The organism is Burkholderia sp. HI2761, from assembly GCF_002223355.1.
Taxonomy (GTDB): Bacteria; Pseudomonadota; Gammaproteobacteria; order Burkholderiales; family Burkholderiaceae; genus Burkholderia.
The window spans coordinates 169,366-394,982 of the sequence record NZ_NKFN01000001.1 but is presented as its reverse complement, the minus strand read 5'-3'; the positions used below and the strand labels follow the sequence as shown (position 1 = coordinate 394,982).

General features: G+C 68.0%; 202 protein-coding genes, 1 tRNA gene, 1 pseudogene and 1 riboswitch (2 of these 205 only partly in view). Of the genes and pseudogenes, 108 read left to right on the top strand and 96 right to left on the bottom strand.

Translation table 11 applies throughout. The features are described 5' to 3' along the window. The 3 genes in view from CFB46_RS01840 to CFB46_RS01830 are tightly spaced (each overlapping or abutting the next) and all read right to left on the bottom strand, a layout consistent with a single transcriptional unit that may run on beyond the window. On the bottom strand, positions 1-1,289 hold the 5' portion of the coding sequence (locus tag CFB46_RS01840) for a LutB/LldF family L-lactate oxidation iron-sulfur protein (RefSeq protein WP_027785423.1). Its footprint begins 157 nt before the window's first position; only the first 1,289 of its 1,446 coding nucleotides appear in the window; its start codon is at positions 1,287-1,289; the stop codon falls past the left edge of the window. Next, positions 1,286-2,011, bottom strand: coding sequence for a LutC/YkgG family protein (locus CFB46_RS01835; RefSeq protein ID WP_027785422.1), 726 nt, complete (start codon positions 2,009-2,011; stop codon positions 1,286-1,288). Before CFB46_RS01835 ends, CFB46_RS01840 begins: the two co-directional genes overlap by 4 nt. Beyond that, positions 2,008-2,805 carry a (Fe-S)-binding protein gene (locus tag CFB46_RS01830; protein WP_027785421.1) on the bottom strand — a complete coding sequence of 266 codons (798 nt, stop codon included), beginning with the start codon at positions 2,803-2,805 and terminating at the stop codon, positions 2,008-2,010. The genes CFB46_RS01835 and CFB46_RS01830 overlap by 4 nt, the downstream gene beginning before the upstream one ends. Before the next feature lie 127 nt (positions 2,806-2,932). On the opposite strand from CFB46_RS01830, the gene CFB46_RS01825 reads away from it, so the two are divergent. The 3 genes from CFB46_RS01825 to CFB46_RS01815 all read left to right on the top strand — a co-directional run bounded on the left by CFB46_RS01825 (position 2,933) and on the right by CFB46_RS01815 (position 6,560). Further along, positions 2,933-3,649, top strand: coding sequence for a FadR/GntR family transcriptional regulator (locus CFB46_RS01825; RefSeq protein ID WP_027785420.1), 717 nt, complete (start codon positions 2,933-2,935; stop codon positions 3,647-3,649). Between the two features lie 271 nt (positions 3,650-3,920). Beyond that, the gene (locus CFB46_RS01820) at positions 3,921-5,543 is read left to right on the top strand and encodes a phospholipase D family protein (protein ID WP_027785419.1); all 1,623 of its coding nucleotides are present in this window, start codon (positions 3,921-3,923) and stop codon (positions 5,541-5,543) included. A gap of 243 nt (positions 5,544-5,786) precedes the next feature. Beyond that, positions 5,787-6,560: a class II aldolase/adducin family protein gene (locus tag CFB46_RS01815; protein ID WP_027785418.1), complete on the top strand. Its 774-nt coding sequence runs from the start codon at positions 5,787-5,789 to the stop codon at positions 6,558-6,560. A 30-nt stretch (positions 6,561-6,590) separates the two neighbouring features. Here CFB46_RS01815 and CFB46_RS01810 read toward each other — a convergent pair whose 3' ends face one another. Continuing rightward, on the bottom strand, positions 6,591-7,592 hold the full coding sequence (locus CFB46_RS01810; protein WP_027785417.1) for a hypothetical protein: 1,002 nt from the start codon (positions 7,590-7,592) through the stop codon (positions 6,591-6,593). A gap of 461 nt (positions 7,593-8,053) precedes the next feature. On the opposite strand from CFB46_RS01810, the gene CFB46_RS01805 reads away from it, so the two are divergent. Beyond that, on the top strand, positions 8,054-8,488 hold the full coding sequence (locus tag CFB46_RS01805) for a CHRD domain-containing protein (RefSeq protein ID WP_027785416.1): 435 nt from the start codon (positions 8,054-8,056) through the stop codon (positions 8,486-8,488). A gap of 89 nt (positions 8,489-8,577) precedes the next feature. Next, entirely contained in the window at positions 8,578-9,540 is a 963-nt protein-coding gene (locus CFB46_RS01800; protein ID WP_027785415.1) for an alpha/beta hydrolase, read from the top strand. Here CFB46_RS01800 and CFB46_RS01795 read toward each other — a convergent pair. Next, positions 9,510-10,352, bottom strand: coding sequence for an EcsC family protein (locus CFB46_RS01795; RefSeq protein WP_027785414.1), 843 nt, complete (start codon positions 10,350-10,352; stop codon positions 9,510-9,512). The two genes, CFB46_RS01800 and CFB46_RS01795, sit on opposite strands and share 31 nt — an antisense overlap. A gap of 106 nt (positions 10,353-10,458) precedes the next feature. Here CFB46_RS01795 and CFB46_RS01790 point away from each other — a divergent pair, with 106 nt between their 5' ends. Then, the gene (locus CFB46_RS01790) at positions 10,459-12,054 is read left to right on the top strand and encodes an MDR family MFS transporter (protein WP_089499160.1); all 1,596 of its coding nucleotides are present in this window, start codon (positions 10,459-10,461) and stop codon (positions 12,052-12,054) included. A gap of 58 nt (positions 12,055-12,112) precedes the next feature. Next, the gene (locus CFB46_RS01785) at positions 12,113-12,559 is read left to right on the top strand and encodes a MarR family winged helix-turn-helix transcriptional regulator (protein WP_027785412.1); all 447 of its coding nucleotides are present in this window, start codon (positions 12,113-12,115) and stop codon (positions 12,557-12,559) included. A gap of 125 nt (positions 12,560-12,684) precedes the next feature. Here the strand turns inward: CFB46_RS01785 and CFB46_RS01780 are convergent, their stop codons facing one another. Both CFB46_RS01780 and CFB46_RS01775 read right to left on the bottom strand, forming a co-directional pair. After that, complete coding sequence (locus CFB46_RS01780) at positions 12,685-13,266, bottom strand: DJ-1/PfpI family protein (RefSeq protein WP_006487930.1); 582 nt, start codon at positions 13,264-13,266, stop codon at positions 12,685-12,687. 157 nt (positions 13,267-13,423) lie between these two features. After that, positions 13,424-14,704 (bottom strand): amino acid deaminase, encoded by a 1,281-nt coding sequence (locus tag CFB46_RS01775; protein WP_027785411.1) that lies wholly within the window; start codon positions 14,702-14,704, stop codon positions 13,424-13,426. 119 nt (positions 14,705-14,823) lie between these two features. Here CFB46_RS01775 and CFB46_RS01770 point away from each other — a divergent pair, with 119 nt between their 5' ends. From CFB46_RS01770 to CFB46_RS01760, 3 genes are all read left to right on the top strand, one after another. Further along, entirely contained in the window at positions 14,824-15,762 is a 939-nt protein-coding gene (locus CFB46_RS01770) for a MurR/RpiR family transcriptional regulator (protein ID WP_027785410.1), read from the top strand. 2 nt (positions 15,763-15,764) lie between these two features. Next, complete coding sequence (locus CFB46_RS01765; RefSeq protein ID WP_027785409.1) at positions 15,765-17,246, top strand: N-acyl-D-amino-acid deacylase family protein; 1,482 nt, start codon at positions 15,765-15,767, stop codon at positions 17,244-17,246. Positions 17,247-17,371: 125 nt separating this feature from the next. Next, positions 17,372-17,758, top strand: a complete 387-nt coding sequence (locus tag CFB46_RS01760; protein WP_006751946.1) for a RidA family protein — start codon at positions 17,372-17,374, stop codon at positions 17,756-17,758. Positions 17,759-18,094: 336 nt separating this feature from the next. Here CFB46_RS01760 and queF read toward each other — a convergent pair whose 3' ends face one another. Continuing rightward, positions 18,095-18,925, bottom strand: coding sequence for an NADPH-dependent 7-cyano-7-deazaguanine reductase QueF (queF, locus tag CFB46_RS01755; protein WP_027785408.1), 831 nt, complete (start codon positions 18,923-18,925; stop codon positions 18,095-18,097). 12 nt (positions 18,926-18,937) lie between these two features. Further along, positions 18,938-20,461 (bottom strand): threonine ammonia-lyase, biosynthetic, encoded by a 1,524-nt coding sequence (ilvA, locus tag CFB46_RS01750; RefSeq protein WP_027785407.1) that lies wholly within the window; start codon positions 20,459-20,461, stop codon positions 18,938-18,940. Positions 20,462-21,045: 584 nt separating this feature from the next. Here ilvA and CFB46_RS01740 point away from each other — a divergent pair. The 18 genes from CFB46_RS01740 to CFB46_RS01655 all read left to right on the top strand — a co-directional run bounded on the left by CFB46_RS01740 (position 21,046) and on the right by CFB46_RS01655 (position 43,100). Next, positions 21,046-25,071: a DUF3683 domain-containing protein gene (locus CFB46_RS01740; RefSeq protein ID WP_027785406.1), complete on the top strand. Its 4,026-nt coding sequence runs from the start codon at positions 21,046-21,048 to the stop codon at positions 25,069-25,071. 85 nt (positions 25,072-25,156) lie between these two features. Next, the gene (locus CFB46_RS01735; protein WP_027785405.1) at positions 25,157-25,600 is read left to right on the top strand and encodes an HIT family protein; all 444 of its coding nucleotides are present in this window, start codon (positions 25,157-25,159) and stop codon (positions 25,598-25,600) included. Further along, on the top strand, positions 25,597-26,010 hold the full coding sequence (locus tag CFB46_RS01730; protein ID WP_027785404.1) for a gamma-butyrobetaine hydroxylase-like domain-containing protein: 414 nt from the start codon (positions 25,597-25,599) through the stop codon (positions 26,008-26,010). Before CFB46_RS01735 ends, CFB46_RS01730 begins: the two co-directional genes overlap by 4 nt. Positions 26,011-26,062: 52 nt before the next feature. Then, positions 26,063-26,794 (top strand): bifunctional demethylmenaquinone methyltransferase/2-methoxy-6-polyprenyl-1,4-benzoquinol methylase UbiE, encoded by a 732-nt coding sequence (gene ubiE, locus CFB46_RS01725; protein ID WP_027785403.1) that lies wholly within the window; start codon positions 26,063-26,065, stop codon positions 26,792-26,794. A 41-nt stretch (positions 26,795-26,835) separates the two neighbouring features. After that, positions 26,836-27,870, top strand: coding sequence for a Tim44 domain-containing protein (locus CFB46_RS01720; RefSeq protein ID WP_027785402.1), 1,035 nt, complete (start codon positions 26,836-26,838; stop codon positions 27,868-27,870). A gap of 164 nt (positions 27,871-28,034) precedes the next feature. Further along, complete coding sequence (locus tag CFB46_RS01715) at positions 28,035-28,661, top strand: ubiquinone biosynthesis accessory factor UbiJ (protein ID WP_027785401.1); 627 nt, start codon at positions 28,035-28,037, stop codon at positions 28,659-28,661. 12 nt (positions 28,662-28,673) lie between these two features. Then, the gene (gene ubiB, locus CFB46_RS01710; RefSeq protein ID WP_027785400.1) at positions 28,674-30,251 is read left to right on the top strand and encodes a ubiquinone biosynthesis regulatory protein kinase UbiB; all 1,578 of its coding nucleotides are present in this window, start codon (positions 28,674-28,676) and stop codon (positions 30,249-30,251) included. Positions 30,252-30,268: 17 nt separating this feature from the next. Next, positions 30,269-30,895 carry an SAM-dependent methyltransferase gene (locus CFB46_RS01705; protein WP_027785399.1) on the top strand — a complete coding sequence of 209 codons (627 nt, stop codon included), beginning with the start codon at positions 30,269-30,271 and terminating at the stop codon, positions 30,893-30,895. A 95-nt stretch (positions 30,896-30,990) separates the two neighbouring features. After that, positions 30,991-31,311, top strand: a complete 321-nt coding sequence (locus CFB46_RS01700; protein ID WP_027785398.1) for an FmdB family zinc ribbon protein — start codon at positions 30,991-30,993, stop codon at positions 31,309-31,311. 61 nt (positions 31,312-31,372) lie between these two features. Next, positions 31,373-32,023, top strand: coding sequence for a DUF502 domain-containing protein (locus CFB46_RS01695; RefSeq protein WP_027785397.1), 651 nt, complete (start codon positions 31,373-31,375; stop codon positions 32,021-32,023). A 67-nt stretch (positions 32,024-32,090) separates the two neighbouring features. Then, positions 32,091-33,893, top strand: a complete 1,803-nt coding sequence (gene aspS / locus CFB46_RS01690) for an aspartate--tRNA ligase (protein WP_059820390.1) — start codon at positions 32,091-32,093, stop codon at positions 33,891-33,893. Between the two features lie 156 nt (positions 33,894-34,049). Further along, the gene (gene nudB / locus CFB46_RS01685; protein WP_027785395.1) at positions 34,050-34,544 is read left to right on the top strand and encodes a dihydroneopterin triphosphate diphosphatase; all 495 of its coding nucleotides are present in this window, start codon (positions 34,050-34,052) and stop codon (positions 34,542-34,544) included. Next, positions 34,541-35,815, top strand: a complete 1,275-nt coding sequence (gene clsB, locus CFB46_RS01680; protein WP_027785394.1) for a cardiolipin synthase ClsB — start codon at positions 34,541-34,543, stop codon at positions 35,813-35,815. The genes nudB and clsB overlap by 4 nt, the downstream gene beginning before the upstream one ends. A 200-nt stretch (positions 35,816-36,015) precedes the next feature. Beyond that, on the top strand, positions 36,016-36,615 hold the full coding sequence (locus CFB46_RS01675; protein ID WP_006485742.1) for a TetR/AcrR family transcriptional regulator: 600 nt from the start codon (positions 36,016-36,018) through the stop codon (positions 36,613-36,615). A 58-nt stretch (positions 36,616-36,673) separates the two neighbouring features. Continuing rightward, positions 36,674-38,461 carry an acyl-CoA dehydrogenase C-terminal domain-containing protein gene (locus CFB46_RS01670; protein ID WP_089499159.1) on the top strand — a complete coding sequence of 596 codons (1,788 nt, stop codon included), beginning with the start codon at positions 36,674-36,676 and terminating at the stop codon, positions 38,459-38,461. Between the two features lie 113 nt (positions 38,462-38,574). Beyond that, on the top strand, positions 38,575-41,010 hold the full coding sequence (locus CFB46_RS01665; RefSeq protein ID WP_027785392.1) for a 3-hydroxyacyl-CoA dehydrogenase/enoyl-CoA hydratase family protein: 2,436 nt from the start codon (positions 38,575-38,577) through the stop codon (positions 41,008-41,010). Positions 41,011-41,041: 31 nt separating this feature from the next. After that, entirely contained in the window at positions 41,042-42,241 is a 1,200-nt protein-coding gene (locus CFB46_RS01660) for an acetyl-CoA C-acyltransferase (RefSeq protein WP_027785391.1), read from the top strand. A gap of 91 nt (positions 42,242-42,332) precedes the next feature. Continuing rightward, on the top strand, positions 42,333-43,100 hold the full coding sequence (locus CFB46_RS01655; protein ID WP_027785390.1) for an enoyl-CoA hydratase: 768 nt from the start codon (positions 42,333-42,335) through the stop codon (positions 43,098-43,100). A 45-nt stretch (positions 43,101-43,145) separates the two neighbouring features. Here CFB46_RS01655 and fdhD read toward each other — a convergent pair whose 3' ends face one another. Continuing rightward, positions 43,146-44,000: a formate dehydrogenase accessory sulfurtransferase FdhD gene (gene fdhD / locus CFB46_RS01650; RefSeq protein WP_089499158.1), complete on the bottom strand. Its 855-nt coding sequence runs from the start codon at positions 43,998-44,000 to the stop codon at positions 43,146-43,148. A gap of 114 nt (positions 44,001-44,114) precedes the next feature. On the opposite strand from fdhD, the gene CFB46_RS01645 reads away from it, so the two are divergent. Then, positions 44,115-44,597 carry a nitrate reductase associated protein gene (locus CFB46_RS01645; protein ID WP_027785388.1) on the top strand — a complete coding sequence of 161 codons (483 nt, stop codon included), beginning with the start codon at positions 44,115-44,117 and terminating at the stop codon, positions 44,595-44,597. Positions 44,598-44,631: 34 nt separating this feature from the next. Here the strand turns inward: CFB46_RS01645 and CFB46_RS01640 are convergent, their stop codons facing one another. Beyond that, positions 44,632-45,027, bottom strand: a complete 396-nt coding sequence (locus tag CFB46_RS01640) for an acyl-CoA thioesterase (protein ID WP_027785387.1) — start codon at positions 45,025-45,027, stop codon at positions 44,632-44,634. 176 nt (positions 45,028-45,203) lie between these two features. Here CFB46_RS01640 and CFB46_RS01630 point away from each other — a divergent pair, with 176 nt between their 5' ends. Continuing rightward, complete coding sequence (locus CFB46_RS01630) at positions 45,204-47,075, top strand: ABCB family ABC transporter ATP-binding protein/permease (protein ID WP_027785386.1); 1,872 nt, start codon at positions 45,204-45,206, stop codon at positions 47,073-47,075. A gap of 216 nt (positions 47,076-47,291) precedes the next feature. On the opposite strand, the gene murU is transcribed toward CFB46_RS01630, so the two are convergent. Beyond that, the gene (gene murU, locus CFB46_RS01625) at positions 47,292-48,014 is read right to left on the bottom strand and encodes an N-acetylmuramate alpha-1-phosphate uridylyltransferase MurU (RefSeq protein WP_089499157.1); all 723 of its coding nucleotides are present in this window, start codon (positions 48,012-48,014) and stop codon (positions 47,292-47,294) included. Positions 48,015-48,036: 22 nt separating this feature from the next. Further along, complete coding sequence (locus CFB46_RS01620) at positions 48,037-49,086, bottom strand: aminoglycoside phosphotransferase family protein (RefSeq protein WP_027785384.1); 1,050 nt, start codon at positions 49,084-49,086, stop codon at positions 48,037-48,039. 223 nt (positions 49,087-49,309) lie between these two features. Between CFB46_RS01620 and CFB46_RS01615 the strand changes: the two genes are divergently transcribed. The 4 genes from CFB46_RS01615 to rsmA are packed head-to-tail and all read left to right on the top strand — an operon-like array spanning position 49,310 to position 54,966. Further along, complete coding sequence (locus CFB46_RS01615) at positions 49,310-51,670, top strand: LPS-assembly protein LptD (protein ID WP_027785383.1); 2,361 nt, start codon at positions 49,310-49,312, stop codon at positions 51,668-51,670. A gap of 51 nt (positions 51,671-51,721) precedes the next feature. Further along, positions 51,722-53,080, top strand: a complete 1,359-nt coding sequence (locus CFB46_RS01610) for a peptidylprolyl isomerase (protein ID WP_027785382.1) — start codon at positions 51,722-51,724, stop codon at positions 53,078-53,080. Between the two features lie 11 nt (positions 53,081-53,091). Then, the gene (pdxA, locus tag CFB46_RS01605; RefSeq protein WP_027785381.1) at positions 53,092-54,090 is read left to right on the top strand and encodes a 4-hydroxythreonine-4-phosphate dehydrogenase PdxA; all 999 of its coding nucleotides are present in this window, start codon (positions 53,092-53,094) and stop codon (positions 54,088-54,090) included. A gap of 48 nt (positions 54,091-54,138) precedes the next feature. Further along, complete coding sequence (gene rsmA / locus CFB46_RS01600) at positions 54,139-54,966, top strand: 16S rRNA (adenine(1518)-N(6)/adenine(1519)-N(6))-dimethyltransferase RsmA (RefSeq protein ID WP_027785380.1); 828 nt, start codon at positions 54,139-54,141, stop codon at positions 54,964-54,966. Between the two features lie 84 nt (positions 54,967-55,050). On the opposite strand, the gene CFB46_RS01595 is transcribed toward rsmA, so the two are convergent. After that, positions 55,051-55,986: a DMT family transporter gene (locus CFB46_RS01595; RefSeq protein WP_027785379.1), complete on the bottom strand. Its 936-nt coding sequence runs from the start codon at positions 55,984-55,986 to the stop codon at positions 55,051-55,053. A gap of 395 nt (positions 55,987-56,381) precedes the next feature. Here CFB46_RS01595 and gloA point away from each other — a divergent pair, with 395 nt between their 5' ends. After that, positions 56,382-56,765: a lactoylglutathione lyase gene (gene gloA, locus CFB46_RS01590; RefSeq protein WP_006477863.1), complete on the top strand. Its 384-nt coding sequence runs from the start codon at positions 56,382-56,384 to the stop codon at positions 56,763-56,765. Between the two features lie 108 nt (positions 56,766-56,873). Here gloA and CFB46_RS01585 read toward each other — a convergent pair whose 3' ends face one another. Genes CFB46_RS01585 through glyQ form a run of 5 tightly spaced genes read right to left on the bottom strand, consistent with a single transcriptional unit; the run spans position 56,874 to position 62,315 of the window. Then, a complete protein-coding gene (locus CFB46_RS01585) occupies positions 56,874-57,761 on the bottom strand; it encodes a M48 family metallopeptidase (protein ID WP_027785378.1) in 888 nt (295 codons plus the stop codon). A 45-nt stretch (positions 57,762-57,806) separates the two neighbouring features. Next, positions 57,807-58,571 carry a lysophospholipid acyltransferase family protein gene (locus CFB46_RS01580; protein ID WP_027785377.1) on the bottom strand — a complete coding sequence of 255 codons (765 nt, stop codon included), beginning with the start codon at positions 58,569-58,571 and terminating at the stop codon, positions 57,807-57,809. Positions 58,572-58,614: 43 nt separating this feature from the next. Further along, entirely contained in the window at positions 58,615-59,178 is a 564-nt protein-coding gene (gene gmhB, locus CFB46_RS01575) for a D-glycero-beta-D-manno-heptose 1,7-bisphosphate 7-phosphatase (RefSeq protein ID WP_027785376.1), read from the bottom strand. Between the two features lie 10 nt (positions 59,179-59,188). Beyond that, complete coding sequence (gene glyS / locus CFB46_RS01570) at positions 59,189-61,288, bottom strand: glycine--tRNA ligase subunit beta (RefSeq protein ID WP_089499156.1); 2,100 nt, start codon at positions 61,286-61,288, stop codon at positions 59,189-59,191. Between the two features lie 22 nt (positions 61,289-61,310). Beyond that, entirely contained in the window at positions 61,311-62,315 is a 1,005-nt protein-coding gene (gene glyQ / locus CFB46_RS01565) for a glycine--tRNA ligase subunit alpha (RefSeq protein WP_080681364.1), read from the bottom strand. A gap of 286 nt (positions 62,316-62,601) precedes the next feature. Here glyQ and CFB46_RS01560 point away from each other — a divergent pair, with 286 nt between their 5' ends. After that, a complete protein-coding gene (locus CFB46_RS01560) occupies positions 62,602-64,275 on the top strand; it encodes a hypothetical protein (protein WP_034185489.1) in 1,674 nt (557 codons plus the stop codon). A gap of 46 nt (positions 64,276-64,321) precedes the next feature. Here the strand turns inward: CFB46_RS01560 and lnt are convergent, their stop codons facing one another. The 8 genes from lnt to CFB46_RS01525 form a co-directional block, all read right to left on the bottom strand. Continuing rightward, positions 64,322-66,022, bottom strand: coding sequence for an apolipoprotein N-acyltransferase (lnt, locus tag CFB46_RS01555; protein ID WP_027785373.1), 1,701 nt, complete (start codon positions 66,020-66,022; stop codon positions 64,322-64,324). 53 nt (positions 66,023-66,075) lie between these two features. Beyond that, positions 66,076-66,963 (bottom strand): HlyC/CorC family transporter, encoded by an 888-nt coding sequence (locus CFB46_RS01550; RefSeq protein ID WP_027785372.1) that lies wholly within the window; start codon positions 66,961-66,963, stop codon positions 66,076-66,078. Positions 66,964-67,269: 306 nt separating this feature from the next. Next, positions 67,270-67,419 carry a hypothetical protein gene (locus CFB46_RS35785; RefSeq protein WP_167375372.1) on the bottom strand — a complete coding sequence of 50 codons (150 nt, stop codon included), beginning with the start codon at positions 67,417-67,419 and terminating at the stop codon, positions 67,270-67,272. Between the two features lie 70 nt (positions 67,420-67,489). Further along, a complete protein-coding gene (locus tag CFB46_RS01545) occupies positions 67,490-68,122 on the bottom strand; it encodes a gamma-glutamylcyclotransferase (protein WP_027785371.1) in 633 nt (210 codons plus the stop codon). Positions 68,123-68,133: 11 nt separating this feature from the next. Further along, entirely contained in the window at positions 68,134-68,910 is a 777-nt protein-coding gene (ybeY, locus tag CFB46_RS01540) for an rRNA maturation RNase YbeY (RefSeq protein ID WP_027785370.1), read from the bottom strand. 132 nt (positions 68,911-69,042) lie between these two features. Next, positions 69,043-70,086: a PhoH family protein gene (locus tag CFB46_RS01535; RefSeq protein ID WP_027785369.1), complete on the bottom strand. Its 1,044-nt coding sequence runs from the start codon at positions 70,084-70,086 to the stop codon at positions 69,043-69,045. A gap of 33 nt (positions 70,087-70,119) precedes the next feature. Further along, positions 70,120-71,493: a tRNA (N6-isopentenyl adenosine(37)-C2)-methylthiotransferase MiaB gene (gene miaB / locus CFB46_RS01530; RefSeq protein ID WP_027785368.1), complete on the bottom strand. Its 1,374-nt coding sequence runs from the start codon at positions 71,491-71,493 to the stop codon at positions 70,120-70,122. A gap of 214 nt (positions 71,494-71,707) precedes the next feature. Next, the gene (locus tag CFB46_RS01525; RefSeq protein WP_027785367.1) at positions 71,708-72,640 is read right to left on the bottom strand and encodes a LysR family transcriptional regulator; all 933 of its coding nucleotides are present in this window, start codon (positions 72,638-72,640) and stop codon (positions 71,708-71,710) included. Positions 72,641-72,786: 146 nt separating this feature from the next. Here CFB46_RS01525 and CFB46_RS01520 point away from each other — a divergent pair, with 146 nt between their 5' ends. The 3 genes from CFB46_RS01520 to ribB all read left to right on the top strand — a co-directional run bounded on the left by CFB46_RS01520 (position 72,787) and on the right by ribB (position 76,033). Next, positions 72,787-73,962, top strand: a complete 1,176-nt coding sequence (locus CFB46_RS01520) for an MFS transporter (protein ID WP_027785366.1) — start codon at positions 72,787-72,789, stop codon at positions 73,960-73,962. A 219-nt stretch (positions 73,963-74,181) separates the two neighbouring features. After that, positions 74,182-74,868, top strand: a complete 687-nt coding sequence (locus CFB46_RS01515) for a helix-turn-helix domain-containing protein (protein WP_027785365.1) — start codon at positions 74,182-74,184, stop codon at positions 74,866-74,868. A 187-nt stretch (positions 74,869-75,055) separates the two neighbouring features. Continuing rightward, a riboswitch (FMN riboswitch) is annotated at positions 75,056-75,204 on the top strand. 118 nt (positions 75,205-75,322) lie between these two features. Continuing rightward, complete coding sequence (gene ribB / locus CFB46_RS01510) at positions 75,323-76,033, top strand: 3,4-dihydroxy-2-butanone-4-phosphate synthase (protein WP_027785364.1); 711 nt, start codon at positions 75,323-75,325, stop codon at positions 76,031-76,033. Positions 76,034-76,104: 71 nt separating this feature from the next. Here the strand turns inward: ribB and CFB46_RS01505 are convergent, their stop codons facing one another. The 5 genes from CFB46_RS01505 to CFB46_RS01485 form a co-directional block, all read right to left on the bottom strand. Beyond that, positions 76,105-76,791, bottom strand: coding sequence for an HAD family hydrolase (locus tag CFB46_RS01505; RefSeq protein WP_089499155.1), 687 nt, complete (start codon positions 76,789-76,791; stop codon positions 76,105-76,107). A gap of 188 nt (positions 76,792-76,979) precedes the next feature. Continuing rightward, a complete protein-coding gene (gene iolG, locus CFB46_RS01500) occupies positions 76,980-77,966 on the bottom strand; it encodes an inositol 2-dehydrogenase (RefSeq protein WP_089499154.1) in 987 nt (328 codons plus the stop codon). Between the two features lie 75 nt (positions 77,967-78,041). After that, positions 78,042-78,869: a TIM barrel protein gene (locus tag CFB46_RS01495; RefSeq protein ID WP_027785361.1), complete on the bottom strand. Its 828-nt coding sequence runs from the start codon at positions 78,867-78,869 to the stop codon at positions 78,042-78,044. Between the two features lie 38 nt (positions 78,870-78,907). Further along, complete coding sequence (locus tag CFB46_RS01490) at positions 78,908-79,927, bottom strand: hypothetical protein (RefSeq protein WP_027785360.1); 1,020 nt, start codon at positions 79,925-79,927, stop codon at positions 78,908-78,910. A 143-nt stretch (positions 79,928-80,070) separates the two neighbouring features. Beyond that, positions 80,071-81,135, bottom strand: coding sequence for a LacI family DNA-binding transcriptional regulator (locus tag CFB46_RS01485; protein ID WP_089499320.1), 1,065 nt, complete (start codon positions 81,133-81,135; stop codon positions 80,071-80,073). A gap of 165 nt (positions 81,136-81,300) precedes the next feature. On the opposite strand from CFB46_RS01485, the gene CFB46_RS01480 reads away from it, so the two are divergent. From CFB46_RS01480 to CFB46_RS01470, 3 genes are read left to right on the top strand one after another with little or no spacing between them, the layout of a single operon-like run. Next, positions 81,301-82,383, top strand: a complete 1,083-nt coding sequence (locus tag CFB46_RS01480) for a fatty acid desaturase family protein (protein ID WP_027785358.1) — start codon at positions 81,301-81,303, stop codon at positions 82,381-82,383. Between the two features lie 35 nt (positions 82,384-82,418). Then, positions 82,419-82,727, top strand: coding sequence for a non-heme iron oxygenase ferredoxin subunit (locus CFB46_RS01475; protein WP_027785357.1), 309 nt, complete (start codon positions 82,419-82,421; stop codon positions 82,725-82,727). A gap of 4 nt (positions 82,728-82,731) precedes the next feature. After that, complete coding sequence (locus CFB46_RS01470) at positions 82,732-83,982, top strand: NAD(P)/FAD-dependent oxidoreductase (protein ID WP_027785356.1); 1,251 nt, start codon at positions 82,732-82,734, stop codon at positions 83,980-83,982. A gap of 60 nt (positions 83,983-84,042) precedes the next feature. Here CFB46_RS01470 and CFB46_RS01465 read toward each other — a convergent pair whose 3' ends face one another. From CFB46_RS01465 to glpD, 3 genes are all read right to left on the bottom strand, one after another. Then, positions 84,043-84,759, bottom strand: coding sequence for an MIP/aquaporin family protein (locus CFB46_RS01465; RefSeq protein WP_027785355.1), 717 nt, complete (start codon positions 84,757-84,759; stop codon positions 84,043-84,045). A gap of 80 nt (positions 84,760-84,839) precedes the next feature. After that, positions 84,840-86,342 carry a glycerol kinase GlpK gene (gene glpK / locus CFB46_RS01460; protein WP_027785354.1) on the bottom strand — a complete coding sequence of 501 codons (1,503 nt, stop codon included), beginning with the start codon at positions 86,340-86,342 and terminating at the stop codon, positions 84,840-84,842. Positions 86,343-86,446: 104 nt separating this feature from the next. Continuing rightward, on the bottom strand, positions 86,447-87,970 hold the full coding sequence (gene glpD, locus CFB46_RS01455) for a glycerol-3-phosphate dehydrogenase (protein ID WP_027785353.1): 1,524 nt from the start codon (positions 87,968-87,970) through the stop codon (positions 86,447-86,449). Positions 87,971-88,132: 162 nt separating this feature from the next. Between glpD and CFB46_RS01450 the strand changes: the two genes are divergently transcribed. Next, positions 88,133-88,501 (top strand): hypothetical protein, encoded by a 369-nt coding sequence (locus CFB46_RS01450; protein ID WP_027785352.1) that lies wholly within the window; start codon positions 88,133-88,135, stop codon positions 88,499-88,501. 88 nt (positions 88,502-88,589) lie between these two features. Here the strand turns inward: CFB46_RS01450 and CFB46_RS01445 are convergent, their stop codons facing one another. Further along, positions 88,590-88,787, bottom strand: coding sequence for a hypothetical protein (locus tag CFB46_RS01445; RefSeq protein WP_006477892.1), 198 nt, complete (start codon positions 88,785-88,787; stop codon positions 88,590-88,592). A gap of 301 nt (positions 88,788-89,088) precedes the next feature. After that, positions 89,089-89,868 (bottom strand): DeoR/GlpR family DNA-binding transcription regulator, encoded by a 780-nt coding sequence (locus CFB46_RS01440; protein WP_027785351.1) that lies wholly within the window; start codon positions 89,866-89,868, stop codon positions 89,089-89,091. Between the two features lie 211 nt (positions 89,869-90,079). Between CFB46_RS01440 and CFB46_RS01435 the strand changes: the two genes are divergently transcribed. The 3 genes from CFB46_RS01435 (at position 90,080) to CFB46_RS01425 (ending at position 93,465) form a co-directional block, all read left to right on the top strand. After that, positions 90,080-91,720, top strand: coding sequence for a gamma-glutamyltransferase family protein (locus tag CFB46_RS01435; protein ID WP_027785350.1), 1,641 nt, complete (start codon positions 90,080-90,082; stop codon positions 91,718-91,720). A 340-nt stretch (positions 91,721-92,060) separates the two neighbouring features. Next, positions 92,061-92,888 carry a ferritin-like domain-containing protein gene (locus CFB46_RS01430; protein WP_027785349.1) on the top strand — a complete coding sequence of 276 codons (828 nt, stop codon included), beginning with the start codon at positions 92,061-92,063 and terminating at the stop codon, positions 92,886-92,888. 70 nt (positions 92,889-92,958) lie between these two features. Beyond that, positions 92,959-93,465, top strand: a complete 507-nt coding sequence (locus tag CFB46_RS01425) for a hypothetical protein (RefSeq protein WP_027785348.1) — start codon at positions 92,959-92,961, stop codon at positions 93,463-93,465. On the opposite strand, the gene CFB46_RS01420 is transcribed toward CFB46_RS01425, so the two are convergent. The 3 genes from CFB46_RS01420 to CFB46_RS01410 form a co-directional block, all read right to left on the bottom strand. Further along, entirely contained in the window at positions 93,459-94,925 is a 1,467-nt protein-coding gene (locus CFB46_RS01420) for a DEAD/DEAH box helicase (protein WP_027785347.1), read from the bottom strand. The genes CFB46_RS01425 and CFB46_RS01420 overlap by 7 nt on opposite strands. Before the next feature lie 137 nt (positions 94,926-95,062). Then, on the bottom strand, positions 95,063-96,361 hold the full coding sequence (locus tag CFB46_RS01415) for a c-type cytochrome (RefSeq protein WP_027785346.1): 1,299 nt from the start codon (positions 96,359-96,361) through the stop codon (positions 95,063-95,065). A 19-nt stretch (positions 96,362-96,380) separates the two neighbouring features. Then, complete coding sequence (locus tag CFB46_RS01410; RefSeq protein WP_027785345.1) at positions 96,381-97,145, bottom strand: c-type cytochrome; 765 nt, start codon at positions 97,143-97,145, stop codon at positions 96,381-96,383. 378 nt (positions 97,146-97,523) lie between these two features. Between CFB46_RS01410 and CFB46_RS01405 the strand changes: the two genes are divergently transcribed. After that, entirely contained in the window at positions 97,524-98,456 is a 933-nt protein-coding gene (locus CFB46_RS01405) for a CopD family protein (RefSeq protein WP_027785344.1), read from the top strand. Positions 98,457-98,631: 175 nt separating this feature from the next. Here CFB46_RS01405 and dgoD read toward each other — a convergent pair whose 3' ends face one another. Then, a complete protein-coding gene (gene dgoD, locus CFB46_RS01400; RefSeq protein ID WP_027785343.1) occupies positions 98,632-99,780 on the bottom strand; it encodes a galactonate dehydratase in 1,149 nt (382 codons plus the stop codon). Positions 99,781-99,926: 146 nt separating this feature from the next. Between dgoD and CFB46_RS01395 the strand changes: the two genes are divergently transcribed. Further along, on the top strand, positions 99,927-100,610 hold the full coding sequence (locus CFB46_RS01395) for a FadR/GntR family transcriptional regulator (protein ID WP_034185441.1): 684 nt from the start codon (positions 99,927-99,929) through the stop codon (positions 100,608-100,610). 28 nt (positions 100,611-100,638) lie between these two features. Here CFB46_RS01395 and CFB46_RS01390 read toward each other — a convergent pair whose 3' ends face one another. Further along, complete coding sequence (locus CFB46_RS01390; protein WP_027785341.1) at positions 100,639-100,887, bottom strand: DUF1272 domain-containing protein; 249 nt, start codon at positions 100,885-100,887, stop codon at positions 100,639-100,641. A gap of 148 nt (positions 100,888-101,035) precedes the next feature. Between CFB46_RS01390 and CFB46_RS01385 the strand changes: the two genes are divergently transcribed. After that, positions 101,036-101,383 carry a GFA family protein gene (locus tag CFB46_RS01385; RefSeq protein ID WP_027785340.1) on the top strand — a complete coding sequence of 116 codons (348 nt, stop codon included), beginning with the start codon at positions 101,036-101,038 and terminating at the stop codon, positions 101,381-101,383. A gap of 39 nt (positions 101,384-101,422) precedes the next feature. On the opposite strand, the gene CFB46_RS01380 is transcribed toward CFB46_RS01385, so the two are convergent. Both CFB46_RS01380 and CFB46_RS01375 read right to left on the bottom strand, forming a co-directional pair. Then, the gene (locus CFB46_RS01380) at positions 101,423-104,530 is read right to left on the bottom strand and encodes a transglycosylase domain-containing protein (protein WP_027785339.1); all 3,108 of its coding nucleotides are present in this window, start codon (positions 104,528-104,530) and stop codon (positions 101,423-101,425) included. Positions 104,531-104,776: 246 nt separating this feature from the next. Next, on the bottom strand, positions 104,777-105,664 hold the full coding sequence (locus CFB46_RS01375; protein WP_027785338.1) for a LysR family transcriptional regulator: 888 nt from the start codon (positions 105,662-105,664) through the stop codon (positions 104,777-104,779). A gap of 575 nt (positions 105,665-106,239) precedes the next feature. Here CFB46_RS01375 and CFB46_RS01370 point away from each other — a divergent pair. Further along, positions 106,240-106,524, top strand: a complete 285-nt coding sequence (locus CFB46_RS01370) for a PAAR domain-containing protein (protein WP_027785337.1) — start codon at positions 106,240-106,242, stop codon at positions 106,522-106,524. A gap of 86 nt (positions 106,525-106,610) precedes the next feature. Here the strand turns inward: CFB46_RS01370 and CFB46_RS01365 are convergent, their stop codons facing one another. Further along, entirely contained in the window at positions 106,611-106,922 is a 312-nt protein-coding gene (locus CFB46_RS01365; protein ID WP_027785336.1) for a cupin domain-containing protein, read from the bottom strand. A gap of 59 nt (positions 106,923-106,981) precedes the next feature. After that, positions 106,982-107,665 carry a DJ-1/PfpI family protein gene (locus CFB46_RS01360; RefSeq protein WP_027785335.1) on the bottom strand — a complete coding sequence of 228 codons (684 nt, stop codon included), beginning with the start codon at positions 107,663-107,665 and terminating at the stop codon, positions 106,982-106,984. A gap of 117 nt (positions 107,666-107,782) precedes the next feature. On the opposite strand from CFB46_RS01360, the gene CFB46_RS01355 reads away from it, so the two are divergent. Together CFB46_RS01355 and CFB46_RS01350 are read left to right on the top strand one after the other, a co-directional pair. Then, on the top strand, positions 107,783-108,757 hold the full coding sequence (locus tag CFB46_RS01355) for a GlxA family transcriptional regulator (protein ID WP_027785334.1): 975 nt from the start codon (positions 107,783-107,785) through the stop codon (positions 108,755-108,757). A gap of 175 nt (positions 108,758-108,932) precedes the next feature. Further along, positions 108,933-109,904 (top strand): LysR family transcriptional regulator, encoded by a 972-nt coding sequence (locus tag CFB46_RS01350; RefSeq protein WP_027785333.1) that lies wholly within the window; start codon positions 108,933-108,935, stop codon positions 109,902-109,904. A 232-nt stretch (positions 109,905-110,136) separates the two neighbouring features. On the opposite strand, the gene CFB46_RS01345 is transcribed toward CFB46_RS01350, so the two are convergent. The 4 genes from CFB46_RS01345 to CFB46_RS01325 form a co-directional block, all read right to left on the bottom strand. Next, positions 110,137-110,213: transfer RNA gene (locus tag CFB46_RS01345), tRNA-Met, on the bottom strand. Between the two features lie 159 nt (positions 110,214-110,372). Further along, on the bottom strand, positions 110,373-112,031 hold the full coding sequence (locus CFB46_RS01335; protein ID WP_027785332.1) for an MFS transporter: 1,659 nt from the start codon (positions 112,029-112,031) through the stop codon (positions 110,373-110,375). A 227-nt stretch (positions 112,032-112,258) separates the two neighbouring features. Next, entirely contained in the window at positions 112,259-113,806 is a 1,548-nt protein-coding gene (locus tag CFB46_RS01330; RefSeq protein ID WP_027785331.1) for a sensor histidine kinase, read from the bottom strand. A gap of 17 nt (positions 113,807-113,823) precedes the next feature. Continuing rightward, positions 113,824-114,552, bottom strand: coding sequence for a response regulator transcription factor (locus CFB46_RS01325; protein ID WP_027785330.1), 729 nt, complete (start codon positions 114,550-114,552; stop codon positions 113,824-113,826). A gap of 186 nt (positions 114,553-114,738) precedes the next feature. On the opposite strand from CFB46_RS01325, the gene recA reads away from it, so the two are divergent. From recA to CFB46_RS01275, 9 genes are all read left to right on the top strand, one after another. Next, entirely contained in the window at positions 114,739-115,809 is a 1,071-nt protein-coding gene (recA, locus tag CFB46_RS01320; RefSeq protein WP_027785329.1) for a recombinase RecA, read from the top strand. Further along, positions 115,809-116,672 carry a recombination regulator RecX gene (gene recX / locus CFB46_RS01315; RefSeq protein ID WP_027785328.1) on the top strand — a complete coding sequence of 288 codons (864 nt, stop codon included), beginning with the start codon at positions 115,809-115,811 and terminating at the stop codon, positions 116,670-116,672. The genes recA and recX overlap by 1 nt, the downstream gene beginning before the upstream one ends. Positions 116,673-116,817: 145 nt before the next feature. Further along, the gene (locus CFB46_RS01310) at positions 116,818-117,426 is read left to right on the top strand and encodes a DUF2889 domain-containing protein (RefSeq protein ID WP_027785327.1); all 609 of its coding nucleotides are present in this window, start codon (positions 116,818-116,820) and stop codon (positions 117,424-117,426) included. A gap of 68 nt (positions 117,427-117,494) precedes the next feature. Beyond that, the gene (gene sucC / locus CFB46_RS01305; RefSeq protein WP_006491644.1) at positions 117,495-118,661 is read left to right on the top strand and encodes an ADP-forming succinate--CoA ligase subunit beta; all 1,167 of its coding nucleotides are present in this window, start codon (positions 117,495-117,497) and stop codon (positions 118,659-118,661) included. Between the two features lie 64 nt (positions 118,662-118,725). After that, positions 118,726-119,607, top strand: coding sequence for a succinate--CoA ligase subunit alpha (gene sucD / locus CFB46_RS01300; RefSeq protein WP_006477916.1), 882 nt, complete (start codon positions 118,726-118,728; stop codon positions 119,605-119,607). 156 nt (positions 119,608-119,763) lie between these two features. Next, positions 119,764-120,468: a TerC family protein gene (locus CFB46_RS01295; protein ID WP_027785326.1), complete on the top strand. Its 705-nt coding sequence runs from the start codon at positions 119,764-119,766 to the stop codon at positions 120,466-120,468. 97 nt (positions 120,469-120,565) lie between these two features. Further along, the gene (locus CFB46_RS01290; RefSeq protein WP_027785325.1) at positions 120,566-121,162 is read left to right on the top strand and encodes a pilin; all 597 of its coding nucleotides are present in this window, start codon (positions 120,566-120,568) and stop codon (positions 121,160-121,162) included. Positions 121,163-121,318: 156 nt separating this feature from the next. After that, positions 121,319-123,097 carry a PglL family O-oligosaccharyltransferase gene (locus tag CFB46_RS01285; RefSeq protein ID WP_089499153.1) on the top strand — a complete coding sequence of 593 codons (1,779 nt, stop codon included), beginning with the start codon at positions 121,319-121,321 and terminating at the stop codon, positions 123,095-123,097. Positions 123,098-123,547: 450 nt separating this feature from the next. Further along, positions 123,548-123,898 (top strand): TonB family protein, encoded by a 351-nt coding sequence (locus CFB46_RS01275; protein WP_027785323.1) that lies wholly within the window; start codon positions 123,548-123,550, stop codon positions 123,896-123,898. Positions 123,899-123,949: 51 nt separating this feature from the next. On the opposite strand, the gene CFB46_RS01270 is transcribed toward CFB46_RS01275, so the two are convergent. The 7 genes from CFB46_RS01270 to moaC all read right to left on the bottom strand — a co-directional run bounded on the left by CFB46_RS01270 (position 123,950) and on the right by moaC (position 133,508). After that, positions 123,950-125,313, bottom strand: a protein-coding gene (locus tag CFB46_RS01270; protein ID WP_089499319.1) for an IS3-like element ISBmu5 family transposase whose coding sequence is annotated in 2 segments (ribosomal slippage) — positions 123,950-124,851 and positions 124,851-125,313 — 1,365 coding nt in all. Because the reading frame shifts where the segments join, the coding sequence is not laid out codon by codon here. Between the two features lie 131 nt (positions 125,314-125,444). Then, on the bottom strand, positions 125,445-126,647 hold the full coding sequence (locus CFB46_RS01265) for a hypothetical protein (protein WP_027785322.1): 1,203 nt from the start codon (positions 126,645-126,647) through the stop codon (positions 125,445-125,447). Positions 126,648-126,678: 31 nt separating this feature from the next. Continuing rightward, positions 126,679-127,938 carry a WD40/YVTN/BNR-like repeat-containing protein gene (locus CFB46_RS01260; protein ID WP_227789536.1) on the bottom strand — a complete coding sequence of 420 codons (1,260 nt, stop codon included), beginning with the start codon at positions 127,936-127,938 and terminating at the stop codon, positions 126,679-126,681. Between the two features lie 191 nt (positions 127,939-128,129). Continuing rightward, the gene (locus CFB46_RS01255; RefSeq protein ID WP_027785320.1) at positions 128,130-129,281 is read right to left on the bottom strand and encodes a WD40/YVTN/BNR-like repeat-containing protein; all 1,152 of its coding nucleotides are present in this window, start codon (positions 129,279-129,281) and stop codon (positions 128,130-128,132) included. A gap of 79 nt (positions 129,282-129,360) precedes the next feature. Continuing rightward, entirely contained in the window at positions 129,361-130,227 is an 867-nt protein-coding gene (locus CFB46_RS01250) for a hypothetical protein (RefSeq protein WP_027785319.1), read from the bottom strand. Then, on the bottom strand, positions 130,220-132,907 hold the full coding sequence (locus tag CFB46_RS01245) for a type VI secretion system Vgr family protein (protein ID WP_027785318.1): 2,688 nt from the start codon (positions 132,905-132,907) through the stop codon (positions 130,220-130,222). Before CFB46_RS01245 ends, CFB46_RS01250 begins: the two co-directional genes overlap by 8 nt. Before the next feature lie 112 nt (positions 132,908-133,019). Continuing rightward, positions 133,020-133,508 carry a cyclic pyranopterin monophosphate synthase MoaC gene (gene moaC / locus CFB46_RS01240; RefSeq protein WP_027785317.1) on the bottom strand — a complete coding sequence of 163 codons (489 nt, stop codon included), beginning with the start codon at positions 133,506-133,508 and terminating at the stop codon, positions 133,020-133,022. Between the two features lie 269 nt (positions 133,509-133,777). Between moaC and CFB46_RS01235 the strand changes: the two genes are divergently transcribed. Beyond that, on the top strand, positions 133,778-135,472 hold the full coding sequence (locus CFB46_RS01235) for a M48 family metalloprotease (RefSeq protein ID WP_027785316.1): 1,695 nt from the start codon (positions 133,778-133,780) through the stop codon (positions 135,470-135,472). Positions 135,473-135,511: 39 nt separating this feature from the next. Here the strand turns inward: CFB46_RS01235 and CFB46_RS01230 are convergent, their stop codons facing one another. The 6 genes from CFB46_RS01230 to CFB46_RS01205 all read right to left on the bottom strand — a co-directional run bounded on the left by CFB46_RS01230 (position 135,512) and on the right by CFB46_RS01205 (position 140,071). Further along, the gene (locus CFB46_RS01230; RefSeq protein WP_027785315.1) at positions 135,512-136,099 is read right to left on the bottom strand and encodes a DUF2946 family protein; all 588 of its coding nucleotides are present in this window, start codon (positions 136,097-136,099) and stop codon (positions 135,512-135,514) included. Next, complete coding sequence (locus tag CFB46_RS01225; RefSeq protein ID WP_027785314.1) at positions 136,092-137,129, bottom strand: hydrolase; 1,038 nt, start codon at positions 137,127-137,129, stop codon at positions 136,092-136,094. The genes CFB46_RS01230 and CFB46_RS01225 overlap by 8 nt, the downstream gene beginning before the upstream one ends. A gap of 33 nt (positions 137,130-137,162) precedes the next feature. Next, on the bottom strand, positions 137,163-137,609 hold the full coding sequence (locus tag CFB46_RS01220; RefSeq protein ID WP_027785313.1) for a nuclear transport factor 2 family protein: 447 nt from the start codon (positions 137,607-137,609) through the stop codon (positions 137,163-137,165). 115 nt (positions 137,610-137,724) lie between these two features. Further along, entirely contained in the window at positions 137,725-138,762 is a 1,038-nt protein-coding gene (waaF, locus tag CFB46_RS01215) for a lipopolysaccharide heptosyltransferase II (protein ID WP_027785312.1), read from the bottom strand. Between the two features lie 140 nt (positions 138,763-138,902). Next, positions 138,903-139,097, bottom strand: coding sequence for a zinc-finger domain-containing protein (locus CFB46_RS01210; protein WP_006749970.1), 195 nt, complete (start codon positions 139,095-139,097; stop codon positions 138,903-138,905). A 50-nt stretch (positions 139,098-139,147) separates the two neighbouring features. Continuing rightward, positions 139,148-140,071: a branched-chain amino acid transaminase gene (locus CFB46_RS01205; protein ID WP_027785311.1), complete on the bottom strand. Its 924-nt coding sequence runs from the start codon at positions 140,069-140,071 to the stop codon at positions 139,148-139,150. Positions 140,072-140,278: 207 nt separating this feature from the next. On the opposite strand from CFB46_RS01205, the gene CFB46_RS01200 reads away from it, so the two are divergent. The 3 genes from CFB46_RS01200 (at position 140,279) to CFB46_RS01185 (ending at position 142,831) form a co-directional block, all read left to right on the top strand. Beyond that, entirely contained in the window at positions 140,279-141,034 is a 756-nt protein-coding gene (locus CFB46_RS01200; protein ID WP_027785310.1) for an AzlC family ABC transporter permease, read from the top strand. Then, the gene (locus tag CFB46_RS01195) at positions 141,031-141,354 is read left to right on the top strand and encodes an AzlD domain-containing protein (protein ID WP_027785309.1); all 324 of its coding nucleotides are present in this window, start codon (positions 141,031-141,033) and stop codon (positions 141,352-141,354) included. The genes CFB46_RS01200 and CFB46_RS01195 overlap by 4 nt, the downstream gene beginning before the upstream one ends. 280 nt (positions 141,355-141,634) lie before the next feature. Further along, positions 141,635-142,831: a phosphoglycerate kinase gene (locus tag CFB46_RS01185; RefSeq protein ID WP_089499152.1), complete on the top strand. Its 1,197-nt coding sequence runs from the start codon at positions 141,635-141,637 to the stop codon at positions 142,829-142,831. Positions 142,832-142,988: 157 nt separating this feature from the next. Here the strand turns inward: CFB46_RS01185 and CFB46_RS36285 are convergent, their stop codons facing one another. Next, positions 142,989-143,117, bottom strand: a complete 129-nt coding sequence (locus CFB46_RS36285; protein WP_256980619.1) for a hypothetical protein — start codon at positions 143,115-143,117, stop codon at positions 142,989-142,991. Here CFB46_RS36285 and pyk point away from each other — a divergent pair. The 6 genes from pyk (at position 143,116) to CFB46_RS01155 (ending at position 149,973) form a co-directional block, all read left to right on the top strand. Then, positions 143,116-144,552, top strand: coding sequence for a pyruvate kinase (pyk, locus tag CFB46_RS01180; RefSeq protein WP_089499151.1), 1,437 nt, complete (start codon positions 143,116-143,118; stop codon positions 144,550-144,552). The genes CFB46_RS36285 and pyk overlap by 2 nt on opposite strands. Before the next feature lie 318 nt (positions 144,553-144,870). Beyond that, positions 144,871-145,935: a class II fructose-bisphosphate aldolase gene (gene fba, locus CFB46_RS01175; RefSeq protein ID WP_089499150.1), complete on the top strand. Its 1,065-nt coding sequence runs from the start codon at positions 144,871-144,873 to the stop codon at positions 145,933-145,935. A 233-nt stretch (positions 145,936-146,168) separates the two neighbouring features. Next, positions 146,169-147,059: a phosphoribosylaminoimidazolesuccinocarboxamide synthase gene (locus CFB46_RS01170; protein ID WP_027785305.1), complete on the top strand. Its 891-nt coding sequence runs from the start codon at positions 146,169-146,171 to the stop codon at positions 147,057-147,059. Between the two features lie 65 nt (positions 147,060-147,124). Next, complete coding sequence (gene purE / locus CFB46_RS01165) at positions 147,125-147,646, top strand: 5-(carboxyamino)imidazole ribonucleotide mutase (RefSeq protein ID WP_027785304.1); 522 nt, start codon at positions 147,125-147,127, stop codon at positions 147,644-147,646. Between the two features lie 90 nt (positions 147,647-147,736). Continuing rightward, positions 147,737-148,933, top strand: coding sequence for a 5-(carboxyamino)imidazole ribonucleotide synthase (locus CFB46_RS01160; RefSeq protein WP_089499149.1), 1,197 nt, complete (start codon positions 147,737-147,739; stop codon positions 148,931-148,933). An 11-nt stretch (positions 148,934-148,944) separates the two neighbouring features. Beyond that, on the top strand, positions 148,945-149,973 hold the full coding sequence (locus CFB46_RS01155; RefSeq protein WP_089499148.1) for an L-threonylcarbamoyladenylate synthase: 1,029 nt from the start codon (positions 148,945-148,947) through the stop codon (positions 149,971-149,973). Positions 149,974-150,054: 81 nt separating this feature from the next. Here CFB46_RS01155 and CFB46_RS01150 read toward each other — a convergent pair whose 3' ends face one another. The 3 genes from CFB46_RS01150 to dacB all read right to left on the bottom strand — a co-directional run bounded on the left by CFB46_RS01150 (position 150,055) and on the right by dacB (position 154,090). Then, positions 150,055-151,194: an SGNH/GDSL hydrolase family protein gene (locus CFB46_RS01150; RefSeq protein WP_027785301.1), complete on the bottom strand. Its 1,140-nt coding sequence runs from the start codon at positions 151,192-151,194 to the stop codon at positions 150,055-150,057. 96 nt (positions 151,195-151,290) lie between these two features. Continuing rightward, complete coding sequence (locus CFB46_RS01145; protein ID WP_089499147.1) at positions 151,291-152,205, bottom strand: sterol desaturase family protein; 915 nt, start codon at positions 152,203-152,205, stop codon at positions 151,291-151,293. A gap of 331 nt (positions 152,206-152,536) precedes the next feature. Beyond that, the gene (dacB, locus tag CFB46_RS01140) at positions 152,537-154,090 is read right to left on the bottom strand and encodes a D-alanyl-D-alanine carboxypeptidase/D-alanyl-D-alanine endopeptidase (RefSeq protein WP_089499146.1); all 1,554 of its coding nucleotides are present in this window, start codon (positions 154,088-154,090) and stop codon (positions 152,537-152,539) included. 184 nt (positions 154,091-154,274) lie between these two features. Here dacB and CFB46_RS01135 point away from each other — a divergent pair, with 184 nt between their 5' ends. The 6 genes from CFB46_RS01135 (at position 154,275) to CFB46_RS01110 (ending at position 159,653) form a co-directional block, all read left to right on the top strand. After that, positions 154,275-154,937 carry a response regulator gene (locus CFB46_RS01135; protein WP_006481728.1) on the top strand — a complete coding sequence of 221 codons (663 nt, stop codon included), beginning with the start codon at positions 154,275-154,277 and terminating at the stop codon, positions 154,935-154,937. A gap of 3 nt (positions 154,938-154,940) precedes the next feature. Then, on the top strand, positions 154,941-156,287 hold the full coding sequence (locus CFB46_RS01130) for an ATP-binding protein (protein WP_027785298.1): 1,347 nt from the start codon (positions 154,941-154,943) through the stop codon (positions 156,285-156,287). A 112-nt stretch (positions 156,288-156,399) separates the two neighbouring features. After that, a complete protein-coding gene (locus CFB46_RS01125; protein WP_027785297.1) occupies positions 156,400-157,884 on the top strand; it encodes a DegQ family serine endoprotease in 1,485 nt (494 codons plus the stop codon). Between the two features lie 105 nt (positions 157,885-157,989). Then, a complete protein-coding gene (locus CFB46_RS01120; RefSeq protein ID WP_027785296.1) occupies positions 157,990-158,427 on the top strand; it encodes a carboxypeptidase-like regulatory domain-containing protein in 438 nt (145 codons plus the stop codon). A gap of 130 nt (positions 158,428-158,557) precedes the next feature. Continuing rightward, entirely contained in the window at positions 158,558-158,917 is a 360-nt protein-coding gene (locus tag CFB46_RS01115) for a DUF427 domain-containing protein (RefSeq protein WP_027785295.1), read from the top strand. Between the two features lie 28 nt (positions 158,918-158,945). Continuing rightward, entirely contained in the window at positions 158,946-159,653 is a 708-nt protein-coding gene (locus CFB46_RS01110; protein ID WP_027785294.1) for a CoxG family protein, read from the top strand. Between the two features lie 51 nt (positions 159,654-159,704). On the opposite strand, the gene CFB46_RS01105 is transcribed toward CFB46_RS01110, so the two are convergent. Continuing rightward, positions 159,705-160,721, bottom strand: coding sequence for a helix-turn-helix domain-containing protein (locus tag CFB46_RS01105; protein WP_089499145.1), 1,017 nt, complete (start codon positions 160,719-160,721; stop codon positions 159,705-159,707). A gap of 152 nt (positions 160,722-160,873) precedes the next feature. Between CFB46_RS01105 and CFB46_RS01100 the strand changes: the two genes are divergently transcribed. Next, positions 160,874-161,542 carry a cysteine hydrolase family protein gene (locus CFB46_RS01100; protein ID WP_089499144.1) on the top strand — a complete coding sequence of 223 codons (669 nt, stop codon included), beginning with the start codon at positions 160,874-160,876 and terminating at the stop codon, positions 161,540-161,542. Between the two features lie 37 nt (positions 161,543-161,579). Here CFB46_RS01100 and CFB46_RS01095 read toward each other — a convergent pair whose 3' ends face one another. After that, a complete protein-coding gene (locus tag CFB46_RS01095) occupies positions 161,580-162,221 on the bottom strand; it encodes a TetR family transcriptional regulator (protein WP_027785291.1) in 642 nt (213 codons plus the stop codon). A gap of 400 nt (positions 162,222-162,621) precedes the next feature. Here CFB46_RS01095 and CFB46_RS01090 point away from each other — a divergent pair, with 400 nt between their 5' ends. Genes CFB46_RS01090 through CFB46_RS01080 form a run of 3 tightly spaced genes read left to right on the top strand, consistent with a single transcriptional unit; the run spans position 162,622 to position 168,635 of the window. Then, entirely contained in the window at positions 162,622-163,896 is a 1,275-nt protein-coding gene (locus tag CFB46_RS01090) for an efflux RND transporter periplasmic adaptor subunit (RefSeq protein WP_089499143.1), read from the top strand. 15 nt (positions 163,897-163,911) lie between these two features. Further along, a complete protein-coding gene (gene bpeB / locus CFB46_RS01085) occupies positions 163,912-167,112 on the top strand; it encodes an efflux RND transporter permease BpeB (protein ID WP_027785289.1) in 3,201 nt (1,066 codons plus the stop codon). Continuing rightward, entirely contained in the window at positions 167,112-168,635 is a 1,524-nt protein-coding gene (locus CFB46_RS01080; protein WP_089499142.1) for an efflux transporter outer membrane subunit, read from the top strand. Before bpeB ends, CFB46_RS01080 begins: the two co-directional genes overlap by 1 nt. Positions 168,636-169,107: 472 nt before the next feature. Here CFB46_RS01080 and CFB46_RS01070 read toward each other — a convergent pair whose 3' ends face one another. After that, complete coding sequence (locus CFB46_RS01070) at positions 169,108-170,484, bottom strand: nucleobase:cation symporter-2 family protein (RefSeq protein ID WP_179235018.1); 1,377 nt, start codon at positions 170,482-170,484, stop codon at positions 169,108-169,110. 439 nt (positions 170,485-170,923) lie between these two features. Between CFB46_RS01070 and CFB46_RS01065 the strand changes: the two genes are divergently transcribed. The 3 genes from CFB46_RS01065 (at position 170,924) to fghA (ending at position 174,560) form a co-directional block, all read left to right on the top strand. Further along, positions 170,924-172,375: a xylulokinase gene (locus CFB46_RS01065; RefSeq protein ID WP_089499140.1), complete on the top strand. Its 1,452-nt coding sequence runs from the start codon at positions 170,924-170,926 to the stop codon at positions 172,373-172,375. Positions 172,376-172,588: 213 nt separating this feature from the next. Continuing rightward, entirely contained in the window at positions 172,589-173,695 is a 1,107-nt protein-coding gene (locus tag CFB46_RS01060) for an S-(hydroxymethyl)glutathione dehydrogenase/class III alcohol dehydrogenase (protein WP_006483756.1), read from the top strand. Between the two features lie 16 nt (positions 173,696-173,711). Then, entirely contained in the window at positions 173,712-174,560 is an 849-nt protein-coding gene (gene fghA, locus CFB46_RS01055; RefSeq protein WP_089499139.1) for an S-formylglutathione hydrolase, read from the top strand. Between the two features lie 159 nt (positions 174,561-174,719). Here the strand turns inward: fghA and CFB46_RS01050 are convergent, their stop codons facing one another. The 4 genes from CFB46_RS01050 to CFB46_RS01035 are packed head-to-tail and all read right to left on the bottom strand — an operon-like array spanning position 174,720 to position 177,822. After that, positions 174,720-175,502, bottom strand: coding sequence for a metal ABC transporter permease (locus CFB46_RS01050; protein ID WP_089499138.1), 783 nt, complete (start codon positions 175,500-175,502; stop codon positions 174,720-174,722). After that, positions 175,495-176,385 (bottom strand): ABC transporter ATP-binding protein, encoded by an 891-nt coding sequence (locus tag CFB46_RS01045; RefSeq protein ID WP_089499137.1) that lies wholly within the window; start codon positions 176,383-176,385, stop codon positions 175,495-175,497. The genes CFB46_RS01050 and CFB46_RS01045 overlap by 8 nt, the downstream gene beginning before the upstream one ends. 17 nt (positions 176,386-176,402) lie before the next feature. Beyond that, positions 176,403-177,314 carry a metal ABC transporter solute-binding protein gene (locus tag CFB46_RS01040; RefSeq protein WP_089499136.1) on the bottom strand — a complete coding sequence of 304 codons (912 nt, stop codon included), beginning with the start codon at positions 177,312-177,314 and terminating at the stop codon, positions 176,403-176,405. A 46-nt stretch (positions 177,315-177,360) separates the two neighbouring features. Beyond that, on the bottom strand, positions 177,361-177,822 hold the full coding sequence (locus CFB46_RS01035; RefSeq protein WP_027785279.1) for a Fur family transcriptional regulator: 462 nt from the start codon (positions 177,820-177,822) through the stop codon (positions 177,361-177,363). A 329-nt stretch (positions 177,823-178,151) separates the two neighbouring features. On the opposite strand from CFB46_RS01035, the gene CFB46_RS01030 reads away from it, so the two are divergent. The 8 genes from CFB46_RS01030 (at position 178,152) to CFB46_RS00995 (ending at position 186,474) form a co-directional block, all read left to right on the top strand. Continuing rightward, on the top strand, positions 178,152-178,928 hold the full coding sequence (locus CFB46_RS01030) for an L-iditol 2-dehydrogenase (RefSeq protein WP_089499135.1): 777 nt from the start codon (positions 178,152-178,154) through the stop codon (positions 178,926-178,928). Positions 178,929-179,000: 72 nt separating this feature from the next. Then, positions 179,001-179,957, top strand: a complete 957-nt coding sequence (locus tag CFB46_RS01025) for a sugar kinase (protein WP_089499134.1) — start codon at positions 179,001-179,003, stop codon at positions 179,955-179,957. Next, positions 179,945-181,306 (top strand): D-tagatose-bisphosphate aldolase, class II, non-catalytic subunit, encoded by a 1,362-nt coding sequence (locus CFB46_RS01020; protein ID WP_089499133.1) that lies wholly within the window; start codon positions 179,945-179,947, stop codon positions 181,304-181,306. The genes CFB46_RS01025 and CFB46_RS01020 overlap by 13 nt, the downstream gene beginning before the upstream one ends. 72 nt (positions 181,307-181,378) lie before the next feature. Continuing rightward, positions 181,379-182,704 (top strand): ABC transporter substrate-binding protein, encoded by a 1,326-nt coding sequence (locus CFB46_RS01015; protein WP_027785275.1) that lies wholly within the window; start codon positions 181,379-181,381, stop codon positions 182,702-182,704. Positions 182,705-182,818: 114 nt separating this feature from the next. Beyond that, positions 182,819-183,766, top strand: coding sequence for a carbohydrate ABC transporter permease (locus tag CFB46_RS01010; protein WP_089499132.1), 948 nt, complete (start codon positions 182,819-182,821; stop codon positions 183,764-183,766). Further along, positions 183,763-184,614, top strand: coding sequence for a carbohydrate ABC transporter permease (locus CFB46_RS01005; protein WP_027785273.1), 852 nt, complete (start codon positions 183,763-183,765; stop codon positions 184,612-184,614). Before CFB46_RS01010 ends, CFB46_RS01005 begins: the two co-directional genes overlap by 4 nt. After that, positions 184,611-185,309, top strand: coding sequence for an HAD family hydrolase (locus CFB46_RS01000; RefSeq protein ID WP_027785272.1), 699 nt, complete (start codon positions 184,611-184,613; stop codon positions 185,307-185,309). Before CFB46_RS01005 ends, CFB46_RS01000 begins: the two co-directional genes overlap by 4 nt. 55 nt (positions 185,310-185,364) lie before the next feature. After that, complete coding sequence (locus CFB46_RS00995) at positions 185,365-186,474, top strand: ABC transporter ATP-binding protein (RefSeq protein ID WP_027785271.1); 1,110 nt, start codon at positions 185,365-185,367, stop codon at positions 186,472-186,474. Positions 186,475-186,624: 150 nt separating this feature from the next. Here CFB46_RS00995 and CFB46_RS00990 read toward each other — a convergent pair whose 3' ends face one another. From CFB46_RS00990 to CFB46_RS00975, 4 genes are all read right to left on the bottom strand, one after another. Continuing rightward, complete coding sequence (locus CFB46_RS00990; RefSeq protein ID WP_089499131.1) at positions 186,625-187,629, bottom strand: sugar-binding transcriptional regulator; 1,005 nt, start codon at positions 187,627-187,629, stop codon at positions 186,625-186,627. A 62-nt stretch (positions 187,630-187,691) separates the two neighbouring features. Continuing rightward, entirely contained in the window at positions 187,692-189,173 is a 1,482-nt protein-coding gene (gene xylB, locus CFB46_RS00985; protein ID WP_089499130.1) for a xylulokinase, read from the bottom strand. A gap of 107 nt (positions 189,174-189,280) precedes the next feature. After that, positions 189,281-190,675: a D-arabinitol 4-dehydrogenase gene (dalD, locus tag CFB46_RS00980; RefSeq protein WP_089499129.1), complete on the bottom strand. Its 1,395-nt coding sequence runs from the start codon at positions 190,673-190,675 to the stop codon at positions 189,281-189,283. A 173-nt stretch (positions 190,676-190,848) separates the two neighbouring features. Beyond that, complete coding sequence (locus CFB46_RS00975) at positions 190,849-191,760, bottom strand: LysR family transcriptional regulator (protein ID WP_179235016.1); 912 nt, start codon at positions 191,758-191,760, stop codon at positions 190,849-190,851. Between the two features lie 97 nt (positions 191,761-191,857). On the opposite strand from CFB46_RS00975, the gene mdlC reads away from it, so the two are divergent. The 4 genes and pseudogenes from mdlC (at position 191,858) to CFB46_RS00955 (ending at position 197,569) form a co-directional block, all read left to right on the top strand. After that, the gene (mdlC, locus tag CFB46_RS00970; RefSeq protein ID WP_089499127.1) at positions 191,858-193,465 is read left to right on the top strand and encodes a benzoylformate decarboxylase; all 1,608 of its coding nucleotides are present in this window, start codon (positions 191,858-191,860) and stop codon (positions 193,463-193,465) included. 29 nt (positions 193,466-193,494) lie between these two features. Continuing rightward, positions 193,495-194,946, top strand: coding sequence for an aldehyde dehydrogenase family protein (locus CFB46_RS00965; RefSeq protein WP_089499126.1), 1,452 nt, complete (start codon positions 193,495-193,497; stop codon positions 194,944-194,946). A 14-nt stretch (positions 194,947-194,960) separates the two neighbouring features. Further along, positions 194,961-195,904: pseudogene (locus tag CFB46_RS00960) on the top strand (ketopantoate reductase family protein). A 258-nt stretch (positions 195,905-196,162) separates the two neighbouring features. Further along, positions 196,163-197,569 (top strand): MFS transporter, encoded by a 1,407-nt coding sequence (locus CFB46_RS00955; RefSeq protein ID WP_089499125.1) that lies wholly within the window; start codon positions 196,163-196,165, stop codon positions 197,567-197,569. Between the two features lie 20 nt (positions 197,570-197,589). On the opposite strand, the gene kynA is transcribed toward CFB46_RS00955, so the two are convergent. The 3 genes from kynA to kynB form a co-directional block, all read right to left on the bottom strand. Next, positions 197,590-198,522: a tryptophan 2,3-dioxygenase gene (kynA, locus tag CFB46_RS00950; protein WP_089499124.1), complete on the bottom strand. Its 933-nt coding sequence runs from the start codon at positions 198,520-198,522 to the stop codon at positions 197,590-197,592. A gap of 90 nt (positions 198,523-198,612) precedes the next feature. Continuing rightward, positions 198,613-199,866 carry a kynureninase gene (gene kynU / locus CFB46_RS00945; RefSeq protein ID WP_193727267.1) on the bottom strand — a complete coding sequence of 418 codons (1,254 nt, stop codon included), beginning with the start codon at positions 199,864-199,866 and terminating at the stop codon, positions 198,613-198,615. 27 nt (positions 199,867-199,893) lie between these two features. Beyond that, on the bottom strand, positions 199,894-200,535 hold the full coding sequence (gene kynB, locus CFB46_RS00940) for an arylformamidase (protein ID WP_089499123.1): 642 nt from the start codon (positions 200,533-200,535) through the stop codon (positions 199,894-199,896). A gap of 130 nt (positions 200,536-200,665) precedes the next feature. Between kynB and CFB46_RS00935 the strand changes: the two genes are divergently transcribed. Then, on the top strand, positions 200,666-201,166 hold the full coding sequence (locus CFB46_RS00935) for an Lrp/AsnC family transcriptional regulator (RefSeq protein ID WP_006477992.1): 501 nt from the start codon (positions 200,666-200,668) through the stop codon (positions 201,164-201,166). Here CFB46_RS00935 and CFB46_RS00930 read toward each other — a convergent pair. The 4 genes from CFB46_RS00930 to CFB46_RS35780 all read right to left on the bottom strand — a co-directional run bounded on the left by CFB46_RS00930 (position 201,153) and on the right by CFB46_RS35780 (position 204,340). Continuing rightward, entirely contained in the window at positions 201,153-201,662 is a 510-nt protein-coding gene (locus CFB46_RS00930) for a flavin reductase family protein (RefSeq protein ID WP_089499122.1), read from the bottom strand. The genes CFB46_RS00935 and CFB46_RS00930 overlap by 14 nt on opposite strands. A gap of 278 nt (positions 201,663-201,940) precedes the next feature. After that, the gene (locus tag CFB46_RS00925) at positions 201,941-202,606 is read right to left on the bottom strand and encodes a hypothetical protein (RefSeq protein ID WP_089499121.1); all 666 of its coding nucleotides are present in this window, start codon (positions 202,604-202,606) and stop codon (positions 201,941-201,943) included. Beyond that, a complete protein-coding gene (locus CFB46_RS00920) occupies positions 202,603-204,009 on the bottom strand; it encodes a selenium-binding protein SBP56-related protein (RefSeq protein WP_089499120.1) in 1,407 nt (468 codons plus the stop codon). The genes CFB46_RS00925 and CFB46_RS00920 overlap by 4 nt, the downstream gene beginning before the upstream one ends. 85 nt (positions 204,010-204,094) lie before the next feature. Then, positions 204,095-204,340, bottom strand: coding sequence for a hypothetical protein (locus CFB46_RS35780; protein ID WP_179235014.1), 246 nt, complete (start codon positions 204,338-204,340; stop codon positions 204,095-204,097). A 232-nt stretch (positions 204,341-204,572) separates the two neighbouring features. Here CFB46_RS35780 and msrA point away from each other — a divergent pair, with 232 nt between their 5' ends. Next, entirely contained in the window at positions 204,573-205,133 is a 561-nt protein-coding gene (msrA, locus tag CFB46_RS00910; protein ID WP_089499119.1) for a peptide-methionine (S)-S-oxide reductase MsrA, read from the top strand. A 22-nt stretch (positions 205,134-205,155) separates the two neighbouring features. On the opposite strand, the gene CFB46_RS00905 is transcribed toward msrA, so the two are convergent. The 3 genes from CFB46_RS00905 to pdxH all read right to left on the bottom strand — a co-directional run bounded on the left by CFB46_RS00905 (position 205,156) and on the right by pdxH (position 208,470). Next, positions 205,156-206,460, bottom strand: a complete 1,305-nt coding sequence (locus CFB46_RS00905; RefSeq protein ID WP_089499118.1) for a DUF72 domain-containing protein — start codon at positions 206,458-206,460, stop codon at positions 205,156-205,158. A gap of 23 nt (positions 206,461-206,483) precedes the next feature. After that, positions 206,484-207,704, bottom strand: coding sequence for an SAM-dependent methyltransferase (locus CFB46_RS00900; RefSeq protein WP_027785254.1), 1,221 nt, complete (start codon positions 207,702-207,704; stop codon positions 206,484-206,486). Positions 207,705-207,825: 121 nt separating this feature from the next. Next, complete coding sequence (gene pdxH / locus CFB46_RS00895; protein WP_027785253.1) at positions 207,826-208,470, bottom strand: pyridoxamine 5'-phosphate oxidase; 645 nt, start codon at positions 208,468-208,470, stop codon at positions 207,826-207,828. Between the two features lie 128 nt (positions 208,471-208,598). Between pdxH and tcdA the strand changes: the two genes are divergently transcribed. Continuing rightward, complete coding sequence (tcdA, locus tag CFB46_RS00890; protein WP_027785252.1) at positions 208,599-209,456, top strand: tRNA cyclic N6-threonylcarbamoyladenosine(37) synthase TcdA; 858 nt, start codon at positions 208,599-208,601, stop codon at positions 209,454-209,456. Positions 209,457-209,559: 103 nt separating this feature from the next. On the opposite strand, the gene trxA is transcribed toward tcdA, so the two are convergent. Together trxA and CFB46_RS00880 are read right to left on the bottom strand one after the other, a co-directional pair. After that, on the bottom strand, positions 209,560-210,408 hold the full coding sequence (gene trxA / locus CFB46_RS00885; protein WP_089499117.1) for a thioredoxin: 849 nt from the start codon (positions 210,406-210,408) through the stop codon (positions 209,560-209,562). Between the two features lie 52 nt (positions 210,409-210,460). Continuing rightward, positions 210,461-211,345 (bottom strand): pirin family protein, encoded by an 885-nt coding sequence (locus CFB46_RS00880; RefSeq protein WP_089499116.1) that lies wholly within the window; start codon positions 211,343-211,345, stop codon positions 210,461-210,463. A gap of 258 nt (positions 211,346-211,603) precedes the next feature. Between CFB46_RS00880 and CFB46_RS00875 the strand changes: the two genes are divergently transcribed. Beyond that, positions 211,604-212,482, top strand: coding sequence for an EamA family transporter (locus tag CFB46_RS00875; protein WP_027785249.1), 879 nt, complete (start codon positions 211,604-211,606; stop codon positions 212,480-212,482). Positions 212,483-212,527: 45 nt separating this feature from the next. Here the strand turns inward: CFB46_RS00875 and CFB46_RS00870 are convergent, their stop codons facing one another. Together CFB46_RS00870 and tsaE are read right to left on the bottom strand one after the other, a co-directional pair. Then, positions 212,528-214,054, bottom strand: coding sequence for an N-acetylmuramoyl-L-alanine amidase (locus tag CFB46_RS00870; RefSeq protein WP_089499115.1), 1,527 nt, complete (start codon positions 214,052-214,054; stop codon positions 212,528-212,530). Beyond that, positions 214,036-214,587, bottom strand: coding sequence for a tRNA (adenosine(37)-N6)-threonylcarbamoyltransferase complex ATPase subunit type 1 TsaE (gene tsaE / locus CFB46_RS00865; protein WP_027785247.1), 552 nt, complete (start codon positions 214,585-214,587; stop codon positions 214,036-214,038). Before tsaE ends, CFB46_RS00870 begins: the two co-directional genes overlap by 19 nt. 17 nt (positions 214,588-214,604) lie before the next feature. Between tsaE and queG the strand changes: the two genes are divergently transcribed. The 3 genes from queG to xerD all read left to right on the top strand — a co-directional run bounded on the left by queG (position 214,605) and on the right by xerD (position 217,322). Then, entirely contained in the window at positions 214,605-215,840 is a 1,236-nt protein-coding gene (queG, locus tag CFB46_RS00860) for a tRNA epoxyqueuosine(34) reductase QueG (RefSeq protein ID WP_089499114.1), read from the top strand. Between the two features lie 64 nt (positions 215,841-215,904). Continuing rightward, positions 215,905-216,375: a methylated-DNA--[protein]-cysteine S-methyltransferase gene (locus CFB46_RS00855; protein ID WP_006496476.1), complete on the top strand. Its 471-nt coding sequence runs from the start codon at positions 215,905-215,907 to the stop codon at positions 216,373-216,375. Further along, positions 216,372-217,322 (top strand): site-specific tyrosine recombinase XerD, encoded by a 951-nt coding sequence (gene xerD, locus CFB46_RS00850; RefSeq protein WP_027785245.1) that lies wholly within the window; start codon positions 216,372-216,374, stop codon positions 217,320-217,322. The genes CFB46_RS00855 and xerD overlap by 4 nt, the downstream gene beginning before the upstream one ends. A 64-nt stretch (positions 217,323-217,386) precedes the next feature. On the opposite strand, the gene CFB46_RS00845 is transcribed toward xerD, so the two are convergent. Then, positions 217,387-218,949: a class I adenylate-forming enzyme family protein gene (locus CFB46_RS00845; protein WP_089499113.1), complete on the bottom strand. Its 1,563-nt coding sequence runs from the start codon at positions 218,947-218,949 to the stop codon at positions 217,387-217,389. A gap of 255 nt (positions 218,950-219,204) precedes the next feature. Here CFB46_RS00845 and ybaK point away from each other — a divergent pair, with 255 nt between their 5' ends. Together ybaK and plsY are read left to right on the top strand one after the other, a co-directional pair. Next, the gene (ybaK, locus tag CFB46_RS00840) at positions 219,205-219,696 is read left to right on the top strand and encodes a Cys-tRNA(Pro) deacylase (protein WP_089499112.1); all 492 of its coding nucleotides are present in this window, start codon (positions 219,205-219,207) and stop codon (positions 219,694-219,696) included. A 116-nt stretch (positions 219,697-219,812) separates the two neighbouring features. Next, positions 219,813-220,451, top strand: a complete 639-nt coding sequence (plsY, locus tag CFB46_RS00835) for a glycerol-3-phosphate 1-O-acyltransferase PlsY (protein WP_027785242.1) — start codon at positions 219,813-219,815, stop codon at positions 220,449-220,451. Between the two features lie 80 nt (positions 220,452-220,531). On the opposite strand, the gene CFB46_RS00830 is transcribed toward plsY, so the two are convergent. Beyond that, positions 220,532-221,017 (bottom strand): YajQ family cyclic di-GMP-binding protein, encoded by a 486-nt coding sequence (locus tag CFB46_RS00830; protein ID WP_006482217.1) that lies wholly within the window; start codon positions 221,015-221,017, stop codon positions 220,532-220,534. Between the two features lie 136 nt (positions 221,018-221,153). On the opposite strand from CFB46_RS00830, the gene murB reads away from it, so the two are divergent. Next, on the top strand, positions 221,154-222,203 hold the full coding sequence (gene murB / locus CFB46_RS00825) for a UDP-N-acetylmuramate dehydrogenase (protein WP_089499111.1): 1,050 nt from the start codon (positions 221,154-221,156) through the stop codon (positions 222,201-222,203). A gap of 86 nt (positions 222,204-222,289) precedes the next feature. On the opposite strand, the gene argF is transcribed toward murB, so the two are convergent. Then, entirely contained in the window at positions 222,290-223,219 is a 930-nt protein-coding gene (gene argF / locus CFB46_RS00820) for an ornithine carbamoyltransferase (protein WP_027785240.1), read from the bottom strand. A gap of 412 nt (positions 223,220-223,631) precedes the next feature. On the opposite strand from argF, the gene CFB46_RS00815 reads away from it, so the two are divergent. Further along, positions 223,632-223,952, top strand: coding sequence for a DUF3579 domain-containing protein (locus CFB46_RS00815; RefSeq protein ID WP_011546046.1), 321 nt, complete (start codon positions 223,632-223,634; stop codon positions 223,950-223,952). A gap of 156 nt (positions 223,953-224,108) precedes the next feature. On the opposite strand, the gene rpsT is transcribed toward CFB46_RS00815, so the two are convergent. Beyond that, positions 224,109-224,381, bottom strand: a complete 273-nt coding sequence (rpsT, locus tag CFB46_RS00810) for a 30S ribosomal protein S20 (protein WP_011352994.1) — start codon at positions 224,379-224,381, stop codon at positions 224,109-224,111. A gap of 302 nt (positions 224,382-224,683) precedes the next feature. On the opposite strand from rpsT, the gene murJ reads away from it, so the two are divergent. Beyond that, positions 224,684-225,617 carry the 5' portion of a murein biosynthesis integral membrane protein MurJ gene (murJ, locus tag CFB46_RS00805; protein WP_027785239.1) on the top strand. Its footprint extends 617 nt past the window's final position, so the window shows 934 of its 1,551 coding nt (coding positions 1-934); it begins with the start codon at positions 224,684-224,686; its stop codon lies off the right edge, out of view.

Genomic DNA, 225,617 nt, shown 5'->3' with positions numbered 1-225,617 from the left:
GCGAACGCGCCCGACCAGAAGCGCCACACGAGTTCTTCCGCGCGGTGATAGTTCGCGCCCTGGCCGCGCAACGGATGCGCGACGGGCTCGTCGGGCTTGCGGTTCGCCTCGGTGCGCAGCCGCACGAGCAATTGCGGGATCGGGATGCGCACCGGGCACACCTCGCCGCATGCGCCGCACAGCGTCGACGCGGTCGGCAGGTCGGCCGTCGCGTCGAGGCCGAGCAGGTGCGGCGAGATGATCTTGCCGATCGGGCCCGGGTAGGTCGTGCCGTACGCGTGGCCGCCGATGCGCGTATAGACGGGGCAATGGTTCATGCACGCGCCGCAGCGGATGCACTGCAGCGTCGCGCGCAGTTGTTCGTCCGCGTACGCCTGCGTGCGGCCGTTGTCGAGCAGCACCAGGTGCAACTCGCGCGGGCCGTCGCGTTCGCCGTCGCGGCGCGGGCCCGAGATCAGGTTGAAGTAGGTCGTGATCGCCTGGCCGGTGGCCGAGCGCGTGAGCAGGCTCGACAGCGGCACGATGTGCTCGAGCTTCTCGACGACCTTCTCGATCCCCATGATCGCGACGTGCGTGTCGGGCACCGTCGTCGACAGGCGGCCGTTGCCTTCGTTCTCGACGAGCCACAGCGTGCCCGTGTCGGCCGCCGCGAAGTTCACGCCGGACAGGCCGATGTCCGCGTCGGCGAACGCGCGGCGCAGCGCGCGCCGGCCGGTCTGGATCAGTTCGTCGACGTCTTCCGTGTAGCGCGTGCCGGGCAGGTGTGCCTCGAACAGTTCGGCGATGTCGCCGCGGGTCTTGTGGATCGCCGGCATCACGATATGCGACGGCTTCTCGCCCGCGAGCTGCACGATGAATTCGCCCATGTCCGATTCGATGCAGTCGATGCCGTGCTCCGCGAGGTAATGGTTCAGCTCGATTTCCTCGCTCGCCATCGACTTGCCCTTGATCACGCGGCGCGCCTTCCTCGTCTGCGCGATGCCGAGCACGATCGCGTTCGCGTCGGCGGCCGTCTCGGCCCAGTACACGTGCACGCCGGCCGCGGTGAGCTTCGTCTCCAGCCGTTCGAGCAGCGCCGGCAATTGCGCGAGCGCATGCTGGCGGACGGCTTCGCCGAGATCGCGCAACTGCTGCAGCTCGGTGTCGTCGGGGAACTGCGTCGCGCGCTTGCCCTGCAGGAAGTCCATCGCGCCGCGAAAGCTCCGGCGCAGCGCCGGATCGTCGAGCGCGGCGCGCGCGCGGGTCTTGAAGTCGCCGGGGGCGACGAATTGCAGCGTGTGGTCGCTCATCGCGGCAGGTCCTCGGAAGCGGGGGTAGCCGGCGGCCCGGCCGAATCGGTGACGATCACGACCCACAGGCGGCGCGGGCCGTGCGCGCCATAGGCGAGCGTCTGCTGGATGTCGGAGGTCTTCGACGGACCGGATACCAGCACGAGGTTGGTCGGCATGCCGGCTTGCCAGCGCTCCGCGTGCACGGCGGCGTGCAGGTCGGCATGCAGCGTGTTCGCGTGCACGAGCGCGACATGCAGCGGCGGCACCAGCGACACCGTGCGCGGCGTGCCGGCATCGGGCGCGAGCACGACGGTGCCGGTCGCCGCGATGCCCGAGCGTGCGACGGTGAAGCCCGCGTCGATCGTGTCGAACAGATCGGCCTTCCATGCGTCGATCGGCCGGTCGAACGGCACGGGCCCGACCGTATCGGGCAGCGCGCGGACGAGTGCCGCGGATTCGGCGCGGGCCGGGTCGAGCAGCAGGCGGCGCACGCCGGCGTCGGCGAGGCGTGCGGCAAGCTGCGCGGGCCATGCGTCGGCGCTCGCGCACCAGACTTCGGCGTGCGACGCGGCGAGCGCGGTCTGCATCGCCTGCACGCGCGCCTCGGGAGCGTGCCCGGCCGATGCGCGACGAGTGTCGTAATGCGAGTCGATGCGTGCGTCGAGCGCGGGAGCCGTGGTTGCGGCGACGCCCGGCGCGGCGGCGCGCAGCCGCGCGAGGATCGCGTCGCGCGCGCTCATTGCCCGTCTCCGCGCAACGATGCGGCGCCGGCCGTGCGGCGCCACAGGAAGCTCGCGAGATGCTCGACCGGCAGCGCCGCGCCGGCCTTGGCGGCGGCGTGACCGATGTTCAGCAGGCAGCCGCAGTCCGCGGACACGAGCCGGTCGCAGCCGGTCGCGCAAGCCGACGCGACCTTGTCGCCCACCATTGCGCCGGAGATGTCCGGATGCTTCAGCGAGAACGTGCCGCCGAAGCCGCAGCATTCGGATTCGCGTTCGTGTTCGATGCGCGTCACGCCCGGCAGTGCGTCGACGAGCGCGACGCCGTGCACGCGCGTGCCCATCTCGCGCCGCGCCGCGCACGACGTGTGCAGCACGACGCGTTCGTCGGGCCCGGCGCCGGCCATGACCGCGTCGAGCCGCACGTCGAGCACATGGACGAGGAATTCGGCGAGTTCGTAGGTCCGTTCCGCGATCGCGCGCGCTTTCGGGCCGTGAACGGGATCGTCGGCGAACAGCGCCGGCCAGTGGTGCCGGATCATGCCCGCGCACGAGCCGGACGGCACGATCACGGGCCACGCTTGCGCGAACAGGTCGAGCTGCGCGGCCGCGACACGGCGCGCTTCATCGGGATTGCCGCTGCTGTAGGCCGGTTGCCCGCAGCAGCTCTGGCCGCGCGGATAATGGACGGTCAGGCCTTCGCGTTCCAGCAGGCGGACCGCGTCGAGCCCCGCTTCGGGGACGAACAGGTCGACCAGGCAGGTCGCGAACAGATACACGTGCGCGGGGGCGGTGGGGTACGGCCTTGAGTTCATGTCTCGCTCCAGAGGCGACGGTCCGGCGTGCGGAGCGTCGATTTCGCTGCATAATTCCCGCGTCCGCGCCACAGCTCAAATTGGTTGGGCCAATCGGCGCGGCACGCATTCCACGGGAGACACGACGATGGCAGCGATGACGGCACGGGGTCGGACCGAAGGCGTGATGCGCAAGATCGAGACGGCGCTGCTCGACGGCACGTGGCCGGCCGGTGCGCGGCTGCCGGCCGAGCGCGTGCTCGCGCAGCAGTACGGCGTCGCGCGCAATACGGTGCGCGAGGCGACCCAGCGGCTCGTCGCGCGCGGGCTGCTGCAGAGCCGGCGCGGCGCGGGCGTCTACGTGACCGACCAGTTGCGCGCCGGCATCGCGTCGCCGTGGGGCCAGCTGGTCGCCGATCATCCGGCGCTGCGCGACGACATCCTCGAATTCCGCCGCGTGCTGGAAGGCGCGACCGCCTATTTCGCCGCGCTGCGGGCCGATGCGAACGACCGGCGCCGGATCCGCGCGCTGCTGCGCGAGCTCGACACCGCGCACGCGAACGACGACGCGGCCGTCGAAGCCGCGACCGACGCGAAGCTGCACGAGGCGATCGCGCTCGCGTCGCACAACACGATGTTCCTGCATCTGCATACGAGCGTGATCGGGATGCTGCGCGAGCACATCTCGATCAACGTGGCCGGGATGACGACGGAGGACGAGCAGGCATCCGAGTTGCTGTTGTTGCAGCACCGGGTCGTGTGCGAGGCGATTTGCGCGCACCGGCCCGAAGAGGCGCGCACCGCGATGCAGACGCATATCGACTACGTGCGCAGCCATTTCGAGCGCAGCGGCGACGTGGCATGAGATTGGTCGGACCAGTGGCCGCACCAGCCCGCGCGGCGTCGGGTATGCGTCACGAGCGGCTGTGGACGGCGTGGGGGGCGGCTGCGCGGCGCGGGCAGGGCGGCCGGCTTACGCGATCCGGCCTACGCGGTTCGGCCTATGCGGCCCGGCCTACGCGGCCCGACCTAATTGACCGGTTCGTCGGGCGCCCACTAGAATCGACCGGAACCGCTTGTCAGCCGCGCGCCGCGGCGATGACGTGCCCATTGATCCGACTGTCGAGGAAGCTTCCGTGCTCACGTCCTTGATCCGGCGCGCACCGGCCGCGCTGTCGTGGCGCGCCGCATGCCGCCAGGCCCGCGCGCTGATCGTCTGCGCGCTGCTGCCGCTCGCTGCGTGCGCGACGCATCCGCCCGCCACTTCGCTCGATCGTCCCGTCTCCCACGCGTTGCCGGCCGATACCGCGACGCCGCTGCGCGATGCGCTGGCCGCGCCGGCAGCCGCGCATCCGGCGCAGTCGGGCTTCCGGCTGCTGGCCGACGGCGCCACCGCGTTGCAGATGCGCATCGCGCTCGCGCGTGCGGCGACGAAGACGCTCGACATGCAGTACTACATCGCGACCGAGGATACGACCGGCAAGCTGCTGCTCGGCGCGGCGCTGTACGCGGCCGATCGCGGCGTGCGCGTGCGGATGCTGGTCGACGACCTGAACTTCGACGATATCGACCGCGTGATGGCCGCGCTGAATACGCACCCGAACATCGAGATCCGCGTGTTCAACCCGTTCGGCGCATCGCAGCGCGGCGTGATGGAGCGCACGGCCAACTTCTTCACGCGGATCGACAGCTTCACGCGCCGGATGCACAACAAGGCGATGATCGCCGACAACCAGCTCGCGATCGTCGGTGGCCGCAATCTCGGCGACGAATATTTCAGTGCGAGCCCGACGCTGCAGTTCCGCGATCTCGACGTGCTGGCGGCCGGCCCCGTGACGAACGACATCTCGAAGAGCTTCGACGACTACTGGGCGAGCGCGAGCAGCTATCCGTTGCGCGTCCTCAATCATCAGAAGTTCGATCCGAAGGATCTCGACGCGATGCGCGACGAGCTGCGCGACCACTGGCGCAAGAATGCCGACCCGTACAACGCGAAGCCGCTGAACGCGACGCCGCTGGCACGGCAGATCGCGCGCGACGAACTCGAACTCGTGTGGGCGCCGGCCGAATTCAAGGTCGACGCGCCGACCAAGGTCGCGCAGCCGACCGGCACGTACGTGAGCCCTCCGATGCAGCGCCTGGCCGAGCTGACGCGCGGCGCGCAGAAGGAATTCCTCGCGTTTTCGCCGTACTTCGTGCCGCACGACGCCGGCGTGAAGATCCTCGGCGACACGGCCGCGCGCGGCGTGCGCGTCGCGATCGTGACGAATTCGCTCGCGGCGACCGACGCGGTCGCGGTGCAGGCCGGCTATGCGCCGTATCGCGTGCCGTTGCTGCAGCGCGGCGTCGAGCTGTACGAATTCAAGTCGCAGCCGGACCAGGAGTCCGCGCGGCTGTTCGGCTCGCGTTCGCGCGCGAGCCTGCATGCGAAGGCGTACGTGATCGACCGGCAAATCGTCGTGATCGGCTCGCTGAACCTCGACCCGCGTTCCGCGCACCTGAACACCGAACTCGCGCTCGTGATCCACAGCCCGGTGCTCGCGCAGCAGGCCGCGGCGATCTTCGCGCGCGTGACGCAGCCGGACGAAAGCTACCGCGTCACGCTCGCGACGCGAACCGACGGCAGCCCGCCCGCACTCGAATGGACGGGCACCGAAGGCGGTCAGACCACCACCTATCACGTCGACCCGCATGCCGGGCTGATGCGCAACGTGATGACCGGCATCTTCAGGCTGCTGCCGGTCGACGACCAGTTGTAAGGGCCGGAGCGGCTCCGGCAAAACCCGCGATTCCGGTGCGCGGGGAAAGATGCTATGGTTGTGTGCGCAACGATATGCATATCGTGAAGGGCGCTGCGGGCTCCGTCGAAAAATGCGGGGCGGAACGGCGCCGAACGACGCGCCGCCGCACGTGCATGCACGCACCGCGCGCGGTGCCGTCAGACGATGGACGATGCGCACCGCCATGCGCCGCGGCCGCGCGCGCGCCAACCGGAGTTCCCCATGCAACGTGTACCGAACCAGCCGTTCACGCGTCCCGCGCGCTTCTCCGAAGCCGAATGGCCGGCGCGTGTGCAGCTCGCGGCCGCCTACCGCATCTTCGATTACCTCGGCTGGACCGAGCTGATCTACAACCATATCTCGCTGCGCGTGCCGGGCGAGGACGGACATTTCCTGATCAACCCGTTCGGGCTCCATTACCGCGAGGTGTGCGCGTCGAACCTCGTGAAGATCGACATCGACGGCAACGTGATCGGCCATGCCGACTGGCCGATCAATCCGGCCGGCTTCACGTTCCACAGCGCGATCCATGCGGCGCTGCCCGATGCGCACTGCGTGATGCACGTGCACACGACGCCCACGATGGCCGTGTGCTGTTCGCGCGACGGGCTGTCGTTCTCGAATTTCTATTCGGCGCAGCTGTACGGGAAGATCGCGTATCACGACTTCGAAGGCATCACCGTGCATCTCGAGGAGGGCCGGCGCATCGTCGAGAGCGCGGGCGGGCGGCCCGTGCTGCTGCTGCGCAACCACGGGCCCGTGACGATCGGCGCAACGCTCGCGCAGACGTTCTCGCTGATGTGGCTGCTCAATCGCGCGTGCGAGGTGCAGATCGCGACGCATGCGATCGGCGATGCGCTGCCGATCGCGCCGTCCGTGCTCGAAGGGTGCGTGCGCGATTCACTGAATTTCGATCCGAAGCATGGCGCGGGACAGGACGCGTTCGATGCGCTGCAGCGCATCGTCGACCGGATCGATCCGGGCTATCGCGCGTGACGCGGGCGGCGCGCCCGATGCGTGCGCCGACTAGAACCGATAGCCGAGGCCGGCCTGGATCACGTCGGTGTCTCGATCGTAGCGCGTGACCACGCGGTTCCACGTGATCCGGGTGAGCCAGCGCCCGGAGATCCGGTAACTGGCCGAGATCGACACGATGCCGGAGAACCGGCCGTCGCCCGGGCCCGGCTGGCCGTCGCGTTTGCGCTGGTTGACGGTGAAATACGCGCCGGCGCCGGCCGACAGCGTGGCCTTGTCGTTCAGGAACGCACGCGTGAGCCACAGCTCGGAGGCGATCCCGTTGCGGCGGACCGCCTGCTTCGCGCCTTCGTACATCCATGTCGCGGTCCAGTCGATCGAACGCGTGAGGCCGCGCCGGTATTCGACGCTGCCGCCGAGCGTCGACGGCGACGAGCGGCTGTTGAGAATCGTCTCGCCGAGCATCGCGGTGATTTCGTTGTCCGTGACCTTGCGCGTGCGCGGCAGCGCGGTGTCGCGCGGGCCCGGCGTGGCGGGCGCATCGAGCTGGTAGCCGACGCCGAACATCACCGACGTCGTGTCGGGCCCACTGAACACCTGCGCGCGGTTGACCTGAAGCTGCGCGATCCAGCGGTGCGACGTGTAGTACGCGGCGCGCACGCTCGTCAGTACGCCCCAGCCATGTGTATTCGAGTAACCGCGGCCTTCGGCGGCCGGCACCGTGTCGAAGTAGCGATACGGGCCCGCGCCCGCCGACAGCACCAGGCGGCGGTTCGCGAGCGGCACGCGGCCCCAGAACTGCACCGCCTGGCCATCGCGGTGGTGATTCGGAATGTGCCCTTCGTTGTACCACGTGAAGCCGAGCGCGGTGTGCGTGCTCAAGCCTTCCTGGTAATCGAACGCCCACGAATACGTGCGTTGGCTGCCGCCCCACAGCGGGCCGGCGAACAGCGAGAATTCCTGCGCGTCGACGGGCGCGCCGTAGAGGCCGGCGACGGAGCAGAGCGCCGCCAGCAGCGGGCGGACGCGGACGGGGCGGGTCGGGCAGGGTATCGGGAGACGGGCCGGCACGGTTCACTTTCCAGTCACGACAACACGCGATCATTTTCGTGCTCGGGAAAACACGTGTCGACCCGGGTTCGCGCAATAACGTATTACACGTATCGTGACAACATGCGGGTACGCGCGCCGATCGCGACTCGAGCGAGACGAAAAATGATTCGTCCTGCTTGGTATTTCGGAAAGGGGCATTCGTGCGCGGCATGCCTCTAGCCGCCGGAGACACGCAAAAAAAACGCGGCCGGGCGGCCGCGTGAATACTCGCAGACTCCTTCGGACGAAGGAAACAAGCAACTGTGAAACGAAGTGTAGCGAAAGCCCGTGCGCGGATTCAGGGGCCGTGCTGCAAAGGTCTCTTCCAGGTTTCGGCAGGCTGCCGGATTGGCCGGCAATCGACTACCATCCTGTGTGGCGCCGCCGCTCGGGCGGTGTCCCCCGTCGTACAAGGAGAATCCATGCTCAAGCTGCGTTTGCTCCAGGTCGCGTTGTTCGCGGGCGTGCTCGCCGCCGGCAGCGCCGTTGCGGAAACGGTGCGCCTGTCCGCCAGTCTGCAGCCGTCGAGCGAAGTACCGCCGACGGCGACCAAGGGTTCGGGCGCCGTCGCCGCCACCTACGACACGGCCACGCACATGCTGCAGTGGACGGTCACTTACGAACACCTCACGGGGCCGGCCACCGCCGCGCATTTCCACGGGCCCGCGCCGGTCGGCCAGAACGCCGGCGTACAGGTGCCGGTGCCGAAGGACGAGCTGGCGAGTCCGATCAAGGGCTCGAAGGAACTCACCGACGCACAGGTCACGGACCTGATGGGCGGCAAGTGGTACTTCAATATTCATACGAAGGAACACCCGTCCGGCGAGATCCGCGGCCAGGTGATGCCGGCGAACTGAGCGTCGGTGTTTGATATAGAGGCACTTGTCGAGCGACGCGGGAACGTTCGCACGTACCATCGTCACACTGTGATGACGGAGTGCGTCCGATGAGTTGGCAAAGCAAGTTCGCCTGCTGGCTGCTGCGCTGGCAGTTTCGCCCCGAAACCACGCGCGAGGTGCTCGACCCCGCGCGTGCCCGGCGCTTTACCGACCTGAGGATGATCGTGCCGCGCCGCGCGCCGTCGGGCTACCGGCTGCGCCAGTGCTACGGCGCCGGCGACGCGCCGCTGCGCGGCGAATGGCTCGAACGCACCGACGCGGGCGCGGCACGCGGGCCCGGCCGCACGCTGCTGTATTTCCACGGCGGCGGTTACTACTTCTGTTCGACGAAAACCCACCGGCCGCTGGTGTTCGGCCTGACGAAGCGCGCGGGTGTGCGCTCGTTCTCGCTCGACTACCGGCTCGCGCCCGAAAACCGCTTTCCGGCCGCGCTCGACGATGCGCTCGCCGCGTACCGGCAACTGCTGGCGCTCGGCACGCCGCCCGAATCGATCGTGTTCGGCGGCGATTCGGCGGGCGGCGGCCTCGCGCTCGCGACGCTCGTCGCGCTGCGCGATCGCGGCGAGCCGCTGCCGGCCGGCGCGATCCTGTTCTCGCCGTGGACCGACCTGGCCGGCACCGGCGGCACGATGCGCGGCAACGACGGCCTCGACCCGATGTTCGCGGCCGCGGCGCTGCCGAAGGCCGCGACGCTGTATCTCGGCGACGAGCCGGCGACGAATCCGTACGCGTCGCCGCTCTACGCGGATTTCGCGGGTCTGCCGCCGCTGTACATCCAGGTCGGCAGCACCGAGGTGCTGCTCGACGATTCGCGCCGCGTCGCCGAGAAGGCGAAGGCGGCCGGCGTGGCGGTGGAGATCGAGGTGTGGCCCGACATGCCGCACGTGTGGCAGCTGTACGCGCCGATGGTGCCGGAAGCGCGCGATGCGCTCGACCGCGCGGCCGCGTTCCTGCGCCGCGTCGCGGTCGAGCGTGCGGTTCAGCGCGTCGGCGAGGCGTCGATCGCCTGATAGGCTGCCTTGACGGCCACCGACCCGTACTTGCGTTCGAGCCGGCGCACGGTGAAGTGGCCGTGCGCCATCTGCTGGAAGTGGTCGATGAACAGCGTGTTGACGGTCGCGCCGAGCACGGCGCCGATCGCCGGGATCGACTTCGCGGCCATCTGCTCGGTCACCTGCACCGAGAAGCGTGAGGCCACCGTCTGCACGAGCTTGAACACGGCCGCCGAGCTGTGCGCGGCGATGCCTTTCGCCGTGATGTCCGACGACGCCTTCGAGATCGCCTGCGCGAGCGCGCCGCGCAGCACGAAATAGCCGAGATCGGCGTCCTCCTCCTGCTTGTCCGGGTTGCCGCCCATGCCGAGCACGGCCAGACATTGCAACTGCGTATCGACCGACGTCAGGTTCTCGCCCTCGCTGCGCGCGATGTCGCACACCGAACGGAAGATCAGCGTGGTCGTCACCGGCAGCTCGACCGGCAGCGCGAGAAAGCCGAACGCGCCGCCCGCCGCGCCGGTCGTCGCGACCGCGAGCTTGTGCAGCAGGTTGCTGGGCTTCTCGGGCTCGGCATCCGGCGACTGCGGCTTGCCAAGCGTGCGCAGCGCGATGTTCAGGCACTTGCGCAGCGCGAGCTGCGTCGCATCGTTGATCTTGCCGGTCGCGAAGTCCGGCAGCCGCGCGATCATTTTCTCGACCGGCGCGCCGAGCACGCCCGTCAGCTTCATCGTCAGCGACGGGCTTTCCAGCACCTGCTTCGCGCGCCGCAGCGCGTCCCGGTCCTCCGGCGACAGCGTCGTGGCGGGGGTGATTGAAATCGGTTCCATCTTTCTCCTTGGCGTGAACGGGCCTTGACCCATCGCCAGCCTAGATTACTCCCGCATGCTAGAATTTTGAGATTCTTTGACTCGGCAAAAGTTGCATCGACAAAAAATGCCCGTCCATACTGCCGCCCACCATTCGAGCGGGCAAGTCCTGCCGTTCCGCGAATCGCTGCTCGCGATGATCGGGATCTCGTTCGTCACCATGCTGGTCGCGCTGGATCAGACGGTCGTCGGCACCGCGCTGCCGACCATCGTCGCCGAACTTCGCGGCTTCGACCTGTACGCGTGGGTCGCGACCTCGTACCTGCTCAGTTCCGTGATCACCGTGCCGATCTTCGGCCGGCTCGGCGACTATTACGGCCGCAAGCCGTTCGTGATCGTGTCGATCGTCGTGTTCACCGGCGCGTCGGTGCTGTGCGGGATGGCCGACGACATGCTGTATCTCGTCCTCGCGCGCGGGCTGCAGGGCATCGGCGGCGGGATGCTGGTCGGCACCGCGTTCGCATGCATTCCCGACCTGTTCCCCGATTCCGTCGTGCGGCTGCGCTGGCAGGTGCTGATGAGCTCCGCGTTCGGCATCGCGAACGCGGTCGGCCCGTCGCTCGGCGGCGTGCTGACCCAGTCGTTCGGCTGGCGCTCCGTGTTCTACGTGAATCTGCCGGTCGGCCTGCTGTCGCTGTTCTTCGTGTGGCGCTACCTGCCGCACCTGCGCCACGTCGAGCACGATCGCAAGATGCGGCTCGACTGGCCCGGCGCGCTGCTGATCGCACTGTCGCTCGGCGCGCTGCAACTGTTCGTCGAATGGCTGCCGAAGTACGGCGTCGCGAGCTGGGCGTCGCTGCTGCTCGTCGTCGTCGTCGCGGCCGGCGTCGGCCTGTGGCACTGGGAGAAGCGCTGCGCGCAGCCGATCTTGCCGTTCGACATGTTCGGCAACCGCGCGTTGTCGGCGCTCTTCGTGCTCGCGATCCTCGCCGGTTTCTCGATGTTCTCGCTGCTGTTCTACGCGCCGCTGCTGTTCCAGGGCGGCTTCGGGATGTCGCCGAAGGAGGCCGGGCTCGTGATCACGCCGCTCGTCGTGTTCATCACGATCGGCAGCATCATGAACGGCCGCGTCGTCACGCGTATCCGCCATCCGAACGCGATGCTGCACGTCGGCTTCGCGCTGTTCGCGATCGCGTGCGCGGGCATCGTCGTGTCGACCCACACGACGCCGACCTGGATGCTGATGGCGTTGATGGTCGCGGGCGGCATCGGGCTCGGCTTCGTGCTGCCGAACCTCACCGTGTTCGCGCAGCAGACGGCCGGCCGCGAGCACCTCGGCATCGCGACGGCGCTGCTGCAGTCGCTGCGGATGGTCGGCGGCATGCTCGGCACGGCGCTCACGGGCACGCTCGTCAACCAGATGTATTCGAGCGGCGTGCGCAGCGCGCTGTCGGCCGATCAGGCGATGCAGTGGCACGCGCGGCTCGCCGATCCGCAGATCCTGATCGATCGCGCGGCGCAGGGCGGTCTCGTCGCGGAGTTGACGCGTGCCGGGCATAATGGCGCGCTGCTGCTGGAAGCGGCCCGCGAATCGCTGGTCGGCGCGATTCACCTGGGCGTCGCGATGGCGGCCGTCGTCGCCGTGGTGTCGGTGTGGCAGTGCCGTCGCGTGCCGCCGATCGCGCTGCGGCGCAAGATCGAACCGCACGTCGCGGCCGATTGACCGAGCAGGCGAGCGAGCGATTCGACGACTCAACGATTCACCGGAACGAAATCAGCGCATGGAAGAACAGGACCGCGTCGCGATCTTGCAGCAATTCGGACGCACGTATCGCGCGTTCATGACCGCGTTCGAAGCGCACGTCGGGCAGCCGATGCCGCGCTGGCGCATCATGGTCGCGCTGCACACGATGGGCGGACATTCGTCGCAGAAGAAGCTCGTCGAAGTGCTGCGCATCGATCCGGGCGCGCTCACGCGTCAGTTGAAGTCGCTCGACGCGCTCGGCTGGATCGAGCGCGAATCGGACGCGCGCGACAACCGCGTGACCAACGTCACGCTGACGGACGCAGGCCGCGCGGCGTTCGACGCGTGCCTGCCGCGCCGCAAGGCGTTTCTCGAACAGACGATGGCGCAGCTGCCGGACGACGTGCTGAATGCGCTGTCGGGTGCGCTCGCGATGCTGGAAACGCGGATCGCGGACGTCGGGTCGACACCGGCGCCGCACTGACAGGCGGGAAGGGGCGGAAAGCGGCCCGACGGGTTCCCCCCTCGGCCGAACGCGACCGGCGCGGCATACGGGGCGCTCGAACCCGCCGCCGGCCGGCGTGTTGCCTCATTTCATTTCAACTTCGTTTACAGCTCGATGCGCGTGCCGAGCAGCGCGAGGAACTGCGCAAGCCAGGCCGGATGCGCGGGCCACGCGGGCGCGGTGACGAACGGCGCGTCGGTCACGGCCGCGTCGACCGGGATGTCCGCGTATTCGCCGCCCGCGAGCTTCACCTCCGGCGCGCAGGCCGGGTACGCCGAAATGCGCTTGCCGCGGATCACGTCGGCGGCCGCGAGCAGTTGCGCCGCGTGGCAGATCGCCGCGATCGGCTTGCCGGCTTCGGCGAACTCGCGCACGAGCGAGATCACCTTCGGATCCAGTCGTAGATACTCGGGGGCGCGGCCGCCCGCGATCGCGAGCGCGTCGTAGCGCGCCGCATCGACGTCGTCGAACGCCGCATTCAGCGTGAACTGGTGGCCGGGTTTCTCGGTGTAGGTCTGGTCGCCCTCGAAATCGTGGATCGCGGTCTTGATCTTGTCGCCCGCGCGCTTGCCCGGGCAGACTGCGTCGACGTGGTGGCCGACGGCCTGCAGCGCCTGGAACGGCACCATCGTTTCGTAGTCTTCGGCGAAATCGCCGGTCAGGAACAGGATCTTCTTCGCGGCCATGGCTTTCTCCCGTGAAACAGCGTTGAAGGCCCGGTCGCGCCGTGCATGACGGCGACGACGGGCCCCGAGGACGAAAGCGCAGTGTACTCCGGCAGATTGAAGCGCGCGTGACGGCCGCCCCGCGCGAGCGGCAGGGCGGCGCGGCGCGCGGCATGCGTCAGAAGAAGGTTTCGACGACTTCCGTCACGCGGAATTGCGGATCGAGCACGAGCACCTGGCGCCACTTGTCGAACGTCAGGCACGGGTGCGAGATGTCGAACGCGACCATGTCGCCGACCTTCACGTCCGCGCCCGGCGGAATCTGCAGGTACGCGTGCTGATCCATCATCCCGGTGACGGCCCAGCCTTCGGTGGCGGCGACGTCGCGCGGCGCGGCGTCGCGGCCCGGACGGAAATGGCGCGCCGGCTCGGGCAGGCCCGCGTCGAACGCCGCATCGCGCTTGCCGAGCGCGACGATCGCGCGATTCTGCTCCGGCACCGACTGTACGTACGCCCACAGTTGCAGCGCCGGCAGCAGCCCTTCGCCCATCGAGCGGGCGATCGGGTTGCGCGCGAACACGTCGGTCTGCGCCTTCTTGTAGATGCCGACATCGTGCGTCAGGTAGCAGCCCGGGCGCAGCACGACTTCCGCGAAGCCCGCGTCGGACGCCTTCTTGAATTCTTCCGCGACCACGTCGTACCACGCCGAACCGGCGCCGGACAGGATCGCGGGCGTGCGCGCGAAGCGGCCGGCTTCGGCCAGTTCGCGCGTGAGCGCGACCGCCTGCTGCAGGAACGTGCGGATCTCGCCTTCCTCTTTCAGCACGCCTTCATAGAGTTCGATGCCGGCCAGCTTCAGCGTGTCCGGATAGCGCGCGATCGCGGCCAGCACGGCCTCGCGTTGCGCGGCATCGCGCACGCCCGCACGGCCGCCCGGCACGCCGAGCTCGATCAGCACGTTCAGCGATTTCTTCGCGTCGCCGAAGAAGCGGCCGAGCTGATCGACGCTGTCCGCGGAATCGACGAGACAGAAGAATTCGAAATCGGGATCGGACAGCAGCCCGGCGATGATCGTCATGTTCTGGCGGCCGACCAGCTGGTTCGCGAGCAGCACGCGCCGCACGCCGCCGTGATACGCGGCCTGCGTCTGGTGCGCGGTCGCGAGCGTGATGCCCCACGCGCCGGCGTCGAGCTGGCGGCGGAACAGTTGCGGCGCCATCGTCGTCTTGCCATGCGGCGCGAACTTGACGCCGTATTTCTGCACGAACGCCTGCATCCAGTTCAGGTTGTGCTCGACGCGATCCGCGTAAAGCACGGCGGCCGGCAGGCTGACGTCTTCCGCGAGCAGGTTCCATTCGAGCCGGCCCGCATCGCCGAGCGGCACGCTCGCGCTCGGCAGATTGCCCAGACCCTTGCCGAACGGATCGATCGTCGCTTCCTGATAGTTTGTAACTTTCATGTCATCCCGCTCCATCATCACTATGCATTGCACTGAAGTTGACATGCAAATGGTACAGAAAGTAGCATCTGCGCGGTGATGTTATTTAATAACATCCAGCTTCGCACCCTTTGCCGCCGATGAATACGCCCGCTTCCCCGTCCGCTTCGCCCGCCGTCGAGCCCCATCCGGCTCAGGCCGCCCCGCCGGTCCTCGACATCGTCGCGCGGATCGCCGAATGCGCGCCCGAGCTGCGCGAAGCCGAGCGCAAGGTCGCCGCGTTCATCCTCGCCGATCTGGCGCGCGCCGCGCATGCGAGCATCGGCGCGCTCGCGCGCGACGCGGAGGTCAGCGTCGCGACGGTCACGCGTTTCGCGAAGGCCGTCGGCTGCCGCGACGTGCGCGAGCTGAAGGTGCTCGTCGCGCAGGCGGCGGCCGTCGGCCAGCGCTTTCTGGTGCCGTCCGACGACGCGCCGGCCGACGACACGAGCCCCGCGTCGATGGTCTACGACGAGATTCGCGTGGCGCTCGCGCACAACCACCAGTTGCTGCGCAACACGTCGTTCGACGCGGCGGCCGACTTGCTCGCCGGCGCGAAAATGATTTACGTGTACGGACAGGGCGGCGGCTCGACCGCGCTTGCCGACGAGCTGCGCTTCCGGCTCGTGCGGTTCGGCCGGCCGGTCGCGAGCTACCAGGACGGCCTGCTGCAGCGGATGGTGGCCGCGACGCTGTCGAGCGACGCGGTCGTCGTCGCGTTGTCGGTGAGCGGGCGCGTGCCCGAGCTGCTCGAGAGCTGCCGGCTCGCGAAGCGCTACGGCGCGAAGCTGATCGCGATCACCGCGCCGGCGTCGCCGCTCGCGAAGCTCGCCGACCATCTGATTCCCGTCGTCGCATTCGAAACCGATTTCATTTACAAGCCTTCGACATCGCGCTACGCGATGATGATGGCGATCGACGTGCTCGTCACCGGAGTCGCATTGCGGCTCGGCGATGCGGGCCGAGAATCGCTGCGCCGCATCAAGCACGCACTCGATGCGCATCGCGGCGGCGGAGACCGTCAACCGGTAGGAGACTGACCATGCATTCGCATCCCGAAGCGGCCGATACGCTGATCGTCGGCGCGCAACTGTACGACGGCACCGGCGCACCGCCCGTTACGCGCGACGTCGCGATCCGCAACGGCCAGATCGCGGCGATCGGCAACCTGTCGAACTGGCTCGCCGAGAACGTCGTCGACGCGAACGGCCGTGCGCTGGCGCCGGGTTTCGTCGACGTGCACACGCACGACGACACGCACGTGATCCGGGCGCCGGAGATGATCCCGAAGATCTCGCAGGGCGTGACGACCGTGATCGTCGGCAACTGCGGGATCAGCGCGTCGCCGGTGACGCTCGCGGGCGATCCGCCCGACCCGATGAACCTGCTCGGCGGGCGCGATGCGTTCCAGTACCCGAGCTTCGCCGCTTACGTCGCGGCCGTGAACGATGCGCGCCCGGCCGTGAACGTCGCGGCGCTCGTCGGCCATACGGCGCTGCGCAACAACCAGATGGACCGCCTCGACCGCGCGGCGACCGATGGCGAGATCGCCGGCATGCGCGCGCAGCTCGAGGAGGCGCTCGCGAACGGCGCGCTCGGCCTGTCATCAGGCCTCGCATACGGCTCCGCGTTCGCGGCGCCGACCGAGGAAGTGATGGCGCTCGCCGAGCCGCTCGCCAAAGCCGGCGCGCTGTACACGACGCACATGCGCACCGAATTCGACGCGATCCTCGATGCGATGGACGAGGCCTACCGCGTCGGCCGCCACGCGCAGGTGCCGGTCGTGATCTCGCACCTGAAGTGCGCGGGTCCGTCGAACTGGGGGCGCAGCACCGAGGTGCTCGCGTCGCTCGAAGGTGCGCGCCGTTACCAGCCGGTCGGCTGCGACTGCTATCCGTACAGCCGCAGTTCGTCGACGCTCGACCTGAAGCAGGTGACGGGCGACATCGACATCACGATTACGTGGTCGGAGCCGCACCCGGAAGTCGCGGGCAAGCTGCTGAAGGCGATCGCGGCCGACTGGGGCGTGACCGAGCAGGAGGCCGCGCAGCGGATCCGTCCGGCGGGCGCCGTGTACCACAACATGTCCGAGGACGACGTGCGTCGCATCCTTTCGCATCCGGCGACGATGGTCGGCTCCGACGGGCTGCCGAACGATCCGCTGCCGCATCCGCGGTTGTGGGGCGCGTTTCCGCGCGTGCTCGGCCACTACGTGCGCGACACGAACCTGCTGCCGCTCGAGGAGGCGATCCGCAAGATGACGTCGCTGTCCGCGCGCCGCTTCGGGATCGCGCGCCGCGGCGAGGTGCACGTCGGCTACCACGCCGATCTCGTGCTGTTCGATCCGGCGCGCGTGATCGACGCCGCGACGTTCGACAAGCCGCAGCAACCCGCGCACGGGATCGACGCGGTGTGGGTCAACGGCGTGCTGACTTATGAAAACGGCCAGCCGACCGGCGAGCGCGCCGGCGGTTTCGTCGCGCGCGGCGAGCGCGTGCCGGCCGGTGCCGATGCGGCGTTCTGAACGCCCGTATTCCGATCTTCCATGCGTGCCGCAGCAGCCGGCGCGCGCATCCGCAACCGAGCGTTGCATGGGACCGGAGTCAGCGCTGAAGCGCCGACGCTGGTCGACAAACGAGGAGTGAAACGATGAAGCGATATGGCGTAGGCGAAGCGAAGGGGACCGGCGGCCAGGTGATGCCGTTTGCACGCGCGGTCGAGGCAGATGGCTGGCTGTACGTGTCGGGCCAGACGCCGATGGTGAACGGCGAGGTCGTCGAAGGCGGGATCGTCACGCAGTCGAAGCAGACGATCGAGAACGTGATCGCGATCCTGAAGGAAGCCGGCTACGGCCTCGAGCACGTCGTGCGCTGCGGCGTGTGGCTCGACGACGCGCGCGATTTCGCGTCGTTCAACAAGGTGTTCGTCTCGTACTTCGGCGAGCATCCGCCGGCACGTGCGTGCGTGCAGTCGAGCATGGTGATCGACTGCAAGGTCGAGGTCGATTGTATTGCTTACAAGGCGCCGGCGAAGTAGCGCGGCGAGGGCGGATTGTTGTGTGACGGGGCCGGCGCATTGGTGTGCGCCGGCCCCGTTGCGTCGGCACTGAATTTTTACGCTTTGAATAAAATCCTGTCGACGAGAGCGCGACACGATACGTCCGAAGGGTTGCGCCATTCGCTATTCCGGCGATGGGTGCTTCGAAAGGTGCGTGGCCGCAAGCGCGAATCCGTTACGCTCGCGATCCTGCATCGTGCTGCCGTAGAAAGGAAATGGGGCGCCGCGCAATTGGCCGCACTGCCGTGAAAGGCCGTCCGTCCGTGCGCATCGATCTGCCGGCGGGCTTCGACATGCCCGCCAGCATTGCTCGATTTACTGCCGCGCCGTCCGCGCGTTATCCGGCATCGGCTGGTTGTAGTTCGTGCGGAACGGATTGATGTCGAGCCCGCCGCGGCGCGTATAGCGCGCATACACAGCGAGCTTCACCGGTTTGCACGCATGCAGGATGTCGAGGAAGATCCGCTCGACGCACTGCTCGTGAAAGCCCGTGTGATTGCGAAACGAGATGATGTAGCGCAGCAGCCCCGCATGGTCGATCTGCGGGCCGACGTAATGGATCTGCACGCTGCCCCAGTCGGGCTGGCCCGTGACCGGGCAGTTCGAGCGCAGCAGGTCGGACACGAGCGTTTCCTCGACCGGCGCTTCGTCCGCGGCATCCGCGGCCGACAGCAGCGACGGGTCCGGCTCGTACACGTCGGTGTCGAGGTCGAGCCGGTCGAGCGACAGCCCGTCGAGCTCGTCCATCTCCAGCTTGCGGAAATCGTGCGCCGACACCAGCTGCACCGATACGCTTGCGCCGCACGCGGCCGACACGTCGCGCTTCAGCACGTCGCGCACCGCGTCGAGCGAGTCGAACTTCGACTGCGCGAACGAGCCGAGATACAGCTTGAACGACTTCGATTCGACGATGTTCGGCGATTCGGCCGGCACGTAGAACGTCGCGATCGCGACCTGCGGCTTGCCGCGCGCGTTGAGCCACGACAATTCGTACGCGTTCCAGATGTCGGTGCCGAAGAACGGCAGCGCCGACGTGATGCCGAGCTGCTCGCGCGCGCCGGCGCGCGGGATCGGGAACAGCAGCGACGCGTCGTACTGCGCCGCGTAGACGGTGGCCTTGCCGAGCGGGGAATGTTCGGGATTCATCGTGTGACGCCTTTACGACAGGAAGAGGCGGTACGCCGGGTTGGCGCTCTCTTCGACATAGGGATAGCCGAGCGCCGCGAGGAAGCGTTCGAACTCGGCGCGATCGGCCTGCGGCACCTGCAGCCCGACGAGGATCGAGCTGTAGTCCGCGCCCTGGTTACGGTAATGGAACAGGCTGATGTTCCAGTCCGGCGCCATCGACGACAGGAACTTCATCAGCGCGCCCGGCCGCTCCGGAAACTCGAAGCGGAACAGGCGCTCGTCGAGCGCGAGCGGCGAGCGGCCGCCGACCATGTAGCGGATGTGTTCCTTCGACAACTCGTCGTGCGTCAGGTCGACGCTCTTGAAGCCGTGCGATTCGAAGTTCGCGGCGATCTCCGCCGATTCGCCGCGACGGCGGATCTGCACGCCGACGAAGATGTGCGCGGATTGCGCATCGGCGATCCGGTAGTTGAACTCGGTGACGTTGCGATCGCCGACCAGCGAGCAGAAGCGCTTGAAGCTGCCGCGTTCCTCGGGGATAGTGACCGCGAACACGGCTTCGCGTGCCTCGCCCACTTCCGCGCGCTCGGCGACGAAGCGCATCCGGTCGAAGTTCATGTTCGCGCCGGACGTGACCGCGACGAGCGTTTGATTCTCGATGCCTTCGCGTTCCGCGTACAGCTTCGCGCCCGCGACCGCGAGCGCGCCGGACGGCTCGAGCACGCTGCGCGTGTCCTGGAACACGTCCTTGATCGCCGCGCACAGCGCGTCGGTGTTGACCGTTACGACACCGTCGAGGAATTCGCGGCACAGCCGGAAGGTTTCCTCGCCGACGAGCTTCACCGCGGTGCCGTCCGCGAACAGGCCGACTTCGCTCAGCTCGATGCGCTCGCCCGCGTCAAGCGACTGCGCCATCGCGCACGAATCCTCGGCCTGCACGCCGATGACCTTGATCTCCGGGCGCACCGCCTTCACGTACGCGGCGACGCCGGAGGCAAGCCCGCCGCCGCCGATCGGCACGAAGATCGCATGGATCGGGCCCTGGTGCTGACGCAGGATCTCCATCGCGATCGTGCCCTGGCCGGCGATCACGTACGGATCGTCGAACGGATGGACGAACGTGAGGTCGCGCTCCTCCTGCACCTTGACCGCGTGTGCGTACGCGTCGCTGTACGACTCGCCCGCCTGGATCACCTCCACGCTCGGGCCGCCGTGCGCGCGCACCGCGTCGACCTTCACCTGCGGCGTCGTGACGGGCACGACGATCACGGCCCTGACACCCATCCGGGCCGCCGAGAACGCGACGCCCTGCGCGTGGTTGCCGGCCGAGGCGGTAATCACCCCGCGCGCGAGCGCGTCCGCCGGAATGTGCGCCATCTTGTTGTATGCGCCGCGCAGCTTGAACGAGAACACCGGCTGGTTGTCCTCGCGCTTCAGGTAAACGGCGTTGCGCAGCCGGGCCGACAGGTTATGGGCCGGTTCGAGTTCCGTCTCGATCGCGACGTCGTAGACGCGCGCGGTGAGGATCTTCTTCAGGTAATCGTGGGATGCCATGGGTGCTCGCGTGCAGTGCGGATGCGGACGGTAAAGGGTCAATGATAGCGCCAAGGGTCCGCCCGCACGCAAGCGGCATGCCGGGCGGGCGGTCGTCCCCGGTCGTGTGCGCGTGCGGGCAGGGCATTCGCGCCGTCGGAGGCGTTTTTTACCGGTTTAACCGCGCGGTTACCGACCGGACGGACGGCGAATGATCGCGCGAAACCGCGCGGAGCCCCGCCCGGCGCGGCTCGCGGCGATAGCCCCACGACCTGTCCGGCGTGTCACGGGCGGCCCGATCATGGGTTAGAATTCCGTTTTGAATCAAGGATTCGGAAGATGCAGAGGCACCCTCGGATCGCACCGTTGAAGCCGACGCCGCGCGCAGCCAGCCCCGCGGCCGAACGGCATGCGCGCCGCGCGCGATCGTGCTGATGATTCCGAGTGCCGCCAGGCCCTGTCGCCGGCCACGAGGGGCGAGTCGCCCGCTCCGGCCCCATGAAGGACAGCCGCGCGCCTGGTAACAGAACAGATTTCCCCAAGATTGCGCCCACGCGCTTGCCGACGCCCGTGCACGGGGTATCGGCCCTCCGAGTCGTCCGAACATGAACGCACCACAAGTTTTCGATCCGCATGGCGCGGCCGCCGCCGTCGCCGCCGACCCCGCGCCCCGCTTGCGCGAGATTCCCTACAACTACACGTCCTTCTCGGATCGCGAGATCGTGATCCGCCTGCTCGGCGAGGAGGCGTGGGCGGTGCTCGACGAACTGCGCGCCGAGCGCCGCACGGGCCGTTCGGCACGGATGCTGTATGAAGTGCTCGGCGACATCTGGGTCGTGCGTCGCAACCCGTACCTGCAGGACGACCTGCTCGACAACCCGAAGCGCCGCGCGCTGCTGATCGAGGCGCTGAACCACCGCCTGACCGAGATCGGCAAGCGCCGCAGTGCGGATCTCACCGAGCACCGCGACGACGCGGGCCGCGAGCGCGCATCGCGCGTCGAGATGCTCGAGACGGCCGCGCAGCGCGCGGTCGACGAGTTCGCGGACGAATTCGACAAGATGGCCGAGCTGCGCCGGCGCGCGACCAAGGCGCTCGGCCGTTGCACGCAGAAGGACAACATCCGCTTCGACGGGCTGTCGCGCGTGTCGCACGTGACCGACGCGACCGACTGGCGCGTCGAATACCCGTTCGTCGTGCTGACGCCCGATACCGAAGCCGAGATCGCGGCGCTGATCAAGGCGTGCTTCGAGCTCGGCCTGACCGTGATCCCGCGCGGCGGCGGCACCGGCTACACGGGCGGCGCGGTGCCGCTCACGCCGTTCTCCGCGGTGGTCAACACCGAAAAGCTCGAACAGCTCGGCGCGGTCGAGCTGACCGAGCTGCCGGGCGTCGCGCACAAGGTGCCGACGATCTTCTCCGGTGCGGGCGTCGTCACGCGTCGCGTGACCGAAGCGGCGGAAGCGGCCGGCTACGTGTTCGCGGTCGATCCGACCTCGCTCGACGCATCGTGCATCGGCGGCAACGTCGCGATGAACGCGGGCGGCAAGAAGGCCGTGCTGTGGGGCACCGCGCTCGACAACCTGGCGTGGTGGCGGATGGTCGACCCGGACGGCAACTGGCTGGAAGTCACGCGCCACGAGCACAATCAGGGCAAGATCCACGACATCGCGGTCGCGCGCTTCGAGCTGAAGTGGTTCGATGGCGCGTATGCGCCGGGCGAGAAACTGCTGCGCACCGAGATGCTCGAGATCGAAGGCCGCCGGTTCCGCAAGGAAGGGCTCGGCAAGGACGTGACCGACAAGTTCCTCGCCGGCCTGCCGGGCGTGCAGAAGGAAGGCTGCGACGGGCTCATCACGTCCGCGCGCTGGGTGCTGCACAAGATGCCCGCGCACACGCGCACCGTGTGCCTCGAATTCTTCGGCCAGGCGCGCGAGGCGATCCCGAGCATCGTCGAGATCAAGGACTACCTGTTCGAGACGTCGAAGCAGGGCGGCGCGATCCTCGCGGGCCTCGAGCACCTCGACGAGCGCTACCTGCGCGCGGTCGGCTATGCGACCAAGAGCAAGCGCAATTCATTCCCGAAGATGGTGCTGATCGGCGACATCGTCGGCGACGATGCCGACGCGGTGGCGCACGCGACGTCCGAAGTGATCCGCATGGCGAACGGCAAGAGCGGCGAGGGCTTCGTCGCGGTCAGCGCGGAGGCGCGCAAGCGCTTCTGGCTCGACCGCAGCCGCACGGCCGCGATCGCGAAGCACACGAACGCGTTCAAGATCAACGAGGACGTCGTCATCCCGCTGAACCGGATGGGCGAGTACACCGACGGCATCGAGCGGATCAACATCGAGCTGTCGCTGAAGAACAAGCTGCAACTCGTCGACGCGCTCGAGGCGTTCTTCCGCGGCGGCAACCTGCCGCTCGGCAAGACCGACGACGCGAACGAGATCCCGAGCGCGGAGCTGCTCGAGGATCGCGTGCAGCAGGCGCTGGAGCTGCTCAAGCGCGTGCGGGCACGCTGGGAATTCGTGCGCGACCGGCTCGACCAGCCGCTGCGCGAGGCGCAGCATTACCTGGTGCAGCTCGGCTACGAGGCGCTCGCCGAGAAGTTCGCGGATCGCGCGGACGAGCAGCCGGGCGCGACCGTGTTCCACATCACGCAGGACCGCACGGTCCGCATTTCGTGGAAGCAGGAGATCCGCGCGGAACTGCGCGCGATCTTCAACGGCGGCGCGTTCAAGCAGATCCTCGACGAAGCGCAGGCGATCCACAAGCGCGTGCTGCGCGGCCGCGTGTTCGTCGCGCTGCACATGCACGCGGGCGACGGCAACGTCCACACGAACATCCCGGTCAACTCCGACAACTACGAGATGCTGCAGGACGCGCACGCGTCGGTCGCACGCATCATGAAGCTGGCGCGCTCGCTCGACGGCGTGATTTCCGGCGAGCACGGGATCGGCATCACGAAGCTCGAATTCCTGACCGACGACGAGATCGCCGAATTCCGCGCGTACAAGCAGCGCGTCGACCCGAACGGCCGCTTCAACAAGGGCAAGCTGCTCGACGGCGCCGATCTGCGCAACGCGTACACGCCCAGCTTCGGGCTGATGGGCTACGAGTCGCTGATCATGCAGCAGTCCGACATCGGCGCGATCGCCGATTCGGTGAAGGACTGCCTGCGCTGCGGCAAGTGCAAGCCGGTGTGCGCGACCCACGTGCCGCGCGCGAACCTGCTGTACAGCCCGCGCAACAAGATCCTCGCGACGTCGCTGCTGGTCGAGGCGTTCCTGTATGAAGAGCAGACGCGCCGCGGCGTGTCGATCAAGCACTGGGACGAGTTCAACGACGTGGCCGACCACTGCACGGTGTGCCACAAGTGCGCGACGCCGTGCCCGGTGAAGATCGACTTCGGCGACGTCACGATGAACATGCGCAACCTGCTGCGCAAGATGGGCAAGAAGAAATTCAACGCCGGCAATGCGGCGGGCATGTTCTTCCTGAACGCGACCAATCCGCAGACGATCAACCTCGCGCGCGGCGTGATGATGGGCGTCGGCTACAAGGTGCAGCGCTTCGCGAACGACATGCTGAAGAAGGTCGTGACGAAGCAGACGCAGCACCCGCCGGCGACGACCGGCAAGCCGCCCGCGCTCGAGCAGGTGATCCACTTCGTCAACAAGAAGATGCCGGGCAACCTGCCGAAGAAGACGGCGCGCGCGCTGCTGGACATCGAGGACAACAAGATCGTGCCGATCATCCGCAACCCAAAGTCGACGACCGTCGATTCGGAAGCGGTGTTCTACTTCCCGGGCTGCGGCTCCGAGCGGCTGTTCTCGCAGGTGGGATTGGCGACGCAGGCGATGCTGTGGGAAGCGGGCGTGCAGACGGTGCTGCCGCCGGGCTACCTGTGCTGCGGCTATCCGCAGCGCGGCTCGGGCCAGTACGACAAGGCCGAGAAGATCGTCACGGACAACCGCGTGCTGTTCCACCGGGTGGCGAACACGCTGAACTACCTAGACATCAAGACGGTGGTCGTGTCGTGCGGCACGTGCTACGACCAGCTCGCGGGTTATGAATTCGACAAGATCTTCCCGGGCTGCCGGATCATCGACATCCACGAGTTCCTGCTCGAGAAGGGGATGAAGCTCGACGGCGTGTCGGGCACGCGCTACATGTATCACGACCCGTGCCACACGCCGATCAAGACGATGGATCCGGTCAAGCTCGTCAACGAGCTGATGGGCGCGGAGAAGGACGGCTACCGGATCGAGAAGAACGATCGCTGCTGCGGCGAATCGGGCACGCTGGCGGTCACGCGGCCGGACGTCTCGACGCAGGTTCGCTTCCGCAAGGAAGAGGAGATCCGCAAGGGCGCTGCGAAGCTGCGCGCGATTCCGGTGGTGGCCGGCGACGCGCCGGTGCCGGCCGCCGCGAGCGCGGGCGGCCCGGACGTGAAGATCCTGACGAGCTGCCCGTCGTGCCTGCAGGGGCTGTCGCGCTACAACGAGGACGCGAACCTCGAAGCCGACTACATCGTGGTCGAGATCGCGCGCCAGGTGCTCGGCGAGAACTGGATGGCCGATTATGTCGCACGGGCGAACCATGGCGGGATCGAGCGCGTGCTGGTCTAATGCGGGCATGACGACCGCCCGATCGGGCCGGGAATGAGCGGGCGCCGGTGCAGCCATGCCGGCGCCCGTCCACATGGGAGCGACGATGGAATGCGTGTTTTGCCGTGAAGACGGCGGCGAGGTGCTCTGGCAGGACGACGTGCTGCGCGTCGTGCTCGCGACGGGCGAGCACGACTACCCGGGCTTCTGCCGGGTGATCTGGGGCGCGCACGTGGCCGAGTTCTCCGATCTTGGCGAGCCCGAGCGGGCACATCTGATGCGCGTGGTCTACGCGGTCGAGCGGGCCGTGCGCCGCGTGATGCAGCCGAACAAGGTGAATCTCGCGAGCCTCGGCAACATGGTGCCGCACGTGCACTGGCACGTGATTCCGCGCTTTTCCAACGATGCCCATTTCCCGCAGCCCGTGTGGGCGCCGCGCCAGCGCAGCGTGTCCGAGGCGCTGCTGCGCTCGCGCGCGGCACAGGCCTCGCTGCTGCACAATGCGGTGCGCGAGGAAATTCAACGCATGACCGATTCGAGGCAGCCATGAGCGGTTTGACTTCCACGACGCCGATTCCGTCCGGCGTCGTCGTGCACGCGGTATCGCGCGTGCTCGAATTGCAGTACCCGAACGGCGAGAACTTCCGGATTCCGTTCGAGCTGATGCGCGTGTATTCGCCGTCGGCCGAGGTACGTGGCCACGGACCGGGCCAGGAGACGTTGCAGACCGGCAAGCGCGAAGTGACGATCACCGCGCTTGAGGGCGTGGGCAATTACGCGCTGCAGCCGACGTTCTCCGACGGCCATTCGACCGGCATCTACTCGTGGGACCTGCTGTACGAACTGGCGACGCAGCAGGACGCGCTGTGGCGCGACTATTTCGACAAACTGAAGGCGGCGGGCGTCGAGCGCGACGCGCCGATGCAGGCGGCCGGCGCGCCGCACGGCCACTGCCACTGAAATCGACGGCGCCCGCTCGGCGCCGTCTTGCCATTTACTGAGGATCAACGCGATGAGCAAAACCCACTTCGGCTTCGAAAGCGTCGAGGAAAACGAAAAAGCGAAGAAAGTGGCGGGCGTGTTTCATTCGGTCGCGAGCAACTACGATCTGATGAACGACCTGATGTCGGCGGGCATGCACCGCGCGTGGAAGGCGTTCACGATCGCGCAGGCGAATGTGCGCCCGGGCTTCAAGGTGCTCGACATCGCGGCCGGCACCGGCGACCTGACCAGGTCGTTCGCGAAGGCGGCCGGGCCGACGGGCGAGGTCTGGCATACCGACATCAACGAATCGATGCTGCGCGTCGGCCGCGACCGGCTGCTCGACAAGGGTGTCGTGACGCCGTCGCTGCTGTGCGACGCCGAGAAAATTCCGTTTCCGGACAACTACTTCGACGTGGTCACGGTCGCGTTCGGGCTGCGCAACATGACGCACAAGGATGCCGCGCTGGCCGAGATGCGCCGCGTGACGAAGCCCGGCGGCCGCGTGATGGTGCTGGAATTCTCGAAAGTCTGGGACCCGCTGAAAAAAGCGTACGATCTGTATTCTTTCAAAGTATTACCGTGGCTTGGCGACAAGTTCGCGAAAGATGCTGAAAGTTATCGGTATCTTGCTGAATCTATCCGGATGCACCCCGATCAGGACACGCTGAAGACGATGATGGAACAAGCGGGCCTCGATGCCGTCAAATATTACAATTTGTCAGGTGGCGTGGTAGCTTTACACCTAGGGACCAAGTACTAAGGGGTTCTTTCCCTACATTCGTCTTACATTCGGAGAAGCTGATGTCTGAATCGCGTTCGTTGTTCAACCGTAGCAAACCGTCGAAGCCGTGGGCTCGACGGGTCGGCACGCTGCTGATGGTCGGCCTGCTCACGGCCGGCACGTTCGCATCGCTCGACGCCGAAGCCCGGCGCATGGGCGGCGGGCGCAGCATCGGCCGCCAGAATTCCACCGTCACGCAGCGCCAGGCCACGCCGCCTGCGCAGCAGCCGATGCAGCAGGCCGCGCCGTCGCAGGCGCAGCGTGCGAACCCGGCTGCGCCCACGCCGGCCGCGCAGCCCAACCGCTCGCGCTGGCTCGGGCCGATCGCCGGGCTCGCGGCCGGCCTCGGCATCGCGGCGCTGCTGTCGCACTTCGGCCTCGGCGGCGCATTCGCGAGCATGATGGCGAACGTCATCGTGATCGCGTTGCTCGCCATGGTCGGCATCTGGCTGATCCGCAAGTTCATGAACCGCCGTCGCCCGCAGGAGCCGGCGTATTCGGTCGGCGGCGCTGCGTCGTCGTCGGGCGGCTACTCGCAAAGCCCGTCGTTCCAGCAGGGCAACACCGGCAGCAACTACGCGGGTAGCGGCAGCAGCTATGCGAACGAAGCGCAGGGCGTGTTCGGCGGCGGCGGTGCAGCGGCCGCCGGCGCGGCCGCGGCGGCAGCGGCGCCGCTGCAGGTGCCGGCCGGCTTCGACACCGAAGCGTTCCTGCGCAGCGCGAAAGTCTATTTCGTGCGCCTGCAGGCGGCGTGGGACCAGGGCAACCTGGCCGACATCCGCGAGTTCACGACGCCCGAAATGTTCGCCGAGATCAAGATCGACCTCGATTCGCGCGGCAACGAAGCGAACCAGACCGATGTCGTGCAGCTCGACGCGGAACTGGTCGCGATCGAGGATCGCGGCATCGAGCAGTCGGCGAGCGTGCGCTTCCACGGCCTGATCCGCGAATCGGCGAATACGTCGGCCGCGCCGTTCGACGAAGTCTGGAACCTGTCGAAGTCGGGCAGTCAGGGCTGGCTGCTCGCGGGTATCCAGCAGATCAACACGCACTGAGCGTGGCCGGCGGCCCGCGCCGCCGGGCGCCCGGGCGACGGCCGCCGCACTGCGACCGCTTGCCGCCCGGGTGTACGGTCAGGCACGGTCTGCCGACGATCCGACGTTACAATAGAAACCCGCGTGGGCGCCCGGCCCGCGCGGGTTTTTTCTTTCCCAGCCCGATGACCTTTGCCGCCAAGCCTTTTGCTGCTGCCGTCAATCACCTGCTCGCGCGCGAATCGTGGGCGCGCGACCGCCTGATTCCCTATGCGGGCAAGACTGCCCGCATCGACGTGCCTCCCGTCACGCTCACGCTGCTGGTGCAGCCCGACGGCTATCTGTCGGCCGTCGACGCGCACGATGCGCAACAGGTCGACGTGTCGATCGCGCTGGCCGGCGACACGCTCGCCGCGTTCCTGCAGGGCGGCCAGGCGGCCGTGATGAAGCACGTGAAGATCGAAGGCGACGCGGAATTCGCGACGCAGATCGCGAAGCTGGCCGAGCACCTGCGCTGGGAACCGGAAGAAGATCTCGCGAAGCTGGTCGGCGACGCGGCGGCGTACCGGATCGCGACGGTCGTGCGCGACGCCGGGGCGCGCGCGCGCCGCACTGGCCGCAACGTGCTCGATTCCGTCGCCGAATACTGGCTCGACGAGAACCCGCAAGTCGTCCGGCGCGCGTCGCTCGGCGGCTTCGACGCCGAACTGGCGCGCGCACGCGATGCGCTCGCACGGGTCGAAAAGCGGGTCGAGCGACTCGAACAAAAAATCGGCGCGCGCACGGGTTCCGGCCCGCGCGGCGCGCACTGAGGGCCGCAGGGCATGCGCATTTTCCGTTTCATCAAGATTGTCTACACCGTCATCCGCTTTGGTCTCGACGAAGTGATGCTGTCCCGGATCGACGACCGGCGCGTGAAGCTGCTGTTGCGGATCACGACGATCGGCCGCCGCTATTCCGATCCGCCCGCCGTGCGGCTGCGCCACGCGCTCGAAAGCCTCGGCCCGATCTTCGTGAAGTTCGGCCAGGTGCTGTCGACGCGCCGCGATCTGCTGTCGGTCGATTTCGCGAACGAACTCGCGAAGCTGCAGGACCAGGTGCCGCCGTTCGATTCGGCGGTCGCGATCGCGATCATCGAGAAGTCGCTTGGCGCGCCGGTCGACGAGCTGTTCGACGAATTCGAGCGCGAGCCGATCGCGAGCGCGTCGATCGCGCAGGTGCATTTCGCGAAGCTCAAGGAGGGCGTGCACGCGGGCAAGGCCGTCGCGGTCAAGGTGCTGCGCCCGAACATGCTGTCCGTCATCGATTCCGATCTCGCGCTGATGCGCGACATCGCGATCTGGACCGAGCGCATGTGGGCCGACGGCCGGCGCCTGAAGCCGCGCGAGGTCGTCGCCGAATTCGACAAGTACCTGCACGACGAGCTCGACCTGATGCGCGAGGCCGCCAACGGCAGCCAGCTGCGCCGCAACTTCGCGGGCCTCGACCTGCTGCTCGTGCCCGAGATGTTCTGGGATTTCTCGACGTCGCAGGTGCTCGTGATGGAGCGCATGACCGGCGTGCCGATCAGCCAAGTCGAGACGCTGCGCTCGGCCGGCGTCGACATCAAGAAGCTCGCGCGCGAAGGCGTCGAGATCTTCTTCACGCAGGTGTTTCGCGACGGCTTCTTCCATGCGGACATGCACCCCGGCAACATCCAGGTGAGCCTCGATCCGAACACGTTCGGCCGCTATATCGCGCTCGATTTCGGGATCGTCGGTGCGCTGTCCGATTTCGACAAGAATTATCTCGCGCAGAACTTCCTCGCGTTCTTCAAGCGCGACTACCACCGCGTCGCGACGCTCCACCTCGAATCGGGCTGGGTGCCGCCCGAGACGCGCGTCGAGGAGCTCGAAAGCGCGATCCGCGCGGTGTGCGAGCCGTATTTCGACCGCGCGCTGAAGGACATCTCGCTCGGCCAGGTGCTGATGCGCCTGTTCTCGACGTCGCGCCGCTTCAACGTCGAGATTCAGCCGCAGCTCGTGCTGCTGCAGAAGACGATGCTGAACGTCGAAGGGCTCGGCCGCTCGCTCGACCCCGAGCTCGACCTGTGGAAGACCGCGAAGCCGTATCTCGAGCGCTGGATGACCGAGCAGATCGGCTTGCGCGGCTGGTACGAGCGGTTCAAGGTCGAGGCGCCGCAGTGGAGCAAGACGCTGCCGCAATTGCCGCGCCTGATTCACCATGCGATGGCCGCGCGCCACGACGCACCGCGCGCCGCGAGCGAGGAGCTGATGCGCCAGGTCCTCGTCGAGCAGAAACGGACGAACCGGCTGCTGCAGGCGTTGCTGATCTTCGGCCTGGCCGTCGGCGTCGGGGCGCTGGTCGCGCGCGTGCTGCTCGCGCTCGCGTACGGCGCTTGATCGAAAGGAGCATGGCGATGTCCGATCCGAAGCAACCGGCCGCACCGTCGGCCGCCGATTTCGCGACGCGCGACCCGGGTAGCGCGTCGTTCTGGAACGAGCGCTTCGAACGCGGCGTGACGCCGTGGGAATTCGGCGGCGTGCCGGACGGTTTTCGTGAGTTCGCCCATCGGCTCGAGCCGTGCGCGGTGCTGATTCCCGGCTGCGGCAGCGCGCAGGAGGCCGGATGGCTCGCGCAGGCCGGCTGGCCGGTGCGTGCGATCGATTTCGCCGCGCAGGCGGTCGCTGCCGCGAAGGCACAGCTCGGCGCGCATGCGGACGTCGTCGAGCAGGCCGATTTTTTCCAGTACCGGCCGCCGTTCGACGTGCAGTGGGTGTACGAGCGTGCGTTCCTGTGCGCGCTGCCGCCGAGCTTGCGCGCCGGCTATGCGGCGCGGATGGCCGAGCTGCTGCCCGCGGACGGATTGCTGGCCGGCTATTTCTTCGTGGTGGCGAAACCGAAGGGGCCGCCGTTCGGGATCGAGCGTGCGGAACTCGATGCGCTGCTTGCCCCGCACTTCGAGCTGGTCGAGGAGTTGCCCGTGACCGATTCGCTGGCCGTGTTCGACGGGCACGAGCGCTGGCTCACGTGGCGTCGCCGCTGATGCGCGGGCGTCACGGCCAATGCCGGAGCGCGCCCGGGTTTCGGCTATAATTCAAGGTTTTGCAAGCCGTTTCCAGTTTCTGCGGGAAAAATATCATGCCGATCTACGCCTATCGATGCGAAGCGTGCGGTTTCGCGAAGGACGTGCTCCAGAAGATGAGCGACGCGCCGCTGTCGCAATGCCCTGAATGCGGGAAGGATGCTTTTCGCAAACAGGTGACCGCCGCCGGTTTCCAGCTGAAGGGCTCGGGGTGGTACGTCACCGATTTCCGCGGCGGCTCGGGCGACGCGGCGCCGGCAGCACCCGCCACGGCTGAACCCGCCGCGGCCGCGCCGGCTGCGTCGAGCAGTTCGGGCAGCACCACGGCGACGAGCGCCGCGCCGGCTCCGGCCGCGACGCCCGCCGCCGGCAGTTGACCGTCGCGGCCCGGCCGGGTCGCGACCAACCCGCGCTTCCAGCGCGGTTCATTGACGGCAGATGATGAAAAAGACGACCCTGAAAACGGTGTTCCTGACCGGCCTGCTGGTTCTCGTCCCGCTCGCGATCACGCTGTGGGTGCTCGGCCTCATCATCGGCACGATGGACCAGACGCTGCTCCTGCTGCCCGAATCGTGGCAGCCCGAGCGGATGCTCGGCTTCCATCTGCCGGGGATCGGCGCGGTGCTGACGCTCGCGTTCATCTTCGTGGTCGGGCTGGCCACGCAGAACTTCATCGGCCAGAAGCTCGTCACGTGGTGGAACGCGGTCGTGCGTCACATCCCGGTCGTCGGGCCGATCTACACGAGCGTCAAGCAGGTATCGGACACGCTGCTGTCGAGCAGCGGCAACGCGTTCCGCAAGGCGCTCCTGATCGAATACCCGCGCCGCGGCTCGTATACGATCGCGTTTCTGACCGGCGCGCCCGGCGGCGACGTGGTCAACCATCTGACGGAAGAGTACGTGAGCGTGTACGTGCCCACGACGCCGAACCCGACGTCGGGCTTCTTCCTGATGCTGCCGAAGAGCGAAGTCATCGAACTCGACATGTCGGTCGATGCCGCGCTCAAGTACATCGTCTCGATGGGCGTCGTGGCGCCTTCGGCGCCGGCTCCGGCGCCCGCCCGCCGCCCCGTCGAGCCGCCGCTGTAAGTAAAGAATCATCGCCCGGGCCGCGCGTTGCGGCGCCCGTTGATCAAACCGAACGAAAGCAAACATCATGTCGATGCGTACTGAATACTGCGGTCTCGTGACCGAACACCTGCTGGGCCAAACCGTGTCGCTGTGCGGCTGGGTGCAGCGCCGCCGCGATCACGGCGGTGTGATCTTCATCGACCTGCGCGATCGTGAAGGCCTCGTGCAGGTGGTATGCGACCCGGATCGCGCCGAGATGTTCGCGACCGCCGAAGGCGTGCGCAACGAATTCTGCGTGCAGATCAAGGGTCTCGTGCGCAACCGTCCGGACGGCACGGTCAACGCTGGCCTGAAGAGCGGCAAGATCGAAGTGCTGTGCCACGAACTGAACGTGCTGAACGCGTCGGTCACGCCGCCGTTCCAGCTCGACGACGACAACCTGTCGGAAACGACGCGTCTCACGCACCGCGTGCTCGACCTGCGCCGCCCGCAGATGCAGCACAACCTGCGCCTGCGCTACCGTGTCGCGATCGAGGCGCGCAAGTACCTCGACGAGCAGGGCTTCATCGACATCGAAACGCCGATGCTGACGAAGAGCACGCCGGAAGGCGCGCGCGACTACCTCGTGCCGTCGCGCGTGAACGCGGGCCAGTTCTTCGCGCTGCCGCAGTCGCCGCAGCTGTTCAAGCAGCTGCTGATGGTCGCGAACTTCGACCGTTACTACCAGATCACCAAGTGCTTCCGCGACGAGGACCTCCGCGCCGACCGCCAGCCGGAATTCACGCAGATCGACTGCGAGACGTCGTTCCTCGGCGAGCAGGAAATCCGCGACCTGTTCGAAGACATGATCCGTCACATCTTCAAGACGACGATCGACGTCGAGCTCGACGCGAAATTCCCGGTGATGCCGTACTCGGAAGCGATGGCGCGTTTCGGTTCGGACAAGCCGGACCTGCGCGTGCAGCTCGAATTCACCGAGCTGACCGACGCGATGAAGGACGTCGACTTCAAGGTGTTCAGCACGCCGGCCAACGCGAAGGACGGCCGGGTCGCGGCGCTGCGCGTGCCGAAGGGCGGCGAGCTGTCGCGCGGCGACATCGACGGCTACACGGAATTCGTGCGCATCTACGGCGCGAAGGGCCTCGCATGGATCAAGGTCAACGAGAAGGCAAAGGGCCGCGACGGCCTGCAGAGCCCGATCGTCAAGAACCTGCACGACGCATCCATCGCGGCGATCCTCGAGCGCACCGGCGCTGAAGACGGCGACATCATCTTCTTCGCGGCCGACCGCGCGAAGGTCGTCAACGACAGCCTCGGCGCACTGCGCCTGAAGATCGGCCATTCGGAATTCGGCAAGGCGAACGGTCTCGTCCAGGCCGGCTGGAAGCCGCTGTGGGTCGTGGACTTCCCGATGTTCGAGTACGACGACGAAGACGCGCGCTACGTCGCCGCGCACCATCCGTTCACGAGCCCGAAGGACGAGCACCTCGAGTACCTCGAGACCGACCCGGGCCGCTGCCTCGCGAAGGCGTACGACATGGTGCTGAACGGCTGGGAAATCGGCGGCGGCTCGGTGCGTATCCACCGCGAGGAAGTGCAGAGCAAGGTGTTCCGCGCGCTGAAGATCGGCGCGGAAGAAGCGCAGCTGAAGTTCGGCTTCCTGCTGGACGCGCTGCAGTACGGCGCGCCGCCGCACGGCGGTATCGCATTCGGTCTCGACCGCATCGTCACGATGATGGCCGGCGCCGATTCGATCCGCGACGTGATCGCCTTCCCGAAGACGCAGCGTGCGCAGGACCTGCTCACGCAGGCGCCGAGCCCGGTCGACGAGCGTCAACTGCGCGAACTGCACATCCGGCTGCGTCAGCCGGAGCAGCCGAAGGCGTAACGCCGCCGCGCAGGTCGTGTGTGCGGTCATGCCCACACGACACCCCTGAAAAAGGCGCAGCGATGCGCCTTTTTCATTTTTTGCGGTACAGTCGCAGCACTTGCCGCACGTTCCGGGCACGGGCCGACGCACGGCCCCGTGCCGCATGAAACAAAGATGACGAAGCCGCCGAAAATCCCCGAATCCGTTCTCGTCGTGATCTACACGCCCGAGCTCGATGTGCTCGTGATCAAGCGTGCCGACCAGTCCGATTTCTGGCAATCGGTCACCGGCTCGAAGGACGCGCTCGACGAGCCGCTCGCGCTCACCGCCGCGCGCGAAGTGGCCGAGGAGACCGGCATCGCGATCGGCACGCCGGACGTGCCGGCCACCGCGCTCGTCGACTGGCATCACCGGATCGAATACACGATCTATCCTCAATACCTGCACCGCTATGCGCCGGGCGTCACGCGCAACGTCGAGCACTGGTTCGGCCTGTGCGTGCCGCATCGCGTCGACGTGACGCTGTCGCCGCGCGAGCATGTCGATCATGCGTGGCTGCCTTTCCGCGAAGCGGCCGCGCGCTGCTTCTCGCCGTCGAACGCCGAAGCGATCCTGCAATTGCCCGCGCGCGTGGCACTCGCGCGTGCGCCGCACGGCTCGTCCGCATGAATGCGGAGACCCGCAAGCGTTTCGCGCAATTGCGGCAGATGTTCCTGCAGGAGCGGGGCTCCGCGTCGCGGCTCGCGTTTACGGCCGGCAATACGGTGCGGCTGTGCGAAACCGGCGGCGAATTCTTCCAGGCGCTCATCGATCGGATCGACGCCGCCCGCGAGCAGGTGATGCTCGAAACCTACATCTTCTGCGACGACGACGCCGGTCGCCCGGTGTCGGCCGCGCTGATCCGCGCGGTGCAGCGCGGCGTGCGCGTGCGCGTGATCACCGACGGCATCGGCACCGCGCGCCTGCCGCTGTTCGACACGTGGGCCGAGTCCGGCGTCGAGCACTGCGTCTACAACCGCTTCCTGTTCGGCCGCTTCGGCTTCTCGCGCACGCACCGCAAGCTCGCGGTGATCGATCATGCGGTCGCGTTCTGCGGCGGCATCAACATCGTCGACGACTACACGCAGGGCAGCGCGACGCTGCCGTTCCCGCGCTGGGATTTCGCGGTCGAGATGGTCGGGCCCGCGGTGTCCGACGTGCGCGCCGCGTTCGAGCTGCAGTGGCACCGGATCCAGTTCGGCCACAAGCCCTATGCGCAGTACGCGGCCGGGCTGCACGGCGGCGAAGCGTTCCCGGAGATGTTCCGGCGCTGGATGCGCAGCCACCGGTGGATCAAGGCCGGCGCGCTGCGGGTCGTGACCGAGCCGAGCGTCGCGTTCGTCGCGCGCGACAACGTCGTGAACCGCCGCGCGATCGAGAAGGCCTATCTCGCGGCGATCGGTCAGGCACGCCAGCGGATCCTGCTCGCGAATCCGTATTTCATGCCGGGCCGCAAGCTGCGCCGCGCGCTGACGGGCGCGGCACGGCGCGGCGTCGACGTGCGGGTGCTGATAGGCCGCAAGGAGTTCGCGGCGCTCGATACGGCCGTGCCGTTCCTCTATCACACGCTGCTGCGCGCGGGCGTGCGCGTCGCCGAATACGACAAGACGATCCTGCACGGCAAGGTCGCCGTGATCGACGACAACTGGGCGACGGTCGGCTCGTCGAATCTGGACGCGCTGAGCCTGATGCTGAACAATGAAGCGAACGTCGTGCTGGTGCGCTACGATGCGGTGACGAACCAGTTGCGCGACGCGATCGCCACCGCGTTCGCCGAAGGCCGGGAGATCGACGCCGCGCGCTTCGCCGCGCGCCCGCGCGTCGAGCGGCTGCTGAACTGGCTCGCGTACACCACGTATCGTGTCGTGATGAAGGCGCTGACGGTCGGCGGTTACGATTGACGCCGACTAAGTATTCGCTTCAAAAAATCTGTCCGCACATTCGTGCGGAAAAGCCGCTCCGGTCTCGCCGGAATCGCGCAAAATAGCGGCTCGGTTAGACACCGGTTTCTAATAATTTCCTTGTTTCGCGAGCGGCCGCACTCAATAATAGTACGGCCGTTCGATTTTATTCGAACCCCCGAACGGTTACAGAAATAGCTATGCGAAAAGGCGAACAGACGCGTGCCGCGATACTCGAAGCTGCTTTGGACCTCGCCAGCCGTGACGGGCTGGAGGGGCTGACGATCGGCCTGCTGGCCGAGCGCATGCAGATGAGCAAGAGCGGCGTGTTCGCGCACTTCGGTTCGCGCGAAGACCTGCAGGTCGAGGTCGTGCGCGAGTATCACCATCGTTTCGAAAACGAGGTGTTCTTTCCGAGCCTGCGCGAGTCGCGCGGTCTGCCGCGTCTTCGGGCGATGCTGGCGCGCTGGATCGAGAAGCGCATCCAGGAGGTGACGACCGGGTGCATCTACATCAGCGGCGCAGTGGAGTACGACGACCGCCCGGACAGCCCCGTGCGCGAGCAGTTGATCGCGAGCGTGACCGCCTGGCGTGCCGCGTTGCTGCGCGCCATTTCGCAGGCGATGGAAGAAGGGCATCTGCGCACGGACACGGATCCGGAACTGATGCTCTTCGAGTTGTACAGCTTCACGCTCGGCCTGCATCACGACGCACGCTTCCTGCATTCGCCGGACGCCGTGCGCCTCACGTGGGCCGCGCTGGAAAAGACGATTGTTTCGTATCAGAGCGAGAGCCGTTAGCGGCGCGTGAACCGCCCGCCAGGAGCTCGAGCCGTTTTGCCCACCTTTGGAGAGAGTCATGGGACAGTACGCCGCGCCGCTGCGCGACATGCAATTCGTGTTGCACGAGCTTCTGAACGTCGAAGCCGAAGTCAAGCAAATGCCCAAGCATGCGGACCTCGACGCCGACACGATCAACCAGGTCCTCGAGGAAGCGGGCAAGTTCTGCTCCGAGGTACTGTTCCCGCTGAACCAGGTCGGCGACCGCGAAGGCTGCACCTATGAAGGCGACGGCGTCGTGAAGACCCCGACCGGCTTCAAGGAAGCGTATCGGCAATACGTCGAGGCCGGCTGGCCGGCGCTCGGCTGCGATCCGGAATACGGCGGCCAGGGCCTGCCCGCGTTCGTGAACAACGCACTCTACGAAATGCTGAACTCGGCGAACCAGGCATGGACGATGTATCCGGGCCTGTCGCACGGCGCGTATGAATGCCTGCACGCGCACGGCGCGCCGGAACTGCAGCAGCAATACCTGCCGAAGCTTGTGTCGGGCGAATGGACGGGCACGATGTGCCTGACCGAGCCGCACTGCGGCACCGACCTCGGCATCCTGCGTACCAAGGCCGAACCGAACGGCGACGGCTCGTACTCGATCAGCGGCACGAAGATCTTCATCTCGAGCGGCGAGCACGACATGTCGAAGAACATCGTCCACCTCGTGCTCGCGCGCCTGCCGGACGCGCCGCAAGGCACGAAGGGGATCTCGCTGTTCATCGTGCCGAAGTTCATTCCGGACGCTTCGGGCGAGCCGGGCGAACGCAACGGCATCAAGTGCGGCTCGATCGAACACAAGATGGGCATCCACGGCAATTCGACGTGCGTGATGAACCTCGACGGCGCGAAGGGCTGGATGGTCGGCGAGCCGAACAAGGGCTTGAACGCGATGTTCGTGATGATGAATGCCGCGCGCCTCGGCGTCGGCATGCAGGGCCTCGGCCTCACGGAAGTCGCGTACCAGAACTCGCTGACGTACGCGAAGGAACGCCTGCAGATGCGCTCGCTGACGGGCCCGAAGGCGCCGGACAAGCCGGCCGACCCGATCATCGTGCACCCGGACGTGCGCCGCATGCTGCTTACGCAGAAGGCCTACGCGGAAGGCGCGCGCGCGTTCACGTACTGGTCCGCGCTGCAGATCGACAAGGAACTGTCGCACGCCGACGAAGCGGTGCGCAAGGAAGCGGCCGACCTCGTCGCGCTGCTCACGCCGATCATCAAGGCGTTCCTGACCGACAACGCGTTCGAGTCGACCAACCACGCGATGCAGATCTACGGCGGCCACGGCTTCATCTCCGAGTGGGGCATGGAGCAATACGTGCGCGACGCGCGGATCAACATGATCTACGAAGGCACGAACTCGATCCAGTCGCTCGACCTGCTGGGCCGCAAGGTGCTCGGCGACATGGGCGCGAAGCTGAAGAAGTTCGGCAAGCTCGTGACGGAATTCGCGGAAGCCGAAGGCGTGAAGCCGGAAATGGCCGAGTTCATCAACCCGCTCGCCGACATCGGCGAGAAGGTGCAGAAGCTGACGATGGAAATCGGCATGAAGACGATGCAGAACCCCGACGAAGTCGGCGCTGCGGCCGTGCCGTACCTGCGCACCGTCGGCCACCTGGTGTTCTCGTACTTCTGGGCGCGGATGGCGCGCCTCGCACTCGACAACGAAGCATCGGGGGATCCGTTCTACAAGTCGAAGCTCGCGACGGCCCGCTTCTATTTCGCGCGTCTGCTGCCCGAGACGGCATCGACGATCCGCGCCGCGCGCGCGGGTTCGAAGACGCTGATGGAAGTCGACGAATCGCTGTTCTGACGCGAGTCCGGGCGGTGCGCGTCGCGCGCCGCCCGAACGCAACGGTTCCTGGTACTCACTTCGCCGTGCAGCCCTCACATTCCGCGCTGCACGACACTATCCGGAGACATCCCGTGAGCAATTTCCTGATTCGCAAGGTCGCCGTGCTGGGCGCCGGCGTGATGGGCGCGCAGATCGCCGCGCACCTCGTCAACGCGCGCGTGCCGGTGCTGCTGTTCGACCTGCCGGCCAAGGAAGGCCCGAAAAACGCGATCGCGCTGAAGGCGATCGAGAACCTGAAGAAGCTGTCGCCCGCGCCGTTCGGCGTGAAGGACGATGCGAAGTACCTCGAGGCGGCCAACTACGAAGACGACATCGCGAAGCTGGCGGAATGCGACGTCGTGATCGAGGCGATCGCCGAGCGGATGGACTGGAAGCACGACCTGTACAAGAAGGTCGCGCCGCACATCGCGCCGAACGCGATCTTCGCGACCAACACGTCGGGCCTGTCGATCACGAAGCTGTCCGAAGGTTTCTCGGACGAGTTGAAGTCGCGCTTCTGCGGCGTGCACTTCTTCAACCCGCCGCGCTACATGCACCTCGTCGAGCTGATCCCGACCGCGCATACGCGCCCGGAGATCCTCGACCAGCTCGAAACCTTCCTGACGAGCGTCGTCGGCAAGGGCGTCGTGCGCGCGAAGGATACGCCGAACTTCATCGCGAACCGTGTCGGCATCTTCTCGATCCTCGCGGTGATCACCGAGGCCGCGAAGTTCGGCCTGCGCTTCGACGAAGTCGACGATTTGACGGGCAGCCGCCTCGGCCGCGCCAAGTCGGCGACGTTCCGCACCGCGGACGTGGTCGGCCTCGACACGATGGCGCACGTGATCAAGACGATGCAGGACAACCTCGCCGACGATCCGTTCTTCCCGGTCTACCAGACGCCTGCCGTGCTCGCCGAGCTGGTGAAGCAGGGCGCGCTCGGCCAGAAGACGGGCGGCGGTTTCTACAAGAAGGAAGGCAAGGCGATCAAGGTGCTCGACGCGAAGACGGGCACCTACGTCGATTCGGGCGCGAAGGCGGACGAAACGGTCGGCCGCATCCTGAAGCGCCCGCCGGCCGAGCGCCTGAAGCTGCTGCGCGAGACGGACCATCCGCACGCGCAGTTCCTGTGGTCGATCTTCCGCGACGTGTTCCACTACATCGGCGTGCATCTCGAATCGATCGCCGACAACGCGCGCGACGTCGATCTCGCGATCCGCTGGGGCTTCGGCTGGAACGAGGGCCCGTTCGAAGGCTGGCAGGCCGCCGGCTGGAAGCAGGTTGCCGAGTGGGTGCAGGAAGACATCGCGGCCGGCAAGGCGCTCGCGAACGTGCCGCTTCCGTCGTGGGTGCTCGAAGGCCCGGTCGCCGAGAAGGGCGGCGTGCACACGGCCGAAGGCTCGTGGGCGCCGGCATCGAAGCGCTTCGTGCCGCGTTCGGACCTCGCGGTCTACGACAAGCAGGTGTTCCGTGCGCCGCTGCTCGGCGAAGCGGGCGCCGATCCGAAGACGTACGGCAAGACGCTGTTCGAAACCGACGCGGTGCGCGCGTGGGTCGACGATCGTGCCGGCGAGGACGACGTCGTGATCGTGTCGTTCAAGTCGAAGATGAACACGATCGGACCGAGCGTGATCGACGGCCTCGTGCAGGCGATCGAACTCGCGGAGAAGGACTACAAGGGCGTGGTGATCTGGCAGCCGACGTCGCTGAAGCTCGGCACGCCGGGCGGCCCGTTCTCGGCCGGCGCGAACCTCGAGGAGGCGATGCCCGCGTTCATGATGGGCGGCGCAAAGGGCATCGAGCCGTTCGTGAAGAAGTTCCAGGAAGGCATGCTGCGCGTGAAGTACGCGAACGTGCCGGTGGTGGTGGCCGTGTCGGGCATCGCGCTCGGCGGCGGGTGCGAGCTGATGCTGCACAGCGCGAAGCGTGTCGTGCACGTCGAGAGCTACATCGGTCTCGTCGAAGTGGGCGTCGGCCTCGTGCCGGCGGGCGGCGGCCTGAAGGAAGCGGCGCTGCGCGCGGCGGACGCCGCGACGGCCGCGAACGCGACCACCGACATCCTGAAGTTCGTCACGAAGTCGTTCGAGAACGCGGCGATGGCGAAGGTGTCGGCGTCCGCGCACGACGCACGCGCGATGGGTTACGTGAAGCCGTCCGACACGATCGTCTTCAACGTGTTCGAACTGCTCGACACCGCGAAGAAGGAAGCGCGTGCGCTGGCCGCCGTCGGCTACCGTGCGCCGCTGCGTGCGAAGGACGTGCCGGTGGCAGGCCGCTCGGCGATCGCGACGATCAAGGCATCGCTCGTCAACATGCGCGACGGCCGCTTCATCAGCGACCACGACTACCTGATCGCGAGCCGCATCGCCGAAGCGGTGTGCGGCGGCGACGTCGAAGCCGGCAGCCTCGTCGACGAGCAGTGGCTGCTCGCGCTGGAGCGCCGTGCGTTCGTCGAGTTGCTCGGCACGCAGAAGACGCAGGAACGGATCATGGGCATGTTGCAGACCGGCAAGCCGGTGCGTAACTGAGCGAGCGGACAGAGCGGACAAGGAGTCTGAAATGAGCAAACAATTGCAAGACGCATACATCGTCGCCGCCAGCCGCACGCCGATCGGCAAGGCTCCGCGCGGTGTGTTCAAGAACACGCGGCCGGACGAGCTGCTGGTCCACGCGATCAAGTCGGCGGTCGCGCAGGTGCCCGGCTTCGACACGAAGCTGATCGAGGACGCGATCATCGGCTGCGCGATTCCGGAAGCCGAGCAGGGCCTGAACGTCGCGCGCATGGGCGCGCTGCTCGCCGGCCTGCCGCAGACGGTCGGCGGCGTGACGGTCAACCGCTTCTGCGCGTCGGGCATCACCGCGCTGGCGATGGCGGCCGACCGGATCCGCGTCGGCGAATCGGACGCGATCTTCGCGGGCGGCTGCGAGTCGATGAGCATGGTGCCGATGATGGGCAACAAGCCGTCGATGTCGCCGCACATCTTCGATCGCAACGAAGATTTCGGCATCGCGTACGGGATGGGCCTGACGGCCGAGCGCGTCGCCGAGCAGTGGAAGGTGAGCCGCGAGGACCAGGACGCGTTCTCGGTCGAGTCGCACCGCAAGGCGCTCGCCGCGCAGCAGGCCGGCGAGTTCAACGACGAGATCGCCGCCTACACGATCACCGAGCGCTTCCCGAACCTCGCGACCGGCGAAATCGACGTGAAGACGCGCGAGATCAAGCTCGACGAAGGTCCGCGCGCGGATACGTCGATCGAAGGCCTCGCGAAGCTGCGCACGGTATTCGCGAACAAGGGCTCGGTCACGGCCGGCAACAGCTCGCAGACGTCGGACGGCGCCGGCGCGCTGCTCGTCGTGTCGGAGAAAGTGCTGAAGGCGTTCAACCTGACGCCGCTCGCGCGCTTCGTGAGCTTCGCGGTGCGCGGCGTGCCGCCGGAAATCATGGGCATCGGCCCGAAGGAAGCGATTCCGGCCGCGTTGAAGGCCGCCGGCCTGAAGCAGGACGATCTCGACTGGATCGAGCTGAACGAAGCGTTCGCCGCCCAATCGCTGGCGGTGATGCGCGACCTCGGCCTCGATCCGTCGAAGGTCAACCCGATGGGCGGCGCGATCGCACTGGGCCACCCGCTCGGCGCGACCGGCGCGATCCGCGCGGCGACCGTCGTGCACGGCCTGCGCCGCCGCAACCTGAAGTACGGGATGGTCACGATGTGCGTCGGCACCGGCATGGGCGCCGCGGGCATCATCGAACGCCTGTAAGCGGGACGCGACGAAAAGCGACGACGGTGCGCGGGCCACGAGCTCGCGCACCGTTTTTTATTCCGGTAGAGGACAGTTCAAGGAGACGGTTGTGGCCGACATTCAAGTGGAGCGCGCCGACGGCGTGATGACGATCACGATCGCGCGCCCGGCGAAGAAGAACGCGCTGACGGCGGCGATGTACCAGACGATGGCCGATGCGCTCGCCGACGCGCAGGAAGACAAGGCGGTCCGCGTGATCCTGCTGCGCGGCAGCGACGGCAATTTCAGCGCGGGGAACGATCTCGAGGATTTCCTGAAGTCGCCGCCGAAGGACGATACCGCGTCGGTCTTCCAGTTTCTGGCGCGGATCAGCAGCGCGAGCAAGCCGATCGTGGCGGCGGTGCCGGGCATCGCGGTGGGCGTCGGCGTGACGATGCTGCTGCACTGCGATCTGGTCTACGCGGCCGATACCGCGACGTTCTCGCTGCCGTTCGCGCAGCTCGGGCTGTGCCCGGAAGCCGCGTCGAGCGCGCTGCTGCCGCGCCTGGCCGGCCATCAGGTCGCCGCCGAGAAGCTGTTGCTCGGCGAAGCGTTCGACGCGCTGGAGGCGCACCGGATCGGCATCGTCAATCGCGTGCTGCCGGCGGCCGAACTCGACGCATTCGCGGCGAAGCAGGCGGCGAAGCTGGCGGCGTTGCCTGCGGCATCGCTGCGTGTGACGAAGGCGCTGTTGAAGGATACGGGCGGCGTGGCGACGCCCGCGCGGATGGCCGAGGAGGCGCGCCACTTCGCCGCGATGCTGCGCGCGCCGGAAGCGCGCGAGGCGATGACGGCGTTCTTCGAGAAGCGCAAGCCGGATTTCCGTCAGTTCGACTGATGGAGCGGGCCGCGCCGGCGGCGGATCGCCGGCGCGCGATTGCGATCAGGCCGTGCCGTAGTCGACGTGGCCCGTTTCGCGGCAGAAGCTGACGAGCCGCAAGCCGGCCGCCTTCGCGATCTCGATCGCGAGCGACGACGGTGCGGAGATGGTCGCGACCAGCGGGATGCCGACCCGCGCGGCCTTGCGTACGAGCTCGTAGCTCGCGCGGCTCGACAGGAACACGAAGCCGTCGGTGGTGTCGGCGCGCGACAGCACGAGCGAGCCGATCAGCTTGTCGAGCGCATTGTGGCGGCCGACGTCCTCGAAGGCCATCCGGATCGCGCCTGTTGCGTCGCACCACGCGGCCGCATGCAGGCCGCCGGTCAGTTTCGTGAGCGCCTGGTGTGCCGGCAGCGCATGCGCGGCACGCGCGAGCGCGTCGGGCGCGAGGCGCGCGAGAAAGCCGGTATCGGGCACGCGTTCGGGCGCAAGGTCGAGCAGGTCGATGCTTTCGATGCCGCAGACGCCGCAGCCCGTGCGCCCCGCGAGCGCGCGGCGCCGGTCCTTCAGCGCGGCGAACGCCTGCTGGACGACTTCCAGGTGGACTTCCGCATGCGGCAGCGGCGCGTCGGCGTGCAGGATCACCTCGATGTCCTTGATGTCGCTGCCGCGCGCAACGATCCCTTCCGAGATCGCGAAGCCGACCGCGAACGCTTCGAGGTCGCATGGCGTACACATCATCACTGCGTGCGAGATGCCGTTGAAGACGAGTGCGACCGGCCATTCCTGGCCGACGAAGTCGTGCGCGGTCTGGACCGCGCCGCCGCGCGTGCGGCTCACGGGCAGCTCGATCGCGCCGCGCGGTTCATCGCGAAGTTCGTCGCGCGGTTCGTCTGATTGGGTCGGATTCACGAGCACTCCCGTTGATTCGAAGCACGGCCGGCGACGATCGTGCCGCCACCCGCGCGCAGAGGTTCTAAAATACCTCAGGCAAGCCGGCCGCGCCGGCATCCGCCACGTCAGGTAACGACCATGGGACTCAGCGACGCTCCGTTGCTCTTCAACTTCGAACACGATTCGTCGGAAAACTTCACGTATATCCCGATGATCGTGCGTTTCAATCTCGATCGCTTCGGGCTGCGGATTTCGCTCGAACAGTGGCAACTGCTGCCGCTCGAGGACCGCAAGCTGCTCGCGCGCTTTCCGGCCGACGACGACACCGCGATCGAGCCCAACTTCGATCACGCGCTGTTCGAAATGCTGCGCACGCACGCCGATCTGGAGCCGTCATGGTTCCAGCCGGACGAGCAGCCGGCCTGGCGCGTCGTCGATACGGTGCCGGAGTCGCTCGTGGAGCAGAGCGCGCTGGCCGGGCTGCCGGCGCCCGCGCTCGTGCAGTGGCAGCGGCTCGCACCGTTCCAGCGCTACGTGCTCGTCAAGCTGTCGCGCAAGCCGACGCTGAATCACGATTTCCTGCCCGCGATGCGGGAGTTCGGGCTGACGGCCACGCACTGACGGCCGCCTGCCGCGCTGCGACGGCGCCTGCCCGTCAGAGCGGCGGCAGTTGCCGCGGCTTGCGGTCGGAGCCGGTCGCGACGTACGTGAGCGTCGCTTCGGTCACCTTCACGACTTCGCCCATGAGGCGCATGCGCTGGGCGTACACCTCGACGTCGACCGTGATCGACGTATTGCCGGTGCGCATGATGGTGGCGTAGAAGCTCAGCAGGTCGCCGACGAATACCGGTTGCTTGAACACGAACGAGTTGACCGCGACCGTCGCGACACGGCCGTTCGCGCGCTGGCTCGCGGGAATCGAGCCGGCGATGTCGACCTGCGACATGATCCAGCCGCCGAACACGTCGCCGTGAACGTTCGCGTCGTGCGGTTGCGGGACGACGCGCAGCGCGGGCTGCTTCTGCGGGAGATCGAGGGTCGAATCGGTCATGGCGGGGGCTTTCATCCTGTAATAAATGGGCCGCCGCGCGCAGCCCGGCCGGCGAGGGCGCCGGCAGCGGCGCGAAGCGGCTTCTGCGACAATACAACGTTCGCAAATTGTACGAGAAAGCGCGCGAGCCGGCCGCCGATACGCGCGTCCGGTGTCGCCGCACAACCCTTCCCTCCATGCGCCGATTTCCCGCTTCCGGCGAGCCCGCGCCGGCTTCGACCGGGCCTCGCAACGACTGGCAGACCATCCGGTCGCTGCTGCCGTACCTGACCACCTACAAATGGCGCGTCGCGCTCGCGCTCGGCTGCCTGATCGGTGCGAAGGTCGCGAACCTCGGCGTGCCGGTCGTGATGAAGCGCATCGTCGACCATCTGTCCTACGTGCAGCAGCTCACCGCGCTCGGCCGTGCCGAGCAGTCGGCCGGCATCGTGCTCGCGGGCGGCGTCGGGCTCCTGGTTCTCGCGTATGCGCTCGTGCGGCTGTCGACGTCGCTCTTCACCGAGCTGCGCGAAATCCTGTTCTCGAAGGTCACCGAGAGCGCGGTGCGCCAGCTCGCGCTGCAGGTGTTCCGGCATCTGCACGGGCTGTCGCTGCGGTTTCACCTCGAACGCCAGACGGGCGGCATGTCGCGCGACATCGAGCGCGGCACGCGCGGCATCCAGCAACTGATTTCGTATTCGCTGTACAGCATCCTGCCGACGCTCGTCGAGGTCGGGCTCGTGCTCGGCTTCTTCGTGGTCAAGTACGAGGCCTACTACGCATACGTGACGTTCGCGGCGCTGGTCACGTACATCGTGTTCACCGTGAAGGTCACCAACTGGCGCACGCACTTTCGCCGCACGATGAACGAACTCGATTCGCGCGCGAACTCGCGGGCAATCGACTCGCTGATCAACTACGAGACGGTGAAGTACTTCGGCAACGAGGAGTGGGAGGCGCAGCGCTACGACGAGAACCTGAAGCGCTACCGGAAGGCCGCGATCCGCTCGCAGAACTCGCTGTCGGTGCTGAACTTCGGCCAGCAGGCAATCATCGGCACGGGGCTCGTGTTCATCCTGTGGCGCGCGACCCAGGGCGTGCTCGCAGGCAAGCTGACGCTCGGCGATCTCGTGCTGATCAACACGTTCATGCTGCAGCTGTACATTCCGCTGAACTTCCTCGGCGTCGTCTATCGCGAGCTGAAGCAGAGCCTGACCGACATGGACCGGATGTTCGGGCTGCTGTCGGCGCCGAAGGAGGTGGCCGATCGGCCCGATGCGCCGCCGCTCGCGGTGGCCGGCGCGCAGGTGCGTTTCGAGCACGTGAACTTCGCGTACGAGCCGTCGCGGCAGATCCTGCACGACGTGACGTTTACGATCGATGCCGGCACGACGACCGCGGTGGTCGGCCACAGCGGTTCGGGGAAGTCGACGCTGTCGCGGCTGCTGTTCCGCTTCTACGATCTCGATCGGCAGGCGGGCGGCGCGATCCGGATCGACGGCCAGGATATCCGCGACGTCACTCAGGAATCGCTGCGTGCATCGATCGGGATCGTGCCGCAGGACACCGTGCTGTTCAACGACTCGATCTACTACAACATCGCGTACGGCCGGCCGACCGCGACCCGCGACGAGGTGGTCGCGGCCGCGCGCGCCGCGCACATCCACGATTTCATCGAAAGTCTGCCGAAGGGCTATGACACGCCGGTCGGCGAGCGCGGGCTGAAGCTGTCGGGCGGCGAGAAGCAGCGCGTCGCGATCGCGCGCACGCTGCTGAAGGATCCGCCGGTGCTGCTGTTCGACGAAGCGACGTCGGCGCTCGATTCGCGCTCGGAACGCGCGATCCAGCACGAACTCGACCAGATCGCGCGGCATCGCACGACGCTCGTGATCGCTCACCGGCTGTCGACGGTCGTGCACGCGCAGCAGATCCTCGTGATGGACCACGGGCGGATCGTCGAGCGCGGCACGCACGACGAACTCGTGCGCGCCGACGGGCTGTATGCGCAGATGTGGGCGCTGCAGCAGCAACGCGCGGCGGCCGGCGGAGAAGAGGCCGAGGCCGCGTGAGTGCGGGTGTCGCACGAGGCGGTGCGCGGCCCGGGCGGGCGGGTTGCCGGCTGTCCGGCAGCGTGGCGGCGGCACGGCCGGGTGAACCGGCGGGGCGTTCGCTCCACTCGATTCCGGATCGGTTCGCGGCCGGTTGACCGGGCGCCGTCGTCGACCCGTCAGCCCATCGGCCCATCGGCCGCCGCGCCGGCGAACCGGCAGTCAGCCGCGAAACGATCAGCCCGCGGCGGCGCGCAGCCGCGCGTCGAGTTCGCCGAGCTGCGCGGGCGTGCCGACGTTCTCCCAGATTCCATCGTACAGTTCGCCGCTCGCGTGGCCGGCTTCGATCGCCGCGCGATAGTACGGCGTCAGCGCGCGCCGCGTGCCGGGCGCCAGGTCGCGGAACATCCGCGTGTCGTACAGGCCGATGTTGCCGAACGTGAAGCGCGCGGCGCCGTCGAGCGCGAGACGGCTGTCGTCGCCGAGCGCGAAGTCGCCGGCCGGATGGAACGGCGGGTTCGGCACCATCACGAGGTGCATTGCCGGCGTATCGAGCACGGCCATCCGGGCGGCGCGCGGTGCGAGCGTCCGGTAGTCGAACGCGCAGTACACGTCGCCGCTGACGGCCGCGAACACGGCCGGCTGGCCGTCGCGCTCGAGCAGCGGCAGCGCCTGCGCGATGCCGCCGGCGGTTTCCAGCGCTTCGCCCTCGGCCGAATACGCGAGCCGCACGCCCCAGCGCGAACCGTCGCCGAGCGCGGTTTCGATCTGCTCGCCGAGCCATGCGTGGTTGATCACGATGGTCTCGATGCCCGCACGCGCGAGCGCCTCGATCTGCCACACGATCAGCGGCTTGCCGCCGGCTTCGAGCAGCGGCTTCGGGCGGGTGTCGGTCAGCGGGCGCATCCGTTCGCCGCGCCCGGCGGCGAAAATCATCGCCGTGGTCAGGGTAGTGCTCATGTTCGACTGGGTGTGAGGACGCTCAGAACGTATAGCCGACGTCGGCCGGTGCGTTGCCCTCGAACTCGTCGAGCAGCTTCGCGAACGGCCCGAGCGGGCGGTAGCGCAGCGCGACCTTGCGCGCATACGCGAGGAAGCGCGGCAGGTCGTTCAGATAATGCGGCTTGCCGTCGCGGTAGTTGATGCGCGCGAACAGGCCGAGGATCTTGATATGGCGTTGCAGCCCCATCCATTCCAGCTGACGGTAGAACTCGCCGAAGTCGGGATCGACCGGCAGGCCGGCCTTTTTGGCCTTTTCCCAGTAGTACGCGAAGCAGTCGAGCTCGAACTCCTCGTCCCAACTGACGAATGCGTCGCGCAGCAGCGACACGACGTCGTACGTCAGCGGCCCGTACACGGCATCCTGGAAGTCGAGCACGCCCGGGTTCGGCTCGCACACCATCAGGTTGCGCGGCATGAAGTCGCGCAGCATGAAGCCCTGCGGCTGCGCGTGCGCGCTCGCGACCAGCAGCGCGAACGTGCGGTCGAGCGTGCCGCGCATCGCGTCGGTGACGGGCTTGCCGAGGTGGCGGCCGACGAACCATTCGGGCAGCAGCTCCATTTCGCGGCGCAGGAACGCTTCGTCGAACGGCGGCAGCACGTCGGGCTTCGACGTGAGCTGGAAGCGGATCAGCGCATCGAGCGCGGCGCGCATCAGGGCTCGCGCGGCGGCCGGATCGGCCGGATCGAGCACCGAGATGTACGACGTGCGGCCGAGGTCGGTCACGAGCATGAAGCCCGCGTCGAAATCGTGGGCCAGCACGTCCGGCACGTGGTCGCCGGCCGCGGCGAGCAGCTGCGCGACCTGGACGAACTCGCGGCACTTCTCGGGCGGCGGCGCATCGACCGCGATCAGCGTGCCGCCGGTGCTGGCGGCCGACGCGACGCGGAAATAGCGGCGGAAACTGGCGTCCGACGAGGCGGGCGCGAGCGTCGACAGGTCGAGGGCATACCGCTCGGCGAGCGGGTGCAGCCACGCGGTGAGCGCTTCGAGGCGGGCGTCGGGCTGGGATGCGGCGGATGGGGGCGTCATGAAACTCGGCGGAGGGGGGAACGTCTTGCCATATAATACCCCACGACTTTTTTGACGCGCCCCGCGTCAGCTTCCGCCGTGCAGGCCCGCCGCCTGTCGCGCCGTCCGCCCGATCGCCTCCCCGGTTTGCGAAGAGCCGCAGTCGCGGCTCGACGGCGCGGCCCGCCGCGCGCGAAGGTGCCGTGCAGATGCGGCTGACAAGGGGCGATTCGCCAAACGATAGATGCCGCCCAAACCGCTATTCCCGAATGTTTTCCCCGGTGACGGGGCGCCGCGCAAACGGCGGCTCGCGCTCGCGCTGCTGGCCGTGCCCGGCCTCGTGCCGGCCGTGTCGTACGCGCAGCTGTCGGGTGCGGCTGCGCAGCCGCAGCCGCTCGACTCGCCGTGGGATCTGCGTCTCGCGCCCCAGCTCGAGGATCATCCGCTGAAGGACGGCGCGAAGCCGGCCGCCTTCGTGATCGCCGACCATACGAGCGGCACCGCCGAGCAGGACCTCGCCGCGAAGGGTTCGGCCGAGCTGCGGCGCGGCGACGCCGTCGTGAAGGCCGACGCGATCCACTACGATCAGGATACCGACATGGCCGATGCGTACGGCCAGGTCAAGGTGGTCAATGGCGGTACGTCGTTCGCGGGCCCCGAGGCGCACCTGAAGATCGAGGCGAGCCAGGGCTTCATGACCGCGCCGAAGTATCACTTCAACGTGACGGGCGGGTCGGGCAGCGCGGAGCGCGTCGACATGGTCGACAACGAGCGCTCGGTGTTCGTCAACGGCACGTATACGGCGTGCCAGTGCTCGACGAACCCCGCGTGGTACATCAAGGGCAGCCGCTTCGATTTCGATACGGGCGCCGACGAGGGCACCGCGCGCAACGGCGTGCTGTTCTTCCAGGGCGTGCCGATCTTCGCGAGCCCGTGGATGACGTTCCCGCTGTCGGGCGAGCGGCGCAGCGGCCTGCTGCCGCCGACGTTCTCGATGAACTCGAACAACGGCTTCGAGCTGTCGCTGCCGTACTACTTCAACATCGCGCCGAACCGCGACCTCACGCTCACGCCGCGCATCATCTCGCGGCGCGGCGTGATGGCCGAAGCGACGTTCCGTTACCTGTCGCCGTCGTATTCGGGCACGTTTACGGCCAATTACCTGCCGGATGACCGGCTCGCGCACCGCAACCGCTACGCGATCTACTGGCAGCACCAGCAGAATTTCGGCGGCGGCTTCGGCGGCTACGTCTACTTCAACAAGGTCTCGGACAACACGTATCCCGAAGACCTCGGGTCGGCGAACCAGTTCATCAACGGCACGCAGACGCTGTACCAGCAGGAAGCCGGCCTCACGTACAACAACGGCCCGTGGTCGGTGCTCGCGCGCTACCAGCACTGGCAGACGCTGCCGCCGTCGATCGCGCCGTACAGCCGCGAGCCGCAGTTGAACGTGAAGTACACGAAGTACAACGTCGGCGGCTTCGACTTCGGCGCGGAAGCCGACTATTCGCGGTTTCGCATCACGACCGCCGATGCGACCCAGGGCGACCGGATCGTCTTCAACCCGTACATCTCGTACGGCGTGTACGGCCCCGGCTACTTCGCCGTGCCGAAGGTCCAGTACCACTTCGCGTCGTACGACCTGAACTACCTGTCGTCGACCACGCCGAACAGCCCGAAGCGTTTCACCGAGTCGATCCCGACCGTGAGCTTCGATTCGGGCCTGATCTTCGATCGTTCGGTGCGCCTGTTCGGCCAGGACTTCATCCAGACCCTCGAGCCGCGCCTGTACTACGTGTACACGCCGTATCGCGACCAGTCCAACGCGCCGCTGTTCGACACCGCGGAATCGGACTTCGGCCTCGCGGAGATCTACCAGCCGAACACGTACGTCGGTAACGACCGGATCGCCGATGCGAACCGGATCACGGCCGGCCTGACGTCGCGCTTCATCGATCCGCGCACCGGCGACGAGCGCGCGCGCTTCGTGATCGCGCAGCAGTACTACTTCGCCGATCAGCGCGTCACGCTGAACCCCGGGCAGAGCGCCGTGCTGGCGCGTCACTCGGACCTGATCGTCGGCGCCGCGCTGAAGCTCGGCTCGGGCTTCATGTCGGAAACGGCGTTCCAGTACAACCAGAACAACAACCAGCTCGTGAAGTCGAGCGTCGGTTTCGGCTACAGCCCGGGCGAGCGCCGCGTGATCAACGTCGGCTACCGCTATACGCGCGCGAACACCACGCTCGACAACCAGCCGATCAACCAGTTCCTGGTGTCCGCGCAATGGCCGCTCACGCGCCGCCTGTATGCGATCGGCCGTTTCAACTACGACCTCGCCGGAGATCGCGTGGTCGACGGTCTGGTCGGCTTACAATACGACGCGGATTGCTGGGCGCTCGGAGTCGGGGTGCAGCGGGCCGCGAACGGCATCAATTCGTCGGGACAGCAGAACTCGTCGACGCGATTCATGATGCAACTGACGCTCAAGGGCTTGTCGACCGTCGACAACGGCCTCGTGTCCGCATTCCGCGCCGGGGTGCCGGGCTACACGCCGTTGCCGCCGCCGCCGCCGCCGATGTCCCGCTTCAGCAACTACGAGTAACGCCGGCATGTCTGCACCGGTCAGCACGATTTCAATGGAGTTTCAGTGGCAATGAAGAAAACCCTTCGTTTCGCGGCAGTCGTGTCCAGCCTCGCCGCGTCCGCCGCGCTGCTCGCCGCCGCGCCGGCCGCGGCGCAGGCGCTCGGTTCGCAAGGTGCGCAGCTCGCCGACGAAGTCGTCGCGGTCGTCAACAACGACGTGATCACGGGCCGCGAACTCGACCAGCGCGTGGGCCTGATCGCACGCCGGCTGCAGCAGCAGAACGCGCCGGTGCCGCCGGCCGACCAGTTGCGCGCGCAGGTGCTGAACCAGATGGTGCTCGAACGTATCCAGGTGCAGAAGGCCAAGGACGACGGGATCCGCATCGACGATGCGACCGTGCAGGCCACGCTGCAGCGCCTCGCGCAGGCGAACGGGATGACGCTCGACCAGTACCGCGCGCGTCTCGAGGCGCAAGGCGTGCCCTGGAGCATCTTCACGAACGACGCGCGCACCGAGCTGATGCTGTCGAAGCTGCGCGAGCGCGAGGTCGACGGCAAGATCACGGTGTCGGACGCCGAGGTCGCGAACTACATTGCGAGCCAGCGCGGGCCGAACGCGTCGCAGCAGCAGGACCTGCGCTTCCAGCACATCTTCATCAAGGCGCCCACCAACGCGCCGCAGGCCGATATCGAAGCCGCGCAGAAGAAGGCCGAAGCGCTGCTGCAGCAGGCGAAGTCGGGCGCCGATTTCGAGCGGCTCGCAAAGAACAACTCCGAAGCGAACGACGCGAAGAAGGGCGGCGATCTCGGCTTCAAGGCGCCGAGCGCGCTGCCGGCCGAGGTCGTCGACGCCGCGTCGAAGCTGCGCCCGGGCCAGGTCAACCCGACGCTGATCCGCGTGCCGGACGGCTTCGAGATCGTGCGTCTCGTCGACCGCCGCCAGAGCCAGGGCGCGAGCGCCGCGGCGCCGAAGATCGTCCAGACGCACGTGCGCCACATCCTGCTGCGCGTCGGCGAAGGCAAGTCGGAAGGCCAGGCGCGTCAGCAACTGGTCGACATCCGCAACCAGGTCGAGGCCGGCGGCGATTTCGCGAAGTTCGCGCGCACCTACTCGCAGGACGGTTCGGCCTCGCAGGGCGGCGATCTCGGCTGGATCAGCCCGGGCGAGACCGTGCCGGAATTCGAGCGCGCGATGAACAACCTGCAGGACGGCCAGATCAGCCAGCCGATTCGTACCGAATACGGCTACCACCTGATCCAGGTGCTGAACCGCCGCGAGGCGGAAGGGTCGGTGCAGCAGCAGATGGACATCGCCCGTCAGGCGATCGGCCAGCGCAAGGCCGAACAGGCGTATGCCGACTGGCTGCGCGAACTGCGCGATTCGTCGTACGTGCAGTACAAGATCGGCGGCGTCGGCCCGGCGAACTGAGCGAGCATCGGATGACCACGCCCGCGCTGCAGATCGCGATCACGACCGGCGAACCCGCGGGGGTCGGCCCGGAGCTGACCGTGCAGGCGCTGCGTGACGCCGCGCAGCGCTGGCCCGACGCGCATTTCACCGTGCTCGGCGATGCGGCGCTGCTCGACGCGCGGGCGGCGGCGGTCGGCGCTGGCCCGGCCGCGCTGGCCGCATTGGCCGGCAGCACGCAGGTGTCGGTCGCGCATCATGCGCTGGCCGTGCCCGCGCAGGCGGGCAAGCTCGACGCGGCGAACGGCCGCTACGTGCTCGGGCTGCTCGACGCGGCGATCGACGGCGCGCTGGCGGGCCGGTACGACGCGATCGTCACCGCGCCGCTGCAGAAGAGCACGATCAACGATGCGGGCGTGCCATTCACCGGGCATACCGAATACCTGGCCGAACGCACGCATACGCCGCGCGTCGTGATGATGCTGGCGGGCACCGGCGACCGGCCGTTGCGCGTCGCGCTCGCGACCACGCACCTGCCGCTGAAGGACGTATCGGCCGCGCTGACGATCGACGGGCTCGTCGAGACGCTCGCGATCATCGATCGCGACCTGCGGCGCGACTTCGGTCTTGCCGCGCCGCGCATCCTCGTGACGGGCCTGAACCCGCACGCGGGCGAGAACGGTTATCTCGGCCGCGAGGAGATCGACGTGATTTCGCCGGCGCTGGCCCGCGCGAACGCGCAGCGCATCGACGCGCGCGGCCCGTATCCGGCCGACACGCTGTTCCAGCCGCGCCATCTGGCCGACGCCGATTGCGTGCTCGCGATGTTCCATGACCAGGGCCTGCCCGTGCTGAAGTACGCGACGTTCGGCGAGGGCATCAACGTGACGCTCGGGCTGCCGATCATCCGTACGTCGGTCGATCACGGCACCGCGCTCGATCTGGCCGGCACGGGCCGCGCGGATCCGGGCAGCATGATCGCCGCGCTCGACACGGCCGTCACGATGGCGCGCCATCGCCGCGCAGCCTGACGCTGCCGGTTTTACCCCATTCGTCGTATTTTTCGTTTTACTGAGTCGATGTCGAACAGCAGACAGCACCAAGGCCATTTCGCGCGCAAGCGCTTCGGGCAGAACTTCCTCGTCGATCACGGCGTGATCGACTCGATCGTCGCGACGATCGGCCCCGCGCGCGGCCAGCGGATGGTCGAGATCGGCCCCGGGCTCGGCGCGCTGACCGGGCCGCTGATCGAGCGTCTCGCGACGCCCGAGTCGCCGCTGCACGCGGTCGAGCTCGACCGCGACCTGATCGGGCGCCTGCAGCAACGCTTCGGCGCGCTGCTGGAGCTGCACGCGGGCGACGCGCTCGCGTTCGACTTCCGTTCGCTCGCGTCGCCTGGCGACAAGCCGTCGCTCCGGATCGTCGGCAACCTGCCGTACAACATTTCCAGCCCGCTGCTGTTTCATCTGATGACGTTCGCCGATGCGGTCATCGACCAGCATTTCATGCTGCAGAACGAAGTCGTCGAGCGGATGGTCGCGGAGCCGGGCACGAAGGCGTTTTCGCGATTGTCGGTGATGCTGCAGTACCGCTACGTGATGGAAAAGATGCTTGACGTGCCGCCGGAATCGTTCCAGCCGCCGCCGAAGGTCGATTCGGCGATCGTCCGGATGATTCCGTACGAGCCGCACGAACTGCCGGACGTCGACCCGGTGCTGCTCGGCGAAATCGTCACGGCCGCGTTCTCGCAGCGCCGCAAGATGCTGCGCAATACGCTCGGCGATTACCGCGAGACCATCGATTTCGATGCGCTCGGCTTCGATCTCGCGCGCCGTGCGGAGGACGTGAGCGTGGCCGAATACGTCGGCGTCGCACAGGTGCTTGCGGCGCGGCGCAAGGCCGGATGACGCGCGTGGCGCGAGCCGTCGACCGTATCGAAGAGGCTGCCTGACCGGCAGCTTTTTTATTGCCCGCGCGTCTTGCGCCGGTCGTCACGTCCGCCGGCGCGGCGGCGCGTTGACGAGCGCGATGCCGGTCAGCACCAGCGCGGCCGCGGACATGAAGCGCCAGCCGACCGTTTCGCCGAGCAGCAGCACGCCGAACGCGACGCCGAACAGCGGCGACAGGAACGTGAACACGGACAGCCGGGACGCGCTGTAGCGCGTCAGCAGCCAGAACCACGACAGGTAGCTGACGAACGCGACGATCACCGACTGGTACGCGAGACTCGCCAGCGCGATCGGCGTGACCCGCACGAACGACACCTGGCCGAACAGCGCGGCGAGCGCGACCAGTACGACCGCCGATACCGCGAGCTGGTAGAACAGCGTCTTGCTCGCGCTGGCCCGCGCGAGCGCCGTCGAGCGTACGACCACCGTCGTCGCGGCCCACATCGCACCGCCGAGGATCCCGAGCGCGTCGCCGGCGAGCCCGGCCAGCACGGATGCGCCGGGCGCGCGCGGCTTCAGGAAACCGTCCGCGAACGCGAGCGCGATGCCGGCGAATGCGAGGCCGACGCCGGCCCATTGCGTGCGCTGCAGCCGCTCGCCCGGTGCGAACAGGTGCAGGCCGAGCGCGGTGAAGCAGGGCGCCGTGTACAGAAAGATCGCCATGTGCGACGCGCTCGTGAGCGTCAGCCCGAAGAACACGCAGACGAATTCGCCGGCGAACAGCGCACCGGCCGCGAGCCCCGCGCCGAATGTGCCGTCCGCCTGAAACAGCGGCGTGCCGCGCGTGCGGGCCCAGCCCCAGAGCAGCATCGCGGCGATCACCGAGCGTAGCCCGGCCTGGAACATCGGCGCGATCGCGGCGTTCGTGCTCTTGATCGCGACCTGCTGGAAGCCCCAGATCGCGCACAGCAGCAGCATCAGGCCGACGGCGCGCGTGTCGAGCGCGCGGCGCACGGGGGCGGCGGCAAGCGCGGTCATCGGCGAACCTCGCGGGTGCGGTACGGCGACGACGAGGTCAGGCGGGCGGCGCGTCCGGCGCGCTCGGATCGGCGGTTTCGCACGGCAGTGGGACGTAGGGAAGAGTGGGTGGTCGCGGTCGGGCGGCGGCATGCATGCCCGCTTTTGGTGCGAAGTAGAAGGATGTTACCCGATCGGCGTGGGGGCCGGGCGAGCCGGGTCGTGCCGTTTTCCGCCGCGGCGCTCGTGCTCGCGAGGGGCCAACCGATGCGCCGCATCGGCCACGCATTGGCTCGGCGCGCCCGGCTAAGCGCCCCAGCCAGGCGCCCCAACTAGGCGCTCCGGCGCCGCCAGCGAAATACACCCGACTCCGGTAGAATTTCCGGCTCTGGAAAGTCCCCACAGGAGTACAACACATGCGTTTGCTGCATACGATGCTGCGAGTCGGCGATCTCGACCGCTCGATCAAGTTCTACACCGAGTTGCTCGGCATGAAGCTGCTGCGCCGCGAGGATTATCCGGAAGGCAAGTTCACGCTCGCGTTCGTCGGCTACGAAGACGAGAGCACGGGCACCGTGATCGAGCTGACTCACAACTGGGAGACGCCGTCCTACGATCTCGGCAACGGCTTCGGCCATCTGGCGGTGGCGGTCGACGATGCATACGCGGCCTGCGAGAAGATCAAGGCGCAAGGCGGCAAGGTCACGCGCGAGGCGGGCCCGATGAAGCACGGCACGACCGTGATCGCGTTCGTCGAGGATCCGGACGGCTACAAGATCGAGTTCATCCAGAAGAAGTAAGCGGCGGATGAACCGGGCTGCGGCGTGCGACGTGCGCCGCAGCAGCGAAACAGGGCGGTGCGGGGTAACCCGCACCGCCCTGTTTCGTTGGCGGCCAAGCCGCGCGTGTCAGAGCGACGGCAGCAGTTCGGGCGGGTGATGCTTGAGCGTGTGCCGCGCTTCGCGGAACTCGGGGAAGATCGATTCGACGGTCTGCCAGAAGGCCGGGCTGTGGTTCATCTCGCGCAGGTGCGACAGCTCGTGCGCGACGACGTAGTCGATGATCGACATCGGAAAATGGATCAGCCGCCAGTTCAGGCGGATCTTGCCGTCGCTCGAGCAACTGCCCCAACGCGTCGCGGCCGACGACAGCGCGTACATCGAATACGTGACGCCGAGCTTTTCCGCGTAGACCACGAGGCGTTCACCGAAGATGCGTTTCGCTTCGCCTTGCAGCCAGCCCTGCACGCGATCCTTGATCTGCTGCATGTCGGCCTGCACGGGCAGCGGCAGCGACAGACGCAGCGCATCGGCATCGAAGGCGACGGCGCCCGCGCCGAGCGCGATCGTCACCGTCTTGCCGAGATACGGCAGTTGCGCGCCGTCGCGCCAGTCGATCTGCGGCAGCGCGCGCTGCTCGGTGCGCGTCTTCCACTCCGCGAGCTTCGCGAAGATCCAGCGTTGTTTCTCGGCGATCGCCGCTTCGATGTCGGCGAGCGTGACCCAGCGCGGCGCGGTGATCGACAGCCCGCTGCCGTCGATCGTGAAGCCGATCGTGCGGCGCGCCGAGCGCTTCAGCCGGTATTCGAGCACGCGGCTGTCGAGCGCGAACGTGCGCACGCGTGAGCGATCGGGTGCCGGGCCCGGATCGAGCGGCGCGGCGGGGGCGGCTTCGGGCGGCGCCGGCGGCGCGGCAGGCGCCGACGGCGCCGCGGCCGGCCCGTCGAAGAGCGGCAGATCCATCTGGCGATGATCGAGGGCCACGACGGCAGGCCGTGGCCGCGGACGCTGTTTCATCAGTTCGCTTCTTTTTGTCGTACGCAACGGCTGCAATCCGGGGCTTCAGGCGCGCGCGGCATCGCGGGTGCCGGCGTTGCCCGCCTGACGATATGCATCGGGATCGATGCGGCGCATTTCCGCTTCGATCCATGCTTCGACCTGCGAGTTCAATGCGTCGGGCGTCAGCCCTTCGCTGGGGATCGGCTTGCCGATCGACACCGTGACGACGCCCGGGAATTTCGTGAACGAGTTGCGCGGCCACACACGACCTGCATTGTGCGCGATCGGCACGACCGGCGTGCCGGTTTCGATCGCGAAACGCGCGCCGCCCGTCTTGTACTTGCCCTGCTTGCCGACCGGCGTGCGCGTGCCTTCGGGGAACATGATCATCCATGCGCCTTCCGACAGGCGCTTCTTGCCCTGGCGGATCACGGAGGTGAACGCGTTCTTGCCTTCCTTGCGGTTGATGTTGACCATGTGCAGCAGCCCGAGCGCCCAGCCGAAGAACGGCACGTACAGCAGCTCGCGCTTGAACACGTAGCAGAGCGGCTTGGGCATCAGCGCCGGAAACGCGAGCGTCTCCCACGCGGACTGGTGCTTCGACAGCAGCACGGCCGGGCCGTCGGGCAGGTTCTCCATCCCTTCGATCCGATAGTGGATGCCGTTCAGCCAGCGCACGACCCACAGCGTCGACTTGCACCAGCCGGCCGCCATCCAGTAGCGCGCGTCGGGGCGCATGAACGGAAACGCGATGAAGCACGCGGTGGCGTACGGCACCGTGTACAGGATGAAGTAGATCAGCAGCAGCAGGGAGCGGACGAAGCGCATCGGCGTGAGTCTGGCGTTGGGGAGGATGCGCGCGGCAGCCGCATCACTCGTGTTCGTGTGAAAGAAAATCGAGCGCAAACGCGCGCAGGTCGTCGTGGACTTTCGTGCCGTCCGGCAGATTGCCCGCGGCGAGCGTCTTCTTGCCCTTGCCGGTCAGTACGAGGTGCGGCTGGAAGCCGACCGCGACGCCGGCCTGCAGGTCGCGCAGCGAATCGCCGACGGCCGGCGTGTGGCCGGGATCGATCTCGAAGCGCTCGGCGATCATCTGCATCATGCCGGGTTTCGGCTTGCGGCAGTCGCAGTGATCCTCGGCCGTGTGCGGGCAGAAGAACACCGCGTCGATGCGCGCGCCGACCGCGGCCGCCGCGCGATGCATTTTCAGGTGCATCGCGTTGAGCGCGGCCATGTCGAACAGCCCGCGACCGATGCCGGACTGGTTGGTCGCGACGACCACGCGGTAGCCCGCGTGGTTGAGCCGGGCAATCGCCTCGAAGCTGCCGGGCAGCGCGATCCATTCGTCGGGCGTCTTGATGAACGCGTCCGAATCGACGTTGATCACGCCGTCCCGGTCGAGGACGACGAGCTTTCGGTTGGGGCTGATCGGCATCGTGCGGCCCTTATGCGGCGAGCTTCGAGATGTCGGCGACGCAGTTCATCTGCTGGTGCAGCGCGGACAGCAGCGCGAGACGGTTCGCGCGCAGTGCCGGATCGTCCGCGTTGACCATCACGTCGTTGAAGAACGTGTCGACCGGCGCGCGCAGCGCGGCGAGCGCCGACAGCGCGCCCGTGTACGCACGCGCCTCGAGCTGCGACTGCACGTGCGGCGTGACGGCCGCGAGCTGTTCGTGCAGCGCCTTCTCGGCGGCCTCGACGAGCAGCGTCGGCTGCACCGCGCCGTTCGCGCCGCCTTCCGACTTCTTCAGGATGTTCGAGATCCGCTTGTTCGCGGCCGCGAGCGCTTCGGCTTCCGCGAGGTGCGTGAATTCGCGCACCGCGTCGAGGCGCGCGACGAGATCGTCGATGCGCGTCGGGTTCAGGCTCAGCACTGCGTCGATTTCGCCGGCCGAATAGCCGCGCTCGCGCAGCAGGCCGCGCAGGCGATCCATGAAGAACGCGAAGATGGCGTCGGTCGATTCGGCGACGCCCGGCACGCCGTCGAAGCGTGCATGGGCCGTGCGCAGCAGCGCCACGAGATCGAGCGGCAGCTGCTTCTCGAGCAGCAGGCGCAGCACGCCGAGCGCGTGGCGGCGCAGCGCGAACGGATCCTTCTCGCCGGTCGGCGCGAGGCCGATGCCCCAGATGCCGACGATCGTTTCGAGCTTGTCGGCGAGCGCGACGGCGGTCGACACCGGCGTGGTCGGCAGTGCGTCGCCGGAGAAGCGCGGCTGGTAGTGCTCGGCGCAGGCGAGCGCGACGTCGTCGGCTTCGCCGTCGTGGCGCGCGTAGTACGTGCCCATCGTGCCCTGCAGTTCCGGGAACTCGCCGACCATGTCGGTCAGCAGGTCGGCCTTCGCGAGACGCGCGGCGCGCTTCGCATGGATGGTGTCGGCGCCGATCGCCGGGGCGATCTCGCCGGCCAGCGCCTCGAGGCGTTCGACGCGTGCGAGCGCCGAACCGAGCTTGTTGTGATAGACGACGTTCGCGAGCTGCGGCACGCGCTCGGCGAGCGGCTTCTTCTTGTCCTGCTCGAAGAAGAACTTCGCATCGGCGAGGCGCGGGCGCACGACGCGCTCGTTGCCTTCGATGATCTCGCCCGGCGTCTTCGTCTCGATGTTCGAGACGATCAGGAAGCGCGAGCGCAGCTTGCCGCCGACGTCGGTCAGCGCGAAATACTTCTGGTTCGTCTGCATCGTGAGGATCAGGCATTCCTGCGGCACCTGCAGGAATTCGTCCTCGAAACGGCACGGATAGACGACCGGCCATTCGACCAGCGACGTCACTTCGTCGAGCAGCGATTCGGGCATCACGACCGTGTCGCCGTTCGCGTGCTCGTTCAGCTGCGTGCGGATCGTTTCGCGGCGATCGGCGAAATGCGCGATCACGCGGCCCTTGTCGCGCAGCGTGTCGGCGTACGCGTGCGCATGCTGGATCGCGACGAGGCCGTCGGACAGGAAGCGGTGGCCGAGCGTGGTGTCGCCGGCGTCGACGCCGAACGCGGTGACGGGCACGACGCGGTCGTCGTGCAGCACCGTCAGACGATGCACCGGGCGCACGAACTTCACGTCCGAGCCGTCCGGGCGCTGGTACGTCATGAATTTCGGGATCGGCAGCTTCGCGAGCGCTTCGTCGAGCGCGGCCTGCAGGCCGTCGGCGAGCGTGGCGCCGGCCGCCGAATAGTTGATGAAGAACGCTTCGGCCTTGCCGTCCTGCGCGCGCTCGAGATCGGCGATCGACGCGTTCGGGTGGCCGAGCGCCGCGAGCTTCTTCGCGAGCGGGGCGGCCGGCTTGCCTTCGGCGTCGAGCGCGACCGACACGGGCAGGACCTTTTCGCGGACCTGGCGATCGGGCGCGACGGCGCGCACGTTCTGCACGACGACCGCGAGGCGGCGCGGCGTGGCGTAGCGTTCGAACACGAGTTCGCCTTCGACGAGGTCGCGCGCCGCGAGGCGTTGCGCGAGACCTTCGGCGAATGCGTCGCCGAGGCGCGCGAGGGCCTTCGGCGGCAGCTCTTCGGTCAGCAGTTCGACGAGCAGGGGGGCGGGATGATTATGCGTCATGGTTGGAATGAATCTCGTCTCGTCAGTCCTGATCGATCTTGCGTTCGACCTTGAGCGGCGGCGCCCATGCCGGCTGCGCGGCGTCCTGGGCGTCGGTGGTGAGGCCCGGCACGCCCGGCGGGTTGCCGAGCATCGGGAAGCCGAGCTTCTCGCGCGAGTCGTAGTAAGCCTGCGCGACGAGACGCGACAGCGCGCGGATACGGCCGATGTACGCTGCCCGCTCGGTGACCGAGATCGCGCCGCGCGCGTCGAGCAGGTTGAACGTGTGGCCGGCCTTCAGCACGAGTTCGTACGCGGGCAGCGCGAGCTGCGCGTCGATCATCTTCTTCGCTTCCGCCTCGTAGCTGTTGAAGAACGTGAACAGCAGGTCGACGTTCGCGTGCTCGAAGTTGTAGGTCGACTGCTCGACCTCGTTCTGGTGGTACACGTCGCCATACGACAGGCGGCGCAGCTCGGGGCCGTTCGGGCCTTGCTCTTCCCACTCGGTCCACACGAGGTCGTACACGTTCTCGACCTTCTGCAGGTACATCGCGAGGCGTTCGAGGCCATACGTGATCTCGCCGAGCACTGGCTTGCATTCGAGACCGCCGACTTCCTGGAAATACGTGAACTGCGTGACTTCCATGCCGTTCAGCCACACTTCCCAGCCGAGCCCCCACGCGCCGAGCGTCGGGTTCTCCCAGTCGTCCTCGACGAAGCGCACGTCGTTCTGCTTCAGGTCGAAGCCGAGCGCTGCGAGCGAGCCGAGGTACAGGTCGAGGATGTTTTCCGGCGCCGGCTTGAGCACGACCTGGTACTGGTAGTAGTGCTGCAGGCGGTTCGGATTCTCGCCGTAGCGGCCGTCCTTCGGGCGGCGCGACGGTTGCACGTACGCGGCGCGCCACGGCTCGGGGCCGACCGCGCGCAGGAACGTGTGGACGTGCGACGTGCCCGCGCCGACTTCCATGTCGATGGGCTGGAGCAAGGCGCAACCCTGCTTGTCCCAGTAGGACTGCAGCGTCAGGATGATTTGCTGAAACGTAAGCATGAAGAGCCTTCGTGGCGCTGGCGCTCCGTTGCGGACGGCGCTCCGGGCGGGCCCGGAGGGTCGGCTCGCGCGGCGGCGCGGCTTGTTAGTGTGCTGAAACGCGTAATTTTACCGGATCGGCGACCGGATGCGGCCGGAAGGCGGATGCAGGCATTGCCGCACCGGTCCGGCGGCCCGCGCATACGGGCTCGGGCGCCCATGTCACGGCGCTTCGCGCGGGCGTTAAGATGCGCGTATTGCGGTGCGCGTCGTGCGTGCCGCGTCACTGCTTGCCGATGCCGATTGCATGGACGAACCGACCGACATTCTGATTCCGCTGCTTCCGCCGTTCCTCGCACTGCTCGGGCGCGCCGCCGACGCGCAGGCGCGCGGCGAGCGCTCCGCGCACGAGCTGTGGCTCGCCGCCGCCGCCCATCTGCATGCGGTCGATGCGGCGGCGATCGCGCAGTTCACGGCCACGCTGGTTGCCCGACAGCGCATGGCCGACGCGGTTGCGCTCGCCGAATGCGCGGCGCGTGCGCAGCCGGGCGCGGACGCGTACTTCAACCACGGCTACGCGCTGCAGATGGCCGGCCGCCACGCGGATGCCGTCGCACCGTACCGCGCGGCGCTGGCGCTCGATGCCGGCTGGCCGTCGCTGCGCAACAACCTCGCGATCGCGCTGCGGCTGTCGGGCGGTGACCGCGCGGACGAGATCGCGCTGCTCGATGCGGCCGTGAAGCACGATCCGCACGACGTGCAGGCGTGGATCAATCTCGTCGTCGCGCGAATCGCGGCGCAGGATCTGGACGGTGCGCTCGCGTGCGCCGCGCGGCTCGCCGACCTCGCGCCCGACAACGCGCTGGCGATGAACAACGTCGCGATGGCGATGAAGGAGGCGCAGCGCTGGGACGATGCCGAGCGCCATGCGACGCGCGCGTGCGAGCTGGCGCCCGACGATGCGTCGTACCGCTTCAATCTCGCGATCATCCAGCTCGTGCGCGGCAACCACGCGGCCGGCTGGCGCGGCCACGAGGCGCGCTGGGACGGCGCGGGCGAGTTGCGAGGCCGCCGGCCGGCGCTGCCGGGCCCGCGCTGGCAGGGCGAGCCGCTCGCCGGCAAGACGCTGCTGGTGTGGGGCGAGCAGGGGCTCGGCGACGTGCTGCAGTTCTGCCGCTTCGTCGCGCCGCTCGCCGAACGCGTGCATCGCGAGGGCGGCCGGCTCGCGTGGAATACGTTTCCGGCGCTCGGCACGCTGATGCAGCGCAGCCTCGGCGCGCACGCGGACACGTTCGGCGCGGGCGGCGGCGTCGACGCGCTGCCGGCATTCGATTACGAAGTGCCGCTGATCGGCCTGCCGCTGATGCTCGGCATGGAGGCATCGACGCTCGCCGCATCGGTGCCGTATCTGCGGGCCGAGCCGGGCGCACGCGACGCATGGCGCGCGCGGCTCGCGGGCGACGGCCGGCTGAAGGTCGGCCTCGTGTGGACGGGCAGTGCGGGCCATCAGCGCAATCCGTTCCGGCGCGTCGGGCTCGAGCGCTATGCCGACGCGTTTCGCGACATCGAGGGCGTCACGTTCCATTCGCTGCAGCCGGGGGCGGACGCGGATGTCGCCGCCGCGCGCGCGGCAGGTTTCGCGATCGAGGACTACACGGCCGAACTGAAGAGCTTCGACGATACGGCGGCGTTCATCGGCGCGCTGGATCTCGTGATCACCGTGTGCACGTCGGTCGCGCACCTGGCCGGCGCGCTCGGCGCGCGCACCTGGGTGCTGCTCGACGTGAATCCGCACTGGCCGTGGCTGCTCGATCGCCGGGACAGCCCGTGGTATCCGACCGCGACGTTGTACCGGCAGCCGACGTTCGGCGCGTGGGGGCCGGTAATGGAGGAAGTGAGCCGCGACCTGCGGCGGGTCGCCGCGCGGCAGGAACCGTCGAATCAATCGAATCAATCGGACCAGTCGACCCGGCAGGCCTGAACGGCCGGTTCGCGGTCACGGGCCGCCGCGCGGCCGGCCCGTTGCGTCATTGCGCTTCGTCGCCGCCGTGCCGCCGGCCGTTGCGTCGGCGCAGCCCGGGCCCGAACGTGAAGCCGAACGCGAGCAGCACGAACGACACCGCGAGCACGATGTTGTTGCCGCTCGTCACGTACGGCGTGAAGCCGCTCGTGCCTTCGATCCGCACGTCGAGCGAGCCGATCGTGAACGGCTTCAGCTGGCCGAGCACGCGACCGTGCGCGTCGATCGCGGCCGTCATCCCCGTGTTGGTCGAGCGCAGCATCGGCCGGCCCGTTTCGAGCGAGCGCATCCGCGCGATCTGCAGATGCTGGTCGAGCGCGATCGTGTCGCCGAACCACGCGAGATTCGTCACGTTGACGAGCACGCCGGGCGGCTGCGGGTTGTCGCGGATCGTCGCGGCGATTTCCTCGCCGAACAAGTCCTCGTAGCAGATGTCGGCCATGACCGGCTGGTTGTGCACGAGGAACGGTTTCTGCACGGGCGCGCCGCGCGCGAAGTCGCCGAGCGGCATCTTCATCAGATTGACGAACCACCGGAAGCCCCACGGAATGAATTCGCCGAAGGGCACGAGGTGATGCTTGTCGTAGTGATAGATGTCGCGCGAGTTCGGCGTCACGCCGTACAGGCTGTTCGTGTAATCGACGTAGCGGCCGTCTTCCGTCACCGACGCACCGACCGCGCCGAACAGCACGGCCGAACCGGTCGTGTCGCTGAACTTGCGGATCGCGACGGCGAACGGTTCGGGCAGTTCCTGGATCATCACCGCGATCGCGGTCTCGGGCGTGACGATCAGGTCGGCCGGCTTCTCGACGATCATCTGCTGGTACATCTTGATCGCCGCGTCGATGCCTTCCTGCTCGAACTTGATGTCCTGCTTCACGTTGCCCTGCAGCAGCCGCACGGTGAGCGGCGCGTTCGCGGGCACGGTCCACGTGATTTGCGACAGCCCGAGGCCGGCCGCGACGAGCGCGACGGCGATGACTGCCGGCGCGGCGATGCGCACGCGGGCGTTGCCGTTCGATGAGCCGTCGCCGCCGTCACGCGCCGGCGACGGGCGGGCGGCGGCGAGCGCCTGCACGACCAGTGCGGCGAACAGCGCGAGCACCCACGCGATCCCGTACACGCCGACCACCGGCGCAAAGCCCGCGAACGGGCCATCGACCTGCGGGTAGCCGCTGCCGAGCCAGGGAAAGCCGGTGAACACGGTGCCGCGCAGCCATTCGCCGAGCGCCCACGCGCTCGCGAACGCGAATGCGCCGTGCCAGGTCGGCGAGAACGGCCGCGGGTCGGGCTCGCGGCGATGCCACGCATGGCCCGCGCAGAACGACCACAGCCCGGCCGAGAGCGCGGGGTACAGCGATAGATACAGCGAGAACAGCACGAGCGCGCCGCCGGCGAGCGGCGCGGCCATCTCGCCGTACACGTGCATGCTGATGTAGAGCCACCACACGCCGCTGATGAAGTTGCCGAAGCCGAACGCGCCGCCGGTGAGCGCGGCGCCGCGCCAGCTCGACGTGCGCGTCAGCTGCGCGAAAAACCAGACGAATACGATGAGCTGCAGCCAGCCGCCATGCGGCGTGGGCGCGAAGGCGAGCGTGTTGGCCGCGCCGGCGAGCAGCGCGGCCGGATAGTGCCAGCGCGGCAGTGCGCGGCCGGGCGTCGGCGCAAGAAGGCCGCCAGCCGGGCGGGACGGGATCGGATCGTCCATGTGAAGCGGAAGAGGGGCGAGCGGTTGAAGGAGGCGCGGCTGGCGCGCAACGGTCAGTCTTCGTGCGAGGTTTCGGCGCGACGGCTGGCGAGCGGGTTGCGGCGCACCAGCAGCACGTGAACCTGGCGCGCATCGCCGCGCTGGATCTCGAACACGAGATTGCCGAGCTGCAGCTTCTCGCCGCGGTGCGGCACGCGTCCGAAATGATGGGTGATGAGCCCGCCGATCGTGTCGACTTCGTCGTCGGGGAAATCGGTGCCGAACACCTCGTTGAACTGCTCGATCTCGGTGAGCGCGCGCACGCGGTAGCGGCCGTCCGGCCCCGCGATGATGTTGCCGGCTTCCTCGTCGAAGTCGTATTCGTCCTCGATGTCGCCGACGATCTGTTCGAGCACGTCCTCGATCGTGATCAGACCCGCGACGCCGCCGTATTCGTCGACGACGATCGCCAGATGGTTGCGGTTCACGCGGAAGTCGTGCAGCAGCACGTTCAGCCGCTTCGATTCCGGAATGAACACGGCCGGGCGCAGCATCCCGCGCACGTCGAACTCTTCCTCGGCATAGAAGCGCAGCAGATCCTTCGCGAGCAGCACGCCGATCACGTTGTCGCGGTTCTCTTCGTACACCGGGTAGCGCGAGTGCGCTTTTTCGAGGACGAACGGGATGAAATCCTCGGGCTTGTCGGCGATGTTGATCGCGTCCATTTGCGCGCGCGGCACCATGATGTCTCGCGCGCACAGATCGGATACCTGGAACACGCCTTCGATCATCGACAGCGAATCGGCGTCGATCAGGTTGCGTTCGTGGGCGTCCTGGAGGATTTCCAGCAATTCGCCGCGGGATTCGGGCTCGGGCGAGATGAAGTCGGTCAGGCGCTCGAGCAGCGAGCGCTTTTCTTGCGGTTTGTCGGTTGGCTTACGACTGGGATACGAATCGTTCATGGTGGTGCGCCCGGGTCATGCCGGGGCGCGCGGTCACGGAGTAGGCAAGGATACACCAAGGGCACGACGCGGCCGTGTCACCCGGCCGCACGGCCAGGATGGGCGGCACGCGTGGGCCCCGCTCGCGGGCGGCCGCGCCGGGCGCGACGTCGTCCTCGGGTCCATCCTATCGCAGAAAGAGCCGGCGGGGCGCGATGGCCAAAAAACGGTGGCGGAAAGGGCTGCGGGAAGGGCGGCGCGCCCCGACGCGGGAAACGGCCGACGACGGCGGCATTCTGCCGCAGGCGGGCGCCGCCGGTGCGCGGCTCAGAACCGCATGCCGGCCGAGCAGCCGCCGGCGGCCGCGCCGTTGGTCGCGGCGCCGCCGCAGCCGAGTATCCCGCAGCCGGACAGCGCGACGCTCGCGGCGACGAGCAGCGCGGCGACTCTGCAGCGGGACCAGCGTGACGGTTTCATCGGCAGTCTCCTCGTGCGGATGCGCGGGCGGCGCTGTGTCGCATGGCGGCAGGCCGGGCGTCGTGTCGGATCACCGGCATCGCGCGAGCAACCCTTCCAGCGCGCGGTCGGGGATGCCGCTCGCGCGCAGCGCGTCGACCGTGCGGCTCACGTAGTCGAGCGTCGTGCCGTAGCGGCCGGCCGCGCAGCCGAACACTTCCTTCACGACGGGGTCGGTCAGCTTGCCCGTATAGGTCGGTGCGTCGCGGCGCATCACGAACGCGAGCGCGTTCACGCGTTCGCCGGTCTCGAGCGAGCACGGCAGCCACGCGGGCCGGTACGAGCCCATCGGCATCTCGCGTTTCCACAATGTCTCGAGATGCGGCTGCGCGGTCGGGCCGGAGAGCCGGAACGCGATGCCCGCGCACGAGCCGCCGCGATCGAGCGCGAGCACGAGGCCCGGCCGTTCGGGGGTGCCGCGGTTCACGCGCGACCACAGGTAGAGCCCGCGGTGATAGCCGTGCACCTTGCCGCGCACGGCGGCGACGGTCGGCAGCCCGGGGTTCCAGATCAGCGAGCCATAGCCGAACAGCCAGAGATCCTGCCGGCCGTCCCAGTCGCGCATCGTATGCGCGAGCGACGCCGCGAGCTCGTCCTCCGTCAGCAGACGGCCTTCGCCGATCGACGGCGGGTAGGCGGGCGGCAGCATCGCGGCGTTACGCATCGGGGGAAGGCTTACTGATACGGGTTCGGGAAACCCAGTTTCGCGAGGATGTCGACTTCGAGCGCTTCCATTTCGGCCGCGTCCTCGTCGCTCGTCTCGTGGTCGTAGCCCTGCGCGTGCAGCGCGCCGTGCACCAGCAGGTGCGCGTAATGCGCCATGAGCGGCTTGCCCTGGTCGTGCGCCTCCTTCTCGACCACCGGGCAGCACAGCACGAGGTCGCCGATCACGGTGCCGTCGGGCGCCGCGTCGTACGCGAAGGTCAGCACGTTGGTCGGATAGTCCTTGTGGCGGTAGCCGGCGTTCAGCGTACGGCCTTCGTTTTCGCCGACGAAGCGCACGGTGAGCTGCGCGCTCGCGAACAGCGCCGGCTCGATCCATTCGGCGATCAGCTTGCGCTTGGGCAGCGTCTTGCGCACGTCGCTCGTGATCTCGTCGCCGTACTGCACGGACAGCTCGAATTCCAGCGCGCGCGGCTCGTCTTCCGGATCGTCCTCGCGCGGCGCGAATTCGGCGCCGACGTGCAGCGTCACGCTGTCGTAGTGCTCGGGCTGCAGCGCGAGCTTCGCACGCATCGCCGGATCGTTGTGCTGCGCGACGATCGCGACAGCCGCGTCGCCCGAGCTGCCCGACAGGTCGAACATCAGGCTGCGGCCGTCCGGGAAGTCGATTCGCAGCCCTTGTGCGTTGACGGTCCGGGCCTTGCCCTTCGCGTCGAACAGCGAAAGGCGGGGAGATTCCGACGCGGCGGACGGGGCGCGGCCGGATTTGCGGGAACGGGAGGATTTCATGACGCGTGCGGCGATTGGGACGCGTTGAGGATACACCAAACGACCGATCGCGCCCGAATTCGCCCGGGCGAAAAAAAGCCCGGCGCGCCGTCTGGCGGGCCGGGCCGGCAGGTCGGGGCAGCGCGCCGCCGCTCAGCCGTCCTGATGCTGCGCGTGGAATTCGTCGTACGCCTCGACGATGCGCGCGACGAGCGGATGGCGCACCACGTCCGCGCTCGTGAAGCGCGTGAGCGCGATGCCGCGCACGCCGCCGAGCACCTGTTGCGCCTCGACGAGGCCGCTCTTGTGGCCGCGCGGCAGGTCGACCTGGCTCGTGTCGCCCGTGACGACCGCCTTCGAGCCGAAGCCGATCCGCGTGAGGAACATCTTCATCTGCTCGGGCGTCGTGTTCTGCGCCTCGTCGAGGATGATGAACGCGTGGTTCAGCGTGCGGCCGCGCATGTACGCGAGCGGTGCGATCTCGATCATCTGGCGCTCGAACATCTTGGCCGTCTTGTCGAAGCCGAGCAGGTCGTACAGCGCGTCGTACAGCGGCCGCAGGTACGGGTCGACCTTCTGCGCGAGATCGCCCGGCAGGAAGCCGAGCCGCTCGCCGGCCTCGACGGCCGGACGCGTCAGCACGATCCGCTTGACCTGGTCGCGCTCGAGCGCGTCGACCGCGCACGCGACCGCGAGATAGGTCTTGCCGGTGCCGGCCGGCCCGATGCCGAACGTCACGTCGTGCGACAGGATCTGCTTCAGGTATTCGCGCTGCGCGGGCGTGCGGCCGCGCAGGTCGGCGCGCCGCGTGTAGAGCTTCGGCGCGGCTTCCTCGAGCGCTTCGTCGTCGAGCGGCCCGGCGGGTTCGTCGAACGGATGGTCGGGGTCGCCGCGAAAGCGCACGTCGAGCGGTTCCTGGCGGCCGTTGCCGGCCGTGTGGCGCACTTCGACCAGCGCGAGCTGGATGTCGTCGACCGACAGCGGATCGCGCGCGCGGTTGTAGAAATTTTCGAGCGCGGCGAGCGCGAGCTTGGCGCCGCGCCCGCGGATCGTGATCCGGTGGCCGCGCCGCGCGAGCGTGACGTCGAGCGCCTGTTCGATCTGCCGCAGGTTTTCGTCGAGCGGGCCGCAGAGGTTGGCGAGGCGCGCGTTGTCGTCGCGCGGGGCGGTGAATTCCAGTGCTTGGACGGTCTTCAAAGTAGCGTCGGGCTCCTGTCGGGCGTCAGTCGGTCAGTGGGTGGCCGCGCTCGCGTCGTCGCTGACGAGCACGAGCTCGCCGCGCAGCGAGTGCGGGTACGCATGGTTGATCTTCACGTCGATCATCTGGCCGATCAGGCGCGGGTGCGACGCGAGCGGCGCCGGGAAATTCACGACCCGGTTGTTCTCGGTGCGGCCCGCGAGTTCGTTCGGGTCCTTGCGCGACGGGCCCTCGACGAGGATCCGCTCGACCTTCCCGACCATCGACTGGCTGATGCGCGCGACGTTCTCCTCGATCGTCGCCTGCAGATGTTGCAGGCGTTTGAGCTTCACTTCGCGCGGCGTGTCGTCGGCGAGGTTCGCGGCCGGCGTGCCGGGGCGCGGGCTGTAGATGAACGAGAAGCTGGTGTCGTAGCTCATGTCGTGCACGAGCGCCATCATCTTGTCGAAATCCTCCTCGGTCTCGCCGGGGAAGCCGACGATCATGTCGGTCGACAGCGACAGGTCGGGGCGGATCGCGCGCAGCTTGCGGATCACCGACTTGTATTCGAGCACCGTGTAGCCGCGCTTCATCGCCATCAGGATGCGGTCGGAGCCGTGCTGGACCGGCAAGTGCAGGTGGTTCACGAGCTTCGGCACCTTCGCGTAGGTATCGATCAGGCGCTGCGTGAATTCCTTCGGATGCGACGTCGTGTAGCGGATCCGCTCGATGCCGGGGATGTCGGCGACGTATTCGATCAGCGTCGCGAAATCGGCGATGTCGGTCGAACCGGCCGTCAGCGCGCCGCGGTAGGCGTTGACGTTCTGGCCGAGCAGCGTGACTTCGCGCACGCCCTGGTCGGCGAGGCCGGCCACTTCGGTCAGCACGTCGTCGAGCGGGCGCGACACTTCATCGCCGCGCGTGTACGGCACCACGCAGTAGCTGCAGTACTTCGAGCAGCCTTCCATGATCGACACGAACGCGCTCGGCCCCTCGACGCGCGCGGGCGGCAGGTGGTCGAACTTCTCGATTTCAGGGAACGTGATGTCGACCTGCGCGCGGCCGCTCGCGCGGCGCGCGTCGATCATCTGCGGCAGGCGGTGCAGGGTTTGCGGGCCGAACACGAGGTCGACGTACGGTGCGCGCGACACGATCGACGCGCCTTCCTGGCTCGCGACGCAGCCGCCGACGCCGATCAGGAGGCCCGGCTTCGCTTCCTTCAGCTCGCGTACCCGGCCGAGATCGGAGAACACCTTCTCCTGCGCCTTCTCGCGCACCGAGCACGTGTTGAACAGGATGATGTCCGCGTCTTCCGGCGTGTCGGTCTTTTCGAGGCCTTCGGCCGCATTGAGCACGTCCACCATCTTGTCCGAGTCGTACTCGTTCATCTGGCAGCCGAAGGTCTTTACGTAAACTTTCTTGGTCATGGGGATTCGCCGTTCGCAGTGGTTGACCTGGGGGCGTCGTCAAGGGTGAGTCGGGACGGCCGTGCGCGGCACGCGAATCGCGCGCAGCGGGCAGGAAAGGCCGTCGGGAAAGCCGTCCATTATAGCTTTTCACGCCACGGCGGACGGGCGGCCGGTTGCGGGCGCGCGACGCCGGCTCGCGGGTTCCGACCCCTCTATGACGGGAGGGCGGCCGTCATTGGCACGCGTTCAGCAAGTCGTTGAGCGCCGCTTCCTCGCGCGCGAAGCGTTCGACAAGAAAATCGAGCAGCACGCGCACGCGCGGCGCCATGTAGCGCTTGCCGTGATAGATCGCGTGCAGCGGCGCATCCTGGTGCCGCCAGTCGGGCAGCAGCACGCGCAGCCGGCCCGCGCGGACGTCGTCGGCGATATCCCACAGCGACTTCAGCGCAATGCCGTGGCCGCGCAGCGTCCATTCGCGCGTGAGGCCGCCGTCGTTGGTCTCGAACGCGGTCGACACGGGTACCGTATGGATCTGCACTTCGTCGCCGCGCGTGAAGTGCCAGACGTTCATCGGGCCGGACGCGATCGTGATCACGTTGCACGGAAAGCGGGCCAGATCGTGCGGATCGGCCGGCACGCCATGGCGCTCGACGAACGACGGCGCCGCGCACAGCACGCGCCGGTTGGTCGCGAGGCGGCGGGCAATCAGCGCGCCGTCGGGCGGCGCGGCGAAGCGGATCGCGAGATCGATCTCGTCCTGCCAAAGGTTCGACGACGAATCGGACGCCGTCAGCGAGAACGTGACGCCCGGATGAAGCGTCGTGAATGCGTCGAGCCAGTCGAGCAGCTGGTTGCGGCCGAAATCGGACGTCGACGACAGCCGCACCTTGCCGCTCACGACGTTGCGGCCCTCCTGCAGCATCGCATCCGCGTCGTCGAGTGCCTGCAGTGCCTGGCGGCAGCAGTTCAGGTACAGCTTGCCTTCGTCGGTGAGCCGCAATTGCCGCGTCGAGCGTTCGAACAGGCGCGTCGCGATCTTCGCCTCGAGCTTCGCGAGCCGTGCGCTCGCGGCGGCCGGCGTGAGGTTCAGCTTGCGCCCGGCGGCGGACAGGCTGCCCAGCTCGGCCGCCTCGACGAACAGCCGGATGTCGCCCAGTCGGTCCATGCGATTTTCCAGAAATATTTGAAAATGGTTCAAATGCCACGCCAATTATCAAATATAGGCGTCTTCGGGACAATGCGCGCACATCCCGCTTCTTGTGCGGTGCGGCACCGACCCGGCGCCGCGGCCGCCGCCTTCCGGAGAACGTCATGCCCCTTCCGTTACTGGCGCTCGCGATCAGCGCCTTCGCCATCGGCACCACCGAATTCATCATCATGGGCCTGTTGCCCGAAGTCGCGCACGACCTGGCCGTGTCGCTGCCGTCGGCTGGTCTCCTCGTCACCGGCTACGCGCTGGGCGTCGCGGTCGGCGCGCCGCTGCTCGCGGTGCTGACGAGCCGCATGCCGCGCAAGGCCGCGCTGCAGTTGCTGATGGCGATCTTCATCGTCGGCAACGTGCTGTGCGCGATCGCGTCCGGCTACGCGATGCTGATGGTCGCGCGCGTGGTCACGTCGTTCGCGCACGGTTCGTTCTTCGGCATCGGCGCGGTGGTCGCCGCGTCGCTCGTGCCGGCCGACAAGCGCGCGAGCGCGATCGCGCTGATGTTCACGGGGCTCACGCTGTCGAATGTGCTCGGCGTGCCGTTCGGCACGTTCGTCGGCCAGTTGCTCGGCTGGCGCGCGTCGTTCTGGATCGTCGCCGCGCTCGGCGTGCTCGCGCTCGGCGGCGTGGCCGCGCTGGTGCCGAACCGCCACGACAGCGGGCCGGTCGGCCTCGGCCACGAAGTGCGCGTGCTGAAGGAGCCGCAGGTGTGGCTCGCGCTGCTGATGACCGTGCTCGGCTTCGGCGGCGTGTTCGTCGTGTTCACCTACGTCGCGCCGATTCTCGAGACCGTGTCGGGTTATTCGCCGCGCGCGGTCGCGCTGATCCTCGTGCTGTTCGGCGCGGGGCTGACGATCGGCAATACGATCGGCGGCAAGCTCGCCGACCGCGCGCTGATGCCGTCGCTGATCGCGATCCTCGTCGCGCTGATGGCCGTGATGGCCGTGTTCGCGAAGACGAGCCACCTGCCGGTCGCGGCCGCCGTCACCGTATTCGTCTGGGGGATCGCCGCGTTCGCGACGGTGCCGCCGCTGCAGGCGCGCGTGGTCGAGAAGGCCGCGAGCGCGCCGCATCTCGCGTCGACGCTGAACATCGGCGCGTTCAACGTCGGCAATGCGGGCGGTGCGTGGCTCGGCGGCGTCGCGCTGGAGCACGGCTTCGCGCTCGATGCGCTGCCGTGGGTCGCGGTCGCGGTGACGTTCGCGGCGCTCGTCGTCACGGGGTTCGCGATGCGGCTCGATGCGCGCGGCCCGGCGCGCGGCGCGGCGCGGGCGGCGCAGTGAGCGTCGCCGCGGCGCTTGCCGCGGGCGACGCCATGGCGGCAGGAAAAGGTTCGCGAGAAACGCATTCCTCCGCGATGCTGATAACGGTGTGAAGATAACTTCGTTTGCCCGTGCAGGGGCGGGTGATAGCGTCTCGATACGCGCCATGACCGGCGCAACCCGATTCCGATTCCGGCTTACCCCCTACGCAGGGCCGCGCGGCGGCCCGGAGGCAATGCTATGTCTTCATCCCTGGCGCTCGTGCGCGACGTGTCTTCCTTCGAGTCCGGCAATGCCGCCGACCTGCGCGCGTCCGCGTCGCTCGACGCGCTCGAGCAGGTCGTCGGCGTGAACCTCGCGCGCTTGCGCGCCGAGCGGCAACTGTCGCTCGATGCGCTCGCGCGGCTGTCCGGCGTGTCGCGCGCGATGCTCGCGCAGATCGAATCGGCGCGCAGCGTGCCGTCGATCAAGGTGCTCTGCAAGATCGCGGCGGCGCTGAAGGTGTCGGTCGCCGCGTTCCTGCGGCGCCATGCGGTGAACGGTTTCGAGCACCTGGCGGCCGAGCGCGCGTCGCGCGTCGTCAGCTCGAACGGCCGCTTCTCGGCACGTGCGCTGTACCCGGAAGGCGAGCCGGCCGCGGCCGAATTCCACGAGCTGCGGATCGCGCCGCTGCATACCGAACCCGGCGCGCGCCGCGCACCCGGCACGACGGTCAACCTCGTCGTCAGCGAAGGCACGCTCGAAGTCAGCGTGCACGACCGCCGCCAGTTGCTCGCGACCGGCGACGCGATCGTGTTCGATGCCGACCAGCCGTACAGCCTGCGCAACCCGGGCGACAGCGAGGCGCGTGCGTTCCGCGTGACCGTGAGCCCCGAGGTGCCGCCGCGCTGGCTCGTGCCCGACGCGGCGCACGCGGCCGCCAACTGATCGCGCGGGCCGCGCGGCGCGACTGCGTTCCCCGACTTTCGCTGGACCGCGGGTCGGTCCGCCGGCCGTTTGGACGACGCCGTTAGACGGGGTCGTCAGTAAGGTTTTACCGGTAGTTCGCTGCGCGTCGCGCGCGGCTGTTGTATGCTTGGCCCGCCGGTGACGGGGCGTTCCCGTCCGGCAATCAGTGCGTCTTCAGGGCGGGGCGAAATTCCCCACCGGCGGTAGGCTGGCGTAAGCCGGCGAGCCCGCGAGCGCCCGCGCATCCGCGCGGGGTCAGCAGATCTGGTCGAATGCCAGAGCCGACGGTTACAGTCCGGATGAGAGAAGATGTGCAGATAGTCATGTCCGTCAGGGCCGCTTCGCGCTGCATGCGAAGCGGGTTGTCGTTCTGTCTGTTTGCAATGCCCTGAAACGTTTTTCGCCCAAATCGTATTTGCGAGGAGCGTTTCACATGTCCTTGATGTCCGTTTCGTCGGCGCCCGCCGACGCCTTTGCCGATCTCCCGTTGCTGGATTCCGAACCGGTGCCGCCGCGCATCGCCGCTGCGCTCGACGCGATGCGCGCCGGCCGCGCGGTCGTGCTGCAGGACGACCACGACCGCGAGAACGAAGCCGACCTGATCGTCGCCGCCGAGCGCATCACGCCCGAGACGATGGCGCTGCTGATCCGCGAGTGCAGCGGCATCGTGTGCCTGTGCCTGACCGACGACACGGTGCGCGCGCTCGAGCTGCCGCCGATGGTGCAGACCAACGAAAGCCGCAACGGCACCGCGTTCACCGTGTCGATCGAGGCGCGCGAAGGCGTGCATACCGGCGTGTCGGCGGCCGATCGCGTGACGACGATCCGCGCGGCGATCGCCGACGGCGCCAGGCCGCACGACATCGTGCGGCCCGGCCACGTGTTTCCGTTGCGTGCGCAACCGGGCGGCGTGCTGGCGCGCCGCGGTCACACCGAAGGCACGGTCGACCTGTCGATCCTCGCGGGCCTGAAGCCGGCCGGCGTGCTGTGCGAGCTGATGAATCCGGACGGCACGATGACGCGCGGCGACGATGTCGAGCGCTTCGCGCAACGGCACGGGCTGCCGATGCTGACGATCGCGGAGCTCGTCGAGTTCCGCGAGGCGCTGGCGGCGGCGCGCGAACGCTGCTGCGAGCCGGCCTGAGCGAGGGAAGGGCGGGCGCGTTCGCGCGCCCGGGGCGCGGCCGGATCGACCCGATCCGGCCCGCATGACAATCAGGACTGCACGTCGCCGAATTCGCCGCGCATGCCGGCTTCGACGAGCGCCGGCAGTTCGTCCATTTTGCGCATGATCCGCGTGATGCCCATCGCGCGCAGCGCATCCGCGTAGTTGTCGGGGATGTGGCTCGCGCCGACGAACGCGATCGTCTTCATCCCGGCCGCCCGCGCGGCATTCAACCCCGAGATGCTGTCCTCGACGACGACGCAGCGCGCCGGCGCGACGCCGAGCGTGTGCGCCGCATGCAGGTAGACGTCCGGGTAGGGCTTCGGCCGCGCGACCTGTTCGGAGCTGAACACGCGCTCGCCGAAGATCTCGGTGAGCGATGCGCGCTTCAGCGAGCTGCGCACGCGCACGAGCCTGCTGTTCGACACGACGGCGGCCGGCAGCGTGACCTTCAGCAGCGCGTCGCGCACGCCGCTGATCGGCGCGAGCGATTGCGCGAGCGCGACTTCGATGTTGTGCTCGATGGTCTCGATGAAGTTGGCGGGCATCTCGACCCCGAAGCGGGATTCGATGCCGGTGAGGAAACGCGACGTCTGCTGGCCGAATGCCGACTTCGCGGCGGCTTCGAAATCGAGGTTGGGGAACGTGGCGGACAGCGTGTCGAGCAGCACGCGGTCGGCGACGACTTCGCTGTCGACGAGCACGCCGTCGCAGTCGCAGATGAGGTGATCGAGCATGGTGATGAAAACGCGGGATATCGGCGACGCCGATCGATTCGCCATCATACGTGCTTTCACGCGCGGGCCGCGCGACGGGGCGGCAAATTTGCCCGATGCGGCCGTGCCGGTGCGGCATGCCGTGCCGGTGTGCCGCCGGGCGCGCGGCGGCGGCCCGCTTGCCCGGATCGCCGCCCCCGTTTGCTGCGTTACAGCTCGATCACGCGCCCCGTTTGCCACGACGTCATCGCGGCTTCGGCCAGTTCGAGCGCGGCGAGCCCGTCGTCGATCGTCGTCCTGACCGGCGTGCCGTCGCGCAGCGCGTCGACGAAATGCGCGATCTCGGCCGCGTACGCATGCCGGTAGCGTTCGAGGAAGAACGGCTCCGGCACGTCCGTCGCGATGCCGCCCGCGAGCCATGCGCTCACCTCGGTCGGCCGCACGTTGCCGGCCTGCAGCATCCCGTGGCTGCCGAGCAGTTCGAAGCGCTGGTCGTAGCCGTAGGCCGCGCGCCGCGACGTGTTGATCTGGCACAGCAATCCGCGTCGCGTGCGAATCGTCACGGCGGTCGAATCGATGTCGCCGGCGTCGCGCACGGCCGGATCGGTCAGGCAACTGCCCGTCGCGTGCAGCGTCTGCGCTTCGTCGCCGAGGATCCAGCGGAACACGGCGAAGTCGTGGATCAGCATGTCCTTGAAAATGCCGCCCGAGCTGCGGATGTAGTCGGCCGGCGGCGCGCCCGGATCGCGGCTCGTGACGACCAGCATTTCCGGCGCGCCGATCTCACCGCGCTCGACGCGTGCCTTCAGCGCCGCGAAGGTCGGGTCGAAGCGGCGCTGGAAGCCGATCATGCAGGTCACGCCGGTGCGCCGCACGACGTCCGCGCACGCACGCGAGCGTTCGACGGTGAGGTCGACCGGCTTCTCGCAGAACACCGCCTTGCCCGCGTTCGCGGCCGCGACGATCAGGTCCGCGTGCGTGTCGGTGCTCGACGCGATCACGACGGCCCGCACCGACGCATCGCCGAGCGCGCGCTCGATGTCGGCGACTTGCGCGCCATGCGTGTGGGCGAGTGCTTCGGCCGACGGCGCGTGCCGGTCGATCACGTACTTCAGTGTCGCGCCCGGATGGCGCGCGAGATTCGCCGCGTGGATCTTGCCGATTCTGCCCGCGCCGAACAAAGCGAATTCGATCATTTCGTCTTCCTCTGGATTCCGTTGTTTTCCCGATGTGCGACCGGTGTGGGCCTGCGCACCGTTACGACCGTCCGCTCAGCGATCCGTCAGCTCGCCGCGCACGTAGTCGATGCTCGCCCGCAGCCGGTCTTCGATGTCGCCGGCTTCGGCGATCTCGCTCGCGAACGGCTCGAACGACAACGCGCTGCGGTAGCCGCGCGCGAGCAGCTCGCGCAGTTGCCGGATGTTGCCGAGCCGGTCGGCGCCGCCGACCAGCACGCGGTGGCCGTCGCGCATCCGGTCGACCGGCAGGTCGGCTTCCTCGACACCCGAGATGTGCACGAGGCCCGTCAGGTTCGGGAAGAAGATGTCTTCGCCGGCGAGGTGATGGTGGAACGTGTCGTGCACGAGCCGGAACACCGGCTCGCCCGCCGCCGCGTAGATGCCCTTCACCGCGTCCGACTTGCGGCGCAGCGCGCATTCCTCGAAACCGAGCGGCTCGATGAAGCCGAGCAGGCCGCGGGCTTGAAGGATCGGCTTCAACGCCTTCAGCGCCGTCACGAGATCCGCATGGCGGGCGTCGGCGCCGCGCGTGTCGCCGCGGCTGTTGGTCGGGCACAGCACCAGCGCACGCGCGCCGCATTGCGCCGCGTAGTCGGCCAGCACGGTCGCCTCGTCCGCGCGTTCGGCGTTCCATTGCTCGAAGCGCTGCAGCGCGTTGATCGTCAGGATCGTCACGCCGCCGGCCTCGGCCGTCGCGCGTACGGCGGCAGCCGGCGTGCCGTCGGCGAGCTCGACGCCATCGAGATCGTTGCGGATCTCGATCGTGTCGACGCCGAGGCGCTGGCACAGCGCGACGTAGCGGTCGAACGGCAAGCGCGGCGCGCTCATCCGGTTCAGCGAAAAGTGGAAGGCTTGCGTCATCGTTCTGTCCTTGGGGCTTGAGTGGGGCGGGGTCCGAATCAGGCGCCGGCGTGCGCGGCGAGTGCCTGCCACGCGTCGCGCAGCCATTGCGCGCACGCGACGTTGTTGTCGAAGATCGAATAGCGTGCGCCGCCGCCGTAGTCGGGAAACGGGATGAACTCGCAACTGATCTGTTCGAGTCGTGGCGGCTGCGCGTGAGCGGGAGCCCGCGCTTGCACTTGCGTCTGCAGCAACTGGCGCAGCGCGGCTTTCCACGGGTCGAGCGCCGCCGCACGCCATTCGCCGTGATAGGCGCCCGGCGCGGGTGCGACGAACGGGTACTGGATGCCGCGGCCGGGCCTGCCGTCCGTGCGGCGCATCCAGCGGTTGTCGGGATTGTTCGGCGTCACGCTGCGCGCATGCGCGTGGCCGACCCAACCGCGCGCGATCCAGTCGGCATAGATCGCGGCGGGAGACGCCGGGTCGAGCATCGCGCGGCCGCCGTCGGCCGATTCGCGCAGGCCCGCTGCGTCGAGTTCGGCGCGATTGCCGATCTTGAACAGCAGGTGCGAATGATCGAGGGTGATCCGGAACGGTGCGCCGGCCTGCTCGACATGCCGCGCGACGCGCGCCACGCGCGCGAAATCCTCGCTCCACATGTCGACGTGCACTTCGAGGCTCGGCAGGCAGTTGACCGGCTCGCCCAATGCGTACGCGCGCAGATAGAAGTCGGCAACTTCGCGGTCCGACAGCGGATGGCCGTCCGCGTGATGCGCGAACAACTGGCAGTTGAGCACCGTGCTGCCGAAGCGCGCGCCTGCCGCGACGATCTCGGCGACATGCGCTTCGTCGCGGCCCGCGTACCAGATGCCGCCGATGACGCGAATGGGCAGCGCGTGGCGGTCGACCAGCGCGAAATAGGGCGACAGGTCTTCGCCGCGCATGGGATTCTTTTCGATGTAATCGAACACGCCGGCGGCGGCGACCCTCCGGAAACGCTCGGCGGGCGAGGGCGGCGGCAGCCCGTCGTGCTCGAGCACGCCGTCGAGGTTCACGCCGATGAGGATCGGTTCAGCCATCGTCTCCTGTCCGTTGTCGTCTATCGATGACTGACCAATGTACGGATGCGTGGCGCGGACTGCATGACAAACGTTGACGAAAAATCGCCAATGGCGTGGTCGATTTTTTCGCCACGCGCACGCGGCCCGCCGGGCGGCGGGATTCACGCCTGCAGGTACGCGCTGGTCCTCACGTTCGCCGGGCAGAACACGCGGAATTCGACCGGGTCGTCCGGCGGCGGCTGTTCGACGATGCCGCACGCATGCAGCACGTGCTGCAGCGCGGAAATCGCCTGCCCGTCGGGATCCTGGTCGATCGCGAGATCCATCGCGCCGGCTTCGATGAAGGTGCGGTGCTGGTCGATCATCTCGTGGCCGATCCACACGACGCGCCCGACCGCGCCGGCCTTGCGCAGCGCCGCTTCGATGCCGGCCGACCCGGCGCCGCTGTTGTAGATCGCGACCACGTCGTCGTGCGCCTGCAGCGCCTTCGACACGACGCGATAGCAGCGGTCGTCCTGGTCGAGCGTCTCGAATGGCGCGTCGTCGCAGCGTAGGGCGGCGAACGCGTCGGCGAGCTGGTCGCGGCAGCCGGCCATCCGGTCGGCGTGCGCGCGGTAGCCCATCCGGCCGCCGAGCAGCAGCACGCGGCCGGGACGCGCCGCGAGGCGGCCGATGTAGTAGCCGGCCGTGCGTCCGGCGCGATAGTTGTCGATGCCGACAAAGTGCGCACGGTCGATGCCGCCGATGTCGGTGACCATCGTGACGACGGTCTCGCCACGCGCGATCGCGCCGGCCAGCGCGTCGCGCATGCGGGCCGTGTCGTGCGCGGTGACGATCAGCGCCGCGCGCCGGTACGCGGGCCGCTCGATCAGCACGGCGGCGCGCTCGTCGTCGGCGGCGGGCAGGATCGACCGGTGCACGACCACGCGCCGGTCGAGCATCTGCAGCGAGCGCTGCAGCGCCTGCTGCAACCGTCGGAAGAACGGCGCGTCGGTATCCGGCAGCAGCACGTCGACGTGGATCAGCCCATGCCGCGTGTCGGGCAGTTGCCGCGGCACGCCGAGCTGCCGCGCGGCCGCCACCACGCGTTCGCGCGCCTGCGCGGAGACGCTGCCGCGCTCGTTCAGGACGCGGTCGACGGTCGTCGTGCTGACGCCGGCGAGCGCCGCGATCTCGTCGAAGCGCGCGGTGCGCTTGCGCCAGCGCGGCCCGGATTCACCTGCCATGGTCGTCTCCATCGTGAGGGTCGCCATCGATCGCGTGGCGTTGTCGGGAACGCTAAAGCCATGGCGAAATTTCGTCAACGTTTCGATTGAGGCGGGGCGGCCGGTCGCCTAATTTCGGTCTTGTTGCGAAGCGCTTGCCGCGCACGAGAACCCGAGGAGACAGAAGTGGCCCATACCGACGACCCGGCGCGCGAGCGCGCGGCAGCGCGCCGTCAGGAATACCGAATGATCGGCGGCGCCGGCGAGCGCGCGCATGCGGCCGGGCTCGTCAACGCCGCGTGGTACCGGTGCGCGGTGCCGCGGCCGCTGATGAAGCAGCTGATGCAGCGCGGCGATGCGCGTGCGATTCGCGATACGCTGGTCTGGTACGCGGCGATCGCGATCAGCGGCGCGCTCGCGTGGCTGGCGTGGCGTGCGCATTCGGCGTGGGCGATCCCGGCGTTCTTCGTGTACGGCACGCTTTACTGCAGCCCGGCCGATTCGCGCTGGCACGAATGCGGGCACGGCACCGCGTTCCGCACGCGCTGGATGAACGACGCGTTGTATCAGGTCGCGTCGTTCCAGGTGTTCCGCCGCGCGACCGCCTGGCGCTGGAGCCATGCACGCCATCACACCGATACGCTGGTCGTCGGGCGCGATCCGGAAATCGCCGCGCCGAAGCCGACCGACTGGCTCGCGCTCGCGCTGAACGTCGTCGCGCTGAAGCACGTGGCCGGCGAGCTGCGCAAGATGATCGCGGTGTCGGTCACCGGCCGGCTCGACGACGAGGAGCGGACCTACGTGCCCGAATCGGAATGGCCGAAGGTCGTGCGCGAGTCGCGCATCCATCTCGCGATCTACATGCTGGTGACGGGCGCCGCGGTGTACTGGCACACGATCCTGCCGCTGCTCTACATCGGGCTGCCGAGCCTCTACGGCGCGTGGCTGTACCTGTATTTCGGCCTCACGCAGCACGCGGGCATGCCGGAGAACGTGCTCGATCACCGGCGCAACTGCAGGACCGTGATGATGAATCCGGTGTTCCGCTTCCTGTACTGGAACATGAACTATCACGTCGAGCACCACATGTTCCCGATGGTGCCGTTCCATGCGCTGCCGAAGCTGCACGACGCCGTGAAGGCCGACATGCCGCCGCCGTACCGCAGCACGCTGGCGGCCTATGCGGAGATCGTGCCGGCGCTGATTCGGCAGACCCGCGACCCGTCCGATTGCGTCGTGCGGCCGGTGCCCGATGCCGCGCGTGCATGAACGTTGCCGAACATCCAACGAAGGAGACACACACCATGACGCAATGGATCGACACCGGCGCGCTCCACGACATCGATGACGAAGACGTCGCGCGCTTCGATCATGCCGGCCGCACGTACGCGATCTACCGGATCGACGGTGAGGTTTACGCAAGCGACGGCCTGTGCACGCACGAGCAGGTGCATCTCGCGGACGGGCTCGTGATGGATCACGTGATCGAATGCCCGAAGCACAATGGCCGCTTCGACGTGCGCGACGGCCGGCCGCTGTCCGCGCCCGCCTGCGAGAAGCTGCGAACGTACCGCGCGAAGATCGAGGACGGCCGCATCCTGATCGAGGTATGACGCGATGACCAGCGACCGGGTGATGGCGATCGTCGGCGCCGGCCATGCGGGCGGCCGCGCGGCGCAGGTGTTGCGCGCGTCCGGCTGGCGCGGGCGCATCGTGCTGATCGGCGCGGAGCCGCATCCGCCGTACGAGCGGCCGCCGTTGTCGAAGGGCGTGCTGACGGGCGAGCGCGACGCGGCGCAATGCCGGTTGCGCGATGCCGAAGCATGGGCGGCCGATCGTATCGAGCGGATCGTCGCGACCGTCGAGCGCATCGATCCGCCCGCACGCGAAGTGCGCATGTCGGGCGGGCGCGTGCTCGGCTACGACGCGCTGCTGCTGGCCACCGGCGGCCGCGCGCGCCGTCTGGCCGTGCCGGGCGCGGCGCTCGACGGCGTATTCGCGTTGCGCACGCTCGACGACGCGGCCGCGATCGGCGCGCGGCTCGTGCCCGACGCGCGGATCGTGCTGATCGGCGGCGGCTTCATCGGTCTCGAAGTCGCGGCGTCGGCGCGCCAGCGCGGCTGCCGCGTGACCGTGCTCGATGCGGCGCCGCGGCTGCTGGGCCGCGCGGTGCCGCAAGCCATCGCGACGCGCGTGCATGCGCTTCACGACGAGCAGGGCGTGGCGATCCGTTTGAACCGGAAACCGGTTGCGATCGAGCGGACCTCGGGCGGTGCGCTGGCCGTCGTGCTCGACGACGGCGACACGCTGCTCGCCGACACGGTCGTGGCCGGCATCGGCATCGACCCGGCCGACGAGCTGGCGCGCGACGCAGGCCTCGCGGTCGAGCGCGGCATCATCGTGAATGCGCAGCTCGAGACCTCGGCGCGCGGCATTTTCGCGGCCGGCGACGTCGCGGTGTTTCCGAGCGTGTTGTCGGGCCGCCCGCTTCGGCAGGAGACGTGGCACGGCGCCGAGACGCAGGCGCACGTCGCCGCCCGCAACATGCTCGGCGCGGGCGAACCGTATCGCGACACGCCGTGGTTCTGGTCCGATCAATACGATGCGCAGTTGCAGGTGGCCGGCGAGCCGGCGCTCGGCACGCAGTCGGTCGCGCGCGTGCTCGGCGACGATGCGCACATCCATTTCCATTTCGACGCGGCCTCTCGGCTCGTCGCGGCGAGCGGCTTCGGCCGTGCAGCGGGATTCGCGAAGGAAATGCGGGTGGCGAGAATGCTGGTCGAGCGCGGGATCGAGGTGACGCCGGCGGCGGTCGCGGACGTCGGCGTGAAGCTGAAGTCGCTGGTGGCGGCCGTGAACGACCGGTAGAAAAACGCAAGGCAGTGAAGCGCGCGGCAGGGCAGGCCGCGCGCTTCGTTCAAACCGCGATCAGATCGTCGCGTGCAGGTGCAGATACAGGCCGGCTGCCGCCGCGCCGCCGAGCAGCGGGCCGACGACCGGCACCCATGCATAGCGCCAGTCGCTGTCGCGCTTGCCGGGGATCGGCAGCAGCGCGTGCATGATGCGCGGCGACAGGTCGCGCGCGGGGCTCATCGCATAGCCGGTCGGGCCGCCGAGCGAGATGCCGATGCCGAGCACCAGCAGGCCGACGGGCAGCGCGTCGAGTGCGCCGAGGCCGACCTGCGGCGACGCGAGGTACAGCACGCCGAGGATCAGCACGAACGTGCAGATCGCTTCGGTCAGCACGTTGTGCGTGACGCTGCGGATCGCCGGCGCCGTGCAGAACACGGCGAGCTTCAGGTCCGCATCGGCTTCCTTCGCGAAGTGCTGGCGATACGCGAGCCACACGAGCAACGCGCCCGCCATCCCGCCGAGCATCTGCGCGAGCACGTAGCCGCCGACTTTCGACCACGCGAACTTGCCCGCGAGCGCGAGGCTGATCGTGACGATCGGGTTCAGGTGCGCGCCGCTGAACGACGCGGTCACGTAGACGGCGACGAATACCGCCATCGCCCAGCCCATCACGATCACGATCAGGTCCGCACCTTTGCCCTTGGTCTTTGCAAGCAGCACGTTCGCGACCGCGCCGTTGCCGAGCAGCACGAGGATCGCCGTGCCGATGAATTCCGCAATATAAGGTGACATGTTGTCTCTCGTAGATTGCGGCGGACTCGCGCGTCGCGCGGTCCGCCGGTGTTGTTGTATTTCGTTCGAGCGTGTTGCGGTTACTGCGTGTCGTCGGCCCAGGCCTTCGCGGCGCGTACCGCGCGCTGCCAGCCGGCCATGCGCTGCTCGACCTGCTCCTTCGGCATCGACGGCGCGAAGCGGCGATCGAGCTGCCACTGGTTCCGCACTTCGTCGAGGTTCTTCCAGTAGCCGATCGCGAGGCCCGCGAGGTAGGCCGCGCCGAGCGCGGTCGTCTCGGTGATCTGCGGACGCACCGCGTCGACGCCGAGCAGGTCGGCCTGGAACTGCATCAGCAGGTCGTTCGCGCTTGCGCCGCCGTCCACCCGCAGCTCGCCGATGCTGATGCCCGAATCGGCTTCCATCGCGGCCAGCACGTCGAGCGACTGGTATGCGATTGCATCGAGCGCCGCACGGGCGAGATGCGCGGCGCTCGTGCCGCGCGTGACGCCGAACACCGAGCCGCGCGCCCGCGCGTTCCAGTGCGGCGCGCCGAGGCCGGCAAACGCGGGTACGAGGTAGACGCCGTCGGTATGCGGCACGCTGGCCGCGAGCGCCTCGATTTCCGCGGCCGTCTTGATGATGCCGACGCCGTCGCGCAGCCACTGCACGACCGCGCCCGCGATGAAGATGCTGCCTTCGAGCGCGTACTGGACGTCGTCGCCGATTTGCCACGCGATCGTGGTGACGAGGTTGTTCTTCGACTCGATCGGCTTGTCGCCGGTGTTCATCATCAGGAAGCAGCCGGTGCCGTAGGTGTTCTTCACCATGCCCGAGGTCGTGCACATCTGGCCGAACAGCGCAGCGTGCTGGTCGCCGGCGATGCCCGCGAGCGGGATCTTCGACGCGAACACGGTGGTCTTCGTGTGGCCGTAGATCTCCGACGACGCCTTCACTTCCGGCAGCATGCTGCGCGGAATGTCGAGCAGTTCGAGCAGCTCGCTGTCCCACTCGCGCGTATGGATGTTGAACAGCATCGTGCGCGACGCGTTGGTCACGTCGGTCACGTGCAGTTCGTGCTTCGTGAAGTTCCACACGAGCCAGCTGTCGACGGTGCCGAACGCGAGCTTGCCCTGGCGGGCCTTGTCGCGCGCCCCCGGCACGTTGTCGAGGATCCAGCGGATCTTCGTCGCGGAGAAGTACGAGTCGATCGGCAGGCCGGTCTTCGCGCGCACCTTCGCTTCGAGGCCCTGCTTCTTCAGCGAATCGCAGAAGTCGGCCGTGCGGCGATCCTGCCAGACGATCGCGTTGTAGACGGGCTGGCCCGTCTCGCGATCCCAGACGATCGTCGTTTCACGCTGGTTGGTGATGCCGATCGCGGCGATCGACGTGCCGTTCAGGCCCGTGCGCGTGACGGCTTCCGCGGCGACGCCGGCTTGCGTCGACCAGATTTCCTGTGGGTCGTGCTCGACCCAGCCGGGTTGGGGGTAGATCTGTTCGAATTCCTTCTGGGCGATCGATACGATATTGCCCTGGCGATCGAACAGCATCGCGCGGGAACTCGTGGTGCCCTGGTCAAGCGCGAGGATGTACTGGTCCTGCATGTCTCTCATCTCCATCCGTGGATTGGCTTAGTTGTGATGCGCGCCGCATGTGGGCGGCGCGTCGGTGAGTCAACGTCGGTCAGGCAACTGCAACTGCATTCGAATCAGGCGTGCGGCGCATGCGCGGCGGCGAACCATGCGTCGACCGCGGCGGTTACGGCATCGAGCGTGCCGGGCGCGACGTGCAGCCCGAGCTTCGAGCGGCGCCACAGCACGTCCTGCGCGCAGGTCGCCCATTCGGCGTCGCGCAGGTAGCGCAGTTCCGCGTCGTGGATGCCCGGCGCGATTTCGGCGCCCAGATCGGCAAGCGACTTCGCGCCGTCGATCACGCGCTCCGCACGGGTGCCGTACGCGCGCGCATAGCGGCGCGCGAGTGCGGCGGGCAGCCACGGATGGCGTTTCGCGAACGCGCCGGCGAATACGTCGAACTTCGCGTTCGCGATGTCGCCGCCCGGCAGCGCGACGCCGGCCGTCCAGGTCTTCGCGTCGCGGCCGAGCGCGCGGCACAGCATGTCGCCGGCTTCTTCCGCGAGCTTGCGGAACGTGGTGATCTTGCCGCCGAACACCGACAGCAGCGGGGCGCCCGCGCCGTCGTCGAGTTCGAGACGATAGTCGCGCGTCACGGCCGATGCGTTCGTCGCGTTCTCGTCTTCCAGCAGCGGGCGCACGCCCGAATAGGTCCAGTGCACGTCGGCCGGCGAGATCTTGCGCTTGAAGTAGCGGTTGATCGAATCGCACAGGTACTGCGTCTCGTCGCGATCGATCGCGACCTTCGCGGGATCGTTCGTGTATTCGACGTCGGTCGTGCCGATCAGCGTGAAGTCGTGCTCGTACGGAATCGCGAAGATGATCCGCTTGTCCGGGTTCTGGAAGATGTACGCGTGATCGTGATCGAACAGGCGGCGCGTGATGATGTGGCTGCCCTTCACGAGCCGCACGCTGTGATGCGCACCGCGGCCGAGCGCGCCGTGCAGCACTTCGCCGACCCACGGGCCGGCCGCGTTCGCGATCGCGCGCGCATGCACGACGCGGATCGACCCGTCGGCCTGCTGCAGCCGCGCTTCCCATTCTTCGCCGCGGCGTTCGGCGGAAACGAGCTTGGTGCGCGTCAGGATCGCGGCGCCGCGCTCCTTCGCATCCATCGCGTTCAGCACGACGAGGCGGGCGTCGTCGACCCAGCCGTCGGAATACACGAAGCCGCGCTTGATCGAGTCGATCAGCGGCGCGCCGGCCGCATGGCGGCGCATGTCGATGCCGCGCGAGCCGGGCAGCAGTTCGCGTTTCGCGAGGTGATCGTAGAGGAACAGGCCGATGCGGATCAGCCAGGCCGGGCGCAGGTTCGGCATGTGCGGCATCACGAAGCGCAGCGGCCACATGATGTGCGGCGCCGCGCGCAGCAGCGTTTCGCGTTCCTGCAGCGCCTTGCGCACCAGGCCGAATTCGTTGTACTCGAGGTAACGCAGGCCGCCGTGAATCAGCTTCGTGCTGGACGACGACGTGTGCGACGCGAGGTCGTCCTGCTCGCAGAGCATGACCGACAGGCCGCGGCCGGCCGCGTCGCGCGCGATCCCCGCGCCGTTGATGCCGCCGCCGACGACGAGCAGATCGTAGCGATTCGGTTGGGTCACCTGCTGTCCTTATCGTCTGTTGAAATAGGGCGAACATGAAATGTTCGAATTCGAAATTTAACGAACGAAATCGAAAAAGTAAAGTTCGAAAAAGCGGGGCCAGTAGCGCGCGACACGATCCCGGACGATACTGGCGGAATCGACCGTTTCGCGAGGTGAATCATGCGTATTGGGATGTGGGCCGGCGTGTGCGCCGTCCTTCTGGCGGGGTGCGGCGTCGGTACGCCGCCGCTCGCCGGCAACTGGCGGGCGCCGTCGTTCGTCGACCTGCAGACGGCGTGCGGCGGCGCGGCGCGCGACTGGGGCGCGGACGCGCGGCCGGTCTACTCGACGCTGTACGACGCGTACGTCGCGAAACGGTATCGCGGGCTGAGCGAAGCGAACTATTGTGCGTTCGTAAACGAACTTTCGGCCCACTATGTGGCGCCCGACGCGGCGGCGCGCGCCGGCTGGATCGCCTATTTCAACGGGGCGCGCGCGCAGGCCATCAGCTGGCGGGCGGCGGTCGATCCGACGCTGCGCGGCGGCTGAAGCCGGCAGCGGCGAACGGACGGGCGGGAGGCCGGAACGACCGCGCGGCCGGATGCCGGCCGCGCGATCAGGTCAGGAACAGCGGGACTTACGAATAGCGGTACTTGATGGATCGCAGCGCGGCGTCGCCGGTCTCGGTCACGCAGTATTTGCGCCCCGAGCCGAGCCCTTCCAGGCGGACGAGCTGTTGTTCGAGCAGGATGTCCAGTTCATCCCGATCCATATCGCGCTGATCAGGCGCGTCCTTCACAAGCAAGAGCGTGGCGAATTCATGCGGACTCAGCATCGTTCTCTCCATGGCAATCGGACTGCCCGCGCGGCCGGCGCGTACGCCGCCGCGCGATACCCCGCGGGGGTATGGCTTGGGGGGAAAAGCTGCATTCGCCGGCCTGCGATTCGCACCGCCCTGGCACAGGCGGATCGGCGAACGGGCCGGGGAACTGGAGTCTAGTCGAGCGCGCAGGCAACGACAAATCGTGCCCCGTTAATTTTCCGTTTGACAGAAACGCATGCCACAAGCGGTTCGCGCGCGGCGCCAACTTCTTGATTTCACTTGAAGTTTCAGGTGCGGTGCAGCATCGCGAGCGTCATTCCGCGACGTACACCTGGGTGCCGGCGGCGGCCACCGTATCGGCCATGTCGGACGGCAGCGGCTTGTCGGTGAAAAGCGCGTGCACCTGGCTCAGATGGCCTTGGCGCACCAGCGCCGGGCGGCCCACCTTCGAATGGTCGGTCACGAGGTAGACCGTGCGCGCATGCTGCATGATCGCCTCGGCCACGCGCACCTCGCGCGTGTCGAAATCGCGCAGCGTGCCGTCGGCCTCGATCGCCGACGTGCCGATGATCGCGTAGTCGACCTTGAACTGGCGGATGAAGTCGATCGCGAGTTCGCCGACGATGCCCTTGTCCCACGGCCGCACGATGCCGCCCGTGATCAGCACCTCGCAGTCGGGGTAGCCGCTCATCATCGACGCGACGTTCAGGTTGTTCGTGATCACGTGCAGCCCGTGATGGCGGTTCAGCGCGCGCGCGACTTCCTCGGTCGTCGTGCCGAGATTGATGAACAGCGACGCCTGGTCGGGGATGTGCGACGCCGCGAGCGCCGCGATGCGCCGCTTCTCGTCGTGGAACATCCGCTGGCGCGCCGTGTACGACACGTTCTCCGAGCTGGTCGGCAGGCTCGCGCCGCCGTGGTAGCGGCGCAGCAGATTCAGGTCGGCGAGCCAGTTCACGTCGCGGCGGATCGTCTGCGGCGTCACCGCGAAATGCGCGGCGAGATCGTCGACGGTCACGAAGCCGTCGCGCTGCACCCATTCGAGCAGTTCCTGCTGGCGCGCGTTGAGGGTGAGGCGGGGATCTCGGGTCATGGCTCGATGGTCGTGTCGTGAGACGGAGCGGGTATTGTAAGGGCGGCAACGGCGTTCGGCCGGCCTGCCGGACGTCGGCGCGCATGATTCATGCGGAAATTGCATGGATTCATGTGACAAATGAATTTGCGCGATTGCGCCGATCGCGCTGCAATGGCGGATTGCCCGCTCGTGCGGGCGCGTTCATTCGGCTTTCGACGAGGTGGTAGCGATGACTGACTTCAACTGGCACAACCCGTATCCGTCGACCCGCATCCCGGTGTTCGCGCGCAACGTCGTGTCGACGTCGCACCCGCTTGCCGCGCAGGCCGGGCTGCGGATGCTGTGGAAGGGCGGCAACGCGGTGGATGCGGCGCTGGCCGCCGCCGCCGCGATCACGGTCGTCGAGCCCGTGTCGTGCGGGCTCGGCGGCGACGCATTCGCGCTCGTGTGGGACGGCGAGCGGCTGTCCGGGCTGAATGCATCGGGCGTGGCGCCCGCCGCCTGGAACGTCGACTACTTCCGCAAGCGTCACGGCGCGGACGCGCGCGGCATCGCGAACAAGCCGACGCGCGGCTGGGACACCGTCACCGTGCCGGGCGTGATCGCGGGCTGGGAAGCGCTGCACGCGAAGTTCGGTTCGCTGCCGTTCGCGGACCTGCTCGAGCCGGCGATCGAGATCGCGGAGCGCGGCTATTCGGTGCCGCCGATCGTCGCGCACAAGTGGGCGGCGGCCGTTCCCGAACTGCAGGGCCTGCCCGGCTTCGCGGACACCTTCATGCCGCGCGGCCGCGCGCCGCTCGTCGGCGAACGCATGTGCCTGCCCGGTCATGCGCAGACGCTGCGCACGCTCGCGAAGGACGGTGCCCGTGCATTCTACGAAGGCGCGCTCGCCGAGCGTATCGCCGCGTTCGCACGCGAAGGCGGCGGGGCGCTGACCGAAGCCGACCTGCGCGCGTACCGGCCGGAATGGGTCGAGCCGATCGGCAAGCGCTTCGGCCGCCACACGATTCACGAGATCCCGCCGAACGGGCAGGGCATCGCCGCGCTGATCGCGCTCGGCATCGCCGAGTATGCGGGCGTGACCGAATGGCCAGTGGACTCGGTCGATTCGCAGCATCTGCAGATCGAGGCGATGAAGCTCGCGTTCGCGGACGTCTATCGCTACGTCGCCGATCCGCGCGCGATGGACGTCACGCCCGAACAGATGCTCGACGATGCGTATCTCGCCGAACGCGCGAAGCTGATCGATCCTGCACGTGCGACGCACTTCGCCGCCGGCCGCCCGCATTCGGGCGGCACGATCTATCTGTCGGCGGCCGACGAACGCGGAATGATGGTGAGCTTCATCCAGTCGAACTACATGGGCTTCGGTTCCGGGCTCGTCGTGCCCGGCACGGGCATTGCGCTGCAGAACCGCGGGCACGGCTTCTCGATGGACCCGGCTTCGCCGAACGTCGTCGCGGGCGGCAAGCGGCCGTTCCACACGATCATCCCGGCGTTCGTCACCGAGGAAGCCAACGGCCGCACCGAGGCCGTGATGAGCTTCGGCGTGATGGGCGGCGACATGCAGCCGCAGGGCCATCTGCAGACCGTCGTGCGGATGCTCGGTTACGGCCAGCAGCCGCAGGCCGCGTGTTGCGCGCCGCGCTGGAAGGTCAACCGCGACTTCACGCTCGACGTCGAGGCGACGATGAACCGCGCGACGGTCGACGCGCTGGCCGCCCGCGGCCACACGATCAAGTCGGTCGACGATCCTTACATGGATTTCGGTTCGGGGCAGTTCGTCTGGCGCCTCGATCCCGACGATCCGGAGCGCGGCTACGTGGCCGCGAGCGACAGCCGGCGCGACGGGCTGGCGGCCGGTTTCTGACGGATCGCTTCCAGCTTTCCCGGCGGTTTTCCGGCAGTTTCCCTGCATCACGGGCGGCCCTGCGGCCGCCCGTTTTCGTTTGGGCACCGGCGCATACCATCGAATGCGCGCAAGCGGTTTGAAGGTCCCGTCTAACGAACGGCAACGGACGCCGTGGAACTGCGCCTCTCGGGCATGGTCAGTGCTTTGGAGCACGAACATCAAAGTCCGGCTAAGATGCCAGCATGGTTCGGCCGGACCGATTCACTATAAACGCAAGTAAAACGCCGCCTGCGGATCGGCTGGCGCCTGTGCCCCAGGCATGGGCCGGCCTCCGCGCGACGACTGGGAGCGCACCACCATGGACACCAAAACCACGCATGTGATGCCGTGGCGTATCGAGGACATCGACCTGAACCGGATCGATCGTCAGCGTGCCGCCGCGAACGAGGATCTGTTGCTGCTGCTGTGCGCATCGTCGTTCATCGAAAGCGGCTCGGATCTCTATACGAGCAATCTGAGCGAGTTCTTCAACGACGATCCGGAAGTCTCCGCATGGCTCAACAATGCATGGGAGCACGAAGAATTGCAGCACGGCCGCGCGCTGAAGGCGTACATCGCGCACGTGTGGCCCGAGTTCGACTGGGATACCGCGTTCGCGAATTTCTTTGCCGAGTATTCGAAGACCTGCTCGGTCGAGGCCTTCGAAAAAACCCGCGCGCTTGAAATGGTCGCACGCTGCGTCGTCGAGACGGGCACGGCCACGCTCTATCGCGCGATCAACGAATGCTCGGACGAGCCGGTGCTGAAGGAAATCACCGACAACATCCGCACGGACGAAGTGCGCCACTACAAGCACTTCTTCAAGTTCTTCAAGAAGTACAACCAGGTCGAGGGCAACGGCCGGCTCGCGGTGCTCGGGGCACTCGCGCGCCGCGTGATGGAAATCAAGAACGAGGATTCCGAGATCGCGCTGCGCCACGTATTCGCGATCCGCTATCCGGATCGCGTCGGCGACAGCCAATACAACCGCGAGCGCGTCGCACGCATCAGTTCGCTGGTCCGGCGCAACCTGTCGGCCGACATGTGCGTGAAGATGCTGCTCAAGCCGCTCGATCTGCCCGCGAGGATCCAGCCGGGCGTGCACTATCCGCTCACGAAGATCACGCGGCACGTTTTCATGCGCTGATCGCCGCGGCGCGGCCCGTCGCGCGTATGCTGGCGCATCCTCATCCGATCCGCACCCGGGCCACGCCATCATGACCGATCCCCATCGCCACGCGCTCGAGCAATGGACGTTCGACGCGTGGCCGTCCGCCGTCGTGTCGCTGTTCGACGGCACCGCACTCGAGCGTCATGCCGATATCGCCGCGTCGCTGATCGTCGCGACCGACGACGGCCAGTTGCGCACGACGCTGCTCGGCGTCGGCGAGATCTATGCACACGATGCGCGCACGCTGCTGATCGCGCTCTGGCCGCAGTCGCGGGCGGCGCGCGCGATCGCGCAACGGCGCACCGCCGCGTTGACGCTCGTCGCGGACGGTGCGTTCTTTCAGGCACAACTGGAGATGGCGCCGCTCGAAGGAGACTTCGGCGGACTGGCCGGATTCGCCGCGACGATCGCGCACGGCGATGCGCAGCGGGTCGGCTATGCGCGTCTCGCGACAGGCGTCACGTTCACGCTGGAAGGGGAGCGCGCCGCGGTGCTCGCACGCTGGCAGCGCCAGATCGAGCACCTGCGGCGCGCGGCCGCGCGGCTTCAGTGACCGCGCTGGCCGCTGCGCGACGAACGGTTGCGGTTCGCGTGCGCGGCGTTGCCGCTCGCCGGGCGCGCGCCGTTGCCGCCGCCCGCCGGACGTCCGCCGCTATTGCCCGCGGCGCCGCCTTGCGTGCGCGGCTTCGCGGCCTTCTGCGGTGCAGCTTTCGCTTGCGCGGCCTTAGGTTGCGCGTTGCCGTCGCGTTTCGCGGCCGGCTGGCCTGAGCCGCTGCCACGCGGCTGACGATTGCCGCCGCCGCCGCCACCGCCACCACCGCGCGGTTGCTGTTGCCCGCGGCGCTGCTGGATCGGTTCCGGCTTCGCGTTCGGATCGGGTTCGAAGCCCGCGATCACTTCCTGCGGGATCTCGCGCTTGATCAGCCGCTCGATGTCGCGCAGCAGCTGCTTTTCGTCGACGCACACGAGCGACACGGCTTCGCCGGTCGCGCCTGCGCGGCCCGTGCGGCCGATCCGGTGCACGTAATCCTCGGGCACGTTCGGCAGGTCGAAGTTGACGACGTGCGGCAACTGGTCGATGTCGATCCCGCGCGCGGCGATATCGGTCGCGACGAGCACCTGCAGCGTGCTGGTCTTGAACTCGGCCAGCGCGCGCGTACGGGCCGACTGGCTCTTGTTGCCGTGGATCGCCATCGCGCTGATGCCGTCCTTCGTCAGTTGCTCCGCAAGCCGGTTCGCGCCGTGCTTGGTGCGCGTGAACACGAGCACCTGGAACCAGTTGTGTTCGCGGATCAGGTGCGTGAGCAGCTCGCGCTTGCGGTCGCGGTCGACCGGGTGGATCTTCTGCGCGACGCTCTCGGCGGTCGTGTTGCGGCGGGCGACCTCGATCAGCGCGGGCGAGTCGAGCAGGTTGTCGGCAAGCGCCTTGATTTCATCGGAGAAGGTGGCCGAGAACAGCAGGTTCTGGCGCTTCGGCGGCAGCTTCGCGAGCACGCGCTTGATGTCGTGGATGAAGCCCATGTCGAGCATCCGGTCGGCTTCGTCGAGCACGAGGATGTCGAGATTCGACAGGTCGATGGTCTTCTGCTGCATGTGGTCGAGCAGGCGCCCCGGCGTCGCGACGACGATGTCGACGCCGCGCTTGAGCGCATCGATCTGCGGATTGATGCTGACGCCGCCGAACATCACGGTCGAGCGCAGCTTCACGTACTTGCTGTACGCGCGGACGCTTTCCTCGACCTGGGCGGCGAGTTCGCGCGTCGGCGTGAGGATCAGTGCGCGCACCGCGCGCTTCGCGCCACGGTGCTCGGCATAGAACGTGTGCAGGCGTTGCAGGATCGGCAGCGTGAAGCCGGCGGTCTTGCCGGTGCCGGTCTGTGCGCCGGCGAGCAGGTCGCCGCCGCCGAGGACGGCCGGGATCGCCTGCTGCTGGATCGGGGTCGGCGACGTGTAGCCGAGCTCGTTGACCGCCTTGACCAGCGGTTCGGCCAGGCCGAGAGATTCGAAAGACATAGATACCACTCTTGAGTTTTATGATCGGCGATGCGTCGCGCGGCCCGCGCGGCAAACCCGCATCGCAAAACAGCCAAAAAGCAAAAGGGCGCGGCCGCGGTTTCCCGCAGCCGCGCCCCGTGTGTGTGAGCCGCTTCTTAGTCGAGCGGCGCGGAACGCAGATCGCTCACCTGTTGCGGCGAGATCGGCGTACCGTTGTTACCCCAAGACATCCGAATATACGTGACGACCGCCGCTACCTCCTGGTTCGACAGCGACTGTGCGAACGGCGGCATCCCATACGGACGCGGATTCTTGAACGTGCTCGGCGGGTAGCCGCCATTCAGCACCATGCGGATCGGGTTGACGGCCGATTCCATCATGATCGAGTGGTTGCCCGCGAGCGGCGGATAGGCCGGCGGCTTGCCGGCGCCGGTTTCGGCGTGGCAGGTCGCGCAGTTGTCCGCGTAGATCTTCTTGCCCTGGTCGAACAGCGCGTTGCCGAACTGCTTCGACGGCTCGTACTGCATGTTCTTCGGCGCTTCAGCCTTCTGCGGGATCGACTTCAGGTACGTCGACATCGCGCGCGTATCTTCGTCGCTCATGTACTGCAGGCTGTTGTGGACCACGTCCGCCATCGGGCCGAACACTGCGCCCTTGTGCGACACGCCGGCTTGCAGCAGGTCGGACAGCTCCTGCACGTGCCAGTCGCCGAGGCCGAGTTCCTTGTCGTTCGTCAGCGACGGCGCATACCAGTTCTGCAGCGGGATCAGGCCGCCGGCGAACGCCGACGAGCTCACCGGGCCGCCCATCATGTTGATCGACGTGTGGCACATCGAGCAGTGGCCGAGGCCTTCGACGAGATACGCGCCGCGGTTCCATTCGACCGACTTCGTCGGATCCGGCTTGTACTCGCCTTCCTTGAAGAACAGCGTGCGCCAGCCGATCAGCAGGTTGCGGTTGTTGAACGGGAACTTCAGTTCGTGCGGACGGCTCGGCACCGACACCGGCGCCACCGAGCGCAGGTACGCGTAGATCGCGTCCGAATCGGCGCGCGTGACCTTCGTGTAGCTCGCGAACGGGAAGCCCGGGTAGAGCAGGCTGCCGTCCTTCGAGCGACCCGTGTGCATCGCACGGTAGAAGTCGTCCGACGTCCACTTGCCGATACCGTTCTGGTCGTCCGGCGTGATGTTCGGCGTGTACATCGTGCCGAACGGCGTCGCCATCGGCAGGCCGCCCGCGAACGACTTGCCGCCGCGCACGGTGTGGCACGCGATACAGTCGCCGACGCGCGCGAGGTATTCGCCCTTCTTGATCAGCGCGGCCTGATCGGCCGGCGTGGCCGCGACGGCGGCAGCGCCGTGCAGCGTGTCGTTGCCCGGCCACAGGACCGGTACGAGGGCGGCGGCCGCGACGATCGCGACGGCCGAGAGTGCAAACAGGGACTTGCGTTTCATTGTGTCTGTCTCCCTTGCCTTATTGCGGTTCGCTGCCGCAGGCGAGCGGAGTCTTCATCGAACGCGCCGGGGCCGGCACGGGGTTGGCGGGCGCCGGTTGCGCGGCGAGCCATGCGGTCACGGCCGTCACGTCTTCGTCGGAAAGCTTCGCGGCGATGTCGTGCATGCAATCGGGCGCCTTCGCGTGGCGGTTGCCCGAGCGCCATGCGCCGAGCTGCGCGCTCAGGTAATCGGCGTGCAGGCCGACGAGGCCCGGAATCGCCGGCTGCATGCCGGTCAGCCCCGCGCCGTGGCAGGCCACGCAGGCCGGCAGCTTGCGGGACGGGTCGCCCTGCGTGACGAGCTGCTTGCCGCGTGCGAGCGTCGTGGCCGGCAGCGTCGGCTTCGCCGGCGTCGGGTACGGCGGACGTTCGGCCGAGAAGTGCTCGGCGATTTCGCGCAGGTAGTCGTCGTTCAGGTACGTGAGCAGGTAATTCATCGGCGGGTACTTGCGCCGGCCGTCACGGAAGTTGACGAGCTGGTTGTACAGGTACTCGGCCGGCTTGCCGGCAAGACGCGGGAAATAGTCGTTGTCCGTGCCCTGGCCGTGAACGCCGTGGCATGCGGTACAGCCGCGCACGCGCTCGGCCATGGTATCGGGTGCCTTGAGCGGCGCCTGCTGGGCGTGCGCTTGCTCCGTGGGCTTGGTCTGCGCTTGGGCAGCGCTCATAAGGCCCGCGCCGCCGATCATCAGAACGGCGAACAGCGGACGGAAGAGGCGTCTTGAAGACACACGAGACTCCATGTTTATTCGTCGGGGACCTTGTCCGGGCTACGATCGGCTCGGCGCATGGACGGCAGGACAGCCGGGCTGCTGCGACGCGGCATTCTATCATCGATGGGTAATGACGGCTATTTGACGAAAGGACATCGGTTCCTGTCTGTTTGCGACTTGCGACAATTTGACGCGCATTGCGCAACGCTCGAGTGAACCGGCGTGCGCTTTCGCCCTCGAAGACCGTACACTCGCGGGTCGCGCGGCGCCGCCTCCGCCGCAGGTCCAGTCATTTCTCCCGTTTCCGGATTCATCGATGACGTTTCTTACCGTGCCGTTGCCTGCCTCACGCTGTCCGTCCCGTTGCCGCCGCACTGCCGGCCTGCCGCTTGCGGGAGGGAATGCGCGATGAAGTTCGACAGCTTGTGGATCGGTCAGGTCGCGCTCGCGGCGCTGATGGATGCGGCGTTCGCGATGGCGGTCGGCTCGGCGCTGCTCAAGGCGTGGCTCGGCAAGGACGGCGCGCGGCCGGTCGTCGCGCCGTCGCATCCCGCATGGCTGCGTGCGCAACATTCGCTGGTCGCGGCGGCGCTGGCGCTGGTGCTCGCCGATCTCGGCTGGCTCGTCTACGAGGCCGCGACGATGAGCGGTGCGGGGCTCGGCGGCGCGTTCGCCGCGATGCCCGTCATGCTGATGCAGACGCATACGGGATTCGCGTGGAGCGTCGCGTTCGCCGGCGCGGTGGTGCTCGCGTTCGTGGCGCTCGCGAAGCCGGACGGTCCGCTCGCGCATGCGGTGCTGTGGCTCGCGGTGATCGTGGTCGCGGCCGGCAAGGCGTCGCTCGGCCATGCGGCCGATAGCGGCGTGCTGTCCGCGGCGGTCGGCGTGCAGACGCTGCACCTGCTGGCCACTGCCGTCTGGGGCGGCCTCGTGCTCGCGGGTGGGCTCGCGGTGCTGCCGGCGCTGGGTACGTCGGTCGCGCGCGGCGCGCTGATCCGCATCGGCCAGCGCCTGTCGCGTACGTCGATCGCCGCGGTCGTCTTCGTGCTCGGCACCGGCGTGCTCAACGCGATCCGCGGGCTCGGCGGCTCGCTCGCGCCGCTCGACGGCAGCACGTGGGGGCGCGTGTTGCTGCTGAAGCTGCTGCTCGTCGCGCTCGCGCTCGTGCTCGGCGGGCTCAACCGCTTCTCGGCGCTGCCGCGCCTGCGCCGCACCGCGTCGACCGAGGACGCGCACACGTTTCGCAACATCCTGCATCTCGAAGGGATGACGATGATCGGCGTGTTCGTCGCGGCCGCCGTGCTGTCGTTCAGCGTGCCGGGGTTCGCGGCGCTCGGCTGACGGCAGGTTCCGCGCGGCGCAATGCAAGCGCGCAATGCAGGGACGCGAAGGGCGTGCGCCACGCATGGCATGCTCGCCGCGCATGCAAAAACGGCCGCCTGTCAGTTCATCGGGCGGCCGTACTCGAGTCGATGCGGATCGCGCCGGCCGCGGCCGCGCGCGTTGCGCATCGCACTCACCACTCGGCGACGCTGCCGTCCGCGTGGCGCCACACAGGGTTGCGCCAGCGATGGCCCGTCTTCGCCATCTCGCGCACCTTCTCCTCGTTCACGTCGATGCCGAGCCCCGGGCCCTGCGGGATCGCGACGAAGCCGTCTTCGTAGCGGAACACCTCGGGGTTGCGCAGGTAGTCGAGCAGGTCGTTGCCCTGGTTGTAATGGATGCCGAGGCTCTGTTCCTGGATGAATGCGTTGTAGCTGACCGCGTCGAGCTGCAGGCACGCGGCGAGCGCGATGGGTCCGAGCGGGCAGTGCAATGCGAGCGCGACGTCGTAGCTTTCCGCGAGCGTCGCGATCTTGCGGCACTCGGTGATGCCGCCCGCGTGCGACGCGTCCGGCTGAATGATGTCGACGTAGCCGCCCGCGAGGACGTGCTTGAAGTCCCAGCGCGAGTACAGCCGTTCGCCGAGCGCGATCGGCGTGTTGGTCTGGTTGACGATGTCGCGCAGCGCCTCGGCGTTCTCCGACAGCACCGGCTCCTCGATGAACATCAGCTTGTACGGATCGAGTTCCTTCGCCAGCACCTTCGCCATCGGCTTGTGCACGCGGCCGTGGAAGTCGACGCCGATCCCCACGTGCGGGCCGACCGCGTCGCGCACCGCCGCGACGTTGGCGATCACCTGCTCGACCTTGTCGTAGGTGTCGACGATCTGCAGCTCTTCGGAGCCGTTCATCTTCACGGCCTTGAAGCCGCGCTCGACGACCGCGCGCGCATTGTTCGCGACGTCGCTCGGCCGGTCGCCGCCGATCCACGAATACACCTTGATGCGATCGCGCACCTGGCCGCCCAGCAGCGCGTGCACGGGCACGCCGTGATGCTTGCCCTTGATGTCCCACAGCGCCTGGTCGACGCCCGCGATCGCGCTCATCATGATCGGGCCGCCGCGGTAGAAGCCCGCGCGGTACATCACCTGCCAGTGATCCTCGATCAGGAGCGGGTCGCGGCCGACGAGGTAGTCGGCCAGTTCCTGCACGGCGGCCTCGACCGTGTGCGCGCGACCTTCGACGACCGGCTCGCCCCAGCCGATGATGCCCTCGTCGGTTTCGATCTTGAGGAACAGCCAACGGGGCGGGACGACGAACGTTTCGAGGCGGGTGATTTTCATGACGCGAGTCTCCATGATTGACCGGCGCGGCCGTGCCGACGCGGCACACGATCCGTGCTTTCGCGATTATCCTAGCGTAGTCGAATAAAAAATAGTATTAATAGCATTAATGTGCAGATAGTGGGCACCGCACCCGACGGAGAACGATCATTCAACGCGACCTGCATGGACAGACGGCCTTCCGGCTCGCGACGGCGATCCTGCGCGGCGACTATCCGCCCGAATCGCTGTTGCCGAGGGAACCCGACCTGATGGAGATGTACGGCGTGAGCCGCACGGTGATGCGCGAGGCGTTGCGCACGCTGACGTCGAAGGGGCTGGTCGAATCGCGGCCGAAAGTCGGCACGCGCGTACGTCCGCGCCGTGCGTGGAACCTGCTCGATGCCGATCTGCTCGACTGGTATGCGCGCGTCGCGCCGCCCCTCGCGTTCGCGCTCAAGCTGCAGGAGATGCGCGAGATGATCGAGCCGTACGCGGCCGCGCTGGCCGCGCGCACCCATACGCCCGACGCGTTCGACGCGATCGAGGGCGCGGCGCGCGCGATGGCGGCCGCGCGCAACGTCGACGAATGGGTGCGCGCCGACCTGCGCTTTCACCTGAGCGTGCTGGAGGCCGGCGGCAACGAGCTGCTGGTGCCGCTCGGCGCGCTGATCGATCGTACGCTCGAGGCGCAACTGCAGCTGAACGCGCGTCGGGCGGACGTGTACAACGCGTCGCTTGCCGAGCACACGGCCGTCAGCGACGCGATCCGCGTGCGCGACGAGGACGGCGCGCGCCGCGCGATGGCGACGCTGCTCGCGGTGACGCGCGCGCGAATCGAGATGTCGTGACGGGAGCAGGGCGGCCGGTGCCGCGCCGTCAGGCGGCGTTCGCGCAGCCGCCCGGCTTGTGGATGCGCTCCGTCGACGCCGGGTACTTCGCGAGCAGGCTCGCCGGCCGCCGCGGGCGAGCGACCAGGTCGCCGCCGCAGTTCGGGCAGCGGCCCTTCAGCACGTCGTCCGCGCAGGTCGCGCAAAACGTGCACTCGAATGTACAGATGCGCGCGTCCGCCGAATCGGGCGGCAGGTCCTTGTCGCAGCATTCGCAACCGGGGCGCAGTTCGAGCATGATGGTCTCCTGGGTCGGTGAGGGATGGGCGCCGCCCGGACATTGCGTGCGGCGCGTGCGAGCGCTACTGTACGCGTTTGGATCGGCCCGGCCAACGGTGTCCCGCCCGGGCGCCGGCGACGCGCACGGGCCGCACCGGGAGACGACCATGCTTTATCGCGGAAGCTGTCACTGCGGCGACGTGACGTTCGAGGCGGAAGGCGACCTGCAGGGCGTGATGGCGTGCAACTGCTCGATCTGCCACCGCAAGGGTGCGCTGATGTGGTTCGTGCCGCGCGACCACATGAAGCTGCTGACGCCCGACGAGAATCTGGCGACCTACCTGTTCAACAAGCACGTGATCCGGCATCGCTTCTGCAAGCGCTGCGGGATTCACGCGTTCGGCGAAGGCGTCCACCCGGACGGCACCGCGATGGCCGCGATCAACGTGCGCTGCCTCGAGGGCGTCGACCTCGACGCGCTGCCCGTCACGCACTACGACGGCCGCTCGCGCTGAGCGGCGCGCCGGCGCGGGCGCCTGCGCGCCGCGATCGGATCAGGACGGTTGCACGGCGGCCGCGTTCGGCGCAGGCGTTTCCGCCTGCGGTGCGGGCCCCGCGGTGCGCGTGCCGGCGTCGGCCGGGCGTTCGATCAGCGGCGCGAGCGCGGGCGCCATCGACTTCAGCAACTGCACGGCCATCGCGCTCGTGAAGTCGTAGCGTGCCGCATACGGCTCGTGCGCGGTCGCCGTCAGCACGCCGAAGAACCGGTCGCCGAGTGCGAACACGAAGGTGCCGCTGCGGTTGACCTTGCGCGACTCGATCAGCCGCGCGCCGCGCGCATAGACGTTGAATCGCTGATCGCCCGTCCCCGTCTTGCCATATACGTCGAGCGTCTTGCCGTCCGGCAGCGTGAGCCCGCCCGCGAGGCGGCGCGCGGTGCCGTGGAGCACGACGTCGCGCAGCAGCGTGTGCGTCACGTTGACGATCTCCGGCGACAGCATCGGCTGCGGCTGCGCGGCCGCGCGCACGAAGCGGGTTTCGTACGGCGTGCCCTTCGCGAAATCGAGCCGCGTGATCGTCTCGGTCGGCGCCTTCTGGCCGCCGTTCGCGACCAGGCCGATCAATTTCGCGAGCGCGTCGGGCTGGTCGCCCGATGCGCCGATCGCGGCCGCGTAGGACGGCGTCACTTCCGCGAACGGGTAGCCGAGCGCGCGCCACGACTTCGTGATCTCCGCATACGCGCGCAGCTCGACCATGCGGCGGATGCGCCGGTCCTGCGTCGCGTGGTAGCGGGTCTTGTACAACCATGAATACGTGTAGAAACGCACCTCGCGGCTGTCGCGCTGAACGTCGGCGAGCGCTGCGCCCGGGTGCGCGCGCAGGTAGTTGAGCGTCCACAGCGCGAGCGGATGGACGCTCGCGATATAGCCGCGGTCGTTGAGGTTGAAGCGGTCGATCGCGTACTTCGCATAGAGCGCGGCGAGATCGTCGTCGGACAGCGTCGCGGCCGGCGTGCCCTTCAGTTGCGCGCGCATCTGCGCATCGAACCATGCGAGCGATTCGTTCGGCGCGACGCTGCGTAGCACCGTCGCGATCTTCGGCGGCGACTTGCGTACGTCGCGCAGCATCAGCGCGAGCGCGTCGTCGGGCGCCTTGCCCGCATAGCGCGTGTAGTACCGCTTCACGTAGACCTGGCTTTCGCCGTCGACGAATTGCTGAAGGTAATGCTGGCGCTGCGCCGGATCGCCGAGCCACGACGACGACGGCCCGGCCGCTTGCAGCGTCTCGTAGTGGACGATGTCGCGCATCAGCCGCACGAACACGAGGTTGACCGAGTGCTCGAACGCCGCGTGCAGCGTCATGATGCGGCCGTTGTCCGACTTCTCGAAGTTGGAGAACACCTGCGCGCCGCCGCCCGTGTAGAACACGTCGGGGCTCGCCGAATACTTGCGTTCGACGGCCGCATCGAGCATCGCCTGCAGCGAGCGGTCGCGCGTATGCGACAGGTAGTCGAGTGCCCAGCGCGACAGCCCGTCGATCGGATCGGGCTTCACGCGCGCCAGCGCCGCGTTCGACAGGTTCGCATAGCGCGCATGCAGATCGGAGACGATCTGCAGGTACGTGATCAGCGTGCGCAGCTTCGCGGTCGAGCCGAGGTTGATGCGGCCGCCGCGATTCACGTCGAACGGCTGGTTCACGCTGTCGGTCTGCACGCGCAGCAGGTTCGCGCCGTTGCGGTGTTCGTACAGCGTGAAGCTGTACGTGAGGTGCGACGGGTCGTCCTTCGGCGCGAGCATCTCGAAACCGTACAGGCCGGCGGCCTGCGCGCCGTCGCGCGTCGACGCCTGCGCGAGCCGCTGGGCGACCGCCTGCTGCACGCCGTTGTCGAGGGTGCTGGTAGCCTGCAGATCGAGCTGGTCGAGCTGGTACAGGTCGCCGATGCCGAGCGCCGACAGCAGCGACGCGCGCGCGGAGGTTACGGCCTTGCGCGACACGAACGACTGCACGCGCGCGGCGGCCGGCGGCGCGCTGCGTTCGATCTGCGCGGCGAGCGCGGCATCGCGCAGCGCGGGCGAGATCACGCCGCCGTTCGACAGCAGCCGCAGGTAGCTGTCGGTCAGCTTCTGCAGCGCCGGATAGCCGCGGTTGAGGAAGTACGACGGCGCGCGCTGCGCGATCAGCAGCGACAACACCTCGCGGAACGTCTTGCCCTGCTGGTCGACGTTGTCGCCGGTCGTCGGCGCGGACAGCACGCGGTTGACGTCGTTGAAGTCGCGGCCGTACCACGCGGCGAGACCGTCGCCGATGCCGGTGATTTCGCCCACGTGCGGCCGCGCGGCGAGCGGCACCGAGTTCAGGTAGCGCACGACGATCGTGCGGCGCGCGAGCATCGTTTGCGGGCCGTTCAGGTAGGCGCGCACCGACGCGGAGGCGATCTGCCGCAGCTTCTCGGGCGGCGTCGCGGTGCGGCCCTCGGGCGAATGGCGGAACTTCTCGATCTGCGTCGCGAGCGTGCTGCCGCCCGGGCGCGACTGATGGCGGTTGACGACGTGCAGCGCCTGGTCGGCGAGCGCGCGGCTGAAGCGCCCCCAGTCGATCGCCGGGTTGCGGTTCGGTTCGTTCGCGTCGAGCAGGTAGCGATCCTCGATGAATAGCAGCGAATCGGTGATCACGCGCGGCACGGTGTCGAAGTCGGCATAGACGCGCTGCGGAAACACGGTCGCGAACAGCGGCGAGCCGGTCGAATCGAACAGCATCAGGCCCGTCTGGTCTTTCTCTTCGTAAGGGAGAAACAGCCCGCGCTGGCCAAGCGACAGCATCCGTTGCGAATCGCGCGCCTGCTCGCTGACGACGAAGCCGCGCGCGAGCAGCCGCTGCTGGAACGCGGGAATCATCGCGTAGCCGAAGCGCTGGTCGTACGGGCCGTTCGCGGGGAAGCGGATGTGATCGCTCGGCCCCGCTTCGACCGTGTAGCCGACGTCGCGGGTGAGCTCGGACAGGTAGTGCGCCTGCAGCCGGGATGTTTCGATCTCGGTCTGCACAAGCCGCGCGACGATCGCCACCGCGATCAGCAGTGCGGCGAGCAAGGACCACTTGACCCACGTCCAGACCGATGCGAGACCGGTCACGCGCGGCAGGATACGATTCAGCGGCCGATTCATGGCGGCGTCTCCCTGAGGGCGCGGTTATCCGGCCGCACCCTATTGAGGATTAGTGTAGTCCTCCGCGGCGGGCTGCCAAGGCCGGTTGACTACCGAGATGCGCCGGCGCAACAGGCGTGCCCATACCGGCCGAGCGACCGGCCAACGGCCGCAGGAGCCCCAGCCGGCGCGCCGCCCGGGCCATGCGACGGTCGAACGGGCAGCGGTGAATCGGCGTGAAAAATGGTGCGCGATTCCACGGTTCATTCAACTGACGAAATGGTCGATCAGGTGATCGACGAAAAGCCGGGCCTTGCGCGGAAAGTGCCGCCGGCTCGGATACGCGACATTCATTTCGAGCGCCTCGAGCCGATAGCCGGGCAGCAGCGCCAGCAGCCGGCCGTCGTCGAGATCCGACTCGACGAGGAAGTCGGGCAGGACCGCGACGCCCATGCCGGACAACGCCCAGTTCCGGATCAGCCCGACGTTGTTCGACGACGCGGACTTGTTCGGACGCACGGTGATGCGCGTCTGGTCGTGATCGAACGACAGGTATTCGCCCATGAAATCGGCATGGAATGCCAGGCATGCGTGCGACGCGAGATCATGCGGATGCATGGGCGCGCCATGCCGGTCGACATATTGCGGCGCGGCGCAGACGATCTGCTTGAGCCGCGTGAGCGGGCGCTTCACCAGTGTGTTGTTGCTGATGTGCTGGGACAGCAGCAGGCCGACGTCGAAGCCCTCCGACACGAGGTCGACGTGACGATCCACGATCGTGACTTCCGGCACGATGGCCGGGTGGCGCATCTTGAACGCGTCGATGGCCGGCGCGAGCACGTGCATGCCGAACATGACCGGCGCGGCGATTTTCAGCGATCCGATCGGTTCGTGATGCATCGATGCGATCGTTTCCTCGACCCGGTCGATTTCGTCGATCACGTGACGTATCTGCGCCAGATAGAGATGGCCCGCGTCGGTCAGCGACAGGCTGCGGGTGGTGCGATTCAGCAGGCGGGCGCCGAGCCGATCCTCGATGCTCATGACGAGGCGGGTGGCCGACGAATTGGATATGTTCAGTTCCGTGGCCGCGCGCACGAAACTACGAAGTTCGGCGACCTTGACGAAGAGTCGCATCGGTAGGAGTTCGTCCATTTTTTTATCGATATATAGAAAGTGTTGATTGAATTCTATCTATCGGTTTACTGAATTTTAATGGGCTTTTTTTACGAATGATTATTATGGAATTGCGTATTTATCGGGTGTGAGAACGGCCGGAGAATGATGGGTTCCGAGGTGGGTAGGTCGTTGAATCAATGATTTGATTCGGTTTGCTATTAAACCTTTTTGGTGGGATTGTATTTAGTAATTGTACGAAAATATAGGTTAATTTTTTATTAAAGCATCCGCTATTCTCGATGCAATGTGATGCCGAGCCGGATGTGTCCTGTCGTCACGGCAGCTTCGCGCGATTGCGTCGACGCATGGCTTCGACGAAGCAGTGGATCGGGTAGCCGCAGGCAACCGGGCAGCGCATCGCGGCTCGTGAGCACACCGGGGCGCCGGATAGCCGCGCGCGACGCATACTTCTTGCAGCCGCCGGTTGGTGCCGCGGGAGGCGCGTGTCGCGGCGACGAGCGATGATATGCTCGCGGAACGCCCGCGATCGACGGGCAGTTTGCCCGCGCGCGACTGCGTTGCGCGGCGTTTCCGAGGGAAGAACCGACATCATGAGCCGCAAATTCATTCTGAAGGGCGACACGACCGATCACGGCGGCGTCGTGCTCGAAGGGATCGCCAATTCGTCGTTCGACGGGCGCGAACTCGCATACCTCGGCGCATCCGTGTTCTGTGCGGCGTGCAAGTCGCCGGGCGTGATCGTGTCGGACGGCGGCGAGCGCACGATGACCGTGATGGGTAAGGTCGTTGCCCTCGAACACGACTTGTGCCAGTGCCAGTGCACGCCGCAGCCGAAACTGATCGCGTCGCAGGCCACCGGGACCATCTCGGCGTAAAACGCGCCGCGCGGATGCAGCCACGCGGAGGCAGCCGCGCGGACGCAGTTGCCCTCCGGGCGGCATCGATGCACGGGCGCTTGCCGTCAGGCGCTGCCTTCGGTCTCGATCACGAGGATGCGCGCGGCGCCGAGCGGATGCGCGACGTGCTCGGTGCCGACCGTCGCGTGGAAGACGTCGCCCGTTTCGAGCACCGTCGCGTGCTCGACGCCTGCGTCGCGGTAGCGCATCTCGACGCGGCCATCGAGCACCGCGAACACCTCCTCGCCGTCGTTCACATGCCAGCGATACGGCTGGTCGGTCCAGTGCAGCCGGACCGTGATGCCGTTCAGGTTCGCGATGTCGAGGGCGCCCCACGCGCGGTCCGCCGTGAATGCGGCGCTCCGGATGATGTTCATCGATGTGTTCCCCGGCACGCGTGCGCGCCGCTTTCCAGTGATTTTCCCGACATCCGCATTCAGCGCGACGTGGCGCGCAGCGCCTGCTCGACGATCTGCTTACGCTTCGCGAAGCCGGCCGCCGAACGCTCGGTGACGCGCTCCACGACCGCGGCCGGCGCGGTGTCGGGCGAGCCGGCGTCGAACGGCGGCGCGGGCGCGTATTCGAGCTGCAGCTGGATCGCCTGCGCTTCCTCGTCGCCGACCAGCTCCGCGGCGATCGTCAGCGCGAAATCGATGCCGGCCGTCACGCCGCCGCCCGTGACCAGGTTGCCGTCGCGCACGACACGCTCGCGCACGGGTATCGCACCGAGCGGTTCGAGCAGCGCGTGGTATCTCCAGTGCGTCGTCGCGCGCCGCCCGCGCAGCAGGCCGGCCACGCCGAGCAGTAGCGACCCCGTGCAGACCGACGTCACGTAGCGCGCGGTGGCCGCGCGCCGTTGCACGAACGCGATCGTTTCGGCATCGAGCAGCAGCTCGTTGATGCCGATCCCGCCCGGGATGCAGATCACGTCGAGCGGCGGGCAGTCGTCGAACGTACAGGTCGGCGCGAGTGCGAGGCCGCTGCTCGACGCGACCGCGTCGCGCGACTTCCACACCAGATGGACGGCCGCATCCGGCAGCGACGCGAGCACGTCGTGCGGGCCGGTGAGGTCGAGTTGCTGGACGCCCGGAAAGACGAGAAGGCCGATATGCAGGGTCATGCGAAGGCTCCGAGAGGGAAGGGAACGCGCGCCGTTCGGCACGGGATGGACAGATCGATTCTAGGCGCGTAGTGTTTGGCGAAATCGCCATATCCCCCACGTTTTCAGCCAATGGACATGCCTGCCGCCGCCCCGCGTTCGATCCTGGTCCTCGCGTTTCCCCGTGCGCAATTGCTCGATGTGACGGGGCCGCTGCAGGTGTTCGCGTCCGTCAACGAGCTCGCGCTGGAGCGCGGGCAGCCGGCGCCGTATGCGCCGCGCGTCGTGGCCGTCGAAGCGGGGCCCGTCGAGACGTCGTCGGGCCTCGTCGTGATGGCCGAGTCGCTCAGCGCGGCCGCGCGCCGTCCGGATACGCTGATCGTCGCCGGCGGCAAGGGCGTGCATGCGGCATCGAAGGATGCGCGGGTGGTGCGCTGGGTGCGGCAGCAGGCCGGGCGCGCGCGGCGCGTGGCGTCCGTCTGCACCGGCGCGTTTCTGCTCGCGGAAGCCGGCCTGCTCGACGGCCGGCGCGCGGTCACGCATTGGGCGCGCTGCGACGAATTCGCGGCGCGCTACCCGAACGTGCGCGTCGAGCCGGACCCGATCTTCATCCGCGAAGGCGCGCTGTGGACGTCGGCCGGCGTGACGGCCGGCATCGATCTCGCGCTCGCGCTGGTCGAGGAGGATCTCGGGCGGGCGACCGCGCTCGACGTCGCGCGAGAACTCGTCGTGTTCCTGAAGCGTCCGGGCGGGCAGGCGCAGTTCAGCACGATGCTGTCGATGCAGCGCACCGCCGACCGGTTCGGCGAGCTGCACGCATGGATGGCCGAGCACCTGACGGCCGACTTGTCAGTGCCCGCGCTCGCCGAGCGCGTGAGCATGAGCGAGCGCAGCTTCGTGCGCCACTATCGCGCGGAAACCGGCCGCACGCCCGCGCGCGCGGTCGAGCAGATCCGTGTCGAGGCCGCGCAACGCCTGCTCGGCGAAACGGCGTGGCCCGTCAAGCGGATTGCCGGGCGTTGCGGTTTCGGTTCCGAGGAGACGCTGCGGCGCAGCTTCGTGCGCGTGCTCGGCGTGTCGCCGCAGGGGTATCGCGAGCGGTTCGTGCGCTAACGTTGGACGGATGAGCGGGGCCGGCGCGACGCCGCCCGGAACTGATTGGAAACGGGTCGATTTCCAGTCCGAAGCATTGGAACTATTCAGGATATGAGAACAATGGACGGGGGCTTGTGCCGCGCCCGTCGCGCGCTCTATTCTGTTCCGTTGGCGATTCGAAGGGGGAAGCAGCATGGACCGCATTCAGGCAATGGAAGTTTTTACCCGCGTGGTCGACGCGAACAGCTTCACGCGGGCGGCCGACACGCTTGCGATGCCGCGCGCGTCGGTGACGACCATCATCCAGAATCTCGAGGCGCTGCTCGGCGTGCGCCTGATGCACCGGACGACGCGCCGGCTGTCGCTGACGCAGGAGGGCGCTGCGTACTACGAGCATTGCATGAAGATCATCGCGGAGATCGCCGAGGCCGACGCGAGTTTCCAGGCCGGCAACCGCAAGCCGAGCGGCATGCTGCGCGTTCACATGCCGAGTTCGCTCGGGCGGCGCATCGTGCTGCCGTCGCTGTCGGTCTTCCGGCAGCGCTATCCGGACATCACGCTCGAGCTGGGGCTGTCCGACCGCTACGTCGATCCGGTCGAGGAAGGCATCGACTGCATGATCCGGGTCGGGCCGCTCGAGGATTCGTCGATGGTCGCGCGGCGCATCGGGATGCTGAAGCGCGTGACGTGCGCGTCGCCCGATTACCTCGCCCGCCACGGCGAGCCGAACGAGATTGCCGATCTCGTCGATCATCATGCGGTGAATTTTCGTTCGAGCCATGGCGCGCGGGCGATTCCGTGGGTGTTCATGATCGACGGCAAGCCATTCGAGGTGCGGATGAACGCCAGCGTCACGGTCAACGATTCGGATGCGTACGTGACGTGCGGGCTCGAAGGCTTCGGGATGATCCAGCCGACGCTGTTCATGGTGCTGCCGAACCTGCTCGACGGCTCGCTGGTCGAGGTGCTGCCGGACTGCAATCCGAAGCCGAAACCGATCTCGATCGTCTATCCGCACAACCGGCATCTGTCGCAGAAGGTGCGCGTGTTCGCCGACTGGATCGCGGAGCTGTTCGAGTCGACGCCGGCGCTGGAGGGTGGGGAAAACTGGCGGGGGAAGGTGGAGGTGCAGGCGGCGCTCCAGAGAGGGGCGGTGGCCGTGTGACGCTGCGCATCGGCGCGCAGCGCTTGGCGCCGTTTCGGTTGCTCCGTCAAATGCCGCCGCTGCACGATCCGTGCCGTGGGCGGCCGAGTGGCTGATGGGCCGGGCTGGATCATCATCGATGCGTGAGCGAGTGGGGTGTTGATGCAGACGGGGATGTTGCGACAGGAAGTCACTGACGCGTGACGCAATGAAAAAAGCCGCTGTTCCTTTCGAAACAGCGGCTTTTCGCATTTGGTGGCGAATCAGGGATTCGAACCCCGGACCTGCGGATTATGATTCCGTCGCTCTAACCGACTGAGCTAATTCGCCGAAGACTTGAATTATGTCGATCGGCCGTCCGGCTGTCAATACCTTTTTCCATCTTTCCCGAAAAAAGTTGCCGCCGCCCCGTGCCGACCTCCATCACGGCCGGGAGCCGGCCACCGGAAGGCGTATCTCCGCCGGCCGTCCCCCGCTCCACGCACACCATCAATCCTGCGCGTAGATGTCCGAGTCCTTCGTCTCCTTGACGAACAGCAGGCCGATCACGAAGGTGGCCAGCGCGATCACGATCGGGTACCAGAGCCCCGAATAGATGTTGCCCTTCGCCGCGACGATCGCGAACGCGGTCGCCGGCAGGAAGCCGCCGAACCAGCCGTTGCCGATGTGATAGGGCAGCGACATCGACGTGTAGCGGATCCGCGTCGGGAACATCTCGACCAGCATCGCGGCGATCGGGCCGTAGACCATCGTCACGTAGATCACGAGGATCGTCAGGATCACGATCGTCATCGGCCAGTTGAGTTGCGCCGGGTCGGCCTTCGCCGGGTAGCCGGCCCCCTTCAGCGTCGACGCGAGCGTCTTGTCGAACGCGGCGCCCTGCGCCTTCGCGTCGGCCGCCTTGCCGTCGTAGGTCTGGATCACCGTGTCGCCGACCTTGATTTCAGCCGGCGTACCGGCCGGCGCCGCGACGTTCTCGTAGTTCAGGCCGGCCTTCGCGAGCGCGCCCTTCGCGATGTCGCACGAGCTGGTGAACTTCGACGTACCGACCGGGTTGAACTGGAACGAACAGGTGGCCGGATCGGCGACGACCGTGATCGGCGCCTTCTGCGTCGCGAGTTCGAGCTGCGGATTCGCGTAGTGCGTGAGCGCCTTGAACAGCGGGAAGTAGGTCAGCGCCGCGATCAGGCAGCCGGCGAGGATGATCGGCTTGCGGCCGATCTTGTCCGACAGCGAACCGAAGAACAGGAAGAACGGCGTGCCGATCAGGAGCGCGATCGCGATCAGGATGTTCGCGCTGGCGCCGTCGACCTTCAGCGTCTGCGTGAGGAAGAACAGCGCGTAGAACTGGCCCGTGTACCACACGACGGCCTGGCCGGCCGTCAGGCCGATGAGCGCGAGGATCACGATCTTCAGGTTCTTCCACTGGCCGAATGCTTCGGTCAGCGGCGCCTTCGACGTCTTGCCCTCCGCCTTGATGCGCAGGAACACCGGCGATTCGTTCAGCTGCAGCCGGATCCACACCGACACCGCGAGCAGCAGGATCGACGCGACGAACGGCACGCGCCAGCCCCAGCTGCCGAACGCTTCCTCGCCGATGAACGTGCGCACGCCGAGGATCACGAGCAGCGACAGGAACAGGCCGAGCGTGGCCGTCGTCTGGATCCACGCGGTGTAGAAGCCGCGCCGGTTGGCCGGCGCATGCTCGGCGACGTAGGTCGCCGCGCCGCCGTACTCGCCGCCGAGCGCGAGGCCCTGCAGCAGCCGCATCGCGATGAAGATCACGGGGGCGGCGATGCCGATCGATGCGTAACCGGGCAGGAAGCCGACCACGAACGTCGAGACGCCCATGATCACGATCGTCACGAGGAACGTGTGCTTGCGGCCGACGAGGTCGCCGAGCCGGCCGAACACGATCGCGCCGAACGGCCGCACCGCGAAGCCGGCGGCGAAGCCGAGCAGCGTGAAGATGAACGCGGCGGTCGGATTGACGCCGGAGAAGAAGCTCTTGCTGATGTAGGCCGCGAGTGACCCGGCCAGGTAAAAGTCGTACCACTCGAACACGGTGCCGAGCGACGACGCGAAGATCACCTTCTTCTCTTCGCCCGTCATCGGCGAGTGCGAAATTTGCCCGCCTAACGTTGCCATGAATCGTCTCCAAGTCCCTTGATATAGATGTGCGGCCGCCTTGGGAGGGGCGGGCCTGTCGACGATTATTGGCACGGAAACTTACGGCGCACTGACTCGCGCGTACAAAACGACTGCGCGTTAACCCGTGTCGAATCGGTCGCTTCGCGAGCCGATCGTGGCACGAACGTCCGGTAAATCGCCGGTTTCGACGTATTCGCGCCGAGCCGCGGCGATGCGCGTCAGGGTTAATCCGGGGCGGTGTCGGTGAGCGGCAGGCTGATGCGCACGAGCGTGCCGGCGAGGCGCGGCGCGTGCTGGTAGACGTGATCGTCGAGCGTCAGCGTGCCGCCGTGCTGCGCGGCGATCTCGCGCACGATCGCGAGCCCGAGGCCGCTGCCGTCGCCTTCGCGGCCGAGGATCCGGTAGAAGCGCTCGACGACACGCTCGCGCTCGCCGGCCGGGATGCCCGGGCCCGTATCCTCGACTTCGAGATGCACGAGCCGCGCCGCGGGCTCGGCACGCACGCGCACGGTGATGCGACCGCCTTCGGGCGTATAGCGGATCGCGTTGTCGACCAGGTTGCCGAGCATCTCGCGCAGCATCACCGGATTGCCGTCGACGTCGAGCGGCGCGTCGTCGTCCGGGCCTTCGTACCCGAGGTCCATGCGTTTCGCGAGCGCGGCCTGTACCCAGTCGCGCACCGTGCGCCGCGCGAGCGCGGCGATCTCGACCGGCTCGAACGTGAGCCCGCTCGCGCGGTTCTCGGCGCGCGCGAGCGCAAGCAGTTGCGTGACGAGCCGCGCGGCCTGCTCGGAGCTCGTCGCGATCTGCTCGAGCGAGCGCTGCACGTCGGGCGGCACCGGGTGGCGCAGCGCGAACTCGGCCTGCGTGCGCAGGCCCGCGAGCGGCGTCTTCATCTGGTGCGCGGCGTCGGCGATGAAGCGTTTCTGCAGCGCCATGTTCTGTTCGAGCCGCGCGAGCAGGTCGTTGAACGACGTGACGAGCGGTTCGATCTCGGGCGGCGCGCGCTGCGCCTCGACGGGCGACAGGTCATCGGGCCGCCGCGCGCGAATGTGCGCCTGCAGCGCGTTGAGCGGTGCGAGCCCGCGCGACAGCCCGAACCAGACGAGCAGGATCGCGAGCGGCAGGATCACGAATTGCGGCAGGATCACGCCCTTGATGATGTCGTTCGCGAGCGCGTTGCGCTTGTCGAGCGTTTCGCCGACCTGCACGAGCACGGGCTGCGCGCCGCTCGCCTGCGGCAGCTCGACGGTCGTATACGCGACGCGCACGTCGTTGCCGCGCAGCAGGTCGTCGCGGAACACGACGACGCCCGGCGGCGGGCGGTCCTCGTCGCGCGGCAGCGGCATGTCGGCCTCGCCCGCGACCAGCTCGCCGCGCGTGCCGAGCACCTGGAAGTAGACGCTGTCGACGTTGTCCGCGCGCAGGAAGTCGCGCGTTTGCTCCGGCAGCGTCAGCTCGGCGACGCCGTTGACCGGGTGGATCTGCCGTGCGAGCACGTATGCGTTGGTCTCGAGCGCGCGGTCGAACGGGCTGTTCGCGATCGTTTTCGCGACGAGATAGGTGACGGCGATGCTCATCGGCCACAACAGCAGCAGCGGCGCGAGCATCCAGTCGAGGATTTCGCCGAACAGCGAGCGCGGGCGCGGCGTTTCGGGCGATTCGGTTTCGTCGGGCGGCGCGAACGGGTTCTCGTAGCGCGCGTCGCGCGCCTCGTCGGCAGCCGACGACGGCGCGCCGGTCGGGTGGCGGGAATGGGCCGGCGTGGCCATCGCGGCGCCGCCCGGCGTCAGCGCAGCGGCGTGCCGGCCGCCGCGGGCTGGGGCGCCGCCGTGTTGGCCGGCGTCGCGGGCGCGACTTTCTCGAGGCAATAGCCGAGGCCGCGCACGGTCGAGATCCGCACGCCGCTCGGTTCGATCTTCTTGCGCAGCCGGTGCACGTAGACTTCGATCGCGTTGTTGCTGACTTCCTCGCCCCATTCGCACAGATGATCGACGAGCTGTTCCTTCGACACGAGGCGGCCGATCCGCTGCAGCAGCACCTCGAGCAGGCCGAGTTCGCGCGCGGAGAGATCGAGCACGTGATCGTTCGCATACGCGATGCGGCCGACCTGGTCGAACGCGAGCGAGCCATGGCGCACGACGGTCGGGCCGCCGCCGGCGCCGCGCCGGGTCAGCGCGCGCACGCGCGCCTCGAGCTCGTTGAGCGCGAACGGCTTGGCCATGTAGTCGTCGGCGCCGAGGTCGAGCCCCTTCACGCGTTCGTCGACGCTGTCGGCGGCGGTCAGGATCAGCACGGGCAGATTGGAATTGCGTGCGCGCAGGCGCTTGAGGACGTCGAGCCCGGACATTTTCGGTAGCCCGAGATCGAGGATCAGCAGGTCGAAAGTCTGCATGGACAGCGCGGTGTCGGCGTCGACGCCGCTCTTCACGTGATCGACGGCATAGCCCGATTGGCGGAGTGACCGGGTGAGGCCGTCCGCGAGTATGCTGTCGTCTTCGGCGATGAGAATTCGCATGTTGCTGACCGATGCCGGCAGGGCGTTCTCGCCGGTGCGGCTGTCTCCGAAGTTATTCGTGTACAACGCTCTGCATTGCGGGCTTGCACAAAACACTGTTTTTTTATACAGTGTCTGAATTCGTGGGCAGCGCTTGAAGCGGGCGCGCCTCCAACAGACGCTGCTCATCATAGCAAAGGACGATTCATGGAAGATAGCAAGAAGGGCTCCGGGATGACCGCCGAGAAGAGCAAGGCGCTGGCGGCCGCACTCGCGCAGATCGAGAAGCAGTTCGGCAAAGGGTCGATCATGCGCATGGGCGACGCCGAGGCGGCCGAGGACATCCAGGTCGTCTCCACGGGTTCGCTGGGTCTCGACATCGCGCTTGGCGTCGGCGGCCTGCCGCGCGGCCGGGTGGTCGAGATCTACGGTCCGGAATCGTCCGGTAAAACCACGCTCACGCTGCAGGTCATCGCCGAACTGCAGAAGATCGGCGGCACGGCAGCCTTCATCGATGCCGAGCACGCGCTCGACGTTCAGTACGCGTCGAAGCTCGGCGTGAACGTGCCGGAACTGCTGATCTCGCAGCCGGACACCGGCGAGCAGGCGCTGGAAATCACCGACGCGCTGGTGCGCTCGGGCTCGATCGACATGATCGTCATCGACTCGGTCGCGGCGCTCGTGCCGAAGGCCGAAATCGAAGGCGAGATGGGCGATTCGCTGCCGGGCCTGCAGGCTCGCCTGATGTCGCAGGCGCTGCGCAAGCTGACCGGCACGATCAAGCGCACGAACTGCCTCGTGATCTTCATCAACCAGATCCGGATGAAGATCGGCGTGATGTTCGGCAATCCGGAAACCACGACGGGCGGCAACGCACTGAAGTTCTACTCGTCGGTGCGTCTCGACATCCGCCGGATCGGCTCGATCAAGAAGAACGACGAGGTGATCGGCAACGAGACCCGCGTGAAGGTCGTCAAGAACAAGGTGGCGCCGCCGTTCCGCGAAGCGATCTTCGACATCCTGTATGGCGAAGGCATTTCGCGTCAGGGCGAGATCATCGATCTCGGCGTGCAGGCGAAGATCGTCGACAAGGCGGGCGCCTGGTACAGCTACAACGGCGAGAAGATCGGCCAGGGCAAGGACAACGCGCGCGAATTCCTGCGTGAGAATCCGGAAATCGCACGCGAGATCGAGAACCGCATTCGCGAATCGCTCGGCGTCGTCGCAATGCCTGATGGCGCTGGCAACGAAGCCGAGGTGTTGGACGAAGAAGAGTGATGGTCGGGCGCCGAGGTCAGGCTGGCGAGACGGAAGAGAGCGACGCGCCCGAAACGGCGGGTCGCTCCGGCCGGCGAGCCGGATCCTCGGGCGCCGACCGGCGGGACGCAGGCGGCAACGCCGCGAACCGCACCGCGACGAGGGCATCCGACGATGCCCTCGTTTCATTTGAGATTGCCGCACCGGACGATCCGTTCGACGACGATGAGTCGTTCGACGCACACGATCGCTCCCGCCGTCGCGTGTCCGGTGTCCGCTTCCCGGGCGATCGCGCAGCCGATTCGCCCGCGGCAGAAGATGTCTATACGCGCAGCAGCCAGCATCCGCGCCGCACACGCCGCGCAGCCGGCGCGTCTTCCGGCGCTGCTTCAAGCGACGCTCCGGGCGCCGGCGAGCGCAAGTCGTCGAAGCCGCCGCGGTCGTTGAAGGGCCGCGCGCTCGGCTATCTGTCGAGGCGCGAATACAGCCGCACGGAGCTCGCGCGCAAGCTCGCCCCCTACGTCGGCGAGGACGAATCCGTCGAACCGGTCCTCGATGCGCTGGAAAAGGAAGGCTGGCTGTCCGACGCGCGCTTCGCCGAGAGCCTCGTGCATCGCCGCGCATCGCGCGTCGGCGTCGCGCGCATCGTCAGCGAGCTGAAGCGCCATGCGGTCGGTGACAGTCTCGTCGAAGAGGTGAATGCGCAATTGCGCGAGACCGAGTTGACGCGCGCGCAGGCCGTCTGGCGCAAGAAATTCGGTGCACTGCCGCAAACGCCCGCGGAGCGCGCGAAGCAGGCGCGCTTCCTTGCCGCCCGCGGCTTCTCGAGTGCGACCATCGTGAAGTTGCTGAAAGTCGGCGACGATTTCCCGATCGACGACTGACGCGCCCGGCCGCGCGTGTGGCGCGCGATTTTGCTGCATTGCAACCGCTTCCGGCAGGCGGGAATACCCGCCGTCGCGGCAAACTGTCTCAAATACCCAATATGCTAAAATCCACCGGTTTTCCTCTTCGGCCTCAACCTCCAGCATGCCGCTATCCGAGCCCGTGCCCCGTCAGTTGCGACATCGACGCGCAATCCGAGCGGAAGCCTACGAGCGCGGCGACGGCTTGTGGGACATCGAAGCCTGCCTGACCGACCACAAGCCGCGCGATGTCGCACTTGCGTCGGGCATCCGGCCCCAGGGCCTGCCGATCCACGAACTCTGGCTGCGCGTGACCATCGATCGTGACCTCAATGTCGTCGACGCCGAAGCGTCTTCGGAATGGGTGCCCTATCCCGGTCACTGTCAATCCGCCCCGCCTGCCTATCGGGCCCTCATCGGGCTCAATCTCTTCCGCAATTTCCGCCGCAACGCGAACCGGCTGCTCGCCGGCGTCGCAGGCTGTTCCCATCTCACCGAACTGTGCGCCGTGCTGCCGACGGCCGCGATCCAGGCGTTCGCCGGTGATGTGTGGAACGTGCGCGAGGAGGGCGGCGAAGGGCCGGATCATGACGGCGTGCACGCCGAACCGCCGTTCCAGCTCGGCCGCTGCCGTGCGCTGCGATTCGACGGCGAGGTCGTGCGGCAGTACTACCCGCGCTGGTATGGCCCGATTCGGCCGGATCTGCCCGGTGAAGGCAGCACGAAGGAATGAACGGAAATCATTCGAAGAAGCGTCTTAAGCGACATTTCATCCAACTCTCAGACTGAAGGGAATCACGCATGAAGATTCACGAGTACCAGGGTAAGGAAATCCTGCGGAAATTCGGCGTCGCGGTACCGCGCGGCAAGCCGGCGTTCTCGGTGGACGAGGCCGTCAAGGTGGCGGAAGAGCTCGGCGGCCCGGTTTGGGTCGTGAAGGCTCAGATTCACGCAGGCGGCCGTGGCAAGGGCGGCGGCGTGAAGGTGGCGAAGTCGATCGAACAGGTGCGCGAATACGCGAACCAGATCCTCGGCATGCAGCTCGTCACGCACCAGACCGGTCCGGAAGGCCAGAAGGTCAACCGCCTGATGATCGAGGAAGGCGCCGACATCAAGCAGGAACTGTATGTCAGCCTCGTCGTCGATCGCGTGTCGCAAAAGATCGTTCTGATGGGTTCGAGCGAAGGCGGCATGGACATCGAGGAAGTCGCCGAAAAGCATCCGGAACTGATCCACAAGGTCATCGTCGAGCCGTCGACGGGCCTGCTGGATGCCCAGGCCGACGATCTCGCCGCGAAGATCGGCGTGCCGGCTGCGTCGATTCCGCAAGCGCGCGCGATCCTGCAAGGCCTGTACAAGGCATTCTGGGAAACCGACGCATCGCTGGCTGAAATCAACCCGCTGAACGTCTCCGGCGACGGCAAGGTCACCGCACTCGACGCGAAGTTCAACTTCGACTCGAACGCGCTGTTCCGTCACCCGGAAATCGTCGCGTACCGCGATCTGGACGAAGAAGATCCGGCTGAAATCGAAGCGTCGAAGTTCGACCTCGCGTACATCTCGCTCGACGGCAACATCGGCTGCCTCGTGAACGGCGCAGGCCTAGCGATGGCGACGATGGACACCATCAAGCTGTTCGGCGGCGAACCGGCGAACTTCCTGGACGTCGGCGGTGGCGCGACGACCGAGAAGGTCACCGAAGCGTTCAAGCTGATGCTGAAGAACCCGGGTCTGAAGGCGATCCTCGTGAACATCTTCGGCGGCATCATGCGCTGCGACGTGATCGCGGAAGGCGTGATCGCCGGTTCGAAGGCCGTGAACCTGAACGTGCCGCTCGTCGTGCGCATGAAGGGCACGAACGAAGACCTCGGCAAGAAGATGCTGGCCGATTCGGGCCTGCCGATCATCTCGGCTGACAGCATGGAAGAGGCTGCGCAGAAGGTCGTCGCGGCTGCCGCAGGCAAGTAACGCTATCGAATACGCATGGCGGCGCGGCTTGCACGCGACGCCCATCGAACAGAGGTCAAAATACATGTCGATTCTGATCAACAAGGACACGAAGGTCATCACGCAGGGCATTACCGGCAAAACCGGTCAGTTCCATACGCGCGCCTGCCGTGAATACGCAAACGGCCGCGAAGCATTCGTCGCGGGCGTGAACCCGAAGAAGGCCGGCGAGGATTTCGAAGGCATTCCGATCTACGCGAGCGTCAAGGAAGCGAAGGCGGAAACCGGCGCGACCGTGTCGGTTATCTACGTTCCGCCGGCAGGCGCAGCCGCTGCGATCTGGGAAGCGGTCGAAGCCGATCTGGATCTCGCGATCTGCATCACGGAAGGCATCCCCGTCCGTGACATGATCGAAGTGAAGGACCGCATGCGTCGCGAAGGCCGCAAGACGCTGCTGCTCGGGCCGAACTGCCCGGGCACGATCACGCCGGACGAACTGAAGATCGGCATCATGCCGGGTCACATCCACCGCAAGGGCCGCATCGGCGTCGTGTCGCGTTCGGGCACGCTGACGTATGAAGCAGTTGCCCAGCTGACGGCACTCGGCCTCGGCCAGTCGTCGGCAGTCGGTATCGGCGGCGACCCGATCAACGGTCTGAAGCACATCGACGTGATGAAGATGTTCAACGACGATCCGGATACGGATGCGGTCGTGATGATCGGCGAAATCGGCGGTCCGGACGAAGCCAACGCCGCCGAGTGGATCAAGGACAACATGAAGAAGCCGGTCGTCGGCTTCATCGCTGGCGTCACGGCGCCTCCGGGCAAGCGCATGGGCCACGCCGGCGCGCTGATCTCGGGCGGTGCGGATACGGCCGAAGCGAAGCTGGAAATCATGGAAGCGTGCGGCATCACCGTCACGCGCAACCCGTCGGAAATGGGCCGTCTGCTGAAGAAGGCGCTGTAATCATTTCCCTCGGGCTCGTCCTGCAGAAAACGCCGGCTTAGCCGGCGTTTTTTGTTATGCTCGCGCAATGAATTCGTAAGCACCGGGCATGCGTCCTGCATGTGCCGGCGATGAACCGGGTCGCCCGCGGGCGGCCGCCGTCCTTTCCTCACGGCCATGCTCGAATTCCTGACCTCGCTGCACTGGGGCGCCATTCTCCAGATCGTCATCATCGATATCCTGCTCGGCGGCGACAACGCGGTCGTGATCGCGCTCGCGTGCCGCAATCTGCCGGCGAACCAGCGGCTGCGCGGCGTCGTCTGGGGCACCGCAGGGGCGATCCTGCTGCGTGTCGCGCTGATCACGTTCGCGGTGGCGCTGCTCGACGTGCCGTTCCTGAAGCTCGGCGGCGGGCTGCTGCTGCTGTGGATCGGCATCAAGCTGATGGCGCCGGCCGCCGACGCGCACGACAACATCAAGCCGGCCGACCGGCTGTGGGACGCCGTGAAGACGATCGTGATCGCCGATGCGGTCATGAGCCTCGACAACGTGATCGCGATCGCCGGCGCGGCCGAGCAGGCCGATCCGTCGCACCGGCTCGCGCTCGTGATCTTCGGGCTCGTCGTCAGCGTGCCGATCATCGTATGGGGCAGCACGCTGGTGCTGAAGCTGCTCGACCGTTTCCCGGTCGTCGTGGCGTTGGGCGCCGGGCTGCTCGGCTGGATCGCGGGCGGGTTGATCGTGAACGACCCGGTTGGCGATCGCTGGCCGGTGCTCGATACGCCGTCGGTGGTGTACGGCGCGAGCATCGCCGGCGCGCTGTTCGTCGTCGCGATCGGTTACGCGCTCAGGAAACGCCGCAACGTGCCGCACGCGCACTGACTGGCCATCCGGCCGACTGTCGGCCTCGCGGCCCGCTGGCTACGATCGAGACGCCTGCCTGTATCGGCAGGCGTTTTTCGTTTCCGGAGCCCCTGTCATGTTCGAAGCCTTTTCCGTTTCCCTGTTCCGTCGCGTTGCCGCCGATCTCCGGCGCGCGAACCGGCCGTCGCCGCGCTGGCGGCCGGCCGGCTTCACGCTGATCGAACTGATGATCGTGCTGGCGATCGTCGGCGTCGTCGCGGCCTACGCGATTCCCGCGTACCAGGATTACCTCGCGCGGTCGCGCGTCGGCGAGGGGCTTGCGCTCGCGTCGTCCGCGCGGCTCGCGGTTGCCGACAATGCCGCGAGCGGCGCGAGCCTCGACGGTGGCTACAGCCCGCCTGCCGCGACCCGCAACGTCGAATCCGTCACGATCGACGGCGCTACCGGGCAGATCAGGGTCGCGTTCACCTCCCACGTGGCCGCGGCCGGCGCGAATACGCTGGTGCTCGTGCCGTCTGCGCCCGACAAGGCCGATGCGCCCACCGCGCGCGTGCCGCTCAAAAAGGGGGCGATACAGGCGGGCGCGATTGCGTGGGAATGCTTTGCCGCCGGCAAGGACGCATCGTCGCTGCCGGCGCCGGGAGCGGGGCCGTTGCCGGGAGACGCCGCGACGCTGCCCGCGAAATATGCACCCGCGGAGTGCCGCGCGTAAGGCCGGCGCAGAAGGCGGGCGGCCGCGCATGCGGCCTGCCGGCCGCCGATTCGGCCGGCGGGGGCTGCGGCCCCGCGCCGGTTCGCGGAGCGACAGCCCCGCACAGAGCGGGGAAAGTTTTGTATAGTGCGCCGGTTGCTGACATCCGGTTCGCTCATGCCTTCTACTTTTTCCCGTTCGTTGTCGCTCGTTGCGCTGGCTGTCGCCCTGATCTTGCCGTACGCGATCACGAATCACACGTATCCGATCCCGACCTTCTATTCCGAGTTTTCCGCGCTGGTGCTGTATCTGCTGGTAGGCGTGTCCGTCGTGCTGCTCGCGCGCACCGGCCGTCCGACCGAGCCGTTTGCCGCGCCGGCTGCGTTCGCCGTGCCGCTCGGCTTCGCGGTGGTGCTGATCGCGCAGGTTGCGCTGATCCCGCTCAAGGTGCCGTCGATGAACTGGCTGGCGATCGGTTATCTCGCCGCCGCGCTGGTTGCAATGCAGGCCGGCTACGCGCTTGCGCGCGACGGGATGGCGGAAATCGTGTCGCGGATGATGGCCGGTGCGCTGCTGGTCGGCGGCGTGTTCGCGGTCGGGACCCAGATCGTGCAGCTGTTCCACCTCGAGTCGGCCGTCTCGCCGTTCGTCGTGGTGTACAACATCGCGGTCGACCGCCGTCCATACGGCAACATGGCGCAGGCGAATCACCTGGCCAGCTACATCGCCTTTGCGCTCGCGGGTGCGCTGTACCTGGTGCAGACTCGCCGGCTCGCGGTGTGGGCGTGGCTCGCGCTGTCGCTCGTGCTGTCGGTCGGTCTCGCGCTGACCGTGTCGCGCGGGCCGTGGCTGCAGGTCGCGGTGATGGTCGTCGCGGGCTTCTGGATGGCGTGGGTCGAATCGCGCCGCACGCCCGGCAATGCGCGTGCATGGCTGATACCGGTCGTGCTCGCGGTCGCCTTCATCGCGGTGAACGTCGCGGTGCGCTGGGCCAACGTGCACTACCACCTGAATCTCGCGGAGTCGGCCGCCGACCGGATGCGCGACGCCGGGCAGATCGCGCCGCGCCTCGCGCTGTGGAAGTACGGGCTCGCGATGTTCCGCGAGCATCCGCTACTCGGGGTCGGTTGGGGCGAATTTCCGTCGCACCAGTTCGCGCTCGTGCGCACGCTCGGCGGCGTCGAGATCGCGAACAATTCGCACGACATCTTCATCGACCTGCTCGCGAAGTCCGGTCTCGTCGGGCTCGGCGTGCTCGCCGTCACGCTCGTCACGTGGTTCGTACGCGCGGTGCGGGCGCCGCAGTCGAGCATGCGCGTGTTCGGCTTCGCGCTGATCGGCATCCTGCTGATGCATGCGCTGGTCGAGTATCCGCAGCAATACATGTTCTTCCTGCTGCCGGCGATGTTCGTGATCGGGTTGCTTGAGGTGAAGCCGCTGCGTGTCCTGCCGGGGCGTGCGGCATTCGGGCTGTTCGCGGTGCTGTCGTTCGGCGGCGTGCTGGCGGCGGTGCCCGTGCTGCGCGACTACCAGCGCGCGGAAGTGCTCTATTACGGCAGCAGCCCGGCCGAGCAGTACCGCGATGCGCCGTCGCTGCTGTTCGGCGCGTGGGGCGATTACGGTGCGGCGACGCTGCTCCCGATTTCGCGGGACGATTTGCCGGCCAAGCTCGCCGCGCACGAGCGTGCGATCGCGCTGCTGCCGGGCGAGACGGTGCTGCGCCGCTACGCGGTGCTGCAGGCGCTGGCCGGCCGCGAAGCCGACGCCCTCGATACCGTCGCGCGCCTGCATGTGTTTGCGAAGGAATTGAAGGACTGGCCGCAACAGCTGGCCTCGTTGTACAAGCTGTGCGACCAGGAGCCGGCGCTGAAGGCATTCCGGGCGGCCGTCGTCGCGAAGTACGGGGAAGTGCCGGCCGATGAGGGCGACGATTCGGACGACGACGATTCGGATTGACGCAGATCGTGCTCGCCGGAACGGGGAATGCCGGCGTCGATTGCGTCGCGCTGAAGGCGGCTGACGTCGGAGCAACACGACGCGGCGCGTAGCGTGCCGATCCGGTCGGGTCTCGATTACCTCGCGGATCGCGCGGATTCCGGTCGAATGGGCGGCGATTCGCGTCAACCATTGTCAAATTGCCGCCGCTGGCGGGGCGGCGCGTGCACAATGCGCGAAAGCGTCGGCGTGCGCGCCGGCGTGGGGCGTAGCCGGCGCGAACACGGAAACTTCCCGGCTATCCGGGCATTTCGCCGGGCAGGATCGCGGTCGAGCCTGGCTCGCCGTGCGGCCGTAACGGGGCGCCGGTCCGATGGCCGCGGCGCAGTGCGACACACGCGATGCGGGCGGGGAGGGCTTCCGTCGCGCGGCGCGTGTGCCCAGAACAGTGCTGAAGAACGATATTCGACCATGGCCATTCGCTCGACCTACCTGATCCTGCCCGCCGTCGCGATGCTGTTTTCCGGCTGCGCGATGCTGTCGTCGTCACAGGAAAGCAAGCTGACCTGCCACATTCCGCGTGCCGTCTATCCGGATACCGCGAAGCCGCTCACGCGTCCGGTGACCGTGCTGGTGCGTGCGTTGATGACGACGTCCGGCGAAGCGCAGAACGTCACCGTGACGACGAGCAGCCGCAATGCGGCGGCCGATCGCGCGGCCGTCGAAGCGATGACGCACGCGACCTGTGCGCAGACGGGCGCGACCGCGAATCCGTTCCTGCTGACCCAGCCGTTCGTGTTCGAGCCGCAGCGCGGGCAGTGATGTGCGGACGGCGCGCTGTGAACTGACCCCACGAAGTTGGACGGTTAAAATCTAAGCGGCCGAGGGCTGAGTCCTGTATTGCACGGGACTCAGCCCGTTTAATTTGAGCTTGATGCGTTCGTGGTTGTAGTAGTGAATGTAGCGGCTCAACGCATCTCGCAACTGCTCCACGTTCGTAAAGCGCGCCAGCCGATAGCACTCGGATTTCAGCGTGCCGAAGAAGCTCTCCATGGCTGCGTTATCAAGGCAGTTACCTCTGCGCGACATGCTCTGGGTGAGCGCATGCTGCTTCAACAACCGACGGTAGGCGGGCATCTGATACTGCCAGCCTTGATCCGAATGCAGTAACGGCCGTCCTTCATCATCGAGCTTGGCCACCGCCTTCTTCAACATGCCGCTGACCAACTCGAAGCTCGGGCGCTCATCCATTTGGTAAGCGACGATCTCCCCGTTGTACAAGTCCATTACCGGCGACAGATAGAGCTTTTGGCCCCCTACATTGAATTCGGTCACGTCGGTCACCCACTTCTGATTCGGGCGTTCAGCATCAAACTGCCGCCGCAGTAGATTTGGGGCAACGCGGCCGACTTCGCCTCGCCAGGAACGATATCTCTTCGGGCGTACCAGAGATTTCAACTGCAGTTGTCCCATCAACCGCTGCACGGTCTTGTGATTGATCGCGTGTCCCGCTTGCCGGATCACTGTCGTGATTCGCCGATAGCCGTAACGGCCCTTGTGGTGGTCGTACACGCTCCGGATCTTCACTTTGAGATCCGCATACCGATCGCCAGCATCCAATACCTTGAGTTGGTAATAGAACGTGCTGCGTGCCAGACCTGCCGCCTTCAGTAACGCGGCTACCGGATGGCATTGCCTAAGCTCACGTATTATTTGCGTTTTTTCCTGGGCGCTGTCTGCTTCTTTGATTGCAGCAGCGCATCGAGCTTTTTTAGGTATGCCACCTCCGCGCGCAAATACACGATTTCCTTGAGCAGTTCCTCGCGGCTCGGCTCTTTCTGCGCGGCATCATCGGTAGGCTTCGGTGGCGGCAAGGTGGTCATCTTCGGGGGACGTCCTCGGCGACGAGGCATCAAGGCTTCTATACCGCCCTCATGATACAGGCGCTCCCAAACCGGGATGCTCCGTTCATTGCGAATGCCGAATATCACCGCCACTCGGGCATATGACAACTCATCGCGCCACATCCGTTGGAGCACCGATAGCTTGAATCGCGCGTCGTAGTGGCTGTGCTTCTTGCTCAGTCCGTCTTCGCCATGCTCGCGATAGCTCGCCACCCAACGTCGGACCATCGTGCTACCCACGCCGTAACGATGCGCAAGTGTCTTGGTCCCAGCCTCTCCAGCCAGGTATGCCTGAACCACCTGACGTCGGAAACGTTCGTCGTACTTCGTCATGAAAAACACCCCAAAGGTTGGATCTAGTCCAACTTTTGGGGTGCAGTTCACTGCGCGCCGTTTTCCGTCCGTTTTTGCCGCTGGCCGGCGGCCCCGTTTCGCGCGGCCGTTGCGCCGCGCATGCCCGATGTTCAGTGCTGCGGCATCAGGTTCGCGCCGCGGCAGGCCGGTTCGGCCGAATTGCGCAGCCCGAGCATCGTGAATCCGTTGCGCTCCTGGCGAATCAGCGCATAGCGCCGCGCGACCGTTTCCCCGCTCTTGCCCGTCAGATCCAGTTCGACCTGAAAGCGGTCCTTGCTGTCCGAGCAGCCGCGCACGGGGCCGTACGCGAAGCCGGTATCGGGCGCCTTGCTTTCCGCGTTGAATGCCTGTCGGGTTTTCAGCGCGGCCGCTGCTGCGGCGGGCTCGCTCCATTCGCGCGCAAGCGCATCGTCCACCTTCAGCCATTCGTCGACGAAATCCCGGCCGTTGAGCGCCGCGGGCTGCACGCGTTGCACGGTGTCGCCGTCGACGCGGTAGCGGAAGATGCCCGGCCGAGTAATGACTTCGCTGTCGAGCGAGCCGACCGTCGTGCGCAGCTCGAAGCCGTCTGGGCGCACCTTGAACCGGATCGCGTCGTCGTCGATCACGTAGCCGTGTTCGGTACGGAACAGCGTGCGTTGCGCGGTCGAGCCGTTTGCCGGTGCGACCACGTCCGCGCCGAACCGGCTCCAGCGCGACGAGCACCACGGCGTGCCGTGGACGACGGCGACCTGCCCGCCGGGCAGCGCCGAGAACCAGAAGCCGCCGCCGTAGGCGCCGCCGATGTCCTTGTAATCGTCGGCCTGCCAGCGCAGCACGCGCCGCCAGCCGCCGTTTTCCCATGCGTACGCGGTGAGCAGGTTGTCGTCGCCGCACGCGATGTCGAAGCCGGCTCGTACGAACAGAAGTGGGCGGGACGTGCCGCCGCGCTCGACATCGACGTCCGGATTGCGGCCGAACGCCGATTCGCCGTTTTTCGGCGCGGCCGACTGGGCCGGCACGCCGAGCGCAGCCGCGAACGTGCGTTTCAGTGCTGCCTGGTCGACGTGTTCGTCGCTGCACGCGAGCCGTGCGTCGATCGCGCCGACGAGCGCCTGCTTGTATGCGCGAAGCGCGTCGCGCAGCGGCGGCGAGACGTCGACGTTGCCGCCGCCATCGCCTTGCGGATTGCGGACCTGCTGGACGAGGTGCTGCGCGTCGATTGCCGCGCGTGCGGCGGTGTCGGCGGCGGGGCAGGTGCCGGCCGCGAACGCGGCGGCCGGTGTGGCGGCAATCCACAGCGAGAGCGCGGCGTAATGCAGCGTCTTCATCATCGAATGGTTTCTCAGGTTGTAGCGAGGGGGTTCAGTCTTTTGAAGCGGGGGCATTTCGCATCGGGAATGACAGCTTCTTCAGTCTCGCGCCGAGCAGCGAATAGAGCGTGTTCGTATCCGGATCGAAGTACTTGCTGCGATAGATCGTCTCGTCGTCAGTCTGTTTCCAGGTCTTGCCAGCATCAGTGCTACTGAACATCCGGGCGACCGGTGGATCATCGATCGCCTGCTTGGGATCGATCGCGTACACGAGCAGCAAGCCGTCGCGGCCCACGTCGAGGCCACCCAGAATGAGCTTCTTGTCGAACGTCGCCACTTGCCGGACATGCTCGGGTTGCGCGTTCGTCCATGTGGAAAGTACGCCGGTCCGGTGTCCGCGCTCCCGTGCTGCGTCGATGTTGCTCTCATTGTCGAGGCGGGACAGCGCGTAAAGCGCGTAGCTCCCCGCCGTGGCAGGTGTCGACTCGAGCCGGACGACTGTCTGGTCCGGCAGGACGGCATCCGGGACGAACGCCTGCTGATCCGGGGCGAGCCGATATATGACGCTGCGGGCAGGGGCTGTTGCCGATCGATCGACATGGTAAGCCACTCGCAGTACGCCGTCCGGGCCCAGGCTCACACCTTTGAACTGGCGCCGAGTTTCACCGGGGACAATCGCGCCCGGCGGTGGCGCGATCTGCTTCCAGGATTCGCCGCCGTCGGATGTGCGTCGGACGGTAGGGCCCCAGCCGATCGCGTAGCCGTGCTCCGCATCGATGAAAAGGAATTGATCGATATCTTCGTGCTCGGGCCATTCGAGCCGTGACCAATGGCGGCCGCCGTCGAGCGATTTCCAGACTCGGGTTTGATGCGGGACGAGATCGTCTGTAGTACGCGCAGACGTGTAGCTCATCCAGCTGGCACTGATCAAGTGGATGTTCCCGTCGCGCGAATGCCACCATGCGGTTTTCTGGCCGGGTGCCTGAAAGTAGCGCTGCAGCCCGTGATCGATCGTGCCGCGGAAGAAATTCGCGGTTCGCCGATTCAGCGTTTCTCCCGCATTGTTCATCCACGCTTCGGTGGGTTCGGCGACCATCGGTCTTTTCCACTCGCTGGCAGGCTTCAGCGTAATCACGGGATCGGAGACCGTGAGCGACATGATCGTGCTGCCATCAAGGTAGAAATCCCCACCACCCACCGGCGGGTCCGGCCACGTGACCTCCGACGAAACGGTTTCCCATCGAGGGCCCGTGCTTTCGTACAGAAAAGCTAGCGCGGCGCTGCCGAGCGCGATGGCGGCCAGTCGCTTCAATTTGGATCGATTGCGCATGGGGACCGACGGAAGTCGAAGGACGAATTCGGGTTGGCGCTTGACTGGCCTCGCGCGCGACGGTTTTGCCTGATCACTGAACCGCGCCGTTATGTTTGCTCGTGCGACCGGTTATGTCGCGGGCTTCGTCGAGTTCTGCGGACGCAGCCCGCGCCAAGCACGTCGGGCGGCAATCAGAATTGCCGCTTCCTCAGCGTGTAGGCAAACACCGAGTAGAGCGTATTCGATTCAGGATCAAAGTAGCCGCCCTGCGAAGCCTTGTCGGTGGTCTGCTGCCACGTTTTGCCGTCGTCGGTGCTGCTGATGGTCAGGTCGATGGGCGAGCCACCGCCGTTGGCGGTGTTGGGATCGGTAGCGTGGACTAGCACGACGCCGTTGCGCCCCGCGCTCAGCCCGTTGAGCGTCAAGTGGCCTTCGAATGTGTGCAACTCCCGGATGTGATCGGGGTGCTCGCTGGTCCAGGCTGAAATGACACCTGCACCGTGGCTGCCGCCGGATTCACCACTCGCGCGCGACAGCGCATACAGGGTGTAATCTCGAGCGGGGGCCGGCGGTGATTCGAGGCCGACGACGACTTGTCCGGGCAGCACCGCTTCCTGGGTGAAGTCCTGCTGATCCCAGCCGAGCCGACTGACGATGCCGGTCGGTTGCGGATGCGCGACGTCGGCGCTCAGATAGGCGACGCGCAATGTGCCGTCCGGGCCGAGGTTGGTACCGTCGAAAGTTCTACGCGACTTCCCCTGGACGATCGCGCCTGGAGGCTCCTTGATTTCCTGCCACGATTGGCCACCGTCTGCCGTTCGCCAGACGTGTGGCCCCCAGCCGATCGCGTAGCCACGTTGAGCATCGATGAACAGCAACCGGCTGATGTTATGGTCCGCCGGCCACTGGAGCTGGGACCAGTGCTGGCCGCCATCGCTCGATTTCCAGAGCTTGGTGGTCTGAGGGACCGCGCCGTCGTCGGGGCGAGGCGCCTTGTAATCCATCCAGCCGGTACTGACGTACAGGACGCGCCAGTCGGGCGAGTACCACCATGACGCGGTCTGGCCCGGTTGCTGGAAGTGACGTGCGACGCTGCCGCCCAGGGTGCCGCGCAGGAAACTGACGGTGGACCGGTTCAGGCGCTCGTTCGAGTCGTCCATCCACGATTCGGCGAACTCCGCGACGTCAGGGTTCTTCTGCTCGCTTTCAGGCTTGAACGTGAGTTCCGGTCTCGCAACCTTCAACGACATGAAGTCGTTGCGTTGCACGCGAAATGCGCCTGCGCCGTACGGCTTGTCGTTGCGCATGAATTCGGTCGATACCGTTTCCCACCCTGAAGTCATTTCCGTATATCCGTAAATAGCGATCGGCAGAACAAGAACGCATCCCGCGATCAAAAGCCATCGTTTGCCTTTTCGCATGTCACTTCACCAGCAGTCTTCCGAGCGCCTTGCCGACCGGATCGTCGACATCCCATTCCTCGGTCTTTTTCCGGAGAACGGGGATGCCCGAATCGAAAGCCTGCCCCCACGTCTTTCCTTCGCCCCATTCCTGGATGTTCGGACGCATCCCGATCTTGACGAGATCCGTGATCGGCAGGTCCGCCAATCCTCCGTCAAGGTAGGCCATCGGGTGCGTCTTGAACGCGAACTCCTTGAATTTTTCGTTGTTCATTTCCAGTTCGAATTGCGGCCAGGTCATATCGACCCCGCCGTTCCCCGGTGTCGGGCTGGCCATCTGGATCGTATTGCCCATCATGTTCTGGTTCAGGCCGTCTTCCATGTTGGCCTGGAGCAGCTTCCGCGCCTTGTTCAACCACGCTTTCCCCTGGGCGGACAGTCGCGGGAGAAGGTTGGCGCCATAGTCGGAGCAATAGTAGTAGCCGTAGCTGATGTAGTAATCGGGCGGTTTATGTCCGCATCCGATATGACGCATCATGAAGTTTCCATGCCGCGACCAGTCGGAATCCGAACTGCCAGGCTCGATCAGTTGCTCGCGCCGATGCAGGAGGCGGTGCGCGACATCGGAGTCGGTCCATGGGTCCCACGAGAGGGCGAAGCCCTTGATGGTCGACCAAATGCTCGACATGCTGACCTTTTCAACCGTTTCCAGATAGGCGCCGTGAAGCGGTCGATAGTAGAACGGACAGGTGCCGACGATCCATTTCGGCGCCGGCGTTACATGCTTGTCACAGATATTGATCTCTACCTTCGGCCGATCCTTGTACCCCGTCGGCGTCAGCATCCCCGAGCCGGTCCCGAGCACCTTTTCCTGTTGTCCGTCAGCCATTCGATTTCCCTAGAAACTTGACGACGACGTCATGGGGCACATGGCTCTGTGTGAGCCCCGTCTCTCCCGCCGCGTTGGTGACGCCTTCCGAGAGCAGCTTGCCGTTCGAGAACATCTGATAGCGCGTGTTCGCGACCGGAATGTCGGTGCCGGCCCAGTGCGCGATGAACGCCTGATCGTAGTTGCCGGTCGAGTTCGGCAGCGCCGGCATGGTTTGCGACAGGTGGGTGGGGCCGCTGAACGCATGCTGCGCACCCTTGATGTCGATCTTGCCGGGCGCGTGCACTTCGATGTTGCCGTCGGCGATGCGGATGTAGGCGCCGCCGGACGTGAGCAGGATTTCCTTGGCCGCGGCACCTTCGATCGATTGCGTGACGGCGATCAGCTTCAGCGCCTTCTGTGCGGTCAGCTCGATGTTGTCCGCGTGCGCCTGGACTTCGACCTTGCCCTTGCCGGCGAACAGCTTCATCCCCGCGTTCTGTGCGAACAGGCTGATCCGGTCGAGGACGCTCGCGATCAGCGATTTTCCGGCGGCGACGTGCGTGCTTTGCCCGCTGACGAGGTTGATGTGCTGGTCCGCGGCAAGCTGCGTGGACTGCTGCGTGGACATCGCGATGCCGGCCGGGCTGCCGAACAGCATCACGGGCTCCTTGAACGCATTGGCGCTGCCGGTTCCGCCGCCGGCGGTTCGGCCACCCGATGCATTGCCGCTCACGCTGTTCTGCGTCGCGTCGGTGAACTGCTTCAACGCCGCGTGGCCGGGGTCGAGCGACTCGCCTTGATGCTGGGTGCCGACATCCGACATCGCCTCCATCAGGCCTTCCGCGCGGACGAGTTGCTGTTGCGTCTCCTCGACATCGAGCGGTTGGCTTGCCGGCCGTTTCGGATGCGTCGTGACGTACAGCCCGCGGTTCGCGCGAACTGCGCCGAAGGCGTCGGATCGCAGGTCGAAACCGCTGCCGAGATAGCTGCCGCGGTTATTGCCTGTGTGATCGATCAGGTAGCCGAGGTGCAGATGCGCGTTGGCCTGGCTGCTGTACAGGTGAATGCGGTTTTGCGCTGTCGCGTCGTCGAGCACCAGCTGGTTGTAGCCGGCGCCCGCATATTCCTTCGACCGGTATCCGGACAGGATGCCGTTGCTGTGCCATTGCGGGCTCGTCGCGCCGTTGTACAGCTTTCCGACGACGATCGGGCGATCGCAGTCGCCGCCGAGAAAGTCGATCAGCACTTCTTCGCTGCTGCGGTGGGGGTGAACGGCGCCATAGCCGTTGCCCGAATCGGACGCGGCGGCACGCAGCCAGCACGACGCCTTTTCGTCGCCGTCGTTGAGGCGATCCCAGTGGAAGCGGACCTTGATCCGGTTGAGTTCGTCGGTATGGACTTCCTCGCCTTGCGGCGCGACGACGATCGCCGATTGCAGATGCATCGGCGGTTTCGCATGCTCGAACGGGCTGCGGAACGGCACCGTCGTGCGCTGCGCTTCGATGCTGACCTGGAAAAAGCCCTCGCTGCCGTCCGGATGGGAAACGCGCGACAGGTCCGGGCCGCTCGACTGCACGATGTCGCCGATTTCGGCCTGCAGGCTGTGCGGGAACCCGGCCTGCGGATCGGCGACGGGCAGATTGTTCGCGATGATCCACGCAGTCTCGATCACGGCGAATTCGCGCTGGCCGGCATCATCCTTGTCGTGCGCGGGGTGTTCGGCCAGTTCGAAAGTGCGTCCCGCGTCCATGCGGCGCACGCCGCCGATGCCATGAAAGCGCTTCGCGTGCGACTCCTGCTCCTCCATCCAGATTTTCGATAGATGGTCGCCGCGGGACTGTTCGGGGTAGGTATAGGCGCCCGTGTATTCGTAGACTTCGAGTTGCTGCGGCAGGTCGCCCTGGTTCGCGATCGTCGGCGTATGGGTTGCCTTCGGATTCGATGCTGTGGGCGGCTGCTTGTAGTCGAACGTGCGCGTGGTGCGTGCGACGCTTCGCAGCGTTCGGGAGCCGGAGAACTGGACGAGTGAATCGGCTTCGTCTTTTGCGCCGGCGTGATGAAAGCGGACTGTTTGTGGCGACAGCGCGAGTAGCGCGTCAATCCGGTCGACGACGACGAGTTTGTGCGACTTGCCGTCGTCCGCCTGCTCCCAGAAGCCGTACAGGCCTTCCGATTCCATCAGGCGATGCATGAAATTCCAGTCGTCTTCGTATTGCATGCAGAACGAGCGGGACGGCAGCGGCTGGTAGAGCTTGAAGGTGAAGCGCCCCTTGGCCTGCGGGTGCTGGTTCAGCACGTCGGCGATGATGTCGTCTGCCGACCGGTCCTGCCAGATGCGCTGATCGCGGCGGAACTTCAGGAAGTGCAGGAACGACGCAAAGACGATCTGATAGTGCGTGACGCCGCTGTCCGATCCGAGCCGGCGGGCGGCATGTACGTAGCCGTGGTGAGGTGCGTACGACCGGTCGGCCTGCTGGATCCACAGCGTCACCGGCTGGGCGATCAGTTTCTTGAGTTCGAGGTTGTCCGATACCGAGACGGTATCGACGGTGAACTCGAAATGGCGCCCGAGCCGCGATCGTCCCTTGACGCGATGCGGCAGCAGGACGTCGGGGCCGAGCGGCGTATCCAGTTTGACAAGCCGCTCGTGCTGAACCGGTCCGGCCAGCAATGCGCTTCTTGACGCTTGCGAATTCATCACCAGTGCTCGCTTTTTTTGTGCTGGTTCGCACGCTCTCCCGTGCGGAATCCGGTAATTGTATGAGAAAAACCGGTTCTATCTCGAATTTACAGGCGGGCGGTCCCTGGCTTCAACCCACCGCGTCTTCCGCCTTCCAGTCCCCCGACTTCCCGCCGCGCTTCTCCCGCACGCTTACATCCGTGATCACCATCCCGCGATCCACGGCCTTGCACATGTCGTAGACGGTCAGCAGCCCGACCTGGACGGCCGTCAGCGCTTCCATCTCGACGCCGGTCCGGCCGAACGTCTCGACCTGCACGACGCAATGCACGCCCGGCAGCGCGTCGTCGAGTTCGAAGTCGACGGCCACGCGCGTCAGCGCGAGCGGGTGGCACAGCGGAATGAGATCGGCCGTGCGCTTCGCGCCCTGGATCGCCGCGATGCGCGCGACGCCGAGCACGTCGCCCTTCTTGGCCTTGCCGTCGCGGATCAGCGCGAACGTGGCCGGCAGCATCCGGATCGTGCCGCGCGCGATCGCGATGCGTTGCGTTTCCTGCTTGCCGCCGACGTCGACCATGTGCGCATGGCCGGCGGCATCGAAATGGGTGAGTCCTGACATGGCTTCCTCTAGTGGAACGGAGTGCGCTCGCACGTCCGTCGATCCTGCTTCGCGATCGGCCGGGCGCCGAATCAGGTATCGGCGCTAAGAACCGATCCAACCTCTCAACGGGCGCCTATCATAGCAGCGGCGTTCGCGTCGCCGCAGGCGCAGATGACGCACGTTCGGCACGGGACAGTCGTCTCGGCGCCGGTACAATGACCCGAATATTCAGACCAAACGCCGCGATGCGCGCCGGTGCGCGGGACGGCGTCGTTTTTCATCCTGCCATGCGTGTCAAACAGTTGCTTGCCGTGTCGCTGTCGGCGGCGCTCGTGCTGCCGCCGGGCGGCCATGCGCAGAGCGCATCCGCGCCACCGCTCGAGCCGGCGGCCGGCGGCTCGACGTCGATTTCCACCGTGCCGTCCGGCATCGCGACCGGCGTATTCGGCACGTACGGCGGCGCGGAGAGCCGGTTGTCGGGCGCGGGCGGTGCGTCGGTGCCAGTCGCGAGCCTGCGCGCGCCGCTGCGTGCGCTGGAGCTGCCCGATCTCGGCGACGGCTCCGGCGGCTCGCTGACGCCGCGCGCCGAGCGCCGGCTCGGCGAGCGCGTGATGCGAGAAGTGCGGCGCGATCCCGACTATCTCGACGACTGGCTCGTGCGCGACTATCTGAACGCGATGGCGGCGCGGCTCGCGGCCGCGGCGGCGGCGCGCTACATCGGCGGCTACACGCCGGACTTCGACCTGTTCCCGGTGCGCGATCCGCAGATCAATGCGTTCTCGATGCCGGGCGGCTTCATCGGGATCAACAGCGGGCTGGTCGTGACGACGCAGACGGAGTCGGAGCTCGCATCGGTGGTCGGCCATGAGATGGGCCACGTGCTGCAGCGGCACATCGCACGGATGATCGGCGCGAGCGAGAAGTCCGGCTACACGGCGCTCGCGACGATGCTGCTCGGCGTGCTGGCCGGCGTGCTCGCGCGCAGCGGCGATCTCGGCAGCGCGATCGCGATGGGCGGGCAGGCGTATGCGGTCGACAACCAATTGCGCTTCTCGCGCTCGGCCGAGCGCGAGGCCGATCGCGTCGGCTTCCAGCTGCTCGCGGGGGCCGGCTACGACCCGTACGGGATGCCGGGCTTCTTCGAGCGGCTCGATCGCGCGTCGATGGGCGATGCGGGCGTGCCGGCCTATGCGCGCACGCACCCGCTGACCGGCGAGCGGATTGCCGACATGGAGGACCGTGCGCGCCGCGCGCCGTACCGGCAGCCGCGCCAGTCGGCCGAATACGGGTTCGTGCGCGCGCGGCTGCGCATCCTGCAGAACCGGGCGCCGACCGACATCTCGGCCGAGGCGCGCCGGATGCAGCTCGAGATCGACGATCGCACGGCCCCGAACGTCGCGGCGAACTGGTACGGCATCGCGCTCGCGCACACGCTGCTCGGCCAGTACGACGCGGCGGACAAGGCGCTCGCGTCGGCGCGCGGCGCGTTCGATGCGCGCGAGCGGCGCGACGACGACCCGGCGAGCAGCTCGCCGAGTCTCGACGTGCTGGCCGCCGACATCGCCCGCCGCGCGGGCCGAACCGACGACGCGGTACGGCTCTCGGCGCTCGCGCAGCGGCGCTGGCCGGCGTCGCACGCGGCGATCGTCGCGCACCTGCAGGCGCTGATCGCGGCGCGCCGCTTCGCCGAAGCGCAGACGCTCGCACGGGCGCAGGCCAAGGCCGACCCCGAACAGCCGGACTGGTGGGATTACCTCGCGAAGTCGAGCGACGGCAAGGGCGACGTGCTCGCGCGGCGCCGGGCGCTGGCGGAGAAACTGGCGCTCGACGGCGCGTGGCCGTCGGCGATCCGGCAACTGAAGGAAGCGCGCGACGCGAAGGACGTGTCGTTCTACGAGCAGTCGATCATCGGCGCGCGGCTGCTGGAATTCGAGGCGCGCTACAAGGAAGAGCGCGACGACGAGAAGAACGGCCGCGGGTAGCGGCCGCCGCGCGGCGCACGCGGACGCCGTCGCGACGGGTCAGCAGCCGCTGCCGGCCGCGTCGCGCGCGTGACGCGCCGGGCTCGCGACGTAGCCGAACCGGCCGGGCACGTCGGCGCACGCGATGCTGCCGAGCGGCAGCGTGCGGCCGTCGCGCCAGCGCAGCACGGGCGGCTCGGCATCGAAATCCGCGTGATCGGAGAACAGCCCGAGGTCGTGATCGTGCAGCGCCGCGATGCGCGCGGGGGTGCCGGCCTCGCGAAACAGCACGCCGCCGCCGTCGTCGAGCCAGACCGCATCCGGTTCGAACGGGGCGCCCGTTTGGTCGGTGAGCGCAAGCTGCCCGTCGCGTTCGGCGAGCCGGACGACCCACGGTGTATACGCGAGTTCGACGTACACGCGCTGCGGCCCGTTCTGGAAGAACCACTGGCCCTGCGCGTCGCATGCATAGTTGCGGCCGATGAACGCGTTCAGCGCCGCATGCCGGACCGGCGAGCCGAGCTCGCCGGCCGCCTGCGCCGCGTCGTCGCGCAGCCGCCAGGCGCCGCGCCGGTCGAGCAGCAGCCAGCCGGTGCAATCCGGCACGTTCGGCCATTTGGCGAGCGCCTGCCTGACGATGTCATCCATGGTCGACGAATCTCGAGCAATAGCCGAACACCCGCGCCGACAGCCAGTCGAGGCGGCCGGGGAACGGCCCGGTCATGAAACCCGCATGGCCGCCGTGCGCGGGCTGGTCGAGCTCGACGGCCGGCGACACGTCGGCCGGGCCCGGCAGCGCCGATTCGGGCAGGAACGGATCGTTGCGGGCGTTGAGGATCAAGGTCGGCACGTCGATCGCGGGCAGCAGCGGCCGCGTGGTCGCCTTCGTCCAGTAGTCGTCCGCGTTCGCGAAACCGTGCAGCGGCGCGGTCACGACCTCGTCGAAGTCGCGCATCGTCACGGCCTGCAGCATCGCTTCGCGGTCGAACAGGCCCGGATACTGGTCGAGCTTGGCGAGTGCCTTGCGTTTGAGCGTCTTCAGGAAGCTGCGCGTATAGACCATCGCGAACCCCTGCGACAGCGCGCGGCCGCCCGCGTGCACGTCGATCGGCGTCGAGATCGCGGCGGCGGCATGCACGATCGACGTGTCGCTGCGGTGCTCGCCGAGCCAGCGCAGCAGCACGTTGCCGCCGAGCGACACGCCCGCCGCGACCAGCGGCCCGCGATGCTGCGCGGCGAGCCGGCGCAGGATCCAGTCGACCTCGGCGCTGTCGGCGAGATGGTAGAAGCGCGGCTGGCGGTTGATCTCGCCGCTGCAACTGCGGAAGTGCGGCACGACGGCGTGCCACCCCTTCGCGCGCGCGGTCGCCATCATCGCGAGCGCGTAGTGCGAGCCGGAGCTGCCTTCGAGGCCGTGGAACAGCACGAACAGCGGCGCGTCGGGCGCCGGCGCCGCGCTGTCGAGATGCGCGACCCAGTCGAGATCGATGAAGTCGTGGTCGGGGGTTTCCCATCGCTCTCGCCGGTAAGCGACAAGCGGACGCCGCGCGAACAGCGCGGGCACGATGGTTTGCACATGGCTGTTGGGCAGCCAGCGCGGTGCGCGATAGCGCAATGAATCGTCGTCGGGGGCCGGGGCCCCGGTCAGCGGCGAGGTGGGCGGAGAAGCCGTACTCATGATCGCCCCGCTAATGCGTTGCTTCGTTCTTCGTCAGTGCAGCGGACCCTGCCCGTGACGGATCTTCGCGGCGAATTGTCCGGCCGCTCGTTCAGGAATCGGGCTCGCGTGGATGTGCGCGATGCGCCATTCGCCGCGTTCGTGAATCATCACGTACGTCGCGAAAACCATGTCGGGTTCGGCCGTCAGGTCGGCCTGCTGATGCGCTTCGGCGATCGTATAGACGACCGTGCCGAGGCTGTCGTACACGCGGATGTCGAGCGGCTCGATCGTGACCGGACGCGTCGCGAGCCGATTGGCGAGCCCCCCGCGGATCTGGTCGAGGCCGTGCAGATGCTCGCCGTCCGCCCATACGCAGCTGGCGAAATCCTCGTCGATCCACAACGCCAGCAGCGCGTCGAGATTGGCATCCGCGACGGCCTGGTAGTAGGCGTTCAGCGTATCGGCAGCGGCTTCGAAAAGACGGGCAAAACGTGGCATCGGGGTTGTCTCTCGCGCGCATCGCGCGCCATATTCAGCACGGCGGCCCGGATCGAGCCGCCGCACACCGGTGAATCGGATTGCCCGGCGCGCCGTGCGACGCTGCCGGTCAGGGTCAGCGCTGCCCGACGAGCATGCCGCGCAAATCGCCGAATACCTGCTCGGGACCGAGTTCGCGCAGGCACTTCAGATGGCCGAGCGGGCACTCGCGTTCGAAGCAGGGACTGCATTCGAGATGCAGCCATTGTACCTTCGCCAGGTCCGACAGCGGAGGGGTGTGGCGCGGATCGGTCGATCCGTACAGCGCGACGAGCGGCCGGCGCAGCGCGGCGGCGACGTGCATCAGGCCCGAATCGTTGGTGACGACCGCGTTCGCGCGCGCGATCAGCGCACACGCCTCGGACAACGACGTCTGCCCGCACAGGTTGCGCACGTTCGGCGCGTGGTCGGCGATCGCCTGCGCGGCCGCGGCATCCTTCTGCGAGCCGAGCGCGACGATCTGCGTATACGGGAACGACTGGTGGACGATGGTCGCGAGCGACGCGAAATGCTCGGGCGGCCAACGCTTGGCCGGGCCGTATTCGGCGCCGGGGCAGAACACGACGAGCGGCTTGCGCGTATCGAGATTGAAACGTGCGGACACGCGCGCCGTCTCGTTCAGGTCGGCGTCCAGGCGCGGCGCGGGCAGCGTCTTCATCGACTCGGGCAGCTTCGCCCCCGGCGCGTACGCGAGCGCCGCGTAATGGGTCGTCATCGGCGGCCGCTCGCCCGACTTGGTCGGATTCGCGTGCCGCACGTTCAGCAGCCCGTAGCGGTGCTCGCCCGTATAGCCGATCCGCAGCGGGATGTTCGCGAGCCACGGGATCACCGCGGACTTCAGCGAATTCGGCAGCACGTACGCCGCGTCGTAGCCGACGTCGCGCAGGTCGCTCGCGAGCTGCCAGCGGCGCAGCAGTTGCAGCTTGCCGTGCGCGAGATCGGTCGCGTAGACATCGTGGATCTCGGGCATCCGCTCGAGCACGGGCGCGACCCACGAGGGCGCGACGGCATCGATCGCGATGCGGGGATGGAGCTTTTTCAGCAGCGCAAAAAGCGGCTGCGCCATCAATGCGTCACCGATCCAGTTCGGTGCGATAACCAGCGCTCGACGCATCAGGTCGACTTCCGATGTCGTAATGAAGCACGGCGCACGGGCGCCGCGTTCGGGTTGCCAGAATGGGGAAGGGCGGCGCGCCGGACCTCCGGCTGCGCCGCCTTGCGGATAGGCGGGCCCTCGGGCCCGGCCGTCGTGGCTCAGTGGCCCTTGACGACCTCGCCGTCGCGCAGCTTGTAGCGCGTGCCGCAGTACGGGCAGCGCGCCTCGCCGTGCGACACGTCGATGAAGACGCGCGGGTGAGCGCTCCAGCGCGCCATGGCCGGGTTCGGGCAGTAGGCGGGAAGATCCTTGGCCGTCAGCTCGACCAGCGGCATTTCCTTGATTTCACTCATGAGACTTTCTCTTATCACTCTTTTGTGGGGCGGTCGGTGGCGCGGCGCGCTCAGACCTTCGTCAGCCAGTGCGCGTACTTCGCGTTCTTGCCCGACACGATATCGAAAAACGCCGACTGGAGCTTTTCCGTGACGGGGCCGCGTGCGCCGCTGCCGATCGTGCGGTTGTCGAGCTCGCGGATCGGCGTGACTTCGGCGGCCGTGCCGGTGAAGAACGCTTCGTCGGCCGTGTAGACCTCGTCGCGCGTGATGCGCTTCTCGATCACGTCGATGCCGGCGTCCTTCGCGAGCGTGATGACCGTGTCGCGCGTGATGCCGTCCAGGCACGACGACAGGTCCGGCGTGTACAGCTTGCCGTTGTTCACGAGGAAGAAGTTCTCGCCGGAGCCTTCCGACACGTAGCCGTCGACGTCGAGCAGCAGCGCTTCGTCGTAGCCGTCGGCCGTCGCTTCCTGGTTCGCGAGAATCGAGTTCACGTACCAGCCCGACGCCTTCGCGCGCACCATCGACACGTTCACGTGATGGCGCGTGAACGACGAGGTCTTCACGCGGATGCCCTTCGCGAGGCCCTCTTCGCCGAGGTACGCGCCCCACGGCCACGCGGCGATCGCGACGTGGATCGTGTTGCCCTTCGCGGCCACGCCGAGCTTTTCCGAGCCGACCCAGATGATCGGGCGCAGGTAGCACGACTCGAGCCGGTTCTCGCGCACGACCGCGAGTTGCGCGGCTTCGAGCGTTTCGCGGTCGAACGGCACGTCCATCTGGAAGATCTTCGCCGAATTCAGCAGACGTTTGGTGTGCTCGCGCAGGCGGAAGATCGCGGTGCTGCCGTCGGCCGCCTTGTACGCGCGCACGCCCTCGAAGACGCCCATGCCGTAGTGCAGCGTGTGGGTCAGGACGTGGATCTTGGCGTCGCGCCAGTCGATCAGCTTGCCGTCCATCCAGATCTTGCCGTCGCGGTCGGCCATTGACATAGGATTCTCCTGGAAGCGGTGGGGTGCTGCGGGGTGTATGCAGCGTTGAGCCGGAAAGACGCTTATTTTAGCGTCATTTGGTGGCGATCCGGTCGGCCGGCGCGGGGCCGGCGCTATAATCGTCCGGTACCGATTCCAATAACGATGGGTCGCACCGGCAGGAGGCGCCGGCGGCCCCATGAACCGCCCGCTGCGGCCCGCTTTCCGATGCTCGCTCGATTGTCCGCCACCGACCGCTTCGCGCTGATCCAGGGCGCGCGCGACTATTCCCCGACACTGATGGCGATCCTGTCCTGGGGTCTCGTCACCGGCGTCGCGATGAGCAAGTCCGTGATGACGCTCGGGCAGGCGAGCGCGATGTCGCTGTTCGTCTACGCGGGCTCGTCGCAGCTCGCGGTGCTGCCGCTCCTCGCGGCGAAGCTGCCGATCTGGACCGTGCTGCTCACGGCCGCGATGGTCAACCTGCGCTTCGTGATCTTCAGCGCCGGGCTGGCGCCCCATTTTTCCTACCTGCCGCTGTGGCGGCGCCTCGCGATCGGCTATTTCAACGGCGACGTGATCTACCTGCTGTTCCAGAAACAGGGCTTCGCGTACGGCCGCGTGCCGGGCAAGGAAGCGTATTTCTGGGGGATGGCGCTCGCGAGCTGGGCGTCGTGGCAGGTGTCGTCGCTCGCCGGCATCCTGCTCGCGAGCATCTTTCCCGCGAGCTGGGGGCTGGAGCTGGCCGGCACGCTCGCGCTGATCCCGATCATGGTGTCGGCGGTCGCGAACCGCTCGACGCTCGCGGCCGTCGCGGTCGCCGGGATCGTGTCGCTGGTCGCGTTCGACCTGCCGTACCGGCTCGCGCTGCCGCTGGCGGTGTTCGCCGCGCTCGCGGCCGGCTGCGCGGCCGATTTCTTCGTCGAGCGGGCCGACTGGCGGCGCATCCGTACCGAAACCGTGCACGAAAAGGACATCGAATGAGCGCGACCGAGATCTGGATCGTCATCGTCGGGATGACGATCGTCACGGCCGTCACCCGCGCGCTGTTCCTGATCGGCGGCGAGCGCACCGTGCTGCCCGAGCGCGCGCAGCGCGCGCTGCGCTACGCGCCGGCCGCCGCGCTGGTCGCCGTCGTGCTGCCCGACGTGCTCGAAACGCCGGCCGGGCTGTCGTTCGCGCTGTCCAACCATCCGTTCTACGCAGCGCTCGCCGGCTTCGGCTGGTTTTTGTGGCGGCGCAGCATGCTCGGCACGATCGTCGTCGGCATGCTCGTGTTCACCGCGCTGCGCCTGATCTTCTGATGAGCAGCCATTCCGGCTTGCCGGGCGCCGGATGCCTGCGTCCGGGTATTGCTGCATTGCGGCAAAACGGCGGTTCCGGCGCGCGATCCCAAATAGGCGGAATTCGCCGCCGCACGGGTCAGTCTGCCGGGTGGATCGGCTAGAATGCCCGTTCAAGATTTTTTACCCGTGCGCGTCATGCGAACCGCCAGCCACGGCCGCATCCGGCGCCCTTTCGCGGCAGCCCGCGCACGTCCAGCGTGAACCCCCTTTCCCCATCCACTACTTCAATCTGTTCAACATGAGCCAAGTCAAGCGTCTTACCGACCTGATCGCCGCCGGCCAGCTCGCCGGCAAGCGGGTGTTCATCCGTGCCGACCTGAACGTCCCGCAGGACGATCACGGCAACATCACCGAGGACACGCGCGTGCGTGCGTCCGTGCCCGCCATCCAGGCCGCGCTCGATGCCGGCGCGGCCGTGATGGTCACGTCGCACCTCGGCCGTCCGACCGAGGGCGAATTCAAGCCGGAAGACTCGCTCGCGCCGGTCGCGAAGCGTCTCGCCGAACTGCTCGGGCGCGACGTGCCGCTCGTGGCGAACTGGGTCGAGAACGGCGTGAACGTCGCGCCGGGCCAGGTCGTGCTGCTCGAGAATTGCCGCGTGAACAAGGGCGAGAAGAAGAATTCGGACGAACTCGCGCAAAAGATGGCGAAGCTCTGCGACGTGTACGTGAACGACGCGTTCGGCACCGCGCACCGTGCGGAAGCGACCACCCATGGGATCGCGAAGTACGCGCCGGTCGCATGCGCGGGCCCGCTGCTGGCGGCCGAACTCGACGCGCTCGGCAAGGCGCTCGGCAACCCGGCGCGCCCGCTGGTGGCGATCGTCGCCGGCTCGAAGGTGTCGACCAAGCTGACCATCCTGAAGTCGCTGGCCGGCAAGGTCGACCAGCTGATCGTCGGCGGCGGCATCGCGAACACGTTCATGCTCGCGGCCGGCCTGTCGATCGGCAAGTCGCTCGCGGAAGCCGATCTCGTCGTCGAGGCGAAGGCGATCATCGACGAAGCGCGCGAGCGCGGCGCGTCGGTGCCGATCCCGACCGACGTCGTCACCGCCAAGGAATTCTCGCCGACGGCCGCAGCCACGGTGAAGCAGGTCGCCGACATCGAGGCGGACGACATGATCCTCGACATCGGCCCCGATACGGCCAAGGCGCTCGCGAGCCAGCTCGAGAAGGCCGGCACGATCGTGTGGAACGGGCCGGTGGGCGTGTTCGAGTTCGACCAGTTCGGCAACGGCACCAGGACGCTCGCCGAAGCGATCGCCAAATCGTCCGCGTTCTCGATCGCGGGCGGCGGCGACACGCTCGCGGCCATCGCGAAGTACGGCATCCACGACCAGGTCAGCTATATCTCCACGGGCGGCGGCGCCTTCCTCGAGTTCCTCGAGGGGAAGAAGCTGCCGGCGGTGGAAGTGCTCGAAACGCGGGCGGCCTGAGCGTGGCGACGCGCGCAGGGGCGACCAAGGCCGCGCGCTCCGCGAAAGCGGAGCAGCCGGCCGGCGCGGGCAAGCGCAAACGCGCGCCCGCGCGGGCGAACACCGCCCCGCGCGCACCGGCGGCCGCCGGCGACGCGGCCGTGCAGCACCACGAGATTCAGAACAAAGCGATGCCGGGCGCGAGCACCGGCACGCCCACCGGAGCGACGGCCGCTGGGCCTGCCGCTTCCGGCTCTCGCAGCGTTTCACCCAGCGCATCCACCTTGATCCAGATGAGGAGTTTCATGCAGCGCGCCACCAAGATAGTCGCCACGATCGGCCCGGCCTCCAGTTCGCCGGAGATTCTGCTGCAGATGATGCAGGCGGGCCTCGACGTCGTGCGGCTCAATTTTTCGCACGGCACGGCCGACGATCACCGCCAGCGCGCCGAGATGGTGCGCGAGGCCGCCCGCAAGGTTGGCCGCGAGATCGCGATCATGGCCGACCTCCAGGGCCCGAAGATCCGCGTCGGCAAGTTCGAGAACGGCAAGACCACGCTCGAGCCGGGCCAGGCTTTCATCCTCGATGCGGGCTGCGAACTCGGCAACGACGAGCGCGTCGGCCTCGACTACAAGGAACTGCCGCGCGATCTGAAGCCGGGCGACCTGCTGCTGCTGAACGACGGCCTGATCGTGCTGACCGTCGAGCGCGTGCTCGGCGACGAGATCCACACGACCGTCAAGGTGGGCGGCGAGCTGTCGAACAACAAGGGGATCAACCGCCAGGGCGGCGGCCTGTCGGCCCCGGCGCTGACCGCGAAGGACATGGAAGACATCCGCACCGCGATGTCGCTCGGCGCGGATCTCGTCGCGGTGTCGTTCCCGAAGAACGCGACCGACATGGAAATGGCGCGCCAGCTCGCGAACATCGCGGGCGCGCCGTACGGCATCAAGCCGAAGATGATCGCGAAGATCGAGCGCGCGGAAGCGATTCCGGCGCTGCAGAGCATCCTCGACGCGTCCGACGGCATCATGGTCGCGCGCGGCGACCTCGCAGTGGAAGTGGGCAACGCGGCCGTGCCGGCGCTGCAGAAGCGGATGATCCGGATGGCGCGCGAGTCGAACAAGCTCGTGATCACCGCGACGCAGATGATGGAATCGATGATCTACGCACCGGTGCCGACCCGCGCGGAAGTGTCGGACGTCGCGAACGCGGTGCTCGACGGCACCGACGCGGTGATGCTGTCGGCCGAGACGGCCGCCGGCAAGTACCCGGTCGTCACGATCGAGACGATGGCGGCCGTGTGCGTCGAGGCGGAAAAATCGGAGCACGTCGAGCTGGACAAGGATTTCCTCGACCGCACGTTCACGCGGATCGACCAGTCGATCGCGATGGGCGCGCTGTTCACCGCGTATCACCTCGGCGCGAAGGCGATCATCGCGCTGACCGAATCGGGCGCGACCGCGCTGTGGATGTCGCGTCACTACACGCACGTGCCGATCTTCGCGCTGACGCCGCGCGTCGGCAGCGAGCGCACGATGGCGCTGTACCGCAACGTGACGCCGCTGCACGTCGACTTCAACAGCGACCGCGATTCGGCGCTGCAGGCGGCGCTCGAGATCGTCGTCAAGCAGGGTTACGTGCAGCATGGCGACATGGTCGTGCTGACCGTCGGCGAGCCGATGGGGCAGGCGGGCGGCACCAACACGCTGAAGATCGTGCGGGTCGGCGAGCACTATTGAGCGCCGGCCGGGCCGCATCGAGCCGGCCCGCGAGCCGGCGGTCCGAACCGGCCGGAATCGATCCGGCACCGTTTTTTGCGCGAAAGCCGCGCGGGGTCCGAAGCCCCGCGCGGCTTTTTTTCTTCTTTTTGGCCGCATTGTGCCGTGCGAACGTAACAAATTGCGAGCGGGCGCCACCCGGCGGTCGGAATCGGAGGCGCTTCGCGATAAAATGCAGCTATTCGACGCTCAGCCGCGCCGTGCCGCCCCGGTCTGGACCGGGAGCGAGCGCCGCGCCGGCGTCAGGGCGCACCGGTTTTCATTCCAAGGAGTTCCACAATGCCTCTCGTATCAATGCGTCAATTGCTGGACCACGCGGCAGAGCACGGTTACGGCCTGCCGGCCTTCAACGTGAACAACCTGGAGCAGGTTCAGGCGATCATGGCGGCGGCGGATCAGGTCGGCGCGCCCGTGATCATGCAGGCATCGGCCGGCGCGCGTAAGTATGCGGGCGAGCCGTTCCTGCGCCACCTGATCGAAGCCGCGGTCGAATCGTATCCGCACATCCCGGTCGTGATGCACCAGGATCACGGCCAGTCGCCGGCCGTCTGCACGGCCGCGATCCGCAGCGGCTTCACGAGCGTGATGATGGACGGTTCGCTCGAAGCCGACGGCAAGACGGTCGCGTCGTACGAGTACAACGTCGACGTGTCGCGCAAGGTCGTCGAGATGGCGCACTCGATCGGCGTGACGGTCGAAGCCGAACTCGGCGTGCTGGGCTCGCTCGAGACGATGAAGGGCGACAAGGAAGACGGCCACGGCGCGGAAGGCACGATGACCCGCGAGCAGCTGCTGACCGATCCGGAGCAGGCCGCCGACTTCGTGAAGCTCACGCAGTGCGATGCGCTCGCGATCGCGATCGGCACGTCGCACGGCGCGTACAAGTTCTCGAAGAAGCCGACGGGCGACATCCTGTCGATCCAGCGCATCAAGGAAATCCACGCGCGCATCCCGAACACGCACCTCGTGATGCACGGTTCGTCGTCGGTGCCGCAGGAACTGCTGGCCGAGATCCGCGAATTCGGCGGCGACATGAAGGAAACCTACGGCGTGCCGGTCGAGGAAATCCAGGAAGGCATCAAGCACGGCGTGCGCAAGATCAACATCGACACCGACCTGCGTCTCGCGATCACCGGCGCGATCCGCCGCTACCTGTTCGAGAATCCGGGCAAGTTCGATCCGCGCGACTACCTGAAGCCCGCGCGCGAAGCCGCGAAGAAGGTGTGCGTCGACCGTTACCTCGCGTTCGGCTGCGAAGGCCAGGCCGGCAAGATCAAGCTGGTGTCGCTCGACAAGATCGCCGAGCAGTACAAGTCGGGCGCGCTCGCACAGGTCGTGCGCTGAGACTGTAGTACGATTGCCCCGCCCGGTTTTGCCGCCGGGCATGGGCTGGCCGCCGGGCTGGCCGGATCCGATCCGGCCCCGGCAGCCGTTCCGTCCGGCCGAACGAGGGCCGGCCGGCAGCCGTCCGGGCGCTGCGCCCGCCGGTTCGCCGACGTATTGCAAGACCGCCGTTCCCGCCTGCCGCGGGGAACGGCGTTTCCCTTTTTGTTTGGCTCCTTATCTGCGAAAAGACGATGTCTACCCTTTACGAATCCACGCTCCGCTCGCTGCCGCTCCTCGGTCGCGGCAAGGTTCGCGATAACTACGCGGTCGGCAACGACAAGCTCCTGATCGTCACGACCGATCGCCTGTCGGCCTTCGATGTGGTGATGGGCGAGCCGATTCCGAACAAGGGCCGCGTGCTGAACCAGATGGCGAACTTCTGGTTCGACAAGCTCGCGCACATCGTGCCGAATCACCTGACGGGCGACGCGCCGGAGGCGGTCGTCGCGGCCGACGAGGTCGAGCAGGTAAAGGGCCGCGGCGTGGTCGTCAAGCGCCTCGAGCCGATCATGATCGAAGCGGTCGTGCGCGGCTACCTGGCCGGCAGCGGCTGGAAGGAATACCAGGCGTCGGGCGCCGTCTGCGGCGTGCAGCTGCCGGAAGGCCTGCAGAACGCGCAGAAGCTGCCCGAGCCGATCTTCACGCCGGCCGCGAAGGCCGAGATGGGCGAGCACGACGAGAACATCACGTTCGAGGAAACCGAGCGCCGCATCGGCACCGAGCTGGCCGCGACGATCCGCGACATCTCGATCCGCCTGTACAAGGAAGCGGCCGACTACGCGGCGACGCGCGGCATCATCATCGCCGACACGAAGTTCGAATTCGGTCTCGACAACCACGGCAAGCTGTACCTGATGGACGAAGTGCTGACCGCCGATTCGTCGCGCTTCTGGCCGGCCGACCAGTACGAAGTCGGCACGAACCCGCCGTCGTTCGACAAGCAGTTCGTGCGCGACTGGCTCGAGGCGCAGCCGTGGGGCAAGACGGCGCCGGCGCCGGCGCTGCCGGCCGACGTCGTCGAGAAGACGGCCGCGAAGTACCAGGAAGCGCTCGAGCGCATCACGGGCCAGTCGCTCGCCTGACGGAGCTTTGCATGGGACCGGAGTAAGTGCCGAAGCACTGACTCCGATCGACAGGAACACACGAAATGAATGAAAAGCAAACTGCCCACACGCACAGCGCGCCGCTCGTCGGCGTGCTGATGGGTTCGAGTTCCGACTGGGACGTGATGAAGCACGCGGTCGCCGTCCTGCAGGAATTCGGCGTGCCGTACGAAGCGAAGGTCGTGTCCGCGCACCGGATGCCCGACGAGATGTTCGACTATGCGGAGAAGGCGCGCGAGCGCGGGCTGCGCGCGATCATCGCGGGCGCCGGCGGCGCCGCGCACCTGCCCGGCATGCTGGCCGCGAAGACCACGGTGCCCGTGCTCGGCGTGCCGGTCGCGAGCAAGTACCTGAAGGGTGTCGATTCGCTGCACTCGATCGTGCAGATGCCGAAGGGCGTGCCCGTCGCGACGTTCGCGATCGGCGAGGCCGGCGCCGCGAATGCCGCGCTGTTCGCGGTGTCGATCCTGTCCGGCAATTCGGTCGACTACGCGAACCGGCTCGCGGCGTTCCGCGTGCGCCAGAACGAAGCCGCGCACGCGATGGTGCTGCCGCCGCTGGAATGACGGCGTGGCGCGCGGCCGCACGAGGCGGCCGGCGCCGGATTTTCCCACTGCGGCGGGCCTTTCCGCGTTCCGCCGCGACCGACCACTGACATGACCGCAACTCCTGATTCCGTTTCCCCGATCCTGCCCGGCGCGTGGCTGGGCATGGTCGGCGGTGGCCAGCTCGGCCGCATGTTCTGCTTTGCCGCCCAGTCGATGGGCTATCGCGTCGCCGTGCTCGATCCCGATCCGGCGAGCCCCGCCGGCGCGGTCGCCGATCGCCATCTGCGCGCGGCGTACGACGACGAAGCCGCACTCGCCGAACTGGCGGACCTGTGCGAGGCCGTATCGACGGAATTCGAGAACGTGCCGGCCGCGAGCCTCGATTTCCTCGCGCGCACGACGTTCGTCGCACCGGCCGGCCGCTGCGTCGCGGTCGCGCAGGACCGGATCGCGGAGAAGCGTTTCATCGAGGCGTCGGGCGTGCCGGTCGCGCCGCACGTCGTGATCGAATCGGCGGCGGCGCTCGCCGCGCTCGACGATGCCGCGCTCGACGCGGTGCTGCCGGGCATCCTGAAGACGGCCCGCCTCGGCTACGACGGCAAGGGCCAGGTGCGCGTCGCCACCGCGCGGGAAGCGCGCGACGCGCATGCCGCGCTCGGCGGCGTGCCGTGCGTGCTGGAGAAGCGCCTGCCGCTGAAATACGAGGTGTCGGCGCTGATCGCGCGCGGCGCGGACGGCCGCTCGGCCGCCTTCCCGCTCGCGCAGAACGTGCATCACAACGGCATCCTCGCGCTGACGATCGTGCCGGCGCCGGCGGCCGATGCCGCGCGCGTCGACGAGGCGCAGCAGGCGGCCGTGCGGATCGCCGATACGCTCGGCTACGTCGGCGTGCTGTGCGTCGAATTCTTCGTGCTGGAGGACGGCTCGTTCGTCGCGAACGAAATGGCGCCGCGCCCACACAACTCCGGCCACTACACGGTCGATGCGTGCGCAACGAGCCAGTTCGAGCAGCAGGTGCGCGCGATGACGCGCATGCCGCTCGGCAACCCGCGCCAACATTCGCCGGCCGCGATGCTGAACATCCTCGGCGACGTGTGGTTCCCCGACGGTGCGGCAGCCGATGCCGTCACGCCGCCGTGGGACACGGTGGCCGCGATGCCGGCCGCGCACCTGCACCTGTACGGCAAGGAAGAAGCGCGCGTCGGCCGCAAGATGGGTCACGTGAACTTCACGGCCGAGACGCGCGACGAAGCCGTAGCCGCCGCCAACGCGTGCGCGCAACTGCTGCGCGTGCCGCTCGACTGAGGCGCGGGCCGATGTCCATCGATCTCCCGAAGCACGTGACGCCCGCGCAGATCGACGCGGCCGCCGCGTTGCTCGACGCGGGCCAGCTCGTCGCATTTCCGACCGAAACCGTCTACGGGCTCGGCGGCGACGCGGCGAATCCCGAGGCCGTCGCGCGCATCTATGCGGCGAAAGGGCGGCCCGCGAACCATCCGGTGATCGTGCATCTGCCGCCCGGCGGCGATCCGGGCTACTGGGCCGACGACTTGCCGCCCGACGCGCACGCGCTGATCGATGCGTTCTGGCCGGGCCCGCTGACGCTGATCCTGAAGCGCCATGCGCGCATTCCGGATGCCGTGAGCGGCGGGCAGGATTCGGTCGGGCTGCGCTGTCCGTCGCATCCGGTCGCACAGGCGCTGCTGGCCGCGTTCAGCGCGCGGCGCGGCGGCCACGGCGGCGTGGCGGCGCCGTCCGCGAACCGGTTCGGCCACGTGAGTCCGACGACCGCGCAACACGTGCGCGACGAATTCGGCGATACCGTGCACGTACTCGACGGCGGCGCATCCGAAGTCGGCATCGAGTCGACGATCCTCGACCTGTCGCGCGGCTTCCCGGCGCTGCTGCGCCCGGGCCACGTGACGCCTCGACAGATCGCCGACGTGCTCGGCCGCGCGCCGAAGCTGCCGGACGGCAGCGACGCGACCGCGCCGCGCGCGTCGGGCACGCTGAAAGCGCATTACGCGCCGCGCACGCCGCTCGCGCTGCTGCCGTTCGACGCGCTCGAGCCGCTGCTCGCGGCCGCGCAAACCGACGGCGAGCGCGTCGCGCTCGTCGCACGCGCGTCGCGGGCAGGACACTGGGCGCGGGCCGACGGCGTGCATTTCATCGCGGCGCCCGAAGATCCGCAGGCCTATGCACGCGACCTGTACGGCATGCTGCGGGCGCTCGACCGCGCGCAGGTCGCGCGCATCCTCGTCGAGAAGCTGCCCGAGACCGTCGAATGGATCGCGGTCAACGATCGCCTCGGCCGCGCGGCGGCTGCCTTCGAAGCGCGCGACTGACGCGCTCGGGCGCCTGCCGAATGAAAAACGCCCGACCGGCGAACCGGTCGGGCGTTTTCGTTTGGGCGCGTGGCCGGCGGCTTACTTGCCGACGCCGGATTTCGCGATCTGCTGTTCGACGTATTGCGCGAACAGCGCGTGCAGGCGCGTCGCCGGGTGGACCATGTCGGCGAACATGTAGGTCTGGTCCGCGTTCGCGACCGTGTAGGTCTGCGGCGAGCAGAACAGCGACGAGCCGAACGCGGTCGCGTTCGCGACGCCGTACTGCGTGGCGGCCTGGACCATCGCCTTCAGGTTGCAGGCGGTGTCGGTATTCGACACGCTGAAGCCGTTCGCCTTGTAGTTGGCCGCGATGCCGTCCTGCCACGTGAACGAATCGACCATCGCGACCTTCGTCGGGTCGACCTTCAGCGCGGCGAGCGTGCCGACGAGCGTCTGGTTGAACAGGCCCGACAGTTGCGTGAACGCGGCCTGCGTGCCGCCCTGCAGCGCGAGCGGCGTGCCGCCGATGTCCGGCACGTTCGCGACGAACACGTGCGTCGCGCCCGCCGCGACGATCTGCTGGACGATCCCGCCGAGCTGCTGCGCGGCCAGGCCGATCGCCTGCGCCGCCGCGAGTTGCGCGGCCGGCGTATTGCCTTGCGCCTGCGCGACCTGGGCCTGGTAGAAGATGTCGTTCGCGCCGCCGTTGATCAGCACGATCTGGCCGGCGTTGAAGCTGCCGTGCTGCGTCAGGTACTGCTTGACCTGGTCGGCGATCGGCGTCGTCGTCGCCTGTGCGTAGTCGGGGTTCGGCACGCTGGCGTCCGCATGGCCGATGCCCGGCTGCAGCGTCACGCGCGAGCCGCCCTGCGCGTAGCCGAGGCCGCCCGTCGCCTGCAGCGGGATGCCGAAGCCGCCCTGGTTCGCGGGCTGCAGCGTGTCGCCGTAGTACTGCGCGACGTCCTGCGTCCATACCTGGCCCGGGTTGGTCGTGAAGCGGCCGCCGCCGAAGCCGAGCTTGATCTGCGAGTAGGTGCCGACGTCGGACAGGCTGTCGCCGAACGACACGATCTGCATCTTCACGCCCGACGGCGGCGTGTTCGACGCGCTGCTGCCGTTGTTGTCGTCACCGCCGCCGCATGCGGCGAGCAGCGCGAGCGCGGCGCCGGCGATCGCGACTTGCGCGGTGCGCAGCATGCGCTGACGCGTGCGGGAAGGTGCGTGTTGTTGTGTCTGCATCGTTCGATCTCCTCGTAGATATGGCCCTGATGTATTTCTCATCTGCCGCGTGCCTGCTCGGTTCCGGGCTGCGCGGCGGCCGTTGGCTGAAACGGTTTATCGGTCGCGCGCAACCGCCAGCGGCACGGTGCGCGGATCCTGGTTCGCGGCCTCGGCAATCTGCGCATGATAAGCGCTCGCCCACTCGGGCGGGCCGAAAATCGCGCGCAGCTTGTTGCGCCATCCGTCGACGCGCCACGCGTCGGACGCCATCGCCACCCACTCGTGGAATGTCGCGACGAGCGGGTTGTTCGAGCCGAGCCGTTCGACGATTCCGTACCGCGGCGGATCGTCGGGCGTTTCCTCGACATAGCTGCCGAACAGGCGATCCCAGATCACCAGGACGCCTGCGTAATTGCGGTCGATGTAGCGCGGGTTGCGTGCATGGTGCGCGCGGTGGATCGACGGCGTGTTCAGTACGTATTCGAGCCAGCCGAGCTTGCCGATCGCCTGGGTGTGCACGAAGAACTGGAACGCGAGGTTGATCAGCACGATGCCGACGACCTGTTGCGGCGGAAAGCCGGCGAACGCGAGCGGCAGCCAGAACAGCCACATGCCCGCGATCGGGTACATCAGGCTCTGGCGGAACGCGGTCGAGAAATTCATCCGTTCGGACGAGTGGTGCACGACGTGCGCGGCCCACAGCCAGCGCACGCGATGGCTCGCGCGATGAAACACGTAGTAGAGGAAGTCCTGCGCGACGAACAGCACCGCGAACGACAGCCAGCCGTCGTGCCACGTGTAGACGCGATAGTGCCGGTAGCAGTACGCATAAACGGGAATCACGAGCAGCCATGCGATCTTGTCGGCGCCCTGGTGCATCAGCGCGAGCGCCGCGTTGCACAGCGTGTCGCGCCACGCATAGATGCGGTCCTGCGCACGGGTGCGGGCGAGGTGCCAGGCCTCCCACGCGATGCAGAGCAGGAAGACGGGCGCCAGCGCGAGCAGAAGCAATTCGACGTCGAATCGCATGGGCGTGTCTCCTTCGTTCCCCTGCAAGCCATCGGGCCGGGCGTGTGGCCCGTTGTAGATATCGGTCAGGCCAACAGCCTACGCAATCGCCACGCGCTAGGCGAGGGGGCAGCGTAGAGGGTTCCCTCTGAGGACAGGGTTTCTACGGAATCCGTACTGCACGGGGCCGGGCGGTGCGGCCCCGTTTTATGCATGCGGCGTACGCGCGGGGCGTCGCGCGACGGTGGCGCGGGCGTTTCAAACCGCGCAGCGCGAGATTTCGCGGGCGACGCGGTGCGGGGCGCGCGCGGGCCGCCGTGTCACGATGGCCCGCTGCGCGGGGCACGGATCGTCAGTGCGCGCCCGCGTAGATCCACTCGAGCAGCGTGTCGTGCGCGGCGCGCGCGCCTTCCGCGTGATCGTTGTTGATGAAGCTGACGACGATGTAGCTCTGGCCGTCCGCACCGGCGACGTAACCAGCGATCGCGCGCACGTCGCGCAGCGTGCCGGTCTTGATGTGCGCGTTGCCGAGCACGCCCGCGTTGGTGAGGCGGTTCTTCATCGTGCCGTCGATGCCCGCGATCGGCAGCGAATCGACGAACGCCTGCGCGACGGGGCTCGCGTTCGCGGCCTGCAGCAGCGCGGCGAGCGACAGCGCGCTCACGTGCTCTTCGCGCGACAGCCCCGAGCCGTTCTCGAGCACGAGGTCGGGCATCGCGATGCCGTTCTTCTGCAGGAACGCCTGGATCGCGCGGCTCGACTGCTCGGGCGTCGCGGGCGGCTTGCCGCTGACCGCGCCGATCGTCAGGAACAGGTTGCGCGCCATCACGTTGTTGCTGAACTTGTTGATGTCGTAGACGATGCTGCCGAGCACCGGGCTGTGATGCACGGCGAGCGGCCGCGCGGTGACGGGCACCTTGCCTTCGCTCACGGGCCCCGCGATCGTGCCGCCGTCCTGCTGCCACAGCGCGAGGAAGCCGCGTGCGAAGAACGTCGTGTGATCGAGGATCGCGAGGTTGGTCGTGTGCGCGCCGCAGCGCAGCGGGTAGTCGCCGGCGAACGACGCGGTCATGATCCCGCCGCCGGCCGTCAGCGTCGGACGCGCGGCCGCGGCGGCCGCGCTGCACGAGCCCGAGCCTTCGACGAGCTGGTTGTCGATCGACAGGTCCGCGAGCGGCGGCAGCACGTCGACGGCGACCTTGCCGTCATCGCCCGGCGTGACCGTGAACGACACGGCCTTGAACGCATACAGCAACGGATCGGGGCCGACGTTGTACGGCGCGCTGGCATCGTCGTCGAACGACGGCAGGTCGCGCGTCGACGCCGCGAAATAGCTCTTGTCGAGCACGAGACCGCCGGCCACGCGCTTGACGCCTGCCTTGCGCAGTTTGTCGACGAGGTCGATCAGCTCTTCGGGCACGAGCTTCGGATCGCCGGTGCCCTTGATGTACAGATTGCCCTGCAGCGTGCCGTCGGGGTCGATCGTGCCGTCCGTGTACGCGGTGGTGCGCCAGCGGTAGTCGGGGCCGAGGATCGACAGGCCCGAGAAGGTCGTCACGAGCTTCATCGTCGAGGCCGGCAGCATCGGCCGGCTCGCATTCCATGCGATCAGCGGTTGCGGATCGCCGACGCGCTCGACGACGACGCTCATCGCCGACGCCGGCACCTTCGCGCGCTGCAGCGCGACGAGCACGGATGCCGGCAGGCCGGCCGCGCGCGCGGCGGGCGACACGACGGCGGTCTTGCGCGCTTCCTTGCGCGCTTCCTTGTGGGATTTCTTGCGGGCCTGCGCGGACGGCGCGAACGCGAGGGCCGTGCACGTGGCGACGACGGCGGCCGCCCGCAGACAGACGCGGGCGCGGGGGGCGAACCGGGCGGAAAGGGCGGAAAGATCGAAAATCGGCATGGGCGAATACGGGAAAAGCAGGGGCTCGGGCAGGACGCGCGGGGCGCGGAAGCGCACATTGTAGAGACAAGTCGGGGCAGGTCCCTTGCAATCCGCCTTACTGTTGCATTGCACGGTGCCGCGCACGCGATTCGCGGCGCTACAATGGTCGCCGTGTTTGACTCGCCCATGGATGGCTGTCCCGATGCGGATTCTGCTTGTCGAAGATGATCGAATGATCGCCGAAGGCGTGCGCAAGGCGCTGCGCTCGGACGGCTTTGCGGTCGACTGGGTGCAGGACGGCGACGCCGCGCTCACGGCGCTCGGCGGCGAGACGTACGATCTGCTGCTGCTCGATCTCGGCCTGCCGAAGCGCGACGGCATCGACGTGCTGCGCACGCTGCGCGGGCGCGGGCTGGCGCTGCCGGTGCTGATCGTCACAGCGCGCGACGCCGTCGCCGATCGCGTGAAGGGGCTCGACGCCGGCGCCGACGACTATCTCGTCAAGCCGTTCGATCTCGACGAGCTGGGCGCGCGCATGCGCGCGCTGATCCGCCGCCAGGCCGGCCGCAGCGAGTCGCTGATCCGCCACGGCGCGCTGACGCTCGATCCCGCGTCGCACCAGGTGACGCTCGACGGCGCGCCCGTCGCGCTGTCCGCGCGCGAGTTCGCGCTGCTCGAGGCGCTGCTCGCGCGGCCGGGCGCGGTGCTGTCGAAGAGCCAGCTCGAGGAGAAGATGTACGGCTGGGGCGAGGAGATCGGCAGCAACACGGTCGAGGTCTACATCCACGCGCTGCGCAAGAAGCTCGGCTCGGACCTGATCCGCAACGTGCGCGGGCTCGGCTACATGGTCGTCAAGGAAAGCTGACGCGTGCGGTCGATTCGTCATCAATTGCTGATCTGGCTGCTCGCGATCGTCGTCGCGGGCGTGGGCATGGCCGGCTGGCTCATCTACCGGCAGGCGCTCGCCGAAGCGAACGAACTGTTCGACTACCAGTTGCAGGAAATCGCCGCGGCGCTGCCGTCGGAGCCGTTCTCGCAGGTGTTCGGCTCGCGCACCAACGGCGACGAAGGCATCGTGATCCAGATCTGGAATCGCAACGGCGTGCTGATGTACTTCTCGCATCCGCGTGCGCCGATCGCGCCGCGCGCGGAGCTCGGCTTCTCGACCGAGCGCACCGATCGCGGCGAATGGCGCGTGTACGGCGCGATCGTCGGCGACAACGTCGTGCAGCTCGCGCAGCCGCTGTCGGTGCGCAACCGGCTGGCGGCGAACGTCGCGCTGCGCACGCTGTGGCCGCTGATCGTGCTGCTGCCGTTCCTCGGCGCGGCCGTGTGGGGGATCGTCGGGCGCGGGCTCGCGCCGCTCGCCCGCGTGACGCGCGCGGTCGAGGCGCGCCGCCCGGAAGCGCTCGATTCGCTGCCCGACGCGCGCCTGCCGCTCGAGGTGCAGCCGCTCGTGCGGGCGCTGAACGGGCTGCTCGCGCGGCTGTCGGCGGCGCTCGACACGCAGAAGGCGTTCGTCGCCGACGCCGCGCACGAATTGCGCACGCCGCTCGCGGCCGTGCAGATCCAGGCGCAGCTCGTCGCTCGCGCGAAGGACGATGCGTCGCGCCGCGAGGCGATCGCGGATCTCCAGGACGGCGTGTCGCGCGCGACGCGTCTCACCGAGCAGCTGCTCGCGCTCGCGCGCGCCGAGCCGGACGGCGCGACGATGCGCGAACCGGTCGACCTGCAGGCGCTGCTCGCCGAATGCGTGACCGCGCATGCGCCGCTCGCGCAGCGGCACGACATCGATCTCGGCTTCGAGGAAACGCGCGCGGCGAGCGTCGTCGCGGACGTCGGCGCGCTGCGCGTGATGTTCGGCAACCTGCTCGACAACGCGGTGAAGTACACGCCGGACGGCGGCCGCATCGACGTGTCGCTGACGCGCGACGCGGCCGGCCGCGCGTGCGTGCAGATCGCCGACAGCGGGCCGGGCATTCCGGCCGACGAGCGCGAGCGCGTGTTCGACCGCTTCTATCGCGACAGCACGGCGCGCGCGCGCACCGACGTGTCGGGCAGCGGGCTCGGGCTCGCGATCGTCAAGCGCGTGGCGGCGCAGCAGGGCGCGACGGTGTCGCTCGGCGATGCGGCCGCGGGCGGCCTGCTCGTCAGCGTCGTGTTCCGCGATGCGGAGATGCCGGCCCCGGCGCCGCAGCCTTCCGAATCCGTCTGAAGAGGCGGCGCCGGCGGGGTGCCGGCAGCCGCTTAAGCCCGGCTTAAGGCTGATTAAGCCTCCTTTAAGTCAGGGTCGTTACGCTGCGTCCTAACAAAGAGGAGGTCCTACGATGAACACCCGATTCCTTGCGCGCGGCACCGTCGCGGTCGCCGTGGCGGCCGCCCTGTCGGCCGGCTATTTCGCCGGCACCCGCCGCGCCGATCCGCAGATCATCACGCCCGCGCAGGCGGCCGCATTGATGCCGGCAGAAGCCGCGGCCAAGACCGGCATTCCCGATTTCTCCGGGCTCGTCGAGACCTACGGCCCGGCGGTCGTGAACATCAGCGCGAAGCACGTCGTGAAGCAGGTGTCGCGGCGCGCGCCGCAGCCGCAACTGCCGATCGATCCGAGCGACCCGTTCTACCAGTTCTTCAAGCACTTCTACGGCCAGGTGCCGGGCATGGGCGGCGACGCGCAACCGGACGATCAGCCGAGCGCGAGCCTCGGGTCGGGCTTCATCGTCAGTGCCGACGGATACATCCTCACCAATGCACACGTGATCGACGGCGCGAACGTCGTCACGGTCAAGCTGACCGACAAGCGCGAATACAAGGCGAAGGTCGTCGGCTCCGACAAGCAGTCCGACGTCGCCGTGCTGAAGATCGACGCGAGCGGCCTGCCGACCGTGAAGATCGGCGACCCGGCGCAGAGCAAGGTCGGCCAGTGGGTCGTCGCGATCGGCTCGCCGTACGGCTTCGACAACACGGTCACGTCGGGCATCATCAGCGCGAAGTCGCGCGCGCTGCCGGACGAGAACTACACGCCGTTCATCCAGACCGACGTGCCGGTGAACCCCGGCAACTCGGGCGGCCCGCTGTTCAACCTGCAGGGCGAGGTGATCGGCATCAACTCGATGATCTACTCGCAGACGGGCGGCTTCCAGGGCCTGTCGTTCGCGATCCCGATCAACGAGGCGATCAAGGTGAAGGACGAGCTCGTGAAGACGGGCCACGTGAGCCGCGGCCGCCTCGGCGTCGCGGTGCAGGGGCTGAACCAGACGCTCGCGAGCTCGTTCGGGCTGCAGAAGCCGGACGGCGCGCTCGTCAGCTCGGTCGACGCCAATGGTCCGGCCGCGAAGGCCGGCCTGCAGCCGGGCGACGTGATCCTGTCGGTCAACGGTTCGCCGGTCGCCGATTCGACGTCGCTGCCCGCGCAGATCGCGAACCTGAAGCCGGGTTCGAAGGCCGACCTGCAGATCTGGCGCGACAAGTCGAAGAAGTCGATCAGCGTGACGCTCGGCGCGATGGCCGATGCGAAGCTCGCGTCGAACGACGGCGGGCCGGTCGAACAGGGCCGCCTGGGTGTCGCGGTGCGTCCGCTGTCGCCGCAGGAGCGCAGCGCCAGCAACCTGTCGCACGGGCTGATCGTGCAGCAGGCCGGCGGGCCGGCCGCCAACGCGGGTATCCAGCCGGGCGACGTGATCCTCGCGGTCAACGGCCGCCCGGTCACGAGCCCCGAGCAGTTGCGCGACGCGGTGAAGGGCGCGGGCAACAGTCTTGCTCTGCTGATCCAGCGCGATAATGCACAGATCTTCGTGCCGGTCGACCTGAGCTGACCGGCCACGGCCGACGGCCGGTCTGGCCGGCCGCGGCGGGCGCCGCCGCCGTGCGACCCGCGTGACGCTGCGCCCCGTATGTGTTCCGACCCCAAGGAGAGAGCCATGCAATATCTACGCAACGTGTCCCGATTTGCCGTCGCCGCGGCGCTGACCGCCGGCCTCGCGGCCGGGGCGACCGCCGCGTACGCGCAGTCGGACGGTCTGCCCGCCGCGAGCCAGCAAGGCGATGTCAGCTACGTGTCGGGCGGTATCGGCAAGGACCAGTCGACGGCATTCCAGAGTAACGAGGCGTCATGGCCGCTGGCGCTGCGCTTCACCGGCAAGGGCGGCGAGTTCCTGGCCGATGTCCATGTCCGGATCGTCGACGGCAAGGGCACCGAGGTGCTGGCGACCGACGCGCGCGGGCCGTACATGCTGGTGAAGCTGCCGCCGGGGCGCTATACGGTGCACGCGTCGTACCAGGGCAGCGACGAGTCGCGTGCCGTCACGGTCGGCGCGAAGGGCGGCGCGAAAGCCGCGTTCCAGTGGAGTGCGCAGTAGCCCGCCGCGCGCGGCCCGGGCCCCGGGCGCGCAATCGGACGAAGTTTCGCCCATAATGAAAGCCACGGCATGCGTGCCGTGGCTTTTTTCGTTTCCTGCCCCGGCCTGGAGGCCGCCCGAAGGAGAAACGATGTCCGATGCAGCCGACCCTCGACTCGAAATCGTGCCGAACCGTCATCGCGTGCGCGTGATTCATCGCGGCATCACCTATGCCGATTCGCACGGCGCGCTGACCGTGCGCGAAGCGGGGCTCCCGGACATCCATTACCTGCCGCGCGGCGACGTCAACATGCGCCGGCTCGTGAAATCCGGCGTCACGACGGTCTGCCCGTTCAGGGGGCAAGCCGTGCATTTCGACTTGCAGACGGAAGACGGCATGATCGAGAACGCCGCATGGAGTTACGAAGAACCGAAGGAGGCGGCGGCCGTGCTCGCGCACTACGTCGCCTTCGATGTCGCACGGGTCGACAGTCTCGTCGAGACGTCCTGATGCGGCGCGCGTTCATCGGGGAGGCGTCATGGAACTGAACGACACGTTACGCGTACCGCTCGCGCCGCCTGTCGTGCGGGATGCGCTGGAGGATCTCGCGCTGTTGCGGGCGAGCTTCGATCATTGCGAATCGTTCGTGAAACTCGCACACGGCGAATTCGCGCTGACGATCACGGTGCCGCTCGGCCCGCTGCGCGCCCGCTACGACGTGCGCGCGCATGCGGCCGCCGAGCAGGGCGACGCGGAAGGGCAGCCGCGCCGCGTGCTCAACTTCAAGGCGCGGGCCGACGGCCTCGGCGCGCTGCGCGGCCAGGTCGAACTCGTGCTCGTGCCGGTCGACGATGCGAGCGCCACGCGAATCGAGTACGTGGTGTGGGCGACGGCGAGCGGGCCGCTCGCCGAGCTGCCGGGGCGGCAGATCGACAATGCGCTGCGCGAATGGACCGACACGTTCTTTCGCGAATTCTGCGCGGTCGTGCAGGCGAAGCACGGTCTCGCGCCGAATCGCGCGAGCGCCCCTGCGCAGCGACGCCAGCACGTATTTCTGCGGCCCGCATCGCTGGTGGCCGCGACGAAGCGCTCGCTGCCGCCGCATCTCGGCGGCGCGCTGAGCGGGCGTGCGGCGAGCGCGCTCCGGCATCGCGATTCCGGCACGGTGCCCGTGTGGGCGTGGGCGGCGATGATCGTGTTCGTCGCGCTGCTGCTTTACGCGGCACGCTGGTTCAACGGCGGCTGATCGGCCGCCCGGTTCCGCGTCACGGCCTGCCCGCCGCCCGGGCAGCGGGCGTCACCGTCCCGCGCCGGTGCCGGCTTCGGCGCCGCGAAATTCCCTTCGATACGCAGACGGCGATGTGCCGAGCGCGCCCGCGAAATGCTGGCGCAACGACACGCTCGAACCATAGCCGGCCGCCTGCGCGATCGCGTCGATCGATTGTCCGGTGGTTTCCAGCAGATGCTGGGCGCGCGCGAGCCGTTCGGCCTGCAACCACGCGGTGACGGTCGTGCCCGTCGCCTGGCGGAAGTGGCGCGTGAACGTGCGCCGGCTCATCAGCACGCGTTCGGCGAGCGAATCGACGCTGTGCGCGGCGTCGAGGTGGGCGCGCACCCAGTCGAGCAGGCCCGCGAGCCGCGCATCGCGCGGATGCGCGGCGACCGGCTGCGGCACGTACTGGGCCTGCCCGCCCTGGCGGTGCGGCGGGATCACGAGGCGGCGCGCGATCCGGTTCGCGGCGTCCGAGCCGAAGCGTCGCCGCACGACGTGCAGGCAGCAGTCGAGCCCCGCGGCCGTGCCGGCCGACGTCATCAGGTTGCCGTCGTCGACGTACAGCACGTCGGGATCGAGTTTCACGCGCGGAAAGCGCCGGGCGAAATCGTCGGCCCACGCCCAGTGCGTGGTGGCCGGGCGGCCGTCGAGCAGGCCGGCCGCGGCGAGCACGTAAGCGCCGAGACACAGGCCGACGAGTTCGGCGCCGCGCGCGGCGACCGCGCGCACGGCATCGAGCAGCGCGTCGGGCGGCGCTTCGTCCGGGTCGCGCCAGGACGGCACGATGACGATGTCCGCATCCTCGAGCGCGTCGAGCCCGTGCGGCGCGGTGATCGTGAAGCCGCCCGTCGTCGCGAGCGGGCCGCGCTCGGCCGAGCAGACGCGGAACTCGAACGCGGGCAACGCCGTCGCGTCGCGCTCCTTGCCGAATACGACCGACGGCACCGACAGGTGGAACGGGCTGATGCCGTCGTATGCGATCACGGCGACGACGGTCGGAATGGATGAGGCGGATGGAACGGGCGACGCGGCGGCGAGCATGGCGGGCTCCGGAAAGGCGATGGCCCGATTTTATCGAAGAATGGCTATCGGGCCACTATCGGCACCGGCCACGCGGCTCGACAATGCATCGCATCGCACTGCTGGCCGTCCCGCCCCGGGGCGGGGCAGCGCCTCCGGCCAAGGAGCCCACCATGTCGAACGCCGTCCCGCATTCCGCTTCCTCCCTTTCCGCTGCCCGCCGCGCGCTGATCGTGATCGACGTGCAGAACGAATACGTGACGGGCAACCTTCCGATCGAATATCCACCGCTCGACGTGTCGCTCGCGAACATCGGCCGCGCGATCGACGCCGCGCACGCGGCCGGCGTGCCGGTGATCGTGGTGCAGCACGTCGCGCCGGCCGGTGCGCCGATCTTCGCGCCCGGCACCGACGGCGTCGCGCTGCACGCGGTGGTGGCCAGCCGGCCGTACGCGCATCGTATCGAGAAGACGCAGGCCAGTTCGTTCGCCGGCACCGATCTCGCCGCGTGGCTCGATGCGCACGGCATCGACACGCTCGCGGTGGCCGGCTACATGACGCACAACTGCAATGCGTCGACGGTCTATCACGCGGCGCATGCGGGGCTGAAGGTCGAGTACCTGGACGACGCGACGGGCGCGCTGCCGTACGAGAACGAAGCGGGCGCGGCGAGCGCCGAGGAGATTCACCGCACGTATGCGGTGGTGTTTCAGTCGAATTTCGCGGCCGTGATGTCGACCGACGCGTGGATCGCGGGACTGGCCGGCGCGCCGATGCCTTCGCGCGATTCGGTGGCCGCGTCGAACCGGCGGGCTCGCGCGCATCGCGCGAAGGCGGCCTGACCCGGCGCGGCAACCGCGCGCGCCATGCGCCGCGCGGTCAGTCGGGATCCTTCAGCATCGCCGGGCTGTAGCGCAGCATGTCGAAGCAGCCGTCGACGAGCTTTTCCGCATGCTGCTCGGCGTCGATCTCGTCGGGCAGCATCAGCATGTCGCGCACGAACCCGCTGACGAGCGTGTGCAGCATCAGCGTCGCGCGCCACGTATCGAGCCGCTCGGGCAACAGCTTGAGCCCCACGGCCACCGCGAGATCGGCGTCGATCATGTGCAGCGCCTCGCTCATTCCCGCGCGATTGCGTTGCAGCAGCGGCTCCATGTCCGCGACGTACTCGCACTTCATGAACAGGATGCTGAATACGCGCCGCAGCTGCGGGTCGCGCTGCACGCCGAGCAGGCACCAGATCAGGATCTGGCGCACCTTCTCGAGCGGATTGCCGCCCGGCGCGTCGGGCGGCATCCGCTTCAGTTCGTCGATCGGCAGGAACACGCGGTCGAACATCGCATCGAAGAGTTCGCTCTTGTTCGCGAAATGCCAGTAGATCGCGCCGCGCGTCACGCCGGCGTGCTGGGCGATGTCCGCGAGCGACGTATGCGATACGCCTTTCTCGAAGAACACGTGTTCGGCGGCGTCGAGAATGCGATTGCGCGTCTCGAGCGCCTCCTCCTTGGTACGTCTGACCATATGCAGGCCTGATTGGATCGATCGTCGGTGAATATAGGGTCCGCAACCCCTCGTCGCCGTCATGGAGACGGGCTATGCTTGCTGCACGTAACAATCTGTAAGACTGGGCAGCCGGCGGAGTACAAACGGGCTTTTTACATACATTCGTGAATGTATATACAATACCACCCTACGATCGAATGACCCAAGTGGCAATCAGTTAATATCCCACTCTGCTGATTCCCGCCCTAGTACCAGTCCGCAGTACGCGGCATCCCCGTCGGCACGGAGGTCTCGTGCCGACGTGCTGTATCTAGCAGTCCAGTAATTCAGGTGTTCGATCTGCGCCGCGAGGCGCATCCGTGTTGCGCTCCGGTCGGGCGCGGCACTTATTCCATTGGTTATACACAGAGGTCGCTCCATGCGCGTCGAACGGGTTCCATACCGCTTAATCACTGTCGCGACGGCCGCCGTTTTCCTGGCCGCGTGCGGCAAAAAAGAATCGGCACCGCCGCCGCAAACGCCGGAAGTCGGCGTCGTCACCGTCCAACCGCAATCCGTACCGGTCTTCACCGACCTGCCGGGCCGCACCAGTGCTTTCCTCGTCGCGCAAGTGCGCGCACGGGTCGACGGCATCGTGCTGCGTCGTGAATTCACCGAAGGCACCGACGTCAAGGCCGGCCAGCGCCTCTACAAGATCGATCCGGCGCCGTACATCGCCGCGCTGAACAGCGCGAAGGCGACGCTCGCGAAGGCGCAGGCGAACCTCGTCACGCAGAACGCGCTGGTCGCGCGCTACAAGGTGCTGGTCGCCGCGAACGCGGTCAGCAAGCAGGACTACGACAACGCGGTTGCCACGCAGGGTCAGGCTGCCGCAGACGTCGCGGCCGGCAAGGCGGCGGTCGACACCGCGCAGATCAACCTCGGCTACACGGATGTCGTGTCGCCGATCAGCGGCCGCGTCGGCATCTCGCAGGTGACGCCAGGCGCATACGTGCAGGCGAGCCAGGCGACGCTGATGTCGACGGTGCAGCAGCTCGACCCGGTGTACGTCGACCTGACGCAGTCGAGCCTCGAAGGGCTGAAGCTGCGTCAGGACGTGCAGAGCGGCCGTCTGAAGACGAGCGGCCCGGGCGCGGCGAAGGTGTCGCTGATCCTGGAAGACGGCAAGACCTATTCGGAGTCGGGCAAGCTGCAGTTCTCGGACGTGACGGTCGACCAGACCACCGGCTCGGTGACGATCCGCGCGGTCTTCCCGAACCCGGGCCGCGTGCTGCTGCCGGGGATGTTCGTGCGTGCACGGATCGAGGAAGGCGTGAACGAGAACGCGTTCCTGGTGCCGCAGATCGGCGTCACGCATGACCAGAAGGGCCAGGCGGTCGCGATGGTGGTGAACGCCAGCAACAAGGTCGAGCCGCGTCCGCTGAAGACTACCGGCATGCAAGGCCCGAACTGGATCGTCGAAGGCGGTCTGCAGGCGGGCGATCACGTGATCGTGCAAGGTGTCGACAAGGTGCGCCCGGGCGCGACCGTGAAGTCGGTCCCCGCGCAGCTCGCTCCGGCGGCCGATGCCGCCTCGGGTGCTGCTGCCCCCGCCGCGCCGGCCGCCGCCGGGTCCGGCACCGCCGCCGCTTCCGGTGCCGCCGCATCGGGCGCCGCGCCCGCGAGTGCTGCCGCTGCTTCGAGCGCGAAATAACAGGGAGCCTGTTTCATGGCAAAGTTTTTTATCGATCGCCCGATCTTCGCGTGGGTGATCGCCATCATCCTGATGCTGGCCGGGGTTGCGGCGATCTTCACGCTGCCGATCTCGCAGTATCCGACGATCGCGCCGCCATCGATCCAGATCACCGCGAACTACCCGGGCGCTTCCGCGAAGACGGTGGAAGACACGGTGACGCAGGTGATCGAGCAGCAGATGAGCGGTCTCGACAACTTCCTGTACATGTCGTCGACGAGTGACGACTCGGGCAACGCAACGATCACGCTGACCTTCGCGCCGGGCACCAACGCCGATATCGCGCAGGTGCAGGTGCAGAACAAGTTGTCGCTCGCGACGCCGGTTCTGCCGCAGGTCGTGCAGCAGCTCGGTCTGTCGGTCACGAAGTCGAGCAGCAGCTTCCTGCTGGTGCTCGCCTTCAACTCCGAAGACGGCAGCATGAACAAGTACGACCTCGCGAACTTCGTGGCGTCGCACGTGAAGGACCCGATCAGCCGGTTGAACGGCGTCGGTACCGTCACGCTGTTCGGCTCGCAGTACGCGATGCGGATCTGGCTCGACCCGAACCGCCTGACCAACTACGGCCTCACGCCGGTGGATGTCAGCTCCGCGATCACCGCGCAGAACGTGCAGATCGCGGGCGGCCAGATCGGCGGCACGCCGGCGAAGCCGGGCACCGTGCTGCAGGCGACGATCACCGAATCGACGCTGCTGCAGACGCCCGAACAGTTCGGCAACATCCTGCTGAAGGTCAACCAGGACGGCTCGCAGGTTCGCCTGAAGGACGTCGCGCAGATCGGCCTCGGCGGCGAAAACTACAACTTCGACACGAAGTACAACGGTCAGCCGACCGCGGCACTCGGTATTCAGCTCGCGACCAACGCGAACGCGCTCGCGACCGCGAAGGCCGTGCGCGCGAAGATCGACGAGCTCGCACCGTTCTTCCCGCACGGCCTCGTCGTGAAGTACCCGTACGACACGACGCCGTTCGTGAAGCTGTCGATCGAGGAAGTGGTCAAGACGCTGCTCGAAGGTATCGTGCTCGTGTTCCTCGTGATGTATCTGTTCCTGCAGAACCTGCGGGCGACGATCATCCCGACGATCGCGGTGCCGGTCGTGCTGCTCGGCACGTTCGCGATCATGTCGCTGGTGGGCTTCTCGATCAACACGCTGTCGATGTTCGGCCTCGTGCTCGCGATCGGCCTGCTGGTCGACGATGCGATCGTGGTGGTCGAGAACGTCGAGCGCGTGATGGCGGAGGAGGGACTGTCGCCGAAGGAGGCGACCCGCAAGGCGATGGGCCAGATCACCGGCGCACTCGTCGGCGTGGCGCTCGTGCTGTCGGCGGTGTTCGTGCCGGTGGCGTTCTCCGGCGGCTCGGTCGGCGCGATCTATCGTCAGTTCTCGCTGACGATCGTGTCGGCGATGGTGCTGTCGGTGCTGGTCGCGTTGATTCTGACGCCGGCCCTGTGCGCGACGATCCTGAAGCCGATCGAGAAGGGACATCACGAAGAGAAGAAGGGCTTCTTCGGCTGGTTCAACCGCACGTTCAACAACAGCCGCGACAAGTACCACGTCGGCGTGCACCACGTGATCAAGCGCTCGGGCCGCTGGCTCATCATCTATCTGGTCGTGATCGTCGCGGTCGGGCTGCTGTTCGTGCGCCTGCCGAAGTCGTTCCTGCCCGATGAAGACCAGGGCCTGATGTTCGTGATCGTGCAGACGCCGTCGGGTTCGACGCAGGAAACGACCGCGAAGACGCTCGCGAACATTTCCGACTACCTGCTGAAGGACGAGAAGGAAATCGTCGAATCGGCGTTCACGGTCAACGGCTTCAGCTTCGCGGGCCGCGGCCAGAACTCGGGTCTCGTGTTCGTGCGCCTGCGGGACTACTCGCAGCGTCAGCATGCGAACCAGAAGGTGCAGGCGCTGATCGGCCGGATGTTCGGGCGCTACGCGGGCTACAAGGACGCGCTCGTGATCCCGTTCAACCCGCCGTCGATTCCCGAACTCGGTACCGCCGCCGGCTTCGACTTCGAGCTGACGGACAACGCCGGTCTCGGCCACGACGCGCTGATGGCCGCACGTAACCAGCTGCTCGGGATGGCTTCGAAGGATCCGACGCTGCAGGGTGTCCGTCCGAACGGCCTGAACGATACGCCGCAGTACAAGGTCGACATCGACCGCGAGAAGGCGAATGCACTGGGCGTGACGGCGGATGCGATCGACCAGACGTTCTCGATCGCGTGGGCGTCGAAGTACGTGAACAACTTCCTCGACACCGACGGCCGGATCAAGAAGGTGTACGTGCAGGCCGACGCGCCGTTCCGGATGACGCCGGAAGACATGAACATCTGGTACGTGCGCAACGGGTCGGGCGGGATGGTGCCGTTCAGCGCGTTCGCGACCGGTCACTGGACGTACGGTTCGCCGAAGCTCGAGCGCTACAACGGCGTGTCGGCGATGGAAATCCAGGGTCAGGCCGCACCGGGCAAGTCGACCGGTCAGGCGATGACCGCGATGGAAGGGCTCGCGAAGAAGCTGCCGGTCGGTATCGGCTATTCGTGGACCGGCCTGTCGTTCCAGGAAATCCAGTCCGGCTCGCAGGCGCCGATCCTGTATGCGATCTCGATCCTCGTCGTGTTCCTGTGTCTCGCGGCGCTGTATGAAAGCTGGTCGATCCCGTTCTCGGTGATCATGGTGGTGCCGCTCGGCGTGATCGGCGCACTGCTTGCGGCGACGATGCGCGGCCTCGAGAACGACGTGTTCTTCCAGGTCGGCCTGCTGACCACCGTGGGCTTGTCCGCGAAGAACGCGATTCTGATCGTCGAGTTCGCGCGCGAACTGCAGCTGACGGAGAAGATGGGGCCGATCGAGGCCGCGCTGGAAGCAGCGCGCCTGCGGCTGCGTCCGATCCTGATGACGTCGCTCGCGTTCATTCTCGGCGTGATGCCGCTCGCGATCAGCAACGGCGCGGGTTCGGCGAGCCAGCACGCGATCGGTACGGGCGTGATCGGCGGGATGATCACGGCGACGTTCCTCGCGATCTTCATGATCCCGATGTTCTTCGTGAAGATCCGTGCGATCTTCAGCGGCGAGAAGGAAGACGTCGACGAGGCGCTGCGCCTGGCTCAGGCGCACTCGCACCACGAAGAGACGCCGGGCAACGGCGACGAAGGCAACAAGGGACAGTGATGATGCAAAAACACGCTTTGACTGCAATCGCAGTCGCGCTCTTTGCCACGGGCTGCACGATGGCGCCGCATTACAAGCGGCCCGATGCACCCGTCGCGCAGGCGTACCCGGCCGGCGGCGTCTACGCGACGCAGCCGGGCGCGGCCGGCGCGCGCAGCGCGAATGGCCAGGCGGCGACCGCCATCGGCTGGCGCGAGTTCTTCGTCGATCCGCGCCTGCAGCGGCTGATCGAGATCGCGCTGAAGAACAACCGCGACCTGCGCGTGTCGGTGCTGAACATCGAGGCGGCGCGCGCGCAGTACCAGATCACGCGCGCGGGACTGTTCCCGACGCTCGACGGTACGGGCACGGGGAATATTCAGCGCTATCCGGCCGGTGTGTCGCAGACTGGCCGGCCGCTGATCTCGCGCGTCTACAACGTCGGGCTTTCGGCATCGTGGGAGCTCGACCTGTTCGGCCGCGTGCAGAGCCTGAAGGATCAGGCGCTCGCGCAGTACCTGTCGACGTCGTACGCGCGGCAGGCGTCGGAGATCTCTCTGGTGTCGCAGGTGGCGGATCAATACCTGACGCTGCTGTCGACCGACGATCTGCTGAAGGTCACGGAAGACACGCTGAAATCCGCGCAGGCGTCGTACGACCTGACCAAGCTGCAGTTCGACAACGGCACGGGCTCCGAGCTCGAGCTGCGTCAGGCGCAGACGGTGGTCGAGACGGCGCTCGCGAACCAGCAGGCGCAGGCACGTGCCCGCGCGCAGGCGCTGAACGCGCTGGTGCTGCTGATCGGCGAGCCGCTGCCGGACGATCTGCCGCCGGGCATGCCGCTCGATGCGCAGAACCTGCTGACGGACGTCCCGCCTGGCCTGCCGTCGGATCTGCTCGCGCGTCGTCCTGACGTGATGCAGGCCGAGCAGACGCTGCTGGCCGCGAACGCGAACATCGGCGCGGCCCGCGCGGCGTTCTTCCCGAAGATCTCGCTGACCGCGGCATTCGGCACCGCGAGCCCGACGCTGGGCGGCCTGTTCAAGGCCGGCACGGCGGCGTGGTCGTTCGCGCCGAACATTGCGCTACCGATCTTCGAGGGCGGCTCGAACATCGCCAATCTCGATCTCGCGCACGTGCAGAAGCGCATCGAGATCGCGAACTACGAGAAGGCGATCCAGTCGGCGTTCCGCGAAGTGTCGGACGGCCTCGCCGCACGCGGCACGTACGACCAGCAGATCGCGGCGCTGGAGCGCAACGAGCACGCGCAGCAGCGTCGCTTCGACTTGTCGGACCTGCGTTACAAGAACGGTGTCGACAGCTACCTGTCGGTGCTGACCGCGCAGACGGATCTGTACTCGGCGCAGCAGTCGCTGATCAGCGCGCGTCTGGCACGCTGGACGAACCTGGTCGACCTGTACCGCGCCCTGGGCGGCGGCTGGATCCAGCGCGCAGGCGAAGCGCCGCGCGCGCCGGATGCACCGGTCGACTATGACAAGGCGGCCGCTCCGGCGCCTGCGTCGTCAACCGAGACGAACGGGTAAGCGCGACGGAGGACGGGGCGGGCAGCCGCTCCTGTGCATCGAACCGGCTATAACCGGCGATACGCGGAAACGAAAACGCCACGGATGCAAGTCCGTGGCGTTTCTTTTTGGGTGGTCGCATCGCGTGGGGCAGGGACCGTTGCCGTGACGATGCCTGCATCGGACTCGGGTGACTGCGGTGACGCGGGTGACGCGGGTGACACGGGTGACACGGGTGACACGGGTGACACGGGTGACACGGGTGACACGGGTGACGCGGGTGACACGGGTGACACGGGTGATTCCGGTCACGCCGGCCCGCTCGGCCAATCGGCCAATCGGCATCCGTGGCCATTCTGCCGCCTGCCAGCGCGTTCCTCATCCTCTATCGATCGCGCCAGCCCCGCCTAATCCGCGGCCCGCCAAGCAAAACGCCACGGCATGCCGTGGCGTTTTTCCTGACCGCCGTGCGCCGTCATCCGGCGCGGCACGATCAGTGGTGCACGTCGACGGGACGCCCGTCGAAGTCGTGCCCGGCGCGCCGAATCTCGCAGCGTGCGTCCTTTTCGCCTTTCACGCCGTTGAACACGATGTTCAGGATCACGGCCGTCGCCGATGCGAGCAGGATGCCGCTGTGCAGGATCGGCGCGAGCGCCGGCGGCAGCTTCGAGAAGAAGTGCGGCGACACGACCGGCACGAGGCCCATGCCGATGCTCACGGCGACGATGAACAGGTTGTGCGAGTTGCTCACGAAGTCGACCTTCGACAGCACCTTGATGCCGTTCGCGGCGACCATCCCGAACATCACGATGCCAGCGCCGCCGAGCACGAACGGCGGCACCGACGCGACGACCTGCGCCATCTTCGGGAACAGGCCGAGCAGCACGAGGATCACGCCGCCCGTCGCGCACACGAAGCGGCTCTTCACGCCCGTCACGCCGATCAGGCCGACGTTCTGCGAGAACGACGTATGCGGGAACGAGTTGAAGATGCCGCCGATCAGCGTGCCGAGGCCGTCGACGCGCAGGCCGCGCACGAGGCGCTCCTGGTTGACCGGGCGATCGACCATGTCGCCGACCGCGAGGAACATGCCGGTCGATTCGATGAACGTGACGAACATCACCGTGACCATGGTCACGATCGACAGCGGATCGAAGTGCGGCAGGCCGAAGTGGAACGGCATCACGAAGCCGACCCACGGCGCATGCGCCACGCCGTCGGTGTTCACGCGGCCGATCGCGAACGCGATCACGAAGCCGGCGACGATGCCGAGCAGCACCGAGATGTTCGCGATGAAGCCGCGGCCGAACTTGTTGATCAGCAGGATCAGCGTGAGCACGAGCAGCGACAGGCCGAGATAGACCGGGCTGCCGTACTCGGGGTTGCCGACGCCGCCGGCCGCCCAGTTGATGCCCACTTCCATCAGCGACAGCCCGATCACGGCGATCACCGTGCCGACGACCACGGGCGGGAAGAACCGCAACAGCTTGCCGATCATCGGCGCGAGCACGATGCCGATGATGCCGGCGGCGATGGTCGAGCCGAAGATATCGAGAATGCCGAGGCCGGGGTTCGTGCCGATCGCGATCATCGGGCCGACCGCCGCGAACGTGCAGCCCATGATGACGGGCAGGCGGATCCCGAAGATCCACAGGCCGAGCGTCTGGATCAGCGTGGCGATGCCACACGAAAACAGATCGGCGCTGATCAGGAACGCGATCTGGTCTTTCGGCAGCTTGAGCGCCGCGCCGACGATAAGCGGCACGGCGACGGCGCCGGCGTACATGACGAGGACGTGCTGCAGGCCAAGCGTTACCAGCTTGCCGGTCGGCAGCACTTCATCGCACGGATGGACCGTGTTCGATTGCATCTGTCTCACTCCATGATCTTGTTTTCGGGGTGATACGAAGTTATTCGGAATGAATCCATGCAACAAGAGCACTGGGTTCTATTCCGCTCTTTGCTGGTTCGATATGCCGCTTCGGCATGGAGCAGGGGCTCGATCATCGGGAAACTGCCGCAGGAGTGAGGTGTACCGGTTTTATAGCGCTTCAAAATAGCGCCGGCCCCCATGTCAAATATGGGTCCTTTTATGGTGTGTATCGGGCGGGCCGCATAGTGGCAAAAAGCGGGGTGCGGAAATCGTGCCGGGTTAACCCGCGAACGGCCGCTTTCGCGCGCAAGGTGCGGCCCGGTGGAACGCGGCGGCCCGACCGCACGTTCGATGCGTCGAAGCGGCGGCCAAAACCGGGGCCCACGTCGCGATCCCGTTATCATCGATATCCGTTCATACGAATCCTCTTCACGTCATGCGCCTGCTCGGAATCGACCTCGGCACCGGCTCCGTCAAACTCGTCACGCTCGATGCCGACGGCGTCGAGCGGGCGGTTGCGAGCGAACCTTACGGGTTGTCGTCGCCGCAGCCCGGCTGGGCGGAAATCGCGCCCGACATCTGGTGGCAGGCGCTCGTGCGCGCGGCCGCGCGGCTGCCGGCCGACGAGCGTGCGCGGGTGGCGGCGATCGGCTTCTCGGGCCAGATGCATGGCGTCGTGCTGATCGACGCGGCCGGCCAGCCGGTGCGGCCCGCGCTGCTGTGGCCCGACACGCGCGCGGCGCGCGAGGCGGATGCGGCCGGCTGGCCGGCGGCCGGATTGCCGGTCGCACCGAATCCCGTCGCGCCCGGCATGGCAGGCCCGCTGTTGCGCTGGCTAGCCACGCACGAACCCGATGCGCTGCGTGCCGCGCGCTGGGCCGTGCAGCCGAAGGACTGGCTGCGCATCGCACTCGGCGGCGACGTGGCGGCCGATCCGAGCGACGCGTGCGCAACCGCGCTCGCCACGCCCGACGGCGCGTGGGATATCGCGTTGATCGAGGCGCTCGGCCTGCCGGCCGACCGCTTCGCGCCGGTTCGTGCGTCCACGGCGCGCGGCGGCGTGCTCGGCGCGCAGGCCGCCGCCGCGCTCGGCCTGCCGGCCGGCGTGCCGCTCGCGACGGGCGCGGCCGATACCGCGTGCGCGGCGCTCGGCAGCGGGCTGGCCGCGGCAGGCGATGCGCTGCTGACGACCGGCAGCGGCGGCCAGATCGTCGTGCTCGCGGATGCGCTGCCGCCCGCGCGGCGCGGCTTGCACCGCTATCGTGCGGCGGCAGGCGGCGGCTATTACACGATGGCGGCGATGCAGAACGTCGGGCTCGCCCTCGAAGCCGTGCGCGGCTGGCTCGGCTACGCGCGATGGGCCGATGCGTATGACGACGCGTTCGCGCAGCCGGCGTCCGAACGGCTGTGCTTCCTGCCGTACCTGACCGGCGAGCGTTCGCCGTGGATGAACCCCGATGCGCGCGGCGGCTGGCTTGGCCTCGGGCTGGGCGACACGCGCGGCGCGATGATGCGCGCCGCGTTCGAAGGCGTCGCCTTCGCGTTGCGCGCGGGGCTCGATGCGATCCGCGACGCCGATCGCGGCGACGCGGTGACGACGCTGCGCCTCGCCGGCGGCGGCTCGGTCGATCCGCGCTGGCGCCAGTTGCTCGCCGATGCGCTCGGCGCGTCGCTGCAGGCGATCGATTGCCCGAACGCCGCGACGCGCGGCGCCGCGCTGCTCGCCGGCGTCGCGATCGGGCATTGGCGCGAGGATGCGTTGCGCGCGCTGGCGCCGAGCGCGTCGCCGGTTGCCGCGCCGCATGACGATCGCCGGCTGGCTGCACGCCACGCGCGCTTCGTCGATCTGTACGCGCGCACGGATGCATGGTTCACGACGGGCGTTTAAACTCGAACACTTGTTCTTTTGCGTCAGCGATGACGCATCCTGGCAAGCCGGCGACCGTTTCGAGCACGCGATGCGCGGCGGGAGCGGCCATCATGGCGAGCACGAGATTCTTGCGCCGTGCCGCGCGGCACGGCTTCGACCGCTTTGCATGACACCCCGGCAGGCGCCGCACGCCGGCCCGGGCCGATCTCACAGACACACAGGAGTGACACGATGAAAACGAAAGCCGCGATTGCATGGAAGGCGGGTGCGCCGCTGACGATCGAGGAAGTCGATCTCGAAGGGCCGCGCGCCGGCGAAGTGCTGATCGAAGTGAAGGCGACGGGCATCTGCCACACCGACTACTACACGCTGTCGGGCGCCGATCCGGAAGGGATCTTCCCGGCGATCCTCGGCCATGAAGGCGCGGGCGTGGTGGTCGACGTCGGCCCCGGCGTCGGCACCGTGAGAAAGGGCGACCACGTGATTCCGCTCTACACGCCCGAATGCCGCGAGTGCAAGTTCTGCCTGTCGCGCAAGACCAACCTGTGCCAGAAGATCCGCGCGACGCAGGGCAAGGGCCTGATGCCGGACGCGACGTCGCGTTTCTCGCTCGACGGCAAGCCGCTGTTCCACTACATGGGGACGTCGACCTTCTCGAACTACATCGTGGTGCCGGAGATCGCGGTCGCGAAGGTGCGCGAGGACGCACCGTTCGACAAGATCTGCTACATCGGCTGCGGCGTGACGACGGGCGTCGGCGCGGTCGTGTACTCGGCGAAGGTCGAGGCCGGTGCGAACGTCGTCGTGTTCGGCCTCGGCGGGATCGGCCTGAACGTGATCCAGGGCGCGAAGATGGTCGGCGCGGACAAGATCATCGGCGTCGACATCAACCCGAAGCGCGTCGAGCTCGCGAAGAAGTTCGGGATGACGCACTTCATCAACCCGAACGAAGTCGAGAACGTCGTCGACCACATCGTGCAGTTGACCGACGGCGGCGCCGATTATTCGTTCGAATGCGTGGGCAACGTGAAGCTGATGCGCCAGGCGCTCGAATGCACGCACAAGGGCTGGGGCCAGTCGTTCATCATCGGCGTGGCCGCGGCCGGCGAGGAAATCAGCACGCGTCCGTTCCAGCTGGTGACGGGCCGCGAGTGGAAGGGTTCGGCGTTCGGCGGCGCGCGCGGCCGCACCGACGTGCCGAAGATCGTCGACTGGTACATGGAAGGCAAGATCAACATCGACGACCTGATCACGCACACGCTGCCGCTCGAGCGGATCAACGAAGGCTTCGACCTAATGAAGGCCGGCGAGTCGATCCGCTCGGTCGTGCTGTACTGACCGGGAGCGCACCGCCATGCTCGAACTCGTTTCCTCGCATGCGTGCCACGGCGGCGAGCAGCGTTTCTACCGTCACGACTCGGCAACCATCGGCCTGCCGATGAAGTTTTCGGTGTACCTGCCGCCGCAGGCCGCGCACGCGCGCGTGCCGGCGCTGTTCTATCTCGCGGGGCTCACGTGCACCGACGAGACGTTCGCGATCAAGGCCGGCGCGCAGCAATACGCGGCGCAGCACGGCATCGCGCTCGTGATGCCGGACACGAGCCCGCGCGGCGCGGGCGTGCCGGGCGAGACCGACGCGTGGGACTTCGGTGTCGGCGCGGGTTTCTACGTCGATGCGACCGAAGCGCCGTGGTCGACGCATTACCGGATGGAGTCGTACGTGACGGGCGAGCTACGCGAGCTCGTCGCGGCCGAGCTGCCGATCGACGGCGCGCGGCTCGGCATCTTCGGCCACTCGATGGGCGGGCACGGGGCGCTGACGCTCGCGTTGCGCCATCCGGGGCTTTACCGGTCGGTGTCGGCGTTCGCGCCGATCGCCGCGCCGACGCGCTGCCCGTGGGGCGAGAAGGCGTTCTCCGGTTATCTCGGCGCCGATCGCGACGCGTGGAAGCAGCACGACGCCAGCGAACTCGTCGCGCGCCCGGATGCGCCGAAGTTCGCGGAAGGCATTCTCGTCGATCAGGGGCTGGCCGATCAGTTTCTCGCGAACCAGCTGAACCCCGACGTGTTCGAAGCCGCCTGCGCGAAGGCCGGCCAGCCGCTGACGCTGCGCCGCCATCCGGGCTACGACCACGGCTACTACTTCATCTCGACGTTCGTCGCCGATCACCTCGCGCATCACGCGCGCGTGCTGGCGCGATGAACCGAGCGGGACACGCGTCCCGCTGATGCGAATACGCCCGTCGCGTTGTCACACGACAGCGGCGGCCGCAAAACAAAACGCCGGCGCTCCCCTCGGGCACGCCGGCGTTTTCATTTTCCTCGCGGGCCCGTTGCGACGCGGGCCGCGCGCGTCAGCCCATCAGTTGCGCCGCAACAGGCTCGCGCCGTACACGAGCGCCGACAGCGCGGTGATCCAGAAGCTCGTCGGCCAGTCGGTGTGATACGCGAGCACGATGCCGGCCCACGCCTCGAACAGCGCGAACAGCGCGGCGAGCAGCACGCCCGTCGACAGTCGCGTCGACACGTTCTGCGCGGCCGCCGCCGGCCCGACCAGCAGCGTGAACACGAGCAGCACGCCGACGATCTGCGTCGCCGCGGCCACCGCGAGCGCGCACACCGCGAGGAACAGCATCGACACCGTGCGCAGCGACACGCCCTTGGCTTCGGCCAGCTCGGGCTGCAGCGATGCGAACAACAGCGGCCGCGCGATCAGCGCGAGCGCGGCGAGGCTCACCGCGCCGATGCCGGCGAGCACCGCCAGCGTGTCATGGCTGACCGCGAGCACGTTGCCGAACAGCAGCGCGGTGACCTGCGTCGCGAACGACGTGTAGAAGTGCAGGAACAGCAGGCCGCAGCCGAGCGCGCCGGACAGGATCACGCCGATCGCGACGTCGCGGCCCGCGAGCCGTTCGCCGAGCGCGCCCATCCCGATCCCGGCCGCGAGCGTGAAGCCGACCATCCCCCAGATCGGCGAGATGCCGAGCAGCACCGCGCCCGTCGCGCCGGTGAAGCCGACGTGCGACAGCGCGTGGCCGGCGAAGGTCTGCCCGCGCAGCACCAGGAAATAGCCGACGATGCCCGCGAGCACCGCGACGATGCCCGACGCCGCGAAGGCGTTGATCATGAAGTCGTATTCAAACATCGTGCGAATGCCCGGGATGGGCGTGTCCGTGGTGGTGATGGCCGTGGCCGCCGCCACCGCCGTGCGAATGGCCGTCGTCGTCCTCGTGCTCGTGGTCGTGCTTCTCGATCTCGACGTCGCCCGACATCACGAAGATCTTGCCGTTCACACGCATCACGTCGATCGGCGATCCGTAGAGCCGCGACAGCACGGGCTTCGTGATCACCTCGTCGACGGTGCCGAGCGCCGCGACGCCGTTGCCGAGATAGAGCACGCGGTCGAGCGCGTTCAGCAGCGGATTCAGTTCGTGCGCGGAGAACAGCACGGTGATGCCGAGTTCGCGCTGCACGTTGCGCACGAGTTCGACGACGCCGCGCTGATGGTTCGGATCGAGGCTGATCAGCGGCTCGTCGAGCAGCAGCAGCTTCGGGTTGCCGAGCAGGCATTGCGCAAGCAGCAGGCGCTGCCGTTCGCCGCCCGACAGCTCGGACAGCGGGCGGCGCGCGAGCGACGGGCCGCCGACGAGGTCGAGCACGCGATCGACGTCGCGGCGCGTGGCCGCGTTCGTATGCGGCAGGCCCCAGCGGTGGCCGTCGGCGGCCATCGCGACGAAGTCGTAGCCGCGCATCCGGCGGTTCGCGAGGCCGCTCCTGATCTGCGGCATGTAGCCGATCGACGCGTTGCCGCGCACGACCGGCACGCCGCCGACCGACAGCGTGCCGGCCGACAGGGGAACGAGGCCGAGCACCGCGCGCATCAGCGTCGTCTTGCCCGCGCCGTTGGGCCCGAGCACGCCGACGAATTCGCCGGGCCCGATCGAGAAGCTGACGTCGCGCAGGATCGTGCGTCCGCCCAGTTCGAGCGTGACGCGATCGACGGCGAGCGCGTGAGGAGTGGCGGTCATGGCGTTACGGTCATCTATTACTTGCCGGCTGAAAGCGCATTGCCGAGCGCATCGAGCTGGCCGATCATCCATTGCTGGAAAGTCTGGCCGGCCGGCTGCGTCTCGGTGACGCTGACGGTCGGCACGCCGCCGTCGCGCGCGATTTTCAGCATGCGCTTGGTCATCGGTTCCTCGGCCTGGCTGTTGTAGATCAGCGCGCGCACCTGCTTCTTGCGCAGGTCGTTCTCGAACGCGGCGACGTCCTGCGCACTCGCCTCGGTGTCGTTCATCGTCGCGAGCTGGAAGCGCTGGTTGCGCATGTCGAGGCCGATCGCGTCCGACATATAGCCGAACACGGGCTCGGTGGCCGTCACGGGCACGCCCTTGTACTTCGCGCGCAGCGCGGCGACCTTGTCGTCGACGGGCTTCAGCGACGCGACGAACTTCCGCAGGTTCGCATCGTACTCGGCCTTGTTCGCCGGGTCGGCGCGGCCGAGCTCGGCCGCGATCGCGCGTGCGGCCGCCGGCATCGTCGCCGGGTCGTACCACAGGTGCGGGTTGTCGCCGGCCTTCTTGCCGACCAGCTCGGCGACGACGATCGTCGCGCGCTTTGCCTGCTTCGATGCGCCGAGCAGCTTGCCCATCCACGGATCGTAGTTGGCGCCGTTGTAGATCACGACCTGCGCGTGCTGGAGCGCGCGGGCCGTCTTCGGGCTCGCTTCGAACAGGTGCGGATCCTGATCGGGATTGCTGAGGATGCTCGTGACCGCGACATGGCGGCCGCCGATTTGCGACGCGACGTCGCCGTAAAAATTCTCCGCGGCGACGACGTCGACGGTCGCGGCCTGCGCGAACGAGGGCGCGGCCAACGACAGTGCGGCGACGGCGGCGGCCAACCAGCGGACAGGCGACAGGGCACGCCGCGACGCGCGCTTCAGGGCAATGGACATGGAACTCCTCGTTGGAAGGGCGGCGCGTACGCCGCGCGATTCGGCGTCAGCGCTGGGCGGGCTTGCGCTTGCAGTGCCCGCACAAGCCGCTCAACTCGACGACCTGGTGGTGGACTTCGAAACCGTGCGCGGGCCCGCTCGCGGACAACTGCTTCGCGAGGTCCCCGCCGGGAATCTCGACGGTGTCGCCGCACGCATCGCAGATCAGGAACTGGCCTTCGTGCGGCACGCCGATCTCGCAGCAGGCGAAGAACGCGTTCTTCGATTCGATCCGGTGGATGAAGCCGTGCTCGACGAGGAAATCCAGCGCGCGATAGACGGTCGTCGGCGGCACGCGGCCGCGCTGCGGTTCGAGTTCCGCGAGCAGGTCGTACGCGCCGATCGGGCGCTGCGCGGCCAGCACGCGTTCGTAGACCTGGCGGCGCAGCGGCGTCCACGCGAGCCCGTGCTCGGCGGCGAATGCGTCGGCCCGGGACAGCCGGGCGTCAATGGACGATGAGGTGGCCATGGCGTGAAGCAGGGCGATGAAACACAGTATCGCGATGATATAACGTATCGCCGCACCGTGCAGCGCGAATTCCGTTTCCCACCTTCGCTCCGTCCCCTTCACCGTTGATTCCACCGCGCCGCACCGTGGGCCGCACGCGTTGCCGTGTGGGGGCGGCGGGGCGTCGGCATGCGCCGCCGTGCCGCAGCGCGTCATAGAAAGCCGTCGCGTCGTCTTGACAGCGCGTATCGCGTATCCGATCATTCGATCACTAACAGAGCAATTGATCGGTCGGAGAGCGTTCGCTCACTTCGCGACCGTCGAGCAGCAGAACGAACCGGAGACAGCCAGTGAGACTGGAAGACAAGGTCGCGATCCTGACGGGCGCCGCAAGCGGCATCGGCGAGGCGGTCGCGCAGCGCTATCTGGACGAGGGCGCGCGCTGCGTGCTCGTCGACCTGAAGCCGGCAGGCGGCTCGCTCGCGCGGCTGATCGAGGCGAACCCCGGCCGCGCGGTGGCGGTCACGGCCGACGTCACGCGCCGCGACGACATCGAGCGGATCGTCGCGACGGCGATCGAGCGCTTCGGCGGCGTCGACATCCTGTTCAACAACGCGGCGCTGTTCGACATGCGCCCGATCCTCGACGAATCGTGGGACGTGTTCGACCGGCTGTTCTCGGTCAACGTCAAAGGGCTGTTCTTCCTGATGCAGGCCGTCGCGCAGCGGATGGTCGAGCAGGGGCGCGGCGGCAAGATCGTCAATATGTCGTCGCAGGCCGGCCGTCGCGGCGAGGCGCTCGTTTCGCACTACTGCGCGACCAAGGCCGCGGTGATCAGCTATACGCAGTCGGCCGCGCTCGCGCTCGCGCCGCACCGGATCAACGTGAACGGCATCGCGCCGGGCGTGGTCGACACGCCGATGTGGGAGCAGGTCGACGCGCTGTTCGCGCGTTACGAGAACCGGCCGCTCGGCGAGAAGAAGCGGCTCGTGGGCGAAGCCGTGCCGCTCGGCCGCATGGGCGTGCCGGGCGACCTGACGGGCGCCGCGCTGTTCCTCGCGTCGGCCGACGCCGACTACATCACCGCCCAGACGCTGAACGTCGACGGCGGCAACTGGATGAGCTGACATGCCGCCGCTCGCACGCGCAACCCAGGTGGATTCGCTGAACGCGGCCGCCGCCGCACGAGGGCACGCCTGATGGCCGAGATCGTCGTCGCCGGCGAACTGCTGGCCGAATTCGTCGCCGCCGAGCGCGGCCAGGGCTTCGATACGCCGGGCCTGTTCGCCGGACCGTTCCCGAGCGGTGCGCCCGCGATCTTCGCCGATCAGGCCGCCCAGCTCGGCGCGCGCGTCGCGTATGCGGGCTGCGTCGGCCGCGACGCGTTCGGCGACGCGATCGTCGCGCGGCTCGCCCGCGACGGCGTCGACGTCGCGCGCATCCGCCGCGTCGCACGTCCGACCGGCACCGCGTTCGTCGCGTATCGCGACGATGGCTCGCGCAGTTTCGTCTTCACGTTGTCGACCAGTGCGGCCGCGTGCGTCGATGCGTCCGACGTCGATGCCGCGATGTTCGACGGCTGCCGCTATTTCCACGTGATGGGCTCGTCGCTGACGAGCGAATCGGCGATCGCGGCGGTGCAGCGCGGGGTGATCGAGGCCGCGCGCGGCGGTGCGAAGGTGTCGTTCGATCCGAACGTGCGGCCCGAGATGCTGAGTTTTCGCCCGATGCGCGCGGCACTCGACGAGATGCTCGCCGCGTGCCACCTGTTCCTGCCGAGCGAAGCCGACCTGCCGTTCTTCTGCGGGCCGCAGCCGGCCGAGCGCGCGATCGCGGGCCTGCTCGCGACGCATCCGCTGCTCGAGCGCGTCGTGCTGAAGCGCGGCGCCCAAGGCAGTGTCGCGTTCGACCGCGCGAGCCGCGTCGAGGCATCGGCTTTTCCGGTCGACGAACTCGATCCGACCGGCGCCGGCGACTGCTTCGGCGGCACGCTGGTCGCGAGCCTCGTCGCGGGCGTGCCGATCGAGGTCGCGCTGTGCCGCGCGAACGCGGCCGGCGCGATCGCGGTCACGCGGCGCGGCCCGATGGAAGGCAACAGCAGCGCGGCCGAGATCGACCGTTTCCTGACCGAACGAGGTATCGCATGTCCGGCCTGACGACCGTTGCCGAGCGCACGCGCACCGCGCACGCGGACACCGTGCTGCGGATGATTTTCGACGCGAACCGCGCGGATGCGCAGCGCGGCATCTATTCGATCTGCAGCGCGCACCGGCTCGTGCTGGAGGCCGCGTGCGAAGCCGCGCGCACGGACGGCTCGCCGCTGCTGATCGAGGCGACCTGCAATCAAGTGAACCATCTCGGCGGCTATACGGGCATGACGCCGGCCGATTTTCGCCGCGACGTCGATGCGATCGCCGCGCGCTGCGGGCTCGCGCCGTCGGCGCTCGTGCTCGGCGGCGATCATCTCGGCCCGAACCCGTGGCGGCACCGCCGCGCGGCCGACGCGATGCGCGAGGCCGGTGCGATGGTCGCCGCGTATGTCGAAGCCGGGTTCGAAAAGATCCATCTCGATGCGAGCATGGCGTGCGCGGACGATCCGGCGCGGCTCGACGATCGCACGATCGCCGCGCGCGCGGCCGAGCTGTGCCGCGTGGCGGAAGACGCGGCGTCGCGCGCCGGCGTCGCGCCCGTCTACGTGATCGGCACCGAGGTGCCGACGCCGGGCGGCGAAGTCAGCGGCGATGCAGGCGAGGCGAGCAACGACGCGATCGCGCAAATCGCGGTCACGCGCGGCGACAGCATCGCGGCGACGCTCGACGCGCACCGCCGCGCGTTCTCGGCGGCCGGGCTCGACGACGCGTGGACGCGCGTCGTCGCGGTCGTCGCGCAGCCGGGCGTCGACTTCGACGATCGCCACGTGCTCGACTACGACAGCGCCAAGGCAGCGTCACTGGGCGCGAGTATCCTGCAGACACCGCGCCTCGTGTTCGAAGCGCATTCGACCGATTACCAGACCGAAGCCGCGCTCGCCGCGCTCGTGCGCGACCACTTCGCGGTGTTGAAGGTCGGCCCCGCGCTGACGTTCGCGCTGCGCGAGGCGCTGTTCGCGCTGACGTTCATCGAGGACGCGCTGATCGACGACGTCGCGCAACGCTCGCGGTTGCGCGAGGTGGTCGACGCGGCGATGCGCGCGCAGCCCGAGCACTGGGCGCCGTACTACCGCGGCGACGAGACCGAGCAGCGGCTCGCGCGCCAGTTCAGCTACAGCGACCGCATCCGCTATTACTGGCTGCAGCCGGCCGTCGCGGCCGCGGTCGAGCAACTGTTTTCCAACCTCGCGCGGCAGCCGGTGCCGGAGACGCTCGTCGCGCAATGGCTGCCGGACGTGTACGCGGCGTGCCGCGCGGGCGGCCTGGCACGGGAACCGCGCGCATGGGTGCGCCACCGGATACGCGACGTGATCGCGCACTATGCGCGCGCGTGCGGCATGCAGCGGCCGGCGTGACGGGCCGCGAAGGAAACGACGCAACACCGACGACCAACCGACGATACTTCGAACAATCACAGGAGACATGCCATGCAACGAAAGATGCTCGACGCCGCCGCACGCTGCTTCGCCGGAGCCGCGCTCGCGACGGCCGCGTGCGCGGCGTCCGCCGGCACGCTGACGATCGCGACGCTGAACAACCCCGACATGATCGAGTTGAAGAAGCTGTCGCCGGCGTTCGAGAAGGCGAACCCCGACATCAAGCTGAACTGGGTGATCCTCGAGGAGAACGTGCTGCGCCAGCGCGCGACGACCGACATCACGACCGGCAGCGGCCAGTTCGACGTGATGGCGATCGGCACCTATGAAACGCCGCAGTGGGGCAAGCGCGGCTGGCTCGCGCCGATCACGGGCCTGCCGGCCGACTACGATCTCAACGACATCGTGAAGACCGCGCGCGACAGCCTGTCGTACAACGGCCAGCTCTACGCGCTGCCGTTCTACGTGGAAAGCTCGATGACGTTCTACCGCAAGGACCTGTTCGCGGCGAAGGGGCTGAAGATGCCCGACCAGCCGACCTACGACCAGATCGCCGAATTCGCGGACAAGCTCACCGACAAGTCGAAGGGCACCTACGGGATCTGCCTGCGCGGCAAGGCCGGCTGGGGCGAGAACATGGCGTACGTGTCGACGGTCGTGAACACGTTCGGCGGGCGCTGGTTCGACGAGAACTGGAATGCGCAGCTGACGTCGCCCGAATGGAAGAAGGCGATCAATTTCTACGTGAACCTGCTGAAGAAGAACGGCCCGCCGGGAGCGAGCTCGAACGGCTTCAACGAGAACCTGACCTTGACCGCGTCCGGCAAGTGCGCGATGTGGATCGACGCGACGGTCGCGGCCGGGATGCTCTACAACAAGCAGCAGTCGCAGGTGGCCGACAAGATCGGCTTCGCGGCCGCGCCGGTCGCCGCCACGCCGAAGGGCTCGCACTGGCTGTGGGCGTGGGCGCTGGCCGTGCCGAAGACGTCGAAGCAGCAGGATGCCGCGCGCAAGTTCATCGCGTGGGCGACGTCGAAGCAGTACATCGAGATGGTCGGCAAGGACGAGGGCTGGGCGTCGGTGCCGCCGGGCACGCGCACGTCGACGTATCAGCGCCCCGAGTACAAGGCCGCCGCGCCGTTCTCGGACTTCGTGCTGAAGGCGATCGAGACGGCCGACCCGAACGATCCGTCGCTGAAGAAGGTGCCGTACACGGGCGTGCAGTACGTCGGGATTCCTGAATTCCAGTCGTTCGGCACGGTGGTCGGCCAGTCGATCGCGGGCGCGGTCGCGGGCCAGATGTCGGTCGACCAGGCGCTCGCCGCCGGGCAGGCCGCCGCCGACCGCGCGGTGCGGCAGGCCGGCTACAAGAAGTAACGCGCAAGCCGTCGCGCGGCCCGCATCGTGCACCGTTGCGCACGGCGCGGGCCGGCGAAGCCGACAGGCGGGCAGGCCGTTCGCGCCCGCGCATCAACCGGAGGGACTCCGATCATGCGTCACCTGCGTCTTCCCCTGAGTCACGCGCCGTCGGTCGGCGACGCGTCGTTGCCGCCCGGCGCACCGCGTCGTGCGCGCGGCGGCGCGAGCTGGCTCGTGTCGCCGTCCGTCGCGGTGCTGCTGCTGTGGATGTCGATTCCGCTCGCGATGACGATCTGGTATTCGTTCTCGCGCTACAACCTGCTGAACCCGGACGTGAAGGGCTTCGCCGGGCTCGACAACTACCGTTTCCTCGCGACCGATCCGTCGTTCCTGCCCGCGATCTGGCACACGCTCGTGCTGATCGGCGCGGTGCTCGCGATCACCGTGGTCGGCGGCGTGCTGATGGCCGTGCTGTTCGACCGCAAGTTCTACGGGCAGGGCATCGCGCGCCTGCTCGCGATCGCGCCGTTCTTCGTGATGCCGACCGTCTCCGCGCTGATCTGGAAGAACATGATCCTGCATCCGGTGTACGGGCTCGTCGCGAACGCGATGCGCGCGCTCGGGATGACGCCGATCGACTGGTTCGCCGATTACCCGTTGACCGCCGTGATCATCATCGTCGCGTGGCAGTGGCTGCCGTTCGCGTTCCTGATCCTGTTCACCGCGATCCAGTCGCTCGACCAGGAGCAGAAGGAAGCCGCGCGCATCGACGGCGCCGGCCCGATCGCGATGTTCTTCTACATCACGCTGCCGCACCTGAAGCGCGCGATCGCCGTGGTCGTGATGATGGAGACGATCTTCCTGCTGTCGATCTTCGCGGAAATCTACACGACGACCGGCGGCGGCCCGGGCGACGCGACGACCAACCTGTCTTACCTGATCTACGCGCTCGGCCTGCAGCAGTTCGACGTCGGCCTCGCATCCGCGGGCGGCATCATCGCCGTCGTGGTCGCGAACGTCGTGTCGTTCTTCCTCGTGCGGATGCTCGCGCGCAACCTGAAGGGGGAATACGAAAAATGAGCGACCTGACCTTCGCAGGCCGGCGCACGCCGGCCGTGTTCGACCTCGTGCGGCGCGCGCTGCCCGGCACGCTCGCGTGGCTGATCGCGCTGCTGCTGTTCTTCCCGATCTTCTGGATGGCGATCACCGCGTTCAAGACCGAGCAGCAGGCGTACGCGTCGACGCTGTTCTTCATGCCGACGCTCGACAGCTTCCGCGAGGTGTTCGCGCGCAGCAACTACTTCGCGTTCGCATGGAATTCGGTGCTGATCTCGGCCGGCGTCACGGTGATCTCGCTGCTGTTCGCGGTGCCGGCCGCGTACGCGATGGCGTTCTTCCCGAACCACCGCACGCAGAAGGTGCTGCTGTGGATGCTGTCGACGAAGATGATGCCGTCGGTCGGCGTGCTGGTGCCGATCTACCTGCTGTGGAAGAACGCCGGGCTGCTCGACACGGTGTCGGGGCTCGTGATCGTCTACACGCTGATCAACCTGCCGATCGCGGTGTGGATGACCTTCACGTACTTCAACGAGATCCCGAAGGACATCCTCGAGGCCGGGCGCATCGACGGCGCGTCGACGTGGCAGGAGATCGTCTACCTGCTGATGCCGATGGCGCTGCCGGGGCTCGCATCCACCGCGCTGCTGCTCGTGATCCTGTCGTGGAACGAGGCGTTCTGGAGCATCAACCTGTCGAGCTCGAACGCCGCGCCGCTGACCGTGTTCATCGCGTCGTACTCGAGCCCCGAAGGGCTGTTCTGGGCGAAGCTGTCCGCCGCTTCGCTGCTCGCGGTCGCGCCGATCCTGATCGTCGGCTGGCTGTCGCAGAAGCAGCTCGTGCGGGGGCTCACGTTCGGGGCGGTCAAATGAGGGGGCCAAGCGCAGGGACGAACGTGCTGATCTGCGATTGCGACGGCGTGCTGATCGACAGCGAGGCCGTGGCCGCCGACGTGATCGTGCGCGAGCTCGACGCGCGCTGGCCGGGCGTCGATGCGCGGCCGGCCGTGATGCCGCTGCTCGGGCTGCGCATCGAGCGCGTGCTGGCGGGCGCGAGCGAAGCGGTGGGGCGCACGCTGTCGGCCGACGACGTCGACGCGATCCGCCGCGCGGTCGAGGCGGCGGCCGTCAACGCGCCGATGGTCGACGGCATCGACGCGGCACTTGCGGCGATCGAGCTGACGACCGCCTGCGCGAGCAACAGCTATCGCGCGTACGTCGAATCGGCGCTCGCGCGCACCGGTCTCGCGCGCTTTTTCGGCGACCGGCTGTTCTGCGCGGATTCGGTCGCACGGCCGAAGCCGGCGCCGGACGTGTATCTGGCGGCCGCGCGCACGCTCGGCGCGGCGCCCGCGAACTGCCTCGTCGTCGAGGACAGCGTGACCGGCATCACTGCCGCGGCCGCGGCCGGCATGACCGTGCTCGGCTTCGTCGGCGGCGGGCACGCGTCGGCCGCGCAGATCGACGCGTTGCGCGGCATCGGCGCGCGTCACGTATTCGACGACATGCACGAGCTGCCCGGCTACGTCGCGCGCTGGCAGGCGACGGGCGCGGTGCTGCCGAACTAGCAACGATCAAGCGCCGCCGGTCAGGCGGCGCATCACGAACGAACGGAGACAGATCATGGCAAGCGTGCTCCTGCGCAACATCGCGAAGCGCTACGACGACACCGAAGTGCTGCGCAACGTGAACCTCGACATCGCCGACGGCGAATTCGTCGTATTCGTCGGGCCGAGCGGCTGCGGCAAATCCACGCTGATGCGGATGATCGCCGGCCTGGAAGACATTTCGAACGGCGACCTGCTGATCGACGGCGCGAAGGTCAACGACGTGCCGAGCGCGAAGCGCGGCATCGCGATGGTGTTCCAGTCGTATGCGCTGTACCCGCACATGACGCTGTACGACAACATGGCGTTCGGCCTCAAGCTCGCGGGCGCGAAGAAACCCGAGATCGACCAGGCCGTGAAGCAGGCCGCCAGGATCCTGCACATCGATCATCTGCTCGATCGCAAGCCGAAGCAGCTGTCCGGCGGTCAGCGGCAGCGCGTCGCGATCGGCCGCGCGATCACGCGCAAGCCGAAGGTGTTCCTGTTCGACGAACCGCTGTCGAACCTCGACGCCGCGCTGCGCGTGAAGATGCGGCTGGAATTCGCGCGGCTGCACGACGAGCTGAAGACGACGATGATCTACGTGACGCACGACCAGGTCGAGGCGATGACGCTCGCCGACAAGATCGTCGTGCTGTCGGGCGGCGCGGTGCAGCAGGTCGGCACACCGAACGCGCTGTATCACGCGCCGGCGAACCAGTTCGTCGCGGGCTTCATCGGCTCGCCGAAGATGAACTTCCTGAAGGGCACGGTCGAATCGGCCGATGCGGGCGGCGTGCTCGTGCGGTTCGACAGCGGCGAGACGCAGCGCGTCGCGGTCGAAGCCGCAGGGCTGCAACGCGGCGCCGCAGTGACCGTCGGCGTGCGGCCCGAGCACCTGCTGGTCGATGCAGCGGCGGACGGCGTCGCCGCGCGGACGATGGCCGTCGAGTCGCTCGGCGACGCCGCGTATCTATATGCGGAGTCGGCCATCGCGCCGGACGGGCTGATCGCGCGGATTCCGCCGCTCGACACGTACCGCACCGGCGACGTGCTGCGCGTGCATGCGCAGGCCGAGCATTGCCACCTGTTCGACGAGCACGGGCAGGCGTTCCGCCGGTTGAGCGTGCACGCGAAGGCTGCGTGACGGGGTAGGGGCAGGCGGCGGTCGATTGCCGCCTGCGCAGAGCGTTTTTCCGAAGCGGTGACGGGCACGTGCAGGCCGATTGCGCGGACGTTCGCCGGCGCCGGCCAAGGGGCGAGAAGGTCGCCCGCTGTACGCCTTCTCAGGCCGTACTCATGCGCCGAGCGCAGCGCGCGCGCAGGTTTCGTCGGTGACGAGCCCCGACAGCCAGCCGCCGCGCAGCGCGGCAATCACCGCGTCGTGTTTCTTCGGGCCGCCCGCGAACGCGATCGTCGGCAGCTTCGGCGGCGTCGCAAGCGCGACGCTCGTCACGCGCGCGCTCGTCGACACGGTGATCTGCGTGCCCTGCGCGTCGATCGGCACGCCGAGCAGTTCGGCCACCGCGCCGAGCGCGGTCATCTCGTCGCGCTCCTGTTCGGTGATGAAGCCGTCTTCGTAGAGCGGGCAGTGCGGGCCGATGTTGCCGATCCCGACGAACGCGACGTCGGCCTCGCCTGACAGCGCCTCGACGATCCGGTACAACCGGTGATTGCACCACTGCGCGCGCTCGGCGTCGCTGTCGGCGAACAGCGGCGCGGGCAGCAGGAAATGCTTGCTGCCGGTTTTCTCGGAGATGTACTGCGCGACGTCGTAGCGGTTCGACGAGCCGTCGGCCGCGATCGCGCCGACCATCGACACGAGCCGGTGCTGCGGGCGCTCGATCTGCGCGATCTGCGCGACCGCGGCCTTCAGCGTGCGGCCGCTGCTGACCGCGATCACCATCGGCCGCGTTTCGTTCAGGTAGCGCTCCATCACCTGCGCGCCGGCGACCGCGAGCTTGCGGTCGATCGCGTCGGGCGCGTCGGCGTCGACGGGGACGACTTCGCACATCGCGAGGCCGTAGCGTTTCGACAGTTGCGCGCCGAGATCGAGACAGTCGGCCAGCTGATGGTCGACGCGCACACGGATCAGATTCTTCTCGACCGCGAACGCGACGAGGCGCTGCGCGACGGGGCGCGACACCTGCAGCTTTTCGGCGATTTCGTTCTGCGTGTCGCCCGCGACGTAATAGAGCCACGCGGCGCGCGTGGCGAGATCGAGTTTTTCTGAGGACTTGGACACGATAACGATTCGGTTCGGATCTGGGGGCCGCCCCGCGGACCGGCCGGCGGGCCGCATGACGGCATCCACTGTACCGCAGTCGCGCGCACGGCCGGCGGCCGCGCGCGCGAGCGCGGCGCCTACGCGAGCCGTGCGCGCGACGGTTCGTACAACGGCCGCACGTGACGGTACAGCGCGCGGAACGCATCGAGGCGTTCGCGCAGCCGCGCATGGCGGGCGGCGTCCGGTGCGTATTCGGCGCGCACCGGCGGCTTGGTCAGCACCGCATGCGGATCGCCGCCGACGGCGAGCCAGCCGAGCCGCGCCGCGCCGAGCGCCGCGCCCGTTTCGCCGCCGCCGATCTGGCGCGTGCGCACGTTCAGCGCGTCCGCGATCAGTTGCGCCCAGAACGCGCTGCGCGCGCCGCCGCCGATCAGCGACAACTGGTCGGTTTCGACGCCGGCCGCATGCAGCGCGTCGAGGCCGTCGGCGAGGCCGAGCGTCACGCCTTCGAGCACCGCATAGCCGAGGTGTGCGCGCTCGGTCGCGTGCGTCATCCCGAAGAACGCGCCCTGCGCGTACGGATCGTTGTGCGGCGTGCGCTCGCCCGACAGGTAGGGCAGGAACAGCGGCGCCGCCGCGAGCGCGTCGGCGTCGAGCGCCGCGACTTCGGCGAGCAGCGCGGGCTCGTCGGTGCCGGTCAGCTTGCAGACCCAGCGCAGGCAGCTCGCGGCCGACAGCACGACGCTCATCAATTGCCAGCGATCGGGAATCGCATGGCAGAACGCATGCACGGCCGAGGCGGGATTCGGCATGAAGCGGTCGCCGACTACGCTCAGCACCCCGGACGTGCCGAGCGACACGAAGCCGTCGCCCGCGTGGATCGCACCGATGCCGAGTGCGCTCGTCGCGTTGTCGCCGCCGCCGCCCGCGACCACCACGGCCTCCGACAGCCCGAGCTCGCGTGCGATGTCCGCGCGCAGCGTGCCGGACGGCGCGTTGCCTTCGACGATGCGCGGCATCTGCTCGCGCGTCATCCTGCACGCGGCGAGCAGTGCGTCGGACCAGTCGCGGCGTGCAACGTCGAGCCATAGCGTGCCGGCGGCGTCCGACGGGTCCGACACCTTCGCGCCGGTCAGCCGGAATCGCAGGTAGTCCTTCGGCATCAGCACGCACGCGGTCGCCGCGAACACCTCGGGTTCGTGCTTCGCGACCCACAGCAGTTTCGGCGCGGTGAAGCCGGGCATCGCGAGGTTGCCGGCCAGCGCGTGGAGATCGGGCGCGCGTTCGGTGAGCAGCGCGCATTCGTCGGCGCTGCGCATGTCGTTCCACAGGATCGCGGGGCGCAGCACGCGATCGTCGCAGCCGAGCAGCACCGCGCCGTGCATCTGACCCGACAGGCCGATGCCGCGCACCTGCGCGAACGCCTGGGGGTGCCGTTCGCGCAGCGCCGCGAGCGCGGCGAGCGTGCCTTGCCACCAGTCGTCCGGATGCTGTTCGGCCCAGCGCGGATGCGGCCGCGACACCGTGAACGGCGAGCCGGCGGTGCCGACGACCGCGCCGTCCGGCGAGAGCAGCAGCACCTTCACTTCCGAGGTGCCGAGGTCGATGCCGAGATACATGAGCGATCCGTTCCGTCAGAGAGGAGCCGCTACTTTAGTCGCGCGGCCGGGCACCTGCCAAGGCTGGTTCGCCCGAATGCACGCTCGTGCGTGGCGGCCGCCGCGCGTCAGCGCTGCGCGAGCCATCCGTCGACGCGCCAAAGCCCGCCGCGCAGCGCCTCGAACAGCGCCGCGTTGCCGGCCAGCGACCCCCACAGCGGGCGGCTCGCGCACAGCGCGACGACCGGGTCGTCGGCTTCGACGATCGCACGCGCGGCGCTTTCGTCCATCACGCCGTCCTGGTACGCATACGGCAGCGTGCCGCGCGCCCAGCGTTCGAGAAAGCGCAGGAACAGCGCGGGCAGCACGGCGGTGGCGACCGGCGCGGCGCCGCGCGCGAACGATTCGACGAGCGTCGGCGCGATGAAGCCGGGGATCTTCGAGAAGCCGTCGGCCGCGACGCGCTGGTTCGTGTCGAGCACGTACGGGTTGCCGAAGCGCTCGAGCACGACGTCGCGGTAGCGCGCGAGATCGAGCGGGCTCGGGGTGAGGCACGGAATCACGTCCTGCGTCACGTAGTCGTGCGCGAAGCGGCGGATCGCGGCGTCGTGCGTCCCTTCGTGGATATACGTAAGGCCCGCCAGTGTGCCGGCCCATGCGATGCAGCTGTGCGTCGCGTTGAGGATGCGGATCTTCGCTTCCTCGTACGGATGCACGTCCTCGACGAGTTCCGCGCCAGCCAGCTCCCAGCGCGGCCGGCCGGCCGCGAAGCGGTCCTCGATCACCCACTGGATGAACGCTTCGCCCATCACCGGGCACGCGTCGTCGATGCCGGTGGCCGCGCGCACGCGCTCGCGCACGTCGTCGGTCGGGCGCGGCGTGATGCGGTCGACCATCGCGCTGGGCGTCGCGACGTTCGCATCGAACCACGCGATGAGATCCGTTTCGCCGCGCCGTTCGAGGAATTCGCGCATCCCCGCGCGAAAGCGTGCGCCGTTGTTGCGCAGGTTGTCGCAGCTTTGCAGCGTGAGCGGGCCCGCGCCGCGCTTCACGCGTTCGGCGAGCAGCGCCGCGAGCGCGCCGTACAGGGTCGTGCGCGCGCCCTGCAGGTCGGCTGCGAGATCGGCGTTCGCCAGGTCGAGCCGGTTGTGTTCGTCGAGGTAGTAGCCGCCTTCGGTGACGGTGAACGACACGATCCGGCAGGCCGGATCGGCGCCGGCGTCGATCAGCGCGGCGAGATCGATCGACCACGGCAGCACGCGCGTGATCGAACGGACCGTCTCGTAGGCGCGCTCGCCTTGCGGCGTGACGGTTTCGAGGGTGTACGCGCCATGTTGCGCGGCGAGCGCGTCCATCGTCGCGCGCATGTCGTCGCGGATGTTGCCGACGGTCAGCGACCAGCGTTCGTCGGCCGGCACGGCCGCGTTCACGCGATGCAGATACCACGCCTGATGCGCGCGGTGAAACGAGCCCGCGCCGATGTGCAGCAGCACGGGCGTGCGGGCGGAGGGCGATTCACTCATCCGGTGTCTCCTTTTCCTGCCTGTCTATCCTGTCGAATACGATCATTTGCTCTTTGTGTGAGCGAATGATCGTATTCGGGCGAGCGAAAGTCAAGGCGGGGAAATGGCATTTCGATGGTGCGTTGCGGCGGTGCGCGGGCAGGGCAGGTGCGACGGAGCGGGCGGAAAAAGCGTCAGCGCCCTTCGCGCGTGAGTGCGACGAGTTCGTCGAGCAGCTTGCCGGCCGGCCCCGGCAGGATCCCGTGGCGGCGCCGGAAGGCGGTGAGCGTGCGCACCGCGACCACTTCGCGCACGGGCAGCGTGTCGATCGTGCCGGCGCGCTGCTCGGCGCCGACCATCGGCTCGGCCATCCAGCTCAGGAAGCCCGCGTGAGCGACGAGGCTCTTCAGCGTCGTGACCGAGCGCGTCTCGACCGCGATGTCGGGCAGCGCGAGCCCGTGCGCGTCGAAGGTCGCGCGCATGTGGTCGAACGGCGCGGTGCCGCGCGGCGGAAGCGCCCAGCGTGCGTTCAGCGTATCGGCGAGCGTCGGCGCGCGGCCGAGCGCGCGCAGCGGATGGTGCGGCGCCGCAACGATATGGCTGCGATCTTCCCAGCGGCATTCGGGGATCGCGACGATCTCGTCGGTATCGGGCCCGTGCGCGGACAGCGCGAGGTCGATCTCGTGTTTGTTCAGCCCTTCCGCGAGCCGGTCCCACACGCCTTCGAGGATCTCGACGCGCAGGTTCGGCCAGCGGTCGAGCACGCGGCCGACCGCGACCGGCAGCACGAGGCTCGCGATGCTGCCCACCGTGCCGACCTTGATCGTGCCCTTCGCGAACCCGCGCATCGCGTCGAGCTCCTCGCGCGCATGCTCGGCCTCGTGCTGCAGCAGCGTCGCGTGCGGCAGCAACGCTTCGCCGAACGCGGTGAGCTGCACCCCCTTCGAATGGCGCTCGAACAGCGGCGCGCCGACCTGCTCCTCGAGCCGCTTCAGGATCCGGCTCAGCGCCGGCTGCGTGACGTGCAGTGCGTCGGCCGCGCGGCCGAGGCTGCCGCACGCGACGATCGTCGTGAACGCGCGCAGTTGTCGGAGATCGAAAGTCATGCCGGAGCGTAATGGCTTTGTGCAGAAAATACAGTATCGGTGAATGGCTTGCGCTTCGATACTGTGGAAACCGCCAAGCCATCGAGGAGCGCCGAGCATGTCCGGTCACCCGCCCCCTTCCGCCGCATCGATCACCGTTCGCGATGCGGTCATCGACTTGCTCCGCCAGTTCGGCATCGACCGCGTGTTCGGCAATCCCGGCTCGACCGAGCTGCCGATGTTCCGCGACTTCCCCGACGATTTCCGCTACGTGCTCGGCCTGCACGAAGCCGTCGTGGTCGGGATGGCCGACGGCCATGCTCAGGCCACCGGCAACGCGGCGGTCGTCAATCTGCATTCGGCGGCGGGCGTCGGCAACGCGATGGGCAATCTCTTTACCGCGTTCAAGAACCGCACGCCGCTGATCGTCACCGCGGGCCAGCAGGCGCGCGCGATTCTGCCGTTCGATCCGTTCCTCGGCGCGACGCAGGCCGCCGAGCTGCCGAAGCCTTACGTGAAATGGAGCATCGAGCCCGCTCGCGCGCAGGACGTGCCGGCCGCGATCGCGCGTGCGTACCGCATCGCGATGCAGGAGCCGCGCGGCCCCGTGTTCGTGTCGATTCCGGTCGACGACTGGGACCAGCCGGCCGAGCGGCTGCCGCGGCGCGACGTCAGCAGCATCGTGCGGCCCGATCCCGACGCGCTCGCGCGGCTCGGCGACGCGCTCGACGCCGCGCGGCGCCCCGCATTCGTGGTCGGCGCGGCCGTCGATCGCGCGGGCGCGTGGGACGAGGCCGTGCGTCTCGCCGAGCGGCACCGTGCGCGCGTGTACGTCGCGCCGATGTCGGGGCGCTGCAGCTTCCCCGAGGACCATCCGCTGTTCGCCGGCTTCCTGCCCGCGATCCGCGAGAAGATCGTCGAGCGGCTCGACGGGCACGATCTCGTATTCGCGTTCGGCGCGCCCGCGTTCACCTATCACATCGAAGGCTTCGGCCCGCACGTGCCGCCGGGCGCCACGCTCGTGCAGCTCGTCGACGATCCGGGCGTCGCCGCGTGGACGCCATCGGGCGACGCGGTCGTCGGCAATCTGCGGCTCGCCGCGCGCGACCTGCTGGCGCGGCCCACGCCGCCCGAGCGGCCGATGCCCGCGCCGCGCCCGCCGCACGTACGTGTCGACCCGCCCGCCGCCGGCGAGCGCATGTCGGTCGCGTTCGCGCTGCAGACGCTCGCCGACGTGCGCGAGGCGCACGACATCGTCGTCGAGGAGGCGCCGAGCGCACGGTCGGTGATGCAGGAGCATCTGCCGTTCACGCGCAGCGGCACGTTCTACACGATGGACAGCGGCGGTCTGGGCTACGGGATGCCGGCCGCCGTCGGCGTCGCGCTCGCGCAGCCCGGCCGGCGTGTGATCGGGCTGATCGGCGACGGCTCGAGCCTGTATTCGATCCAGGCGCTGTGGAGCGCCGCGCAGCTGAAACTGCCGATCACGTTCGTGATCCTGAACAACCGGCGTTACGCGGCGCTGCAGGATTTCGCGCCCGTGTTCGGCTTCGGCCCCGGCGACCCGGTGCAGGGCACCGATCTGCCCGACCTGGATTTCGTCGCGCTCGCGCAAGGGATGGGTTGCCGCGGCGTGCGCGTCGCCGATGCCGGCCGCCTGCGCGACACGCTGACCGACGCACTGCGGGCCGCGACGCCGGTCGTCGTCGAAGTCGAGATTGCCTGACGCGCCGCGCGCGTCTTTCCGGAGATTCCATGCAAACCGTAGCGATGCTGATTGGCGGCGAACGCCGCCACTCGTCTAGCGGCGCGACCTTCGTGCGCCGCAACCCGCTCGACGGCGAAATCGCGTCGGTCGCGCCCGCGGGCACCGTCGACGATGCGCGCGCGGCGGCCGATGCGGCCGCCCGTGCGTTTCCCGAATGGGCCGCGCTCGGCCCCGGCGCGCGACGCGCCTTGCTGCTGAAGGCGGCCGCCGCGCTCGAAGCGAAACACGAGCAGTTCGTCGCCGCGATGGCGGCCGAAACGGGCGCATCCGCGCTGTGGGCCGGCTTCAACGTGCGGCTTGCGGCGAGCGGGCTCGTCGAGGCCGCGTCGTTGACCACGCAGGTCGGCGGCGAGCTGATTCCGTCCGACGTGCCGGGCTCGCTCGCGATGGGCGTGCGGCAGCCGGCCGGCGTCGTGCTCGGCATCGCGCCGTGGAATGCGCCGGTGATCCTCGCGACGCGCGCGCTCGCGCTGCCCCTCGCATGCGGCAACACGATCGTGCTGAAAGGCTCGGAACTGTGTCCCGTCACCCACGGGCTCGTCGTCGAGGCGCTGCAGGAGGCCGGGCTGCCGCCGGGCGTCGTCAACTTCGTGACGAACGCGCCCGACGATGCGGGCGCCGTCGTCGATGCATTGATCGCGCATCCGGCCGTGCGCCGCGTGAATTTCACCGGCTCGACGCGGGTCGGGCGGATCGTCGCCGAAGCGTGCGCGCGTCACCTGAAGCCGTCGGTGCTGGAACTCGGCGGCAAGGCGCCGTTCGTCGTGCTCGACGATGCCGATCTCGACGCGGCGGTCGCCGCGGCCGCATTTGGCGCATTCGCGAATTCCGGGCAGATCTGCATGTCGACCGAGCGCATCGTCGTCGATGCGTCGATCGCCGACGCGTTCGTCGCGAAGCTTGCCGGCAAGGCCGCATCGCTGCCGCTGGGCGACCCGCGCCACGGGCCCGTCGTGCTCGGTTCGCTGATCGACGCGAAGGCCGTCGAACGCTGCAACGCGCTGATCGACGATGCGCTCGCGCACGGCGCGACGCTGCTGTGCGGCGGCAAGGCCGACGGCACGCTGTTTCCCGCCACGCTGCTCGACCACGTGACGCCGGCGATGCGCCTCTACGCGGAAGAATCGTTCGGCCCGGTGAAGGGCATCGTGCGCGTCGACGGCGAGGAGGCCGCGATCCGCTGCGCGAACGACAACGCGTTCGGGCTGGCGTCGGCCGTGTTCAGCCGCGACGTCGCGCGGGCGCTGCGTGTCGCCGCGCGTATCGAATCGGGCATCTGTCACGTGAACGGCCCGACCGTGCACGACGAGGCGCAGATGCCGTTCGGCGGCGTGAAGGACAGCGGCTTCGGCCACTTCGGCGGCCACGCCGGCATCGCCGCGTTCACCGACCTGCGCTGGATCACCGTGCAGACGGCGCCGCGCCACTATCCGTTCTGACGAGGCCGCCGACGATGAGAATCGCGATTCTGGGAGCGGGCGCGATGGGCTCGCTGTTCGGCGGGCGGCTCGCCGAAAGCGGCGAAGCCGTCACGCTGATCGACGTGAACGATACGCATCTCGATGCAATCCGTCGCGACGGGCTGCGCATCGACGACGATCGCTGCGAACGGCGCATTCGCACGCTGCAGGCCGTGCGGCCGGAGGCCGCGAATGCGCATGCGGCCGCCGCGCCCGACACACCGTTCGACCTGCTGATCGTTTTCACGAAATCGCTGCACACGCGGGCGGGCTCGACGGCGTGCGCGCGCTGCTGACGCCGGGCACGTTCGTGCTGACGCTGCAGAACGGGCTCGGCAACGTCGAGACGCTGAATGCGTTCGTGCCGCTCGAGCGCATCCTGGTCGGCGTGACGACGTGGCCGGCCGATGCGGCCGGACCCGCGCACGTGCGCTCGCACGGCGCCGGCACGATCCGCATGATGACGGCCGACGGCGCGGCGCGCCCGTTCGCGACGGCCGTGGCCGACGCGCTGTCGCGCGCGGGGCTCGCGTGCACGCTCGATGCCGACGTATGGGCCGCGATCTGGGAGAAGGTCGCGTTCAATGCGGCGCTCAACACGCTGTGCGCGGCGACGGGCTGCACCGTCGACCAGCTCGGCCATCATCACGACGGTCCGCGGCTCGCGCTGGCGATCGCGGCCGAGACCGCCGCCGTCGCGCGCGCGAAGGGCATCGCGGTCGACGGCGAACGCATTGCGCGCAACGTCGAGCATGCGATCCGCGAACATCGCGGCCATCGCCCGTCGATGCTGCAGGACGTGCTCGCGGGCCGCCGCACCGAGATCGACGCGATTAACGGCAAGGTCGTCGCGGCCGCGCGCGAAGCGGGCGTCGCGGTGCCGCATGCCGAGACGCTGCTCGCGCTCGTCCGGCTGATCGACGCACGGACGCACTGAGCAGCAGGCCGGCGGCCGGCTGGCGCCGCGTGACGATACGGATGCCGCGCACGCGAGGCGATGGCGTCGGATCGTGAAGGGTCGGACAGGACGCCGGCGCCGATGCATGGGCGCCGGCCGACTGCGCACCACGAGATCCGGGCACGCGTGTGCGCCAGCCCGGACAACAGGAGACGCCATGAAAGCCATCGAATGCCCTGGTCTTGCCGCGCGCCGTTCGCGCATACCGACGCCCGCGTGCGGCGCCCGGGAGGTCGCATGAGCACGCGCGACGCACTGGATGGACGGCTGCCGCCGTCGGTCGACATCGGCACGACCCTCGACGACGGCCCGTTCACGCCGATGCAGCGCGTCGTCGTGCTGCTCGCCGCGCTCGCGATCGTGCTCGACGGCTTCGACGGCCAGCTGATCGGCTTCGCGATTCCCGTGCTGATCCGCGAGTGGGGCATCACGCGCGGCGCGTTCGCGCCGGCCGTCGCGGCGGGGCTGGTCGGGATGGGTATCGGCAGCGCGTGCGCGGGGATCGTCGCGGACCGCTTCGGCCGCCGCCAGGCCGTGATCGGCAGCGTGTTCCTGTTCGGCATCGCGACCTGCGCGATCGGCTTCGCACCCGACGTCGCGACGATCGCGATGCTGCGCTTCTGCGCGGGGCTCGGGATAGGCGGCGCGCTGCCGACGGCCACGACGATGACCGCCGAATACACGCCCGCGCGCCGCCGCACGATGATGGTGACCGCGACGATCGTCTGCGTGCCGCTCGGCGGGATGCTGGCCGGCCTGTTCGCGCACGAGGTGCTGCCGCGCTACGGCTGGCGCGGGTTGTTCTTCGCGGGCGGCGCGTTGCCGCTCGTGCTCGGCTTCGTGCTCGTGCGCGCACTGCCCGAATCGCCGCGCTATCTCGCGCGGCGCCCCCCGCGCTGGCCGGAACTCGGCGCGCTGCTCGCGCGGATGCAGCGACCGGTCGCGCCGGGCACCGTGTTCACCGATACGAAGGACGCCCGCGTGCCGGGCGGCCGCGGCGGCTTCGGCGCGCTGTTCGCGAGCGGCCACGCGCGCGACACGATCGCGCTGTGGTGCGCGTTCTTCATGTGCCTGCTCGCCGTGTACGCGGCGTTCAGCTGGCTGCCGACGATGCTCGCGGCGAGCGGGTTGAGCGTGTCGGTCGCGGGCTCGGGACTCACCGCGTACAACCTCGGCGGCGTGATCGGCGCGCTGCTGTGCGCATGGGCGATCGCGCATGCGGGATCGCGCTGGCCGCTCGCGCTGTGCAGCATCGGCGGCGCGGCGAGCGCGGTGTGGCTGATGGGCGTCGATGCGAGCCGCCATACGGGCTGGCTGATCGTCGGACTCGGCCTGCACGGGCTGTTCGTCAATGCCGTGCAGTCGACGATGTATGCGCTGTGCGCGTACATCTACCCCACGGCCGTGCGTGCGACCGGCACCGCGAGTGCGCTCGCGTTCGGCCGGCTCGGCGCGATCCTCAGCGCGTTCGCGGGCGCGATCGTGATCACGACGGGCGGCGCGGGTGCGTACCTGACGATGCTGGCCGTCGCGATGGGCGTGGTATGCGTCGCGCTGCTCGCGGTGCGGCGGCACATTCCGCGGCTCTCGCGCGCGCATGCGCCGCCGCGCGAAGGGGAGGAACTCGCTCGCACGCCGTCGTGACGGCGGCTGCGTGACGGGCGTTACAGCGTGGTGCGCACGTGCCAGAGTTCGGGGAACAGCACGACGTCGAGCATCTTGCGCAGATACGGCGCGCCGCTGGTGCCGCCGGTGCCCTGCTTGAAGCCGATGATGCGTTCCACCGTCGTCACGTGACGGAAGCGCCACTGGCGGAACGCATCCTCGAGATCGACCAGTTCCTCGGCCATCTCGTACAGCTCCCAGTGCTGCTGCGGATGACGATAGACCTCGAGCCACGCGGCCTCGACCGTTTCGTCGTGACGCGTCGGCTGCGTCCAGTCGCGATCGAGCCGCTCGGGCGCGATCGCGAACCCGCGCCGCGCGAGCAGGCGCACGACCTCGTCGTAGAACGACGGCGCCTCGAGCGTCGTGCGCACCTGTTCGAGGATGTCGGGCCGGTGCGCATGCGGCTGCAGCATCTGCGCGTTCTTGTTGCCGAGCAGGAATTCGAGCTGGCGATACTGGTACGACTGGAAGCCCGACGACTGGCCGAGATACGGCCGCATCGCCGAATACTCGGACGGCGTCATCGTCGACAGCACGTTCCACGCCTGCACCAGTTGCTCGAGGATGCGCGACACGCGCGCGAGCATCTTGAACGCGGGCGGCAGCGCGTCGGTGCGCACGGCGTCGAGCGCGCCGCGCAGCTCGAACAGCGCGAGCTTCATCCACAGCTCGCTCGTCTGATGCTGGATGATGAACAGCATCTCGTTGTGATCGGGCGACAGCGGATGCTGCGCGTCGAGGATCGAATTCAGCGACAGGTAGTCGCCGTAGCTCATCGACTTCGAGAAATCGAGCTGCGCGTCGTGCCAGCCGCCTTCAGCGGCTTCGCCCGGCACGTGCGGCGCTTCGTGCGCGGCTTGCGCCGGCTGGGCGGCGCGCGCGCCCGAGAACGGGCAGCCTGCCGGCGCGTCGCCGCCAGGGGGCTGCATATGACCAGAATTCACGACTTTCTCCAGATTTGAATGACGAACGCGCGGCGTGCGCCGCGCATGCAACCGCGGCGCGCCGCGCAAAAACGGTCAGGTCACCGCACCGCGTTCGGCGAACTCGGGCGCCTTCCACGCGTCGGTGGCGAGGATGTCGCGCAGCGTCTCGACCGCATCCCATACGTCGGCGAAGCGCGTATAGAGCGGCGTGAAGCCGAAGCGCAGCACGTACGGCTCGCGGTAGTCGCCGATCACGCCGCGCGCGATCAGCGCCTGCATCACTTCGTAGCCGTGCGGATGCTCGAAGCTCGCCTGCGAGCCGCGCTGGTGATGCGCGCGCGGCGTGACGAGCTTCAGCGACAGGCCGGCGCAGCGCGCTTCGACGAGCGCGATGAACGCGTCGGTCAGCGCGAGCGACTTGCGGCGGATCGTCTGCATGTCGGTTTGCAGGAACACGTCGAGCCCGCATTCGACCATCGACATCGACACGATCGGCTGCGTGCCGCACAGGAAGCGCGCGATGCCCGGATCGGGCGCGAAGCCCGGCTGCATCGCGAACGGCGCGCGGTGGCCCCACCAGCCCGACAGCGGCTGCGAGAAATGCGCGAGATGGCGCTGCGGCACCCACACGAACGCGGGCGAGCCGGGGCCGCCGTTCAGGTACTTGTACGTGCAGCCGACCGCGCCGTCCGCCCGTGCGCCGTTCAGGTCGACCGGCACCGCGCCGGCCGAGTGCGCGAGATCCCACAGCATCAGCGCGCCCGCGTCGTGCACGAGCTGCGTGACGGCCGGCATGTCGTGCATGTAGCCGGTGCGGTAGTTCACGTGCGTGATCATCGCGACGGCCGTGTCCGCGCCGAGCGCGCCGGGCAGGTCGGCCGGATCGTCGATCAGGCGCAGTTCGTAGTCGCCGCCGAGCTGCTCGATCAAGCCCTGCGCGATGTACAGGTCGGTCGGGAAGTTCGAGCGCTCCGACACGATCACGCGGCGCTCGGGCGCACGCTCGGCCTGGTGGCGCAGCATCGCCGACAGCAGCTTGAACAGGTTGATCGAGATGGTGTCGGTGACGACCGTCTCGCCGGGCGCGCCGCCGATCAGCGTCGCGAGTTTGTCGCCGAGGCGGCGCGGCAGCGCGAACCAGCCGGCCGTGTTCCAGCTGCGGATCAGGCCTTCGCCCCATTCGGCGCCGATCACCTGCTGCGCGCGGGCAGCCGAGGCACGCGGTTGCGCGCCGAGCGAGTTGCCGTCGAGGTAGATCACGCCGTCGGGCAGCGAGAACTGGTCGCGCAGCGGGGCCAGCGGGTCGTCGCGGTCGAGCGCGAGCGCGTCTTCACGGGTCTTGATCATCATGATGTGGGGTCGTAGGTCGGGTAATCAGGAAGCCTGCGCGGGCAGGGCGCGCAGCACCGCGCGCACGGGGCTCGCGTCGAGCGTCGCGAATTTCAGCGGCAGCGCGATCAGTTCGTAGTCGCCGGCCGGCACGTCGTCGAGCACGATCCCTTCGAGGATCGCCATCCGGTGCGCGCGCACGCGGTGATGCGCCTCCATCGTCTTCGATTCCTGCGGGTCGAGCGACGGTGTGTCGATGCCGATCAGCTTCACGCCGTGCGCGGCGAGCAGGTCGACGGTGTCGGGCGCGACCGCGCAGAAATGGCTGTCCCATTGCTCGACGCTGGCACGCTCGTACGTGCGCAGCAGCACGCGCGGCGGCACGCCGTCGAGCGCCGCGGCGACGTCGGCCGGCCGCACGACCGGCGATGCGCCGATGCAATGGATCACGCGGCACGGGCCGAGATAGGTGTCGAGCGATACCGCGCCGATCGGTGCGCCGTCGGCGTCGTAGTGCAGCGGCGCGTCGCAGTGCGCGCCCGTATGCGGCGACAGCGTCAGCCGCGCGACGTTGACCGGCGAACCGGCCTCCATCCGCCACACGCGTTCGACGGAAACCGGCGTATCGCCCGGCCACACGGGGGTGGCGGGGCTGACAGGCGGCGAGATGTCCCAGAGTATGTCCATGGCATGACGAATCGGTGAGTCGATCCTTCGAATGATAGGTGGACGCTCGCAGAAAGTGCTTGCGAAATAAACATGGACAATCCGCCGGATTGGCAGATAATTCGAATCAGAGGGAAAACGGGGACCATAAATGCACGCGATCACGCTCGATGCCACCGACTGCCGGATTCTGGCGGTATTGCAGGAGGAGGGCAGAATCAGCAATCTCGACCTGGCCGAACGCATCTCGCTTTCGCCATCCGCCTGCCTGCGCCGCATGCGCCTGCTCGAGGAGCAGGGCGTGATCGAGCACTATCGCGCGTGCCTGAGCCGCGAGAAGCTCGGCTTCGAGCTCGAGGCGTTCGTGCAGGTGTCGATGCGCAACGAAGAGAATCAATGGCACGAGCGCTTCGCGGAAGCGCTGCGCGAATGGCCGGAGGTGGTCGGCGCGTTCGTCGTGACGGGCGAGAGCCACTATCTGTTGCGCGTGCTCGCGCACAACCTCAAGCACTATTCGGATTTCGTGCTGAACCGCCTCTACAAGGCGCCCGGCGTGATGGACATCCGTTCGAACATCGTGCTGCAGACGCTGAAGGACGAAGCCGGCGCGCCGGTCGGCCTGGCGCGCACGGGGGCGATCAAAGCGGTGTGAGGCCGTGGAAGCCGCCGCCGTGGAACACGAGCGGCGGTGCCGTTTCCGATACGGCGCGCACGCCGCAGCGTTCCACTTCGCCGACGAAGATCACGTGGTCGCCTTCGTCGTAGCGGCTACGGTTGTGGCATTCGAACCACGCGAGCGCGCCGTCGAGCACGGGCATCCCCGAGTTGCCGGCCACATGCGCGATTCCTTCGAAGCGGTCGCCCTTGTAAGTCGAGAAGCGCTTGCACAGGTCCAGTTGCGACGCCGCGAGCACGTTCACCACGTAATGGCTGTTGCCGCGGAACACGGGCGTCGACGCCGATTTGTGCGCGAGGCTCCACAGCACGAGCGGCGGATCGAGCGAAACCGAATTGAACGAGCTGGCCGTGATGCCGATCAACTGGCCGGACGGCGCCTGCGTCGTGATCACCGTCACGCCCGTCGCGAACTGGCCGAGCGCCTGCCGGAAGGCGGCCGAGTCGAAATCCGGCGGATTGGCGTGGCTCATCGGGCAGCCATCCGGAACGGGACGGGCGGGCGCGACGCGACACGGGTGTGACGGGCGCGGCGGACGAAAGACGACAAGGCGGTCGAAGGGGGAGGGATGCGCATGGCCCGATTTTAGCGGAATCGGGGCCGCCGGGCCCGGTCGGGCGGTGCAGCGCGACGGCAGGGTGACGTAGCGAACACTGCGGCGCGCGGCCGGCAGCGCCGTTCTGTCGCGTTTTTCAACGGAGCGGCCGGTCACGCCGGCGCCGGGTTGCCCGGGCAGGCTCGCTACCCGTGCTATCGCGCCGCCGCCAGCCCGAGCGACAACGCACCGGTCACGATCAGGCTCGACGCCCACACGGCATCGAGATTGAACCAGCTCCGCGACACGAACTTCAGCCCGAGATAGCGGTACACGAGCCACGCGAGTCCGCCGCCGGCGGCGATCATCGCGGCCGCGTGCACGGCCGCGACGACGAGCGCCATGCCGAGATGCGCATCGACGAGCAGCGCGGCCGCGCGATGGCCGGCATCCCGGTCGAGCCCGCAAAGGCCGAGGTAGATCGGCACGAGCATCAGCCCCGCGCCGTGCGCGAGCGCGACCGCGAACGACCACAGGCCGAGCCGCGCCGGTGGAATCCGCGCGAGCGCCCGCGGATGCCGGCGCCGGATCAGCAGCACTGCGCCGAAGCCGATCACGAGTGCGCTCGCGCCGATCCGGATCGCCGACTGCCATGCGAGCAGCGCCGCAAGCAGCCCGAACGGCAGCATCACCGCGAAGACGGCGAGCGCATGACCGAGCGCGAGATAGCCGAGTGCGGCGACGAGCGCGGCGCCGCGGCGCGTCATCAGCGCGTTCGACACCGCGAGCGGCCAGCCCATCGCCGGGTTGAGCCCGTGATAGACGCCGCTCGCGAGCACCGCCGCCCACAACGCGAACGGCGCGTGAAGGCCGGCGCTCAACGCGTGACCGACGGATAGCAGAACGAGTCGGTCGAGCAGTCGCCGCCTTCGAGCCGGATCTGGTGCGCGCGATAGCCGTCGGGGAATTCGACCCAGTAGTCGTCGGCGAGCGTCAGCCCGCCGTCGGGCCCCGCGTGCGCAAGCACCTGCGCGGCCGGCACGCCGTCCGGATAGAACTGGTCGTCCCACGTCGAATAGAGCGAGTTGGTCCAGTACACGCGCCGGCCGTCGCGGCTGATCTCGACCATCTGCGGGCCGCCCGCGAACGTGCGGCCGTTCGAATGCGGCGCACGGCGCGCGATGCCGCCGATGCGTACCGACCCGGCCAGCACCGGGTTGTGCGGATCCGACACGTCGTACTGGCGCATTTCGCCGGTGCCCCAGCACGACACGTACAGGAACCGGTCGTCGAGCGACAGGTCGATGTCGGTCACGAGCGGCGGCACCGCGCCGAATCCTTGCAGCAGCGGCGGCAGCTCGTCGGCTGAGGCCGGCTCCGCCGGGATCGTCGCGGTCTTCTTCGCATGGAACTTGCCGCCTTCGCGCCACCAGGTCCAGATCGAACCTTCGAGATTGGTCGTATCGACCACGACGCCGACGAACCCGTACTCGCGCACCGGGTCGTGCGCGGGCCGCACCTCCAGCGCCATCTGGTGCTGCGCGCCGAGATCGATCGTCTGTACGTTGCGTCGCGCGCGCAGATCCCAGAAATGCAGCCGGTGCCCGTACTTGTTCGCGAGCAGATCCTCGGGGACGATCCCGTTCTCGAATTGCGGCGGCAGCGCCCATTCGCTCGACACCATGTAGTCGCGCGGCAGGTTCCACCAGAAGTCGTAATGCTTGTCCTGCGGGCCGCGATCGATCTCCCAGCGGCCGAGCACGTCGAAGGTCTCGCAATCCATGATGAAGATGCCGGGCGCGCCGTCGGTGCCGTCCTTGCCCGCGCCGCCGAGCGTGCTCACGTAGATGCCCTCGGGGCCGCAATGCACGGTGTGCGGCCGCGAATAGCCGGTCTTCGCGAAGATCTCGTCGGGCTCGATGATCTTGTGGATGCGCGCCTGCGTCGGATGCGGCTTCGTGTCGATCACGTAGATGCGCGACGAGCGCAGGCCGGGGATGATCAGGAAGCGGCGCTCGAGGAACGCATGGCCGGTGAGCGGCGACAGCGACGACGAGCACGCATTCCAGCCGAAGTGGTGAAACTCGTCGCCGGTGTTCGGCATCGTCACCGTGTGCACGATCTTGCCGTACGTCGACGAACCGGGCTTCACGTCGATCACGGCGAGCGCGTCGGGTCTGGAAAAATCGGGGCTCAGCAACAACGTATACGCGAATGCTTCGGCCGGCGCCTGCATCGCGAGCTCGGGCGAAGCGTGAAACGTCGGGTCAGGCCGCATGCTCATGGCGATGTCCTCTCGATGGTGTCGGATCGTGGACGCACGGCCGTTCGTCGCGGGCGTGCGGACTGCGGTTGCAGCGCGGCGCGCATCACGCCGGCGGAGCGATCGGCAGGCGCGGGCGCGCGTCGGCGACGCGCGCGATGCCGTGCATCAGGTCGTGAAAGCGGGAAAAGGCGAAGGGGCTGCCGCGCGGCGTCCACCGTGAAACGGGTACGCGCCATCGCGATGGTGCGATTGACGTATCGGCGACCGGGCCTGCGAGGCAGGTGATATCCGTTAAGGCGTACATATCGATGTTCCGGCAGATGATGTTGACATCGGGGCAGGCATGCATCGGACGCTGCGCGGGCGCGACGGGTTGGCCGTCGCTTGCGCGTGCCTAAGTGTAGACGAGAAATCCGCGGCGGGTCGCGCGCGGCGCCTGGCCGCGCTGCCAGGTACGCGCGCGAGTGAGATACTTGACGAAGTGCCGTTGTCCGCCTGCATCACGGGGCGCGCGACGGCGACGCGAAACGATGGCGCCGGCGCCTGCGTGCCGGCTGCCGTCATCCACGAGGGCTGATTTCATGGGGAACGAGATGCTTGAAACCGCGACGCTGGGAGGCGGGTGTTTCTGGTGCACGGAGGCCGTGTTTCTCGACGTCGACGGCGTGACGGCCGTCCAGTCGGGTTACGCGGGCGGCCATACGCGCAATCCCGGCTATCGCGACATCTGCGAGGGCGACACGGGCCACGCGGAAGTCGTCAACGTGACGTTCGATCCGGCGCGCATCGGTTATCGCGAGATCCTCGAGATTTTCTTCGCGACGCACGATCCGACCCAGTTGAACCGGCAGGGCAACGACGTCGGCACGCAGTACCGGTCGGTCGTGTTCACGCATTCGGATGCGCAGCGCGACACGGCGCTCGACGTGATCCGCGGGCTCGAGCACGAACAGGTGTTCGGACAGCCGATCGTCACGCAGGTCGTGCCGCTCGACGGCAACTACTGGCCGGCGGAGGACTATCACCAGAACTATTACGCGCGGAACCCGGGGCAGGGCTATTGCTCGGTCGTGATCGGGCCGAAGCTCGCGAAATTCCGGCAGAAGTTCTCGCACCGGCTGAAGTCGCTGCGCGGCGCGTGAGCGTCGGCGGCGGCGACCGGCGTCACGCCGCCTCGTTGCGCCACTGCGCGCACGCGGCGGCGATTTCGCGTGCGAGCGCGATGCACGACAGCGGCGCGGAGCCTTCCGCCTTGTTGTTGATCGTGATGATCACCGGCTGCCCGGCCAGCGCGTAGCGCGCGGCCAGTTCGGCGAGCGCCGAGCGCGTGGCCGGATCCTCGTCGACGAGCTTGTCGAACGGCTCGTATTTCGCCTTCGCCTGTTCGTACTTGAAGCCGCCGTGCAGGCTCCAGCGCACGATCAGCGGGCCCGGCGCGTCGCCGTCGAGCAGCGCGAGCGCGGCGGCCTGGCGCAGCGGGTCGGGCATCCGCGCGTGCAGGCCGACGCAGTAGCGCACGCCGAGCGCGGCCAGCGCGCGGATGAAGCGCGGCGTGAGGAGGCTCGCGTCGCGGATCTCGATCGCGTAGCGTGTGCCGTCGGCGTCGGCGTCGGGCGGCAGCGGCGGCAGCGCCGCGAAGAACGCGGCGAGCCGGTCGATCAGCGCGGCCGGTTCCGCGAGCAGTTGATCGGGCAGCGGCGAGAACTGGAACACGAGCACGCCGGCTTTCCGGCCGAGCCCGTCGAGACACGGCTGCACGAATTCGCGGGTCGCGAGCGACGCATCGAGGAAGGTCGGGTTCGGTCCGGACGGCTCGCCGCGCCGGCCGCGGATCACCGCGTCGGTCACCGCGGCCGGCGCCTTCACGACGAAGCGGAAATCGTCGGGTACCTGCTGCGCGTAGCGCAGGTAATCGGCCACCGACAGCGGGCCGTAGAACGACCGGTCGAGGCTGACGCTCCTGAGCAGCGGATGGGCGCCATACGCTTCGAGCCCTTCGCGCGACAGCTTCGTCTGCGCGAAATCGCCGTCGTAGACGATGCCGTTCCAGCCGGGGAAATACCACGACGACGTGCCGAGCCGCACGTTCGGCGGCAGGCCGGCCGCGGCGTCGGCCACGTCCGCCGGGATCGGCGCGGGCAGCACGCCGCGCTTGCGGCGGCCTTTCTTCGGCGCGGCGGCCGGCGGGGACGGTTCGTCCCACAACAGGCCGGACGACGGTGCGGGTGCGTCGTCGTCGGTGGGGCGGGAAGTCGTACGGGCGGGCGGCGCCGGTTGCGCGTCGTCCTGCGCGTGCGGCATCACGTGCTCGTCGGGGCTGGCGGGGCGGCCGCCGTCCGCGTGCGACGCGCGTGCGGCGTCCGTCGGCACGCCGAACAGGTCGAATTGTCCGTCGGCGTGCGACTCGTTGGCGTCGTCGTGATGTTGTCGTTCGGGCGGCGCCGTGCGCCGCGTCCTGCCGTCACCCATGCATGCCCAGCGTGAGGCGCCGCCTAGCGCGGCAGCGCGTGTTCGTACATGTAGCGCCGCGACCACGGCAGCGTTTTCGCACTGCGTCCGGCCTTGCGGCACACGATCTGGAAGATCGACACGTCGTCGTGCTCGAACGCATACGCGCAGCCGGCAAGATACACGCGCCAGATCCGGAATTTCTCGTCGTCGACGAGCTTTCTCGCTTCTTCGGCTTTCGCTTCGAAGTTTTCCGTCCAGATATCGAGCGTGCGCGCATAGTGCCGGCGCAGGCTTTCGACGTCAACCGCCTCGAGTCCGCCGCGCTGCGCCGCTTCGAGCGCGAGGCTGATGTGCGGCAGCTCGCCGTCCGGGAATACGTAGCGATCGATGAATTCGCCGCCGCCGAGCGCCGTTTCGCCGCTTTCCGCGTCGGTCGACGTGATCCCGTGGTTCATCGCGATGCCGTCGTCGGCGAGCAGGTCATGCACGCGCGAGAAGTAGAGCGGCAGGTTCTTGCGGCCGACGTGCTCGAACATCCCGACGCTCGTGATGCGGTCGAACTGGCCGTCGATCTCGCGGTAATCCTGCAGACGAATCTCGATCTTGTCCTCGAGCCCCGCGGCCTTCACGCGCGCGGTCGCGAGGTCGAACTGGTTCTGCGACAGCGTCACGCCGAGACACGTCGCGCCGAATTTCTGCGCGGCGCGCAGCACGAGCGCGCCCCAGCCGCAGCCGATGTCGAGCAGGCGCTGGCCGGGCTCGAGCCGGATCTTCGTCAGGATGTGGTCGATCTTCTTGATCTGCGCGGTGGCGAGATCCTCGTCGCCGTTCTCGAAGTACGCGCACGAGTACACCATGTTCTCGTCGAGCCACAACCGATAGAACTCGTTCGAGACGTCATAGTGGTACTGGATCGCCTTCCTGTCGGTGTTCTTCGTGTGATTGAAGTAGCGCTTCACGCGTGCGAGCTTGCTCGCGCTCGTCACGGTGCTGCGCGCGAGCGAGTAGCCGATGTTGATGATGTCCGACAGCTTGCCCTCGATGTCGATCTTGCCCTTCACGTACGCCTCGCCGAGATTGTCGAGGCTCGGCTCGAGCAGCAGCGGCAACGCCGACGCGCTGTTCACCTTGAGCGTGACCTGCGGCGCGCTGAAGGTGCCGAAATCGAGTTGATCGCCGTTCCATAGCACGAGGCGCGCCGGTATGTTCGCTTTCGCCCGTACTTCGTCCGCCCACTGTGCCAGCTTCTTTTCCCAGAACATTTGGATTCTCCGTTTGTTCGTTGAATCGAATACAGCCAAGTATCTTGACCGGCGCCCGCCGCTTGCGAGGCGGGCGCCCGGATGCAACACGAAACACGACCGGCGTGCGCCGGCGCCGCGCTTACGGCGACAGGCGCGAGATCGTCCAGCCTGGCGACGCCGCGGCGTCGCGCGTATAGAGCAGGCGGTCGTGCAGCCGCGACGGGCGCCCCTGCCAGAACTCGATCGAGTCGGGCACGAGGCGGTAGCCGCCCCAGTGCGGCGGGCGCGGCGGGTTGTCGCCGTAGCGTTCGCTGACGGCCCGTTCGCGCGCTTCGAGCGTCGCGCGGCTGTCGATCACGGCGCTTTGCTCCGACGCCCATGCGCCGATGCGCGAGCCGAGCGGGCGCGACGCGAAATAGCGGTCGCTTTCTTCCGCGCTGGTTTTCTCGATCCGGCCTTCGATGCGCACCTGGCGCTCGAGCTCGATCCAGTAGAACAGTAGCGCGGCTTGCGGATGCACGGCGAGATCGTGCCCCTTGCGGCTTTCGTAATTGGTGAAGAAGACGAACCCGCGTTCGTCGACGCCCTTGATGAGCACGATCCGGGCCGACGGCCGGCCGTCGGCGCCGACGGTCGCGAGCGTCATCGTGTTCGGCTCGGGCAGCTTGGCGGCGAGCGCCTCCTTGAACCAGCGATCGAACTGGGCGAACGGGTCGGGGGCGGCATCGGCTTCGTCGAGCGAAGCACGCGAATAGTTGATGCGGAGATCGGCGAGAGTCGTCATGTTATGCAAACGCTTCAATCTGGGGCCAGTATAGCGAACGCGCGAGAATCGTGCGTGCACAGTGGCGCGTGCGAGCGGGGAGTTCAGGCAGAATAGAGGGCTGCTCGACTTACGTTTTCCTTGCTGCCATGTCCTCCGCCGACGCTGCCCCGCCCAGTTCTTCTGATCTTACCCCGACCCCGGAAATCCAGCTTGACGTGGATCGCGCGCGGCGTTTCGGCGGCGTCGCGCGCCTGTATGGCGCGCCGGCGGCCGCCGCGTTCGAGCGGGCGCACGTCGCGGTGATCGGGATCGGCGGCGTCGGGTCGTGGGCGGCCGAGGCGCTCGCGCGCAACGCGGTCGGCACGCTCACGCTGATCGATCTCGACAACGTCGCGGAAAGCAATACGAACCGGCAGGTCCATGCGCTCGACGGCAATTACGGCAAGCCGAAGGTCGACGCGATGGCCGAGCGGATCGCGCTGATCGATCCCGCGTGCCGCGTGAACCGGATCGAGGATTTCGTCGAGCCCGACAACTTCGACGCGCTGCTCGGCGGCGGCTTCGACTACGTGATCGATGCGATCGACAGCGTGCGCACGAAGGTCGCGCTGATCGCATGGTGCGTCGCGAAACGGCAGCCGTTGATCGTCGTCGGCGGCGCGGGCGGGCAGCTCGACCCGACGCGCATCCGCATCGACGACCTCGCGCTGACGATCCAGGATCCGCTGCTGTCGAAAGTGCGCGCGCAATTGCGCAAGCAGCACGGTTTTCCGCGCGGGCCGAAGGCGCGCTTCAAGGTCAGCGCCGTGTATTCGGACGAGCCGCTGATCTATCCGGAAGCGGCGGCCTGCGACATCGAGGACGGCGCCGAGCCGTCAGCGGCCGCGCACGTCGCGGGGCTCAACTGCGCGGGCTTCGGTTCGAGCGTGTGCGTGACCGCGAGCTTCGGTTTCGCGGCTGCCGCGCATGCGCTGCGGGCGATCGCGGCACAGGCGGCCGGCTGAGCCCGCGGCGCGCGGACAGGGAAGGGTGATGGCGCGGCACGGGTAACGTGCCGCGCGCGATACGGCGATGCGGCCGGGCCATCGCGGCCCGGCCGCTCGCGCATCAGTTGAGCGCCATGCTCAGCCTGCGTCGCCACGCGGCGACGAGGTCGGGGCGATCGCCGGCCAGTTCGAACACCGAGATCATCGTGCGGCGGCCGAGGTCGTCGCCGTAGGCGCGATCGCGCGTCACGATTTCCAGCAACTGTTCCAGCGCGCCTTCGTATGCACGCCGCGCGATCAGGCTCTGCGCGAGGTCGAAGCGCGCGTCGAGATCGGCCGGGTTCGCCGCGATGCGCGCTTCGAGCGCGTCGGTCGGCGGCAGGTCGGCCGTGGCTTCGAGCGCGTCGAAACGGGTCTTGATCGCCTGGTAGCGGGGGTCGCCGTTCTGCACGGTTTGCGGCGACAGGCGTTCGGTCTCGGCGCGCGCGGCGTCGACCTCGTTGCGCGCGAGCAGCAGCTCGATCAGGTCGAGGCGCGCGTCGTCGTAGCCGGGGTTCAGCGCGAGCGCCGCTTCGAGGTGCGCGAGCGCCTCGTCGAAGCGCTGTTCGGCCATCGCATACTGCGCGGCGCGGCGCTCGGCTTCCTCGGCCGCCGGCAGCAGCCGGTCGAGGAACGCGCGCAACTGGCCTTCGGGCAGCACGCCGACGAACTGGTCGACCGGGCGCCCGTCGGCGAACGCGATCACGTGCGGAATGCTGCGCGTCTGGAAGTGCGCGGCGAGTTCCTGGTTCTCGTCGACGTTGACCTTCACGAGCTTCCAGCGGCCTGCATAGTCGGCCTCGAGCTTTTCCAGCAGCGGGCCGAGCGTCTTGCAGGGGCCGCACCACGGCGCCCAGAAGTCGACCAGCACGGGCGTGTCCAGCGACGCCTCGATGACGTCTTTCTCGAATGTGGCAAGCGTGGTGTCCATGTCGTTCTCTTCCGTTCGAATATCGTCAGGATGGGGGCGGCGCGCCGCTTTTTCAACGCGGCTTCGATTCGGGCAGCGGAATCCACTCGGTTTCGCCCGGCACCTTGCCCATCTCCTGGCGCGTCCAGGCCGCTTTCGCACGCTCGATGGCCTCGCGGCTGCTCGCGACGAAATTCCATTCGATGAAGCGTTCGCCGTCGATCTTGTCGCCGCCGAGCAGCATCGCGCGCGCGCCGCCGCCGCCGCTCGTCAGCGTGACCGTCGCGCCCGGCGCGAGCACGGCCATCTGCTCGGCCGGCACCGGCGTGCCGTCGATCGCGAGTTCGCCGTCGACCACGTAGACCGCGCGCTCCTCGTGCGACGCATCGAGTTCGAGCCGGCCGCCGGCCGCGAATTCGGCCGCGACGTACAGCGTGCGCGAGAACGTCGTCACGGGCGAGCGCAGCCCGAACGCGTCGCCGGCGATCACCGTCAGCGCCACGCCGTCTTCGTCGCGCCTGGGCAGCGTATCGGCCGCGTGGTGCTCGAACGACGGCTCGGTCGACTCGTGCGCTTGCGGCAGCGCGACCCAGGTCTGGATCCCGTGCACGGTATGGCCGCTGGCGCGCTGCACGTCCGGCGTGCGCTCCGAGTGGACGATCCCGCAGCCGGCCGTCATCCAGTTCACGTCGCCCGGCACGATTTCCTGCCGCGAGCCGAGGCTGTCGCGGTGCAGGATCGCGCCGTCGAACAGGTAGGTGACCGTCGCGAGCCCGATGTGCGGATGCGGGCGCACGTCGAGCCCCGTGCCGGCCGGCAGCGCCGCGGGCCCCATGTGATCGAAGAAGATGAACGGGCCGACGAGGCGTGCGGCGAGCGCGGGCAGCGTGCGGCGCACCTGCAGGTTGCCGATGTCGCGTACGTGCGGCTTCAGCAGGGCTTTGATCGAGTCGGTCATGGCGGGTCTCGTGGGAACGGCTGGATTGCCGGTCATTGTACTGGCGGCGCGGCGGCGCGCGTGACGGGGCACGCGAAACGCGCGCCGCCCGATGCGGCCGCGGCAGGCACGCGTCGTGCGGCATCCGGCGCGTTGCGCAAGCCGCTGCGCGCGCCGCGGATTCCATGCGCGCCGCACGGGTATCGGGCCGGGCGGCGAAACCCGGTAGACTGGCCGGCTTCACAACGACGATTCGACAATCGAAGGGAGACGCCGATGATGGCCCCGAAGGACTTGCTGCTCGCGCTGGTCGTGATCCTGGCGTGGGGCGTGAACTTCGTCGTGATCAAGGTCGGCCTGCACGGCATGCCGCCGATGCTGCTCGGCGCGCTGCGCTTCACGCTCGCGGCCGTGCCCGCGGTATTTTTCGTGCGCCGGCCGCAGATTTCGTGGCGGCTGCTGGTGCTGTACGGCGCGACGATCCAGCTCGGGCAGTTCGTGTTCCTGTTCACCGGCATGTACGTCGGCATGCCGGCCGGCCTCGCATCGCTCGTGCTGCAGTCGCAGGCGTTCTTCACGCTGGTGTTCGCGATGCTGTTCCTCGGCGAGCGGCTGCGCGCGCAGAACCTGATCGGCCTCGCGATCGCCGCGGGCGGGCTCGTCGTGATCGCCGCGCAGGGCGGCCGCGCGATGACGCTCGCGGGCTTCCTGCTGACGATCTGCGCGGCCGCGATGTGGGCCGTCGGCAATATCGTCACGAAGAAGGTCGGGAAGGCGAACCTCGTGTCGCTCGTCGTGTGGGCCAGCCTCGTGCCGCCCGTGCCGTTCTTCCTGCTGTCGCTGTGGTTCGAAGGGCCGCGGCGGATCGCGACCGCGCTCGCCGGGCTGAACGCCGCGTCGATCTTCGCGGTCGTCTATCTCGCGTTCGTCGCGACGCTGCTCGGTTACGGGCTGTGGAGCCGCCTGCTGTCGCGCTACCCGGCCGCGCAGGTCGCGCAGTTCTCGCTGCTGGTGCCGATCGTCGGGCTCGCGTCGTCGGCGCTGCTGCTCGACGAGCATCTGACGCACACGCAGCTGATCGGCGCCGCGCTCGTGATGGGCGGGCTCGCGGTGAACGTGTTCGGCGGGAAACTGCTGAGCCGCTTCGCGGCGTCGTGACGCGCCGGCACGCGCTGCGTGCCGGCGGCAGGGTACGGGTGGCGCTCAGGCCATCCGGTTCTTCGCGAGCGGCGGATTCGCGGCGAAATAACGCTTGATGCCGCGGAAGATCGCGTCGGCCATCTCGTCGCGATAGCTGTCGTCGTTGAGCCGGCGCTCTTCGTCCGGGTTGCTGATGAACGCGGTCTCGACGAGGATCGACGGAATGTCGGGCGCCTTCAGCACCGCGAACCCGGCCTGCTCGACCGAGCCCTTGTGCAGCTTGTTGATCCCGCCCACTTCCTTCAGCACGTAGTTGCCGTAGCGCAGCGAGTCGCGGATCTGCGCGGTCGTCGACATGTCGAACAGCGCGCGGTTCACCGCCGCGTCCGCCGTCTTGATGTTGATGCCGCCGATCAGGTCCGACGAATTCTCCTTGTTCGCCATCCAGCGCGCCGCGGCGCTCGTCGCGCCGTGGTCGGACAGCGCGAACACCGACGAGCCGCGCGCGGACGGCGTCGTGAACGCGTCCGCGTGGATCGACACGAAGAGATCCGCGCCGACGCGGCGCGCTTTCTGCACGCGCACGTTCAGCGGCACGAAGAAATCGGCGTCGCGCGTCATCATCGCGCGCATGTTCGGTGCGGCGTCGATCTTCGCGCGCAGCTTCTTCGCGATGTCGAGCGCGATGTGCTTCTCGTACGTGCCGCCGCCGCCGATCGCACCCGGATCCTCGCCGCCGTGGCCCGGGTCGATCGCGACCGTCAGCAGCCGCACGGTGCCGCCCTTGCCGGATTTCGGCGCGGTGAACTTGTAGGTGTCGCCGTCGTCGTCGTTGTCGTCGCGGCGCGCGATGACGGGCGGCGGCTTGACGGCCGGCTTAGCGGGCGTCGACGGCGTGCCGGCGGCCGGCGGCGCATGCGGCGCGGCGGGCGTGTTCTGCGCGAAACGCTGGAAGAAAGCGTCGCTGTTGTCGCCCGCGGCGGGCGGCGGCGTGCCCGGGCCGGCCAGCCCGCCCGGCGGCTGCACCTGCTGCGCGCGCGCGGTGTCGTTGAGCGCCTGTTCCTTGCGTTCCGTCTGCGCGATCAGGTCGGACAGCGGGTCGGGCGCGACGGCCGGATACAGGTCGAACACGAGCCGGTACTTGTACGTGCCGACGGGCGGCAGCGTGAACACCTGCGGCTTCACCGAGCCTTTCAGGTCGAACACCATCCGCACGACGTGCGGCTGATACTGGCCGACGCGCACCGACTGGATCTGCGGATCGTTCGGCGTGATCTTCGACACGAGGTCGCGCAGCGCCTGGTCGAGGTCGAGGCCGCTCAGGTCGACGACGAGACGGTCGGGACCCTGCAGCAGCTGTTGGCTATTCTGCAGCGGCTGGTCGGATTCGATCGTGACGCGCGTGTAATCGCGCGCGGGCCACACGCGCACGCCGAGCACCGACGACGCGTGCGCGAGCCGCGGCGCGACGAGGCCGAGCACCAGCGTCGACGCCCCCGCGCGCAGGATTTGACGGCGCCGCCAGTTGTGCGTCGCGGTGGCCGCCGATTCGATCGAGCGGAACGGTTTGATCAACATCTTTCGAGACATGCCTTTCCTGAAGCGCTGTACGCCCGGACGGTGAGGGCGCGGCCGTCGCCGTCCACGTCGAGCGAGAAAACCAGATCGGGCACGCCGAGCAGGGCGCCCGCCTGTTGCGGCCATTCGACGAGGCAGATCGCGCTGGAATTGAAATATTCGCGAAAGCCTGCGTCGGACCATTCGGCCGGATCGTTGAATCGATACAGATCGAAGTGATAGACCTCGAGTTCCCCATCGCTGCGTTCGAGCGCGTACGGCTCGACGAGCGTATAGGTCGGGCTGCGCACGCGCCCCGGGTGGCCGAGGCCGCGCAGGATCGCGCGCACGAGCGTCGTCTTGCCCGCGCCGAGATCGCCGATCAGCTGGATCTGCAGCCCGTCGAACGCGTGTGCTCGGACGAGCTCGGTGCGCGCCGCGTCGAGCGCGTGCGCGAAGCGCGTGCCGAAGGCCTCGGTTGCCGCTTCGTCGGCGAGCGCGATCACGCGCTCCGCGAGCGGGGCGGGCAACGTGGCGTGAGGCGGTTGGCTGGACGTGGCTGGCATTCTCGTAAAATAGTGCGATGAACCGACTACCGGAACGCGCCGCATCCGACAGGCCTTCGACTCGTGACGAAGGCGCGGCGCCGTGCGCGCTCGACGATGCGGCGTTGACTGCGCTCGCCGCTCGCATCAGGGCGTGGGGGCGCGAATTGGGTTTCGGGGCGATCGGCATCAGCGATACCGATCTCTCGGATGCCGAAGCGGGCCTCGCCGCCTGGCTGGAAGCCGGTTACCACGGCGAAATGGATTATATGGCGAAACATGGGATGAAACGCGCGCGGCCGGCCGAACTTGTGGCCGGTACGCGACGCGTGATCTCCGTGCGGCTCGCCTATTTGCCGGCCCAAACGCTCGCCGACGGTGCGCCCGGTAGCGAGCCCGGCGCGCTCGTCCCGCACGACTGGCGCGCGCGCGAACGGGCGCGGCTCGACGATCCGCAGGCGGCCGTCGTGTCGATCTATGCGCGCGGCCGCGACTATCACAAGGTGCTGCGCAACCGGCTGCAGACGCTCGCGGAGCGCATCGAGCACGAGATCGGCGGGTTCGGCTACCGCGTGTTCACCGATTCGGCGCCCGTGCTCGAGGTCGAGCTCGCGCAGAAGGCCGGCGTCGGCTGGCGCGGCAAGCATACGTTGCTGCTGCAGCGCGATGCCGGCTCGCTGTTCTTCCTCGGCGAAATCTACGTCGACGTTGCGCTGCCGACCGACGCGCACACGTCGCCCGACACCGCGCCCGAGACGCCCGGCGCGCACTGCGGCAGTTGCACGCGCTGCATCGACGCATGTCCGACCGGCGCGATCGTCGAGCCGTACCGCGTCGACGCGCGCCGCTGCATCTCGTACCTGACGATCGAATTGAAAGGCAGCATCCCCGAACCGCTGCGGCCGATGATCGGCAATCGCGTGTACGGCTGCGACGACTGCCAGCTCGTGTGCCCGTGGAACAAGTTCGCGCAGGCCGCGCCCGTCGCCGATTTCGACGTGCGGCACGGCCTCGATCGCGCGACGCTCGTCGAGCTGTTCGCGTGGGACGCCGACGCGTTCGATACGCGGATGCAGGGCAGCGCGATCCGGCGCATCGGCTACGAAAGCTGGCTGCGCAATCTCGCGGTCGGGCTCGGCAATGCGCTGCGCGCCGGCGCGGACCGGCTCGCGCCGCCCGCGCGCGACGCGATCGTCGCCGCGCTGCGCGCGCGGGCCGACGATCCGTCGCCGGTCGTGCGCGAGCATGTCGAATGGGCGCTGCGAGCCGCGTGAAGGCGGCGTAAAGTGTCGTCGGCGCGCGGCAGGGCCGCGCGCATTCCTCGGTCAGGAGAAGGCAATGTTCAACGCAGTGATCGACGCGCCGTTCGGCAAGGTCGGCATCCGCACGGATGCCGCGGTGGTGCGCGAGATCGTCTATCTGCCCGAATCGATGAAGTCGGTCGATCCGGATTCGGCGCTCGCGAAGCGCGCGGTCAAGCAGATCGAACGTTATTTCGAGCGCGCGTCCGCACGCTTCGATCTGCCGCTCGCCGACGTCGGCAGCGCATTCCAGCACCGCGTGTGGGACGTGATCAGCGACATCCCGCCCGGTACGGTGCTGACCTACGGCCAGGTCGCGAAGCGGATCGGCAGCGCGCCGCGCGCGGTCGGCCAGGCGTGCGGCGCGAATTACTTTCCGCTCGTGATTCCGTGCCATCGCGTCGTCGCGGCGGGCGGGCTCGGCGGGTTCGCGAACCATGACGACAATGGCTATTACCAGCAAGTGAAGCGCTGGCTGCTGACGCACGAGGGCGTGCCGTACCGATGAGCGAACCACTGATTTCCCCCGAAAACGACGGCGATGCCGTCGCGGCATCGCCCGCGCTGCTCGCGAGCCGCGCGTCGATCGACGTGTTCTGCGATGCGCTGTGGCTCGAACACGGGCTCGCGCGCAACACGCTCGATGCGTACCGGCGCGACCTGGCGCTGTTTTCCCAATGGCTGGCCGCGACGCACGACGCGCCGCTCGACGCGGCCGACGAGGCGATGGTGACGGGCTACATCGCGGCGCGCAGCGACGGCAAGGCGACGTCGTCGAACCGGCGACTGTCCGTGTTCCGCCGCTATTACGGCTGGGCCGTGCGCGAGCATCGCGCAAACGCCGACCCGACGCTGCGGATCACGTCCGCGAAACAGGCGGCCCGGTTCCCGTCGACGCTGTCCGAGGCGCAGGTCGAGGCGCTGCTCGGCGCGCCCGACATCGGCACGCCGCTCGGCCTGCGCGATCGCACGATGCTCGAGCTGATGTATGCGAGCGGGCTGCGCGTGAGCGAGCTCGTCACGCTGAAGACGGTAGAGGTCGGCCTCAACGAAGGCGTCGTGCGCGTGATGGGCAAGGGTTCGAAGGAGCGGCTCGTGCCGTTCGGCGAAGTCGCGCACGGCTGGATCGAACGCTACCTGCGCGATGCGCGGCCGGCGCTGCTCGGCGCGCGCGCGGCCGACGCACTGTTCGTGACCGCACGCGGCGACGGGATGACCCGCCAGCAGTTCTGGAACATCATCAAGCGTCACGCGCAGCAGGCCGACGTGCGCGCGCACCTGTCGCCGCACACGCTGCGGCACGCGTTCGCGACGCACCTGCTGAACCACGGCGCCGACCTGCGCGTCGTGCAGTTGCTGCTCGGCCACAGCGACATCTCGACCACGCAGATCTATACGCACGTCGCGCGCGAACGGCTCAAGACGCTGCACGCGCAGCATCACCCGCGCGGCTGACGCGCGACGCGTGCATGCGGCGCGGCGCGGGCGCCGATGCGGGAGCCGGCGCGCGGCGCCCGCGTCAGACCAGCTCGCGCAGCCGGTGCTTGAGCACCTTGCCGGTCGACGCGGCCGGCAGTGCAGCGAGCACGCGGATATGCGCAGGGCGTTTGTAAGCCGCGAGCCGATCCGCGCACCATGCATGCAATGCCGCCTCGTCCGCCGTCGCGCCCGGCAGCAGCTCGACGAACGCGAGCACTTCCTCGTTGCCTTCGATCGCGCGGCCGATCACGGCCGCCTGCACGACGTCCGGATGCGCGTTCAGCACCTGTTCGACCTCGACCGGATACACGTTGAAGCCCGAGCGGATGATCAGCTCCTTGCTGCGGCCCGCGATCGTCACCGCGCCGTCCGCTTCCTGCCGCGCGAGATCGCCGGTGCTCAGCCAGCCGTCCGGCGACACGGCCGCGCGCGTCGCGTCCGCGTTGCGGTAGTAGCCGAGCATCACGTTCGGCCCGCGCACGCGGATCTCGCCGACTTCGCCCGGCGGCACGTCGGTGCCGTCCGGCGCGACGATCCGCATGTCGACGCCCGGAATCGGCACGCCGACCGAACTGTCCGTGCGCGGCGCATCGAGCGGCGTCTGCGTGATCGTCGGGCTGCTTTCGGTCATGCCGTAGCCGTTGTGCAGCGGCACGCCGTACAGGCGCTCGACGCGGGCCTTCAGGCCCGCATCGAGCGGCGAGCCGCCCGAATACGCGAAGCGCAGCCGCGGCGCGCGCCAGGCGTGGCCATGCGTGTGAAGGTGTTCGAGCAGCTTCGCGTGCATCGCGGGCACGCCCTGGAAGATCGTGACGCCTTCGTCGGCGAGCGCGACGCGGACGGCTTCCGGCGAGAAGCGCGGCGCGAGCCGCAGCGTCGCGCCCGCATACAGGCTGCCCAGGCACACCGACGCGAGGCCGTACACGTGGGACACGGGCAGCACCGTGTAGACGACGTCGTCGGGCGACACGCGGCGCAGCGTGCTCGACGTCGCCGCGATGAACAGCAGGTTGCGGTGCGACAGCATCACGCCTTTCGGCGTACCGGTCGTGCCCGTCGTGTAGATCAGCGCCGCGCATTGCCCGGCGCCGTCGGCGGCCACCGGTTCGGCGGGCGCGCTCGCATCGACCCGATACGACCACGCGCCGATGTCGACCGGCAGCGCACCGGCGGGCGTGGCGCCGAGCCGCTCGGCATGGGCGCGCGCCTCGGGCGAGACGTCCGTCGTGAACGCGATCAGCTTCGGGCGCGCATGCGCGGCGATCGCGTCGAGCTCGGCGGCCGACAGCCGCGCGTTCGATACGAGCGCCCAGGCGTCGATGCGGGCGGCCGCGAACAGCAGCACGATCTGCGCGATGCAGTTTTCCGCGACGATCATCACGCGGTCGCCGCCTTGCACGCCGAGGCTCGCCAACTGCGCTGCCGCCGCCTCGATGGCGCGCGCCAGCTCGCCGTACGACACGCGGCGCGCATCTTCGATCAGTGCCGGATGCGCGGGCGACTGCACGGCCCGATGGGCGGGCACGTCGGCGATGCGACGCGGCAGCGCGGCGAGCAGCGCATCGACGTCGAGCGATTCGGATGAACGGAGGGGCGAGGACATGGCGTCTCCAGAAGAGGGGCCGGCGGTGGCCGACGATATTGGCGAACGATCGTGCCATGACGGCGCGCGCGCCACAATCGGCCAATCGGGCAATAGCGCTTCGCGGTGTCCGCAACGATGATGAACGCAATCGTCGTCGCGATGCGGCGGGCCACCCGGCCGCAAGACGGGCCGCGAGTATACCGCCGGCGCGGGCGCGCCATTGCGCGCCCGCCGATCGTTCGCCATTGGATCGTTCGCCATTAAAATGCCGCCATGAGCAAATCCAGACACGTGTCCGAAACCCCCGCGACCCAACTGCTGCGCCGTCATGGCGTCGCATTCGGCGAGCATCCGTACGAATACGTCGAGCATGGCGGCACCGGCGAATCGGCGCGCCAGCTCGGCGTCGACGAGCATGGCGTCGTGAAGACGCTCGTGATGGAAGACGAACACGCGAAGCCGCTGATCGTGCTGATGCATGGCGATCGCACCGTGTCGACGAAGAATCTCGCGCGGCAGATCGGCGCGAAGCGCGTCGAGCCATGCAAGCCCGAGGTCGCGAACCGCCATTCGGGCTATCTCGTCGGCGGCACGTCACCGTTCGGCACACGCAAGGCGATGCCCGTCTACGTCGAGGCGACGATCCTCGAATTGCCGACGATCTACGTCAACGGCGGCCGGCGCGGCTACCTCGTCAGCCTCGCGCCGGCGGTGCTCACGTCGCTGCTCGGCGCGCAGCCCGTGCAGTGCGCGAGCGTCGACTGAGGGTTTCACCTTCGTGGCAGTCCGCGCCCGTTCGGTAGAATGGGCGCCGTTTCGGCTTGCCGGCTTGCCGTGCACCGCCGTCCCTTTCCCGATACGTTGAAAGAAGAGTTCCCCGCATGCAGATCCTGCTCGCCGCCCTCGTTGCCTACCTGATCGGTTCGGTGTCGTTCGCCGTCGTCGTCAGCGCCACGATGGGCCTGGCCGACCCGCGTTCGTACGGGTCGAAGAATCCCGGCGCGACCAACGTGCTGCGCAGCGGCAACAAGAAGGCCGCGATCCTGACGCTCGTCGGCGATGCGTTCAAGGGCTGGATCGCCGTCTGGCTCGCCCGGCACTTCGGGCTACCCGACGTCGCGGTCGCGTGGGTCGCGATCGCCGTGTTCCTCGGCCATCTGTACCCGGTGTTCTTCCGCTTCCAGGGCGGCAAGGGTGTCGCGACAGCGGCCGGCGTGCTGCTCGCCGTGCATCCGGTGCTCGGGCTCGCGACCGCGCTGACCTGGCTGATCGTCGCGTTCTTCTTCCGCTATTCGTCGCTCGCGGCGCTGGTGGCGGCCGTATTCGCGCCGGTGTTCGACGTGTTCCTGTTCGGCACCGGCCATAACCCGGTCGCATGGGCCGTGCTCGCGATGAGCGTGCTGCTCGTGTGGCGTCACCGCGGCAACATCTCGAAGCTGCTCGCGGGGCAGGAGAGCCGGATCGGCGACAAGAAGAAGGCGGCCGCGGACGGCGGCGCGCAGGACGGCGGCAAAGCCTGAGAAGGCGCGGCGCTTGCCGCGCGCCGGACGCGCCGCGCATGCGGGGCCCGGCCGGAAGACGCGACTTGGCCGGCGGCCGATCAGTCGCGGAAGTTGTTGAAGTCGAGCGGCGTGTCGGTCACGTCCTTGCGCAGCATCGCGATCGTGCTCTGCAGATCGTCGCGCTTCGTGCCCGATATGCGCACCGCGTCGCCCTGGATGCTCGCCTGCACCTTGATCTTGCTGTCCTTCACGAGGCGCACGATCTTCTTCGCGAGGTCGCCCGTCACGCCTTTCTTCACGGTGACGATCTGCTTGACCTTGTCGCCGCCGATCTTCTCGACCTTGCCGTAGTCGAGGAAGCGCACGTCGACGTTGCGCTTGGCCAGCTTGCCGATCAGCACGTCCTTGACCTGGCCGAGCTTGAAATCGTCGTCGGCGAACAGCGTCAGCTCGCGTTCCTTCTGCTCGACGCGTGCGTCGGAGCCCTTGAAGTCGAAGCGCGTCGAAATTTCCTTGTTCGACTGCTCGATGGCGTTCTTCACTTCGATCATGTTCGCTTCGGAAACGACGTCGAACGATGGCATGGCATTCTCCCTTGAGATGCGGGCACCCGGCTCGCGCGCGGGCACTCGCTATAATTGCGGACTGTTTGCCATTTTACCGATGCCCCTCCGTTTGCCCAAGGCCGGCCATGCGCCGCCCGGGCCGACGTGACCGCGAATGCCGATGCCTCCTGACGATTCCGCCCTGTCGCTGCTTCCCGACCATCCGCTCGCCGCGCACAACACGTTCGGCATTGCCGCGCGCGCGCGCTTCGCCGCACGCGTCACGCAGGCGGCCCAGTTCGAGGCGCTGCATCGCGACCCGCGGGTCGCGAACCTGCCGCGGCTCGTGCTCGGCGGCGGCAGCAATATCGTGTTCACGCGCGATTTCGACGGGGTCGTGCTGCTCGACGAGATCGCGGGCCACCGCGTCGTGCGCGAGGACGACGAGGCGTGGTACGTCGAGGCCGGCGGCGGCGAGAACTGGCACGCGTTCGTCGCGTGGACGCTCGAGCACGGGATGCCGGGCCTCGAGAATCTCGCGCTGATCCCGGGCACCGTCGGCGCCGCGCCGATCCAGAACATCGGCGCGTACGGCCTCGAGATGAAGGTGTATTTCGATTCGCTGGTCGCGGTCGAGCTGGCGACGGGGCGCCGCGAGCGTTTCGATGCCGCGCGCTGCGCGTTCGGCTATCGCGACAGTTTCTTCAAGCGGGAAGGGCGCGGCCGGTTCGCGATCGTCGCGGTGACGTTCCGGCTGCCGAAGCGATGGGCGCCGCGGCTCGGCTACGCGGACGTTACGCGCGAGCTCGACGCGCGCGGCATCGCGCCCGATGCGGCGACGCCGCGCGACGTGTTCGATGCGGTCGTCGCGATCCGCCGCGCGAAGCTGCCCGATCCGCTGGTGCTCGGCAATGCGGGCAGTTTCTTCAAGAATCCGGTGATCGATGCCGCGCAGTTCGATGCGCTGCGCGCCCGCGCGCCGGATGTCGTGTCGTATCCGCAGCCGGACGGGCACGTGAAGCTCGCGGCCGGCTGGCTGATCGACCGCTGCGGCTGGAAGGGGCGCGCACTCGGGGCGGCGGCCGTGCACGATCGCCAGGCGCTCGTGCTCGTCAATCGCGGCGGCGCGACCGGCGCCGACGTGCTTGCGCTGGCGCGGGCGATCCAGACCGACGTGCGCGCGCGGTTCGGCGTCGAGCTGGAGGCGGAACCGGTCTGCCTGTAACGCCGCGCGCGCCGGTTTTGGCGCGTCCAAGCGAAAAGCGCCGATCGTCGACCGGCGCTTTTTTTACGCGTGTGTGTCGCGGCGCGTCAGTGCTTGAGGCGGCCGAGCAGCAGGAACTCCATCAGCGCCTTCTGCACGTGCAGGCGGTTTTCCGCTTCGTCCCACACGACGCTCTGCGGGCCGTCGATCACGCCGGCCGTCACTTCCTCGCCGCGGTGCGCGGGCAGGCAGTGCATGAAGAGGGCATCCGGATTCGCATGGCCCATCATTTCCTCGTCGACGCACCAGTCGGCGAATGCCTGCTTGCGCGCCTCGTTCTCGGCCTCGAAACCCATGCTCGTCCACACGTCGGTCGTCACGAGATCGGCGCCCTTGCACGCTTCGTTCGGATCGTCGAACACCTCGTAGAACGGCGCGCTGTCGGGCGACACGAGCTTCATGTCGAGCGCATAGCCGGGCGGCGTCGACAGGCGCAGCTTGAAGCCGAGGATCTGCGCGGCTTCGATCCACGTGTACAGCATGTTGTTCGCGTCGCCGACCCACGCGACGGTCTTGCCGGCGATCGGGCCGCGGTGTTCGTAGTACGTGAAGATGTCGGCGAGCACCTGGCACGGGTGGTAGTCGTTGGTCAGGCCGTTAATCACCGGCACGCGGGAGTTCTGCGCGAAGCGTGTGATCACGTCCTGCTCGAACGTGCGGATCATGATGATGTCGACCATTCGCGAGATGACCTGCGCGGAATCCTCGACGGGTTCGCCGCGGCCGAGTTGCGTATCGCGCGTGCTCATGAAGACGGCGTGGCCGCCGAGCTGGAAGATTCCGGCCTCGAACGACAGGCGCGTGCGCGTCGAGCTCTTCTCGAAGATCATCGCGAGCGTGCGGTCGTGCAGCGGGTGATAGGTCTCGTAGTTCTTGAACTTGCGCTTCAGGATACCCGTGCGTTCGAGCACGTACTCGTAGTCTTCCAGCGAGAAATCCTTGAACTGCAGGTAGTGACGAATGGTTTTGGCGGTCATGAAACGAAATACGGCGGGTCTCACCCGGCAGCGAGGCCGGACGGCGCCGCCGTCGGGTGTGGATAACTCAAAGCAGCATAAAGGATTTTCCGTGCTTTGACGAGCCGTGGCGCGACGCGGAGCGGGATCGTCGCGCGCGACCGGCGGTGCCGGAAAGGGGGCGTCGGGACGACGCGCGATGGCGCGCTGCGGTATAATTCAAAAGTTTTCTTCAGCCCGGCAAGCAAGGCTTTTCGCGCTCTGCCGGACACAAGCCGTGCGCTGCACAAATCCGGTGCAGCCCACCGGCGGCGCGCATCGACGCCCCGTTTTCGGGATATCGATCGGCTCGTGCCGCCGACCCTCCAGCTTTGTGTTCGCGTACCCAGGCGCCGTTGCCTGGGCATCGCCGGGCCGTCACTTGGGTAACCACATGGCTGAAACCCCTCCGACCGAATTTTTCATCCAGGGCATCACGAAAGACGGGAAAAAGTTTCGCCCGAGCGACTGGTCGGAACGTCTGGCCGGTGTGATGGCCTGCTTCGGGCCGGGGGCGAGCGGGCCGAATGCGCGTCTCAAGTATTCGCTGTACGTGCGCCCGACGATGCTCGGCGACCTGAAATGCGTGATCCTCGATTCGCGGTTGCGCGACATCGAACCGATGGCTTTCGATTTCGTGCTGAATTTCGCCAAGGACAACAACCTCGTCGTGACCGAGGCGTGCGAGCTGCCGGACTACAACACGAAGAAGTAAGTCATGCCGACGGGCGAGGGCGCGTGCCGCACCGGCCCGGGCACATGCCGCCACCGCGCGTGATACGCAGGCGACAGGCAACAAAAAAACCCGCGTAAGCGGGTTTTTTTGCGATCGCAGGAAACAGGAGCGCCCGCGCGAGCGGGCGCACCAGATTTACGCTGCTGCCTGCAGGCCCTTGACGGCTGCGGCCAGGCGGCTCTTGCTGCGAGCGGCCTTGTTCTTGTGAACGATCTTCTTGTCGGCGATCGTATCGATCGTCTTCACGGCAGCCTTGAACAGATCGGCAGCCTTGGCTTGGTCGCCGGCGTCGACAGCCTTGCGAACAGCCTTGATCGCGGTACGGAATTTCGAGCGCAGCGCCGAGTTGTGCGAATTTGCCTTCGCGGCTTGGCGGGCGCGCTTGCGTGCTTGTGCGGAGTTAGCCATGACGGTTCCTTATCCTGTCCTGTTTCCAGAGCTTGGAGCCTAGACGGCCAAGCGCTGCTTTTCGATCCGTCCCCTGAGAGCGATTGCCCAGGGGCGCATAAAAAACGGTGATTTTACCGGAGCCGACACATGGAAACGTCAGGCGCAACGCATGTGGCAAGCCCAGAAACGGCGGATTATAGCAACAAAATCAAGCGCGTGGCAAGTTTGGCGTCATCACGGCATGCCGGGCCGGTGCGGCGGGTGCGCTTTTCGGCATCCGGCCATGCCGTGCCGCGCAACGTCCGTATAATAAGCGCCCCATGAATCTATTCCGAGCCCTGCTGACGGTCAGCGGCTTCACGCTGCTGTCGCGCGTGACCGGACTGGCCCGCGAGACGCTGATCGCCCGTGCGTTCGGCGCCAGTCAATACACCGACGCGTTCTACGTCGCCTTCCGTATCCCGAACCTGCTGCGCCGCCTGTCCGCCGAAGGCGCGTTCTCGCAGGCGTTCGTGCCGATCCTCGCCGAGTTCAAGAACCAGCAGGGGCACGATGCGACGAAGGCGCTCGTCGACGCGATGTCCACCGTGCTCGCGTGGGCGCTGGCCGTGCTGTCGGTCATCGGCATCGCCGGCGCGTCGTGGGTCGTGTTCGCGGTCGCCTCCGGCCTGCACAGCGACGGCCAGGCGTTCCCGCTCGCGGTCACGATGACGCGGATCATGTTCCCGTACATCGTGTTCATTTCGCTGACCACGCTCGCCTCGGGCGTGCTGAACACGTACAAGAGCTTCTCGCTGCCCGCGTTCGCGCCGGTGCTGCTCAACGTCGCGTTCATCGGCGCGGCCGTGTTCGTCGCGCCGCACCTGAAGGTGCCGGTCTATGCGCTCGCGTGGGCCGTCATCGTCGGCGGCGTGCTGCAGTTTCTCGTGCAGCTGCCGGGCCTGAAGAAGATCGACATGGTGCCGCTGATCGGCCTCAACCCGCTGCGCGCGCTGCGTCATCCGGGCGTGAAGCGCGTGCTCGCGAAGATGGTGCCCGCGACGTTCGCGGTGTCCGTCGCGCAATTGTCGCTGATCATCAACACCAACATCGCGTCGCGGCTCGGGCAGGGCGCCGTGTCGTGGATCAATTACGCCGACCGCCTGATGGAATTCCCGACGGCGCTGCTCGGCGTCGCGCTCGGCACGATCCTGCTGCCGAGCCTGTCGAAGGCGCACGTCGACGCCGATTCGCACGAATATTCGGCGCTGCTCG

What these genes read in the sequence shown, in the direction of transcription:
- CFB46_RS01835 (WP_027785422.1), bottom strand. Translation starts at nt 2,011, where the DNA reads ATGAGCGCGCGCGACGCGATCCTCGCGCGGCTGCGCGCCGCCGCGCCG.
- CFB46_RS01830 (WP_027785421.1), bottom strand. Translation starts at nt 2,805, where the DNA reads ATGAACTCAAGGCCGTACCCCACCGCCCCCGCGCACGTGTATCTGTTC.
- CFB46_RS01825 (WP_027785420.1), top strand. Translation starts at nt 2,933, where the DNA reads ATGGCAGCGATGACGGCACGGGGTCGGACCGAAGGCGTGATGCGCAAG.
- CFB46_RS01815 (WP_027785418.1), top strand. Translation starts at nt 5,787, where the DNA reads ATGCAACGTGTACCGAACCAGCCGTTCACGCGTCCCGCGCGCTTCTCC.
- CFB46_RS01805 (WP_027785416.1), top strand. Translation starts at nt 8,054, where the DNA reads ATGCTCAAGCTGCGTTTGCTCCAGGTCGCGTTGTTCGCGGGCGTGCTC.
- CFB46_RS01800 (WP_027785415.1), top strand. Translation starts at nt 8,578, where the DNA reads ATGAGTTGGCAAAGCAAGTTCGCCTGCTGGCTGCTGCGCTGGCAGTTT.
- CFB46_RS01795 (WP_027785414.1), bottom strand. Translation starts at nt 10,352, where the DNA reads ATGGAACCGATTTCAATCACCCCCGCCACGACGCTGTCGCCGGAGGAC.
- CFB46_RS01790 (WP_089499160.1), top strand. Translation starts at nt 10,459, where the DNA reads ATGCCCGTCCATACTGCCGCCCACCATTCGAGCGGGCAAGTCCTGCCG.
- CFB46_RS01785 (WP_027785412.1), top strand. Translation starts at nt 12,113, where the DNA reads ATGGAAGAACAGGACCGCGTCGCGATCTTGCAGCAATTCGGACGCACG.
- CFB46_RS01780 (WP_006487930.1), bottom strand. Translation starts at nt 13,266, where the DNA reads ATGGCCGCGAAGAAGATCCTGTTCCTGACCGGCGATTTCGCCGAAGAC.
- CFB46_RS01775 (WP_027785411.1), bottom strand. Translation starts at nt 14,704, where the DNA reads ATGAAAGTTACAAACTATCAGGAAGCGACGATCGATCCGTTCGGCAAG.
- CFB46_RS01770 (WP_027785410.1), top strand. Translation starts at nt 14,824, where the DNA reads ATGAATACGCCCGCTTCCCCGTCCGCTTCGCCCGCCGTCGAGCCCCAT.
- CFB46_RS01765 (WP_027785409.1), top strand. Translation starts at nt 15,765, where the DNA reads ATGCATTCGCATCCCGAAGCGGCCGATACGCTGATCGTCGGCGCGCAA.
- CFB46_RS01760 (WP_006751946.1), top strand. Translation starts at nt 17,372, where the DNA reads ATGAAGCGATATGGCGTAGGCGAAGCGAAGGGGACCGGCGGCCAGGTG.
- queF (WP_027785408.1), bottom strand. Translation starts at nt 18,925, where the DNA reads ATGAATCCCGAACATTCCCCGCTCGGCAAGGCCACCGTCTACGCGGCG.
- ilvA (WP_027785407.1), bottom strand. Translation starts at nt 20,461, where the DNA reads ATGGCATCCCACGATTACCTGAAGAAGATCCTCACCGCGCGCGTCTAC.
- CFB46_RS01740 (WP_027785406.1), top strand. Translation starts at nt 21,046, where the DNA reads ATGAACGCACCACAAGTTTTCGATCCGCATGGCGCGGCCGCCGCCGTC.
- CFB46_RS01735 (WP_027785405.1), top strand. Translation starts at nt 25,157, where the DNA reads ATGGAATGCGTGTTTTGCCGTGAAGACGGCGGCGAGGTGCTCTGGCAG.
- CFB46_RS01730 (WP_027785404.1), top strand. Translation starts at nt 25,597, where the DNA reads ATGAGCGGTTTGACTTCCACGACGCCGATTCCGTCCGGCGTCGTCGTG.
- ubiE (WP_027785403.1), top strand. Translation starts at nt 26,063, where the DNA reads ATGAGCAAAACCCACTTCGGCTTCGAAAGCGTCGAGGAAAACGAAAAA.
- CFB46_RS01720 (WP_027785402.1), top strand. Translation starts at nt 26,836, where the DNA reads ATGTCTGAATCGCGTTCGTTGTTCAACCGTAGCAAACCGTCGAAGCCG.
- CFB46_RS01715 (WP_027785401.1), top strand. Translation starts at nt 28,035, where the DNA reads ATGACCTTTGCCGCCAAGCCTTTTGCTGCTGCCGTCAATCACCTGCTC.
- ubiB (WP_027785400.1), top strand. Translation starts at nt 28,674, where the DNA reads ATGCGCATTTTCCGTTTCATCAAGATTGTCTACACCGTCATCCGCTTT.
- CFB46_RS01705 (WP_027785399.1), top strand. Translation starts at nt 30,269, where the DNA reads ATGTCCGATCCGAAGCAACCGGCCGCACCGTCGGCCGCCGATTTCGCG.
- CFB46_RS01700 (WP_027785398.1), top strand. Translation starts at nt 30,991, where the DNA reads ATGCCGATCTACGCCTATCGATGCGAAGCGTGCGGTTTCGCGAAGGAC.
- CFB46_RS01695 (WP_027785397.1), top strand. Translation starts at nt 31,373, where the DNA reads ATGATGAAAAAGACGACCCTGAAAACGGTGTTCCTGACCGGCCTGCTG.
- aspS (WP_059820390.1), top strand. Translation starts at nt 32,091, where the DNA reads ATGTCGATGCGTACTGAATACTGCGGTCTCGTGACCGAACACCTGCTG.
- nudB (WP_027785395.1), top strand. Translation starts at nt 34,050, where the DNA reads ATGACGAAGCCGCCGAAAATCCCCGAATCCGTTCTCGTCGTGATCTAC.
- clsB (WP_027785394.1), top strand. Translation starts at nt 34,541, where the DNA reads ATGAATGCGGAGACCCGCAAGCGTTTCGCGCAATTGCGGCAGATGTTC.
- CFB46_RS01675 (WP_006485742.1), top strand. Translation starts at nt 36,016, where the DNA reads ATGCGAAAAGGCGAACAGACGCGTGCCGCGATACTCGAAGCTGCTTTG.
- CFB46_RS01670 (WP_089499159.1), top strand. Translation starts at nt 36,674, where the DNA reads ATGGGACAGTACGCCGCGCCGCTGCGCGACATGCAATTCGTGTTGCAC.
- CFB46_RS01660 (WP_027785391.1), top strand. Translation starts at nt 41,042, where the DNA reads ATGAGCAAACAATTGCAAGACGCATACATCGTCGCCGCCAGCCGCACG.
- CFB46_RS01645 (WP_027785388.1), top strand. Translation starts at nt 44,115, where the DNA reads ATGGGACTCAGCGACGCTCCGTTGCTCTTCAACTTCGAACACGATTCG.
- CFB46_RS01640 (WP_027785387.1), bottom strand. Translation starts at nt 45,027, where the DNA reads ATGACCGATTCGACCCTCGATCTCCCGCAGAAGCAGCCCGCGCTGCGC.
- CFB46_RS01630 (WP_027785386.1), top strand. Translation starts at nt 45,204, where the DNA reads ATGCGCCGATTTCCCGCTTCCGGCGAGCCCGCGCCGGCTTCGACCGGG.
- murU (WP_089499157.1), bottom strand. Translation starts at nt 48,014, where the DNA reads ATGAGCACTACCCTGACCACGGCGATGATTTTCGCCGCCGGGCGCGGC.
- CFB46_RS01620 (WP_027785384.1), bottom strand. Translation starts at nt 49,086, where the DNA reads ATGACGCCCCCATCCGCCGCATCCCAGCCCGACGCCCGCCTCGAAGCG.
- CFB46_RS01615 (WP_027785383.1), top strand. Translation starts at nt 49,310, where the DNA reads ATGCCGCCCAAACCGCTATTCCCGAATGTTTTCCCCGGTGACGGGGCG.
- CFB46_RS01610 (WP_027785382.1), top strand. Translation starts at nt 51,722, where the DNA reads ATGAAGAAAACCCTTCGTTTCGCGGCAGTCGTGTCCAGCCTCGCCGCG.
- pdxA (WP_027785381.1), top strand. Translation starts at nt 53,092, where the DNA reads ATGACCACGCCCGCGCTGCAGATCGCGATCACGACCGGCGAACCCGCG.
- rsmA (WP_027785380.1), top strand. Translation starts at nt 54,139, where the DNA reads ATGTCGAACAGCAGACAGCACCAAGGCCATTTCGCGCGCAAGCGCTTC.
- CFB46_RS01595 (WP_027785379.1), bottom strand. Translation starts at nt 55,986, where the DNA reads ATGACCGCGCTTGCCGCCGCCCCCGTGCGCCGCGCGCTCGACACGCGC.
- gloA (WP_006477863.1), top strand. Translation starts at nt 56,382, where the DNA reads ATGCGTTTGCTGCATACGATGCTGCGAGTCGGCGATCTCGACCGCTCG.
- CFB46_RS01585 (WP_027785378.1), bottom strand. Translation starts at nt 57,761, where the DNA reads ATGAAACAGCGTCCGCGGCCACGGCCTGCCGTCGTGGCCCTCGATCAT.
- CFB46_RS01580 (WP_027785377.1), bottom strand. Translation starts at nt 58,571, where the DNA reads ATGCGCTTCGTCCGCTCCCTGCTGCTGCTGATCTACTTCATCCTGTAC.
- gmhB (WP_027785376.1), bottom strand. Translation starts at nt 59,178, where the DNA reads ATGCCGATCAGCCCCAACCGAAAGCTCGTCGTCCTCGACCGGGACGGC.
- glyS (WP_089499156.1), bottom strand. Translation starts at nt 61,288, where the DNA reads ATGACGCATAATCATCCCGCCCCCCTGCTCGTCGAACTGCTGACCGAA.
- glyQ (WP_080681364.1), bottom strand. Translation starts at nt 62,315, where the DNA reads ATGCTTACGTTTCAGCAAATCATCCTGACGCTGCAGTCCTACTGGGAC.
- CFB46_RS01560 (WP_034185489.1), top strand. Translation starts at nt 62,602, where the DNA reads ATGGACGAACCGACCGACATTCTGATTCCGCTGCTTCCGCCGTTCCTC.
- lnt (WP_027785373.1), bottom strand. Translation starts at nt 66,022, where the DNA reads ATGGACGATCCGATCCCGTCCCGCCCGGCTGGCGGCCTTCTTGCGCCG.
- CFB46_RS01550 (WP_027785372.1), bottom strand. Translation starts at nt 66,963, where the DNA reads ATGAACGATTCGTATCCCAGTCGTAAGCCAACCGACAAACCGCAAGAA.
- CFB46_RS35785 (WP_167375372.1), bottom strand. Translation starts at nt 67,419, where the DNA reads ATGAAACCGTCACGCTGGTCCCGCTGCAGAGTCGCCGCGCTGCTCGTC.
- CFB46_RS01545 (WP_027785371.1), bottom strand. Translation starts at nt 68,122, where the DNA reads ATGCGTAACGCCGCGATGCTGCCGCCCGCCTACCCGCCGTCGATCGGC.
- ybeY (WP_027785370.1), bottom strand. Translation starts at nt 68,910, where the DNA reads ATGAAATCCTCCCGTTCCCGCAAATCCGGCCGCGCCCCGTCCGCCGCG.
- miaB (WP_027785368.1), bottom strand. Translation starts at nt 71,493, where the DNA reads ATGACCAAGAAAGTTTACGTAAAGACCTTCGGCTGCCAGATGAACGAG.
- CFB46_RS01525 (WP_027785367.1), bottom strand. Translation starts at nt 72,640, where the DNA reads ATGGACCGACTGGGCGACATCCGGCTGTTCGTCGAGGCGGCCGAGCTG.
- CFB46_RS01520 (WP_027785366.1), top strand. Translation starts at nt 72,787, where the DNA reads ATGCCCCTTCCGTTACTGGCGCTCGCGATCAGCGCCTTCGCCATCGGC.
- CFB46_RS01515 (WP_027785365.1), top strand. Translation starts at nt 74,182, where the DNA reads ATGTCTTCATCCCTGGCGCTCGTGCGCGACGTGTCTTCCTTCGAGTCC.
- ribB (WP_027785364.1), top strand. Translation starts at nt 75,323, where the DNA reads ATGTCCTTGATGTCCGTTTCGTCGGCGCCCGCCGACGCCTTTGCCGAT.
- CFB46_RS01505 (WP_089499155.1), bottom strand. Translation starts at nt 76,791, where the DNA reads ATGCTCGATCACCTCATCTGCGACTGCGACGGCGTGCTCGTCGACAGC.
- iolG (WP_089499154.1), bottom strand. Translation starts at nt 77,966, where the DNA reads ATGATCGAATTCGCTTTGTTCGGCGCGGGCAGAATCGGCAAGATCCAC.
- CFB46_RS01495 (WP_027785361.1), bottom strand. Translation starts at nt 78,869, where the DNA reads ATGACGCAAGCCTTCCACTTTTCGCTGAACCGGATGAGCGCGCCGCGC.
- CFB46_RS01490 (WP_027785360.1), bottom strand. Translation starts at nt 79,927, where the DNA reads ATGGCTGAACCGATCCTCATCGGCGTGAACCTCGACGGCGTGCTCGAG.
- CFB46_RS01485 (WP_089499320.1), bottom strand. Translation starts at nt 81,135, where the DNA reads ATGGCAGGTGAATCCGGGCCGCGCTGGCGCAAGCGCACCGCGCGCTTC.
- CFB46_RS01475 (WP_027785357.1), top strand. Translation starts at nt 82,419, where the DNA reads ATGACGCAATGGATCGACACCGGCGCGCTCCACGACATCGATGACGAA.
- CFB46_RS01470 (WP_027785356.1), top strand. Translation starts at nt 82,732, where the DNA reads ATGACCAGCGACCGGGTGATGGCGATCGTCGGCGCCGGCCATGCGGGC.
- CFB46_RS01465 (WP_027785355.1), bottom strand. Translation starts at nt 84,759, where the DNA reads ATGTCACCTTATATTGCGGAATTCATCGGCACGGCGATCCTCGTGCTG.
- glpK (WP_027785354.1), bottom strand. Translation starts at nt 86,342, where the DNA reads ATGCAGGACCAGTACATCCTCGCGCTTGACCAGGGCACCACGAGTTCC.
- CFB46_RS01450 (WP_027785352.1), top strand. Translation starts at nt 88,133, where the DNA reads ATGCGTATTGGGATGTGGGCCGGCGTGTGCGCCGTCCTTCTGGCGGGG.
- CFB46_RS01445 (WP_006477892.1), bottom strand. Translation starts at nt 88,787, where the DNA reads ATGCTGAGTCCGCATGAATTCGCCACGCTCTTGCTTGTGAAGGACGCG.
- CFB46_RS01440 (WP_027785351.1), bottom strand. Translation starts at nt 89,868, where the DNA reads ATGACCCGAGATCCCCGCCTCACCCTCAACGCGCGCCAGCAGGAACTG.
- CFB46_RS01435 (WP_027785350.1), top strand. Translation starts at nt 90,080, where the DNA reads ATGACTGACTTCAACTGGCACAACCCGTATCCGTCGACCCGCATCCCG.
- CFB46_RS01430 (WP_027785349.1), top strand. Translation starts at nt 92,061, where the DNA reads ATGGACACCAAAACCACGCATGTGATGCCGTGGCGTATCGAGGACATC.
- CFB46_RS01425 (WP_027785348.1), top strand. Translation starts at nt 92,959, where the DNA reads ATGACCGATCCCCATCGCCACGCGCTCGAGCAATGGACGTTCGACGCG.
- CFB46_RS01420 (WP_027785347.1), bottom strand. Translation starts at nt 94,925, where the DNA reads ATGTCTTTCGAATCTCTCGGCCTGGCCGAACCGCTGGTCAAGGCGGTC.
- CFB46_RS01415 (WP_027785346.1), bottom strand. Translation starts at nt 96,361, where the DNA reads ATGAAACGCAAGTCCCTGTTTGCACTCTCGGCCGTCGCGATCGTCGCG.
- CFB46_RS01410 (WP_027785345.1), bottom strand. Translation starts at nt 97,145, where the DNA reads ATGGAGTCTCGTGTGTCTTCAAGACGCCTCTTCCGTCCGCTGTTCGCC.
- CFB46_RS01405 (WP_027785344.1), top strand. Translation starts at nt 97,524, where the DNA reads ATGAAGTTCGACAGCTTGTGGATCGGTCAGGTCGCGCTCGCGGCGCTG.
- dgoD (WP_027785343.1), bottom strand. Translation starts at nt 99,780, where the DNA reads ATGAAAATCACCCGCCTCGAAACGTTCGTCGTCCCGCCCCGTTGGCTG.
- CFB46_RS01390 (WP_027785341.1), bottom strand. Translation starts at nt 100,887, where the DNA reads ATGCTCGAACTGCGCCCCGGTTGCGAATGCTGCGACAAGGACCTGCCG.
- CFB46_RS01385 (WP_027785340.1), top strand. Translation starts at nt 101,036, where the DNA reads ATGCTTTATCGCGGAAGCTGTCACTGCGGCGACGTGACGTTCGAGGCG.
- CFB46_RS01380 (WP_027785339.1), bottom strand. Translation starts at nt 104,530, where the DNA reads ATGAATCGGCCGCTGAATCGTATCCTGCCGCGCGTGACCGGTCTCGCA.
- CFB46_RS01375 (WP_027785338.1), bottom strand. Translation starts at nt 105,664, where the DNA reads ATGGACGAACTCCTACCGATGCGACTCTTCGTCAAGGTCGCCGAACTT.
- CFB46_RS01370 (WP_027785337.1), top strand. Translation starts at nt 106,240, where the DNA reads ATGAGCCGCAAATTCATTCTGAAGGGCGACACGACCGATCACGGCGGC.
- CFB46_RS01365 (WP_027785336.1), bottom strand. Translation starts at nt 106,922, where the DNA reads ATGAACATCATCCGGAGCGCCGCATTCACGGCGGACCGCGCGTGGGGC.
- CFB46_RS01360 (WP_027785335.1), bottom strand. Translation starts at nt 107,665, where the DNA reads ATGACCCTGCATATCGGCCTTCTCGTCTTTCCGGGCGTCCAGCAACTC.
- CFB46_RS01355 (WP_027785334.1), top strand. Translation starts at nt 107,783, where the DNA reads ATGCCTGCCGCCGCCCCGCGTTCGATCCTGGTCCTCGCGTTTCCCCGT.
- CFB46_RS01350 (WP_027785333.1), top strand. Translation starts at nt 108,933, where the DNA reads ATGGACCGCATTCAGGCAATGGAAGTTTTTACCCGCGTGGTCGACGCG.
- CFB46_RS01335 (WP_027785332.1), bottom strand. Translation starts at nt 112,031, where the DNA reads ATGGCAACGTTAGGCGGGCAAATTTCGCACTCGCCGATGACGGGCGAA.
- CFB46_RS01330 (WP_027785331.1), bottom strand. Translation starts at nt 113,806, where the DNA reads ATGGCCACGCCGGCCCATTCCCGCCACCCGACCGGCGCGCCGTCGTCG.
- CFB46_RS01325 (WP_027785330.1), bottom strand. Translation starts at nt 114,552, where the DNA reads ATGCGAATTCTCATCGCCGAAGACGACAGCATACTCGCGGACGGCCTC.
- recA (WP_027785329.1), top strand. Translation starts at nt 114,739, where the DNA reads ATGGAAGATAGCAAGAAGGGCTCCGGGATGACCGCCGAGAAGAGCAAG.
- recX (WP_027785328.1), top strand. Translation starts at nt 115,809, where the DNA reads ATGGTCGGGCGCCGAGGTCAGGCTGGCGAGACGGAAGAGAGCGACGCG.
- CFB46_RS01310 (WP_027785327.1), top strand. Translation starts at nt 116,818, where the DNA reads ATGCCGCTATCCGAGCCCGTGCCCCGTCAGTTGCGACATCGACGCGCA.
- sucC (WP_006491644.1), top strand. Translation starts at nt 117,495, where the DNA reads ATGAAGATTCACGAGTACCAGGGTAAGGAAATCCTGCGGAAATTCGGC.
- sucD (WP_006477916.1), top strand. Translation starts at nt 118,726, where the DNA reads ATGTCGATTCTGATCAACAAGGACACGAAGGTCATCACGCAGGGCATT.
- CFB46_RS01295 (WP_027785326.1), top strand. Translation starts at nt 119,764, where the DNA reads ATGCTCGAATTCCTGACCTCGCTGCACTGGGGCGCCATTCTCCAGATC.
- CFB46_RS01290 (WP_027785325.1), top strand. Translation starts at nt 120,566, where the DNA reads ATGTTCGAAGCCTTTTCCGTTTCCCTGTTCCGTCGCGTTGCCGCCGAT.
- CFB46_RS01285 (WP_089499153.1), top strand. Translation starts at nt 121,319, where the DNA reads ATGCCTTCTACTTTTTCCCGTTCGTTGTCGCTCGTTGCGCTGGCTGTC.
- CFB46_RS01275 (WP_027785323.1), top strand. Translation starts at nt 123,548, where the DNA reads ATGGCCATTCGCTCGACCTACCTGATCCTGCCCGCCGTCGCGATGCTG.
- CFB46_RS01265 (WP_027785322.1), bottom strand. Translation starts at nt 126,647, where the DNA reads ATGATGAAGACGCTGCATTACGCCGCGCTCTCGCTGTGGATTGCCGCC.
- CFB46_RS01255 (WP_027785320.1), bottom strand. Translation starts at nt 129,281, where the DNA reads ATGACTTCAGGGTGGGAAACGGTATCGACCGAATTCATGCGCAACGAC.
- CFB46_RS01250 (WP_027785319.1), bottom strand. Translation starts at nt 130,227, where the DNA reads ATGGCTGACGGACAACAGGAAAAGGTGCTCGGGACCGGCTCGGGGATG.
- CFB46_RS01245 (WP_027785318.1), bottom strand. Translation starts at nt 132,907, where the DNA reads ATGAATTCGCAAGCGTCAAGAAGCGCATTGCTGGCCGGACCGGTTCAG.
- moaC (WP_027785317.1), bottom strand. Translation starts at nt 133,508, where the DNA reads ATGTCAGGACTCACCCATTTCGATGCCGCCGGCCATGCGCACATGGTC.
- CFB46_RS01235 (WP_027785316.1), top strand. Translation starts at nt 133,778, where the DNA reads ATGCGTGTCAAACAGTTGCTTGCCGTGTCGCTGTCGGCGGCGCTCGTG.
- CFB46_RS01230 (WP_027785315.1), bottom strand. Translation starts at nt 136,099, where the DNA reads ATGGATGACATCGTCAGGCAGGCGCTCGCCAAATGGCCGAACGTGCCG.
- CFB46_RS01225 (WP_027785314.1), bottom strand. Translation starts at nt 137,129, where the DNA reads ATGAGTACGGCTTCTCCGCCCACCTCGCCGCTGACCGGGGCCCCGGCC.
- CFB46_RS01220 (WP_027785313.1), bottom strand. Translation starts at nt 137,609, where the DNA reads ATGCCACGTTTTGCCCGTCTTTTCGAAGCCGCTGCCGATACGCTGAAC.
- waaF (WP_027785312.1), bottom strand. Translation starts at nt 138,762, where the DNA reads ATGCGTCGAGCGCTGGTTATCGCACCGAACTGGATCGGTGACGCATTG.
- CFB46_RS01210 (WP_006749970.1), bottom strand. Translation starts at nt 139,097, where the DNA reads ATGAGTGAAATCAAGGAAATGCCGCTGGTCGAGCTGACGGCCAAGGAT.
- CFB46_RS01205 (WP_027785311.1), bottom strand. Translation starts at nt 140,071, where the DNA reads ATGTCAATGGCCGACCGCGACGGCAAGATCTGGATGGACGGCAAGCTG.
- CFB46_RS01200 (WP_027785310.1), top strand. Translation starts at nt 140,279, where the DNA reads ATGCTCGCTCGATTGTCCGCCACCGACCGCTTCGCGCTGATCCAGGGC.
- CFB46_RS01195 (WP_027785309.1), top strand. Translation starts at nt 141,031, where the DNA reads ATGAGCGCGACCGAGATCTGGATCGTCATCGTCGGGATGACGATCGTC.
- CFB46_RS01185 (WP_089499152.1), top strand. Translation starts at nt 141,635, where the DNA reads ATGAGCCAAGTCAAGCGTCTTACCGACCTGATCGCCGCCGGCCAGCTC.
- pyk (WP_089499151.1), top strand. Translation starts at nt 143,116, where the DNA reads ATGCAGCGCGCCACCAAGATAGTCGCCACGATCGGCCCGGCCTCCAGT.
- CFB46_RS36285 (WP_256980619.1), bottom strand. Translation starts at nt 143,117, where the DNA reads ATGAAACTCCTCATCTGGATCAAGGTGGATGCGCTGGGTGAAACGCTG.
- fba (WP_089499150.1), top strand. Translation starts at nt 144,871, where the DNA reads ATGCCTCTCGTATCAATGCGTCAATTGCTGGACCACGCGGCAGAGCAC.
- CFB46_RS01170 (WP_027785305.1), top strand. Translation starts at nt 146,169, where the DNA reads ATGTCTACCCTTTACGAATCCACGCTCCGCTCGCTGCCGCTCCTCGGT.
- purE (WP_027785304.1), top strand. Translation starts at nt 147,125, where the DNA reads ATGAATGAAAAGCAAACTGCCCACACGCACAGCGCGCCGCTCGTCGGC.
- CFB46_RS01160 (WP_089499149.1), top strand. Translation starts at nt 147,737, where the DNA reads ATGACCGCAACTCCTGATTCCGTTTCCCCGATCCTGCCCGGCGCGTGG.
- CFB46_RS01155 (WP_089499148.1), top strand. Translation starts at nt 148,945, where the DNA reads ATGTCCATCGATCTCCCGAAGCACGTGACGCCCGCGCAGATCGACGCG.
- CFB46_RS01150 (WP_027785301.1), bottom strand. Translation starts at nt 151,194, where the DNA reads ATGCAGACACAACAACACGCACCTTCCCGCACGCGTCAGCGCATGCTG.
- CFB46_RS01145 (WP_089499147.1), bottom strand. Translation starts at nt 152,205, where the DNA reads ATGCGATTCGACGTCGAATTGCTTCTGCTCGCGCTGGCGCCCGTCTTC.
- dacB (WP_089499146.1), bottom strand. Translation starts at nt 154,090, where the DNA reads ATGCCGATTTTCGATCTTTCCGCCCTTTCCGCCCGGTTCGCCCCCCGC.
- CFB46_RS01135 (WP_006481728.1), top strand. Translation starts at nt 154,275, where the DNA reads ATGCGGATTCTGCTTGTCGAAGATGATCGAATGATCGCCGAAGGCGTG.
- CFB46_RS01125 (WP_027785297.1), top strand. Translation starts at nt 156,400, where the DNA reads ATGAACACCCGATTCCTTGCGCGCGGCACCGTCGCGGTCGCCGTGGCG.
- CFB46_RS01120 (WP_027785296.1), top strand. Translation starts at nt 157,990, where the DNA reads ATGCAATATCTACGCAACGTGTCCCGATTTGCCGTCGCCGCGGCGCTG.
- CFB46_RS01115 (WP_027785295.1), top strand. Translation starts at nt 158,558, where the DNA reads ATGTCCGATGCAGCCGACCCTCGACTCGAAATCGTGCCGAACCGTCAT.
- CFB46_RS01110 (WP_027785294.1), top strand. Translation starts at nt 158,946, where the DNA reads ATGGAACTGAACGACACGTTACGCGTACCGCTCGCGCCGCCTGTCGTG.
- CFB46_RS01105 (WP_089499145.1), bottom strand. Translation starts at nt 160,721, where the DNA reads ATGCTCGCCGCCGCGTCGCCCGTTCCATCCGCCTCATCCATTCCGACC.
- CFB46_RS01100 (WP_089499144.1), top strand. Translation starts at nt 160,874, where the DNA reads ATGTCGAACGCCGTCCCGCATTCCGCTTCCTCCCTTTCCGCTGCCCGC.
- CFB46_RS01095 (WP_027785291.1), bottom strand. Translation starts at nt 162,221, where the DNA reads ATGGTCAGACGTACCAAGGAGGAGGCGCTCGAGACGCGCAATCGCATT.
- CFB46_RS01090 (WP_089499143.1), top strand. Translation starts at nt 162,622, where the DNA reads ATGCGCGTCGAACGGGTTCCATACCGCTTAATCACTGTCGCGACGGCC.
- bpeB (WP_027785289.1), top strand. Translation starts at nt 163,912, where the DNA reads ATGGCAAAGTTTTTTATCGATCGCCCGATCTTCGCGTGGGTGATCGCC.
- CFB46_RS01080 (WP_089499142.1), top strand. Translation starts at nt 167,112, where the DNA reads ATGATGCAAAAACACGCTTTGACTGCAATCGCAGTCGCGCTCTTTGCC.
- CFB46_RS01070 (WP_179235018.1), bottom strand. Translation starts at nt 170,484, where the DNA reads ATGCAATCGAACACGGTCCATCCGTGCGATGAAGTGCTGCCGACCGGC.
- CFB46_RS01065 (WP_089499140.1), top strand. Translation starts at nt 170,924, where the DNA reads ATGCGCCTGCTCGGAATCGACCTCGGCACCGGCTCCGTCAAACTCGTC.
- CFB46_RS01060 (WP_006483756.1), top strand. Translation starts at nt 172,589, where the DNA reads ATGAAAACGAAAGCCGCGATTGCATGGAAGGCGGGTGCGCCGCTGACG.
- fghA (WP_089499139.1), top strand. Translation starts at nt 173,712, where the DNA reads ATGCTCGAACTCGTTTCCTCGCATGCGTGCCACGGCGGCGAGCAGCGT.
- CFB46_RS01050 (WP_089499138.1), bottom strand. Translation starts at nt 175,502, where the DNA reads ATGTTTGAATACGACTTCATGATCAACGCCTTCGCGGCGTCGGGCATC.
- CFB46_RS01045 (WP_089499137.1), bottom strand. Translation starts at nt 176,385, where the DNA reads ATGACCGCCACTCCTCACGCGCTCGCCGTCGATCGCGTCACGCTCGAA.
- CFB46_RS01040 (WP_089499136.1), bottom strand. Translation starts at nt 177,314, where the DNA reads ATGTCCATTGCCCTGAAGCGCGCGTCGCGGCGTGCCCTGTCGCCTGTC.
- CFB46_RS01035 (WP_027785279.1), bottom strand. Translation starts at nt 177,822, where the DNA reads ATGGCCACCTCATCGTCCATTGACGCCCGGCTGTCCCGGGCCGACGCA.
- CFB46_RS01025 (WP_089499134.1), top strand. Translation starts at nt 179,001, where the DNA reads ATGGCCGAGATCGTCGTCGCCGGCGAACTGCTGGCCGAATTCGTCGCC.
- CFB46_RS01020 (WP_089499133.1), top strand. Translation starts at nt 179,945, where the DNA reads ATGTCCGGCCTGACGACCGTTGCCGAGCGCACGCGCACCGCGCACGCG.
- CFB46_RS01015 (WP_027785275.1), top strand. Translation starts at nt 181,379, where the DNA reads ATGCAACGAAAGATGCTCGACGCCGCCGCACGCTGCTTCGCCGGAGCC.
- CFB46_RS01010 (WP_089499132.1), top strand. Translation starts at nt 182,819, where the DNA reads ATGCGTCACCTGCGTCTTCCCCTGAGTCACGCGCCGTCGGTCGGCGAC.
- CFB46_RS01005 (WP_027785273.1), top strand. Translation starts at nt 183,763, where the DNA reads ATGAGCGACCTGACCTTCGCAGGCCGGCGCACGCCGGCCGTGTTCGAC.
- CFB46_RS01000 (WP_027785272.1), top strand. Translation starts at nt 184,611, where the DNA reads ATGAGGGGGCCAAGCGCAGGGACGAACGTGCTGATCTGCGATTGCGAC.
- CFB46_RS00995 (WP_027785271.1), top strand. Translation starts at nt 185,365, where the DNA reads ATGGCAAGCGTGCTCCTGCGCAACATCGCGAAGCGCTACGACGACACC.
- CFB46_RS00990 (WP_089499131.1), bottom strand. Translation starts at nt 187,629, where the DNA reads ATGCGGCCCGCCGGCCGGTCCGCGGGGCGGCCCCCAGATCCGAACCGA.
- xylB (WP_089499130.1), bottom strand. Translation starts at nt 189,173, where the DNA reads ATGTATCTCGGCATCGACCTCGGCACCTCGGAAGTGAAGGTGCTGCTG.
- dalD (WP_089499129.1), bottom strand. Translation starts at nt 190,675, where the DNA reads ATGAGTGAATCGCCCTCCGCCCGCACGCCCGTGCTGCTGCACATCGGC.
- CFB46_RS00975 (WP_179235016.1), bottom strand. Translation starts at nt 191,760, where the DNA reads ATGACTTTCGATCTCCGACAACTGCGCGCGTTCACGACGATCGTCGCG.
- mdlC (WP_089499127.1), top strand. Translation starts at nt 191,858, where the DNA reads ATGTCCGGTCACCCGCCCCCTTCCGCCGCATCGATCACCGTTCGCGAT.
- CFB46_RS00965 (WP_089499126.1), top strand. Translation starts at nt 193,495, where the DNA reads ATGCAAACCGTAGCGATGCTGATTGGCGGCGAACGCCGCCACTCGTCT.
- CFB46_RS00955 (WP_089499125.1), top strand. Translation starts at nt 196,163, where the DNA reads ATGAGCACGCGCGACGCACTGGATGGACGGCTGCCGCCGTCGGTCGAC.
- kynA (WP_089499124.1), bottom strand. Translation starts at nt 198,522, where the DNA reads ATGCAGCCCCCTGGCGGCGACGCGCCGGCAGGCTGCCCGTTCTCGGGC.
- kynU (WP_193727267.1), bottom strand. Translation starts at nt 199,866, where the DNA reads ATGATCAAGACCCGTGAAGACGCGCTCGCGCTCGACCGCGACGACCCG.
- kynB (WP_089499123.1), bottom strand. Translation starts at nt 200,535, where the DNA reads ATGGACATACTCTGGGACATCTCGCCGCCTGTCAGCCCCGCCACCCCC.
- CFB46_RS00935 (WP_006477992.1), top strand. Translation starts at nt 200,666, where the DNA reads ATGCACGCGATCACGCTCGATGCCACCGACTGCCGGATTCTGGCGGTA.
- CFB46_RS00930 (WP_089499122.1), bottom strand. Translation starts at nt 201,662, where the DNA reads ATGAGCCACGCCAATCCGCCGGATTTCGACTCGGCCGCCTTCCGGCAG.
- CFB46_RS00920 (WP_089499120.1), bottom strand. Translation starts at nt 204,009, where the DNA reads ATGAGCATGCGGCCTGACCCGACGTTTCACGCTTCGCCCGAGCTCGCG.
- CFB46_RS35780 (WP_179235014.1), bottom strand. Translation starts at nt 204,340, where the DNA reads ATGCATGCCTGCCCCGATGTCAACATCATCTGCCGGAACATCGATATG.
- msrA (WP_089499119.1), top strand. Translation starts at nt 204,573, where the DNA reads ATGGGGAACGAGATGCTTGAAACCGCGACGCTGGGAGGCGGGTGTTTC.
- CFB46_RS00905 (WP_089499118.1), bottom strand. Translation starts at nt 206,460, where the DNA reads ATGGGTGACGGCAGGACGCGGCGCACGGCGCCGCCCGAACGACAACAT.
- CFB46_RS00900 (WP_027785254.1), bottom strand. Translation starts at nt 207,704, where the DNA reads ATGTTCTGGGAAAAGAAGCTGGCACAGTGGGCGGACGAAGTACGGGCG.
- pdxH (WP_027785253.1), bottom strand. Translation starts at nt 208,470, where the DNA reads ATGACGACTCTCGCCGATCTCCGCATCAACTATTCGCGTGCTTCGCTC.
- tcdA (WP_027785252.1), top strand. Translation starts at nt 208,599, where the DNA reads ATGTCCTCCGCCGACGCTGCCCCGCCCAGTTCTTCTGATCTTACCCCG.
- trxA (WP_089499117.1), bottom strand. Translation starts at nt 210,408, where the DNA reads ATGGACACCACGCTTGCCACATTCGAGAAAGACGTCATCGAGGCGTCG.
- CFB46_RS00880 (WP_089499116.1), bottom strand. Translation starts at nt 211,345, where the DNA reads ATGACCGACTCGATCAAAGCCCTGCTGAAGCCGCACGTACGCGACATC.
- CFB46_RS00875 (WP_027785249.1), top strand. Translation starts at nt 211,604, where the DNA reads ATGGCCCCGAAGGACTTGCTGCTCGCGCTGGTCGTGATCCTGGCGTGG.
- CFB46_RS00870 (WP_089499115.1), bottom strand. Translation starts at nt 214,054, where the DNA reads ATGTCTCGAAAGATGTTGATCAAACCGTTCCGCTCGATCGAATCGGCG.
- tsaE (WP_027785247.1), bottom strand. Translation starts at nt 214,587, where the DNA reads ATGCCAGCCACGTCCAGCCAACCGCCTCACGCCACGTTGCCCGCCCCG.
- queG (WP_089499114.1), top strand. Translation starts at nt 214,605, where the DNA reads ATGAACCGACTACCGGAACGCGCCGCATCCGACAGGCCTTCGACTCGT.
- CFB46_RS00855 (WP_006496476.1), top strand. Translation starts at nt 215,905, where the DNA reads ATGTTCAACGCAGTGATCGACGCGCCGTTCGGCAAGGTCGGCATCCGC.
- xerD (WP_027785245.1), top strand. Translation starts at nt 216,372, where the DNA reads ATGAGCGAACCACTGATTTCCCCCGAAAACGACGGCGATGCCGTCGCG.
- CFB46_RS00845 (WP_089499113.1), bottom strand. Translation starts at nt 218,949, where the DNA reads ATGTCCTCGCCCCTCCGTTCATCCGAATCGCTCGACGTCGATGCGCTG.
- ybaK (WP_089499112.1), top strand. Translation starts at nt 219,205, where the DNA reads ATGAGCAAATCCAGACACGTGTCCGAAACCCCCGCGACCCAACTGCTG.
- plsY (WP_027785242.1), top strand. Translation starts at nt 219,813, where the DNA reads ATGCAGATCCTGCTCGCCGCCCTCGTTGCCTACCTGATCGGTTCGGTG.
- CFB46_RS00830 (WP_006482217.1), bottom strand. Translation starts at nt 221,017, where the DNA reads ATGCCATCGTTCGACGTCGTTTCCGAAGCGAACATGATCGAAGTGAAG.
- murB (WP_089499111.1), top strand. Translation starts at nt 221,154, where the DNA reads ATGCCGATGCCTCCTGACGATTCCGCCCTGTCGCTGCTTCCCGACCAT.
- argF (WP_027785240.1), bottom strand. Translation starts at nt 223,219, where the DNA reads ATGACCGCCAAAACCATTCGTCACTACCTGCAGTTCAAGGATTTCTCG.
- CFB46_RS00815 (WP_011546046.1), top strand. Translation starts at nt 223,632, where the DNA reads ATGGCTGAAACCCCTCCGACCGAATTTTTCATCCAGGGCATCACGAAA.
- rpsT (WP_011352994.1), bottom strand. Translation starts at nt 224,381, where the DNA reads ATGGCTAACTCCGCACAAGCACGCAAGCGCGCCCGCCAAGCCGCGAAG.